Here is a 229993-nt window from a genome sequence, read left to right as displayed (position 1 = left end):
ACATCCGCTCTGAATGACAAGGCGAAAAAATCGCTGGATCAAGGTCGCCTCGAAAAGCCCGAGGATGAGGCGAGCAAGGACTGACGCGGTCGAAGAACCGTATCGAAAAAGAATCGAAAAACAGGGATTTGCGGACGAATCATGATGCAGATGTCCAACCGGAAAAGTGAAGACCGGAGGCCAGTCTGATGATCCGCAAGCACTCGGCGACGCTACACGGCCATCGCACCAGTATTTCTCTGGAAGACGCCTTTTGGGATGAACTCAAAGTCATCGCTGAAAAACGCAAGATCAGTTTCGCCGCTCTTCTTGCAGAGATCGACGACAATCGCCCTGCCGACAGCAATCTCTCCTCTTCCCTTCGCGTTTTCGTACTCAACTGGTTGAAGGGACGGTAGCGCTTTTGCGCCCGCCAAGGACTACGAAACAATTCTGCCAAAAACTCATAACGGCGTGAAAGCATTCATTAATCATTCGCGGTCTAATTTGCACTGCAAGGCATTTTTGTATTGCGTAGCCTTGTTTCAAGTTTTCTCAAGTCTCCCTCATTCTTCTCTTCCAGTGAGCCGCAACAATGGTTTCTGCCGTTTCCGGAGCAGGCGCTGCCGCATCCGTTCTTTCTTCATCCTCCACGTCTTCATCCAGCACCGACGACCTGAAAGCCCAGATTGCCGCCAAGCAATCGGAACTCAGCGAAGCTGCTGACGAGAAGGCAAAGGAAGAACTCAAGGCTGAAATTGCGACCCTGAAAGCGCAGCTCGAAGAGTTGGAAAACAGCTCGAAGTCGCAGTCATCCGGCAGCGCGGCCAAAGAAGGCAGCCTTTCTGGAGAAAGCGAACGGATCGGCACGACAAACTTCAGCGAAGAGACGCCGTTCGGCGAACGCGAAGCCTACGTATAATTTCCAGCCAGCCTGAAAATCCCCAAGCGGATTTTCACTGCCCTCAGGGCGTCGCGGCACCATCCGGGGGCGCCAGTTGCCGTATGGCATTTTCAGTCGGCGGAACGGTCAGAACGGGAGCAGATTGCTGCTCAGGCGCAGTCTGTTGCTGTTGCTGCTGTTGTTGTTGCTGCAACCGCTCTTGCTGTTCCTTCTCTTGACGCAAACGTTCTTCCGCCTGCGCCTTGAGACGCGCCTCTTCCTCGGCCTTTGCCTTGGCTTCTGCCTCGGCCCGCTCCTTGGCAGCCTGACGCTCTGCAGCTTCAAAACGATAAAGCGCAACTTCACGACGTAGGCGCTGCTTCTCGAGCACGCTCGCCTGCATCGCTTCCACCCGCCGCCGCTCACGCTCGAATGCACGCAGGGAAAGATAGCCCGTCAGACCTGCGACATCAGTGGTCAAAGCAGGTGCGGCAAGCGCGCCGGCGTAACTCAGGCGGATCGAAGGCTCAGCGCCTGCAAGCGCCTCAGTGCCAGGATTGAAAAGCATATCGAGATCGCTCTTCAATCCTTGAGCGGCAAGGTCGATCGTTGCTTCCCCGGAGAGCGTGACTTGAGGCTGTTCCACCCGAATATTTGAGAAACGAAGTGCGCCACCACTCAGGGAGAACGGCAAAGAAACATCACCAAGCGGAATTTCGCCCTGCCAGACCGTCTGGTCGACAAGCGGACGAACCTTGGCGGCGTCGATTGGCGGCTGCAGCGCGTCGGCCGCCTGCAGGATCGGCTGGAAGGCTGCGGGGTTAAGCCCCTTCACCACAAGACCAGTTGTGCGAATCTCACCCGATCCGCCGGCAGATTTGAGAATCTCGCCAACACTTTTTCCGGTGGATTCGGCAGTGAGGTCAACCGCTACACGCGCGGTCGCAACGGGACCATTCGCATTCGTCCAGAGAATCGATTGAGGATCGGCATCGGTGACAGCAATCTTGGTGCGGAAGATCCCCGCGCCTTCTCCAGTCGACATGGCAAGCCTGCCGGAAACCTTGCCACCAAGGAACGCGCCCGAGACATCATCCATCGAGAACGTACCGGACTTCTGCGACAGCGTTGCCGATAGGCCTGTAATGGCGCCAAATGGCCCGGCATCGAAGTTCTCCGCCTTGAACGCCACGGACGCATCGAGATCGGGAAATGCTGCCATGGCCAGTGGCTTGGCATTCAGCGCTCCGGTTTCGGGATCGATCACCGGTCCGTAAATCGCATCACCGAACCAGGCCAGATCGGCATTTTTTACAGAGAGATCCCCCGTGATAGAATGGGGCGCATTCCGCTGCAAGGTCAGATTGCCGGAAACGGGATTACCGCCCGCCTGACCATTGATCGAAGAAAGCACGACCTTTTCCGCATCAACTGCTACCTTCGCCCCAGCCTTCAGCGCCATTCCCCCACCAAGTTGCGGCAGACCGACGGCATTCATGATGAGATAAGGCTCGATATCGGCGCTCTCCAGGGCGAGATCGGCTTCGCCGTTCCCGAAATCGGCAGGGCCAAGCGCAAAGGAACCATTAGCGGAAAAATGGGTCCGCTCTGTCGAAAAACGAATGTCGGTCTGCGCGGCAGAACCGAGCGTGCCATTCAGCTTGACGGAAAGAAGGCCCTCCCCGTCAGCATCGAACGGCAGGGGATCAAGCCCAGCCTGCCCGAACAGGATCGCGGTCGACTGGTTTTTCAAAACGGCTTCGAGCGTCATTGCCGTATCATCGGTGATCGACAGGAAATCGGGCATCTTGGCGACCGCAGACAGTCGGCTGCCATTGACGGTGCCCGATACAGCGACGTTTGCCCCGCCATTTTCGCTGTTGACAGAGACGTCGACCGCCAGATCGGAATTGGCGTACCAGGAGGCACTGGCAGCAAGCCGGTTCAGCAACGGATGGTTGGGAAGCTTCTGCTGCAGCATTGCGAAGAATGGCTGCATATCGGCTGCATGCAGGTTGACGGTGCCCTTGCCCGCATATTTGAGCAACGAACCTTGCAACTGTCCACGCGCCCGCACCTCGGCGCCGGCGACATCACCAGCGGTCAGATTATCGAGCGAAAGAACACCTCCAGCCAGCGTGAATGCTGTCTGGACGTGATTGGCGGCCACGCCCGCCATGTTGAAGCGGTCTGCCTTGAATTTTGCTTCGATACGATGGTCGAGCACAGAACTGCCGACCTGATCGCCGAGCACAAGGCTGCCAAGCGCTTTCAACGCATCGACGTCGATTTCATTGCCGGAAAGATCGACCGAGAGATTGGATGTCTTGCCATCCGACCGGCGGTCAAGCTCACCTTTCAGGGAGGCATCGCCAATGGCAAGTTCCAGATTGGCAAAACGCTGGTGAAGCGTCGTCAGCGAAACATCCGACGAGAAGCCAGCCGCATTGAGCTGGCGGATTGCCGGATCGACCGACCCGGACAACCAGTTCGCCAGACCAGAAGGCTGGTTGGAAGCGACAAGCAGGTTGCCATTGAAAGCAGGCCCACCCGTCAGGGCAAGCGATCCCTTGGCCTCAAGTTGCGTTCGGCCCGGCAAGGTGGCGACCGCATTGACGATCTGCCAGCCGTCACCATCTGGACGAACGTCGAGGCGAATATCGCGGATGGTGGTGTCATCGGACACCAGCGCAGGAAGACTGATGCTTGCCTTGCCCGGAACCGGCGGCACCGGTATCCGCGCCACCATGGCCGCAAACGCTTCGATCCGCTGGCGAACCGACGTTGTTGGCATACGAGACGTTTTTCCGGTCTGCACGGACGGCGGGGCAAAACGTCCCACGTCAATCTGCTGGCCATCGGCTGTCAGAAGAAATTCCGGCTTTGCACCCGTGTCGAGGGTCGCTTGGCCCGTAACGATATAGGGGTTTTCGCTTCCACCAAGTTCCATCCGGTAACTGGGGATACGCACGCTTTCGTTGGTCAGCTCGAAATTGCCGCGGGTGCGCGGAGCAGAGAAGATCGACTGCGCAGCCTCCTGCTTCTGCTTCTCGTCCTGCCGGAACAGGAAGGAAAAGGAGCCGCTATAGACAGGTTTGCCAAGCGCTGCAGAAACAGCACCATCTAGGTCGATCTCGACCGGATGGTCATTCGGCATAATACGAAGACGCAGCCCCATACGGCCGGCCGCATGATCGGGCTCACTGCTGGACAGCGAAAACGAACCCGAATAGCCGTCAACCGTCGCGTGGCCTTCGGCCTTCCATGGACCGATGAGCGAATTTGCCGACATGTCGGCGTTGAGGCCTGTAACAATGCGATTGCGGCCGGACTGCTCATCGATAAACTCGATCTGCCCGCCTTCTATCTCGACGCTTTCGAGGACAACGGTGCGAGCCGGAATTTCGGCCCGGCTGCCGCGCATCCAGTCCAGGGTACCGTCTTTCAACAGACGCACGCGTGCCTTCGGCTCCTCGATGCGCATATCAAAGATGCGCGCTTCGCCGGACAGGAATGGCGCAAGCTCGGCATCCATCGAGAACCGCGCAATCTGAATGAGAGGCGATCCGTCCGCATCCGTCCCGGCGCGCACATCATGCAGCGTGACAGAAGGAAACGGCAGAAGCCGCGCTTCTACCGGACCATGGACGACGACCTTTTTGCCAACGATGCGGCTTGCCTGGTCTTCAAAATCACGCCGGAAATCCGTCCAGTCGATGAAATAGGGAATGAGCAGCGCTGAAAACAACGCCACCACAAGCAGTCCGCCCAGAAAAACCAGTATGCGTCCGAGCACTTGACCTGCATCTCCCTTCGCGAAGCTGAAAATCTATTGCCTTTTGCCTTAGCGGCAATCAGCCTTTTGTACCAATCAAATATGAGACTGTTCAGGAAAGCCGGAACAGTTTACCGGGATTGAAGATATTGTCGGGATCAAGCGACGTTTTGATGGCACGCATGACATCAAGTGCATTGCCCGCCTCTTCAGCCAGAAAACTCATCTTCCCCTGCCCGACACCATGCTCACCGGTGCAGGTGCCATCCATGGCAATGGCGCGGCGATTGAGCCGGGCAACGAAGGCTTCGGTCTTTGCAACGCTCTCCGCATCCTTACCGTCGAAAAGCACAAGCACGTGGAAGTTGCCGTCGCCAGCATGGCCGACGATCGGTGCCAGCATACCGTTTTCGAGAATGTCCCGCTGGGTCTCGACAACACAATCGGCAAGCCGTGAAATCGGCACGCAAACATCTGTCGAAAGGCCATCGAGATGAGGAGCGAGCGCTCGTGACGCCCAGTAGGCATCGTGCCGGGCTTTCCAGAGCTTGTTGCGCTCGGCGGCATCGCTCGTCCATTTGAAATCGGTGCTGCCGAACTCTCCGACAATCTCGGCAAACTGTTCGGACTGCAACGCAGCCGTTTCCTCCGTTCCGTGGAACTCTACGAACAGCGTCGGCTTTTCCTGATAGCTCAGCCCTGAATAGGCGTTGCAGGCCCGGACCTGAACCTCATCAAGAAGCTCGATACGAGCAACGGGAATGCCCATCTGGATCGTCATGATCACTGCATCGCACGCCGACTTGATCGTATCGAACGTGCAGACACCGCCCGCGATCTTTTCCGGAATGCCCTGCAACCGAAGTGTGACCGAGGTCAGCACACCAAGCGTGCCTTCGGCACCGACGAAAAGCCTTGTCAGATCGTAACCGGCGGACGATTTGCGGGCACGACGCGCGGTGCGGATTTCTTCACCATTCGCAACGACGGCGGTAACCGCGAGCACATTGTCTTTCATGGTGCCGTAACGCACGGCATTGGTCCCCGAGGCGCGGGTCGACGCCATGCCGCCAATGGAAGCATTTGCGCCCGGATCGATCGGAAAAAACAGACCCGTATCGCGAAGGTAGGTATTCAGGTCTTCCCGCGTGACACCCGGCTCGACGGTCACATCAAGATCCTCGGCATTCACCGCAAGGATGCGGTTCATCCTGCTGAAATCGATGGAAATACCACCGTTCGGCGCATTGACCTGACCTTCCAGAGAGGAGCCGGTTCCGAAGGGAATGACCGGCACCTTGTGTTCGGCACAAACCTTCACGACGGTTTTCACGTCGTCGGCGCTTTCGGCGAAAACGACACCGTCTGGCGCCTGCAATGTCAGATAGGTCGTGGTGTGGCCGTGCTGTTCACGAAAGGATTGTCCGGTCTGAAACTTGTCTCCGAACTGCTGCTTGAGGATACCGAGGACAGCGGCGATACCGTCTTCATTGCGTTTTCCCGCCACCACATCCTTCAAAGCCATCGCTCAATCTCCGCCATAACATCTGCGCGTAACGGACTCAGTCCGTTAACGAATTTCGACAGGTGGTATGGGATACGCTCAGGGCTTTGTCCAGCATTGCAACGCTGCCGGAAAGGAATTTCCGGCAATCGTTTTCTATTCGGCAGCCAGCAGCGGCTTGTCTTCCTCCAGCGCCTTTCGGCGTGCCGCCATCTCGAGTTCGCGATGCAGACGAATTTCCTCGTCGGCCTGCGGCTTGGCGAAACGGGCAATCAGAAGATACGAAACCGGTGTGATGTAGAGAGTGACCAGCGTCGCAAAGCCAAGTCCTCCGACAATGACCCAGCCAAGCGCGATACGGGCTTCTGCACCAGCGCCCTGCGCCAGAACCAGCGGCACGCCACCTAGAATGGTGGCAATCATCGTCATCATGACCGGGCGCAGGCGGATGCTGCAAGCCTTCTCGATCGCTTCACGCACCGTCGCTCCCTGATCGCGCAGGTGATTGGCGAACTCCACAATGAGAATACCATTCTTGGCCATCACCCCGACCAGAAGCACGAGACCGATCTGGCTATAGACATTGAGGCTCGAGCCGGTGACCAGCAATGCGATCACGGCACAAGCGAGCCCGAGCGGCACTGTCGACATGATGATGATCGAACTCAGGACGCTTTCGAACTGCGCTGCCAGCACCAGGAAAATAATGGCGATGGCGAAACCGAAGGTCAGCAGCATACCGCTGGAATTTTCCTCCAGCGTCGCCGCCTCGCCAAGCGGCAGCAGACGCGCACCGGCCGGCATAATGGACTGAGACAGTTCATTGACCTTGGCGACAGCCTCGCCCAGCGATACGCCATCCCTGAGGTTGGCAGTAAAGCCAACAGACGGAAGCTGCTGTTCGCGATTGAGCTGCGGCGCAACCGCGTTTTCCTTCAGGCTGGCGATGACGGACATCGGCACAATCTTGCCGTCACCCGTCTTGAGGAAGACGTTTTCGAGATCCGTTGGGTCGTTGATCGGCCGCGTCGAAGACAGCAGACGAACCGGGATCGCATCACCGTCGACGAAGACGTCAACAATGGAGCGCCCTTCAAGGAGTGACTGCATAGCGCGCGACAGACCGGTGATATCGATACCGAGGTCGGAAGCGCGTTCACGATCGATCGAAACGGAAAGCTGAGCCTGGTTAGGTTCGTTATCGAAACGCGGCGTATCGAACAGCCCGCTCTCTTCCATCGACAGCAACAGCTTCTGCGTCGCTTCTGTCAGAGCCTGATAGTTGCTGCCCACCATCGCCATCTGCAGGCCGTTGCCGGCACCACGAATGCGAAGGCTGTTCGGCTGCATGGCGTTGCCGCGCAGTGCTGGCACCTTGTTGGCAGCCGACGTGACATCCGCAGCGATCTGGTTCTGCGTCCGCTCGCGGTCAGCCCACGGCGCGAGCGTCAGAACCATGAAGCCCGTATTGGACGAACCGTTCATGCCGGTAATGGAATAGATGTTGCGGATTTCTCCACTGTCGCGAAGCGGCTGAAGATTCTCTTCGATCCGCTGCAACTGATCGCGCGTATATTCCAGGCTGACGCCCTGCGGAGCCGTAACGCGCATCATGATCGACGAGCGGTCTTCACGCGGTGTCAACTCATTCTGGATCATGCCGAAGGCAATCCACGACAGGCCCGAGAAACCGAGAGCAACCACAATCACGACAAGCGGATTGTTGAGGCACGATGAAAGGGTGGACTTGTAGGTGGAGGCAAAGACATTGCCGAACCAGGCAAGCGGCCCAGTCGGTTCTTTCAGGCCATGCTTCAGCATTCTGGACGCGAGCATCGGGCAAAGTGTCAGGGCCACGACCGAAGACAGGCCGACAGCGAAGGCGAGTACGAAACCGAATTCGCGGAACAGACCACCAAGCTGGCCCGGCAGGAACGATAGCGGAATGAAAACCGCGGCAAGCGTCGCGGTCGTCGCCAGAACCGCGAAAAACACTTCCTGAGTACCAAGGACCGCGGCTGCGCGTGGCCCCATACCCTCCGCACGGCGGCGCACGATATTTTCAAGAACCACGATGGCATCATCGACGACCAGACCCGTCGCCAGCACGATGGCAAGCAGCGTCAGGATGTTGATCGAGAAGCCGACCATATAGATGGCAACGAGTGTACCGATCAGCGCAACCGGCATGGTGATTGCCGGAATAAGCGTCGCTCGCCAGTCACGAAGGAAGAGGTAGAGGACCACGACAACGATCAGGGCAGAAAGCCCTAGCGCCAGTTCGACTTCGTGCAACGCTCCTTCGATGAAGACGGCGTCATCACTGGTGACGACGACACGCGTTCCCTCGGGAAGGTTTGGCGTCATGGCATCAACCGCAGCCTTTACGCCTGTCGAAATATTGAGGGTGTTGGACTGCGCCTGACGGATGACGCCGAGACCAACGCCCTGCACACCGTTGGACCGCAGCGAAGTGGATTCATCGTCCGCACCGAGCATGACAGTCGCCACGTCGCGGAGACGAATATTGTCCTTGATAAGCAGATTGGAAAAATCTTCCGGTTTGGTCAGGCTTGCCGTTGCACGCACGACGATGTCCTGCGTCGTGCTTTTCAGCGATCCGGCCGGGACGTCCAGCGCGGCACTGGCCAGCGCATTGGACACGTCCGTTACCGTCAGCCCACGGCTTGCCAGCGCCGCCTGATTGAGATCGACGCGGAAGACTTTCTCCTGATCGCCGTAAAGCTCGACATCAGCCACGCCGTCGACAGAGGCCAACCGGTCGATGATCTCGTCATCCACCAGCTTGGTCAGGTCTTCCATGCTGAGCGTAGAAGATGTGACAGCCAGGCGCATGATTGGCTGGCTATCGGAATCCGCCTTGATGATCTGCGGCTCGTCGGCATCGTCAGGCAACTGATTTGTCACGCGGCCAATGGCGTCACGCACGTCGTTCGCCGCAACGGCCAGATCGACATTGTCGCCAAATTCAAGCGTCACACGGCTGGTGCCGAACTGCGACTGGGACGAGATCGTCTTGACGCCGCTGACGCGCGCCACAGCACCTTCAATCGTCTGCGTGACTTCCTGGTCGATCGTTTCGGGAGCAGCGCCGTCATAGGTTGTACGAACACTGATGACAGGACGATCGACATCCGGCAATTCGCGGACTTCGACACCCACAAGCGCTGCAAGCCCGGCCACGACGAGAAGCGTATTGATCACCGCTGCCAGAATGGGGCGGCGAACGAAGAGCGCAGTGAAGGCGAGTTTTGAATCCTGACCGGACGACGGCGTCTGTGCTGTCATTGGCTGGCAACCTCCGCCGGTTTTTCATTGGCGACACGCACGGCACCGCCCTCTCTCACACGCTGCAGCCCTTCAGTGACGACGGGCTCACCCTGCGCCAATTCACCCCTCACCAGAACGGCATCGGGGTTGCGCTGCACGATCTGCACCCGCACCTTGGAGGATTTTCCCTCGGCAACGCGCCAGACGTAAGACCCCTCAGCATCCCACTGAACAGCCAGAGGATCGACCGAGGCATAGGCCTCGCCGCTGAAGTGCATGGTGACGCCAAATGACATGCCGGCGCGCAACTCGTCCTTCGCATTGTCAAAACGGGCACGAATCCGGATCGTGCGGCTCGCTTCATCGACCCGGTTATCAACCGCCTCGATTTCACCCTTGAAGGTTTCCCCAGGCCGCGAGATCGATGTGGCGTCCACCGGCATACCAACCGATATCGCTGTCGTGAAGCGTTCCGGGGCCCAGAAATTGACAAGAATTCTGGAGCGATCGTCGATGCTGACAACGCTCGACTGCGTCGTTACGTTATCTCCGATGTTCACCGCGACGATACCGGCAATGCCATCGATGGGAGCGACGATGTCACGGCGCTTGAGGTTGAGTTCCGCGGTGCTGAGTGCAAGCTTTGCAGCCTCCTCGCCAATCTGGGCATCGAAGACATCGAGACGCGACATCGACTTCAGATTCTTGTAGGAATTCGACTTCTCGATTGCGCTCTTCAAAGCCACCTGTGCCTTGTCGCGCTCGATCACCTGCTCGTCGTCATCCAGCCGCGCCAGCACCTGGCCCTTTTTGACCTTGGCACCCGAAGAAATGAGGATTTCTGAAATCGTGCCTGAGGTCTGCGGCATGACGACGACGGACTGAATGGCTTCGCCGTTACCGATGGCATTCAAACGGTCATTGACCGTGCCCTGTTTCACAGGCGCGGTAACGACCAATGTTGCATTACCGCCGCTACGGCCTGCGCCGCCATTCTGGCCTGGTTTTGCAGCCTGCCCGGGGGTGGCCTGCGCCACCTCGACTGGAGCAGCTTTCTCGGCGCCAATGCCGAAACTTGCGAGCACATTTCGGGCGTCGGGCGAAACAAACGCCCAAAAACAGAGCCCCGCCCCAACGACGGCAAGGCTGACACCCACCTGTTTCCAGACCCGCATATATCTCTCCGATTGATCCGCACAGCAGTATTGTTTCCGGTCGATGATAATCACCGGGATTGATTGCAGTATTCCCACTTGCCAGTTTCAAGGCAACGCACAAATACGTTCCTTACGTAATTGTAATTTGAATGGTTTTATCGCCGTACCGACAGGGCATCGCATTGCCATCGCAAATATCTGCTGTTGCGGTAATCTCCCGATCCATTGCCCTACGAAGCAATGACGACAGGAGGAAACAATGAGCACCGTAGAAAAACACCCAAATCCTGAAACAGATCCGCGCGTCAAAGCAGTCTTCGACGACATCCGCGCCACCCGGAAATCGGATTTCATCAACAATATGTGGCTCTATCTCGCCTTCGATGCCGACCTTCTGGAAAAGACCTGGGCCGAGGTTAAAGCGGTTATGGCGACGCCGTCAGCGCTCGATCCCCTCGTCAAGGAAATGCTTTACATCGCAGTTTCGGTGACCAATGGATGCTCTTATTGTGCTCACTCCCACACGGCGGCGGCAAAAGCCAAGGGCATGACTTCAGCCGAACATGCGGATTTGCTGCGGGTGATTGCGCTTGCCGCCAAGACAAACCAGCTTGCGACGGCGCTGCAGGTGCCCGTTGACCCTGTCTTCGACGCAGATAAACCCGCCTGATCGAAAAATGCCTTGGAATAGGCGTTTTGGCGGGCGATACCGGAATAAAAGCAGAACGTGGTTCTGGCCTTTACATCCCGAATCACTACATTGGGCCGCATGAGCAACAGTTTCGACGATATGCCGTTCTTCGATGAAGAACCCTCCGAGCCACGCCGTCAGTCACCAGCAGCCCCCTCTGCTGGCGGCCTGGGCATTGCTGCGCGCGCCATGGCAGCCCGCGATCAGGCTCGTCCCGCTCCCGATTATCTGTCCGGTCTCAACCCCGAACAGCGTGAAGCGGTGGAAACGCTGGATGGCCCGGTCCTCGTTCTGGCTGGCGCAGGCACCGGCAAGACCCGCGTTCTGACGACACGTATTGCCCATATTCTGGCAACCGGCAAAGCCTATCCAAGCCAGATCCTTGCGGTGACCTTCACCAACAAGGCCGCCCGCGAAATGAAGGAGCGTATTGGCGTTCTGGTCGGCGGTGCTGTCGAAGGCATGCCGTGGCTCGGCACCTTCCATTCCATCGGCGTGAAACTGTTGCGACGCCATGCCGAACTCGTAGGCTTGAAAACCGACTTCACCATTCTCGATACCGACGATGTCGTCAGACTTCTGAAGCAGCTTATTCAGGCCGAAGGTCTTGATGACAAGCGCTGGCCGGCAAAACAGTTCGCCGGTATGATCGACAACTGGAAGAACAAGGGGCTGACACCGCCGGATATCCCGGAAGGTGACAGCCGCGCGTTTGCGAATGGAAAAGGTCGTGAACTCTACGCTGCCTATCAGGCGCGATTGAAGACATTGAATGCCTGTGACTTCGGCGACCTTCTTCTGCATCCCATCAGCATCTTCCGTCGCCATGCGGATATCCTGAAGGACTATCACCAGAAGTTCCGATATATTCTCGTTGACGAGTATCAGGACACCAACACGGCCCAATATATGTGGCTGCGGCTGCTGGCGCAGCGCGCCAAGGGTGAGACGCAGAACGTTTGCTGCGTTGGCGACGACGACCAGTCGATCTATGGCTGGCGCGGTGCGGAAGTGGACAACATTCTGCGCTTCGACAAGGATTTTCCAGGCGCCAAGGTCATCAAGCTCGAACGCAACTATCGTTCGACCGAGTATATTCTGGGCGCAGCCGGGCATCTGATCGCCCACAATGAAGGCCGTCTCGGCAAGACGCTGTTCACCGAAAAAAGTAGCCCGGATGACGAAAAGGTCGTCGTGCACGCAGCCTGGGACTCGGAAGAGGAAGCCCGTGCGGTTGGCGAGGAAATCGAGCAGCTTCAGCGCAAGAACCACAAACTCAACGACATGGCGATCCTGGTCCGCGCCTCGTTCCAGATGCGCGAATTCGAAGACCGCTTTGTGACGCTTGGCTTGAACTATCGCGTCATCGGCGGCCCGCGCTTCTATGAGCGCATGGAGGTTCGCGATGCCATGGCCTACTTCCGGATGGTCTGCCAGCCGGCGGATGATCTTGCCTTCGAACGGATCGTCAACACGCCCAAACGTGGCCTTGGCGACACGACGATCCGCGCGCTTCACGATTATGCCCGCGCCCGCGACATTCCGATGCTGGCGGCGGCAGCCGATATCATTGAAACAGATGAGTTGAAGCCTAAGGCACGCAAAGCGCTGTTCGATGTCGTACAGGATTTCCGCCGCTGGCAGGGCCTGCTGGAAAACACCGAACACACGACGCTTGCCGAGCAGATCCTCGACGAAAGCGGCTACACGGCCATGTGGCAGGCGGATAAATCTGCGGAAGCGCCAGGCCGGCTCGAAAACCTCAAGGAACTGATCCGTTCCATGGAGGCCTTCGAAAGCATGCGTGGCTTCCTCGAACATGTCGCTCTCGTCATGGATGCCGAGCAGAACGAAGAGCTCGACGCCATCTCCATCATGACCTTGCACTCCGCCAAGGGGCTGGAATTCGACACTGTCTTCCTGCCCGGCTGGGAAGAAGGACTGTTTCCGCACCAGCGCGCCCTCGACGAAGGCGGTCGCTCCGGTCTGGAGGAAGAACGGCGCCTTGCTTATGTCGGCATCACCCGCGCCAAGAAACTCTGCCACATCTGGTTCGTCTCGAACCGGCGCATTCATGGCCTGTGGCAATCCACCCTGCCCTCGCGTTTTCTCGACGAATTGCCTCCGGCGCATGTCGATGTTGCCGCTTCCGACAGCAATTACGGAGGATATGGCGGGCGCGGTGGCTATGGCCAGTCACGCTTCGACAAGGCAGATCCCTTCGCGAACAATTATTCCACACCCGGCTGGAAACGTGCCCAGCAGAACCGGTCCGATGCCACCCGTGACAATTGGGGCACGCGATCCGGGCATGCGGTCGAGCGCATCGGCTACGGCGAAAGCGGTCCTCGCACCCGCACCATCGACGGTGAACTGGTGGCGAAATCTGTCGCAGACACGCCATCCAGATTTTTTGTTGGGGACCGTGTGTTCCATCTCAAATTCGGCAATGGCAATATTGTCGCGATAGAGGGAAACAAACTGACGATCGATTTTGACCGCGCCGGACAAAAGCGTGTCCTGGATGGGTTTGTGGAAAAAGCATGAAAACCGAAGAAAAGTTTTGATACAAAACTTTTCGCGTAGCCATGAGTTCAGCGCTGCAATAAGGAAAATGCCGACATAGATGCGCAAACTTGGTGAGGGCTGTTTTGCACATATTGCCGACAAGCAGGAAAAAGCTCGCGGTTTTCCTCATCAATATGGATGGTGCGAAAAAACGCCTTGAGGATATGACGTCCCGCCTCGAGGCTGCTGGACTGACTGCGGACCGTATTCCCGGCGTGAACGGCAGGGAACTGAACTATCCCATCCCGGAATTCAGCGAAATCTCCTATATGCTGATGCACGGTCGCCGCACCTCGCCACCGGAAATCGGTTGTTATCTCAGCCACATCGCCTGCGTCCGCAAGTTTCTCGAAACTGACGCTGATCTCGCCTTGATCCTGGAAGATGACGTCGCCTTCGAATCTGACTTCGTGGAATCGCTCGATCAGGCATCTCTCTTCGGCAATGACTGGGATTTGTTGCGCCTGACCACCGTCAGCAATGGGCGGAAATTTCCGTTCCGCACACTTCCCAATGGTCGCTCGCTGGCGATCGCACTGACGCGGGAAAAGGGATCGGGCGCCTATCTCGTCAATCGCAAAGCGGCAAGCTGGATATCAACGCTGGTGCCCATGCGGCTCGCCTACGATATTGCCTTCGATCTGGAATATCTTTCCGGCATCAAGGCCGCGTTCATCGCACCGCTTTGTGCGACGCAGGATGCGGACGGCGAAAGCCAGATTCAGAACAATCTGCGCATTTATCGCCTGCCGCGATGGCGATATTTCACCGTGCTTCCTTACCGCGCCTACCTGGAAACAAGCCGATTCATCGTCCGGAGCGTTCGCCTGGCGTTTGCAAAACTTAGTGTTGCGCTGGAACGCGGAAAACCGGTCAGGAAAGGGCTGGCCGGCTAGGCACCTCAGACCTCTCCCGGTGTGAAACCGATGAGATAGATTGCCGCGATAACAGCGGCGACGATGAAGATGGAAATGACGAAAATCGTCATTCGTTTAAGGGGCTTGCGTGTCGTCTTTTGCATGAGACGATAACGGCCCGCCGTCGGCATTTGTTCCACACACGATGACATGCCGGGAAAACCCGGAAATTTGTTTCCTCTTCAACAGCATATCGGTTAGAGCTGAATCATATCTCCAGCTAGTCTCCGGCTTCCCCATGACTGACACGACGCATCCCCGTCTCAATCCGCTCCACCTTGCTGCCGCTTTCGCCAGCGGTTGTCTTCTGACGCTGATGGTGCACTTCAATGGCCAGCTTGCCCATTATGGAAACGCGCTGTTTTCGTCCTGGACAGCCCATGGCACCGGCACGGTAGCAGCATTGATCTATCTGGCGATCCTGCGTGGAAGGACCGAAGTGGACGGAACAGCCAAGCCGAAGGCACCGCTTTGGGCCTATTGTGGTGGTGTCGTCGGCGCGGCAATCGTCATACTCACCTCCACTGCCGTCAACTCGCCGCTGGCGCTGTCGGGCACTATCGCACTTGGGCTCGGCGGACAGGTGATTTTCAGTCTTCTGGCGGATCTCCTCGGTCTTTTCGGCCTTCCGAAACGACGCCCGGATATGCGCGACATGGCTGCTGTCGCGCTGATCCTTGGCGGCAGCGCGCTTATCATTCTTGTCGGGAGAGCATCATGATCCTCTGGATAGCGATGGCTTTCACGGGCGGGCTTTTCGTGGCACTGAGCCGCCAGATCAACGGTCGGCTCAGCCTTTCCAACTCACCGCTGATTGCATCGTTCTGGAACCATATCGTCGGCTTTGTTGTGCTGACGATCATCGGGCTGATCTTTGGCGGTCTGATCCCGCCGGGTGCAGCCGATGCACCTTGGCTCGCCTTTATCGGGGGGCCGATCGGCGTGGTTTTCATTGCGTCGGGAAGCTGGCTCATCCCCCGTATCGGTGCAGTCAACACCGCCCTGCTGGTCATTAGCGGTCAGATGGTCTCAGGTGTTTTGCTGGATCTTTTCAGCGAGAACCCACCGAATATATGGCCAAGCGCACTCGGTATCCTGCTGATCCTGGGTGGAATGATGCTGACCCAGCGGCGCGGCAAGTAAGACGTTTTAACGCCGATCTCTACCGCAGCCACCTGAGCCTTGTCGCAACAAGGTCAGGAGTCCGACCCACGCGAGAACATGTCGAGCAGTGTCTTGCCGCTTTTCGCGCCGCCATTACCACCGGTGCTGGCCAGTGTGGGGCGGTTGCCGTTCAGCTTCGGCACCACGACCATGCGCTTCACCTCACCGCGCTTGAACGCAGCGAGGAAGCGTGAGTAATCGCGGAACACGACGCAACCATTCGATTCACCACGTTTCGCCAGCATGTAGGTGTGTGCCAGCAGACCGTTGCGGCCGTGTGGATTGACACCGTTTTCCGGCGTCAGGCGAATGGCTTCCACACCATGAAACAACGCTTCGCGCATTGTCAGCTTGTAGCTGGATGGCGGCGTGGAACCACGCATCTTCACGTGAACATACTCAGGATTGTCGCGCATCTTGCCGATACCAGAATGCGCTTCGAGCTTCTCACCATTCGGCATATGCACGACACCGGAAGAGATATCGTAGATAGCAGTTCCACCGCCGCGATCCGGCCACGGAACAGCATCCATCTTGCTGGGCTCACGCACCGGATTGTCGGGCTTTGCGAAGGCAAGCATCGCACCCGTACTCTGCTTCGGCTGCGCGGGGGCACGGGCCGGCACCGGCACCTCGGCAATTTGTGAGGACTGATCCTGGGTTTTCGGCAAAGCCGGACGTGGCGACGGTTCGACAGTTTCCGCAGCAGCCAGTTCCGGCCGGAAACTCGGCAACGGAACATCGTTGGGAAGCACAGTGCTGGCTTCTTCTTCGATCTGCGGCCGTGCCAGAGCAACCTCAAAAGCAGGGTGTTCGGCGACAGGACCGCGATAAGCGACTTCAGAGGTCCGACCCAGGGCAGAATCGACGATGGCTGCCGGTTTCAGCGCAGCAACTTCTCGGACATGCGCCTGCGCTTTCGCGTTGGCGGCAGCACCGAAACGGTCGGTAAATTCCTTCGAATTGATCTGAGGCGCCAGGCTCGCAAGACGCTGCGCCTTTTCATTGCCATGGCCCTGGTCATTCAGGCGGGAAAATTTGCGGACGTGAATGTTCCGTTCCGCGGTCTCGACAATTGCGGTTTCGGCCGATCCCAGCCGGGCAACAAGTGTCTTTTCGAAGTTGCCGACACCATGTGAGGCAGCCGCCATGGTATGCAGTGACGCAAAGGCCGTGATCGCACACAGGCCTGCAAATGCTCCGCCGGCCAGGAGGGCCGAAATACGACCAAGAGACGAGGAGTTGCCTCTCTTGGCAGAAGACACACCGGCAAGGCCGGAGCCACTATAGGCTGCAGCAGAAAACGCCATGATACTCGTTACTCGAACCGTTCACGCAGATCCGGCTGAAGCCGGAGGAAATTTGGGGTATCCGAATCGCGGACAATGATCTCGCCGGTTTCGGAACTGACTGGTTCGAAGCATGACGAATTATGGTAACCAAATCCTTTACGTGCCCCTGAAAAAACATGTCATCAAGATCAGCGCATTAAGGCGACAGGTCGTGCGGCATATCTTTTCCGCACCCTGAAGGGACAGAGCACCTTCTTCGCCGCGTGGTCAGGTAACGGGCGACTTGGCCGAAAATTTGCTGCAATTGCGGCAGGACCGGGACAAGTGTCATTGACACTCTGCGCCGAATGCCTCTTGCCAGAAGGCGGTTCATAAAGGACTTGATCGAAAAATCGTGGCTTGGCATCCTCCTGGTAACAATTCGGGAGGTCCATCATGAAGGCTCTGTTGCTCATCGATATTCAGAACGGTTTTTGCCCCGGCGGCAATCTTGCCGTTGCTGATGGTGATAAGGTGGTCCCGGTCGTCAACGCCTTGATCGACAATGGCGGATATGACCTCATCGTCGCCTCGCAAGACTGGCATCCGGAAAACCACGGCAGTTTCGCGTCTCAACATCCCGGCAAAAAGCCTTTCGACATGGGTGAACTGTCCGGAAAACCGCAAATGATGTGGCCAGATCATTGCGTGCAGGGAACGGCGGACGCCGAATTCCATCCCGACCTGAAGACGGAGGCTTTCGACTATATCCAGCAGAAGGGCGAGAACCCTGCTGTCGACAGCTATTCCGCCTTTCGCGACAACGACCAGTATGCGGCAACAGGTCTTGCCGACTATCTCAGCCGCCAGGGCGTTACCGTACTGGATATCTGTGGCCTGGCGACGGACTATTGCGTCAGCTTCTCCGTTCTTGACGCCATCGACATGCTCCCTGGTGTCAAGGTTCGATTTATCGAGGACGCAAGTCGCGGAATTGACCCCAAAGGCATAAAGACCGCGATCGCCTCCATGCAGGCGAAGGGCGCAACGACCATTAAAAGCCGGGACATATTGCGCGCCTGATCGCACCCAGACACAGGCCACGTACCGAACCAGTCTTTTTTGCTGATGACAGTCGTTCCAAGGCTGACCGTCATTGGGCAATGACAACAAATCCATTTCCGGACGACGCGGCGACAATCCCCTTTCATGTTCAAGGGAATCAATCGATCCATTCATCCAATTCGTTTGCCATCCAGCATGCGGGGTTATAGGAGCAGCGTCATCAGGAGTTATCACAGATGTTTGACGCAGATTTTCGCGAAGGCCTTCGAAACGGCCTTCCGATTGCCCTTTCCGCCGCGCCCTTCGGTGCTCTTTTTGGCGCCGTTGCCGTGGACAATGGTCTGAGCGTGGTTGAGGCAACCATTATGAGCGGCACCGTTTATGCGGGTGCCAGCCAGCTTGTCGGCATAGAACTGTTCGGCCAGAAGGTTGCGCCGTGGTTGATCGTGCTCTCGGTTTTTGCGGTCAACTTCCGTCATATCCTCTATTCCGCGGCCATCGCGAAGATGATTGCGCACTGGAGCTTTGCCCAAAAGACGGCAGGCTTTTTCCTTCTCGTCGACCCGCAATTTGCCGAAGCCGTCAGGCGGTATGAAAACGGTCAGACGCTTGGATTTTCCTGGTATGTTGGTTTTGCCACGCCAGTCTATGTATTCTGGCTTGCGATGACGATCATTGGTGCATCGCTCGGCAACCTGATCGGCGATCCCAAGGCCATTGGCCTGGATGTCCTCCTGCCGATCTACTTCATGGGCATGGTCCTGAGCTTCAGGACACGCGCCAATTTTTACCCCGTCATGTTGGCAAGCGCGGTCGGAGCCACGGCTGCCTATCATTTCGTTGGATCACCCTGGCATGTCAGCCTCGGAGCGCTCGTCGGCATCCTCGTTGCTGTTCTCTATCCGCCATCGCCGGACACGAGCGGCGTGAACGAAGGAGAAAACCGATGAGCGACATTTTTCATGCCGACACGCTCCTGCTGATTGCACTCGCGGCCATCGCCACCTATCTCACGCGAATTGGTGGTTACGTCTTGATGACACGCATGAAGTCCATTCCACCGCGAATGGAGGCTGGCCTGAATGCCGTTCCTGTCGCGGTTCTCACCACGCTCGTCGCACCCGCCTTTTTCGAAGGCGGATACGAGGTCAAGATCGGAATGGTTGCCGCGCTGATTGTCTGCCTGCGTTTTCAGGGACTGACCATGCTCGTGGCTGGCTGGGCGGTTGTCATCGCCCTGCGCCATTTCGTTATCGCATAAGGGGCTTTGTGGCCTCTGCCAACCATGCCTTTACGTTTGCATCGCTTATCAGCGGTGAAACCTTTTCGGACACGGTGGCGTGGTAAGCATTCAGCCACTCCAGTTCCTCGTCGGTCAAAAGTGACGTAACGATCAGTCGGCGATCGATCGGGCACCAGGTCAGCGTCTCGAATGACAGCATCGGCCGATCGCCACCCTCCACATCTTCCGCCTGACGGACATAAATCAGGTTCTCGATACGGATGCCGAAAGCGCCAGGTCGATAATAACCGGGCTCGTTCGACAGGATCATGCCAGGCAGCAGCTCCTGTGTCGCAAGCCGCGAGATACGCTGTGGCCCTTCGTGAACAGAAAGGTAAGAGCCGACACCGTGCCCGGTTCCGTGCGCGTAATCGGCACCGGCTTTCCACAAAGCGATACGCGCCAGAGGGTCGAGATCGCATCCGCGCGATCCCTTTGGAAACTTCGCCAGGCTGATGGCAATCATGCCTTTGAGTACCAGTGTGAAAAAGCGCTTCTGTTCGTCCGGCACGGAGCCGATCGCAACCGTGCGCGTGATATCTGTGGTTCCATTGACATATTGTGCACCGGAATCGACGAGGAACATCTCGCCATCCTTGAGAGCACGATCGCTCTCCGTCGTCACCCGGTAGTGAATGATCGCGGCATGTTCCCCTGCCCCGGAAATCGTATCGAACGAAACATCCTTGAGCGGGTTCTGCATGGCCTGCCCCACACGTGCGCGTGCTGCCTCAAGCGCTTTTACGGCCTCGATCTCGCTGATGCTGCCCGGTTTCTGGCTGTCCAGCCAGCAGAGATATTCGACCATCGCCGCACCATCCTGAACGTGCGCCGCAGCAGAGCCGGCAAGCTCCGCTTCGTTCTTGCAGGCGCGCGGCAACCGGACGGGATCGGCCGCCTCGACAAGATCGCCACCAGCCGCGGTGATTGCACGGGTCAGGGCAACGGGCGCCAGATCGATATCGACCATCACACGCCCACCAGCGCTGGCAATGGCATGCAGGCGTGGTTCGATCTGGGACGGTGGCAACTGCGTCGCAAGCTGTGCCAGATAAGCTTCAACCTCGATCCCGGTTTTCCGCTTGTCGAGGAAAATATCGGCCTTTCCATCCGCATAAATGATGGCACGTGCCAGCGGGTGCGGTGTGTGTGGAACGTCGTTGCCGCGAATATTGAAGATCCAGGCAATCGACGACGGGTCCGTCACCAGCGCGGCCTGAGCGCCTTTTGACTGTACCGTCTCGGCTACCGCGGCGATCTTGTCTTTCGCGAGCTTGCCGGTAAAGGCATCCGGCTGGATCGTCACCGGTTCCAGCGGCTCGGACGGACGACCTTCCCACAGTGCATCCAGCGGGTTCTTTTCCAACAGAACCACCTTGCCACCCTTGCCGACCAAGCTTTTTTCAAAACGCTTCAGCTCCGCATCGGTGTGGAGCCAGGGATCGATGCCAAGACGAAAGCCTTGCTGGGCATGTTCCGATAACCAGATCGATGGCGGAGCACCGACGAGATCACCGCCGCTGAATACAGATTGATCGACCTGCGACGTCAACTGCGTCGTGTAACGGCCATCAACGAAAACGACCGCCTGGTCACGCGTGACAAGCACAATCCCCGCAGAGCCTGTGAAGCCCGTCAACCAGGCCATCCGTTCCGATGCCTCAGGCACATATTCACCCTGATATTCATCGGCGCGCGGCACCAGAAAACCATCGATCCCCAGAGCATCGAAGCGGGCACGAAGGGCGTCAACGCGGGCCTTGCCGAATTGCGGCGCGGATTTGTTTTCGAAGGTCTGGAACATGAGTGTTTTCCGGATGCTGTCATCTTGATGTGGTGATTGGCATGACCGGCAAAGCGGTCACGGCAGCCGACAATGGCATGCCGGCAGACAACGTTTCAAGCAATGAAATTGGCACAAAAAATATGCATTACGCATTCCATTAGTCATACATTGGATCGAAAGACATGCGAAATACGCATACCTACCGTGAAATCAGACCCCTAACCAAGCAAAATGGCATCGCTTATATTCAGATCATCGAACGGGGAGACAAACTTCTCCGTACAACCAAGGATTTGAAAAATGGCAAAGTCTTTCCTCCGCACGGCTTTCGATCGCGTTATTGAAGCACGCGAGCGTCAGGTAAGCCGCCACGTCGACGCAGCCCTGCTCAACCTCGACGACAAGTCGCTCGAAGCGCTTGGCATGAACCGCGCAGAACTTCGCCGCAAGGCAAAGTCCAGCTACGTATTCTGATTGCCTTCAGGCGCGGATCTCCTCCTCCACCGCGTCTGAGACTGGAATACGTTTACCCGCTTGAGTTCCTCCTCCTCGACTCGCGGGTTAGATCAGCAAGACTGATCACAGGCGGCGCGAAAGCGCCGCCTTTTTTATGCGGTGAAGAAGAGTTCAGTCCTTGCGAAGATGCAGTGTGACCCAACCATTGCGCCAGATCGTGCGGACATGCGAGAGTCGCGCGCCGTTATAGGCGGCAAGCACCTTCCAGCGTTGCGACGCCAGAATTCCAGACAGAATGACCGTACCGCCTGGCGCCAGGTGCGAAACGAGCTGTGGTGCCATCTTGATCAACGGCCGCGCCAGAATATTCGCGATGATCAGGTCAAACGGGCCGTGTCTACGAAACGCATCGGAATGGAAACCTGGAGCGGTCTCCAAAGTCATACCGGAAGCGATACCGTTCAGACGAACGTTTTCCTTTGCGACCTTGACGGCAATCGGATCGATATCGGTGGCAAGAACCGGGATCGGCCGCATCTTGCGAACGGCAATTGCCAGCACGCCACTACCAGTGCCGAGATCAAGCGCGTTGCGAACCGTGCGGGCGCGAAGCACATCTTCGATCATTTCCAGGCAGCCGGCCGTCGTGCCGTGGTGACCGGTACCGAATGCCTGTCCGGCCTCGATTTCGATCGCAAGATCGTTGGCCCGAACCTTGTCGCGATCGTGCGAGCCATGAACGATGAAACGCCCTGCCCGAACGGGCTTCAGGCCTTCAAGCGACTTCGCGATCCAGTCGATATCCGGGACAGCTTCCTGTTCAATGACGAGGTCCGAGAAAGCAGGCTCGAGCAGCGCTGCGAAGCGCTCGCGATATTCCTCCTCCTCCTCAGCCATGAGATAGATCGACGCTTCCCAGATGTCGCGCTTCTCATCCACTTCGGTCGTGGCGATCGCAATATCCTCTTCGCCGAAATAATCCGACATGAGATCGAGAATTTCACCGGCCTTGATTTCGGTCGTGGTGACGTAAAGTCGAATTTCGCTCACGGCGGGCTGCTTTCCTTGGCTGCGGGTCTGCGTTTGCCTTTGCCACAAAAAACCCGCAAGTCCAATAACCCAGCGTGAAACTCGGCTCGGTTTTGTCCGCGACGCGATGTATTTGCGACTTAGCTTTTCAGAAGATTTTTCAGCTTCTCAACGGCAACATCAGGGTTTTCACCATAAGCGATGGTCGACACAAAGCGTGAATTCGCATCGAGCAGGATCACCGATGCCGTATGATCCATCGTGTAGTCACCGTCCGGGTCCTTATCATCGACCGGCACCTTCTTGGCATAGATGCGATAGCCTTTGAGCGTCTCTGCAATCCGCTCGGGCGAACCGGTGACACCGATAATCCGCTTTGAGACATTCGAGACGTATTGCTGCATGATTTCAGGTGTATCCCGCTCGGGATCGACGGAGATGAAATAGGCCTGCATCTTGTCACCGGCCGGGTCGACCTGCTCCATCCAGCCATTCAGCTCGAAAAGCGTCGTCGGGCAGACCTCAGGGCAATGGGTGAAACCGAAGAAAAGAGCGGTCGGCTTGCCGGAGAAGTTCTTTTCAGTAATCGTCTGACCATTCTGGGCCGTCAGTTCGAAGGGCACACCGTAAGGCGCCTCCACCATCTGCTCACGCGACTTGGTCATTTCCAGCGTCAGCCAGCCAATGACACCGCCAAGAACAACGACAACGGCCCACAATGCGATGCGAATATTTCTCATGTTTCGATCCTGCCCATCAGCGAATACCGCCGACCTTCGCCGTCTGGATAATCAACCGTGTCAGCGGCCGCAAATCAACTCGACGTATTTCAGCCGACCGCGCTGATTTGTCACAAACGTTCGACGCCGATTAATTCTCAGAAACACCAGGAAATTCCGCTCTGGACGGCGGAAAGGAAAATGTCCGTTCCATGCTTCACCCATCCGTCGAACGTTAGAAGCACGACGGCCAATCCGGCAGCGGTCGCGATGCCGGCAAGCGCAAATTTAAGCGGACTGGAAAGAAGTTCGTTCATGACAACGATTATAACCGGCTTTCTGCCACGCGAGAACTCCCAAAAATACGTGCCGTTTCGAGGCACATCGGCGCAAATGTTAGGGAATGTTTAAAAGCTTGCAGCGCATTATCGCCGCCAGCGGTTTTCAAGCACCGACATGATGTCCTCCGGGAAAACTCCCGTTACCGCATAGAGCCTCCATAACACACAGGCCTGCCAGAGAGCCATCAGGGGAAAGTTCCGGCCATGTCCAACGCCATCAAGCAATCCGGCGCGTATCTCGAAATCGTTTCCTTCCATCTCGGCGATCAGGAATTCTGCATCGACATCATGGCGATCCGCGAAATCCGCGGCTGGGCGCCGGTTACGCCGATGCCGCACACACCGCCCTACGTCTTGGGCCTCATCAACCTGCGTGGCGCCGTCATCCCTGTCATCGACATGGCAGGCCGCCTCGGCATGAAGATGACCGAACCGTCCGAACGTTCCGCCATCATCGTCACCGATATTGGCGGCAAGCTTGTCGGCCTGCTGGTAGAGCAGGTCTCCGACATGATGACCATCCGTTCGGAAGATCTGCAGCCGGCACCAGATATCATTCCTGAAGAACAGCGCAGTTTCTGCCGCGGCATCGTCGCCCTGGAAAAAAGCATGGTCTGCTTCCTCAACCTCGACACCGTCATTGCTGATGAGTTGGCGCGCGAAGCCGCCTGACGCGACCAAACAAAAAATCGAGATCGATTTGAACGGCAGGCCTCACGGCTTGCCGTTTTTCCATGTGACCGGCTGATTGTAGAGCGGCACCGTGGAGATCGCCATCTTGGCAGAACCGTCTGTCAGTTCCCTGGCGTGGACAAGATAGATCAGGGTGTCATTCGTCTTGTCGTAGACACGGCTGACAACAAGTTTTTTCCAGACCAGAGACATGCCCTGCCGAAAAACCTCTTCACCGCCCTTGGACAGATTGATGTCGCCAATCTCGACCGGGCCGGTCTGGCTGCAGGAAATGGCGTTGTTCGACGGATCTTCGAACCAGTTGCCATTTTTCAGCCGGTCGATGACACCACGTTCGAAATAGGTGACGTGGCACGTCACACCACTGATTTTGGGATCGGCGATAGCCTCGACGACAATGTCGTTGCCGATCCAGTCGACCCCCACCTCGCCAACGACTTCGGAATGCGCGACGGTCACCGGTAGCACCGCCAGAAATCCTGCAAAAAGCGACAGCAAACCCTTCGTCTTCATCGCATGTTCTCCATTGCACTCAGATGAAAGATAGGAAGTCCGACCGGTCAGGCAACCCGCGAAGCAACGCGTTTTTTCATGCTGCACGGCTCGTAGCCGGTGGCCGTCAATCGACCGGCTACCATGCCGATCCTGTCCGGCACCTCGCGAATATCTGCAACCTTGAGTGCCTTTGTCGCAGCGATCGCGGCTGCAGCGCAAACCACGGCATCTTCCGCCGCATTGTGATGCACAAAACGAAGCTGAAGATGATCGGCAATGACGTTGAGTTTGTGAGAGGGCAGCTGCGGCCACACGCGCTGGGAAATCTTGACGCTGCACAAATAGGACAAGCGCGGATAACGCTGCCGGTATTTGTCGAATGAAGCCCGCATGACGCTGAAATCGAAAGCGGCGTTGTGGGCAATCATTGTGGCGTCGTGAAAATCGTCAATGAACTCTTCCATGACGTCCGGGAACTCCGGCGCATCCTCGACATCAGCCGGACGAATGCCGTGAACGGCAATATTGAACGGCGAAAACCGCATGTCCTTCGGCCGGATGAGCCGTTCCTCGACCCGGACGATCTCACCCTGTTCTATCCATGCCAATCCAACGGAGCAGGCGCTTCCCCTCTCCTCATTGGCGGTTTCGAAGTCTATGGCGATGGTTTTCAAGAGTGATTCCCGTTCTTTCAGCATCCCGGCATAAACCGGTTTCGCCTCAAAGAGAACCGTCAGTGGCTGAGCCGGCCTCTGAAAGCATCCAGTCTCTCAACTTCACGAGATCGGGATTGTCCAGTGCCCGTTGCGGGAAAACGAGGAAATAGGCCAGCGTGCTGGTGATATCCTTCTCGAACGGCGCTAACAAAGTCCCCTCGGCGAGCTCCCGCGACACAAGCGAACGCCGGGTGAGTGCAACACCATGCCCTGCTTTGGCAGCATCAAGCGCACCGTTGCTGTCGATGAACACGGTTCCGCCGGATGCATCGACATCCATCGCCCCGGCCGTTTCCAGCCAAAGCCGCCATTCGTTCCGGTTTTCATCGTGCAGAAGCGGAACGGATTGCAGATCGCCGGGGGTCCGAAGAGGGCCACGTTTTTCGATAAGAATTGGCGAACAGACCGGCAAGGTGCTGTCATCAATGAACCTGATGCTCTCCAGCCCCTCATAGCGGCCATACCCGTGCCGAACGGCTAGGTCGACATCATCCTTCGAGAAATCCACCAGACGATTGGTCACGCTGATGCGCACATCGACATGCGGGTTCTGTTGCTGAAATGCCGGAAGTCTTGGCATCAGCCACTGCGCCGCGAAGGTTGGCGTGCAGCTCAAGGTAAGAACCGAGATCCCAGACCTGGCCGTCAGTTCCGCCGTCGCCTCGCGCATCATCCGAAACGCCGTGCGAAGCGCGCCGTAATATCGTTCCCCTTCACGCGTCAACTGAATGCTACGGGGCCGGCGGAAAAACAGCTGCACGCCGAGACGGGATTCGAGTTCACGGATTTGCAGGCTTACGGCACCGGGTGTCACGCTCAACTCGTTGGATGCGAGTGTTACACTGCGGTAGCGTGCTGCCGCCTCAAATGCCTGCAAGCCTTTCAAAGATGGAAGTTCGGCAGCCATAGTTTAGTTTACCTCAATCATCCAGCGAGAAACAATCGTTTGAAAACCAAAAGAAATCGGAGATAAATAAGCATAAATCAGCCAGAACAACCAGATCGACAAGAGAATTTGTCGAGGAAAACTCAACTCATATCGGGTGGTGTTTGGCCGATTAGTTTGGGACTATTCGACTTTCGGAGAGGGAGACGACCATGTCGACACCAAAACAAATGGACGCCAAGGAATGGGGGATGCTGGTCGCACTATCCCTGCTCTGGGGCGGATCGTTCTTCTTTATCGGCATCGCAGTGAAAGAACTGCCACCGGTGACGATTGTGACATTGCGAGTTTTCCTGGCCGCAATCGCACTGCTGATTGTTTGCCGCGTCATGGGCCTTCATTTACCCCGCCAGGGAGCCGTATGGCGCGCCTTTTTCGGCATGGGCTTGCTGAACAACATCATTCCCTTCTGCCTGATCGTCTGGGGCCAGACGCATATTGCCAGCGGCCTCGCCTCCGTTCTGAACGCCACGACCCCGCTATTTACGGTGATCGTCGCGCATTTCCTTACCACCGACGAAAAGATGACCGGCAACAAGCTGGCAGGCGTTCTGATCGGCTTTGCGGGTGTCGCAACGATGATCGGGTCAACGGCATTCGCCGGCGCGACATCGGGGTTCTGGGGACAGATCGCCATCTTGGGCGCGGCCATTTCCTACGCGTTTGCAAGCATCTTCGGCCGCCGCTTCAAGGCCATGGGTGTGCCACCGCTGATGACGGCAACAGGCCAGATATCCTCGTCTACGCTCATGCTCATCCCGCTTGCGCTTTTGATCGACAAACCGTGGACACTGACGATGCCTGGCCTGGAAACCTGGGGAGCGCTGGTCGGAATTGCGCTGCTGTCAACTGCGCTCGCTTACCTGATCTTCTTCCGTATTCTGGCAACGGCGGGAGCGACCAACCTTGCCCTCGTTACCTTCCTTATTCCCGTCAGCGCCATCCTGCTCGGCTCAATGTTCCTTGGCGAACGTCTGGAACCCAAACATTTCGCCGGCATGGCAATGATCGCCGCCGGGCTTGCCGCGATCGACGGAAGGCTGCTGAGACGGTTCAAACTCGCGTAAAACGACAACGGGCGTTGACAGCAGCACATGGCATCAGCATCCTCCCGAACATGATCGCACAGTCCAAAAATACGATGCTTAACATCATCACCTCCGGTAAACCGGCGGGCGATGGAGCATTGGCGCAGTAGACCAGCGATCTTTGTCCATCCAGCCCTGCCGCCAGAGCAGGGCAATTGGATACCTGCTCTCCGGCCCAATCAAGGAGAACAGCGATGCCACAGCCACAAGATGATACTCCACCCTCTTCAGACTTCAGGATCGACGACCTGATCGTTCGTGGGATCAGACCAGACGACGCAGAAGGTCTGACCGATGTCCTCAACCTGCCGGGCGTCCGCCTCGGCACGTTGCGCCAGCCCTTTCAGAGCGTGGCATGCACACGTCAATACATCGAGGGACTTTTGCGCTCGGATATCGTCGTCGCGGCGGAGTGGCGCGGCCGTATCCTGGGAAATGCAGGGCTGCATGCGAAATCCGGCAGGCAGAAGCATGTCGCGACACTGGGGATTGGCATCCATGACGATTTCGTCGGCAAAGGGATCGGCTCCAGACTTCTGGCCGCGCTGATCGAGGCGGCAGAAAACTGGCACGACATCCATCGGATTGACCTCACCGTTTTTACGGACAACACAGCCGCCGTGCACCTCTATGAAAAATTCGGGTTCGAGATCGAAGGCACATTGAGGAACTATGCGTTTCGCAACGGCACCTATGCCGACTCCTACCTCATGGCACGGCTGCGATAGCAACGCTCAAGAGTAACGCTGCACCAGGTGATCCTCAAACACGTGCCGGATGGTTCGCCGCGACCATTCGGCAAGCGCCCCATTCCTGTCGCGATGGGCTGCAAGCGTAATCAGCGCCTTCCACAGCGCCCATCCGCGTCCGCGCTGCCATACCGCTTCGCTGAGACCCAGCGCCGTACGGAATACTGCGCGGCTCTCATGATCGAGCACGTTCCACGCCAAAATGAGATCGGACGACGGATCGCCAACGCCGGAACTGCCAAAGTCGATCACAGCCGCCAGGCGATCGTTGCTGACCAGCAAATTGCCCTCGGCGATATCGCCATGGACCCAGACCGGCTTTTCCTGCCAATGACTGGAAAGCGCAAGCTCCCAAACCTCGCGCGCCAGCGTCGGATCAACCTCATCCTCGACCGCCAACATTGCCAGTCGCGCCTCATCATCGTAGACGCTGAGCGAACCGCCCCGATGAAAATTGTGATCCCCGGCAGGTGGTCCTTTGGAAGCGTCAATGGCATGCAAGGCGATCAGGAAGCTCGCGACGTCTTCGGCGAGCACCGACAGATCGATGCGGCCTAGACATTGGACAAGCGGCTCGCCTTCAAGCCACGCGTAGATCGACCAGGGATACGGATATCCCTCCCCAGGCTCACCGCGCACCAGTGGCACTGGAATGGGAACCGGCAAAGCGCTCGCCAGTTTCGGCAACCAGACATGCTCTTTTTCGATCTGAGGAACGTAACGCGCAGCACTCGGCATCCGCACCAGCATCGTTTCCCCAAGCCGGAAGCTGCGATTGTCCCAGCCGCCATGATCGACCGGACGAACAGGCATATCCGCCCATTGGGGAAACTGGTCTGCGACAAGGGCAACGACCTGCTCCGAGGAAACCCAAAGGCGGTCATCCATCGGTGTTTACCCCCCGATCAGAGCCAGCCACTCGTCTTCGTCCATCGTCTGAACGCCAAGCTCGACGGCTTTGGCGAGCTTGGAGCCTGCCCCCGGCCCTGCGACCAGAATATCGGTCTTCTTCGACACTGAACCGGCAACCTTGGCGCCCAGACTTTCCGCACGTGCCTTGGCTTCATCGCGTGTGAACTTCTCCAGCGACCCGGTAAACACCACCGTTTTACCGGCAACCGGGCTACCATCAGTGGAAGGCTTTTCGGCTTCCTTGGGCTGCAGTTCCCGAATCAGACGATCGATCACGTCGATATTGCGCGGCTCCTTGTAGAACTCCACAATAGCGCGCGCCACGACCTCACCGATACCGTCGATACTGTTGAGCTCCACCCAGGCATCACCGGAAAGATCGGCTGCTGCCTTCATGCTCTCCTCGAAGTGGGCATAGGTCGCATAAGAGCGTGCCAGAAGCTTGGCCGTCGTCTCACCGACATGACGGATACCAAGCGCAAAGATCAGCCTGTGCAGATCAATTTCACGGCGTGCGTCAATTGCATCGAAGAGCTTCTTGACGCTGACCTTGCCAAAGCCATCGATATTCTCAAGCTTGGTCAGATGTGACGCGTCCTGCCGCGACTTGAGCGTGAAGATATCCGGCGCTGTCTTGATTGACAGGGTGGGATCTTCGCTTTCGAAAAAGAAATCGATCTGCTTGGTGCCAAGCCCTTCAATATCGAAGGCATTGCGAGACACGAAATGTTTCAGGTGCTCCACCGCTTGCGCACGGCAGACAAAACCGCCGGTGCAGCGGGTCACCGAATCGAGCTTGCCGGTCTTTTCATTGCGTTCGCGCACGGCGTGGCTGCCGCAAACGGGGCATTTCTCCGGAAACGCATAAGGGGTCGAACCGGCTTCACGCTTCTCCAGCAGGACATCAAGAACCTGCGGGATCACGTCTCCTGCGCGCTGAACGATGACCGTGTCGCCAATGCGGATATCATGGTCCTCCGGTCGAATGCGCTCACCATTGTTGCCAATGCCATTGATGTAGTCGGCATTGTGCAAGGTCGCGTTCGTCACCACGACACCGCCAACCGTCACGGGCGTCAAACGCGCGACTGGTGTAAGCGCGCCAGTGCGGCCGACCTGGATTTCAATATTCTCGACCGTGGTGAAGGCCTGTTCGGCCGGGAATTTATGCGCCGTCGCCCAGCGTGGGCTGCGCGAACGGAAACCAAGCCGCTCCTGCAGATCAAGCCGATCCACCTTGTAAACAACGCCATCGATATCGTAATCGAGGTCAGGACGCGCGATGCCGATTTCCCGATAATGCTCAAGCAATTGCTCGGCAGACGTGAATCGTTTCATGAACGGGTTGACCGGGAAACCCCAGGCTTTGAACGTCTCCACGATGCCGAACTGCGTATCGGCCAGGCGCGTCGGCTGGCCGCCATTCGAAACCTCGCCAAGTGCATAGGCAAAAAACCGCAGCTTGCGTTTTGCCGTCACGTTGGCATCGAGTTGCCGTAACGAACCGGACGCCGTATTGCGCGGATTGACGTAGGTCTGCTTGCCCTCGGCCTCCATCTGGGCATTGAGCGCAAGAAAGTCGCTCTTTGCCATGTAGACTTCGCCACGCACTTCCACCACATCCGGCGCACCGGCAGGGAGAGTATTGGGAATTTCCTTGATGGTCAGGATATTGGCGGTAACATTCTCACCCGTGGTGCCGTCGCCGCGCGTCGCCGCAGTCTTCAGCTTGCCGTTCTCGTAGCGGATCGACATGGAAAGTCCGTCGATCTTGGGTTCGGCGGTAAAGGCGATGGAATTGTCGGGGAGCTGGCCGAGGAAGCGATAGACCGAGGCTACGAAGTCCTGCACGTCCTCGTCCGAAAACGTGTTGTCCAGCGACAGCATGGGGCGCGCATGCACGATCGGCGCAAAGGTTGGAAGTGGCGTGAAGCCAACTTTCTTTGACGGGCTGTCAGCGCGAACCAGATCAGGGAACGCCGTCTCGATCGCATCGTTCCGGCGTTTCAGCGCATCATAGTCCGCATCGGAAATCTCCGGCGCATCCTTACCGTGATAGAGCGCATCGTGCCGCGAAAGTTCGGCCGCCAGAAACGCGAGCTCGGAAGACGCTTCAAGCTCGGTCAGTTTTTCGACTGGAATGTGGTCGTTCGACATGGCGGCCTCGTTGTGAATTACCGAACGCTTTTAGCCGAAACAGAATACAAGCAAAACAGTTTTGCCTCGCCGCCCACAGCGGCGAATTAGTCCTTTGCAGCCAGAAGGCGTGCCGCCGCCGCCCTCGCCTCGTCTGTCACCGAGGCACCGGCCAACATGCGGGCAATTTCTTCCGTACGGTGCTCCGGCTGCATGGTGGCAACCCGGGTGGCAATGCGCTCGCTGCCGTCGCCGGACGGCCCCTTGGAGATCAAAAGGTGGGTGACGGCACGCGCAGCAACCTGCGGCGCATGGGTAACCGACAGCACCTGCACGGTTTTCGACAAGCGACGAAGCCGTTGGCCAATCGCATCAGCCACAGCACCACCCACGCCGGTATCGATTTCGTCGAAGACAAGCGTTGGCGCCGAGCCGCGATCGGCAAGCGCCACCTTCAACGCCAGGAGGAAGCGGGACAATTCACCACCGGAAGCCACCTTCATGATGGGCCCGGGACGCGTGCCAGGATTGGTCTGAACCTGGAATTCCACGGTATCGATGCCGTCAGCCGTCGCCTGCTGCGCATCGGAAGCAACCTCGACGGAGAAACGTGCCCGTTCGAGCTTCAGCGCAGGCAATTCCGCCATAACGGCATCAGACAGCGAACCGGCGGCCTTGTGTCGCTTCTCCGACAAAGCCGTGGCGGCATTATCGAACGCGGCCTTCACAACACCGAGATTGGCCTCCAGCTTGCCAAGCTGTTCTTCACCAGCATCAAGATCGGCAAGGTCAGCAACCATGCGTTCGGCGAGCGCCGGCAAGTCTGCTACCGCGACATTGTACTTGCGGCCTGCGGCACGCAGCGCAAACAGGCGTTCTTCGACACGCTCCAACTCGCGTGGGTCGAACTCTGTACGCCGGAGCGCTGCTTCCACTTCCATCTGTGCGTTGGAGAGGCTGTCGAGCGCCGCGTCCATCAATTGCACGGTTTCTTCAAGCAAACCTGGAGCCTCATGGCTCTTGCGCTCCAGCCGCCGCATCATCGAAGCGATCATCGGAACAGGCGAGGCATTGCCGTTCAGGAACTCGCTTGCCTCGGCAATATCTCCGGCAATGCGCTCCGATTTCTGCATCACGGCACGGCGTTCAGCCAGTTCGTCCTCTTCGCCATCACGCGGCGACAGGCCCTCGAGCTCTTCAACGGAGGCTCGCAGATAGTCCGCTTCGCGGGCTGCAGCCTCCACCTTTGCACGGTGGGTCTTCAGTGAGCGATCAGCGTCCTTCCAGGTTCGGTAGAGGCCCTGAACAGTCCGCACCTCATCTCCCAGCATCGCAAAGGCGTCCAGAAGGGCGCGATGAGCGTCGGTATCGACGAGCGCGCGATCATCATGCTGTCCATGAATCTCAACGAGTGTCTGGCCGAGCTGGCGCATCATCTGCACGCTCACGGCCTGATCATTGACGTAAGCCTTGGTACGTCCGTCAGAGGATTGCACCCGACGGAAAATCAGGTCGCCATCGTCATCCAGGCCATTTTCCCGCAGCAGCGCGCGGGCGGGATGGTTCTGTGGCACTTCGAAGCTCGCCGTGACCTGGCCCTTTTCTTCGCCATGGCGAACCAGTCCGCCATCACCACGACCCCCAAGGGCCAGAGACAGACTGTCGAGAAGAATCGACTTTCCGGCGCCGGTTTCCCCCGTCAACACGGAAAGGCCCGCCTCAAAACCGAGGTCGAGCCTTTCAATCAGAACGATATCGCGAATCGAGAGCTGGACCAGCATGGCCTATGCCCTATCTCAAGCGCCAATCAGTTTCTTGCCGGCACGCGAAATCCAGGAGCCCTTGTTTTCACGCGGCTCAACCCCGCCGTTTTTCAGCAGCTTGAAGGAATCAGCATACCACTGGCTGTCCGGATAATTGTTGCCGAGAACGGCTGCAGCCGTCTGTGCCTCGTCGACCAGACCCATCGCAAAATAGGCTTCCGTCAGACGCGCCAGAGCTTCTTCGATCTGGTTGGTGTTCTGGTACTGCTCCACAACAATGCGGAAGCGCGAAATCGCCGCCAGATATTCCTTGCGTTCCAGATAATAACGGCCGACCTGCATTTCGCGGCCTGCAAGCTGGTCGCGTGCGAAACGGATCTTTGCCTGGGCGTCAGCGACATATTCCGAATCGGGATAGTCGTTCACCACCTTGCTCATCGCCTCGACAGTGCGCTGGGCAGCGCGCTGGTCCTGCGTGACGTCGGAAATCTGCTTCGAATAGGCAAGACCGATCATGTACTGAACGTAAGCCGCATCCTTGGAACGCGGATACTGGCGCAGGAAACGGCTACCGGCAGCAATCGCCACGTCGTTCTTGCTCTGACGCGTGGCAATGAACGTCTGCATGACAAGCGCCTTCTGGCCCCATTCCGTGAACGGATATTGCTTGTCGATCGCCTCGAACTTGCGAGAGGCTTCGGTCATGTTACCGGCGTTCATGTTGGCAAGACCCTGCTTGTACAGAACATCCGGCGGATCGGTTTCCATGCCGAGTTTGGTGATGTCGATATCCGGATCGGACTGGCAGGCCGTAACCGCCACGCTGGCGCCGACCAACATCAACGACACCGCGATTCCGCGCATCGTACTCTTCATTGCACCAGACCCTACATGCTTCATTCGACAGTTCCCACTTCCCGCGCAAATACATAAGCATCGGCTTTGTATTGGCGTTCTAGCCATAAAAGCATCCGCAGGGCAACGCAATGATGACGCATTAACGCATTTTTATGGCATTGGAGCGCCCTGCAACCATTTGAACGCACAAAGGATGCCGTAAATCCCGCAATCGATACGACCTGTGTTGTGAAAATCGAATCCGACTTTTCGACGGCAAATACGAATATCGCCGTTACTGCAGCGAGTTACAGGTCCGGCAAAGAAAAAAGCCGCCCCAGTTTCTGGAGCGGCTTTTCCGTCAATTGATGCTGCAAACTGGTTTATGCAGACCAGGGTGCGAATTCCGGCATGTTGACAGCAACGAACTCGCGAGCGCGAACCATCTGGCTGCGCGCGGCAGGTGCCTCGACAATTTCATAGGCAGAGCGATCACTCAAAAGAGCCTTCAATGCGTTGGCATTGACCTTGTGGCCACCGCGGTAGGAGCGGTAGCAGCCGATGAACTGTGCGCCGGCGAGCGCCAGATCGCCAACGGCATCCAGCGTCTTGTGGCGGACGAACTCGTCCTTCGCGTAACGCAGGCCTTCCATGTTGATGACCGTGTTGTCGTCGGAGATGACGACCGAATTCTCAAGCGAGGAACCAAGCGCATAACCGGCAGCCCAGAGCCGCTCGACGTCACGCATGAAACCAAAGGTCCGTGCACGGGACAATTCATTCTTGAAGCTTTCAGCCGTCAGGTCACCCTTCCAGGACTGCTTGCCAATCAGCGGCGTATCGAAATCGATGTCCACCTCGAATCGCGTGCCGTCATACGGACGGAACTCAGCCCAGGATGCACCGGCATCGATACGGACAGGCTTCGTCACACGAATGTAACGGCGCTTCACACCGAGATTCTTGACGCCAACCGCTTCAATCGCTTCAATGAAGGGCGCAGAGCTGCCATCCATGATCGGAACTTCCGGACCATCAACCTCGACAACGAGATTGTCGATGCCCATGGCATAGATAGCCGCCATGACGTGCTCGATCGTCGCCACTGACTGGGATAGCGAACGACCAAGCACGGTGCACAGGTCGGTATTGCCGACATTGGAAGAAACCGCCTTCAACTCCGTTACACTGCCATTCTCATGGAGGCGGTGAAACACGATGCCCGTTCCGGCTTCTGCCGGCTGGAAGGTCATCGAAACCGGATTGCCGGAATGCACGCCAATGCCTTTAAGCTGAACAGCATTTGCGATGGTTGTCTGAAATCCGAGCAGTCCGATAGTCATGCGTATGTGCCTTGTTTTATGAACCGCGCCGATGGCAGCGCCGCTCCTGTTTTCGCCGGTCATTCACGACCGGAAGCATCAGTAAAATCCTTTACCCAGGTTCATACATACGCACATGTAGGTCTAAGAACAAATCACTGTTCGTTTCGGATTGTTACAAGACTAAATCATTGAAAAAATGAATTAATTTACCGTTAAAAGCGTCACCAAAACAAAAAGCCCGGACCTTGCGATCCGGGCTTTTCTGACTGCGATAGAATCGTTGGCTCAGTTCGACTGGCGGCGCAGGAACGCCGGGATTTCGAGCTGATCGTCTTCGTGGTGGCTGGACGAAGCAGGCGTTGCACGGCCGTGATCGTCAAGCTGGCCACGACGCGGTGCGTAGAGGCTTGCTTCCGGGGAAAGCTGGCGGCGCGGCTGCGGAGCCATGCTCGGAGCATCCATCATGTCGGACGGAACTTCTTCTTCTTCGCGGCGGCCAAGCGAGTTGGTGATGCGCTTCAGAAGACCCATCGGGCCACGCTCTTCCTGTGCAGCAGGAGCGGCGTGCGCACGGTGATCCATCTCTGCCTTTACGACCGGAGGAAAGTCCTCGACCTTCGGCATACGGACAGGCTCAGGCTGACGGGCAACCGGAGCAGGCTCCTGGTAGACCGGAGCTTGCGGCTGCTGCATGCGTGGTGCCGGTGCGGCGACCTGCTCAGGCGCATGATAGACAGGTGCCGGAGCGACAGGCGCCGGTGCGGCCTGCTGTACCGGAGCGGCCGGACGCAGGGCTGCCGGAGCTTCAGCCGGAGCGGATGCGAAAAGCTTGCTCTGCGGACGGAAGTCCTGAGCAGGCTGCTGCGTTGCAAAACCGAGTTCACGTTCCATTTCAGCTTCTGCCGAACGGATGGTCTGTGCGATCGGGTCTACGGCCTTCGGTGCCTGCGAGACTGCGGCAGGCTGAACTGCGGCCGGAGCCGGAGCAACGGCCGCCGAAGGACGGATAAGGGGCTTCGCAGCGGCTGCTGCACGCATGTCGGCTACGTTCTGCTCCATCTGGCCAGGAACGCGGTCGATACCGGTCGCAACGACGGACACGCGGATGAGGCCTTCCAGAGCTTCGTCGAAGGTCGCGCCGAGAATGATGTTGGCGTCCGGATCGACTTCCTCGCGGATGCGGGTCGCAGCTTCGTCGACTTCGAACAGGGTAAGGTCGCGACCACCGGTGATGGAGATCAACAGGCCCTGTGCGCCCTTCATCGAGGTTTCGTCGAGCAGCGGGTTTGCAATTGCCGCTTCTGCAGCCTGCATTGCACGGCCCGGACCGGAAGCTTCACCGGTACCCATCATTGCACGGCCCATTTCGCGCATGACCGAGCGAACGTCAGCGAAGTCGAGGTTGATGAGACCTTCCTTCACCATCAGATCGGTGATGCAGGCAACGCCGGAGTAGAGAACCTGGTCGGCCATGGCGAAGGCGTCAGCGAAAGTCGTCTTGTCATTGGCAATACGGAAGAGGTTCTGGTTTGGAATGACGATCAGCGTGTCGACGGACTTCTGCAGTTCCTCGATACCCTGCTCGGCAAGACGCATACGGCGACCGCCTTCAAAGTGGAAAGGCTTGGTCACGACGCCAACGGTCAGGATGCCCTTGTTGCGTGCGGCCTGCGCGACAACCGGAGCAGCACCCGTGCCGGTGCCACCACCCATACCGGCAGTGACGAAGCACATGTGCGTGCCGTTCAGGTGATCGATGATCTCATCGATGCACTCTTCCGCAGCGGCGCGACCAACTTCCGGCTGGGAACCGGCGCCGAGACCTTCCGTGACATTGACGCCGAGCTGAATGACCCGGTCTGCCTTGGTCATGGTCAGGGCCTGCGCGTCTGTATTGGCAACGACGAAATCGACGCCCTGAAGACCGGCCGTGATCATGTTGTTGACAGCGTTACCGCCACCACCACCGACACCGAAAACGGTGATGCGTGGCTTCAGCTCGGTGATATCCGGCTTTTGCAGCTGTATCGTCATTTTACCATTCCTTTTTTCTCTGGCCGCATCGCCCCGCTGGCCGATTCTTGAAAACTCAACTCGAAAACCTCCGGCATTGCCTCGAGGCTACTCAAAAACTCTCTTTCAACCATTGCCCAACCCGGGCTATCCGGCCGCTACCGCCGCCAAACGGCGAGAACATTCCGCCTTGTGCTGCATGAATTTCGATATCCGCGACCTGCGGATAAATCATCAATCCGCAAGCTGTAGAAAATGCTGGGCCCTTTGCCGCGACCGGAAGACCGGCAACGCCCATAGGGCGACCGATGCGAACGTTGCGGGCGAGGATACGCCGCGCCGTTTCCGGCAATCCCGTCAACTGGCTCGCACCGCCCGTCAGAACGACGCGCTTGCCAACGATGGGACTGAAACCGGACTTCTGGATACGATCACGGATCAATTCCAGCGTCTCTTCGATACGCGCCCGCACAATGCGGGTTACAAGTGCTCTTGAAACTTGCGATGGTTGATCGCGATCATCTTCGCCAATTGGCGGGATCGAAATCATGTCGCGCTCATCCGCGCCATTCAGCAATGCCGAACCATGCACCACCTTCAGTCTCTCCGCATCTTCGATTCGTGTCGAGAGGCCTCGTGCAAGATCTGTCGTAACGTGATGACCGCCGAGCCCGATGGCGTCGGTATGAATGAGGCGACCTTCGGCAAAAACCGAGATCGTCGTGGTGCCACCGCCCATGTCGATCGCCGCACAGCCGAGCTCGACTTCATCGTCAACCAGCGCGGCCAGGCCGCTGGCGTAAGGCGTCGCGACGATGCCTTCCACCGACAGATGCGCGCGGTTGACGCAGAGTTCGAGGTTCTTGAGTGCTGTGCGCTCGACAGTGACAACATGCATATCGACACCGAGCAGATCGCCGTACATCGACAAGGGGTCGCGAATGCCACGCTCGCCGTCCAGCGAATAACCCGTGGGCAGGGAGTGCAGGATCGCACGATCCTGACGCATGGACTGCTGGCTTGCGGCCACGAGCACCTTGCGCAAGTCGCTTGCTTCGACTTCCTGTCCGCCGAGATCGATGCTCGCGGTGTAGATATCGCTGGCCAGACGCCCTGCAGAAACGTTGACGATCAGGCTATCGACGGTCAGACCTGCCATGCGTTCCGCCGCATCGACAGCAAGACGAATAACACCTTCCAGCGCATCGAGATCGGCGATGACGCCGGATTTCACACCGCGCGAACGCTGATGACCGATACCGATAATCTCGACCTTGTGCGTACGACCGGGAAGGATTTCGCTTTCCTGGCGCGGCGTCAGCCGGCCGATCATGCACACGACCTTGGTAGAACCAATATCGAGCACCGAAACGATGTGGCTGCGCTTGGAGGAAAGTGGCTTCAGGCGAGGCAGGCCGAAATGGGAAGAACCGAAAAAGCTCATGTGTTCTTCTCCGCTTTCTTGAGAGCTTTCGTCCGCGCCTCTACCGCCGCCTGACGGCGTTCGGCAGCACCTTCGGTCAGTTGAACGGTCGTACGGTCCGGCAGGCGCAGGTCGACAGCGGCGACATCGCGAGACAGAACCTTTTCTTCCAGATCGAGCCGCGCCAGAAGTTGCAGCGCCTTTGGCACGTTTTCTTCCGGCAGCTTGATAACGATGCCGTTGTCGAGATGCAGATCCCAACGACGACCGGCAATCCGCACATAGGCGCGTACGCGGTTGCGAATTTCAGGCCAGTCGGCGAGCTTGTCGACGAAACCGGCAGCACCCGTTTCCGCATCGCGCCCGACGAACAGCGGCAGAGAGGCGAATTTGTTGTCACGCAGCGGCGCGATCACGCTGCCGCTTTTTTCGATCAGCGACAGTTCCGAGCCGTGCTGCCAGATGCCAAAGGCCTGGCGCTCCTTCAGGCGAACCTCGATGGTCTTCGGGTAAACCTTGCGGACGTCTACGTCCTCGACCCAGGGCAATTGCGCCAGCTTGCGGCGCGCAGCATCGATATCGAGCGCGATCAGCGACGTGCTGCCATCGAGACCAAGCAACTGGAAGATATCGATCTCGGAGGTCTGCAGGTTGCCGGAAACCTTCACGTCCTCAACCGCGAAACCTGCCGCCGAGGTGGTCGCCTGGGTCACGATATTCGTGTGCCCGCCAAGCGACATGCCGTAGAGACCCGTCGCGGCATAAAAGGCAATCGCGGAAACCGTGCCGGTATGGGCCGGAATATGAATACGTCCAGAAGCGAGGCTGACGCAGAAGCGCACGATGCGACGCAGCGGACGCGGCAGAACCATGCGATCGTCGGCATTCGCCGGCGCCATAACCTGCTCGCGCTTTCTTGCCGTCGACTTTTTACCGGTCACCGCAAACACGAAGCGTCCTCCACCATCCAACGGACAAGTTCACCAAAGGAACGGCCCGCGTGGGCCGCCATCTCAGGCACCAGGGAGGTCGGCGTCATGCCAGGCTGGGTATTCACCTCGAGCCAGATAACTTCGCCATCTTCCGAAAAGCGATCGTCGTAACGGAAGTCAGAACGGCTAACGCCACGGCACCCGATCGCCTGGTGTGCCATGACCGCCAATGTTTGAATTTTTTGGTAAATTTTCGGTGAAATTTCTGCCGGGATGACATGCTTTGAGCCACCGGCAGCGTATTTTGCATCGTAATCATAGAAATTGTGACCAAGCGGCACCACTTCGGTGACACCGAGCGCCTCACCATCCATGACACCACAGGTCAGTTCGCGACCGTGGACATAACGCTCGACCATCACCTGATCGCCATAACGCCATTCCGACGATGTCAGAACCTGTGGGGGGTGCGACTGGTCTTCCTTGACGATGACGACGCCGAAGCTGGAGCCCTCACGGACCGGCTTGACCACGTATGGCGGCGGCAAGGGATGCTCGCTGGTGAAATCGAAGCGGTTCATCACACGCTCCTGGGCAACCGGAATACCGGCTGCGGCAGCAACCTTCTTGGCCTGCGCCTTGTCCATGGCAAGGGCGGACGCCAGCACGCCTGAGTGCGTGTAGGGAATGGCGAGATATTCAAGAACGCCCTGAATGGTTCCGTCTTCACCGAAGGGTCCATGCAACGCGTTAAAAGCAACGTCCGGGCGCAGCGCGTCCAGCACCGCCGCGATGTCGCGACCGACATCAACGCGCGTGACCTTGTATCCCTCGCCTTCCAGTGCAAGCGCGCAAGCCTCCCCCGACGACAGGCTGACCGGCCGTTCGGAAGAAATACCACCCATAAGAACAGCTACGTGCTTGCCGCTCATGAAACCCTCTGACACCAACTCTCCGCTTTCGAACCGCCGCCCGGTGATTCCGGGACACGATCCTCATGATCAGTTAAACGCTATTAAGGTTAATGAACCGTTTACTTTCGTTAACCGCCCTGATCGGCAGACCGACTTTCGTTAAAGAATCAGCACCTACCCGGATTCCCTCCTTGGAATCAGAGAGTTGCGACGATTGCAACATGCAGATTTTCAATGATCGGAAATGGAAAGCCGGATCTCGGGGTAGCTGACACCGCCAAACGCAAGAGCCAAACGTTAAGATGCGCGCGCTTTCCCCAACAAAAATCCGCTTGGCTTTCAGCCCGTTAGAAACGCAGCCTGAATCAAATTTTTAACAAAAGCTTAATGAGCCGACGCGCGGTTTTCAGCGTTTTTCGCAATTGCGAAAAGAAAATGCGCTTTATTTCTTTTTTTGCATTTCAAAAGACCGAAAATTGCGTTAACGCATTTTGCGCCTGCGAAGGCCGCTAGTCTAAATCATCTACAATGGAACCAATACCATGACCGACGCGATATCACCGGTATCGCCGACCGCTGACAATTCGAACGCTGTAAAGACAAATTCGCCTGCACGAGTTCTCACTGCCAGCCTGGTCGGCACGACCATCGAGTTTTTCGATTTCTACGTTTACGCCACTGCTGCAGTGCTTGTGTTCCCGGTCTTGTTCTTCCCGAACAACGATCCGATGACAGCTCTGCTTGCATCCTTCGCCACCTTCTCAATCGCCTTCTTCGCCCGCCCGCTTGGCGCGGTCGTATTCGGCCATTATGGTGACCGCGTTGGACGCAAGGCAACGCTGGTGGCCGCTTTGCTGACCATGGGCGTCTCGACCGTGGTGATCGGCCTACTGCCTTCTTATGAGACGGCTGGCGTGCTTGCACCGCTGTTGCTGGCGCTTTGCCGTTTCGGCCAGGGCTTCGGCCTCGGCGGCGAATGGGGCGGCGCAGTTCTGCTCGCAACGGAAAACGCACCTCCCGGCAAGCGTAGCTGGTACGGCATGTTCCCGCAGCTCGGCGCTCCGGTCGGTCTGTTCCTGTCCTCCGGCGTGTTCTGGATTCTTCTGCACTTCATGTCGCAGGAAGCACTTCTGAGCTGGGGCTGGCGCATTCCCTTCGTCGCTTCGATCATCCTGATCGCCGTCGGCATGTGGGTTCGCCTTTCGATCACCGAAACGCCCGACTTCCAGAAGGCTATCGACAAGGAAGAGCGTGTTGCCGTTCCGGTTGCAGAACTGTTCCGCAACCATAAGCGCAGCCTCGTTCTCGGCACCTTCGTTGCTCTGGCAACCTTCGTGCTGTTCTACATCGGCACTGCCTATCTGCTGTCGTACAACGTCAAGGTTCTGAAGATCCCGTTCCTCGACGCGCTCGAAGTTCAGATCCTCGGCTCCATCGTCTTCGGTATTTTCATCCCGATCGCAGGCAAGCTCGCAGAGCGTTTCGGTCGCCGTGAGATCCTCATCTTGACGACGGTTCTGATCGGCCTGTTCTCCTTCCTGCTGCCTGGCCTGATGACCGGTGGCGAAGGTTCGATCTTCGTCTTCGCGGCGCTCGCGATGGTACTGATGGGCATGACCTACGGTCTGATCGGCACGGCACTTGCCGCTCCGTTCCCGACCCGTGTTCGTTACACCGGCTCGTCCATTACCTTCAACATGGCCGGCATTTTCGGCGCCTCCCTGGCTCCCTACATTGCCACATGGCTGCAGGTGAACTACGGCATGGGTTATGTCGGTTATTACCTCTGCGTATCGGCGATCATCACGCTCGCCTGCATCCTGCTTTCGGGCAAGGATGAAGTCTAAGCCGAGCGCTTGAATCGCAGAAACAAAGAAGCCCGCGAAACCTTTGGTCTCGCGGGCTTTTTATTGTCAGCTTGTCAGGCGTATCAGGCGCCGAGGAACGGTTCGACTTCACGTCCAGGCATGAAGAGACCAAGGCGCTTGATTTCCCACTCAAGGCGAATGCCGGAGTTTTCGAACACGCGCTTGCGAACCGCTTCACCCAGATATTCCAGATCGTAACCGGTCGCATGGCCCGTATTGATCATGAAGTTGCAGTGCAGCGAAGACATCTGCGCACCGCCGATCACCATGCCACGACCGCCGGCCTCGTCGATCAATTCCCAGGCAGAATGTCCTTCAGGATTCTTGAAGGTCGAACCGCCGGTCTGCTCGCGAATGGGCTGGACGGTTTCACGGTGATGACGAACGGCATCCATGTCGGCACGGATTTTCGCCCGGTCTTCCGGGTAGCCTTCAAACAACGCACCAGTGAAAATCAGGCCAGCATCAGCGCCAGAGTGGCGATAGCTGTAGCCCATGTCAGCGTTGGAAAGAACATGCTCGTTGCCCTGACGGTCAACAGCGTAAACTTCGACGACGCGTTCACGCGTTTCACCGCCATTCGCGCCGGCGTTCATACGCAACGCGCCACCGATCGAACCGGGAATGCCGTAATAGAAATGGAAGCCACCGATGCCATTGTCCATGGCCATCGCGGCGATGTGCTTGTCGGGGCAAATGGCGCCCGCCTTGAGGCGGTTTTCACCGGCCAGTTCGACCTGACCGAAACCTTTGGCGGAAAGACGAACGACAACGCCAGGAATACCACCGTCGCGAACCAAAAGGTTCGAGCCGACGCCGACGACCGTCAGCGGCACATCTTCCGGCAGCATTTTCAGGAAAGTGACCAGATCTTCGGTATCGTGCGGCTGGAACATGACTTCCGCCAGACCTCCCGCTCTGAACCATGTCACACGGTCCATAGGTGCATCCGGTGTCAGACGTCCCCTCAGTTCATTAACCCCGTCGCCGAGCCTCCCCAGCAATTTAACCCCATCGACCTGTCTCATGCAGACTTTCCTGATATGCTCTTCAATTCCGAAGGCAGCGCGGCCGCCCACTGGGTAATGTTCCCAGCCCCCAAGAGAACCACGAAATCACCCGGATTCGCAATGCCTGCGACCACCGAAGCAAGGTCTTCGCGGTTTTCGAGGAAACGGGCGTCACGATGGCCCGCCGCCTTGATCGCCGAAACCAGTGTTTCCGAGTTCGCGCCTTCGATTGGATCTTCGCCCGCCGCATAGACCGGAGCAAGGAGAATCGTGTCGGCATCGTTAAAACAATGGGCGAAATCGTCGAAAAGGCTCGCCAGACGGCTGTAACGGTGCGGCTGATGCACCGCGACGATACGGCCCTTGCAAGCCTCACGCGCAGCCTTCAGCACGGCCTTGATCTCAACCGGATGGTGACCGTAATCGTCGAAGACCTGAACGCCGTTTGCTTCGCCCGTCAGTGTAAAGCGCCGCTTGACGCCACCGAAAGAGGAAAGCCCCTTCTTGATATCCGCTTCAGAAATGCCGAGGCGATTGGCGACGGCAATCGCTGCCGTGGCATTCGAGACATTGTGACGGCCTGGCATCGGCAGGACGAGATCCTTGAAGGTAAAGACCTTGCCCGTGCGACGACGACGGATTTCCACGTCAAAGACAGAACGAATTCCATCAATGCGCACGTTGGAGAAACGCACGTCAGCCTGCGGATTTTCACCATAGGTGATGACCTTGCGGTCTTCGATCCTGCCGACCAGCGCCTGCACTTCGGGATGGTCGAGGCACATGACACCAAAACCGTAAAACGGCACATTTTCCACGAACTGGCGGAATGCGGCGCGCACGGCATCAAAATTGCCGTAGTGGTCCAGATGCTCCGGATCGATGTTGGTGACGACAGCAACGTCGGCGGGCAACTTCAGGAAGGTACCGTCAGACTCGTCGGCTTCGACAACCATCCATTCGCCCGCACCCATGCGGGCATTGGTGCCGTAAGCATTGATGATACCGCCATTGATGACGGTCGGATCGAGATTGCCGGCTTCGAGAAGTGTGGCGACCATAGACGTCGTGGTGGTCTTGCCGTGGGTGCCACCGATGGCGATGGCGTTACGGAAACGCATCAGCTCAGCCAGCATCTCGGCACGACGAACGATCGGCAGGTGCTTTTCACGTGCGGCGATGAGTTCGGGATTGTTCTTCTTGATCGCGGTGGACACGACAACGACTTCGGCATCCCCGAGGTTTTCGGCCCGATGACCAACGAAAACTTCGATACCCTTGTCACGCAAACGCTGCACATTGGCACTGTCGGCCTGATCCGAACCCTGAACGCGATGACCGAGATTGTGAAGCACTTCGGCAATGCCGCTCATGCCGATCCCGCCTATCCCGATAAAATGGACAAGGCCTATGGCTTTCGGCATCTTCATGCCCCAACTCCTTCAACTTTCGATTTGAATTCCTGTACGGACTGACCGTTGGCGACTGCCTCTACCAGATCGGCAAGCGCATCCGCCGCATTCGGTTTACCCGTAGCCCTGGCCGCCGCCGCCGTCTCGGCAAGTCGCTCGGGCTCTGCAAGCGCCGATACCAGAAGACCGGAAAGCTTCTGGGGCGACAATTCCGCCTGCTTGATGACCCTCGCACCACCCGCAGCCGAAAGCGCTGCGGCATTGGCAGCCTGATCGTGATCGAGCGCATGCGGATAAGGCACGAGAATGGACGGGCGCCCAATCACGGAGAGTTCCGAAACGGTCGACGCGCCGGACCGGCTGATAACAAGGTCGGCATCGCCAATGCGAGCCGCCATATCGCCAAAGAACGGCGATACATCAGCTTTGACGCCAAGTTTCTTGTAGGACGCGATAACGCTGTCCTTGTCTTCCGGACGAGCCTGCTGCGTGACGGTAAGGCGAGAGCGTTGTGCATCGCTCATCAGACATATTGCCGCTGGAACCGCGCCCGAGAAGAACTGCGCTCCCTGGCTGCCGCCAAACACGACAAGATTGAACGGCTCGCCCTGTTGCGAAGGCGTATAGGGAATTTCCGAAGCATGCAGGACGGCAGGGCGCACCGGGTTGCCGGTTGCAATGGTTTTTTCGGCGTATTGGCCACTCGCGGTCGGAAGGAACCCGCCCGCAATCGCCTTCACACGTCCCGCCAGCGCCTTGTTGGCGCGTCCCATAACGGCGTTCTGCTCGTGGATGATCGAGGGAACACCCAGGCCCGTCGACGCAAGCAGCGGTGGCACGGTTGGATAGCCGCCAAAACCGACAACAGCGACAGGCTTCAGTTTCGCAACCAGCTTTCTCGCCGAACGAAGACCGACCCAAAGCTTCCACAATGAACGCGCCACCGAAACCGGATTTTTCGATCCGAGCGTTGCAGATGGAACGACATGAATTTCATCGGCGGGAAATTTTCCTGCGTAACGCTCGGCGCGACTGTCCGTCACCAGATGCACAGAATAACCGCGAGCTTTGAGCGTGTGCGCCAAAGCCTCGGCTGGAAAAACATGGCCGCCGGTTCCCCCGGCGGCAAGTAGAACAATACCCTTGCTCATTCAGATTACTCCGCAGGAACGCCTGAACCGACGCGGAAGAAGCTGCGTTCTTGCGCTCTCTTCTCCGGTCTGTGGCGTGTCAGGGCCAAAAGGAAGCCTGCCGTCACGCAGATCGCCATCATCGACGAACCACCATAGGAAATCAGCGGCAGGGTCATACCCTTGGCTGGCATCAGTTCGAGATTGACGCCGATGTTAATCATGGACTGCATGCCGATCTGCAAAACCAGACCAGCCACCGCGAAACGGCAGAAATCGTCCTTTTCCTTGAACGCGTGGCTGAGACCACGCAGCACGATAAAGGCAAAGATCGCGACGAGGAACATGCAGAAGACAATGCCGAATTCTTCCGCAGCCACGGAGAAGATGAAGTCGGTGTGGCTGTCTGGAATGATGCGCTTGACGATGCCCTCGCCCGGTCCGCGGCCGAACCAGTCGCCACGAATGATTGCTTCACGTGCAGTGTCCACCTGGAACGTGTCGCCCTCACCTGTCCAGAAGCGGTCGATACGACCTGCAACGTGCGGCAGCATCAGATAGGCCGAAACGATACCAGCGACACCGAGACCGCCCAGCACGATGATCCAGAACCACGGAACACCGGCCATGAAGAACATGCCGCCCCAGACAACGGATGTCAGAATGGTCTGACCGAAGTCAGGCTGGGCAATGAGCAAGGCCGCGACAACGCTGAAGGTGATGATCGCAAAGAGGTTGCCAGGAATTTCAGGATGACGTGCACGCTCCGCAAACAGCCAGGCGCAAACGATCACGAAGGCCGGTTTCATGAATTCGGAAGGCTGAATCGAAAAGCTGCCGATCGAGATCCAGCGCCGCGCGCCCTTGACCTCGATACCGAAGAACAGCGCGAAAATCATCATCAGCAGCGATGCGATCAGCAGAATGATCGCGACACGGCGCACCTGACGCGGCGACAGGAAAGACAGGCCAACCATGATCGCCAGAGACGGCACCATGAACATCGCCTGTCGCTCGACGAAGAAGAAGCTGTTGAGGCCGATGCGCTCGGCAACCGCTGGCGATGCAGCGAATGACAGCATCAGGCCAATGCCCATCAATGCGATGAACGCCGCCAGAAAGAAACGGTCAATGGTCCAGAACCATTCGGCGACCGGACCACGATCAACACGGCTTACCATGACGTCAGCTCCCCTTTCCCGAATCAACCAGCATCGTTACGCCCGCAAGCGCCGAAACGTGCGAAACGAAAGAATCACCTCGCACTTCAAAATTCTTATATTGATCGAAGCTTGCGCAAGCCGGTGATAACATCACGACATTTCCAGCTTTCGCATCGTCGGCAGCATCGGACGCTGCATGTTCGACGGCTTTGTCGAGAGTTCCGGAGATTTCGTAAGGCACAGCCTCGCCAAGCGTGGCCGCAAATTCGGCAGCAGCCTCCCCGATCAGATAGGCTTTGGCAATGTGTGAAAACAGCGGCGAAAGGCTGGCGATACCCCCGGCCTTCGGCAGACCGCCTGCGATCCAGTAGATGCGATCATAGCTCGACAAGGCAGGCGCAGACGCATCGGCATTGGTCGCCTTGCTGTCGTTGACGAAGGTGACATTGCCTCGCCGGCCGACCGGCTGCATACGGTGTTTGAGACCCGGGAAGGATTTCAGCCCGGCACGGACCTCATCTTCCGAAACGCCGACAGCTAGGCATGCAGCAATGGCCGCCGCCGCATTCTGGGCATTATGGCTGCCGCGAAGCGTCTGGATTCCATCGAGATCAACAAGCAATGCCGATGTTCCGCCATGCGCGCGCAGAATACGGCTACCCTCCGCATAAAGCCCATCGGAAACGACATTGCGCTTGGAAATACGTTCGACCTTCACGCCTGCGCGTTCGATGCGATCGGCAATCAGCGTCGAATAGCTGTCGTCCACACCGACAACCGCCGTGCGACTACCGGCAACAAGCCGTTCCTTGACGTCGGCATAGTGCTGCATCGTGCCATGGCGGTCGAGATGATCGGGCGTCAGGTTGAGCAAGATACCGGCCGTCGGGTTGATCGTCGGCGCCAGGTCTATCTGGTAGGACGAGCATTCCACCACGTAGTAGCGCTCCGCCTTTGGCGGATCGAGGCTCAGCACCGCCGTGCCGATATTGCCGCCGAGCTGCGTATCGCGACCGGAGGACTGCAGAATATGAGCAATCAATGCCGTCGTCGTCGATTTGCCGTTTGTGCCGGTGATGGCAATGAAGGGGCTATCAGGCGCATGAGCGCGACGTTCGCGCACGAAAAGCTCGATATCGCCGATCACATCAACCGCAGCGGCACGTGCCAGATCAACCGACCAGTGCGGTTTCGGATGTGTTAGCGGTACGCCCGGTGCAAGCACGAAGGCCGCGAGCGCAGACCAGTCGATCGTTCGAAGATCAGCCGTAACGATGCCTTCAGCCGAAGCCTTGGCAACGCTGTCGGGATTGTCGTCGTAGGCGACGACATCCGCCCCGCCCGCAACCAGTGCCCTGGCGGTAACCAGACCGGAGCCACCAAGTCCGAACAGCGCGACCTTTTTTCCTTTGAACGATGTGACTGGGATCATCGGCTCACCTCAGCTTCAGCGTGGCGAGGCCGAGCAAAGCCAGACCGACCGAAATGATCCAGAACCGGATCACCACCTGGCTTTCCGTCCAGCCCTTTTTCTCGAAATGGTGATGGATAGGCGCCATCAGGAAGACGCGTCTGCCCGTCCGCTTGAACCAGAATACCTGGATGATGACCGACAAGGTTTCCATGACGAACAGACCGCCGACGATGACCATGACGATCTCGTGTTTCGTCGCAACGGCAATGGAGCCGATCAGGCCACCGAGCGCCAGCGAACCCGTGTCGCCCATGAAGATTGCAGCCGGCGGCGCATTGAACCAGAGGAACCCGAGACCCGCACCGATCACCGCGCCAACGATAACTGCAAGTTCGCCGGTACCGGGCACGAAATTGATCTGCAGGTAGTTGGAGAAAACGGCGTTACCTGTGAGGTAGGCAATCAGACCGAATGTAGCAGCGGCAATCATCACCGGCACGATGGCAAGACCGTCAAGACCATCTGTCAGGTTGACGGCGTTGCCCGCACCGACAATCACGAAGGCACCGAACAGCACGAAGAAGTAACCGAGGTTGATGACGAATTCTTTGAAGAACGGAAACGCGATGGAGCTGCCGAGGGTGCCGCCATGCGGTGCCGATGCAAGCGCCATCTGCATCATGAAGAACACGGCAATGGCCGCAATCACGAATTCGATGCCGAGACGCGCTTTGCCGGAAAAGCCCTTGTCGCTCTGCTTCGTGACCTTGAGATAGTCGTCGTAAAAACCGATTGCTCCGAAACCGAGCGTCACGAGGAGGACGGCAACGACATAAACGTTGGACAGATCGCCCCACAGCAGCGAACCACCGAGAATTCCCGCAAGGATCATCAGCCCGCCCATTGTCGGCGTACCGGCCTTCTTGAAATGCGTCTGCGGTCCATCCGCACGGATCGGCTGGCCCTTGCCTTGGCGAACGCGAAGAGAATTGATGATAGCAGGACCAAACAAAAACACGATCAGCGCAGAAGTGAACAGCGCGGCCCCTGCCCGGAAGGTGATGTACCGGAACAGATTGAAGATTTGAATTTTGTCCGACAGTTCTACGAGCCAGATCAGCATAAGTGCCCTTTCACAAGGCTAGTTCAGATTTGGCGTTCCGTCTCGGGGAATGCCGGAAACTTGTCAAGCAGGGCAGAGATAATCTTGCCAAAACCGAGGCCCAACGACGATTTTACCATCAGTGCGTCGCCCGGTTGCACCCATTGCAGCGAAAAATCGACAAGTTCCGCGGTTGTCGGGAACCAGATGACCGTCACACTGTCCGGCAATGCGTCACGAAGGGCAGCCATCGCTTCACCCGCCAGCCAGACATGTTCGATACCGGCGGCAAGCAACGGCCCCGCCAGTTCTTCATGCACTTCAGCCGAGAACTCGCCCATTTCCAGCATGTCTCCGAGCACGGCAACACGACGGCCGTGTCCTTGTGTTTCGGTCGCAGCCAACACTGCAATTGCTGCCCGCATGGAGGCCGGATTGGCATTGTAGCTTTCATCGATCAGCAGGAATGAGCCCCCGTTGATCGCAAGGCGATGGCGCTGTCCGCGTCCTTTGACGGCCTCAAGCGTTCCAAGCGCTTCGAACGCCTTGTCCAGGTTGGCGCCGGTCACGGCGACCGCACCGAGAGCCGCCATGGCATTGTCGGCAATGTGCCGGCCCGGAACGCTCAGGTGCAACTCGCTGGTTTCGCCATTGAGGATCGCCCAGATCGTCGATCCCGATGTCGTTGCCTCAAAATCCGCCAGGCGGAAGTCGGCTTTGGCATGTTGACCGAAGGTCAGAATGTGGGAGACACCCACTTCCTGCGCTGCGGTTTCCAGCTGTTCGAACTGGGCGTTGTCGCGATTGAGGATAACCGCGCCGCCCTCTTCGACACCCTCGAAGATTTCCGCCTTGGCGGCGGCGATTTCTTCAATGTTGCTGAAATTACCGAGGTGGGCTGCGGCAATAGTGGTGATGATTGCCACATGCGGGCGCACCATCTTGACCAGCGGGCGGATTTCGCCTGGATGGTTCATGCCGATTTCAAAAACACCGAATTCAGTGTCGGCGGGCATGCGCGCCAGTGTCAGCGGCACACCCCAATGGTTGTTGAAGGATGCCACTGCCGCATGCACCCGGCCGGATGGCTCCAGAACCTGACGCAACATTTCCTTGGTGGTCGTCTTGCCGACGGAGCCCGTCACCGCAATGATGCGTGCGGAGGTGCGTTGGCGGGCAGCAACAGCGAGCTTCCCAAGTGCCACAAGCACATCTTCCACAACGATCATCGGAACCGTCAAACGACCGAGAGCCGGCAACTTTCCTTCCGCCACGACGAGAAGACCGGCGCCGTTGGCGACCGCGAAACTCGTGAAATCATGACCGTCGACACGGTCACCCTTGATGGCAAAAAACGCCTCTCCGGGTTTGACCGTGCGGCTGTCGATGGAAATGCCAGTGATGCCCAGAGGCAGATTGCCGACCGGACGTCCTGCCGTAACGGCGACCATTTCCTCCACTGTCCATAGCCAGTTCAAATCTTCAATCCTTCCAGCGCGGTGCGCACCTGTTCATGGTCGGAAAATGGCAGCGTCACAGAACCGACGATCTGCCCTTCTTCATGCCCCTTGCCCGCAACGATCAGCGTGTCGCCGTTCGAAAGAAGCGAAACGGCGTGGCGTATTGCCTCGGCCCTGTCGCCAATTTCCAATGCGCCCGGCGCCGCAGCCATGATCTCGGAACGGATCGTCGCTGGTTCTTCCGAGCGCGGATTGTCATCCGTCACAATGACGATGTCGGAGAGGCGCGTCGCCACTTCGCCCATGATCGGACGCTTGCCCTTGTCGCGGTCGCCGCCGCAACCGAAAACGGTAATGATGCGTCCGGAGGTAAACGGCCGCACCGAGGTCAGAACATTCTCGAGTGCGTCCGGCTTGTGGGCATAGTCCACATAGGCAAGCGCACCGTTTTTCGTGTGCCCTACCAGTTCGAGACGACCTGCGGCACCGATCAGCTTTTCAAGAGCCTTCATCGCAACGGCAGCAGGCACGCCGGTAGACATCGCAAGGCCGGCGGAAACCAAAGCGTTGGCAACCTGAAAATCGCCCGCCAGTGGAATATCGACCTCGAAGATCGTGCCGTCGTGATGCACCTCGATCATCTGCTTGTGGCGGAAATGCTCGACCCTTTTCAGGGTCAGATAATCGCCCTTGCGGCCCACGGTGCGAACGTTCAGCCCCGCATCTTCCGCAGCTCGGATTGCCTGAGCCGACCAGGGGTCGTCCGCAAAGATCACGGCCGGTGAACCCTTCGCCATCAGCGTATCGAAGAGCCGCATTTTCGCGGCCATGTAGTCCTCGATCGTCGGATGGTAATCCATGTGGTCACGACCGAGATTGGTAAAACCGGCCGCGGCGAGTTTCACACCATCGAGACGGCGCTGATCGAGCCCGTGACTGGAGGCTTCCATAGCAGCATGTGTCACACCTTCGGAGGCGAGTTCGGCAAGAAGCCCATGCAACGTGACCGGGTCCGGTGTCGTCAGCGCGCCGTAGTCTTCACGACCGGGTGCAATGACACCTGTCGTGCCGATCTGCGCTGCGGGATGACCGGCGAAGGCCCAGATTTGTCTGGTAAAGGAAGCAACTGAGGTCTTCCCCGCGGTGCCGGTAACGGCAACCATGGTCTGCGGCTGTTTTCCGTAAAAACGGGAGGCGGCAAGCGCGAGGTAAAGGCGCGGGTCAGTGACGGTCAACACCGGAACGCTTGCTTCGAGCGCGTGGTTGGAGACGATAACGACAGCACCCTTGGAAATGGCGTCCTGCACGTAGACTGAACCATCAGCCTTGCTGCCTGCGACTGCCACGAAAAGGGTGGCCGGACCGGCCTTGCGGCTGTCTGCGGTAATTCCCCCGATTTCGATCGCCCCGATTTCAGAGCGCAGTAGTTCGTTCAATTCCGGAAACTCGGTTCCGGACAGATCTCGCAAATTCATCGACTGTTTCCGTCTTGTCCCCCCGGCACGAATCACCGGAATATCATAAGCTCTAACAATCAATAAGACACGAGCAAGGCCGAGCCGTCCTTCCCGAACTTGGGCTTTACCCCCAAAATACCTGCCGTGCGGGTGATGATGTCGTGGACCATCGGCGCTGCAGACGTACCCGCAAGTGCCGCGCCATTGCCCTTGTCCGTCTTCGGTTCGTCGATGAACGTCAGCACCACATATTGCGGATCGTCGATCGGAAACGCGGAGAGGAATGCGTTGAAGTTCTTGTCGTGAACGTAGCGGCCGTTGACCACCTTGTCGGCGGTGCCGGTCTTGCCGCCAACGTTGAAACCTTCGACGCGGGCGTTGCGACCCGAACCGTTCACGCCGTTCCATTCAAACAGGAAACGCATGTCCTTGCTGGTCGTCGGCTTCAAGACCTGGGTTGCAACCTGGTCGGCCTGTTCGCGGCTGCGCGGCAGGAAGGTCGGCTCGATGAGTTTGCCGCCGTTGACAAGTGCGGCACCTGCCACCGCCGTCTGAAGCGGGGTCGTCGAGACACCGTGACCGAACGAAATGGTAATGGAGTTGATCTTCTTCCACTGGCGCGGCTGCGTCGGCATCGCAACTTCCGGCAACTCGGTCTGCATGCGGCTCAGCAGACCAAGGCGTGTCAGAAATTCCTTGTGTCCTTCAGTGCCAACCGTATCGGCAATTTTCGCCGTACCGATGTTGGAGGAATACTGGAAGATTTCGGGAACGGACAGAACGCGCCCCTTGCCATGGAAGTCCTTGATGGTGAAGCCGCCGATGCGGATCGGATAACGCGCGTCGAACGTATCGCCCAACCGCACCCGACCATCATCAAGACCCATGGCGATGGTGAAGGATTTGAAGGTGGAGCCCATTTCGAACGTGCCGTTCGACATGCGGTTCAGCCAGCCTTCCTTTGCGCCTTCAGCCGGGTTGTTCGGATCGTAGTCCGGCAACGACGCCATGGCCAGAATCTCGCCGGTATGTACGTCCATCACCACGGCACCGGCACCAATCGCCTTGAACTTGTCGATTGCCGAGACGACAACCTCGCGCACGATGGCCTGGACACGAAGATCGATCGACAGCTTGACGGGCTCAAGTGGCTGATCACTGGTCATGCCAAGCGCCGTCAGGTCGGCAAGCCCCTGGCTGTCGACATAGCGTTCCATACCGGCAACACCGCGGTTGTCGATGTTGACGTGACCGACGATGTGCGCAGCCGTAGGCCCACCTGGATAGAAGCGGCGTTTTTCCGGTCGGAAGCCGATACCGGGAATTCCGAGCGCCAGGATCTGGCTCTGCTGCTTCGGCGTCAGTTGTCGACGCAGCCACTGGAACCGCGAATTGGAGGACAGTTTCTGATAGGTTCCACGCTGATCGAGATCGGGCAGAACGGTGCGCAGCTTCTCGATTGCCTCGTCGATATCAACGATGCGATGCGGCTCGGCAAACAACGAAACGGTACGGATGTCGGTCGCGAGCACTTCACCATTGCGATCGAGCAGATCCGGACGCGACGCCATCAGGCGGTCAGCGGGTGCGATGCTCGAAACGGTTTCCTGTTCGGCAAGACCGTACTGGACAAGACGGCCACCAACCACGCCATAAAATGCGACGAAGCCGAAAATGAGAAGGCCAACCCGGCTCTTTGCCTGGGCTGCGCGCTTCTTGCGCGCGCCTTCGAAGGCCGAATGGTCGGTGTAACCGGTGGTGCTGGCGGAAAAGTGAGCCTTGCTCTTCAAAACCATGACGCGGGAAAGAAAAGACATCAGTGGTTCACCGATCCTGTAATGGTTTCATCCATATCGCCAGTCTCGTCTCCGGCCTGCGCCGACATGGCAGGAGCAGCCGGGCGTGCGACAGGCGCGCGTGGCGTCGGAACCGGAATGCCGTTGACGGCAATCTGTCCGGCGGGCGGTGACTTCGGCTTGGAGGCTCCGCCAAGGGTGGCGCCGGGTTTCGACCCGTTCACGGCGGCAGCAATCACATCCTCGACGCTCATGCCTTCGGGCTCCGGCGGCTGCGGCAGTTGCGAACGCAGCATCGGGAGTTCGCGCGGCTGCGCCAGTTGCGTCGGCTGCGTCGGAGAAAGATTGAGTTCCGTCTGGTAGGCGTTGACCAGACGATGCAGGCGGTTGGGCTGCGTCAACAGAGCCCAGTCGGCACGGAGAAGATCGATCGTATCTTTTTCAAGCTTGATTTCCGCTTCAAGCTTGCGGACTTGTTCAAGCTTGAGATCTGCCTGATGCTTGATGGAATAGGTGACGACAGCCGCCGCGACCATAACTCCCATCAGAATGATGTCGAAAGTGCGCAGCATGTCAGCCCCCCAACTTTTCAAGGCTAGCGAGATCGGGAAGTTCGAAGATCGAGAAATCTGCCGGACGGGCCGGAGCGGACGTGCGCAAGCCGGCTCGCAATTTTGCTGAGCGGGCGCGCGGATTGATGTCGGCCTCTTCGTCGCTTGCGGCAATCATCGGCTTGCCGATGCTGTCGAACACCGCCGGCTTGTCTTCCACCATCGGCATATGACGCGAGCCAGCCGCGCGGCCGGAGCGGTCGGCGAAGAACTTCTTGACGATACGGTCTTCCAGCGAATGGAAGGTAACGACGACGAGCCTGCCGCCCGGCTTCAATGCCTGTTCGGCGGCAAAAAGCGCCTGTGCCAGTTCTCCCAGTTCGTCATTGACGAAGACGCGCAGCGCCTGAAACACCCGTGTTGCAGGGTGGATTTTGTCCTTGGCCTTGCGCGGTGTAACGATTTCGATGAGGCCCGCCAGGTCGCGTGTCGTACGGAATGGCTCTTCGGCACGTTTCTTTTCAATGGCGCGGGCGATACGGCCAGGCTGCTTTTCCTCGCCGAGAAAACCGAAAATACGGATCAGATCGCTGACCTTGGCGCGATTGACCACATCAGCCGCTGATACGCCGGAGGCCGACATGCGCATATCGAGCGGCCCGTTCTTCTGGAACGAGAAACCGCGCTCGGCCTCATCGATCTGCATCGATGACACACCGATATCGAGAACGACACCGTCCAGCCCACCGTCAGGCGCGTGCGCTGCAAGGTTGGAAAATTGCGACTGAATGAGAGAAAGCCTGCCGCCATTGGCAGCAACCATCGCCTGCCCGCCCGCGATAGCGGTTGGATCGCGGTCGAGCGCGATAACGTTGGCACCTTGATCGAGAATGGCCTGCGTATAACCACCGGCGCCGAAGGTTCCGTCGAGGATGACCTTGCCGGGAGCCGGTTCGAGCGCCGTGATGACCTCACGCAGCAGAACCGGGATGTGACGAACAGGTCCGCCACCGGCATCAGAAGATCGTCCGCCAGAATTCGCCGCCATCCCGTATCCCCGTTCTAGGCAGGGCGGATCGTCGTAAAACCGCGCCCTGCTCTTGCTTCCGCCTGCGCCGCCAAAAACGCCTGCGGTTGCCAAAGCTGAAAATGATCCGCCCGTCCAACGAAGGTGACCTCGGTCGTTATGCCGGTAAATTCCCGCACGAAATCCGTCACCATCAATCGACCTTCCTGGTCGAGCTTCATGAAAACACCGCCGCCGTGAACCAGCAGCGACATTGCATTCGCCTGCGGCGAAAACGCATCCATGGACGCGATCTGCCGCTCGTAACGCTCCAGCAAATCCGGACCACCCACGCTGATCGCCGGAAACGCGAAATCCTGAAGACAATAAAGCTCCTGAATGCCGCGTTGTGCCAGCACCGAACGAAACACCGAAGGAACCGAAACGCGCCCCTTGGCGTCGATCCTGTTCGTTACGTTCGATAAAAAGCGGTCCATAACTCAACTCGCTCAAACCGCACTCCGCCAAGCGATACATCCGCTCGACAGGCAACACCGGTACGCACGACATATCGCTGAGCGCCGGGACGAAGCGCCCCGTAGCAGCCCCTCGCAGGCTCCTTACTCGTTTCAGCGATTGCGGGTCAGAAACACGACCCTTTGTGGTGTGCATTTGGGATACCATGGGACACTATGGGCGTCAATGGGAGAAGATGGCACGATACCGGCTTCGCATCGGAAATTCATAAGCCGTTAAGTTTAACGAATGGTTTACTTCGCGCGTCAGAGCGCGCAGCGCCAACACCGGCGCGACCGAAAAGCGATTGTTTTTGCAAAGAAAATGGTCCTGAAACGTAAAAACGCCCGAGACATCAAAAGTTGAAGGGGAATTTTGCCAGTTGGCCTGTAAGCCGGGTTCTGTATGGCTCCGGTTTGATCCGGAACGTGGCAGCCATTCATCTGGGACGACATTTGCATGCCGCCTCACGCAACCCACCCGGATGACTGGCCCAGAAACAGGCTGTTGGCAGACTTTCGTCCGCCCCGCATCATCCCTATTCGGTCTTGCTCCCGGTGGGGTTTACCTTGCCACCGCTGTTACCAGCGGCGCGGTGGGCTCTTACCCCACCCTTTCACCCTTACCACGCAGGCGTGGCGGTTTGCTCTCTGTGGCACTTTCCCTAGGGTCGCCCCCGCCGGACGTTATCCGGCACCGTGTTTCCGTGGAGCCCGGACTTTCCTCACTTTACCGTCTTTCGACATTGGTAAGGCGCGGCTGCCCGGCCAACTGGCATGCGCTCCATAACCGTGTTCCAACACGAAAGCCACCGAAAAGCGCAGAAAATTCTCAAAGAAACGCAGGTGAAAAGTCTGTCGTGAAGGCATCGTCAGCGATTTGGCCATCAAGCAGCAACGTCGCACCCAGACGACCGATCTCATCCGAGCTTTTTGCCGCCGTGCCATTACCGCCGGTCAGGACGGCGATCCGTGATGATGTGGTAAAGCCGATGGACGGATAACCACTTTTCGTTTTGGAAACGACGCAAGCCGCCATGGAGATGCGGGACCTGTCAATAGACGGCACCAGACCTTCAACGATATCAGACAGATGTTTCCTGACACTCTCGCGGCCACCGGAGCGAAACCATGCACGGATCTCCATGTCGCTCTTCACCAGGATATCGTCCGGATCGCCCCCAATTTTCAGATAAACCTTGCCGTCGGGATAACGGACAGGTGGCAACAGATAGATATGCTTTCTCGTATCACGCGGCTCGTAGATCAACGACGGCATACCAGCGTAACGCTCAGCTTCGTTATCCGGTATTTCGAAGAACGCGACCGTGCGAGCGTAGACATCCAGCGAAATCGGTTGCGGCAACAGGTGTTCGCTGATCGAAAAACCACCCGCAGCAACCAGCACCTTGTCCGCCGTGTAAGTGGCGCCAGATGCAGTCACGACACAAACAACACCATTCTCGTCACGGGTCGACACGACAATATCGTCGATCAAGGTTACACCGGCATTCCTGGCGAGAACGCTCTGCGCCTCCACCAAAGCACGCGGGTTAACGTAACCGGCATTATCCCTCTCGAATACGCCTTCGCATTCCGCTTCGAAGGTGAAATACGGAAACCGGCTTTTCAGCGAAGCATCATCCAGCAGCTCGGTAGCAACATTGAGGCGCGTTGCCGCCGCACAGACATTGTCGATGTACGGATTGCCGCCTCCCCGTTTCGGACCGACGATAAGACAGCCAACCGGCCCGTAAAAATCAACACCGCTTCGTGTCGCGATATCGTCGTAACGGGCGATGGAACGGTTGGCGAGCAAGGCCCAGTCAGCATTTCCATCAATCGTGCGTGTAATGCGCGCCTCGTCGTAGTGACTGGCAAAAACGCCCTGATGCGACTTGATGTCTTTCGGTTCACCAGGGCCGATCAAGGCAACACCATCGGTTTTCTCTGCCAGATGGCGGGCCGCTGCGGCACCCATCATCCCACGACCGACGACGATATATTTGAAATGCCCTGACATGCCATTCTCCAGCACGATTTGCGTGTGTGATTGCGTGAGATGTTTCCAGCCGCTTCGCCGTATCAAGTCAGACGAAAACAGGTGACATATTCTGCGCGAAATCTGTCTCCGTCAGCTGGCCATCAACAAGCAGCACGGCGCCGAGGCGGCCGATTTCATCCGACGACTTGGCGGAAACGAAGTTGCCACCAGTCAAAACCGCGATGTTGGAGGATTGTGTATAGCCGATATAGGGATATCCGGTGCGGGTGATTGAAGCGACGCAAGAACCGGATGTTACCGGGCATCCCGCCAACGCCGGCATGAGCGAAACTGCCTTGCGTGTCAGGAAGTCCACCTCGGAAGGCGTTCCGTCCGAATGGAACCAGCCGATCGCCTGCTCAAGCGTCTCCAGCCGCCCCTTTTCGCTTTCGCCGCCGATCTTCAGGTAGACCTTGCCGTCTGGATAGCGCACGGGCGGCAGAATGTAGACGATGTCGTCTTCGCTTTCGGCAAGAACAATCGTCGAGGGCATATCGCGAAAATGTGCCTGCTTTTCATCATCAAGCTCGAAAAAGGCAATGGTTCGGCCCGTGGCAGCCATGTCGACGGGCGTGGGCAACAGCTCGGCCATATTGGTGAAGCCACCCGCTGCAACAATCACTTTTTCCGCAGTATAAATCGCGCCTTCGCGTGTCGATACTTCCACACCGCTCGAGGTGTCGCGAATACGTGCAGCGGTCTCGCGGATAAGCTCTGCACCCTGCTCTACGGCGACTGCGCACTGCGCCTTCACCAGCGATCGGGGATTGATGTGCCCTGCGTTTTTCGCTTCGAAGTAACCATCGTGATCGGCCGGGAGTGAAAACATCGGAAACCGATTGCCGACTGCATCATGTCCGACCGTCTCGATACCGAGGCCATCGGCGAATGACAGAGCACGCGAGACGTAGTTTCCCGCCAGGCCCTTGCCGTTTCCGGTAAACAGGCATCCGGCTTCGGTGAAGAAGCGGACGCCGCTTTGAGCTTCAAGTCCGGCGTAGCGCGCGATGGAGCGCTTGGCGAGCGCCGCCCAGACAGGATCACCATCGAAACCTCGGGTAATCCGCGCCTCATCGTAGTGGCTGGAAAAGACACCCTGGTGTGCCTTGCGGTCAGCAGGCTCGGCAGGCCCGATCAACGCGACCCCACCTGTTTGAGCCGAGAGATGACGCGCAGCTGCCGCGCCCATCATGCCTGCACCAACGACGATATATTTGAAGTCTGGCATTTCCGGTTTTCCTGTTTGCCATTGTTGAATAGCAAAGCAATCCAGCCGGAAAAAGCCCTAGTGTTTGAGAGTATTTCCACGACAGAGGAAACACTCTCTCCGTGATCAGCCTTGCAGCAGCGCCTGTACCTTGCCGCAATAACGCTTGGACACAGGGTTCATGCGCTTGGCACCATGACCCGCATTGTAACGCAGGATCGTGCCACAGACCTCACCCCCACCGAGCTGGTGCGCGGTTGCCAGATACTGCATGCCCCAGCGGATATTGGTTTCCGGGTCGTAAAGAGCCTTTGCGGTGCCGCGAAAGCCCATCATCCGCGCCGTCGCCGGCTTGATCTGCATCAGCCCGACTTCACCTGCGCTGCCGCGAGCCTTTGGATTGAACTTGCTTTCGACGGAAACAACGGCATGCGCCAGATTGACGGGAACGCCATAACGCTTGGCATATTTGACGATCAGATCGGAGTAGTCGTTCTTCAACGCGGCAGGCAAAACTTTGTCGGGGCTGGGATAACCGGGTTTACGGAAAAAGCTTTCCAGTGGCACGGTCTTGGTCTTCACGTCTTCATCTTTGGCAAAAACGGCCCCTGCCTGCGCAGCGAGCATAATAACGCCCGCGGCGACAGCAACTACAACTCTGTTCATATGCAGAAATAAACTCCAGAACGGATGACTGGCACGATGCAACGGCACAAAAGTCCAGCGTTCGGAAAGTCTATCCAGACCTTCCGTGGTTCAGTCTCCTTGATTGATATTGACGGTCAGTTCCCCTGAAGAACAACACCGCGTCCGGTGCCGTTCTTAAACTTCCTCAATGCGGATTAACTGTGGCACAAGAAAAATGTGACTTTTCGCGAGACAAAATTTCCGGGAAAATTACAGCAAATGAACTTCAAACGCCGGAGAATCTTGGCAGGCTGGCAATCAGCCTGTGCAGCGTGTCGATCGTTGAAAAATCAGCGATGCCATCGACCAGAGTCGGACGGAAATGCCGTTGGAAAGCAGCCACCGCGCCCTCGGTCTGCTCGCAATAAGCGCCTGTTATTTCAATACCGTATCCATAGATGGAAAGCATGGATTGCAGTGCTTCGACCGGCTGGCCTTGATCGCCGCGCTGAAAAAACCGTCCTCCGGCGATGGGCGCAGGTGCGACCCAATGGCCGATACCGTTCTGCGACAGGATGTCCCACGGGAATTTTTCACCCGGATCGACCTTGCGGATGGGCGCAACATCCGAGTGTCCGAGCACCCGTTCCGGGGCAATACACCACCGCTCACCACAATCCCGACACAATTCGACGACTGCTGCGATCTGTTTTTCAGGAAATTCAGGCAATCCGCCTGGATGGCCCTGGTTGGCGATTTCGATGCCGATTGAGCGGGAGTTGATATCGCTTTCGCCGCCCCACGTGCTCTTGCCCGCATGCCAGGCGCGTCGATCTTCCGGCACAAGCTGGATCACCCGTCCATCTTCGAAGACGAAATAATGGCTGGAAACCTGGCTCTCGGGATTGCGCAGCCAGGACAGGGCGCCGTCCGCAGTCGTCATGCCGGTATAGTGGAGAAGGATGATATCCGGCCCACTCACTCCCAGCCGCTCCCCATGGTTCGGCGAAGGCGCAACTGTGGCGCCTTTGAAATCCGGCATAAAATCGGTCATGCGACGCGGCGTTCTTTCTCGATCGCCGCATAAGCGGCATTGAGAGCCGCCATACGCTCATTTGCGGCGGCATGCAATTCCATCGGAACGCCACGGGCAATCAGCTTGTCCGGATGGTGTTCTGCGACCAGAGAACGGTAACGCTTGCGGATATCGGAAAAATCGTCGGAGGGCGAAACACCGAGCACACGGTACGGATCACGCCCGTCCATATGAACATGTCGCGCCATGATCGTTTCGAAATGATCTTCGCTGATATGGAAGATTTCCGCGATACGACCAAGGAACGCCAGTTCCCGCTCGTGAATCAGTCCATCAGCCTTGGCGATATGGAAAAGCCCGTCGATGACGCTTTCCAGCATCTGGCAATTGTCGTTGCCGGAACCGCAAAGGCCAGCCAGCCTTTCGGCATAGGCTTCGAAACCGGCTACGTCCTGACGGGCCAGATTGTAAAGACGCGCAACGTTCTTGGCTTCCTCGTCGGGAAAGTCGAAGATTTGCCGGAATGCGCGGACTTCCGCATCATTCACGACGCCGTCAGCCTTCGCCATTTTGGCAGAAAGCGCAATGATGGCGACGGAAAAGGATACTCTGCGACGGGTTTCTGGATCGCCTTCGAACAAGGTGCGGATCGCTTCGACAACGCGCCCGAGCGCACCACCTGCGGCGTCGCCGATTGCGCCGAGCAGCCGTTCCCACAGGGATGAAATTTGCAAACAGGCGAAATCGATGATCATGGCCATAAGCATGACGGCATATCATCGTGAATGCAATATCTCGCGCGACCTCAAGGCATTAACTTTTATTCATCTTTGCAACAGCTTCGCTTCATCATTTCAGTTGCCGATGAAAAGTTTTCCACAGGCAGCCAAACCCGTTCCGCGCACGAGCCAACGAAGTGCCGATTGAAACGATTATATTCGAAATCGCGCTGCAAGCTCCTGAAAAACCGCAAGAAATCGCCATTTTTCTCCATAAATTCGCTTTACACCTACACGCGCCTGTCGCATCCATTTGCCAGACATAATCGTGGACGCGTGCAAACAAGGAGAGTCATGATGGCCAAACAGAAAGTCGCAATGTTGACCGCGGGCGGTCTCGCTCCCTGCCTTTCATCCGCGGTCGGCGGATTGATTGAACGCTACAGCGACATCGCACCCGAAATCGACCTTGTGGCTTATCGCTCCGGTTATCAGGGCGTGCTTCTCGGCGACCGGATCGAGATCACCAAGGATATGCGCGAAAAGGCATACCTGCTGCATCGCTACGGTGGTTCACCCATCGGCAACAGCCGCGTGAAGCTGACGAATGCCGCCGACTGTGCGAAGCGCGGTCTCGTCAAGGAAGGCGAAAATCCGCTGCGCGTCGCAGCCGAGCGTCTGGCCGCAGACGGCGTAACCATTCTGCACACGATCGGCGGCGACGATACCAACACGACGGCAGCCGATCTCGCCGCCTACCTTGGTGCAAACGGTTATAATCTGACCGTTGTCGGCCTGCCCAAAACCGTCGACAACGACGTCGTGCCGATCAAGCAGTCGCTTGGAGCATGGACGGCAGCCGAAGTCGGCGCCTCCTTCTTCGACAATGTCAGCAACGAGCAGAGCGCCGCACCGAAAACATTCGTCATTCACGAAGTCATGGGGCGCCATTGCGGCTGGCTGACAGCGGCCACTGCCCGCGCCTACATCCAGAAGACCAGCGGCAATGAATATGTCGAAGGCCTGATGATGAATTCGCATATGAAGAACATCGACGGCATCTATCTGCCGGAAATGGCCTTTGATATAGAAGCAGAGGCGGAGCGCCTGAAGAAAATCATGGAAAAGAACGGTTATGTGACGCTGTTCGTCTCCGAAGGTGCCGGCCTCGACGCCATCGTCGCCGAACGTGAAGCCGCAGGCGAGGCCGTCAAGCGCGATGCCTTCGGCCACGTCAAGATCGACACGATCAATGTCGGCGGCTGGTTCCAGAAGCAATTCGCAAGCCTGATCGGCGCCGAACGCTCGATGGTGCAGAAATCCGGCTATTATGCCCGCTCCGCGCCTGCCAACGGCAACGACCTTCGCCTGATCCAGAGCATGGTCGATCTGGCCGTCGAAAGTGCACTTAACAAGGTCTCCGGCGTCACTGGCCATGATGAGGAACAGAGCGGCAAACTGCGGACCATCGAGTTTCCACGCATCAAGGGCGGGAAGCACTTCGACATCTCCGCGAAATGGTTCGCAGAAGTCATGGATCATGTCGGCCAGCCGTTCACAGCAGCATGATTTTACGCTACGCTAAAAGAATGCGATGACAGGAAGGGGAGACATGAGAGTGAAAATCCCCTCGGTTTTCGCAGGACAAAAAGCGTGGATTCAATGAATTAGAGCGCCAGTTTTGTGTCTTCATCGACACATGGCGCTCTAGGAGGAAAGAGAATGTCTGGAGAGGCGTGGCTGATTTTCTGTACAGCGTGTGCCGTCATGTTCGCACTCCCCTCTCCCCTTGCATTCTCTGCCGCCTCTTACTCGGCCATTCGCGGCAAGCGCACGGTGCTGGCCACCGCTACCGGTGGTGCCCTCGGCATCACGACGGCCATGACATTGGCCGCCATTCCGACAGTTGCGTTTGCCTACCTGCCCAAGTCGTTTCTTGAAATCATCGAGTGGGCAGGCCTCGGCTGGTTAATGCTGTTCGTCCTGTGGATCATGGCAACGCCTGTCGCCAGAGCCGCGAATGCCGACAATGACAACCTGAGAGGCAAAACACTCGGTGCCATCTTCAGGGATTGTTTTGCAGTGGCGGCATTTCGCCCACGCTATTTCAGCTTCTTCCTTGCGCTGCTTCCGCAGTTCGTTTCCCAGCCTGCCGACGCGGTTGAAGTGCTTGCGATTGCGCAGAGCGCGGTTTTGATCGCCGCGCTGGTGATACTCGTCGGACAAGCGCTTTTCGCACCCTCGATGCTTGCCCTCATTCGCCGCATGTCAGGCGGCAAAAAGGTCAAGCCGAAGTACCGGACATATTTCATTTCGGGCCGCGCCGTCAGCGCCGGCTACCGGCGAATTGCCGCCTGAAATCGGCGCCGATATCTCACAGCTTGCCGCTATCCTTACAATAGGTTAATGAACGTTCGACGGGACACAGCCTGCTTCGTTCGACGCGGGGTATCGAAAGACAGGCACAACGAAGGCGGCAGCATGCAAATTTCGGGCAAATTCCGCGGGAAAACGGCGCTTTTCCTGTCTTCCACCGTGGGACTCGCACTGACACTGGCTGGATGCACAAGTGTCGAATACACCGCGAAAGAAGGCCCTGACGGCCCGAAGATCGCGACCGTAGCGCCGAGCGCCGCGACTGGAAATGCCCCTGCAACAGCAACGCCTGAAACGGCTCAAGCGGCTGCACCAGCGGGAACGGCCACAGCCCCTGCCGCGACCACAGCAACGGCAGACGCAAGCCTGGCGCAACAGCAGCCTGCTCTTCCCAACGTTGCCGCTGTAAAAGGTGGGCGTGTTGCCCTTCCCCCGGCAGCAGAAATCGCGGCAGCCGCAGCCATCGCAAACCAGATGCAGCCAACCGCGGAGACGCAGGTTGCGCAGACATCGACGATGCCAGCAGCGCAGACCACAACTGTGGCTCTTGCTCCGACCACAGCAACACCAGCTATCGCCGCCGTCAATGCGGCTGCGCAATCAACGCACCCGACCGCCGGCGAACTGCCGCAGGTCGTCGCTGTCAAAGGCAGCTTCCCACCTGCGCCGCCTCCTCCGGGTTCGCCATCCATCGGCACGGAGTTGACGGCGGAACGCAAGGTTATCCCTCTTCCGAAGCCGGACAGCACCGTACTCGCTTACGCAGCCGGCCCGACCAATGCTGCTCTGGCAGCCGTCAACGTCAGCGGCACCATGACCGCGCCCCTCAACCCGTCGCCAGCCGGCCGGGACAAGTTGAGCGGACTGATCTCGAAATATGCTGCAATGTATCAGGTCCCGGAAGATCTGGTTCACCGCGTCGTACAGCGTGAAAGCCGCTACAATCCCGCCGCCTATAATGGCGGACATTTCGGCCTCATGCAGATCAAGCATGCAACGGCACGTTCGATGGGCTTCGATGGCCCGGCTTCCGGTCTCTTCGATGCCGAAACCAATTTGCGATACGCGGTAAAGTATCTGCGCGGCGCCTGGCTGGTGGCAGACAACGATCGTGACAATGCGGTCAGGCTCTATGCCCGCGGTTATTATTACGATGCCAAGCGCAAGGGCATGCTGCACGTTCTGCGCAAGTAACGCATAGGACCACAAACGAATTGAAAGGCACTGCATATCTCATGCGGTGCCTTTTTGTTTTGGCGTAAATGCGGCCCTTGGCCAACTGCCCCGTCATCAAACTGTAGTCTCACGGCTGTAGACGCCTCTCAATCGAGCGAGAGGTGGAATCATATGACGAGTGCCGCACCGAAAACCGGCTTCAGCAGAAACGTCAAACTCAAATCCGCATTGCTTCAGCACAAGGCTCTTTCAAAAAGTGGCCTCTCCGAACGTCTGTTTGGCTTGCTGTTCTCTGGCCTGGTTTATCCGCAGATCTGGGAAGACCCTGAAGTCGATATGGAAGCGATGGAGCTTCGTGACGGCCACAGCATCGTCACCATCGGTTCGGGCGGCTGCAACATGCTGGCATACCTCTCTCGCAATCCGGAGAGCATCGATGTCGTCGATCTCAATCCGCATCACATTGCGCTCAACAAGTTGAAGCTTGCCGCCTTCCGTCATCTTCCAGCCCACCAGGACGTGGTGAGACACTTCGGCCGCGCCAACACACACGTCAACAGCCAGGGCTTCGACCGCTTCATTGCCCCGCATCTCGACGACACCACCAAGGCCTACTGGTCCAAACGCACGATCTCCGGGCGGCGGCGCATTGCGGTCTTCGACCGGAACATCTATCGCACCGGCCTTCTTGGCCGCTTTATCGGCGCGGGCCATCTGATGGCCCGCCTGCATGGCGTCAAGCTGACGGAAATGGCAAACAGCCGCACGATGGAAGAGCAGCGCCAGTTCTTTGACAGCAAGGTCGCGCCGCTGTTCGACAAACCTGTCGTGCGCTGGCTGACGAAACGGAAAAGCTCGCTTTTTGGCCTCGGCATTCCCCCACGCCAGTATGACGAACTTGCCAGCCTTTCTTCCAACGGCACCATCGCCGCCGTTTTGCGCGAACGGCTGGAGAAGCTCGCCTGCGATTTTCCTCTGAGCGACAACTACTTTGCCTGGCAGGCCTTTGCCCGCCGATACCCGGAACCGCACGAGGGCGCGCTGCCTGCCTATCTGAAGCCGGAATATTACGAAGCGATCCGCAACAACGCCGCACGCGTTTCGGTTCATCACGAAACCTACACCGAGCTTCTGGGGCGAAAGCACGCCGGCAGCGTCGATCGCTATATCCTGCTCGACGCACAGGACTGGATGACCGACACACAATTGAATGAGTTGTGGTCGCAGATCAGCCGCACGGCGGCACCAGACGCACGCGTCATATTCCGCACCGCTGCCGAGAAAAGCGTGATCGAAGGGCGTCTGTCCCCCGACATCCGCAAACAGTGGGCCTATCTGGAAGACCGCTCGAAAGAACTCAATGCCAGAGATCGCTCCGCCATCTATGGCGGTTTCCACATCTATCAGAGGGCTTCGGCATGAAAACCATCGGCGAAAATGTCAGCCTTGCAGACACGGCCCATGCGGGCCTGATGGATCGCATGTACCGCCACCAGAGGCACATCTACGATCTTACCCGAAAATATTATCTGTTGGGACGCGACAGGACCATCGCCGCCCTCGATATCCCCGAAGGCGGCTCGCTGCTTGAGGTGGGCTGTGGCACCGGGCGCAATCTGCTGCTTGCAAACCGCACTTTTCCGAAAGCGCGTTTGTTCGGTCTCGATATTTCCGCCGAGATGCTGGCAACGGCGTCGGACAATTTTGCCGGAAAAAAGCAGCGCCCTCATTTGCGCGTCGCCGATGCGACGGCGTTCAGAGCAAGCGAATTTGGTGAAGCCGATGGCTTTGATCGGGTGATGATTTCCTATTCGCTGTCGATGATACCGGATTGGGAAAAGGCGGTTGACCGGGCATTGTCAGCGCTCGCCCCGGGCGGCTCGCTACACATCGTTGACTTCGGCCAACAGGAGCAGCTTCCGCGCTGGTTTCGGTCCCTGCTGAAGGCATGGCTCACGCGTTTCCACGTCACACCGCGCGCCAACCTGCGCTACGTGCTTGCCAACATGGCTGGAAGCCATGGCGCAATGCTGCAGTTCGAGGAAATCGCACGCGGTTACGCATGGCGCGCCGTCATCACTCTTCCGGTTGCCGAACCACAGAAAAAAGCCAGCCGTATTCTCGAAGACGCATGATCTGAGGCCGAAAACGGGCCTGCTCCTCTTGCCATAACCGCTTGTTTACCATGTTATGGTTAAACAGGGAGAGGTGGCGCGCATGGCGTGGCTGCTTGACGGGAAACGACATTTTTCAGGGTTTCAATGCGGTTACGTTTATCGGCGATACTCTCGGCCTTGCTGCTGGTGAGCGGCTGCACCTCCACGAGCTACGATCTGCTTGAGACGGCATCGGTCGCCAAACCGAAATTTGTCGACACGGACCCGCAGGATTTCGGTGTCAATAACCCGCATCGTCATGAAGTTCACGGCATCGACGTGTCGAAGTGGAATGGCAGCGTGGACTGGCAGACAGTTCGCAAATCCGGCGTATCCTTCGTTTTCGTAAAAGCAACGGAGGGCTCCGACCGCATCGATCCGAAATTCGATGATCACTGGCGCAATGCCGCGGCTGCGGGCATCGCCCATGCCCCCTATCATTTCTACTATTTCTGCTCCACGGCCGATGCACAGGCGGACTGGTTCATCCGAAACGTTCCAAAGGGTGCGGTCACATTGCCACCCGTTCTCGATGTCGAGTGGAACCCCGCCTCGCCCACCTGCAAGACGCGCCCGGCGCCCGCAGTCGTCCGCTCGGAAATGCAACGCTTCCTCGATCGTATCGAAGCCCACTACGGCAAGCGCCCGATCATCTATACATCAGTGGACTTCCATCGCGACAATCTGGTCGGCCAGTTCAAGAACTATCATTTCTGGGTCCGCTCCGTCGCGGCCCACCCGGCCAAGATCTATGAAAACCGGCAATGGGCGTTCTGGCAATACACCGCTACGGGCGTGGTACCTGGCGTCACAGGACCAACAGACATCAACGTCTTCTCCGGAACGGAGAAAAACTGGCGTAAATGGGTCGCTGAAGCAAATAACAACGGCTAAGAAGCAACACTTTGTAAAAAACCGCGTTCTGACGTGTGTATTGAAGCAACTGCCCGTTTTTTTGTCACAAACATAGAGGTAAAGCGGGCAAACAATCCATTGAGGACGTTCCTATGCCCACTTTCCGGTCGCGCGGTATCCTTTTTGCCGCGGCTCTGTCTCTTCTGTCTGCCGGTTCGGCTTTTGCCGTTACGCCTATGGCGTCGCCTGACGATCCGAAGCAGGTCGCTTGTGGCGGTGATCTTGCCGCATTCCTGCAAGGCGTAAAAGCCGAAGCCATGGCAAAGGGCGTCCCGGCCGAAGCCGTGGACAAAGCGCTTGCAGGCGCGCAGATCGACCAGAAAGTTCTTTCCCGTGACCGTGCCCAGGGCGTGTTCCGTCAGACCTTCCTTGAGTTTTCCCAGCGCACCGTCAGCCAGGCCCGCCTCGATATTGGCCGCAAGAAGCTTCAGGAACTCTCTTCCACCTTTGCACGCGCCGAAAACGAATTCGGTGTACCTGCAGGCGTGATTGCAGCGTTCTGGGCGATGGAAACGGACTTTGGCGCCGTGCAGGGCGATTTCAACACCCGCAACGCTCTCGTCACCCTGTCGCATGACTGCCGCCGCCCGGAACTGTTCCGTCCGCAGCTCATTGCCCTGACAGAGATGGTTCAGCACGGCGATCTCGACCCGGCGACGAACACCGGCGCCTGGGCTGGCGAGATCGGCCAGGTTCAGATGCTGCCCAAAGATATCATCGCATTCGGCGTTGATGGCGATGGTGACGGCCACGTCAACGTCAAGAGCAGCGCTCCTGATGCGATTTTGACGGCCGCGAAATTCATTCAGCATCTCGGCTTCAAGAAAGGCGAGCCATGGATTCAGGAAGTTTCCCTGCCTGAGAACCTGCCATGGGAAAAATCGGGCCTCGGCGGCCCTCTGACCGCCGGTGACTGGTTCGCACTCGGTGTCACGCCAAGGGACGGCAACAAGAATTTTGCCAATCTGCCAGCCTCCCTGATCATGCCACAGGGCCGCAAGGGGCCGACCTTCATCACCTACCCGAACTTCAATATTTACCTCGAATGGAACCAGTCGTTCATCTACACGACCTCCGCCGCGTACTTCGCCACGCGTCTGATGGGTCTTCCTGTCTACGACAAGGGCAACCCAGATCCGGGCTTTGACGATGCCACCATGAAGCAGCTTCAGAGCAAGCTCGAAGCCAATGGACACAACGTTGGCAAGGTGGATGGCATTCTCGGTTCAGGCACCCGCGTTGCAATCCAGAAGGAGCAGCAGCGCCTCGGATTGCCGGCCGACGGCTGGCCCACGGCAGCGCTTCTGGAAGCCCTTTAATCTGTCTTAACGGCGGGTTCTGGCCATTAATGCATGAGCCGGAAACAAGGCGAAAACTGTTAATCTCTACCGGATGACTGGGGATAAGACCCCGGTCATTTACTTTTTTTAAAGATATGAAGCATTGCGTGAATTGAAAATAAATTCACATTTTCAATTACTTACGGAACTCGGAATTTTTTCGACCTAAATTCCGTGCTGCACCGCATCACAGAAACCGCTTTTCAACTGCCACGAAACCGTCATAATGTCTTCTTGTCAGCAACAGGAGGCACCCATGGGACTTACAAAATCTCTTAATGCCTTGGCAGTCGGTTTAGCGTTTCTGTTCGTGACGATGATGCTTTTCATCTAACGAGGAGAGCGGACGGAACGCAAGTGAAGCCGCATTCGATGACACAGTTTAAAAAAAGCGCAGGTTCAGCAGAACCTGCGCTTTTTTCTTGTCTTGTTATGTCGAAAACTCAAGCCGCGCTGCGACGCAATCTCTGCATGCCGAGGTTTTCGAGAACAGCATTGACGAGCGGCGCACGGTTCATCGTGTAAAGATGGAATTCATGGATACCGCGCTTTTGCAGATCGGCAATCTGCTCGGCTGCCACCTCTCCTGCCACCCTGGCACGGCCTTCCGGGTCCTGGTCGTATCCGGCAAAGCGGTCGTCCAGGAATGACGGGACGCTCGTCCCACAACGTCCTGCAAACCGCTTGAGCTGCGTCAGGTTCTGGATCGGCATGATACCTGGCACCACCGGAATGGTGATCCCGGCAGCGGTCACACGCTCCATGTAACGCTCGAATACGTCGTTATCGAAGAAGAACTGGGTCAGGGCGCGGGTCGCACCGTTATCGGCTTTGCGCTTCAGCATATCGATGTCGACCGCCTCGCTGGCGCTCTCCGGATGCTTCTCGGGATAAGCCGACACCGAGATTTCGAAGTCACCGATCTCACGAAGCCCTTTCACCAACGCTGCCGCGTTCTCGTAGCCTTCCGGATGGGGTGTGTATGCCGTGCCGATACCGGTAGAAGGGTCGCCGCGCAGCGCCACGAAATGCTTTACGCCCGCATTCGTGAACTCTTCAATGACCTGGTGTACCTCATCGCGGCTTGCATCGACGCAGGTCAGATGCGCAGCCGTGGCCAGGCGGTTGTCGCCAATCATCCGCCGCACCGCATCCAGCGTCGGCGCCTTGGTTGATCCGCCGGCACCATAGGTGACCGAAACAAAGTCTGGGTCCCAGGTCTGAAGTTCTGCCACAGTTTCCCAAAGCTGGGCTTCCATGTCCGGGTTCTTGGGCGGAAAAAATTCGAAAGACAACCGGATATCGCCGTCGCGGCCTGCGGTGTTTGTTCTGGTCATGTCATGCCCTCCCGGCGGCAAGTAAAACGGTCTCTTGCGCCGCATCGTCTGCAATCAGAAGACGCTGGTCGCGGGCAACCCAGATGGTCACGTCCAGCGCATCGCCGGACGCTTTTTCAGATTTGAGATCGACAGTGCGATCCAGTTCAAGTCCGGCCTTCTTCAACCATTCGTCCATGAGCTGGTGTGAGAAACCGAGCCTGACATGCGCATGTTCGCTACGCAGATAGTCGAAAGAATGAGGTGCCAGATCGATGATGATCAGACGTCCGCCGGGGCGCAGCATGCGCGACGCTTCGGAAAGGGCAATTTCCGGCTGGTCAAGGAAATGCAGCACCTGGTGAATGACGATCAGGTCGAAATCCTGCCCTTCCAGCGGCAGGTTGAGAATGTCGCCATGACGAACGGATGCGTTGACGACGCCCGCCTTGTCGAGATTGGCGCGCGCTACGGACAGCATGTCGCGGCTCGCATCCACTCCGATTGCCCGACGGTAAACACCGCTCAGAAGCTGAAGGATGCGTCCAGTTCCGGTACCAAGATCAAGCAAAGAATCGATTGGCGTCGTGCCGACAAGCTTTACGAGCGCACCTTCGACAGCCTCATCGCTGACATGCAGGCGACGCAGCTCGTCCCACGCGGACGCATTGCGGCTGAAATAGTCCTGTGCCCGTTCGGCCCGAACCCGCTTCACAGCCGCCAGTCGTTCGCTGTCGCGCTGCAGGACGGCGTCAGATGGCGATGCAGCGGCAAGAAGCTGGCGGACCAGCCCGGCAGATTGACCGTCCTGCATCAAACGAAAATAGGCCCAGGCACCTTCCTGATAACGCTCGATCAGCCCCTCTTCCGCAAGCAGCTTGAGATGTCTGGAAATTCGAGGCTGCGATTGACCGAGAATTTCGGTAAGATCGGTGACAGTCAGGTCGCCAGCCGAAAGCAGCGCAAGCAAACGAAAGCGCGTTGGCTCTCCCGCCGCCTTCAAGATATCCACCAGATTATCCAGCCCGAAATCCAAAACTCTCACCATACCCAATCAAGACATAAAGATATCTTTATGTGATTTATGCAGGGGGCGCAACAGGAATTGCGGAGCAACCTCCAATATCATCAGGAAAATCGGCACAGACACATAAAAGGGGCAGCCATTCGGCTGCCCCTTTCAATTCCATGTCTGTAAGTCGGATAAGCGCATTGCACGAGCACAATGCGCTTCCCGCTCAATCTTATCGCGTCAGACGCTTGTAAGCCTGGCTGCCAGGGTTCAGGGCATCCGGACCAAGGCGACGGACCTTGTCTTCCTCGTAATCTTCGAAGTTGCCTTCGAACCATTCAACATGGCCGTCACCTTCGAATGCCAGAATATGCGTGGCCAGACGGTCGAGGAACATGCGATCGTGGCTGATGATGATGGCGCAACCGGCGAAGGCTTCGAGCGCGCTTTCAAGAGCACCCAGCGTTTCCGTATCAAGGTCGTTGGTCGGTTCGTCGAGGAGCAGAACGTTGCCACCGGCCTTCAGCATCTTGGCAAGGTGAACGCGGTTACGCTGACCACCCGAGAGATTGCCAACCTTCTGCTGCTGGTCGCCGCCCTTGAAGTTGAAGGCGCCGCAATAGGCTCTGGAGTTCATGTCGAACTTGCCGAGCTTGATGACTTCGGCGCCACCGGAAATCTCTTCCCAGACGGTCTTGTTGGCATCCAGCGCGTCACGGCTCTGGTCAACGTAACCGAGGTGCACGGTGTCACCGATACGGATCGAACCGGCATCCGGCTTTTCCTGACCGGTGATCATCTTGAACAGCGTCGACTTACCGGCACCGTTCGGGCCGATGATACCGACGATGCCACCTGGCGGCAGCTTGATCGACAGGTCGTTGATCAGTGTGCGGCCTTCAAAGCCCTTGTTGATGCCTTCCAGCTCGACCACCACGTTGCCGAGACGCTCGGACACGGGGATGATGATCTGTGCGTCGCCGGGGCGGATGTTTTCAGCCGCATCAACCAGCTGTTCGTAGGCCTTGATACGGGCCTTCGACTTGGCCTGACGAGCCTTCGGGCTCGATGCAATCCATTCCTGCTCGCGCGACAGCGCCTTCTGGCGACCGGCTTCTTCGCGGGCTTCCTGCTGCATACGCTTGGCCTTGGCCGTCAGGTAAGCAGAGTAGTTGCCTTCGTACGGAATGCCGCGACCACGGTCGAGCTCGAGAATCCAGCCCGTGACGTTGTCGAGGAAGTAGCGGTCGTGGGTAATCATCATCACGGCGCCGGGGTAATCGCGCAGGTGCTTTTCGAGCCAGGCGATGGTTTCCGCGTCAAGGTGGTTGGTCGGTTCGTCGAGCAGCAGCAGGTCCGGCTGCGACAAAAGCAGACGGCAGAGCGCGATACGACGACGCTCACCACCGGAAAGTACCGTAACGTCCGAATCCTTCGGCGGGCAGCGCAGGGCTTCCATCGCCATCTCGACCTGCTGTTCAAGATCCCAGAGGTTCTGGCTGTCGATGATGTCCTGAAGCTTTGCGCCCTCGTCCGCCGTCTCGTCGGAATAGTTCATCATCAGTTCGTTGTAACGATCGATGACGGCCTGCTTGTCGGCGACGCCTTCCATGACGTTTTCGAACGCGGTCTTGGTCGGGTCCAGGTGCGGTTCCTGCTCAAGGTACCCAACAGTGGCGCCTTCGGCGAGCCAGGCTTCACCGGTGAACTCCTTGTCCTGGCCGGCGATGATGCGCAAAACGGTCGACTTACCGGCACCGTTCGGGCCGAGGATACCGATCTTGGCATCCGGGTAGAAAGACAGATTGACGTTTTCGAGAATCTTCTTCGCGCCATAGGACTTGTTCAGTCCCGACATGTGATAGATGAACTGACGTGCCATTGTAGCGAATGCTCCAGGTCGGATTTTAAGTTCGGATTGGGAAATTTGCCGCTATGTAGGGTAAATGGGGTTCCGGGGCAACCTCTGGCACGACTATGACCCCATGATTATGACAATGTGTCAGCACGAAACGGGGCCAAACATGGACGAGATGGAATTCAGCCACATCCAGAGGCTCGATGCTCCCTCCGGTGCGTCCATCGCCTATCGGCACCAGCCAACCACCTTGCCTCAAGCCTGCGGCGTGCTGATGATCTGCCACGGCCTTGTCGAACATGCGGGCCGGTACAGACATTTCGCAGACGTCATGTCGAAACAGGGGTTCGAGGTCTACGCACATGACCATCGTGGTCACGGCCGTACCAGGGCATCAGATGCCCCCCTGGGCCGCTTCGCCTGGAAGGATGGCGCCAGCAAGGTCATCGCCGATGTGATGACCATGCGCCGAATGATTGGAGAAAGACATCCCGGCCTGCCGGTGATCCTGTTCGGACACTCGATGGGGGGCCTGATCGCGCTGAACACGGCCGTCAGCCACCCGGATGCTTTCGATGGGCTTTCGATATGGAATTCAAACCTCAATCCCGGTGTCATGGGACGGATTGCGCAGGTCATTCTGCGGCTTGAAAAAATGCTCAAAGGTTCGGATGTGCCCAGCGCGATCCTGCCGAAGGCCACGTTCCGGACTTGGAATGCAAAAATGCCTGAAAAACGTACCCACGCCGATTGGCTGAGCCACGACAAGGCCGCTGTCGACGCCTATGTCGAAGATCCGCTCTGCCAGTTCGAGGCAAGCGTTTCTCTCTGGCAGGATGTTTTCGAGCTGTCCTACCGTGGCCCGAAACTGATGGAACGCCTGCCAAAAAACCTGCCGGTGCTGCTCGTCAGCGGCGATCAGGATGCTGCGACCAACAATGGCCGGGAAATCGAATGGCTGGCGGAGCGTTTCAGGCAAGCCGGCTTCAATCGCATCGACATGACGATCTACAGGGGCATGCGCCACGAGACGTTGAACGAGATCGGTTGGGAAGCAGTGGCGGCGGACTTCGCAGCCTGGTGCAGAAAGACCATTTCCGTCTGACGGCACATGTGCCTAAACGGAATAAGATTATGAATTAATATCAAATGCAATGTCGTCAGCGGCTGGTTATAGATGGACCTGCGGTTGCACAACTACGCGAACGAAAGTGCCGTCTGCATGACATCAGGTTCCGCCTCCAATAAAACGATGACGACGCCGAAATCAGGCGGAACGAGTGTCCCCACAGGCATGTTGCTGATGTTTCTGGCGGTGATGATTTCGCCGATCATCGACATTTTTGCCAAGCTCGCCATCACGACCATTCATACCGTCGAGATCAGTGCCGCACGCTTCATCGTTCAGACCTTGGCCATGTTGCCAATCCTCTTCATGCGCCCCGGCCTCCTGTCATTTTCGTGGAGTGGCACCGGTTTTCATATTGTGCGCGGCGGCATCCTCGCTTTGTCCATGGTCAGCTTTGTCGCAACGCTGGAATTCATGGAGGTCGCGGACGCCATCGCGATCTTCTTCGTAGAGCCGATCATCCTGACGATCATGAGCAGCATTCTGCTCAAGGAGACAATTGGCTGGCGCCGGTATACGGCCTGTGCCGTCGGTTTCTTCGGCGCAATCCTCGTGATCCAGCCGAGTTTTACCGAAGTCGGCTATGTAGCGCTCTTTCCCGTTGTCTCGGCTTTCTGCATTGCCATTTTTGCGATCCTGACGCGGGTTCGTTCGCGAACCGAAGATCCGTGGAGCATGCAATTCCAGACGGGCATGTGGGGTTTTGCGTTTTGCGCCCTGCCCATCCTGTTCAGCGATGCACTGGGCATGCCCGGCCTATCCTTTGTCGCACCCGATCTGACAACGGCACTCTACCTGCTGGGTGTGGGCATTTCGGCAAGTCTTTCCGGCATTCTCAGCGTCTATGCCTATCGCGCCGCGCCCGCATCGACACTCGCGCCGCTGCAATATCTGGAAATCGTCTCGGCAACGGTCTTTGGCTGGCTGGTGTTCAACCACTTCCCCGACCCGCTGAAATGGCTGGGCATCGCGATCATCGTCGCCTCCGGCCTCTACATCATCTGGAGAGAGCGTCGGTTCGCCTCCAAACCGGTTTCCGATGTTGAGAACCAACCGCTTGCACCATGAGCTAATGGCTGAGGATATGACCCGTCAGATCACCGAGAAACAACCGCCCCTTTCCGGCATCCGCGTTATCGAACTGGCCCGCGTTCTGGCCGGCCCATGGGCGGGGCAGATGCTGGCGGACATGGGTGCCGATGTCATCAAGGTCGAAAATCCCGAGGGCGGCGATGATACCCGCGCCTGGGGTCCGCCCTTTGTGGAGAGTGTCGATGGGGATAATCTGTCCGCCGCTTATTATCACGCCACCAACCGTGGCAAGCGTTCCATCGTCGCCGATCTCAAGACGGAGGAAGGTTGCGAACTGGTGCGCCGCCTCGTCAAAACCGCCGATGTTGTCATCGAGAACTTCAAACGCGGCGGGCTGGAGAAATACGGCCTCGACTACGACAGTCTGAAGGCAATCAATCCCAAACTGATCTATTGCTCCATCACCGGCTTTGGGCAGACCGGCCCTTACGCGGATTTTGCCGGTTACGACTACATCGTCCAGGGCATGTCCGGTTTCATGTCAATCACCGGCGAACCCGACGGCCAGCCGATGAAGGCAGGCGTAGCGGTCGCCGACATCTTCACCGGCATTTATTCCGTCACCGCCATTCAGGCTGCACTCATCCATGCCATGCGCACCGGCGAGGGTCAGCACGTCGACATGGCGCTTCTGGACGTGCAGTCAGCGGTCCTGGCCAACCAGAACATGAATTATCTGATTTCCGGCAAGGCACCGGTTCGGCTTGGCAATGCACATCCCAACATCTCGCCTTACGAGGTCGTCCCCACCGCCGATGGCTTTCTCATTCTCGCCGTTGGCAACGATGGGCAATTCCGCCGCCTGTGCAAAATTCTCGGCATAGACACGATCGCAGACGACGAGCGTTACGCGACCAATAAGGCCCGTGTGGCCCACAAGCTCGATGTCCGACAGATCGTGTCGACAGAAACACTCAAATGGATGAAACGTGACCTTCTGACGGCCTGCGAAACAAATGCCGTTCCGGCTGGTCCAATCAATTCCATCGAGGAAATGTTTGCCGATCCGCAGGTACAGGCCAGAGGTCTGCGCGTCGATCTGCAAGCAGCAGATGGCACCACCATTCCGGGGGTACGTACACCGATCGTTTTGTCGGAAACGCCCCTGCGTTACGAACGGCCAAGCCCGCGTCTGGGAGAACATCAGCAGGACGTATTGGTCGAGTTGGAGGAGATCGAAGGGAGGATGTCGGCACAATGAAGAAAACGGGTGGAGAATTGATTGTCGATGCGTTGAAGGCCAACGGGGTCTCGCGCGTCTCGTGCGTTCCGGGCGAAAGTTATCTGGCGGTTCTGGATGCGCTTTACGATAGCGGCATTGAGACCATCGTTTGCCGTCAGGAAGGCGGAGCTGCGATGATGGCCGATACCTGGGGCCGTCTGACCGGACAGCCCGGCATCTGCATGGTGACACGCGGTCCCGGCGCGACCAACGCTTCGGCGGGCCTCCACATCGCCCGTCAGGATTCCATCCCGATGATCCTGTTCATCGGCCAGGTCCAGCGCGACGCACGCGAACGCGAAGCCTTTCAGGAAGTGGAATATCGCCGCGCCTTCACCGAATTCGCCAAATGGGTCGGTGAGATCGATGATGCCCGTCGCATTCCCGAATTTGTCACCCGCGCTTTTGCCGTTGCCACGTCCGGACGGCCAGGGCCGGTGGTGTTGACGCTTCCCGAAGACATGCTGGTGGAAGAAGTCGAGGCCCCGGCAGCCAAAGCCTACACGCCGGTCGAAAATCATCCCGGCCCGAAACAGATTGCAAAATTTGCCGAATTGCTTGGTAACGCCAAGCGTCCGATGGTGATCGTTGGCGGCACACGCTGGACGGAAGAAAGCGTTTCGAAATTCAAGGCGTTTGCGGGGCGCTTCAAACTCCCGGTCGGCTGCTCGTTCCGTCGCCAGATGCTGTTCGACCATCTCAGCCCGTCCTATGCGGGCGACGTCGGCATCGGCATAAATCCCGCGTTGTCGAAGGAAATCAAGGAGGCCGACCTTATCGTGCTTCTCGGCAGCCGGCTGTCGGAAATGCCCTCCTCCGGTTACACCATGCTGGATATCCCCTATCCTTCGCAGGCCCTTGTGCATGTCTTCCCGGAAGCGGAAGAGCTCGGCCGCATCTATCGCCCCGATCTCGCTATCTGCGCGTCAACGACTGATTTTGTCGATGCGCTCGATACACTGGAAGCGCCGTCCAACCCTGTCTGGGCAGATCGTACCGCCGCAATGCACGACGCCTATCTGAAATGGTCCAGCCCGCCCAAAACCGGTCCCGGCCCGGTGCAGATGGGTCCGATCATGGACTGGATCGAAGCCAACGTTGCCGAAGATGCAATCTTCACGAATGGCGCTGGCAACTATGCCACCTGGCTGCATCGCTTCCACCGTTTCCGCCGCTTCAACACGCAATCAGCGCCAACCTCCGGGTCGATGGGCTACGGTCTGCCGGCAGCGGTCGCCGCCAAACACCTGTTTCCTGAACGCGAAGTGGTCTGCTTTGCCGGTGACGGCTGCTTCATGATGCACGGACAGGAGTTTATAACCGCTGTCAGATATGGGTTGCAGATCATCACCGTGCTGGTGAACAACGGCACCTACGGCACCATCCGTATGCATCAGGAGCGGGAATATCCCGGTCGTGTCAGCGCAACCGATCTCGTCAACCCGGATTTCGTCGCTTTCGCCAAGGCCTACGGTGGCCATGGAGAACTGGTGGCAAAGACAGACGATTTCGGCCCCGCTTACGAGCGGGCCCGTGCCAGCGGCAAACCGGCGATCATCGAAGTCAAACTCGACGCCGAAGCCATTACCCCTGCCCGGACGCTGACACAGATTCGCAACCGGACTTGATAAGAGCCATGGACAAGCCTCCGGCATGATGTAAATCCTGACTTGATTTAAAAACTCAGGAAACAGCATGCCGGATCAAGTCTCGCCTGTTATTACGCCCCGCGGCGCAAAAATCGAAGCCTCGGCTGGCGCACCGTTCGAGGCCGTGCGCGTCGCCCGCAATGTCCTGCACACATCCCGTATTGCAGCGCTTGCGACGCTGGACCCGGTCAGCGGATACCCCTACACAACGGCAACCAACGTTGCGATCGACCCGGATGGGACGCCGTTCTTTTTCGCAGCGCGACTGGCATTGCACGCCCGCAATATAGAAGCCGATCCACGTATTTCCCTGACATTGGCCCCCTTCAACAAGGGCGATGCGCTGACCTTGCCGAGACTGACTCTGGTGGGCAAAGCCGAACTGATTGGCGAAGACGATGTCCCGGACGCAAAGGCGCGTTACATCGCACGTTATCCGAAGGCGAAACTCTATTTGTCGTTACCGGACACCCAGCTCTACCGGTTGCGAACCGAGGGTGTGCAGATCAATGGTGGCCCGGCCCGTAACGCGAGCAACATCACGCCCGATGACCTGAAGACGGAGCTCTCCGGTGCTGAAGAGCTGATGGCGGCAGCAGAGACGGAAGCCACGCGCCTGAACGCCATCAAGGGTGAAGCCTCTCGCCTAGCGGTTCTGGCAGGCGCCAAAACCGGGCGCTGGTCGATTACGACGATCGATCCCGACGGCATCAATCTTGCCTCTGCCAGCGACCTCGCCCGGCTCTGGTTCGACACGCGTGTGGAGACCCTGAACCAATTTACGAAGGCTTTGAGCCAGCCTTCGAATTGACGGCACCAGGCGATTCAAAACAAACAAAAAGGCCGGTCGGTATTTCCCCGACCGGCCTTCTTTTTCAGATCATCTGGCGACTTAGAGAGCAGCCGTAACGATGAACTCAACCTTGTAGTCAGGCGTTGCGAGAGCTGCTTCGCTCGTCGCACGTGCCGGCGGGTTTGCCGGGTCGATCCAGCCTTCCCAGACAGCGTTCATTTCACCGAAAGTCGACATGTCGGAGAGGTAGATGATCGTCTGGAGAACCTTCGACTTGTCGGAACCAGCCAGAGCCAGCAGGCGATCGACTTCAGCAAGAGCAGACTTGCTCTGCTCGGTGACGGATACACCTTCACCAACCTGACCGGCCAGGTAAACGGTGTTGCCGTGAACAACGGCGCCGCTCATACGCTTGCCCGGCTCGATGCGCTTGATGGTCATGATATAAACTCCTGTTGACTAGCTTTTAAAATAACAATGCGTGCCGGCAGTCAGCCGCGCAGATGATGGGTCTTTTCGTAGATCGCCGTCGAGCGCGCACCGGAACGGCAGTAACCGAGCATGGGGCGCTGCAACTCATCAAGCGCGTCCACCATGCCTGCAACCGCATCGGCATCGACACCGAAACGACCGACCGGCACATGCACGATAGTGATGCCGAGCTGTTCGGCGCGCTCAGCAATATCAGCAAAAAGCGGCTGGCCCTCTTCTTCGCCATCAGGGCGGTGGCAAACGATAGACTTGAAGCCCTGCGCCTTGATCTCGTCGAGGTCCGCAACGCTGATCTGGCCGCTTACGGAATATTCGTCGTCGATACGTCTGATATCCATCTTCATATCCTCCGATAACGCGGCAATCTCGCATCTGGGTGCCGCGCAGTCCTGAAATCCGCATCCGATGTAAGGGGTTAAAACGGGTGCGTCAATGACGCGCCGTTCCAATTCAAAGGCAGTTCAGAGAATAGAAAAGCGCAAACCATAGGTGCGGTTTTCACCCGGCTTAAGCATGTTGAACTCTTGCGCGGCGCGCAGGTCATCGCGCCCAACCCAGCGATGCGACACCGGCTCGATGCCAAGCACATTCGCCGGGCTTTTCTGGTTTCTCCACATCTGCAGATAAGGCAACGTATCGGTGCGAAACGCCACCTTGAGCGACCGTCCACCAATCGCGGCGATTGGTCCAAGCGTCAACTCGGCCCAGTCCGAGCCGCTTTGGCTCGCAGATACGCAAAATACGCTGCCCGGTTCCTCGCCAAAACGCCAGCTGTGCCCGCCATTTTCAAGCATGGCTCCTTCCAGCCTGACGCCATCATCGAACAGGCGCGCGCCGACGTTCATGTGATACATGTGAAAGACCGGCCGTATTTCGTCACTGGTATTGGTGACGCGGTCAGAGAGGCTGACTTCGCCGCTTTGTCCATCTATCCGCCACTCACGCTCCAGCAGGGCCGTCCCACCATCGGCAAGTGTCACGGGAACCTCAGCCCGCGCCAAAGCATTTCCTTCCGTAACCTCGAATGCCACGATCTTCGCAGGATGAGAGGAGAAGGAACCATGCAACGGATATTTCCGGCCTTCGGAACTGTCTTCGATCGGTTCGGGATGGCGAATATGGTCAGGACCGCAGGTAAACAGAAAACCTTCAAGCGAGTGATCGATACGGGGATCACCGTCATCGGGAATGGCGCGCCCCGGCGCAATGTCGGTATCGCCAACGAACAGCGAACCGATATCGAGAACGGATGTTTCATCAAGGAAAATACGTGGCGAACGTCCGGCCTGAAACTCGCGCAAAACAACCTCCTCCGTGGCAATAAAATCGCAGCGATCACGCAAACGCTATCAATCGTCAGCAAAATTAAGATTGCATTAACCCCGAATTCACCTTTTTCACAATAGGGTCAAGATTGCGGTGTGTTTGTCGGTGACCGAAACAAGGATTGCAGAATCGTGAAACAGTTTCTTAACGCAGCTATGGGCCTGACGATTGCAGCGGCAGCCGCGCTTGCACCGCTACAGGCTGGTGCGCAGCAGCGTTATGGCTATCAGGAACAACCGGTTCTCGTCACTCCGGATGGCCGCGTCCTCGACTTCGTGCCAGACCGCAACGATATCGTCATCAGCCGCGACGCCATGGGCCGTACCGTTCTTTACGACCGCTATGGTAACCTTCTCGCAACGGAAATGCCTCCGGGATACGGACAGCGGCGTCAGCAGGCGCAGCGCGACACCACCTACTATCCGCCGGCACCCGGCGGTCAGTACCGTGAACCGCAGCGCGACTACGGATATCAGGACAATGGCAGCGTGCGCGACTACCGTGAATATCGCGGTGACGGCAATGACAATGATCTTTACACCGGCTCGGTCCCGGGACCTGGCGCTGTCGAAAGCGCGCCGTTGGGCCAGCCTATGCCGGGAGAATCCACAACTGAAGCTGTTCCGCAGCCAGATCGACTGATCGAACGGCACACACCCGTTACGACGCCGGTCAACCGCTCACGTCAGGAGATCGTTGCGCTCCAGACCTTCCTCGACCGCGAGGGTGTTTCGCCCGGCGTGATAGACGGCAAGATGGGTGACAACGTCAACAAGGCCATCTCCGCCTGGCAGGACATGACCGGCGAAAAACTCGATCCGAACAATTCCGACGATATTCTGGAACGCCTGCGCTCTTCGGGCGGCATGCCGATCGTTGACTACACGATCACGGCAGCCGATGCGGCCGGTCCTTATGTCGCGTCCATTCCGGATGACTATGCTGAGAAATCGCAGCTTCCTGCCCTGTCTTTCACGTCTACCTCGGAAGCCTTGGCCGAGCGTTTCCATATGGACGAGAACTATCTGAAGGAATTGAACCCCGGCGTCGACTTCACTGTCCCCGGTACGATCATTAAGGTCGTGAACCCTGGCGACACGAAAAAGGGACAGGTCGCCCGCATTGTTGCCCACAAGGGCATCAAGCAGGTCTTTGCCTATGGTCAGGACGGCAATCTGATCGCAGCCTATCCGGCAACCATCGGCTCCACCGATACCCCGTCGCCAAGTGGCACGCATACGGTTGAGCGTATCGCTCTTAATCCCGGCTACACCTACAATCCGAAGATCAACTTCAAGCAGGGCCAGAACGACAAGATTCTGCAGATCCCGCCGGGTCCGAACGGACCTGTTGGCACCGTCTGGATCGCTCTGTCGAAGCCGACCTACGGCATCCACGGCACACCCGAGCCATCCAAGATCGGCAAGACCAACAGCCATGGCTGTATTCGTCTGACCAACTGGGACGCTACGGAACTGGCAAAAATGGTGCGCCCCGGCGTCGTCGTTGAATTCGCGGAGTAAGGTTTCTGACCGACCCCAAAAAAGAAAGCCCCGGAGCAGATGCTGCCGGGGCTTTTTCATAAGAAGCAGTTATCCACGTTTCTCGGTCAGGAAGTAGACAAGCGCCGCAACAGGCATCGCAAAGCCGACCCAGGAAGCGATCGACCATTCTCCGACCGAATAAGCCCAACCGCCCACCGCCGACCCGATGGCGCCGCCCATGAAAAAGGTTGCCATGTAGATACCATTCAGGCGGCCGCGGAATTCGGCGCCGAGGGTGAAGATAGCACGCTGCCCAAGCACGAGGTTGGTGGTGACACCGAAGTCCAGAACGATGGCGGCGACGACTAGGATGGCCAGTGCAAGATGCGATCCTTCGGGTGCGAGATGCGTGACGACAAAGGACAATGCGACCATGACCATCGCCGCAAAGGTTGCGGAATAGGTCCAGCCGCGGTCTGCCACGCGTCCCGCAATCGGCGCTGCCACGGCACCCGCCGCACCTGCAAGAGCAAATAGCGCGATTTCTCCCTGGTTCAGGTTGAAGTGCGGACCGCTGAGATAAAGCGGTGTGGTTGTCCAGAACAGACTGAACGCTGCAAACATGAAGGCATGATAGATGGCTCGGCGTTGCAGCAGCGGCGTGTTGACGGCAAGCTTACCCATTGACGCCATCAGCGCACCGTAGCCCAGACGTGACTCGGGCTGTCGAACCGGCAGCAGTCGAAAGAGGACGACAGCAAGAATTGCCATTACCAGGGCCGAAACCAGATAGACGCCCCGCCACGAGACGACTTCCGACAGCAGACTGGACACCGGCCGTGCCAGCATGATGCCGACCATCAGACCACTCATGACGTTTCCGACGACGCGACCACGTATGGCGTGCGGCGCCATATGGGCGGCATAGGGAACAATGACCTGAACGGCAACGGAACTGACCCCGATCAGAAACGCCGCAAACAGGAAGGGGCTGGCATGCGGCGCGAAGGCGGCAGCAACAAGTGACAGCACTGCCATGGACACAGCACTGACGACAAGCTTGCGGTTCTCGACGAGATCTCCAAGCGGCACGACGAACAGCAGGCCGACGCCATAACCGATCTGTGTCAAAGTGACGATCAGGCCGGTGGCAGCCGAAGAAAGGCCGAGTTCTGCACCGATAATGCCTGCAAGTGGCTGACCGTAATAGAGATTGGCAGCAATCAACCCACAGGCGCTGGCCAGTAAGAATGTCAAAGCGGGGGATATGGATGCCTCATGCAACCCTTGCCCCTCAATCGTCCGTGTCGTCATCATAGTCTCCAAATTCGGAAATATTCATTTCCTAAATAGTCGTAAAATCAAATGGCAATTCAAAGGGCGAGCCGCATCGCGACATCGACCACGCCGATCATCTGCTCGAGCGTCCGCCCGGTTTTTCCGACCACGCGCATTCCATACATCAAACACAACATCGACCGGGCCAAATCATCGGCATCAACATCCGGATTGATGGAACCATCCTGCTGTCCCTCACGCACGATGCGCGAAATGATCTTTTCCCTCGCCTTCACAGCCCTGTCGACAACGGCAGCCATGTCATCATCAAGTGCTGCGAGATCCGCGACAGCACCGACCACAAGACATCCTTCCGACCCTGAGGCGCCATGAGAACGAGACGCATAGAACATCATCCCAGCCCGCAGACGCTCGCGACCTGTACCAAGCCCGGCGATCGCCTGTTCGAACCGCTCTGTCTGAACTGTTCTATAGCGATCCATCGCCGCGATGAAGACAGCCTTCTTGTCTTTGAACGCTTTGTAGATACTGCCCTGAGCCAGTTCCATCGCGATGGCGAGATCACCGATCGACGTGGCATGATAACCACGCTCGGAAAAAACCCGGATGGCACCGTCAAGCGCTGGTTCGATATCGAACTCACGCGGCCTGCCGCGTTGACGCTGATCCTGACTGGCAATTTCTGTTTTCGTGCTCATGATCGCTATATAGAAAACGATCATTTCCAAATCAAGAAAAAATTTGGGCTGCCTTTGGACAAGACAGCCCGTCCTGATGTGTCAGGCGGCCTTACGCATGAAAATGGCACGCGGTTGCGCGCCTGAACGCAACATCCGACGCGGAAGAAGACTGAGCACCTCGGTCGCAAACGCGCGGGCATTGTCCTGCGCCTTGTCGACATTGCTGACCTTGCCCTTATCAAGACAGTGCAGCGTGCCGCCATAATCGAAAATATCGCGATAGGCTGCCCGTTCGGCGATTGGCGTGTTCAGGACCGATACATTTCGCTCCGCCAGCAGCATTTTGACCAGCAACAAAGATCGCGTGGCAACCATCGCATTCACGCGGGTCAGCACGACGGAATGTGAGATGGCTTTGTCCATTTTGCGATTCAGGAAATCGATATGTTCCAGCACTTCCGCCGCACCGCGCGCATCCATGGCACAGCCCTGAACGGGGATGAGGACGTGATCGGATATACCGAGCGCCATGGTCAGCAACGGATTTTTCGTTCCCGGCAAGTCTATGATGAAACAGTCCGTATTGATCCTGTTCTCACGAATATGGCCCTCCAGCGAGGCCATGGTGACGTGCGAGATAACGGAAAGGTTCTGGATTTCACCAGAGAGTTCGTACCATCGAGAAATCCACAATTGCGGATCAGCGTCGAGAACCGTAACGCGGTGCCCCACCCGGGCCAATTCTGTTGCAAGCAGCAGAACTGCAGTTGTTTTCCCTGCCCCGCCTTTGGTGTTGGCAAATGTAATGACAGACATGTCGTCTCCGATAAATCGGAGCCGGATCATGCTCCCATGCGCACCGGACAAATCATGGTGCTTTCCATAAGCTTAACGATCATGGTTAACAAATGGATAAGATCGTTTCGCGGCGCAGTAAAAACCCGCGAGGATCAGCGATCGTCGCGGGTTTCTTACTCGACTATCGGAGCTTGCGGCACGAACCGACATCGACCGGTCGTGGTCGCCCGGCCTTAAGATCCTCATATCGCGGCAGGCTTTTATCAGGACCACCCATTCTCTTTTCGAATGCGGCGCGATCAAGCGTCATCACACGCCCCGCACTGGTGAACGAAACCATGCCGTTCTTCCCTGAATAAGCCAACGATGCTCGCAACTCACAAAAGTAACGAACAGGTCCTTTCGATAGGGTCCAACCCTTCACGCCAGCCTTGTTGTTACTCAGCGCAGCAACCTTGTAGCCTTGCCCGGAAAGCCCCTGAAAATTTTCAGCATGAGCGACAACGGGAAGGCTGAAAATCGCCAACGCAATGAGAGGCCCGAAAAAGGGCAGTTCCAGCTTCATCACAAATGCCTTTTAAAAGCAGTCTTCGAACAGTTTTTTTGTGTTCTCCAGGGTCATTTCAACCGGATTGCCGCCGCAACTCGGATCTTTGATCGCTTCAGCCACAAGTTCATCGATACGATCCGGCTTGATGCCCATGGCCGTCAGGTTTTCCGGCACGCCAAGCTCCTTGCGAAGCTCCAGAACGTAATCATAGAAGCCATCGAAACCGCCGGAAATACCGAGATACGCTGCCGCGCGGCCGATTTTGTCCTCGATGGCCGGACGGTTGAAGCGCAGGACCGCCGGCATGACAACGGCGTTGGTCATGCCATGATGGGTATTGTAGACAGCACCAATCGGGTGCGACAGCGAATGGATCGCACCAAGCCCCTTCTGGAACGCCACGGCACCCATTGCCGCCGCTGCCATCATATTCGTGCGCGCCTCGATATCCGTTCCCTCGCGATAGGCACGCGGCAGGAATTCCTTGACCAGCCGAAGACCTTCCAGCGCAACGCCGGCGCTCATCGGATGGTAGAACGGTGAGGAATATGCCTCGAGGCAATGTGCAAACGCGTCCATGCCTGTCCCAGCCGTGATGACCTTCGGCATACCGACCGTCAGTTCAGGGTCGCAGATCACCACGCCTGGAAGCATCTTCGGATGGAAGATGATCTTTTTCACATGAGTCTGCGAGTTGGTGATGACGCTGGCACGCCCGACTTCCGAACCGGTCCCCGCCGTGGTTGGAACGGCGACGATTGGCGCGATCTTCGACGCATCGGCCCGTGTCCACCAGTCACCAATATCTTCGAAGTCCCAGACAGGACGTGTCTGTCCGGCCATGAAAGCAATGGTCTTGCCAAGATCGAGACCGGACCCGCCACCGAAGGCAACAACACCGTCGTGGCCGCCATCGCGATACACTTTAAGACCCGCGTCGAGATTGATCTCGTTCGGATTCTGGTCGACGTCGGCAAAAAGTGCACGACCGAGACCCGCCTCTTCCAGGACGTCGAGCGCGTGGCCGGTGATCGCCATATTCGCCAGACCACGATCCGTCACCAGCAGCGGTTTCTTTATGCCAAGTGTCTTGCAGGCATCGGCCAGTTCCTTGATACGACCACGTCCGAGCTTGACGGCAGTGGGATAACTCCAGTTGGCGACGATATTCATTTCGTGACTTTCTTCAGATGGTAGGATTTCGGGCGGGTCAGGTTCTGGAAGCCGAGTACGGAAAGCGATCCGCCACGACCGGTTTCCTTCACGCCGGTCCAGCAGAGCGCCGGGTCGAGATAGTCCGCCCGGTTCATGAACACGGTTCCGGTTTCAATCTCGCGGCCGATCCGCCCCGCACGTGCAGCGTCCTGCGTCCACAGCGAAGCGGTCAGACCGTATTTGCTGTCGTTCATCAGGGAGATGGCTTCATCGTCGTTCTTGACCTTCATGATGCCGACGGCCGGACCAAATGTCTCTTCCGTCATGAACTCCATCGAGTGGTCGACATTGACGAGAACCTGCGGAGCGACATAAGCACTCTCGCCGTCATCGGCCGGGAAAAGTTTTGCGTCGACCAAGGCTTTTGCGCCCTTGGAAACGGCATCGGCGATCTGGGCGCGAACGACCTTGGCGAAGCGCTTGTTGGCCATTGGTCCGAGCGTCGTCTCCTGCTCCAGCGGGTTTCCGAGCTTGTAGTTCGAAACCCAGGCGACGGACTTCTCGACGAAGGCATCGTAGAGATTTTCATTGACGTAGACACGCTCGATACCGCAGCAGCACTGCCCGGAGTTATAGGTGGCTCCGTCCATCAGCGTATCGACGGCGGCGTCGAGATCGGCGTCTTCCATCACATAGCCGGGGTCCTTGCCGCCAAGTTCCAGGCCAAGCCCGGTGAAGGTTCCAGCCGCAGCCCGTTCGATGGCGCGACCACCTTCCACCGATCCGGTGAAATTGACGAAGTTGAACAGCCCCTCGGAAATCAGCGCCGATGTTGTCGCATGATCGAGGAAAACATTGATGAAGACGTCCTCCGGCACACCCGCCTCGACAAAGGCGCGCACCATACGCTCTCCGACCAGCAGGGTTTGCGCGGCATGCTTGATGACAACCGTGTTGCCAGCCATCAAAGCTGGAGCAACCGTATTGATCGCCGTCATGTAGGGGTAGTTCCAAGGCGCGATCACGAAGACAACGCCATGGGCCTCACGCTCGATACGACGTTCGAAATTGCCACTTTCCTCGATGACCAAAGGGGCCAAAGCATCCGCCGCAATCGATGCGACATAATTCGAGCGCTCGTTGAACCCCTTGAATTCCCCGCCATAGCGAACCGGACGGCCCATCATGTGGGCCAGTTCCGGCACAACTTCTCCAACCATCTCGTTCAGCCGTGCAACGCCTTTCAAGACAAGCTGCACGCGGTCTTCAAGCGGGCGTCGAGCCCAGTCCTTCTGAGCCTTGCGCGCCTTTGCGACGGCGGCGCGCGCCGCCTCCAGCGGCATCGCCTCACGCTCGGCATAAACCGAGCCATCAATCGGCGAAATATTCTGGATCATTGTCATGATAAATTCCCGTAATGATTAGGCTCTCTCGAAACCGCGGGCGACTTCCCAGTCCGTCACGCGGCGGTCGTATTCTTCCTGCTCCCATTTTGCAGCGCGCACATAGTGGTCGATCACGTCGTCACCAAAGGCGTCGCGCAGCATTTTCGACCCATGCAGAAAGGTCGTTGCATCACGCAGCGTCTTTGGTATCTCGCGCACCTCTCCACCATAGGCATCGCCGACAAAGGCGGGCTCAAGTTCCAGCTTATTTTCGATGCCGTCAATGCCCGCCGCAAGCAATGCCGCCATGGCAAGATAGGGATTGAGGTCAGAGCCGCCGACACGGCATTCTACCCGGATCGCCTTCGTGTCTTCTCCGCAAAGACGGTAGCCAGCGGTGCGGTTGTCCAGGCTCCAGATTGCCTTTGTCGGCGCGAAGGTTCCGGCCATGAAACGCTTGTAGGAGTTGATATAAGGCGCCAGGAAATAGGTGATTTCGCTGGCATGCGCCAAAAGCCCGGCAACATAGTGCCGCATCAGCTCGGACATGCCGTGCTCTGCATCCTTGTCGAAGAAAGCGGAGGTCTTGCCATCGGCGCTCCACAACGACTGATGAATATGAGAGGAGCTTCCTGCCGCGCTGTAGTTCCATTTGGCGAGGAACGTGACAGCTTTGCCCTTTGACCAGGCAATTTCCTTTGTCGCGTTCTTGATGATGGCATGCCGGTCGGCCATGGTCAGAGCGTCTGCATAACGGACGTTGATTTCCTCCTGGCCGGCTGAAGCCTCACCCTTGGAGTTTTCGACCGGAATGCCGGCCCCCTGCAGCCCTTTGCGCAGGGCGCGCATGACATCTTCTTCCTTGGTCGTCTGAAAGATGTGATAGTCTTCGTTGTAACCGCTGGCGAGATTGAGATTGCGGTATCCGTTGGCACGCGCTGCGTCAAAAGTCTGGTCGAACAGGAAGAACTCCAGTTCGCTGGCCATATAGGCTTTCAGCCCCATCGCCTCCAGACGTGCGACCTGCTTCTTCAACAGCGCACGCGGTGAATGCGGCACTTCGGCGTGCGTGTGATGATCCAGCACGTCGCACAGCACCAGCGCTGTGCCTTCCAGCCAAGGTACTTTGCGCAACGTCGAAAGATCCGGCTTCATCGTATAGTCGCCGTAACCCCGTTCCCAGCTCGATGCCTTGTAACCCGGAACCGTCTCCATCTCCATGTCAGTGGCAAGCAGATAGTTGCAGCTATGGGTTTCCTGAAAGGCGCTCTCGACGAAAAACTCCGCCTGAAAACGCTTCCCCATCAAACGGCCCTGCATATCCACCAGACATGCGAGAACGGTGTCGATGCGCCCGTCGGCGACATCCAGTTTGAGGGCATCGAATGAGTAGGTCGCCATGTCTTGTGTCCGTTCCCTTTTATATTTTATGGGGGCGGCCGTTTACCGGCCGCCCGTTACAATCAATGTCAGGCCTTTGCAGCCGAGGTGGCATTTGCCGCTGCCTGTTTGTGCTCCATCGCAAATTCTTCCTCCGGCGAGAGGATCAGGCGATGACGGCCGACGAAGGCGAAGTAGGCAATAGCGACGGCGAACCAGACGGCCACCCACAGCACACCCTTGCTGAAATTGGGGTCCTGGATCTGGTAAAGCAGCGTGACGATGGCAATGACGATTGTGAGGACAGCACCGGGAATGCCGAAAGGCGAGCGGAACGGCCGTTCAATATGCGGCAGGTTCTTCCTGAGCAGGATGAATGAAATTGCCTGCATGATGTAGGAGAACATCGCACCGAAGACTGCCATGTTCAAAAGTACGCTGCCGATGATACTGCCGCCCTGCTCCGCACCAAGCGCGAACCAGATGGCGAGCATCACGGCCAGACCGACCACGGCACCGGCAATGTTGGCAACGAATGGCGTCTTGTATCTGGAGTGGGTGATCGAAAGCGCCGTCGGGAAATAACCCGCACGCGACAGCGAGTAAATCTGGCGGCCTTGTGCGTAAAGGATCGTGTGGAAGCTGGCGATAAGACCGGTCAGTGCCACAAGACCGAGCAGAACCACGCCACCGTCACCATAGATCGCCTTGAAACCATCCAGCAGCGGCTCAAGCGATGAACCAAGGTGGAAAGCGCCAACACCCGGAAGCGATGGGTTGAGCAGCACGATCATGAAAGCCGACACCATCAGCGTAACCATGCCGAGAATGATGCCCTTTGGCATGTCGCGCTTCGGATCAACGGATTCTTCTGCCGCCAGCGGAAGCTGCTCGATGGCAAGAAACAGCCAGACCGCAAAAGGCAAGGTTGCCAGAACACCGGAGAAACCGAAGGGGAAGAACGAGCCGTTGCCTTCCGGCAGTTCGACCGCAGCGCCATCCGGACCGACGCCGATATTCAGCGCCCAGCGCGAGAAGTCGATGTTGGGGATGGCGCTCATCCAGAAGAACACCAGAACGCCAAGCGAAATCAGCGTGATGACCAGCGTCACCTTGAAGGACAGTTCCAGTCCGAAAATGTTAAGCCCAAGGAAAATAAGGTAGAACACGATCCACACGAAGGGTGAATAGGCCGGATCAAGGCCCAGGATCGAGTTCACGTAGGCGGTGATGAATGTCACCACGACGGCGGGCGTCAGAACATACTCGACGTTCTCGCAAAGACCGGTGATGAAGCCGCCCCACGGGCCCATGGCGGTGCGTGCGAAAGAATAGGCCGCGCCAGTGTGCGGCAGAGCCGGGCTCATTTCCGCGATCGAAAACGTCAGTCCCAGATACATGATGGCGATGATGATGCCGGCAACCAGCATGCCACCCCAGCCGCCCGTGGCAAAACCGAAGTTCCAACCGGAAAAATGGCCTGAAATCACTGCGCCAACGCCCAGCGACCATAAAGACCACACGCCTGCATAACGGGAAAGACCCCGCTTTTCGAAATAGGATGCGTCCGCTTTTTTATAGCTGACGCCTGCTGATGAACTGTCCATGCCCTTCTCTCCTGATCTAAGAAAAAAACAAGCCAGTCAGCCGCTATTGGCCGATTGTGCCCCAGTCTCCGGCGCAGTCGGCACGCATGCACGACAACACCTCACGCACTCGCTGTTCCCTATCCGCATTGTGCCGTTCCGGCTTCTGTGCGGCTTTGTCATAAAAAGGCTGGCCCCGGTGTTTTCACCGTTGGCCAGCCTGTTGCTCCCTCACTCATCGAACGATGAGAGCGCCTTCCCCATAAGCTCGTATAGAAAATCGGCCATCGCAGACTGGTCGTCGGCAGTGGCAATCAGATCGTTTCGAATTTCGATCATCACATTCAAAAAACCGTCCGGCAGCGCGTGCAGCCTCAGCGTATGCGTTACGCCGTCATCCGGTCCGTAGGGTTCATTGCGCCTGACATCGAGGCCTGCCGCAGCCGACCGAAGCATCGCATCAGCCAAACGACTGTCGGTATCGTGCAGAATGCCGACCTCAACTTCGCGAAACCGGCCGTGATACACAGGCGTAAAGCTGTGAACGGTCACCACGACCGTCTTCTGCCCGTTTGCCTGCCGCTCTGCGATGATCGCATCGACGCGATCATGAAACGGCACATAAAGAGCTGAGGTGCGAGCGAATTTCTCCGCGTCATCGAGGTCGAAATTTCCGGGAATGTCGTGGATTTCACTCTTCACCGGCATCGCCGAAGACGACTCGGGAGGGCGATTGCAATCATAGATCAGTCGGGAGAAGCGTTGATAAACGAGCGTCGCATCAAGCTTTTGTGACAGCAATCGCGACACAGCCAATGCACCGGGGTCCCAGGCAACATGGCTCGATAACACATCTGCCGTCAGCCCCAATGTCCCGTATTTTTCTGGAACGGTCGCGGATGCATGCTCGCAGACGAGAAGCACATCGCCCTTTGCTGCTGCGTTTTCCACGGCGACGGCTTCCCCTTCCGCCTCAGTGAAAAACCGTGAACGTACCGTCATGCACGCACCCCGTCCGAAAAGCCCGCTGCCCCGCCAGCACGAAAAGAATTCTTCACATTATGGCGAGTGTCAAATGGAATTTTGAAATTATCTCTTCATTTTTCCATTGACTCGATGGCAGGCCCAGATGTTTTATTTTTTCAAACAGACCGGCGAAAAGACCGGAAGGGGAAAAGTTTGCGAAGCTCCACAGCAACGGTAGCAGACGTCATTCATGCGCATTATGAGACGCTGACCCGTTCTGAAAAGCGGTTGGCGGAAAGCCTTCTTGGCAACTACCCCGTTTCAGGTCTTGGAAGCATCACGACGATTGCGGAAAACGCCGGTGTTTCCACGCCAACCGTGGCGCGCATGGTGCAGAAACTGGGCTACAAGGGCTATCCCGAATTTCAGGCGCGTTTGCATCAGGAACTCGAGGCCACCATCTCCGGCCCCGTCGCCAAGCATGACAGATGGGCGACCAATGCACCGGGACTGCATATCCTCAATCGCTTTGCCGAAGCAATCACCAGCAATCTGCGCGAGACACTGAGTGATCTGGATACGGCGGATTTCGATAGTGCCGCGACGTTGCTCTCGGATAGAAAGCGCAGCATCTACTTCGTCGGCGGCCGCATCACCGGCGCGATTGCCGAGTATTTTTTCACGCATATGCAGGTCATCCGGCCCAAGACGGCGTTGATGTCGTCGAACTCCAGTTCATGGCCGCAATATATGCTGAACATGAACGCGGGTGACGTGCTGGTGATCTTCGATATCCGCCGCTACGAGCGGGACATGGTGACGCTGGCGCAGGTGGCCCATGACAATAATGTGAGCATATTGCTGTTCACCGATCAGTGGACATCGCCCGTTTCCCGCTTTGCCAAACACACCTTCCGCGTCAGAATAGAGGCACCCTCCGCGTGGGACAGCTCGGTGGTGACGCTGTTTGTGGTGGAAGCGCTGATCGAAGCGGTCCAGAGCAATGGCTGGGAGGAAACCCGTCAGCGCATGAATTCGCTGGAGGGGCTGTTTGAACAGACCCGGCTCTTCAGAAAACCGGGGAAAGGGGAAACTTAAAAACGGGCGTCTTATTTGCGCATTATCGTCGCCAAGGACGCAACACAGACTTATTATGTCGTTTCTCAAATATCACGGCGACAACAAGGCGCAATGATGGCAAGAAAACGGCCGGGACCATGAGAAGGGCGGGAAACTGCCCGACACAGTTGTCACATAACCTTCATGCAACCCACGTATCAGCGTCCGCCGACGCATGAGACACCAAGAGGAGAACCAAAGTGATCTCACACAGCCGCCGACTGCTATCGCTCACCACTGCTATGGTCATCGCATCCACCGCGATCGCTGCGGCCGAACCGAGCGCCGAACTGATCGCAGCCGCCAAGAAAGAAGGCATGCTGACGACCATCGCTCTGCCACACGACTGGTGCGGTTACGGCGACGTGATTGCTTCCTTCAAGGCAAAATATCCGGAAATCACCGTCAACGAACTGAACCCTGACGCCGGTTCTGCCGACGAAGTTGAAGCCGTAAAGGCCAACAAGGACAACAAGGGCCCGCAGGCACCTGACGTCATCGACGTCGGTCTCGCATTCGGCCCGCAGATGAAGGCTGAAGGCCTGCTGCAGCCTTACAAGGTTTCCACCTGGGACGAAATTCCGGACAACGTGAAGGATGCCGAAGGTTACTGGTACGGTGACTACTACGGCGTGATGTCCTTCATGGTGAACAAGGATCTCGTCAAGGAATCGCCGAAGGACTGGGCTGATCTCCTGAAGCCTGAATTCTCCGGTCAGGTCGCTCTCGCAGGTGACCCGCGCGCGTCCAACCAGGCAATCCTCAGCGTTCTCGCTGCTGGTCTTGCTGCCGATGCGAAGTCCGGCAAGGAAGCTGGCGAAGCTGGCCTGAAATACTTCGCCGACCTCAACAAGGCTGGCAACTTCCTGCCCGTTATCGGCAAGGCCGGTACGCTGGCGCAGGGCGCGACGCCGATCGTCGTTGCCTGGGACTACAACGCGCTTTCCTGGCAGAAAACGCTGAACGACAACCCGCCGACCGAAGTCGTCGTACCTGCCAAGGGCGTGCTTGCCGGTGTTTACGTTCAGGGCATCTCCGCTTACGCACCGCATCCGAACGCAGCCAAGCTGTGGATGGAACACCTCTATTCGGATGACGGTCAGCTCGGCTGGCTGAAGGGCTACTGCCACCCGATCCGCTTCAACGCCATGGTCAAGGCTGGCAAGGTTCCGCAGGAACTGATCGACAGCCTGCCACCGGCAGCAGCCTATGAGAAGGCCTACTTCCCAACCCTCGAGGAAGTGGATGCCAACAAGGCTGCTGTAACCGGCGGCTGGGACAGCGTTGTCGGCGCGAACGTGAAGTAAACTGTTGAAAACATTCACCCCGGCTTTTCAAAAGGCCGGGGTGCTTATTTGATAAAGCGTCTTGCGTTCCGCAGTCAGACTGAGCCCGTGCGCAACGACGCATGAAATTATTGAATCTGTTCATTGCCCCATCGGAAATTGTTTCCGGTTTACAGGCGATGCGCGAAACAGACCGTTTTAATGCGGCGTTTGGGGACACGGCATGGCATCAACAAACACCGGCGGACCATCCACCGTGGGCAAGAAATTGCCGCTTCACTGGATAGGTGTGGTGCCATTTGCCATTTTTGTCCTGCTCTTTCTGATTTTGCCGACGATGAAAATCGTCGTCGGCGCTTTTCAGAATGCGGAAGGCGGCTTCACGTTCGATAACATCATCGGACTGTTTACACCGTCCATTCTTGCAGCCTACTGGATTTCCATCAAAATCAGCATTGCATCGGCCTTCTTCGGCTGTCTGATCGGTTTTTCCGTGGCATCCGCAGTCGTGCTGGGTGGCTTGCCACAGAAAATTCGTGGGCCACTGCTGACCTTTTCCGGTGTTGCCTCGCAGTTTGCTGGCGTACCGCTTGCCTTCGCCTTCATCGCGACGCTTGGTCCCGTCGGTCTGATCACCCTGTTCTTGAAAACGCAGATCGGTATCGACCTGCGCATGCTGGGCTTCAACATCCTCTCCTTCTGGGGACTGACGATCACCTATCTGTTTTTCCAGATACCGTTGATGATCCTCATCATTACCCCGGCCCTTGATGGCCTGAAGCGCGAATGGCGTGAAGCAGCCGAAATCCTCGGCGCAAGCGGCACGCAATACTGGCGCATGGTGGCATTCCCCATTCTGCTGCCTTCGCTTCTCGGTACCTTCTCGCTGCTGTTCGCAAATGCTTTCGGCGCGGTTGCAACCGCCATCGCGTTGACCGGCTCATCGCTCAGCATCGTTCCGATCCTGCTGTTTGCGCAGATCCGCGGTGACGTCCTGGGCAATCCCAATCTTGGTTATGCGCTGGCCTTCGGCATGATTATCGTCACCTGCATCGCCAACACACTCTATATCTGGATGCGCACGCGCAGCGAGAGGTGGCTGAAATGAAGCGGCTTTTTGCCTGGGGCGCCCTGCTCTTCGGAATTCTCTATTTCGCCCTGCCGCTGATCGGCATGACAAACTTCTCGCTGAAAATGCGACGCGGCGAATATTCCTTCGACGCCTATGCCAAGGTCCTGAGCGACCCGCGCTTTCAGGAGACCTTCAGTTACTCCGTGATGATGGCATTGTTTACGATTGTCTTCGGTGTCGTGCTGGTGGTTCCAACAGCTTACTGGGTGCGGCTGAAGCTGCCTGGTCTGCGGCCGATCATTGAATTCATCACGCTTCTGCCGCTGGTCATCCCGGCCATCGTCATCGTCTTCGGTTATATCCGGCTCTATAACACTTCGAGCTGGCTTCCTCTCACGGGCACGATTACCGGCACCAATCTATTGCTGATGTTCGGTTATACGACCCTCGCGCTACCCTACATGTACCGCGCCGTCGATACCGGACTTCGAACCATCGATGTGGCGACGCTGACCGAAGCGGCGCAAAGCCTTGGTGCCGGTTGGACGACGATCCTTGCGCGTATCATTTTGCCGAATGTGCTGGTCGCCGTCTTGTCGGGAGCCTTCCTGACATTTGCCATTGTCATCGGTGAGTTCACCATGGCCGCACTTCTAAACCGACCGGCCTTTGGTCCCTATATGCAGTTGCTCGGCGCCAACCGCGCCTACGAACCGGCAGCGCTTGCCGTGATTTCCTTCGGCATCACCTGGGGTTGCCTTGGTTTGATTCAACTCGTTTCCCGCTATCAGAAGGGCACCCCTCCCAAGGGCTGAGGACAAGATTTTCATGAGCTTTTTGACACTCCAGAACATCAAGAAATCCTTCGGTCAGGTTCAGGTCGTGCACGACTTCAACATGGCCATCGAGAAGGGGGAATTCGTCTCCTTCCTCGGGCCATCGGGTTGCGGCAAGACCACCGTGCTTCGCATGATCGCCGGTTTCGAAACGCCGACGGACGGCTCCATCGTCATCAACGGCAAGAACCAGACGACGTTGAAACCGAACCAGCGCAACATCGGCATGGTGTTTCAGGCCTACGCCCTGTTCCCCAACATGAACGTCTACGACAACGTCGCTTTCGGCCTGAAGGTGGCAGGCAAGCCAAAGGCCGAGATCGACACGCGTGTGAAGGAAATGCTGGCGCTCATCCACCTGGAACATCTGGCGGACAGATACCCCTATCAGATGTCCGGTGGCCAGCAGCAGCGCGTGGCGCTGGCACGCGCCCTCGCCCCCAAACCGCAGGTCCTTCTTCTGGATGAGCCGCTTTCAGCACTGGATGCCAAAATCCGCGTCTCGCTGCGCGAAGAAATCCGCCAGATCCAGCAACAACTCGGGATCACCACGATCTTCGTGACGCATGATCAGGAAGAAGCCCTGTCGATTTCCGACCGCATCGTCGTCATGAATGCCGGCCGCGCCGACCAGATTGGCTCGCCGTTCGAGATCTACAATCAGCCCGCAACCCGTTTCGTCGCCTCGTTCGTCGGCACGCTGAACCTGATCGACGCGACGGTTGTCGACGCATCGACCAGCACTCTTCGCATCGGTGACCAGCAGGTGTCGCTGAAGAAACCGCTGTCGAAGAAGAACGGCGAAACGATTACCGTGGCGCTTCGCCCGGAAGCGGGCTCGCTGGCAGAAGGTGCCAAGGAAGACGTGGCAATTTCCGGCACGGTCACATCCAGCCACTTCCTGGGGTCGGTCATCCGCACGCGCATGGATGTCGGTGGCGCTATCCTGTCGTTTGACAGCTTCAACGATCCGGGCACGGCCCCGCCGTCCATCGGCGAGCGCGTCACACTGAAATTCGCATCAGAAGATTTGATGATTGTAGCAGAGTAACTGCCTTTTTCCTCCTGAGCAAAAAGGCTAGTCCAGTCTGAACTCAGGAGTGAAATCATGCGCGCACTGTTTTACGAACGCTTTGGCGAAGCCCCGAAAATCGCAACCCTGCCAGACCCCGAACCGACACCGGGCGGCGTGGTGGTCGAGGTCAAGGCAACCGGGCTTTGCCGCAGCGACTGGCACGGCTGGATGGGGCATGACAGCGACATCCACCTGCCGCATGTGCCCGGCCACGAATTCGCCGGGGTAATTTCCGCCGTTGGCAAAAATGTCATGCGTTTCAAGGTTGGAGACCGTGTGACCGTGCCATTCGTCTCCGGCTGCGGCCATTGCCAGGAATGCCGCTCGGGCAATCAGCAGGTGTGTGAAACGCAGTTCCAGCCAGGCTTCACCCACTGGGGCTCCTTCGCAGAATATGTCGCCATCGACTACGCTGACCAGAACCTCGTGCATCTCCCTGAAAGTATGGGCTTCGATACCGCAGCAAGCCTCGGCTGCCGTTTCGCAACCTCGTTCCGCGCTGTGGTGGATCAGGGCCGCCTGAAGGGCGGTGAGTGGCTGGCAGTGCACGGATGCGGCGGTGTTGGCCTCTCAGCAATCATGATCGGTGCTGGCCTTGGCGCGCAGATCGTTGCCATCGATATTGCCGAAGACAAGCTGGCGTTTGCCAAACAGCTCGGCGCAACCGTGACCATCAATAGCCGCAACGTTGCGGATGTGACGGAGGCAGTACGGGAAGTGACCGGTGGCGGCGCCCATGTGTCGGTGGATGCGCTGGGGCACCCGCAGACCTGCTGCAATTCCATCAGCAACCTGCGCCGTCGCGGACGCCATGTGCAGGTGGGTCTGATGCTGGCGGATCACTCCATGCCACAGATCCCGATGGCGCGTGTCATTGCCCATGAGCTGGAAATCTACGGCAGCCACGGCATGCAGGCGTGGCGCTATGACGACATGCTGGCGATGATCAAGACCGGTAAACTCTCACCGGAAAAACTCATCGGCCGTCACATCACACTTTCCGATGCCGTGACCGCCCTGCCCGCAATGGATAACTTCAAGGACAGCGGTATCAGCATCATTGACCGTTTTGAATGAGGCCAACCGCGTCGCGAGACGGAAACAGGCGACAAAAGACTTGAAATCCCGGTCTTATTGCCGCATGCGAACCTGCATAAAGTAATATGAGAAGAACCGCGTCATGTCTCCCACAACGACACCCGCCTCAGCGCGCCCGCTGAACGCACAGGATTACAGAACCCTTGGCCTGTCCGCCCTTGGCGGCGCTCTGGAATTCTACGACTTCATCATCTTCGTGTTTTTCGCCACCGTCATCGGCCATCTGTTTTTCCCACCGGAAATGCCCGACTGGCTGGTGATGATCCAGACCTTCGGTATTTTCGCCGCAGGCTATCTGGTGCGCCCTCTCGGTGGCATCGTGCTGGCGCATTATGGCGATCGTTATGGCCGCAAGCGTGTCTTTGCCTTTTCGATCCTGCTGATGGCTCTGTCGACACTCGGCATGGCTTTGATGCCGACTTACGCGACAATCGGTGTGGCTGCACCGATCCTGCTCATCGTGCTGCGCATGCTGCAGGGCGCGGCCATTGGCGGTGAAGTTCCCGGCGCATGGACCTTCGTGTCCGAGCATGTTCCCTTCCGCCGTGTTGGTCTTGCCTGCGGTTTCCTTACCTCCGGCCTCTCCTTCGGCATCATGCTCGGTTCGCTGATCGCCTTCGCCATCAACTCCATCTTCCCGCCGGAAGATGTTGCCGGTTACGCATGGCGCATCCCCTTCCTGCTGGGTGGCGTTTTCGGCCTGATTGCCGTTTACCTGCGCCGCTGGCTCGAGGAAACGCCGATCTTCACCGAGATGAAAAAGTCGAAGTCGTTGACGGACAAGCTGCCGCTTGGCCTCGTCCTGAAGCACCATATGCGCGGCGTGATCATCTCTGCTCTGCTGACCTGGGTGCTCTCAGCTGCCATCGTCGTCACAACGCTGATGACAGCGACATTCCTGCAGAAGCTTTACGGCTATACACCGACCCAGGCGCTTGCCGGCACCAGCTTCGGCACGCTGTTCCTGATCTTCGGCGTCATCATCGCCGGTGCGCTGATCGATCGTATCGGCAGCGGCATCTTCTTCATGTGTGCAAGTGTCTTCTTCGGCGTCGCCACCTTTGCCTTCTACAGCTACGCAGGCACTTCGCTGACAACCATGTTCGCGCTCTATGGCGTCATGGGTCTCTCGGTCGGCATGGCGGGTGCAGTGCCATACGTCATGGTCCGTGCCTTCCCGGCATCTGTCCGGTTCTCCGGCCTTTCCTTCGCCTACAACGTCTCCTACGCCGTCTTCGGTGGCCTGACACCGATTGCCGTGACAACAGCACTGGCCGTCAACCCCATGGCGCACGCCTGGTATCTGGTGTTCATCGCGGTTCTGGCCTTCTTCATTGGTGTGTACCTCTATCTGCGCGGCAGCGAGGTGGAGAGCCATGTCGGGATCGAGGAACTGGCAGCGCTTCGTTCGTAAGCAGACCGGAAACAACAAAAAAGCGCGGGTTTTTCCCGCGCTTTTTTCGTTTCTGGTGTGTCCCGGTCGAAGGCGATGCTGGACCGCCAACGACTTTAAATCTCAAGCCGCGCTATCGATTTCTTCCGCAGCATTCGTAGGCACATAGTTCAACACCGGCCCAAGCCAGCGCTCGACCTCTTCCACCGGCATATCCTTGCGGCGGGCATAGTCCAGCACCTGATCGCGCTCCACTTTCGCGACGCCGAAATAATAGCTTTCGGGATGGCCGATATAGAGGCCGGAAACGGATGAGCCAGGCCACATGGCATAGCTTTCCGTCAACTCCACGCCGGTCGCCTCGGTCGCGTCGAGAAGAGAAAACAGCATCTTCTTTTCCGTATGATCCGGTTGCGCCGGATACCCCGGTGCAGGGCGGATGCCGGCATAGGCCTCTGAAATCAGTTCCTCACCGTTGAAGTTCTCCTGCGGTGCATAACCCCAGAACTCGGTACGGACACGCTCATGCATACGCTCGGCAAAGGCTTCGGCGAACCGGTCGGCCAGCGCCTTGACGAGGATCGACGAGTAATCGTCGTTCGCGCGTTCGAAACGCTCGGCAATCGCCACTTCCTCGATACCAGCCGTCACCACGAAGCCCCCGACATAGTCAGCCACGCCGCTATCAACAGGAGCCACGAAGTCAGACATAGCCACATTCGGACGCCCGTCCCGTTTGGAAAGCTGTTGGCGCAGTGTAAAGAAGGTTGCAAGTTCTTCACCACGGCTTTCATCCGTAAAGACACGAATGTCGTCGCCAACGGCATTGGCCGGCCAGAAGCCGATGACCGCACGCGGACGGAACCACGTCTCGTCGATGATCTTCTTCAACATGGCCTGTGCATCGGCATAAAGCTGCCGTGCGGCCTCACCCTGCTTCTCGTCGTCAAGAATGGCGGGGAAGCGGCCCTTCAGCTCCCACGTCTGGAAGAACGGCGTCCAGTCGATGTAGCGCGAAAGCTCTTCCAGATCGTAGGTTTCAAAGACCTTCGTGCCAAAGAACTGCGGTTTGACTGGCTGGTAGCCAGACCAATCAACCTTCTGGGCGTTCTCGCGGGCGCGGGCAAGCGGCAAACGCTGCTTCTCACGCTCGTTGCGCACATGGGCTTCGGCAACCTTCGCATATTCGCTTCGGATACCTTCGATATAGGCTGGTTTCTGTTCTGCGGACAGGAGCGCGGAAACGACGCCGACGGCACGAGACGCGTCGGTAACATAAATTGCCTGCCCCTTTTCATAGCGCGGATGGATTTTGACAGCCGTGTGGACACGGCTCGTCGTCGCACCACCGATCAGCAGGGGAATATCGAAGCCCTGCCGCTCCATCTCTGCGGCCACATGCACCATTTCATCCAGCGACGGCGTAATGAGACCGGAAAGACCGATCACATCCACCTGTTCGGCAATCGCGGTTTCGAGGATCTTTGTGGTGGGTACCATCACACCGAGATCGATGATCTCGTAATTGTTGCAGGCAAGAACCACGCCGACGATGTTCTTGCCGATATCGTGAACGTCACCCTTGACGGTCGCCATCAGCACCTTGCCGGCAGCACTTCGCTCGCTGCCGCCATTGGCGCGCTTTTCCTCTTCCATGTAAGGCAGGAGAACGGCAACGGCCTGCTTCATCACGCGGGCAGATTTTACCACCTGCGGCAGGAACATCTTGCCGGAACCGAAGAGGTCGCCAACCACGTTCATACCGGCCATCAACGGGCCTTCGATGACGTGCAGCGGACGCTCCGCCTTCTGGCGTGCCTCTTCCGTATCAGCTTCGATGAATTCGGTAATGCCGTTGACCAGCGCATGCTCGAGGCGCTTTTCAACCGGCAGTTCGCGCCAGGACAGGTCCTGCGCCTTGGCTTCCTTTGCACCGGCGCCGCGGAAGCGTTCAGCAATTTCCAGCAGCCGCTCGGTCGCATCGTCGCGGCGGTTCAACACCACGTCTTCGCAGGCGTCGCGCAGTTCCGGGTCGATATTATCATAGACGGCAAGCTGGCCGGCGTTGACGATACCCATATCCATGCCAACCTGGATGGCATGGTAGAGGAACACGGCGTGCATGGCTTCGCGCACAGGCTCATTGCCGCGGAACGAGAAGGACAGGTTCGACACGCCACCGGAAATGTGTGTGAGCGGCATCGTCTCACGAATGGTCTTCGTCGCTTCGATGAAGTCCACACCGTAATTGTTATGCTCTTCAATGCCGGTCGCCACCGCAAACACATTCGGATCGAAGATGATATCTTCGGGCAGAAGTCCTGCCTTCTCCGTCAGAAGTTTATAGGCACGTGCGCAGATTTCTATCTTGCGCTGATAGGTGTCCGCCTGCCCGACTTCGTCAAAGGCCATGACGACAACAGCAGCGCCGTAGTTACGGACAAGCTTCGCCTGCTGGAGAAATTTCTCCTCGCCTTCCTTCAGCGAGATCGAGTTGACGATCGGCTTGCCCTGAACGCATTTCAGACCAGCCTCGATAATCTCGAACTTCGACGAGTCGATCATGACAGGAACGCGGGCGATATCCGGCTCGGCTGCGATCAGGTTGAGGAACTCGACCATAGCCTTTTCGGAATCGATCAGACCTTCGTCCATGTTGATGTCGATGATCTGCGCACCGTTTTCCACCTGATCGCGCGCAACAGCCAGCGCTGCCGTGTAATCGCCAGCGGTGATGAGCTTGCGGAAACGGGCCGAACCGGTGACGTTGGTACGTTCGCCGACGTTGACGAAGGGAATGTCCTTGGTCAGCACGAAGGGCTCGAGGCCCGAAAGTGACATGAATGGCTTGTGCTCGGGGATCGGGCGCGGCTTGTGGCCCTTCACCGCCTCGGCAATGGCGCGGATGTGATCCGGCGTCGAACCGCAGCAGCCGCCAACGATGTTGACGAGACCATCGCGGGCAAAGCCCTCGACCTGACGCGCCATCATTTCCGGCGTTTCGTCATACTGGCCGAATTCGTTCGGCAGACCCGCATTCGGATAGGCACAAATGAAGGTATCGGCCACATCCGACAATTCCTGAAGATGCGGACGCATTGCATCTGCACCGAGCGCACAGTTCAGGCCAATCGTGAACGGGCTCGCATGGCGCACGGAATTCCAGAATGCCGATGGTGTCTGGCCGGACAGAGTACGGCCCGAAAGATCCGTGATCGTACCGGAAATCATCACCGGAAGATGAATGCCCTTGGCCTCGAAGCGCTCTTCGCAGGCGAAGATCGCCGCCTTGGCGTTCAACGTATCGAAAATCGTTTCGATGAGGATGATATCCGCACCACCGTCGATCAGACCATCGATCTGCTCGCCATAGGCGATGCGCAGATCATCGAAAGAGACAGCGCGGTAACCGGGATTGTTGACGTCAGGCGAAATCGACGCCGTGCGGTTGGTCGGCCCGATGGCGCCTGCGACGAAACGGCGACGGCCATCTTCCCGCTCGGCACGGATCGCGGCACGACGGGCAACCTCCGCACCTTCGCGGTTGAGATCGTAAACCGCGCTCTCCATTTCGTAATCGGCCTGGGCTATGCGGGTCGAGGAAAACGTGTTGGTTTCCAGAATATCGGCGCCCGCCATGGCGTAACGATAGTGAATTTCTTCGATGGCATCCGGTTGGCTGAGGATCAGAAGGTCGTTGTTGCCCTTCTGGTGGCAAGCGCAGCCGATGAACCGATCACCGCGAAAATGATCTTCATCGAACCCAAGCCCCTGGATCTGCGTTCCCATTGCACCATCGAGAATGAGGATACGCTCATTGGCAGCTTCACGCAGCGCCTTCATGATTTCCGCGCCGTCGCGCTTTGCCCCTTCCGGGCCGAACAGGTCGTCAAACACGGGCACACTCCTCATTTCGATTTGCAGGTCGCAACGCGTCAAGTCACATAAAGATATGTTTATGTCAATATATCTTCAATGCATAGGTATGGCTTTGCGTCGTTGCGGGAGACTACGAAATTTCCCGAACAGATGACAGGCTCATATGGCATGGATATAACCCGAAGCAGCAATCAGTATGGAGGACCGAATGCCTGAAGATGACCGCACGAACAACAACTGGAACACGTTGCCATGGCATCGCCAATGGCTGGTCAAGCAGGCAGAAGGGCTTTTCGATTTCTTCCAGTACCGCGCCATCAATCCGGCCGGAGGCTTTTTCGACCTCGACAGCAAAGGCGCACCGCTGCAACCGCAAAACCCGGTGCGCGGCATCCACGCTTCCGCACGAATGATACATTGCTTCTCCATCGGCCATCTTCTCGGACGGCCCGGCTGCGGAGATATCATTGACCATGGAATGACCTATCTGTGGAACAATCACCGCGACAGCGAGCACGGTGGATACTTCTGGCAGACGGATGACAATGGTCCGGTCGATTCGACGAAGCAGGGTTACGGCCATGCGTTCGTGCTGTTGGCAGCCTCATCAGCCAAGACCGTTGGGCATCCACTGGCCGACCGCATGCTCCAGGACATTACCGAAATTCTCGAAACGAAGTTTTGGGAAGAAAAGCATGGGGCAATCGCCGAGGAGTTCAATCGCGACTGGTCGCCGATCGAGAATTATCGTGGGCAGAACTCCAACATGCATCTGACGGAAGCGCTGATGGCGGCCTACGAGGTCACCGGGGAGCGTTCTTACATCGAAAAAGCGGAAAAGATCGCAGATCTCATTATCCGTCGTCGCGCCGGTGAGCTGGATTTCCGTGTTCCAGAACACTTCGACGAGGACTGGACACTCGACAAGAATTATCGCGGCAACGAGATGTTCCGCCCATCGGGATCGACGCCCGGGCATTGGCTCGAGTGGGCTCGTCTCCTGCTGCAACTGTGGGTGCTGGGTGAGCGCAAGCATGACTGGATGCCTGTCGCGGCAAAGTCTTTGTTTGTGCAGTCCATGGCGCTCGGCTGGGACCGGGAAAAAGGCGGCTTCTTTTACACGCTCGACTGGAACGACAATCCCGACAAGACGTCGAAGCTGTGGTGGCCGATGTGCGAGGCAGCGGGTGCAGCCCACTTCCTCAACGAAAACCTCCCGGCTGACGATTTTTACGAAGACAGCTATCGCCGCATCTGGAGCACGATTGCCAACAACTTCGTGGATCACGCCCATGGCGGCTGGCACGAGGAACTGACCGAAAATCTTGTTCCGGCGAAGACATTGTTCCCCGGCAAGGGCGATATCTATCACGCCCTGCAGGCCTGCCTTATTCCGCTTTTCCCGGCAACGGGAAGTCTGACCAAGGTGATTGGGGAGAACGGCGGCTCATATTGAGCCGCCAGCCTCGGCAAACGAGGCTCAAAAGCCGAGCGTTTCCTCGAAATCATCCCATGACTGGTACATTTCGTAACGACCAATGCCGCGAATGGGCACATGGCCGTAATAGGGCGAGAGCTGAAACTCTGCGGCAGCCTCGCTCTTTCCTGCGACGGCACCCACATAGATTGCCGACGCGAGGCCGGTGCGGTTTGCCCCATGCTCACAATGGATCAGGATCGGCTTGTCGGCATTGCGCATGACTGCGGCCAGCATTTCGGCATCATCCACCGACAGTTTCTCACTCGAACTCAGTGGATAATCGATTAGACGAATACCGTTCTGTTTTGCCGCCGTGCTTTCCGCATCGTACCAGGCTTCACGCTTCTCATTGCGAAGATTGAGAATGGTCTTGATTCCATGCTTTTTGGCGTAGTCGGCAATATCTTCACCACTTGGCTGCGCCGACCGGTAAAGCTCGCCCGGAATGACCTCATGGAAGTTTCCCGTCAGCTGGCCAATCCCCATATGCGCCCCGGCCAGAACCGGTACTGCAACCAGGACGACGGCCGAAACTTTCAAGAGCACCAGAAGAGAACGCACGACAACAACCCATCACTTTCATCAGATGCATGGCGGGATGCCATCACAAGCTGGCGAAAACAAGTCGAAATGAAAACGCCTCAGTCGAACTCCGCTGAATTGATTGTGACCCGCCAATTCAGCGTGCTCGCATCTACCCGCTCATTGTTGCGCAACCGGTAGGCCCGGCAGGTCGCAAAGCTTTCTCCAGGTTCTATCCGTTTGTCACTTGTCTGGTATGGATTGAAGGCGACGGAAACGCCGACGTCCTGTTCGAAACCTTCAAGCGTATAGGTCAGACGTTTGACCGCAACTCTGTTGTCGTTGCGAAAACTGACCTGAACAGGCAGGGCAGGATCAGTGCAGGTCGCATCAAAGGCGGCAGTCGCAACGATGTTCTCAAGCCGGTTGCCGCCGCGAAACCCGTCAAAAACCACGATCGCTGCAGTGACACCCCAAACCAGCCCCAGGCACAAAACGGCCGGCTTCAGGTATCTTGGAAAAGCGATCAGCGTAACCAGAAGAAGCGCGCTAAGAACGGCCGCAACAATCACGCCATCTCCCCCTGCCCCGAACAAATCTTCACGCGATCATACCTCCCATAAAACGCCGTATTCAACGCCGGCGAAAATCTTTGCCGCAAACTTATGATCGGTACTTGCGCTGTCAATACAACCAAGCGTGACAAGCACGGAACGTCTCCATACCCCACAGGCTTATCTGAAAACGGAACCAAATCGCATCCAAAAACGTTCGCGGCTCGATAAGAACGTAATGCGTGGGACAAAGCATCCGTTTTGCATGCCTTGGCGAGCGTATCTCGCACCCCATATTAAATACGCCTAATACATGATATAGAGGTTCGTCAGCTCAGGGAGACAAACAATGAAAACGCTGATCGCATCATCAATGTTCGCCTTGGCGGCAAGCACGGCAATGGCTGCCGACGCCGTTTACGAGACCCCCGCACCGCCTGTCGCGCAGGAAACTCTGCCGACATTCACCTGGTCTGGCCCCTACCTTGGTATTCAGGGCGGAGCAGGCTGGCTGAATGGTGATTTTTCGGCGGGTGGGCCCGTTGCCTCCGACAACTTCGATGGCGGCATCTTCGGCGCTTTCGCGGGCTATAACTACCAGTTCGACAACAATTTCGTCGTCGGCATCGAGGGTGATCTCGATTACAACTGGAACGACAATGACTACGGCGGCACGAAGGTTGGCACCGATTGGCAGGGCTCCGTACGCGGCCGCGTCGGTTACGCCTTCGATCACGCTCTGCTTTACGCGACCGCAGGCTGGACCGCGACGCGCGGCTTTGTTGAAACCCCAGTCGGCGACGACAATACCACGTTCAATGGTTACACCGTCGGAGCAGGTCTCGATTACGCCTTCACCGACAATATCTTCGCCAGGATCGAATATCGCTTCAACGACTACAGCGACAAGGATGTCTTCGGCATCAATACCGATCTTGACCAGCACACCGTCAAGGTGGGCCTTGGTGTGAAGTTCTGATCCACCTCATAGCGCTCAAAAAAGCCCGGTTTTTTACCGGGCTTTTTTCATGCGCGAATTGGCCATGGCGACCAGAACTGCAAGGCGTTCGGACCTCATGAAAAATGAAAACCAAACAACGAACCATTCACAAGCTGTTCAGAAGGTTCGTGCCATCATCCGGGCATAATGAGCCTCTATCTCCTGCAGCAGGCTTATGGAGTAGCCCTGATGAAAAAAGTAATTCTTTCGACCCTTGCTGCGCTTGTCGCCACCGGAAGCGTCCTCGTATCTTACGGACCGGTTGCTGCGCAGGAATATCGTCCACGTTATGATCGTGGCGGCCCTCCACCCCCGCCCTACCGCGAGCATCGTCGTCATAACGACGGCGCAGCTATCGCCGGTGGCCTGGCAGCCGGTGTGATCGGCGGCCTGATCGGTGGTGCAATCGTCAACAACAGCGGTCCTCGTTATTATGAGCCGCCACCACCACCGCGTCCACGCTGCTGGTACGAAGATCGCCGCGTCCCGAATTCCTATGACGGCGGCTGGCATACGGAAACAATGCGCGTCTGCAACTGACCCGCAACATATCGACCGGTCAGCCCTCGGCTGGCCGGCTCTCCCTCTTCCCCAAATTTCCTGAACCGAGCACACGGCCGCAATAAAATTGCGGAGCGTTACCGCATTGTTGCGCCTGCAAAAATCGAAACCAAACGCGCGTCTTCCCCAAAAAATGAGAGCCACTACGGCCTTATATCTGGTTGAGAAGACGAAAATGGTGGGCCCGGAGGGACTCGAACCCCCAACCAAGCGGTTATGAGCCGCCGGCTCTAACCATTGAGCTACAGGCCCTTTCGGATTTAAGATCCAAAATACCGGGCTTCGCAATGGTTCGAAACCGGCGGTCACGCTCTAACGCATATTTCTTGAGCCGACAAGCCATTGATGATGGCGCAACAGCAGGTTGCCGTAATAGCTTCACAATCTCTGGCAATAGCTTGCACAGGGACACAATCAACGAGGAAACACCATGACGACAAGAACGGCCCGCCTTTTCGCCCTGACCGCTTTGACTGCAGCATCGGTTATGCCGCTTGCCAGCCATGCGTTTGCACAGGAGACGACAAAGAGCGAAGCAACGATCAGCGTTTCGGGTGAAGGCCAGTCCGCAGTCGCACCAGATATGGCGATCCTGAATTTCAGCGTTGTCAAACAGGCGGAGACCGCTGCCGTGGCTCTGACGGAAAACTCCAAGGCACTGTCGGAAGTGCTGAAAGCGCTGAAGGCCGCGTCGATCGAAGACCGTGATCTTCAGACCAGCAATTTTTCCGTCCAGCCGCTCTACAAGCACTTCGAGCCGAAGGACGGCGTCTACGTCGCTCCCGAAATCACCGGATATCAGGTCAGCAACGGATTGAAGGTGCGCGTCCGCGATCTCAAGAAACTCGGCGAAATCCTCGACACCTCCGTCAAGCTCGGCATCAATCAGGGTGGCGATATCACCTTCACCAACGACAAGCCTGAAGCAACGGTGACGGAAGCCCGTAAACTGGCGGTGGCCGATGCGCTGGCGAAAGCCAAAACCTTGACGGAAGCAGCAGGCGTGAAACTCGGCCGGGTCATCCAGATCACCGAAAACATGCAGCGCCCGATGCCTGTACCGCAGGGCGCAATGCGTGCATCGATGATGAAGGAGGCAGATAGCGTGCCGATCGCATCCGGCGAGAACAACTACAGTGTTGTCGTCAACGTCACCTTCGCCCTCGACCAATAAATCGAGACGACCGTAAAAAACTGAGCGAGGGATGAAGCCTGAAACGGCCTCATCCCTCGCTTCTTTTTAGGATCTCGCTCATCCTCCCGGCCTTGACGCCGCAAAAAGGAAACGCCCCGCCGGCATTCAGCCAGACGGGGCGATCCATTTGATCCGCATCAGGGGGGGACCGGGGATTTTCCGCGGATCAATTCTTAAAAACGTCAGATTACCGGCGGATAACCGGGCAACCACGCTCATTGGCGAAGACAACGCGGTCACGACCATGACGGTCGAAGCCGGCAACCACGACGCGGCGCGGCGACATGTCAACCACACGTGCGCGACGAAGACCCATGCGGCTTGCCTTTTCTTCCGCAAGCCACGGCGAGCAGCCACGACGCGGGCCACCCCAACCATGACGGCCGCCATCGCGGTGACCGTCGCGAACCTGGATACCGAACTGCACGTCCGGACCTGCCGAAGCCACTGAGGCCGTTGCAGAAATTCCGCCCAAGGCGATAAGGGCTGCCATACCGGCTTTAGCAAAAGTGCTGAACATGATTCACTCCGTTTCGCTTGTCCGCCGGCAGATCATCTGGCCAGCGATTGAGGACACATTAGGGTCCGTCGCCTGAATGATTTCAGAACCGCACATTCAGCCAGGGTTCATGCTTGAGGCGAGATGGCAGGCTCCGCAAATCAGGCTTACGGAGAAAGATGAAGGACGATTTCCCGACGGTGCGGGTGGTCGCGATGCTCAAACAGGTAAAGCCCCTGCCAGGTTCCAAGGACCGGTTTTCCGTCGCTGACAGGAACGCCGATCGAGACGGCGGTCAGCGCTGCCTTGATATGCGCGGGCATGTCATCCGGCCCCTCAAGCGTATGGCTGACCCAGCCCATAGACGCATCGCTGGAGGGAGGAACAAGACGGTGGAAGAACACCTTGAGATCGCGCCTCACATCCGGATCGGCATTCTCCTGTATCAGCAAAGAACAGGAGGTGTGCCGGACAAAGACCGTCAGCAACCCTTCACTCATGCCGCTCTCGCGAACGAAGCGACGGGCCTCATCGGTAAACTCGTACAAACCCTGGCCATTTGTGGCGATGATCGTTTTCTTTTGGGGCACAATATTTCCTCTGGATGCCAGGAACAAAACACACGTTAAGGACGTTACTTCGTGTTAGTCAGGGGTAAATGCCTGCGAGCACGTCTGCAACAGCGGCAAAAACGATCCGGCAGACCTCACGGTTGCATCGAAGGGGAAGGAATACAGACGCATATGGACGACATGACGCCCTCCCCTTTTGAATCGATCGGATTTTTGTATCCGGTAATGAGAACGGATGCGAAAGACTGACCTATGGCATCCACCGATTATCAGGTCGATCTCACAAACTGTGACAAAGAACCAATTCATATTCCCGGCTATATCCAGCCCCACGGCTGTCTGATCGCATTCGACAGCGCCATGCGTATCGCGTTGCGCCACTCCGAAAATTGCGGCGAAATGCTTGGCCCGGAAGGAGAGATCAACGGCAGGTCGGCAGACGACGTGCTCGGTGCAAAGCTGACGCACGATCTTCGCAACGCGTTGACCGTGACGGGCAGATCCATTCGCCCATCCCTGCTCCCCGGCATAAAAACGGCCAACGGTCAGACGTTCGATATCGCGCTCCACAGGCACAAATCCGTGACCATCGTGGAGTTTGAACCATCGCGCTCGGAAGCCCAGCCCCTCGGCACTGCGCGAAAGATGGTGGATCGAATTCGCGAAGCCGACAGTGTCGACAGCCTCATTTCGAGAACGGCCAGATTGATAAAGGCGACACTCGGCTACGACCGCGTGATGATCTACCGCTTCGAAGATGACGGTTCCGGAAAGGTCGTATCAGAGGCCAAACAGCCGGAACTGGAAAGCTTTCTAGGCCAATATTTCCCTGCCAGCGACATACCGCAGCAGGCCCGCACGCTGTACCTCAAGAACACGCTGCGCATTATCTCCGACGCACGCGGCATGCGCGTACCTGTCCTGCCCACACTCGATGCCTCCGGTGAACCGCTGGATCTTTCCTTTGCTCATCTTCGCAGCGTCTCGCCCATTCATTGCGAGTACCTGCGCAATATGGGTGTGGCAGCGTCCATGTCCATTTCGGTGATCGTCGATGGGGCGCTCTGGGGGCTTATCGCTTGCCATCATTATTCACCGCGCGTCCTTTCGATGCCGGTCAGGATTGCTGCGGAAATGTTTGGAGAGTTTTTCTCCATGCACCTCCAGATCCTCAAGCAGAAGCGACGGCTGACGACGATCAGCCAGGCGCACAGTGCGCTCGACCGGTTCCTGCGCCTTGCCGCGCATCATTCCAATATCGAGGAATTGCTGGTCGACAGTTTTCAGGATTTTGCCGATCTGATGCCATGTGATGGCGTTGGCCTCTGGGTCAACGACAACTGGCATGGTCACGGCTCCGTTCCCCCGCATGATGCCATCCCTCGGCTTGCCCGGTTTATTGCCTCTACCGCTGAAAACAAGGTTTGGGCAACACACGCGCTGTCGCAGGTTATTCCCGAGGCAGAGACCTACGCGCCGATTGCCGCAGGCGTGCTGGCCATTCCACTTTCCCAAGTCAAAAACGATTATCTGCTGTTTTTCCGCAAGGAGATTGTCCAGACCCTGAACTGGGCGGGCAACCCGGAAAAATCCTATGAGACAGGCCCGATGGGCGACCGTCTCACCCCGCGCAAGAGTTTTGCGATCTGGAAGGAAACCGTCAGCCTGCAGGCGCAGCCCTGGTCGGAATCGGACCGGGAAATTGCCGAGGCAGCGCGTATCGCGCTGGTCGAAGTCGCGTTCCAGCACAGCGAACTGATGGCGGGTGAACGCGACCGGGCAGAAGTCCGTCAGCGAATGCTGAACGAAGAACTCAACCACCGCGTCAAGAACATCCTGGCCATCATCAAATCGCTTGTCGGCAATCCCTCTCAGGAAGGCAAGACGCTGCAGGAATACGTCACGGCACTGAAGGGCCGCATTCAGGCGCTTTCCTTCGCCCATGATCAGATCATTCGCGGTGAAGGCGGCGGGTCGCTTCGTGATCTCCTGGAGGCGGAGCTGTCGCCTCACCGGTCGCCGTTGACAGATGTGATGCTCACCGGTCCCGAAGTGACGCTCGATTCACGCGCTTTCTCCGTCATGGCGCTTGTCCTGCACGAACTGGCAACAAATGCCGCCAAATATGGCGCGCTTTCTCCGCAAAACAGCAACCGGCTGGAGGTCAGTTGGGAGCTCGACGCGAGCCATGATTGCCGTCTTGTGTGGCGGGAAACCCTTGCCGGCCCCTTGGCGACACCATCACGTGCCGGTTTTGGCACCGCCCTGATCAGCCGTAGCATACCCTACGATCTTGGCGGCCGCAGTACGCTGCACTATCGCCCCGACGGGCTTGAGGCAGAAATGGTTTTGCCGGCCCGCCATGTGTCCTTGAAATTCTCTTCACTGCCCCAATCGACAAAGGGCGATATGTCCGGTGCAAGAAAGACTTATGACCGGGAAGAACCGTTGAAAATCTTGCTCGTAGAAGACCAGATGCTGATCGCCATGGATGTTGAGAGCATGCTGGAGAACAATGGCATCGAACGCATTGAAACCGCCACGTCCTCGGCCATGGCGATTGAGAAGCTCAAAGCCTATCTGCCCGATATCGCGATCCTCGATATCAACCTTGGCTCGGACACCTCAATTCCGGTTGCGAGGGAACTGCACAAACGTGGAATTCCCTTCATGTTCGCAACGGGTTATGCCGATGGCGTGATGGTGCCTGAAGAGTTTTCTCATGCCCCGATCATCCGAAAGCCCTATGATGAAGACGCTCTGATGTCCGGTATCGGCCTTCTGGTTGAGTGTGTGGAGCGGGCTTAAGCGCAATCAGCGCAGGGTCGCAAAACCGCGCTTTTTGGCGTCCGGCTCCGAAAGCTCATTGCCGATCTTGAAGCGGAAGGCCGTGACCGCGTAATTGTCCATGTCCACCTCGCACTGGAACGAGATATCGTGCCATTTGCTGCCGACGTTGAAAGCGCCGCCCGTGGCATCGAGCTTGTTTCCTGAAATCAGGCCACCCGTATCGGAATAGGCAACAATCCCCTCGATCGGAAATCCCGCATTCTGAACCTGCGCTATCGCCTCGCTGCGACATAGCTGGACTATTCGGCGTCGCGGTGGCAATTCACCGAAGATCTGCCGGCGCTGATCTCGCGTCAGCATCGCGGACGACAACAGGCTTTCTGCGGCAGGAAGCGCGTCAGAATTTCCTTTTGCCGCCTCGGCAGCAGGTTTTTCTTCGGCTGGTTTCGGTTGCGGTACTGGTGGCTTGTCTGGTGGAGCAGCCTCGTTCGGCGTCAGTGACGCCACGATCTCCCCATCGTCCGCCTGTGCGGCAAGATTGCTCTCTTCAGCTTCCTGTGCTGCCGTGTCCTGCTGTTTGGCTGTCGGCTCAGGCTGGCTGTCCGGTTCGCCCCCTGCAGTATTTGGCTCCTCAGCAGTCGATGTCTTTTCCTTCTCTTCCGTCTTACCAGGCTTGTCGACGGGATCGAGCTGCGTCATCTCGGGCCTGACGGCGATAGAAGGCTGCATCGCTGGCGCAGGCGGCGTGGGTGCAGGCGGTGACGGAGGAGGATTTTCCTTGGCCTGCTCTTCTGCAGGCGGCTTCGGCTCTTCGGGCTTTTTTTCTTCCTCGGCCTTCGGTTCTTCAGGAGGCGGCACGAGATCGACGCTGATGCTTTCCGGCTCCTGCGGTTCGGCCATCCGTTCAGGTAGTTGAAAAAAGAACGCACCAACGACAAGCAGATGCAGCAGCACGGAGGCCGGTATTGTCCACCCTCCTACGCGCCTTTTGCTTGCGGGCACAGTTTCTTGCATCGCTCACGTCCAAATCCAGTACGGCTCTACACATAAGCCTTGTCACGAAGTTCGCCAACGCGCGAAACAAAAAACCCGGCCAGACAATCTGACCGGGTTCAATTTTACGAGAAGCGTAACGCTTAGCTGTCCAGGAAGCTGCGCAGCTTTCTGGAGCGGCTCGGATGCTTCAGCTTGCGCAGCGCCTTCGCCTCGATCTGACGGATACGTTCGCGCGTCACCGAGAACTGCTGGCCGACTTCTTCGAGCGTGTGGTCGGTGTTCATACCGATACCGAAGCGCATGCGCAGAACGCGTTCTTCACGCGGCGTCAGCGACGCCAGAACGCGGGTCGTCGTTTCACGCAGGTTGGCCTGGATAGCCGCATCGATCGGCAGAAGCGCGTTCTTGTCCTCGATGAAATCCCCGAGATGCGAATCTTCTTCGTCACCCACAGGCGTTTCGAGCGAGATCGGCTCCTTGGCGATCTTCAGAACCTTGCGCACCTTCTCAAGCGGCATGGCCAGCTTTTCAGCCAGTTCTTCCGGCGTCGGCTCGCGACCGATCTCGTGCAGCATCTGGCGCGATGTACGAACGATCTTGTTGATCGTTTCGATCATGTGCACAGGAATACGGATCGTGCGCGCCTGGTCGGCAATCGAACGGGTGATCGCCTGACGAATCCACCATGTCGCATAGGTCGAGAACTTGTAACCGCGACGGTATTCGAACTTGTCCACCGCCTTCATCAGGCCGATGTTGCCTTCCTGGATGAGATCGAGGAACTGCAGACCACGGTTGGTGTACTTCTTGGCGATCGAGATCACGAGGCGGAGGTTGGCCTCTACCATTTCCTTCTTGGCGATACGGGCTTCGCGTTCGCCCTTCTGCACCATGGAAACGATACGACGAAACTCGGCGATGGAAATGCCGGTTTCAGTCGACAGGTTCTGGATCTCCTGACGGATCTCGCGGATCGTGTTGCTTTCTTCGCGGGCGAATTCTTTCCAGCCGCGAGCAGCGAGGTTGGTAATCGACTTCATCCAGTTCGGATCAAGCTCGGCACCGTGATACTGTTCGAGGAAGCTGTCACGCTTCACGCCGTAGGACTCGGCCAGGCGCAACAGGCGGCCTTCGTTCTGCATCAGACGCTTGGAAATGTCGTAGAGCTGCTCAACGAGCGAATCGATACGGTTCTGGTTCAGCGACAACGACTTAACCGCCGTGATGAGCTGATCCTTCAGTTCCTTGTAGCGGCGCTCCTGACCGGAAGACAGCGTGCCCGTGCAAGCCAGACGTGCTTCAACCTGCTGATCCTGAAGCTTGCGCAGCTTCTTGTAGGTATCGGCAATGGTATCCAGCGTTTCCATGACCTGCGGGCGCAGTTCCGCTTCCATCGCGGCCAGCGACAGGTTCGACTCGTCGTCGTCTTCTTCTTCCTCTTCAGGCGGAAGACCGTCGCCACCGACGTCAGTCACATCCTCATCACCGGAAGGCGCACGCAACTTGCGCGTCTTTTCCTTCTCTTCAGCCGCCTTGCGGTCGGCTTCGATCTTTTCCGGGCTCTGGAACTGCGGTGCTGCCTTGGCTTCCGGACCGGAATAGGTCGTTTCGAGATCGATGATCTCACGCAGCAGCGTCGTGCCTTCGTTCAACTCGTCACGCCAGATAATCAGCGCCTGGAACGTCAGCGGGCTTTCGCAAAGGCCCGAAATCATCGTCTCGCGGCCGGCCTCAATGCGCTTTGCGATGGCGATTTCGCCTTCGCGCGACAGAAGCTCCACAGAACCCATTTCGCGCAGGTACATGCGCACCGGATCGTCGGTACGGTCGGTCGGTTCTTTTTTCTTGGCCGTTGCAAGTGCGGTGCCACCGGAAGGCGCGAGTTCGCCGCCCTCGGAGTCATCGCTGTCGGAATCGTCGTCGCTGTCGTTGCCGCCAGCTTCTTCCGCTTCTTCATCCTCGATAACGTTGATGCCCATATCGGACAGCATTGCCATCGTGTCTTCGATCTGTTCGGACGTCACCTCTTCCGAGGGCAGGACGGAGTTCAACTCGTCCATGGTCACATAGCCGCGCTTCTTGGCGGCCTTGATCATCTTCTTGACCGCGTCATCCGAAAGATCGAGAAGCGGACCATCCGTCGCACCGTCGCGTTCGTTTTCTGCTTCTTCGTTTTCTTTGACTTTGGTTGCCATCTATCTCGTCGCTTTCCCTGACGCTAACACCTGCTTCGCCGCTGCGCCGTCTGCCCGTGAGGCATTCGACTGTTTGCCGCGAATCACTGTCAAACACCTAACGGAGTGATCTTTAATTGCCGATTAACCACGGCAGCCGCTGGCAGAATGCAAAGACAGTGCATCTGGAAATGCTTGCTCATGCAATTTCGATCCACCAAGGCCCAATCCATCTTATTTTCCTGAAACGGTGATTCCCGCTATTTTTCGCCCCGTCAAGCCTCTGAGGGCAAGACAGGCACGGAAATTCCGAAAAAGGCCGCATTTTGCGGGTTATCACCAGACTATCCCCTATTTAGGATGCCTGCCGCAAAAGGCAACCCCACTCGCGCCTCCAATTCGATTTCCCGGTTCGACGCCCTCACTCAACCATGCCCGAAAGCCGGCCCCTTGACGCGGCCAGACATGACACCGAACCCGTCGATAATCGCCTCCTGATTTTCCATACGACCAATTTCAAGCTGAACTTCGGCAAGTGCACGCACAAGAAGTGTGCCGCGCTCGTCATCCGTTGCTTCGGCAATCTCGCGCTCCAGTTCCCGCTTCTGCCAGAGAAGAGACTTGGTCCGCTTATGCAGGGACAGCGCCTGAACATACCCCTCGCGAGCGTCCTCAAGCGCCGCCTGCTCGGTCGCCGTCCACAGACGCGCATTGCGAACCTGTTGATCCATTGTCTTCAACAGCGGTTCGAAATCCTGCTGCCCCAGACGCTCCACCAGACCCGCGCGCGAGATATCCGCAGCGCTTTCGGCCGCATAGGTCAGAACCGCCGACCAAAGCCTTTGAAGATCGCGGTTTTCGAAATCGATGGCGGCAATCTCGTCATATTCTTCCAGCAGGAGTTCCGGATGGTTGACGATGGTAATGGCCAGCACGCTTTCACGCAGCGACGGCTTCGTCTGGTATCCCTTGACCAGGCCGGATTGCACCAGCCTGTCGGAAATCGAACTTGTAGGCGCAGTCATGGCGCCACCCCTACCGCCAGCGCCGCGCTGGAAACCTCGACCCGAACCACCCGCACCGCCGTTGCGGCGGAATGTGTTGCCGGCGTTTCCACCCTGCTGAAAACGCGGCTGGAAGAACGCGCTCAACCGATCGCGCATATCCTGCTGGTAAAAGCGACGCACCGCCTCGTCGGCAATGACGGTCACGATCTGTCGCAAACGGTTTTCAAGCTGGGCACGTTTTTCGGGCGTATCAAAGGTCACCGACGACGTTTCACGGCTCCAGATCATCGCCGCCAGCGGCTTTGCTTCGGAAAGCACGCGATCAAACGGCGCCCGGCCCTCCAGCTTCACAAGATCATCCGGGTCCTTGCCGTCAGGCAAAAGGGCAAAGCTCACGGAACGGTCTGGTTTGATATGTGGCAGAGCCAGATCGGCTGCGCGGTTGGCCGCGCGGATACCGGCGCCATCACCATCGAAGCACAGGATCGGCTGTGGCGACATTTTCCAGAGCAATTCGAGCTGGTTCTCGGTCAGCGCAGTGCCAAGCGGAGCAACGGCGTTTTCAACGCCCGCCTGATAGAGCGCAATGACGTCCATATAACCTTCAACGGCGATCACCGTGCCACCGGCGGCCTGAGAGGCGCGGCGCGCACGGGCGAAATTGTAAAGGACGTTGCCCTTGTGGAAGAGTTCCGTCTCGTTGGAGTTGAGATACTTCGCCAGCGCATCTGCGGCCATCGCGCGGCCACCGAACGCGATAACCTTTTCCCGTGAGGAAAGGATCGGGAACATGATGCGGTCGCGGAAACGGTCATAGGAAACCGGTACATTCTCGTGCACGACAAGGCCGCAGGCCTCCATCTGCTCTTTCGACACACCCTTGCTGGCAAGATGCTCCTTCAAGGCATTCCGGCTTTCCGGCGCATACCCCAGACGGAAGGTTTCAATCGTGCGTCCCGTCAAGCCACGATCGCGCAGATAGGCCCTTGCCCGCGCACCCGCCGACGTCTGGAGCTGATCCTGAAAGAACAGCGTCGCCATTTCCATGACATCCTGCAGGGAGGTGCGCTCGCGTTCGCGTCGCTCCGCCTGCAAATCCGGTTGCGGCATCGCAATGCCCGCCATGTCGGCAATCTGCTGCACCGCCTCGGGAAAGCTCAGGCCCTCAAGGTCGGTGAGGAACCGAAAATGATCGCCGGAAACGCCGCATCCGAAACAATGGTAACGGCCCTTGCGGTCCTCACAGTGAAAACTCGGGCTCTTTTCCCCATGAAACGGGCAGCACGCCCAATAGTCACCGCGCGAGGTATTGGTCTTCTTCTTGTCCCAGGACACACGACGCCCAATCACATCGGAGATGTGCACGCGGTCGCGAATCTCATCGAGAAAAGAATTGGAAAAGCGCATGGGTTACCTGTTCGAGGCCAGTCTTTCATATAAGCGCACAACGGCACCGATACCAAACTTTAAGATAAAGAATTCCCGCTATTCACAGGCCACAAAACCACGGCCGCTTCGCCTTTGCTCTGGCATCCGGCGAATTTGTGGCGGCGCAACATCGGCAAAAATTATGTTTTTGTAATTTGAGCGTGCGGGAACCCGGCGGTAAAACCTCACATACAGGCAGCGTTACTTAGCTGCTGGCGAAGCAGGTACGTCCCCCGAAAAATTACCTGCGACAGACAGTGCTCTTTATCCGCCGGAGCGCAGAGCGCCAGCAGAAAAAAGGCAGGGCAGCCCACATCTGCCCTGCCTTTATTTTTTTGAGCTTGAAGTAACGTTACTTCAAAAGGTCCTTCACGACGCCGGAAGCCTTCGCAAAGTCGATCTGCCCAGGGTAACGCTCCTTGAGAGCATTCATGCATTTGCCCATGTCGCGCAGACCAGCAGCACCCGTCTCGGCAATAACAGCCTGGCAGAGTTCACGGACCTTCTCCGCCGGAATTTCCTCCGGCATGAATTCCTTGATGATGACGATCTCTTCGCGCTCCTGCGCGGCCAGTTCGGCGCGACCGGCACCGTCATAGATATTGGCCGATTCTTCGCGCTGCTTGACCATCTTGGTCAGGATTTGCATGATTTCGTCATCGCTGACAGGGTCCTTGCCCACGCCGCGGTTGGCGATATCACGATCCTTGATGGCCGCCTGGATCAGTCGCACGGTGGACGTACGTCTGGAATCACGCGCCTTCAGAGCGTCCTTCAAAGCATTTGCGAACACGTCGCGCATCATTTCTTCTTCTCCTTGGGAAAGCATATTTTGCGCCGTGTGGCGCACGAACTTTCCGCCTTATTTTTTGGAACGACATAAACGAGCAAACAAGGCCCGGCAAATCAATTGCGTAAGACCTTGAAAACACGAGGGTTTAAATCCGCGTGAATCGTGAGCCTACGGTTGACCGCGTGGGCTCCTTTCGTTATTTTCCGGCACCTGCACGAGATTTTAACGAAGGGTTGAAACGCGAGGTTTTCGCGCGCCCTTGCCTGCGACCAAAAATGGCCACTTACCCCCTGCCTTTCAAGAGGCGGGGTGCGAAGCGGCAGAAACGGAACGAGATGACCGAGACAGCTCCCTGGACTACCCGCAAACCAACCGCAATGCTTGTTCTTGCCGATGGCACAGTGATCGAGGGAACCGGTATCGGCGCAACCGGCAAGGTGCAGGCTGAAGTCTGCTTCAACACGGCTCTGACAGGCTACGAAGAAATCCTTACCGATCCTTCTTACCTCGGCCAGATCGTTACCTTCACCTTCCCGCATATCGGCAATGTCGGCACCAACGAAGAAGACATTGAAGACCTGACGCCAGCCGCTCGTCGCGGCGCAGTTGGCGTGATCTTCAAGGCTGACATCACCGATCCTTCCAACTTCCGCGCCGTCAAGCATCTCGATGCATGGCTGAAGGCACGCGGCGTCATCGGCCTTTGCGGCATCGATACGCGCGCCCTGACAGCCTGGATTCGTGAGCACGGCGCACCGAACGCCGTCATCGCCCATGACCCGAACGGCGTTTTCGATATCGAAGCCTTGAAGGCTGAAGCGAAGGCCTGGAGCGGCCTTGTTGGCCTCGACCTCGCGATCGAAGCAACCTCCGGCCAGTCATCCACTTGGACGGAAACCCCATGGGTCTGGAACCAGGGTTACGGCACGCTGGGTGAAGCCGATGCCAAGTATCACGTCGTCTGCGTCGATTTCGGTGTGAAACGCAACATCCTGCGCCTCTTCGCCGGTCTTGATTGCAAGGTCACGGTTGTTCCGGCACAGACCTCGGCAGAAGACATTCTGGCTCTGAAGCCGGATGGCGTATTCCTTTCCAACGGCCCTGGCGATCCGGCTGCAACCGGCGAATACGCCGTTCCGGTCATCCAGAACCTCATCAAGAGCGAATTGCCGATCTTCGGTATCTGCCTCGGCCACCAGATGCTCGGCCTCGCCGTTGGCGCCAAGACCGAGAAGATGCATCAGGGCCACCACGGCGCGAACCACCCGGTCAAGGACTTCACCACCGGCAAGGTGGAGATCGTTTCCATGAACCACGGCTTTGCAGTCGACACGAAGTCTCTGCCTGACGGTATTGAAGAGACTCACATCTCCCTGTTCGACGGCACCAACTGCGGCCTGCGCATCGTTGGCAAGCCGGTCTTCTCGGTTCAGCATCACCCGGAAGCTTCGCCCGGCCCGCAGGACAGCCACTACCTGTTCCGTCGCTTCGTCAACCTGCTGCGTGAGAAGAAGGGCGAACCGGCACTCGCAGAGCGTTGATCCGGATCGATCAGATCATGAAATCAGAAACGGCCCGCTTTTAGCGGGCCGTTTTCATTTCATGCTTTACCAGAATGACAAAACGGATCGTCAGCAGAATGGCGGCGGTCGATAGGCCGATCAGAAAGCCGAACCAGATGCCGCGCCCGCCGAGCCCGAATGGAAAGGCCATGGTCCAGGCCAGCGCCAGCCCGATCGGCCAATAGGAAACCAGTGCCAGCATTGCCGGAATACGGGCATCCTTCAGTCCCCTAAGGAGACCGGCGGCAACCGCCTGAATACCGTCGACAAGCTGAAACACACCGGCAATCACCACAAGCCCGCTGGCATAGGCAAGCACCTCTGGCGCTTCTGGCAATTTCGCGTCGAGGAACCACTGCGCGAGGAACTGCGGAGCCATTGCAAACAGGATACCGCCGCACAATGCAATCGCACAGGCAATGACATAAACAGTCACCGCCGCCCGCACCAGAGCGGTATAATCCCGCTGGCCACGTGCAATCCCGACCCTGACCGTCGCCGCCTGAGACAGACCAAGCGGGATCATGAAGGCGATGGACGCCAGTTGAAGCGCGATGCCGTGGGCAGCCAGTTCGACAGTGCCGATTTGCCCCATGAGGATCGAAGCCGCAGCAAACAGCGTCACCTCGGCAAGGATGGTGATGCTGATGGGCAGCCCGAGACGCAGCACTTCCCACAAAGCGTGCCAGTCCGGCCTCCAGAAGCGGACAAACAGTTCGTATTGCCGCGTTTCGTCACGCGTCTGCACGTAACCGACGATAAAGATAAAACTGAAAGCGTTGACGATGACGGCAACGACGGCAGCCCCGTTCATGCCAAGTGCCGGAAGACCGAAATGGCCAAGAACCAGCGCGTAGGCAACGACGCCGTTTATCACCAGCATGATGATGGTGACATAGAGAATGATACCCGCCCGGCCGATCGCGCTGACGAGCCCGCGCAGAACATAAAAAAGCAGGGCCGGCAGAAGCGCAAATTGCGCGATGGCGAGATAATGTCCCGTCAGGGCCGCCACAGCAGGATTCTGGCCGAGGGCGATCAAAATCCGCTCGGCATTGAAAAAGATCGGCAAGGACAAAAACCAGTAGGCAATGGCCACCCACATCCCCATGCGCAGCGACCGGCGTGCAGCCGTCGCATCGCCCTGCCCGTAGGCCTGGGCCACCATCGGCACGACAGCCACGGAGAAGCCGGAACCGAAAATGAAGACAACGAAATAGAACTGCCCGGCAAGCACCATGGCCGCCAGCTTTTCCGCACCGAGCTGACCAACGATCACCATGTCGGTCGTATGGATGCCAAGCTGTGCGAGCTGCGCACCGATGAGCGGAATGCCCAGCGCTAGCGTAGCCCGAAAATGCGAGAACCACGAACCCGTTCCAGAACGAACGGACTCTGTCATAACCGACGAAGACATTTAAATTCACCCGACTGGTAGCCGTCGCCATATTTTCGGAGACGATCAAAGCTTGATGAATAAAATATTCGCTTCCAGCGCGCAAGCGCACCAATCCACGATTAAAATTTATGCAAAACAGCAAAAAACTTGATCTATTCGGACGTAAACTTGGAAAAAATCAAATTTAACTGAATTTTACTAATTTACATTATCAGTTCGATTACCGCTTGAACGCGTATCAAGCTCGGCTGCATGACGCAGAGCGCCCCTGCCTTCCAGGCATGTTTCCCCAACGTTTCCAGAGGCGCCCTTACGTGCGCATTCGCCCCCAAGGACGTGTAGCTTGTCGAAAAAATCCAATCTGATGACGCGCATTCTGCTTGCCGCGTCCCTTCTTGTCGTCGCCGCTTTTGTGGGTTTTTCGGCCTACATCGATAGCTTGCAGCGCAAGGTCACGACCAATTCCGTAGCCGAGAACATTGAATCCTCCGGAAAGCAGGCCTCACAAAGCATTGCCAACTGGCTGAATGGTCGCATCATGCTGACCAACACGGTCGCCAAGACACTTGGCAAGCTGACCGACGATGGCGCCAAGGTACAGTTCCTGCAAAACGATGTACTGACCGGCCAGTTCATGTCCACCTACTTCGGTGACGCATCGAGCGGCAAGTTCACCACATGGCCCGCACAGCCACTGCCGGCTGACTACGACCCGCGCAAGCGCCCCTGGTATTCGGATGCGGTCAAGGCTGGCAAGCCGGTACTGACCGAACCATACGCCGACGCCTCGACCGGCGGTCTCATCATTACGGCGGCGGTGCCCGTGAACATCAACGGTACGCTTGCAGGCGTGACCGGCAGCGACTTCTCGCTCGACACGCTCGTTACGATGATCAAGTCAGTCGACGCCGGCACGGATGGTTATGCCTTCCTCGTCAGCAAGGATGGAAAAATCCTGATCCACCCGGATGCGAAATTCGTCGGCAAGCCGATGACCGATCTCTTCAAGGTCAATACGCCTGCAATTTCTTCGGCAATCTCGGAAACCGATATTGACGGCAAGGGCAAGATCACCAGCTTCATTCCTGTCGCCGGTCTGCCGTCTGTCGAATGGTATCTTGGCTTCGTTGTCGACTCCGATCTTGCCTACAGCGCGATTGGACAGTTCCGCATTGCTGCCACTGTCGCAACGATCCTGGCCGTCGTCGTCATGATCGGCCTGCTGGCCACCCTGCTCAGCAGGATCGTCATCCGTCCGGTCACGCAGATGACCGCAGCGATGGAAGGTCTGGCAGCCGGCAACCTCGACGCCGCCATTCCCGGTCAGGAACGCACCGATCAGATCGGCTCCATGGCAGCCGCAGTTGCGGTGTTCCGCTCCAATGCCCTTGAGCGCCTGCGCCTTGAGGACAATGCCGAGCACACCCGCAATCTCTCCGAACAGGAACGCAACGAGCGCGAAAGACTGGCGGCCAAGGACGCACAGGACATTCAGTTCGCAGTCGATGCCCTGGCAACAGGCCTTGCACATCTGTCAGAAGGCGACCTGAATTACCGCATCCAGACGCCATTCGTAACGCGTATCGACCGTTTGCGCAGCGACTTCAACAACTCCGTCGCCAAGCTGAACGCGGCGCTGATCACTGTCGGCCAGAATGCCCGCGCCATTGATGCCGGTGCCACTGAGATCCGCCAGTCGGCCGACGATCTGGCGCGGCGCACCGAACAGCAGGCTGCCTCTGTCGAAGAAACCGCTGCGGCACTGGAAGAAATCACCACCACAGTCAAGGATTCCGCACACCGTGCAGAGGAAGTTGGCCGCCTGGTCGAGCGCACCCGCAACAATGCCGAACAATCCGGCGTGATTGTTGGCGATGCTGTTCGGGCCATGGAGGGCATCGAAAGCTCATCGTCGGAAATCTCCAAGATCATTGGCGTGATCGACGATATCGCCTTCCAGACCAACCTTCTGGCTCTGAATGCCGGCGTTGAAGCCGCACGCGCTGGCGAGGCCGGCAAAGGCTTCGCTGTCGTGGCTCAGGAAGTCCGCGAACTTGCGCAGCGTTCCGCCAATGCGGCGAAGGAAATCAAGACGCTGATCAACACATCGACATCGCAGGTCCAGTCTGGTGTCGACCTGGTCGGCAACGCTGGAAAGGCCTTGGAAACGATCGTCCGCGAAGTGCAGGAAATCAACAGGCACATCAACGCGATCGTCACCGCCTCGCGCGAACAGTCGACAGGTCTTCAGGAAATCAATACCGCCATCAACACCATCGACCAGGGCACGCAGCAGAATGCCGCCATGGTCGAAGAGCAGACGGCGGCAAGCCACGGCCTGGCCACAGAAGCGGCCGCCCTCAATGAGCTGCTGGCACAGTTCAAGCTGGAAGCCGAACGTTACGGCTCCGCTTCCAGCTATGGGCGCGCAGCGTAAAAAAGACGCATGAGACAAAGGAATGGCCGGAGTGATCCGGCCATTTTTATTTCAACTGTGTCGGGAAAACTCTCTTCTGCCCCAAGACTCTCCTGTAGACAGGAGAGGTAGACGTTGATGGAGGAAACGCATGTTTGAAGTGTTGTGGCGCGGCGTGTTGATGGGGATTGGCGGAACCGTCTTCATGGACATCTGGGCGATTGTCCTGCACCGATTTTTCGGCCAGCCTGCACCAAACTGGGCACCCGTCGGCCGCTGGTTCTGGCATGTGCCGAAAGGCAGGGTCTTCCATGACAGCATCGCCAATGCCGCGCCTTATGAACACGAACTGACGCTCGGCTGGATTTCACACTACGCCGTAGGCATCCTCTACGGCATCATTCTGGCGCTCGTGGTTCCGGCGTCGTGGTTCGCGAACCCGACCTTCCTCCTGCCCTGGATCGTTGGCATCATAACCGTCGGCGCTGGCTGGTTCCTGCTGCAGCCCGGCCTTGGCATCGGCTGGGCAGCCTCGAAAACACCCAATCCTAACAAGGTCCGTTTCCTGAACCTGGTTGCCCACACCATCTTCGCACTCGGTATGTACGCCGTGGCGCTGTTGATCCGGTAAAGAAAAGGGGCCGAATGGCCCCTTTCTGTATCTTGGTCAGATATCGGCCGAGAATGTATCACAATCCTCGACACGACCGTTCTGGAAACCACGCTTGAACCATTCCGCGCGTTGGGCCGATGTACCGTGGTTGAAGCTGTCCGGCACCACATAACCCTGCGTCTGCTTCTGCAACGTGTCGTCACCGATCTGGTGAGCGGCATTGAGCGCCTCTTCCAGATCGCCGGTCTCCAGAATGCCCTTCTGCTCGGTGAACTTGCCCCAGATACCAGCGTAGCAGTCCGCCTGAAGTTCAACGCGGACCGACATGCGGTTGGCATCGACCTGGCTCATCGACTGACGGCGACGATTGAATTCCGGCAACACGCCGGTCAGGTTCTGCACATGGTGACCAACCTCATGGGCAATCACATACGCCTGCGCAAAGTCGCCGGACGCTCCGAAACGCTGATCGAGTTCCTTGAAGAAACTGGTGTCGAGATAGACCTTGCGGTCCGTAGGGCAATAGAATGGCCCGCTTGCTGCCGATGCATAACCGCAAGCCGACGACACCTGCCCAGAAAAGAGCACCAGTGTCGGCTTCTCGTAGGTTTCACCGGCAGACTGGAAAATACCGCTCCAGGTGTCCTCGGTTTCGGCAAGAACCGTCCGAACGAACGCGGTCGTGTCATCGGACGACTGGCCCTGCGGCCGCGTACCGGTCTGTTGCGTCGTACTGCCACCATCAAGAGAAATATCGCCACCCGACAGCAGCGTCAGCGGGTTGATGCCAAGCACCCAGCTGATCAGCAGAATAAGCAGAATACCGCCGATCCCGATACCGCCACCGCGCCGGCCAACCGGCACGCGCAATCCACCTCGCCCAAACGGGTCGCCACCCGATGAACCCGACCCAGCCGACATTCCGCGCCTGTCTTCAATATTGTCTGACTGGCGGCGCCCTCTCCATTCCATGCTTTTCTCCCGGCGAAGACCGCCTCAATAACCGCTGAACAACGATACTATAACGCATCTTGTTCCCGAAGACAGCAGGAGAGGTGTCTTGCGTCATATCGCGTGGGGACGCTGGTACCAGACGGCAAAACAGAAAAACGCGAAGATGATGACGACAGGAAGCAAGGACATGAAATCCATCGGACCTGAACCCAAAACGGCAGCGTGCATGATACGCCCCGGGACGAATGTGAAAGCTCCCGCCACCACGATGCCACCGAGATATACACTCTGCATGATGCGCATGTGTCGTCTGATGTCGCCTCTGCGCACAAAATAAATTGCCTGCACGCAGCCATAAATGGTGAAGACCGACAGCAGATGAATGGGACTGAAACCATAAACGACGTTCAGCTCATGAATGAAGAAGGTCGAAACCGACGTACTGACCATCAGTACAACCCAAATCTTTCCCATAGCCCGGTGCACCGTGGTTCCCTTCGGCCGCAAAAGAATGAAGGCCCCGAGCAGGGCTGCCGGTATAACCGTCGCGACATGAAACTGTACTGCTGGGGATGCATCGAGCAAGGGTTGAAGTGACATCGGCAAAGCGTCTTCTGTCCAGTTGAAATCAGAAGCACTTTCAGCAAAACATGGCGCGACCGGAAACCGGACTGACGTCAACCGCAGGAAAACTTCGTGGATCACCCGTCCTTGCAATCCGCGCTTCGTGAAATGCAGGCTGTTGCGCAGTCCCGGAGGCTATGGCTGACGTTTCTTGCCATCCTTGCCATTTTCATTCTGACCGGGCCATTCGGTACGAGCGAGTCCATGCGGTTCGCGGATCGGCTGCTCTATTGGACGATTATTCAGGCCAGCGCCTGGACCATTGCCATCGCTTTCGCGGTTCTGGCCAATCATCTTCTGGCTGGCCGGATTGAGCCGATATTGCTGCGCATGATGGTTGGGGCACTCATTGCCGCCCTGCCGATCGGCCTCATGCTCAGCGTCGTGGATTACAGTTTTCATGACAAATCCATCAGCATCGCATCCATAGCCAAAAGCAGCCTCACGAGCCTGCCGCTCTGCGCAATTTTCTGCCTGCTCAGCTATCTGACGGCGCGCGAAAAGCTGGTGACGACCGCAGCGGTCAACGATACGGAAGAAAGGCGCATACCGCTTCTCGACCGGTTACTTCCGCAAAATAGAGCCGAATTGCTACGGTTGTCAGTCCAGGATCACTATACGGATGTTGTAACCACGCGCGGGCATCAACTCGTTCTTCTGCGTTTTACAGATGCGCTGCGCGAAGTGGGCAATGCGAAGGGATTGCAGGTTCACCGATCTCACTGGATTTCAGATGCGGATGTGATGTCGCTGAAAAAACAGGCCGGACGCCTTTTCATCGTGACCCGGGACGGTTCGGAAATACCCGTCAGTCGGCCCTACAGCGCCCAAGCGCTGGCGCGCTACGCAGACCGTGTACCGATATATTAAGAGTTTCTGTCGATTCCGGAATTTATGGGGTTCCGTTCTCAAAAACATTTGCCTATAAGCCGCTTCTAGCCTGAAAACATTTGAAGTTGCGCGCCCGGCCGGTGAAATCTCACCATGGCCGATTTTTGCGCAACAAAAAAACGGAACGAGAGCCCATGCCGAAGCGCCAAGATATCAAGTCCATTCTTATCATCGGCGCTGGACCGATTGTTATCGGTCAGGCATGCGAATTCGACTATTCCGGCACGCAGGCCTGTAAGGCTCTGAAGGAGGAAGGCTACCGCGTCATCCTCGTCAACTCCAACCCGGCAACGATCATGACGGACCCGGGTCTTGCTGACGCAACCTATGTCGAGCCGATCACACCGGAAGTCGTGGCGAAGATCATTGCCAAGGAGCGCCCGGACGCGCTTCTGCCAACGATGGGCGGCCAGACGGCTCTCAACACTGCCCTCTCCCTGAAGCGCATGGGCGTTCTCGACCGCTACAACGTCGAAATGATCGGCGCCAAGCCGGAAGCCATCGATATGGCTGAAGACCGCGCTCTGTTCCGCGAAGCCATGGCGAGAATTGGCCTTGAAACCCCGCGCTCGATGCTGGCCAATGCCACCGAGATCAAGGACGCCGACCGCAAAAAGCATGAAGCAGCCCGTTCGGAACTGAAAGCCAAGCTTTCCGGCACGGACCTGGACAAGGCGCTGGACGATCTTGAAAACCAGTGGAACCTCGGCGAAACCGATCGCAAGCAGCGTTACATGGCCCACGCCATGGCAATTGCAGCACAGGCGATCGACCACGTCGGTCTGCCGGCCATTATCCGCCCGTCCTTCACGCTTGGCGGCACCGGCGGCGGCATTGCCTACAACCGCTCGGAATTCTTTGACATCGTCTCCGGCGGTCTCGACGCATCCCCCACCACTGAAGTTCTGGTCGAAGAATCGGTTCTCGGCTGGAAGGAATATGAAATGGAAGTGGTCCGCGACAAGGCGGACAACTGCATCATCATCTGCTCGATCGAAAACATCGACCCGATGGGTGTCCACACCGGCGACTCCATCACGGTAGCTCCTGCCCTCACTTTGACGGACAAGGAATACCAGATCATGCGCAACGCCTCGATTGCGGTGCTGCGCGAGATCGGCGTTGAAACCGGCGGCTCCAACGTCCAGTTCGCCGTCAACCCGAAAGACGGCCGTCTGGTCGTCATCGAAATGAACCCGCGCGTGTCGCGCTCCTCGGCTCTGGCCTCCAAGGCAACCGGCTTCCCGATTGCCAAGATCGCTGCGAAGCTGGCCATTGGCTACACGCTGGACGAACTCGAAAACGACATCACCGGTGGTGCAACCCCCGCTTCGTTCGAACCGTCCATCGACTACGTGGTCACCAAGATCCCGCGTTTCGCCTTCGAGAAGTTCCCTGGCGCCTCTCCGATCCTGACCACCGCCATGAAGTCGGTCGGTGAAGTCATGGCCATCGGCCGTACCTTCGCAGAATCGCTGCAGAAGGCACTGCGCGGTATGGAAACCGGTCTGACCGGTCTCGATGAGATCGAAATCCCCGGCTACGAAGAAGGCGAAGGCTCCAAGAACGCCATTCGCGCGGCCATCGGCACACCGACCCCGGATCGCCTGCGCATGGTCGCTCAGGCACTGCGCATGGGCATGACCGAAGAGGAAGTGCACGAGAACTCCAAGATCGATCCGTGGTTCATCGCCCAGTTCAAGGCGATCGTCGACACGGAAGCGCGTATTCGCGAACATGGCCTGCCGACCGACGCAGAAAACCTGCGTATGCTGAAGGCCATGGGCTTCTCCGATGCCCGCCTGGCAAGCCTGACCAGCAAGCGCCCGAAGGAAGTTGCCGAGCTGCGCAACAGCCTGAACGTCCGCCCGGTCTTCAAGCGCATCGACACCTGCGCTGCCGAGTTTGCCTCGCCGACCGCCTACATGTATTCGACCTACGAAACGCCGTTCGTCGGCGCGTTGCGCTCGGAAGCTCAGGTTTCGGATCGCAAGAAGGTCGTGATCCTCGGTGGTGGTCCGAACCGTATCGGTCAGGGCATTGAGTTCGACTATTGCTGCTGCCATGCTGCCTTCGCCCTGAAGGACGCAGGCTTCGAAGCCATCATGATCAACTGCAACCCGGAAACGGTCTCGACCGACTACGACACCTCCGACCGCCTGTATTTCGAGCCGCTGACTGCGGAAGACGTCATCGAAATCATGCGCGCCGAGCAGGAAAAGGGTGAACTCGTTGGCGTGATCGTTCAGTTCGGTGGCCAGACGCCACTGAAACTGGCCGAGGCACTCGAGAAGAACGGTATCCCGATCCTCGGCACCGCGCCCGACATGATCGACCTCGCCGAAGACCGCGACCGCTTCCAGAAGCTGCTGATGAAGCTGGACCTCGCCCAGCCGAACAATGGTATTGCCTACTCGGTTGAGCAGGCTCGCCTCGTTGCTTCCGAAATCGGCTTCCCGCTGGTGGTTCGCCCATCCTACGTTCTGGGTGGCCGCGCCATGCAGATCATTCATTCGGAAGGCCAGCTCCAGACTTATCTGCTGGATACGGTTCCGGGCCTCGTTCCGGAAGATATCAAGCAGCGCTACCCGAACGACAAGACCGGCCAGATCAACACCCTGCTTGGCAAGAACCCGCTGCTGTTCGATAGCTATCTGACGAACGCTGTCGAAGTTGACGTCGACGCACTGTGCGATGGCGAAAGCGTCTTCGTATCGGGCATCATGGAACACATCGAAGAAGCCGGCATCCACTCCGGTGACTCAGCCTGCTCGCTTCCGGTTCGCTCTCTGTCGAAGGAGATTGTCGACGAACTGGAGCGCCAGACGACGGCTCTTGCCAAGGCATTGAATGTCGGCGGCCTGATGAACGTTCAGTACGCCATCAAGGACGGCACGATCTACGTTCTGGAAGTCAACCCGCGCGCCTCGCGTACGGTGCCTTTCGTCGCCAAGACCATCGGCGCACCGATCGCCAAGATCGCCGCCCGCGTCATGGCTGGTGAAAAGCTCGATCCGGCGATTGCTGCTTATGGCGAAAAGCCAGATCCGCGCAACCTGAAGCATATAGCCGTCAAGGAGGCCGTATTCCCGTTCGCGCGCTTCCCCGGCGTCGATATCCTGCTTGGACCGGAAATGCGCTCCACGGGCGAAGTTATCGGTCTCGACACCGACTTCGCACTGGCATTCGCGAAGAGCCAGCTCGGTGCAGGCGTCGACCTGCCACGTTCTGGTGCAGTGTTCGTATCGGTGCGTGACGAGGACAAGGAACGCGTTCTGCCGGCGATCCGCATTCTGGTTGAAATCGGCTTCAAGGTTCTGGCGACCGGCGGCACGCAACGCTTCCTCGCCGAGCAGGGCATCAATGCCGAGAAGATCAACAAGGTGCAGGAAGGCCGTCCGCATATCGAGGACGCCATCCGTAACCGTCAGGTTCAGCTCGTCATCAACACCACCGACAGCAACAAGGCGATTTCCGACTCCAAGTCACTGCGTCGCGCCACGCTGATGCAGAAGGTGCCCTACTACACCACGATGGCTGGCGCCGAAGCCGCCGCACTGGCGATCAAGGCTCTCAAGGCCGGCAATCTGGAAGTGAAGCCGCTGCAAAGCTACTTCTGAGCGACTGTGATATAAGAAACCGGCCAGCAGCGATGTTGGCCGGTTTTGTTTTGTCCAGAGTTTGCCGATCGGCTCAGCAAAACAAAGGAAGCCCTGATGGATGGAGGCATATATGACGGACAAAATGGAAGTTCTGAACGAGCGGCTGTTTGACGTCGATCGCGAAACGCTGTTCCGGGCTTTCTCGGAGCCCGAACTGTTGGCGCAATGGTGGGGCCCGCATGGCTTCACCAACACAATTGGCGCCTTCGATTTCAGGCCTGGAGGTACATGGCAGATCACCATGACAGCGTCCAATGGTACCGATTTTCATAACACCTCCACGTTTCAGGAGATCACGGCACCGGCACGCATCGTTTTCCTGCATCACGAGCCGATGCACGTTTACACGATGGAAATCGACTTTACGGAACAGGAAGACGGCACATTGCTGAACTGGCGAATGCTGTTTGACGCGACAGATGAAAATCTGGAAATCAGGAAGTTTATCGCTGCTGCCAATGAGCAGAACTTCGACCGATTGGAAGAGGTTGTCCTGCAGCGATAACAACATAAAACGCACCAAATCACCGGTGCCTCGACCAATGCCATTGTCGATCACGCATCTATTTTGACGTTTGCTCGTTTTCGCAGTTTCAATGAACTCTTCGTGCGCACAGGAAGGCCAGAGGATGGAAGCGACACTGGAAGAAGAGCTGGCAGGCAGACGCGAATGGATCGGTCTCTTTGTGCTGTCTATCGCCTGCCTGATTTATTCGATGGATCTATCGGTGCTGTTTCTTGCGATCCCGGCAATCGTCGCTGATCTCGACCCATCCGCTTCGGAGCTTCTGTGGATCAACGACATCTACGGCTTCATGGTCGCCGGGTTTCTCGTGACCATGGGCACGCTGGGTGATCGTATCGGGCGCCGTCGCGTCCTGTTGATCGGCGCCTTTGCCTTTGGCATCGCATCTGCACTCGCCGCGTTTTCTTCGACATCTCAGCAGCTCATCATTTCGCGGGCACTTCTCGGTATCGCCGGCGCGACGATTGCACCTTCCACGCTCTCGCTCATCGTCAACATGTTCAGGAGTGAGGCCGAACGCAACCGTGCCATCGGTATCTGGGGCACCGCCTTCGCGCTTGGCGGCGTGATCGGCCCGCTGATTGGCGGCTTCCTGCTGCAATATTTTCACTGGGGCGCTGTGTTCCTTATCAATATTCCGATCATGCTGGCGCTTCTCGCCGTCGCCCCGTTCCTGTTGCCGGAATACAAGAACAGCGAGAGTGCATCGATCGACCTCCTAAGCGTCGTTCTCTCACTCGCAACGGTTCTACCGGTCATTTACGGCTTCAAACATATGGCAGCTTACGGGTTTCAAGCAGATCAGTTGCTCGCCATCGTGATTGGCCTCTGCTTCGGCGCCGTCTTCCTGCGGCGGCAAAAACGGCTTGAGCATCCGCTGATAGACCTGCAGCTCTTTCGCATTCCAGCTTTCAACGCCTCTCTGGTCGTTAATCTCGCTGGCGTTTTTTTCGTCTTCGGCGTCTTTCTCTACCAGAACCTCTATTTGCAGCTTGTCCTCGATCTGACACCGCTTTCCGCAGCCATCTGGTCACTGCCCTCTGCGCTGGTTTTCACCATCATGTCGCTGCAAGCCTACCGGTTCACCAATAGGCTTGGTGCAGTCAAGACTGTGCTGATCGGCCTTGTCATCAACGCCTTGGGCACGGCGGTCATGGCCATTGCCGCATATAGCCAGTCGATTTACGGCATTCTTGGCGCCAGTACGCTGATCGGCCTTGGTTTCGTCCCAGTCATTCTCACCACAACAGGGCTTATCATCGGAACCGCCCCACCTGAACGGGCGGGTTCCGCATCAGCAATCTCCGAAACCAGTGCGGAATTCGGCGGTGCCTTGGGGGTGGCGCTGCTCGGCAGCCTCGGCACCGTTATTTATCGTATGTCCCTGAGCAGCACCGACCTGTCGAGCCTGAGCGAAGATCAGGCCATTGCGGTCTCATCCACGCTCGCGGGTGCGGTGGAGACAGCAAAGGCAATGGGAGTGACAGGTCAGCCAGCCTGGTTGGATATTGCCCGAAACGGCTTTTCCCTTGGTTTCGCGGCCTGCTGCCTATTGGCATCGGTGACATTGTTGCTTCTTGCCGCGATTGCCAGAAAGATCTATGCCAAGGCACACATCGAAGAGTGACGAATTGAAACAGCACAGAACAATCAGGCGACAATGCCGGCATCAACCAGCCGCCTGATGTTTGTCATATCATCTTGAAATCTTTGGAGTTCTTCGTTGCGCTTCGCGCTGTCTGGAATGCGAAGCAGATAGGATGGATGCACGGTGATGAACAGCATTCTGCCACCATCCATCGGCATCGGCTTGCCGCGCAAATCTGATAGTTTTTCTTTCATTCCAGTCAGAGCGAAAACCGCAGTGGCGCCCATTGCGACAATCAGCTTCGGCTGAACGAGGTCGATTTCCCGCGTCAGCCACCACCTGCATCGCTGCACTTCTCCCGCATCCGGACGCTGGTGAATACGCTTCTTGCCACGGCTTTCATATTTGAAGTGCTTGACGGCATTGGTGACATAAAGTTTCGAACGGTCCATTCCGACAACCGCGAGCGTCTGGTCAAATACCTTTCCTGCCGGGCCGACAAAAGGCCTGCCAGCCAGATCTTCGTGATCACCCGGCTGCTCACCGACGATCATTACGTCGGCATCAGCCGGTCCCTCGCCAAAGACAGTTTGCGTGGCTTTGCAATGGATCGGACAAAGCGTGCAGCCCTGCGCCTTATCCCTCAATCCCCCGAGGCTGTTGGCATCGGACAATTCTGGTGCGGGCATGTTTGCTCGTGCCGTCTGGAGCCGGTGATGGAATGGTTGGGGTTCGCTCGCGCCTTTCGCCGCCATCTCCAGAACACGTGCCTCCGCACCGAGTATCAGATCCGGAATAAGCGCTGCCTCAGGCAGGTTTTTCCAATATTTCTTTGGCATCTCCGCCGTCATAGCCTTGATCTTCAATCGGGCCGGATTGAAAATATTGGCGTAATAGGTCCGCCAGAGTTCATCCGCTTCATCGGATAGATCGGGTTTTTCTGCCGCCTCCCGCGACGTCTTCAACGTGTCTCCATCCCATTGGGCAGATCCCTTCGGGGTTGCAATCAGCCAATCCATGTCTGTAAATCGCCGTTGGAAAAAATCGGCCTTGCGCTCCACAATGAAGTGATCCGGCTCAAACCATGCGATAAACCGCCTTCGCACGACCTCCTCTTCAGCCAGGGGCACTTCCTTGAAACGGACAAAGGCCGTCATCTTGTGACTGTCGCGACGGACGGATTTTTCCATGTGCCGGGCGTCAACGACATCCGGGTCGGACTTGAATTGCAGAAGTGCCCGATCGTCACGCAACCGCCACAACAAACGATAGAGCAGAGCAAACCGGGCACGATCACTGTGACAGATGACGGCCTCGGCAAGCGGCAGGAATGCAGAGGGAACACTGAAAGACGCGGAACCTGTTGCTGCGGGGAAAACGGAGCCCTCGTCAAAACCAAACAAATCCGCGCTATCGTCACGACATCGCCAGTCTATCTGGTCTGGTGAAATACCGGACAGAAGACAGGCGCGCGCGGCATTGCGCCACTCGGCAAAATCTCCCCGTCCCTCCAGCACGATCCTATACATTACAGCAACGACAATTGTTCCGGCTGCGGTGCGAACATGGCACGCAGATCGGGGCGTTCCGTCAGCTTTCCCGGCACCCAGCCATCTGCCACCACAAACGCCTTCACCTTTTTCAAGGAAGCGCCAAAGCGTCCGATATCCTCGAGCCGCAACCGGCGAAATCGCCGGGATGACAGGATTGAATTGACGGTTTTGACGCCAAACCCCGGAACACGCAGCAAAAGCTCTCGATCCGCTTTGTTCACATCCACCGGAAACGACTGCCGATTGCCGAGCGCCCAGGCGAGCTTCGGATCGATATCGAGGTCCAGCATCCCGTTCTTTTGTGTGGAGGTAATTTCGCCGATATCGAAGCCGTAAAACCGGTAAAGCCAATCGGCCTGGTACAGCCTGTGCTCCCGCATCAGTGGCGGCTTGATCAACGGCAGGTTTTTCGACGAATCAGGGATCGGGCTGAAGGCTGAATAATAGACGCGTCGCAAACCATAGCTGCCATAGAGCCGCGCACTTGTTGAAAGAATGGTGCCGTCATCCGCACCATCGGCGCCGACAATCATCTGCGTGCTTTGCCCTGCGGGAGCAAACTTTTTGACACGCTTGCTTTTCAGCGTCGGCTCACCCGCCTCTTCGATCTTGAGGCGAATATCGGCCATCGACCGTCGGATATTGTTGGGATGTTTCTCCGGCGCGAATTTGCCGATACCGCTATCGGTTGGAAGCTCGATATTGATCGACAGGCGGTCGGCATAAAGTCCGGCCTCTTCCACAAGATGCGCAGACGCTTCCGGAATGGATTTCAGATGGATGTAACCGCGAAATCCATGCGTTACTCTCAATTCGCGAGCGACACGCACCAATTCTTCCATCGTGTGGTCAGACGAGCGAATGATGCCGGAGGATAGAAAAAGGCCTTCGATGTAGTTTCGCCGATAGAACTCCAACGTCAACCAGACGACCTCCTCGACGGTAAAGCGTGCCCGCTCGACATTGCTTGAGGAGCGATTGATGCAATAGGCGCAATCGTAGATACAGAAATTGGTCAGCAGGATTTTCAACAGGGAGATGCATCGACCATCTGGCGCATAAGCGTGGCAGATGCCCGAACCTTCTGTAGAGCCAAGACCGCCGCTTGCGGAAGAGTTTCGTTTCGTGGTGCCACTGGACGCACAAGACGCATCGTACTTCGCTGCGTCCGAAAGAATGGCAAGCCGCTCTTTGATTGACTTTCTCATACTATGTTCTCTATATGTTCCGATGACGAAAGTCAATTAAACTGCATAAGATACTGAATTTCATAGCGATTATCGGGAAGTTTAATTTTCTGGCATTTCGCTGTCGTCTTCTGATATAGTCGGTTTAATTCTGATTTTGACACGGTTCCGGAGCTCTGCTTCGGAACCTGTTTCTTTTTGTGTCTGCGAATACCGCGGCTCGAATGCGAAGGAATAAGAAATGGTAGAAAAAGTACCGATGACTCAGGGTGGATTCGTCAAGTTGCAGGAAGAGCTGCGTTGGCGCCAGCAGGAGGAGCGTCCGCGCATCATCGAGGCAATTTCGGAAGCGCGCGCCCACGGCGACCTTTCGGAAAACGCCGAATACCACGCCGCCAAGGAAGCCCAGAGCCACAATGAAGGCCGCATCACCGAACTGGAAGATCTGACCGCCCGTGCGGAAGTCATCGATCTCTCCAAGATGTCCGGCTCCAAGATCAAGTTTGGCGCCACTGTGAAGCTTGTCGATGAGGATAGCGACGAAGAAAAGACCTACCAGATCGTTGGCGACCAGGAAGCCGACGTGAAGGCTGGCCGCATCTCCATTTCTTCGCCCATCGCCCGCGCCCTGATTGGCAAGGAAGTCGGCGACAGCATCGAAGTCAATGCACCGGGCGGCGCAAGAGGATACGAGATCCTCGCCGTACAGTGGGGCTGATAGCCGCCAGGTGTCACGTGTGCCATCGGACGCGTAGACACGCCGCATCTGCTTGAAATCTTGCATCTCTGTTCCGCTCGGGTGACGTCATTCGAGCGGAATGTGTTTTAGCGGAACAGACGGAACGTTAAATTTGTCTCGGGTCGATCTCAAAGATGTGCAGGTGCTTGCGCCGAATTTTAAAAAAAGACTTTCGGGCGTAACGTCCACCATCGTTCAGCTTATTCCGGCCCAGAACCGGATGGGACAAAAGGTGGCAGCTATCGGCCCGGGCCTGCCTGCACATTTGCCGTGTGTACGCTTCCGCGATCTTTGGCGGCTTTGGCTGACCGGTCCGCTCGGCGGACCTCGCATATGGCATGCACGACGCAACATCGAAATGTTGCCGGGCATCATCATGCGCGACGTGCTCCGTATGAAGGTCAAGCTTCTCTTCACCTCCGCCGCACAAAGACGACACTCCGGCTACACCCGCTGGCTGATTTCGAAAATGGATGCGGTCGTGGCGACCAGCGGTCGCTCCGGATCGTTTCTGGAAATTCCGCATCAGGTCATCATGCATGGCGTTGATACGACGCTGTTTCATCCCGGCAAAACGGACGAGGACACGATAGCGGCAACTGGCCTTCCGGGTCGACATCTGGTCGGTTGTTTTGGGCGTGTCCGTCACCAGAAGGGCACTGATCTTTTCGTTCGCGCCATGATCGAGCTGCTGCCCGACTATCCCGAATGGACCGCGGTGGTCTCCGGCCGGGTCACGCCCGAACATAAGGCTTTCGGTGACGCGCTGAAGTCCGATACAGAAGCCGCTGGCCTCACACAACGCATCATCTTTCAGGGTGAAGTGGATGACATCAAACCCTGGTACAGACGTCTGTCGCTCTACGTTGCCCCTTCCCGCAACGAAGGTTTCGGCCTCACGCCATTGGAGGCCATGGCATCCGATGTCGCCGTCGTCGCCAGCGATGCGGGCGCTTACGCGGAAATGATCGTCGAGGGAGAGACCGGCATGGTCGTCAAGGCTGGCGACTACGATTCGCTGCGTGATGCGATCAGAAGCTATCTCGCCGATCCGAAGAAAACGCGGCAACACGCACATGCCGGACTCCATCATGTCCGCACCGCCTTCCCGCTGGAAAACGAATCGGAACGGCTAGGCGCGCTCTACGACAAGCTACGGCAGAGCTGAAAAAGCGCGCAGTCGCCTGCGCGCTAAAGAGATTAGACTTCGACAAGTCCAACGCGTTTGACCTGACGGATCGTCAGCATGGTGCGCACCGTATCTACATTCTCGTCGGCAGTCAGAACCTCAATGACGAAATCCTGGAACTCCGTCAGGTTTTTTGCCACGCAGTGCAGCAGAAAATCGCTTTCGCCTGAGACCATCCACGCCTGCCGCACCAGCGACCATCCGCCCGTTGCAGCAGCGAAGGCTTTGAGATTGCTGTCCGATTGGCGCTTGAGACCGACCATGCAGAAGGCAACGAGATCGAAGCCGAGTTTCGGCGCGTTCAACATGGCGTGATAGCCTTCGATGACACCGGCCTCTTCCAGCTTACGCACGCGCCTGAGACACGGCGGCGCTGAAATGCCGACCCGTTCAGCAAGCTCCACATTCGTCATGCGGCCGTCACGCTGCAATTCGCGCAATATTTTCAGATCGATGGCATCGAGTTCGACGCTGGTCACGGAGAGTTCCTCTTTGAGCAGAAGAACTTCCTTGTACTATTCGGGGCAGGATTCGCAAGAATATGCCGCTCTCGGGACACAAAATTACACAGGCATCCACAACTGCCTTGTTGGTAACGCAAGGCTGCCCTTGAATAAAGGCACTAGACAACCTTAAATACCGGCAATTGAAGGGTTGCGGCATTGCCTCTACCCCTGCTGAAAGGAACACCCCATGTCTGCCCGCCACACCAAGGTATTAATCATCGGTTCCGGCCCCGCCGGCTACACGGCCGCGATCTACGCTGCGCGCGCGATGCTGAAACCTGTGCTGATTGCCGGCATGGAACAGGGTGGCCAATTGATGATCACCACGGATGTTGAAAACTATCCAGGCTTTGCCGATCCTATTCAGGGTCCTTGGCTGATGGATCAGATGCTAAAGCAGGCAACCCACGTCGGTGCAGAAATCGTCAATGACCTCGTAACCGAAGTTGAAACCACAGTACGCCCCTTCGTTGTCCGCACCGATTCCGGACAGGTCTGGACCGCAGACACACTGATTATTGCGACCGGCGCGAAAGCCAAGTGGCTTGGCATCGAAAGCGAACAGCACTTTCAGGGCTTTGGCGTTTCGGCCTGCGCGACCTGCGATGGCTTCTTCTATCGCAACAAGGATGTGATCGTCGTGGGTGGCGGAAATTCCGCAGTCGAGGAAGCACTCTATCTCGCCCATATCGCCAAGACCGTCACCGTCGTACATCGGCGCGACAGCTTCCGCTCGGAAAAGATCCTTCAGGAGCGCCTGTTCGCCAAGGAAAACGTCAAGATCCTCTGGAACACGGAAGTGGCTGAGATCACCGGCGCACCTGCCAAGCACCCAATGCCACCATCGGTGTCCGGTGCGAAGTTGCGCGACACGAAGACCGGCGAAATCAGCGAAATGCCGATCGACGGCGTCTTCGTCGCAATTGGTCACGCGCCGGCCGTCGAACTGTTCAAGGGCAAAGTGAAACTCAAGGACAATGGCTACATGTGGACGGCTGCCGATTCCACGGCAACGAGTGTTGAAGGCATTTTTGCTGCCGGCGACGTGACTGACGACATCTATCGACAGGCTATCACGGCCGCTGGCATGGGTTGCATGGCAGCACTCGAGGCCGAACGTTATCTGACCGCACATCAACCGCTTGCGGTAGCAGCCGAATAATCGAAAGGCAGGATCGGCATGGCGATGCCATTGGATTGGGACAAACTGCGCATTTTCCATGCCGCCGCGGAAGCGGGTTCATTTACCCATGCGGCAGACAAGCTGCACCTGTCCCAGTCGGCGATCAGCCGTCAGGTCAGCGCATTGGAACAGGACGTCGGCGTCAAACTGTTTCACCGGCACGCCCGTGGCCTGATCCTCACGGAACAGGGTGAGTTGCTGTATCGCACAGCCCATGACGTGCTTTTGAAGCTTGAAACCGTCAAGATGCAGTTGACCGAAACGACGGAGAAGCCCAGCGGCAAGCTGCGCGTCACCACCACGGTCGGCCTCGGTCAGGGTTGGCTGACGGACAAGGTGCAGGAGTTCCTGCAGCTTTATCCGGAAATGTCGATCCAGCTCATCCTCGATAACGAGGAACTCGACGTGAACATGCGGCACGCCGACTGCGCGATCCGCTTGCGTCAGCCGCAGCAGTCGGACCTCATCCAGCGCAAGCTGTTCACGGTGCACATGCACGTCTATGCCGCACCGTCCTACATCAATCGATATGGCGAACCGCAATCGATCGAGGATCTGGACAACCACCGTATCATCTCATTCGGTGAACCGGCTCCCAACTATCTGCTGGACGTGAACTGGCTGGAAAACGCCGGTCGTTCATCCGACAACACCCGCACGCCGCACTTGCAGATTAACAGCCAGACCTCGATCAAACGGGCCTGCCTGCTGGGAATTGGCATCGCTTGCCTGCCGGATTACATCGTTGGACGTGACCCTGGTTTGATTCAGTTGTCGCTCGCCGCGGATATCCCCTCGTTCGATACCTACTTCTGCTATCCCGACGAGATGAAAAACGCTGCAAAACTGAAGGCGTTCAGAGACTTTATCGTTGCCAAGGCGCGCAACTGGAACTTCTGACGCAAAAACAGTCGACTTCATGGAATTGGCAATAAAATCCAATCGGTTAACTGCCGATCAAAAGGAGAATTTCCGCAACTTCCGCGTAGAGCCCTGCACAAAAAATATACCGGAAAGATGAAGGTCTGCGTAAATCGCATGCCTGACCTGCACAAAAAAGAGTTGTTGTCTGCACAAAAAAGCACCATATCGCACTCAGCTGATGCACACCGGTGGCTTTCCTCCCAGTTCCACCGCATCAGCTGTTCCCCTCTGGAGGTTTTTAACCTTCACACTTAAAAGGGCCCTGGATCTTTCCGGTGGCCCTCTTTTTTTTACCCGCAATAATTTTCTCCAAATATGCGTAATACTGCATAATACAACCTTGTTTTGTAGGCACCGCGCACCCATATCTAATTCAGCTGTCGCGGCTGACTTTTGTGCGCTGGACAGCTGTTCCCCTCTGGAGGTTTTTGACCTTCAAACTATCAGGCCGCGGAGAAATCCAGCGGCCTTCTTTTTTTGCTAAGCATGCAGCGTGGAAACGGGGCGCGTCTGCGCGAGAGCGCAATAGCCAGCGCATCCTTGCATGGCTTTCACAGAGACGTGAATTGTATATCGATTTTTACCGATATATAGATCGTCAACATCAGATTTAAGAGAAAAACGCTTATGAACCCGGAGGACATCCTCAAGGCGATCTCGCATCCGGCAAGACTGCAGTTTCTGGCATGGTTGAAACACCCGGAACGGCATTTCTGTCAGGATCACCCGTTCAGTATGGGCGTGTGCGCCAACCAGTTCCAGGTTGGTGGTCTGTCGCAATCAACCGTCTCCTCGCACCTTGCGATCCTGCAATCCGCAGGCCTCATAAAATCGAAGAAGGTTGGCCAATGGGTGTTTTTTGAACGGAACGAAGAAACAATCGACGCATTTCTCGACTATCTGAAAACCAATCTCTGAGCCTCCCAAGCTTCGAGCTCTCTTGCGCAAATCCCTGCGCAAACAAGCCAACCGACCAGAAAGTGAAGTCGTATGACCAGCCTTTTCGAACCGGCACAGGCCGGCGACATTGTCCTCGCCAACCGAATTGTCATGGCGCCCCTCACCCGCAACCGGTCTCCCGGGGCAATTCCCAACAATTTGAACGCCACATATTACGAACAGCGCGCCTCGGCCGGTCTGATTGTAACGGAAGGCACGCCGATCTCTCAGCAGGGCCAGGGCTACGCCGACGTTCCCGGTCTCTATAAGAAAGAAGCTGTTGACGGCTGGAAGACGGTCACAGACGGCGTTCACGCTGCCGGCGGCAAGATCGTCGCCCAGATCTGGCATGTCGGGCGTATCTCGCACACCTCGCTGCAACCGCATGGTGGGCAGCCTGTCGCGCCATCCGCGATCACGGCAAAATCCAAGACCTATATCATCAACGACGACGGCACCGGCGCTTTTGCCGAAACCTCTGAGCCTCGCGCGCTCACGCATGATGATATCGGCCTTATCCTTGAGGACTATCGCTCCGGCGCACGTGCAGCGATCGAGGCAGGTTTCGACGGCGTCGAAATTCATGCCGCCAATGGCTACCTCATCGAGCAGTTCCTGAAATCCAGCACCAATGAGCGCACCGACCAATATGGTGGCTCGATCGAAAACCGTGCCCGTTTCCTTCTGGAAGTCGTTGATAGCGTGACAAAAGAAATTGGCGCTGGCCGCACCGGTATCCGCTTGTCTCCGGTCACACCGGCCAACGACATTTTCGAAGCTGATCCGCAGCCGCTCTACAACTATGTTGCCGAGCAGCTTGGCAGCCGCGGCCTGGCATTCGTCCACGTCGTCGAGGGCGCAACCGGCGGCCCGCGTGACTTCAAGCAAGGAGACAAGCCGTTCGACTACGATGCCTTCAAGGCTGCCTATCGCAATGCTGGCGGCAAGGGGCTCTGGATCGGCAACAACGGCTATGATCGTGACAGCGCGATAGCAGCGGTCGAAAACGGCAAGGTCGACGCTGTCGCCTTCGGTAAGGCGTTTATTGCAAACCCGGATCTGGTCCGCCGCCTCAAAGACGACGCGCCGCTGAATGAGCCCAACCAGCCGACCTTCTATGGCGGCGGCGCCCAAGGTTACACGGATTATCCGGCTCTCGCCTGATGACAAACGATAAGCCGCGCCCCTCAACAAGGCGCGGCTTTTTGTTCAAGCATGCCTCCTGGCCTGCCGAGCGGCAAAGTCCGAGAAAGCTCCCATGATAAACGCGTTGGGCACATGCAGCGCCTGAAGAAACCCGCTCCCTGTTTCCCGACCGATGCTCATCAGCGCGACTTGCAGGCCATATAGCCCGAGCAGAATTATCGCGCGTGAGAGATTGGGGCGAAGATCACTCTGGCGCAGGGCCATAACCACCAACGCGCCAATTGGAAGCACGAGAAACATCCCAAGCGCCTTATGCAATTCAATCAGCGAGCTGTCATAATACAGCGATAGTCCCGCCAGCAAGACCTGCGCGAAAATCAGTACCGGCACACTCGCCGATATCAAGGCAAACAATTGGCGCGAGCGCGATCCGGAATGGACAGGAATGGCCATCACACCCTCCTCGTCACGTTGATGAAGCCGCCGGTCTCCTCAGAACCCTCGCGGACGGGGTCGAGACAACCAAGCCCCGCCAGAGTTGCCGATATTGCCAGATCGATCGGGGTGCGCGGCTCGTCCCCGAGAAACTCCACGAGTTTGCGATTGCTCATCCGGATCGGCATCCGCCAGAGATATTGCAGTTCGAGGACTTCACGAAACAACGGAACAACAGGCGCGGCCAGCCGCACCGCACTCCACGACAGACGCTTCATCTTGACGGGATGGCCGGATACACGCTCGATTGCCTTGACGATCTGCAGACCGTCGAAGTCCCAAAAGCCATCCAAATGGAAGACAGAGAACGGGGCCAGCGCATCCGATCGATCAAGCAGGCGGCCGATTGTTTCGGCCACATCCGGCAGATAGGCCCACTGATGCCCGGCATGAGGATAGCCGGGGTTCGATACTCGACGGACAGGTTTTCCTGGTCGCACCAGCATCTGCGAGAACCAGTTGTTCTTCGCAGTGGGCCCGAAGAAATCTCCCGCCCTCACGATCAGCACCGGCACGCCGCGAAGCGAGGCCGCCTTAAGCCGCTGCTCCATTTCCTTTCGCAACATGCCTTTACGGGTAAAAGGATTTTGCGGACTTACTTCCGTCAGGACAGGAAAGGCATCAGCACCGAAATTATAGACCGAGCCGGGAAACACGATACGTGCCCTGACAGCTTCGGCGGCGGCAATTGTGTTGTCCAGCATCGGCAACACTTGCTTTTCCCAGTTCTGGTATCCGGGCGGATTAACCGCGTGAACGATCATATCCGCACCTTCGGCGGCTGCCAGGACATCGGTGCGGCTCAAGGCGTCGCCAGTGACATATTCCATGTCCACCCTCGCCCCTGACAGCGCCGCCCTGCGGCTGATCGCCCTGACGCGCCAGCCGCGCTTCAAAAGCATTCTTGAAATCTCGCCACCGATACCGCCATTTGATCCCAGCACGAGGGCCAGACGCCCAGCGGTTTGAATGGAAGCTTTGCTGTCTTCATTGATCATTGCCGTCACTCCTTCATCTTGACTGGAGTATTGGCTCGTTATGGATTATACGAAATTGTCGAAATACGTGGATCGGCCATACAAAATCTTATGATGAAGAACCGTAACGTGAGTTGGGATTTTTACCGAACCTTTCTCGGTGTTCTCCGGGATGGTTCCCTCTCTGCGGCAGCCCGTGAGCTAGGCATCACGCAGCCCACCGCTGGCCGCCACATCGGGGCGCTGGAGGAAGCCATAGGCTTCCCGCTGTTCATTCGCTCTCCGCACGGACTGATGCCGACAGAAGCGGCACTTGCCCTGCGTCCCTACGCAGAAAATCTTGCTGCGACGGCATCGGCGCTGATGCGGGCGGCATCTGGCGAAGTCGGCAAGATCGAGGGCGCGGTTCGCATCAGCGCCTCCGATATCATCGGCGTGGAAATCTTGCCGTCGATTATCGCCAAGTTGCAGGATATTCATCCGCGGCTCGAGATCGAACTTTCACTGTCTGACACACTGGAAGATCTTTTGCGGCGAGAAGCCGATATCGCCATTCGCATGACAGAACCGCAGCAGGATGCGATTGTCATGCGCTATATCGGCAATTTCCGGCTGGGCTTTCACGCCACGCGCGAATACCTGGAAAAAGCCGGTACTCCGATGGAAATGATGGATCTGGAAGACCATCGCATGATTGGTTTCGATCGCAAGACGCCTTTCATTCGGGCTGCAATCCACCATATGCGATCCCTCAAGCCCGAGATCCCTGATACGGAAGAAATTTCATTCGCCGTACGCGCAGACAGCAATCTTGCCCAACTCTCGATGATCCGCGCCAGCGCGGGGATCGGTGTCTGCCAGATAGGTATGGGGCAAAAAGATCCTCGGCTTGTCCGTGTTTTGAACCACATCGACATTCCGCTGCACACCTGGGTCGCAATGCACGAAAATCTCAAGACGTCACCACGTTGCCGCGCCGTTTTCAGCGCGCTGGTGGAAGGCTTGAAAGCCCATCTGAAAGAGACGGACCCGGAAGCGCCGCCGCAAAGGCGTTAAAACTCAATAAGGCCGCGCCTGGGACTGGCGGGTGGTCTTGTCCACAATCTCGGCCTCCGGCCGGTCGCCGCCCTGACTGTATTCTTCGTGCCAGTGGCCTGTTTCGTCCTGATAGCTTATCTCTTCATCTTCCCCGCCGATCTGCTGTTCAGCGGCAACGATCCGCGCCGCCTGAACGGCATCGGAATAGGATGGGAACGTTTCGGAATAGGCGCCATTCAGTCGATAGGCAAAACCTCCATCATGTTCCACAATTTCATACACCACTTTGGTCATACATGCTTCCTCCTGCTTCAGGCGACATGACCATAACCGCTATTCAGATGTGGCATTCAGCGGACACCAAAGCGCGGGCGGCACGTCCTTGACGCCACCACTATCCTCCCAAAAACGCCTGAGTGCAAATTCTGCTTAAACGATGAGACGAGGCGTCGCAGGCCGATCGCGAGTGAGCGAAACGTTTCGCTCGATAGATCAACGTGAGCTAACACAAATAAAAAAGCCCGGCATCGCTGCCGGGCCTTATCATAATGTCAGTGCTATTAGCGGCAATCAGCGCAGAAGCGCTGGATACGCTTGCAGGCCTCTTCAAGCAGCGTCTCCGAGGTGGCGTAGGAGATGCGGAAGTTCGGGCCAAGACCGAAAGCCGAACCGTGCACAACGGCAACGCCTTCAGCTTCGAGCAATTCGGAAACGAAATCCTCGTCCGTTTCGATGACCTTGCCGGACGGTGCGGTCTTGCCGATCATGCCAGCGCAGGACGGGTAGACGTAGAACGCACCTTCAGGTGTCGGGCAATTGATACCCTTGGCCTGGTTAAGCATGGAAACAACCAGATCACGGCGACCTTCGAAGATCTTCTTGTTCTCGGGAATGAAATCCTGAGTACCGGCCAGCGCCTCGACGGCGGCCCATTGCGAGATGGACGACGCACCCGACGTCTGCTGACCCTGGATCATGTCCATTGCCTTGATGAGCGGCAGCGGACCCGCAGCGTAACCAATACGCCAGCCGGTCATGGCATAGGCCTTGGAAACGCCATTCATGGTCAGCGTGCGGTCATAGAGCGACGGCTCCACTTCAACAGGCGTCACGAATTTGAAATCGCCATAGGTCAGGTGCTCGTACATGTCGTCCGTCAGCACCCAGACATGCGGATGCTTGACCAGCACGTCCGTCAGAGCCTTCAGCTCGTCATGCGAATAGGCCGCACCCGACGGATTGGAAGGCGAGTTGAAGATGAACCACTTGGTCTTCGGCGTGATCGCCTTGTCCAGTGCTTCAGGCTTGAGCTTGAAATTGTCTTCCAGCGTGGTGTCAACGAAAACCGGCGTACCACCGCAAATCGCAACCATTTCCGGGTAGCTTACCCAGTAAGGTGCCGGAATGACGACTTCGTCGCCCGGGTTGAGCGTTGCCATGAAGGCGTTGAAAAGAATCTGCTTTCCACCCGTGCCGACAATGGTCTGCTCAGGCTTGTAGTCGAGACCGTTTTCACGCTTGAACTTTTCAGCAATCGCCTTGCGCAGTTCAGGGATACCGGAAACAGGCGTGTATTTCGTTTCGCCACGCTTGATGGCATCGATGGCCGCTTCCTTGATGTTTTCAGGCGTATCGAAATCCGGCTCGCCTGCGCCAAGGCTAATCACATCGCGACCCTTCGCTTTGAGATCGCGAGCTTTCTGGGTGACGGCGATGGTGGCGGACGGCTTTACGCGGGAAAGAATGTCGGCAAGGAAGGCCATTTTTAATCGGTCCTGTTGAAGTTGACATCGGCAGAAGCCCGAAAACGTCGACGACTGCGGCATTTTCTATGTCTAAAGAGCAGCAGTCTTTCAAGGCCAAAAGCCGACATATGTGGAATAACGGAAGATTTAAATCTTCCTTTACCGGGAAGTAACGCTTCCTCGTTAAAATCTGGGGGTCAAATCGTGTGTTTTGCTGCTGGTGAAATATGGCGCAGAAAAGCATCTTTTCCAGCCTCGTCCGCCAAGCCGACGGGACCTGGACCACAACCTATCGCACGTTCAGCTTGAAATCGGCTTTACAGCCGATCTTTCGAAGAACGGAGGCCGGCCCTCTCGACATCGATTCCTTCGAGGGTCTCGTCCGCCCCTATCGTGGTGAAGAGCCTGTCACGCCGGGTGAGTTTTTCGCACTCGTTGCGCCTGAAGATATCGAGAACATCGACAGCATTCTGCGCACCATCCATATCCTCAACCTGGGCAGGCTGGATCGCGCGCGCGCCCGCATCTTTGTCAATTTTCATCCTGGCCTCTTCCAGACACCTACCAAAATGCGGCAGGAGGTGGAACGCATGCGACTTGCCGCCCACGAAGCGGGCATCACAGCAGATCGCATCGTCTGCGAAATCTCGGAAAAGAAAACATCCGACACACGCATGGTGGCGGATTTTGCCTATCATATGCACGATATCGGCTTTCGCGTCGCCTTGGACGACTATGGCGCCGGCGATTCCGACATCGAGCGCATCAAGCTTATAAAGCCGGACTATGTGAAATTCGAATCCGGATGGGTAAATGAGTTCATGCGCAATTCGGCCGGCGCTGCATTGCTGCGCGTCATCGTCGGCCAGTTCCGCAAAGATGGCATAGAACCCGTCTTTGAAGGACTGGAGTCAGACTGGCAGGTCGACCTTTGCGAAGAACTCGGCGTTTTCCTGATGCAGGGATACGTGCTGGCCAAACCCGAGCTGGCCCCGACGAGCTTCGATGAGCGTTTTCCCGAACTGGGAAGCGACCGATACAACGCCACGGTGCGGGCAGAACGAGCCACATCAGGCCTGCCGCTCTTCAAGGAAGATCGTCCTTCGGACATTCGTCCGGCACGCCCAACACGAACATTTGGAAAACGCGGCATCTGATAAGACCGCACGCATTAACCGTGCCTTGATATTGCCATAATAAATACCGCGGACCGCCTGAATTCGGTCTCCAAGCAGTCCATTTCGAAGCCTCTTCTATCCTTCGCGAGCAGGGATAAAAGGGAACTGAACAGTGTTTACAAACGATCGGACTTCCGTCGAAAGATTACGGGCCAAAAGAACATTGTTTTCTCTCTGGATGGCGGTAGCTGCTCTCCTCGTGATCCTGACCATGGCGGCAGGACTTGCGACCTCGGCAAATGCTGCGCAGGCCGTGGACACCATGCAGACCGCCTCCATCCCTCAGGTTGCCGCAGCCGCACCGGAAGGCGACAACACATTGCTCATAGCTCTCTCTGGCTTCGTCTTTCTCGGCCTCGGTGTCGGTGGTGTGGTCCTCACAAGGCGCAGCCTGAAAGACGAAGCGCGTCGTTTCAAATAGCGACCACGAAATGGTTCCTGCCGCCTTTTGCCCGCCCTGCCGTGGATCTGACCTCCCCGTGGCTGCTGACTTGCAGCGTCCGCACCTTGCTGATAAAGCACGTGGCTAACGTCGTATCGACAATTCAAAAAATTCCCGAACGTCCAAGGCCGTGACACTAGGTTGTCAGGCCCTTGTCTTGCTGCTGGTGCCATTATGACACGTGTTCAAGCCAATCTGGTGCTTCTCCTCGCTGCGGCGATCTGGGGTGGCGGTTTCGTTGCCCAGTCTTCGGCGATGGCATCGATCGGGCCGTTCTGGTTTGTCGGGCTACGCTTTGCGATCGCAACCATTGCCGTTCTGCCATTTGCCCTGCTCGAAAACCGCAGCCTCAAAGCCGCCCCGACGACGGGCAACATGCGGTCGTTTGCGATTGTCGGGCTTGCTCTTTTTGGTGGCGCTACTACGCAGCAGGTCGGCCTGCTCACCACCACAGTGACGAATTCCAGCTTTCTGACTGGCCTCTATGTGATTTTCGTACCGGTCATTGCGGTCGTTCTTTATCGTCGCCATCCGCACTGGATCGTGTGGCCTTGTGCTCTGATGATGCTTGGCGGAATTTTCTTGCTGTCGGGCGGCGCGTTCGCTGCTCTCACCCAGGGCGACATCCTCAGCATTATCTGCGCCTTCTTCTGGGCCATCCAGATCACGCTGGCTGGCCGCTTCGTTTCCGAAACTGGGAGACCTCTGGCGCTGTCCTGCACACAGTTCGCTGTTTGCTCCCTCCTGAGTTGCATCATCGCTCTCGTCTACGAGCCGATCAGCATGGCAGCGATTACAGGTTCGCTGGCCGAGATTTTCTATGTAGGACTGGTCTCATCAGGCCTTGCTTTCGTGCTGCAGGTCATCGGCCAGCGTTACACGACAGCCCCTCAGGCAGCGATATTTCTCTCATCAGAAGCCCTTTTCGGTGCTTTGCTAGCATCGATTTTCCTCAACGAGACGATTTCGGGGGCCGGTTACGTAGGCTGCCTGATTATCTTCGTTGCCATCCTGATGGTCGAACTCATACCCGAACTCACCAAAAAGCGACCCAAAAGCATGGCGGGCGCGGCCTGATACAAAAAGAACCATTTTTCCCAATTCGGGAAAAAGCGCGGCGCCACTGCTAGAAATTTGCTGAAAATGCCGAACCATACGGTGATTATTTCAGCAATTTAGCAGGCTGCAGAAAAATTATGCGATCGCCGTCATTTGCTCTACCGCAGGTTTTTTATCTGATAAAAAGCCCTTGAAAACTTTTGCTTGCCAATTTCAAATAAACGCATCACTCTACCGCGGTTCGGGCAATTTGCGAGCATGGGAAGGCCTATAAATTTGCGCACCGGGGACGCTATAAACCTCGGGCGGCGGGACGAAAAACGTTGGATGAGAACGCCATTACTTCCCGTTGCGAAGGTCCATTTTCTCAATAGTCAAAAGCTGCCTGCCAACGCCCACGCGGGGCAAAACTGTAATGCTGCCTGTAGCTGAACGCGGGCAGAGCGAAAAGGACCTGATGCATGGCCGAGACTGGCACCGTAAAATTCTTCAATACCGACAAAGGCTTCGGCTTCATCAAGCCAGACAATGGTGGCGCTGATATCTTTGTTCACATCTCTGCCGTACAGGCTTCTGGCCTGTCCGGTCTCTCAGAAAATCAGAAAGTAAGCTTCGACACGGAACCGGATCGTCGCGGTAAGGGCCCGAAGGCAGTCAATCTGCAAATTGCTGGCTGACCCGACACGGCTTTCTCTTCTAGTTGAAGCCCGGCAGGAATGCCGGGTTTTTTTATTTGCGTCGCCAAAACAACTTCAGGTTCAAATGCCTTGAAGATAGGGGTTCGTACGGCGTTCTTCATCCAGGCGCCCACCCGGGCCGTGACCGCAAATGAACCCGACCTCATCGCCAAGCGGCAGAAGCTTGTCGCGAATGGATGCAATCAGTTGGTCATGGTTGCCACCCGGCAGATCGGTGCGACCGACGGAACCGGAGAACAATACGTCTCCGACATGCGCGAAATTCTGGTCACGATTGTAATAGATGACATGGCCTGGCGCATGGCCAGGGCAATGATAGACCTCAAACACATGATCGCCGAAGGATACCCGGTCGCCGTCATTCAGCCATCGGTCCGGCAGTACGTTTTGCAGACCGCTGATCCCGTATTTCTCCGCCTGCGCCTCAATTCGCTCAAGAAGCGGACGGTCGTCTTCGTGCGGGCCAACAATATCAAGAGCGAGCTTCTCTTTGAGTTCCTTGGCTCCTCCGGCATGATCGAGGTGACCATGCGTCAGCCAGATCTCTTTCAACGTGATGCCGTTTTCCGCAACAACCTGGAGAATAACGTCCACATCCCCGCCGGGATCAACAATGACGCCCTCCTTGGTGTCCTGATCGAAAAGAACAGTGCAGTTCTGTTCAAAAGGCGTAACAGGAATAATGCCTGCCTGTAGTTTTCCCATGTTATCGTCTCCGGCACCCAAAAAATCCAGTTTTCTATAACGCGCTGTCCTGCCCGGCACAATGCAACGACCGCATTCGTTGGATCGCTGTTTAGCGTTGGAAATCAGTGAGAACGGTCCGAACAGAATGTTTTCAGATACCGGCTGCACAAAAAATCTTGGAACGGACAGACCGTTCTGACGTTTAGCTCCCGTCTTAAAAGGAGTGAGACACATGGACAAAAAGCTGAAACTACTCATAGCCGGCGGCGCTTTTGCGCTCATGGCCGGTTACGCCAATGCCGCCATGGTCGCCACAACCGCATCCGACATTTCCGTGCGTTCTGGCCCTGGCGAAGACTATCCAGAACTGGGTCTTGCTACCCGTGGCAGCAATGCCGTGCTTGATGGCTGCATCGAGAGCAGCGCCTGGTGTCGTATTGAGGTGAACGGTATGAGAGGTTGGGCACATGCCGACTATCTCAACGTAATGTATGAAGGCTCGCCTGTCGTTCTGGAAGAGCGCCGTAGCGACCTTAACGTGCCCGTTGTCACCTATGAAAAGACCTCGAGCATTCAGGCCGAACCGAACCCCGGCGACCCCAATCTTGGTCGCGTGGCCGATGTCGATGCCATCACGCCACCTGAAACGGTGATCACCTACATGGATAGCCATCCGGCTGATGTGGTCCGCGTCGACGGTGACGTCGTTGTCGGCTCGACTTTGCCGCCAAATACGCAGCTCATGACGATCCCGGACTACGAATATAGCTACGTGCGGGTGAATGATGTTCCGGTTCTGGTCGAACCTGGCACTCGTCGTATTGTCTACGTGTACGAGTAACGGCAAGGCAAGGCGTGACAAAAATCGCCAGACCTATCGAGAAGAGCGCGGATTTCCGCGCTCTTTTCTTTTGCCATCGCTTCCCAGCAGGATTCCGGTTGCACCCCGACCCGCACCATATTATCCAGCGCAACAGAAAATGATCGGCGACATCCTCCCGAGCGGGCACGTTTTCGGCTATGTTTACAAAATATTGGCGCATGGACGTGAGTCAGCCGCAGACAACGAAGGAACAGCAGTGCCACCGCAATCGCTCAAGAACGCAGCCACGAAGCAGACACCTGCACTTCCGAAGGTTGATGACGGGAAGATCGATTTCGACACGATTGAAGCACTGTTCTTCGCTTACCGCGACTTCGTCTCCGATCCGGATGTCATTCTTTCCAAGCTTGAATACGGGCGCGCGCACCATCGTGTTGTGTATTTCGTCAGCAGACAACCGGGCATGACAGTTGCAGATTTGCTGGATACCTTGCAGATTACCAAGCAAAGCCTTGCTCGCGTTCTCAAGCAGCTCATTGACGATGGCTATATTCGCCAGATGGCAGGCCCGGAAGATCGTCGTCAGCGCCGGCTCTACCCCACCCTCACCGGACGGGAGCTTGCACTGGCACTCAGCGAACCACAATCACGCCGTATCGATCGCGCACTGGAAGGCCTTGGCCCCGATGCGCGCGACTGCGTGCGGAAATTTTTGGCGCAGATGCGAAGCCCGACACCCCTTGAAGGGGTTCCATTGGAAAGTGAATAACCATGGCGACAGCTCCGACCAAACGCCCTCCCGCGGAAGACGATGCAGCTCACCTGCTGATCGTCGATGACGATGCCCGCATCCGCGATCTCTTGCAGCGTTTTCTCGGAGACAAAGGTTACCGCATTTCTGTTGCAGCCGATGCGGCCGAAGCACGCCGCAAAATGCTTGGCATTCGTTTCGACTTGCTCATTCTCGACGTGATGATGCCCGGTGAAAACGGTCTGTCGCTTACTCGGTCCCTGAACGAGGACAAGTCCGTTCCCGTCATTCTCTTGACGGCACGCTCAGAAGCGGACGCCCGCATCGCCGGTCTGGAAGCTGGCGCTGACGACTACCTCGCCAAACCTTTCGATCCCCGCGAACTGGTTTTGCGCATCAACAATATCCTGCGGCGAAACACATCACCGGATACACCGAAGATCGAACAGATCATGTTCGGCCCCTTCAATTTCTCTATTCCCAAAAAGGAATTGCGACGTGGAGCGGAATCGATCCGTCTGACGGATCGCGAGCAGGAGATCATGCTGCTCTTTGCCCTGCGCGCCGGAGAAACGATACCGCGGCATGAATTGGTCGAGGCAGAATCTGATGTTGGCGAACGAACGATCGACGTGCAGATCAATCGCCTGCGCCGCAAGATCGAGGATGATCCCGCCAACCCTGTCTATTTGCAAACCGTACGCGGTATCGGTTATCGCTTGAGCGTAGATTGAACCTCGCAACAGCGAAAACGGGCGCATAAACATGGCAAGCCTCGATTTTCTCACCACCGTCAAGAACAGCGGCATCGCGAGAAGCTGGCGTTCCTTCGGCAGATTGGTTCGCCACTGGCTACCAACAGGGCTTTATACCCGTTCGCTCATCATCATCATCCTGCCGATGATCCTGCTTCAGGGGGTCGTGGCCGCTGTTTTCATGGAGCGTCACTGGCAGCTCGTCACGGAACGCCTTTCTGCCGCCGTTACCCGCGACATCTCGGCCATCATCGAATTGCTGCAGACGGACCCTGAAGAGGACGACTATCAGCGCGTCATCCGGATTGCCCGCGATAAGCTCGACCTCAGCGTCTATATCGAGCCGAAGTCCGATCTGCCAGCACCAAGACCCGAACCGCTGTTTTCCATTCTCGACAGGATTTTGGCAGACCAACTGACCCAGCAAATCGGCAAGCCGTTCTGGATCGACACTTACGGCAATGGCTCGCTCGTTGAGATTCGCATCCAGCTTGAAGACAAGACACTGAGGGTCTTCACCCGGCGCAGCCAGGCCTACGCATCCAACACCCATATTTTCCTTGTCTGGATGGTCGGTGCATCGCTGGTGCTGATCGCCATTTCCATCCTGTTCCTGCGTGGACAGATCAAACCGATAGAGTCGCTGGCGCTTGCAGCCGAAAGCTTCGGCAAGGGCCAGAAAATCAGCGCTTACTCACCGCGCGGCGCAGATGAAGTCCGGCGAGCGGGTCTCGCTTTCATCCTCATGCGCGAGCGCATCGAGCGCCAGATGGAACAGCGAACGGCTATGCTGAATGGCGTGAGCCACGACCTGCGCACCATCCTGACACGCTTCAAGTTGCAATTGGCCCTGGCTGGCGACAATCCCGACCTTGAAGGATTGGACAACGACGTCGAGGATATGCAGTCGATGCTGGAAGCTTATCTGACATTTGCGCAGACCGACGTGGAGGAGAATGTCGGCACGCTGGCGCTTGTTCCGCTTCTGGAAAAGACCAAGCACGACTTTGCGCTCCACGGCAAAACCCTGAGCTACGAACTTTACAACGTCGAGAATGTCGTCGCGCGACCAAATGCACTGTCCCGCCTTGTTGCCAACCTGGCCGCCAACGCGCAGCGCTATGCCAACCGCCTTCATATCGATATTCGCAAGGCGCCACGCTCGATCATCATGACGTTCGATGACGATGGTCCCGGCATTCCAGAACAATCACGCGAAGATGTCTTCAAACCGTTTTTCCGGTTGGACGAAGCACGTAATCTCAATGCTTCAGGAACGGGGCTTGGCCTTTCCATTGTCAGGGATATTGCCCGTAGCCATGGCGGAGAAGTCACACTGGGTGACAGCGCGATGGGCGGCTTGCGCGTCATCGTGAAAATTCCGGCCTGATCCGCTTATCCTAGAACCGAGGCCGGAAAAGTTCTGATCAGCACATTTTCTCGCCGTTTGGCACGTCGCGCTCAACGCCTGCCAGAACGATGGCACCGTCCTTGTCGGCAAAACCGAGGGTCAGAACTTCCGAGCGAAAGGGACCAATCTGCCGCGGCGGAAAATTTACCACGCCCAGCACCCGCCGACCGACCAGGCTTTCCGGCGTATAGTGCACGGTGATCTGTGCCGATGATTTCTTGATGCCGATTTCCGGTCCGAAGTCGATCTTCACCTTGAAGGCCGGTTTGCGCGCTTCCGGAAAAGGTTCGGCTTCGATGATCGTACCGACACGGATATCGACCTTCTCGAAATCGGCATAGGAAATTTCACCGCTCATGTCTGTACCTTATCAGCCGGCCAATTCTTCGGCGCGTTTTTTCGCGGCCGCAACCGCCTTGTCGAACAGGGGCTGCATACCGTCTTCCGCCATCAGGACGGACAGTGCCGCAGCAGTCGTACCACCCGGAGAAGTCACGTTCTGGCGGAGGCGCGACGCCTCTTCCGTGGCCTGGTGCAGCAATTCCCCTGCCCCGGCAACGGTCTCACGCGCAAGACGCATTGCCACATCGGCAGGCAGGCCTGCTTTGCGACCAGCTTCGGCCATGCACTCGACGAGATAGAAGACATAAGCTGGACCGCTACCCGAAACTGCCGTCACCGCGTCGATATCGCTCTCGGCGTCGACCCACTCAACGGGTCCGCTCACTTTCAGCAACCCATCGACCACGGATTTCAGAGCTGGCGTAACCGCAGCATTGGCATAAGCGCCCGTAACGCCACGGCTAACCATCGCTGGAGTGTTCGGCATGGCTCTGACAGCAGCCACGTCACCGAAATAAGAAGTGAAGGTGCTGATGGTCGTTCCGGCCGCGATTGAAACGACAACCGTGGATGGACCGACGAGTGACTTCAACGCTGGCAGCACGCTGTCCATCAGTTGCGGCTTCACGGCAACGAACAGAATACCCGCTGTCACGCCTTCCGGTGCGCTTTCGCTATGCAGCGCGCCAGCCTCGGCGATCGTCGTTCTCATGGCGTCGGAGGGGCGTGGGTCGACAACGATGACTTGCGATCCGGGCACACCTTTTTTGAGCCAGCCGGTCAGCATTGCGCCGCCCATATTGCCCGCTCCGACCAGAACGAGCGGCCCCGAAGCCTTGTACACCATATTACGCTTCTCCAACGGTCTCGAACATAACGGCTTCAATTGCCGTTTTGGCGTCCAGTCCCGACCAGACGACGAACTGGAATGCCTGATAATATTGCTCGCAGGACTCAAGCGCGCTGGAAAGCAGCACCTCAACCTGCTGGTTGTTGGGCTCCGCGCCGCCAGCGAGCAGAAGCGACTGACGGAAGATCACCACATCTTCCTGCCGCCACAGGTCGAAATGCCCCATGAGCACCTGACCGTTGATTTGCGAAAGCAGGCGAATAACCTCATTGACGCGTGGCTCGGGCACCTTGATGTCGAATGCACAGGCAAGATGAAGCGCCTCGAACTCCTCCATCCAGGAAAAGGAGATATGGTAGTCCGCCCAGTGACCCGCTACCGTCATGGCAATTTCATCCTCGCCAGAGCGTTCGAACGACCAGTCGTTCGTCGCGGCAACGATCTCGATCATGTCCACTGGATTGGACTGACGCTCAATTTCAAATTCCATCAGGCTCATGCGGCACCTTCTCAGCCGGAATCGATGTTACGTTTTGAACGCCGGGCACAAAACTCACATACAAACCGGATTCAACATTTGAGACGATTGCCCGACACCACCAGAATTACGCAGTCACCCTGTCTGGAGCTTACCAGGTTCGTTTCGAATCATCATTTAAAATCAGTCTATAATGCGCGAGTCCTACTGCCACCCCTCAAAGGCCATTTTTGCTTTTTGAGCAGTGGATATCTTCTCCCGCATTGCCTCAGGCGAGAGTCATAACCGACTCTGACAATTGTGTTTTTTGCATGTGTCCACAGGCCGGAAATTTCCCGTCCCGGTTTCGAAAATGACACCTGATGCAGACCGTCACGGAACAAGCGCGCAACAAAAAACCGGACCCGCTGCGCGAATCCGGTTTCCATCAGAATCTGAGAGCCTTAACCGTGTCAGTCGGTCGAGGTCGAGAGTTTTGCTTCGAGTGCCTCGATGCGGGCGCGCAGGGCGTCATTTTCGTCGCGCGCCTGGATAGCCATTTCGCGCACAGCTTCGAATTCTTCGCGCTTTACGACGTCGAGGCTATTGAGCCAGCGATCCGCCTGCGCGTGAAATGCGGATTCGACTTCCTTACGCATGCCTTGCGCAGCGCCGGCTGCGTCTGTCATCAGCTTGGCAAATTCATCCAGAAAACGGTTGGTGCCCGTCGTGCTCATGGCGCAGTTCCTTCGTCGGTTAAAAGAGCTTTCCGCTCCATCCGGTTGATATGTTTCAGGTAGGCACTCGACCGCCACCTTGCAAGCAAAATCGCACAATCCGGCACCTTTCCTCGCCACGAATGGCGCCCGGACAGGCTGCAAAAATCACCTTGACCACCGCCACTTCAATCGCCATTTTCCTCGCTCCGGGTAACGGCCGTCATGGCCGGAAACCTTGAGGCAATGGAACCAATCTGTTGTCAGTAACAGCAACGATGACGGAATATACGATTGTCAGCCGCAGCAGCCCTACTCGCCATTATGCCGTTCCCAGATATTGATCCGGTGGCCGTTTCCATCGGACCCGTCGCGATCCACTGGTACGGGCTTGCTTACGTCGTCGGCATCATGCTCGGCTGGTCCTACGCCCGCCGACTGAGCCGCACCAATCATCTCTGGCAAAAAGACAACTCACCAGTAACCGTGCAGCATCTCGATGATTTCATCCTGTGGGCTGCCGCTGGCATCGTATTGGGCGGGCGCATCGGCTACATCCTGTTTTACGATCTTTCCTCCGTCGCAGCCAATCCGATCAGAGCAATCGAGATCTGGAACGGCGGCATGTCTTTTCATGGCGGGCTAATCGGCACCACCATCGCGATGATATTGTTTGCGCGCAAGAACGGCATTCCGGTCTGGAGCATGTTCGACATCGTCGCCGCCGTCGCCCCCATCGGCCTGTTTTTCGGCCGCATCGCCAATTTCATCAACGGCGAGTTGTGGGGCCGTATTTCCGACGCTCCATGGGCCGTTGTCTTTCCAACAGGCGGCCCTTTCGCCCGCCATCCGAGCCAACTGTACGAGGCGGGTCTCGAAGGCTTGCTTCTGACCGCTGTACTGGCTCTGGCAATCTACGCGTTCAAGGCATTGAAAGCTCCCGGCACCGTGACCGGCATCTTCGTCGCAGGTTATGCTCTTTCGCGTATTTTCGTCGAATTCTTCCGCGAACCGGATGCCCAGATCGGTTATCTGGCAGGCAATTGGCTGACCATGGGCATGGTACTTTCGACACCCATGGTGCTGCTGGGACTGTGGGCAGTCGTTCGCGCCCGCAGTGCCGCAGGCCGCGCGTAACCGGGATGCCTTGCTATGAGCACACCACTTGCGCGTCGCATCAAATCCATGATCCGCCTCAACGGGCCTTTGAGCGTCACAGATTTCTTTTCGCTCTGCCTCGCTGATCCCGAACACGGTTATTACAAAAGCCGAGAGCCTTTTGGCCGCTCAGGCGATTTCATAACCGCACCGGAGGTCAGTCAGCTTTTTGGTGAAATGATCGGCGTTTTCGTGGTGCATGCCTGGCAACGCCACGGCGCGCCTGCCGAGGCAAGGCTGGTCGAAATCGGCCCCGGACGCGGAACGATGATGTCCGATATCTTGCGCGTCATTCGCCGTATCGCCCCGCCTTTCTACGAGACGATGCAGATCCATCTCGTGGAAACCAGTCCAAGGTTGACGGCCATCCAGAAGGAAACGCTTACCGGTCACTCCGGCAAGCTGACATGGCACGAGAGCTTCGATGCCGTTCCGAACGGTTTTCTGCTGCTCGTTGCCAATGAACTGTTCGACGCCATTCCAATCCGGCAATTTGTCAGGACGCCACAGGGTTTTCGCGAGCGCGTCGTGAGCCTGGATGCCGACGACAATCTGGTATTCTCGGTAGGTGTTGCAGGTATCGACCCTGCCCTCTTGCCGCCCCTTCCCGAACGACAACCGATTGGAACCATCGTCGAGATATCCCCTGCACGCGAAGCGGTGATGACGGCAATCTGCCAGCGATTGACCACGCACGGCGGCACGGCACTCGCGATCGACTACGGCCATCTGGTTTCAGCTTATGGCGACACGATGCAGGCCATGCGCCATCACGCCTTCGACCCCGTGCTTGCCCACCCCGGCGAAGCCGATCTCACGAGCCATGTGGATTTTGAAAGCCTCGTCAAAACAGCAGAGGCAAACGGCGTCCATGTCAACGGCAGTCTGCGTCAGGGAGACTTCCTGTACGGGCTTGGCCTGAAGGAGCGTGCTTCGGCACTGGCAGCCAAGGCGGACCCCGACCAGACGCTTGCGATCGCTGAAGCAGTCAATCGTCTGGCCGGCGAAGGAGCAGGCAAAATGGGGGAACTTTTCAAGGTGATCGCCGTTTCAAGCCCTGCACTTCATCTCATGCCGTTTCGCGCGGTGGATTGACACGACGAACGGGTCTGGGCCACCATTGCCTGTAAAACGAAGCAGGCGAATGGCATCAAATCCATCGTAGCCCTGCCGACAGGAAACATCTCTCTTACCACATTCCCACTGCAAAACAGCGACATTCTCCAAGGAATTCCAAGACCATGCAGAACGAAACGCTGCCGCTCCCAATCCAGAGCCCCTTGCTTTCGTCCCTCTCCGGTAACAAGGTTCGCCACGGCTTTTTTACACGCTATGGCGGGGTTTCGGCAGGCATTTACGAAGGTCTGAATGTCGGCCTCGGCTCGAACGACGAGCCGGAACGGGTCAAGGAAAACAGACGCCGCGTTGCGCAATGGTTTGGCCTGCCGACAGAGAAACTTGCGACCGTCCACCAGGTCCATTCTCCCGATGTGGTCGTCGTGGATGACAGCTACGCAGGCGATCGCCCGGAGGCAGACGCCATGGTCACGGCGACACCAGGCGTGGTTCTCGGCGTGTTGAGCGCCGATTGCGGCCCCATTCTTTTTGCCGACGCCGAGGCGGGTGTGGTTGGCGCAGCCCACGCCGGATGGAAAGGTGCGCTGTTTGGCGTTCTGGAGAACACCATCAGCGCCATGGAACGGCTTGGAGCAAACCGCGAACGCATCATCACATCGCTCGGTCCGTCCATCAGCCAGGCCAATTATGAGGTAGGGCCGGAATATGTGACGCGCTTTACCGACATCGATCCCGATTACCAATGTTATTTCTCCGCTGCAGAAAAAGCCGGCCATGCCTTTTTCGACCTGAAACAGTTCACCATCGACCGCTTGATCAAGGCAGGTGTCAGGGCGGAAAATCTCGGTCTTTGCACCTACCCCGACGAAGAGCGGTTCTATTCCTATCGCCGCACCACCCATCGCGCCGAACCGGATTACGGACGGCAGATTTCTGCTATCGCTGTTGTGGAGGATTAATATGGCCCTGCATTTCGAGCTCTCGGAATTCGAGGCGCGTCGCGAACGGCTGACCGCGAAGATGGCGGAAGAAAAGCTGGATGCCATGCTACTGTTTGCGCAGGAAAGCATGTACTGGCTGACCGGTTACGACACCTTCGGCTACTGTTTTTTCCAGACGCTTGTCGTGAAGTCAGATGGCTCCATGACGCTCCTCACACGGGCAGCAGATCTCAGGCAGGCGCGCAATACCTCCACCATCGAAAACATTCTGATCTGGGTCGACAGGCCCAACGCTGACCCGACGCTGGACCTTAAAAATCTGCTGAGCGATCTCGATCTGCTCGGCGCCCGGATCGGTATCGAATACGACACTCACGGTATGACCGGGCGTGTCGCGCGCCTCATCGACAATCAGCTCGCCAGCTTCGGCCAGCTTGTCGATGCCTCCTATCTTGTCAGCACACTTCGTCTCGTCAAAAGCCCGGCGGAAATCGTCTATGCAAAACGGGCTGGCGATATGGCCGACGACGCACTTGATGCCGCGATGAAGATCATCGCGCCCGGCGCTGACGAAGCAGACATTCTCGCGGCGATGCAAGGCGCGATCCTGGCTCGCGGCGGCGACTACCCCGCCAACGAATTTGTCATTGGCTCTGCCGCGGACGCTCTGCTCTGCCGCTACAAGTCTGGCCGCCGCAAGCTTGATACGACGGATCAGTTGACCCTGGAGTGGGCAGGTGTCAGCGCTCACTATCACACGGCCATGCTGCGAACGGTACTGATAGGCGAACAGGATTTCCGGCAGAAGGAACTCTACAGCGCCTGCCTGCAAAATCTGACGGCGATCGAAGAAATCCTGCGTCCCGGCAGCACATTCGGCGATGTTTTCGACATGCATGCCCGTGTCATGGATGAACGCGGCCTCACCCGACACCGCCTCAATACCTGCGGTTATTCGCTTGGCACCCGTTTTTCGCCGTCCTGGATGGAACATCAGATGTTCCAGGCAGGCAACCCACAGGAAATTCAGAAAGACATGACACTGTTTGTGCACATGATCGTGATGGATTCCGACTCGGGCTACGCGATGACGCTAGGCCAGACATATCTGACGACGGACGGCGCCCCGGAGCCCCTGTCACGCCACAGCCTCGATCTTCTGACAGCGTGAGCTTACTCCACAACCGGCCATTTGACCTGGTAAACCGGCGTGTTTGACAGGAGGGGAGAACCCGCCATACATTGCCGCACCCTGGAAGAATATGGAGCGGAACATGAGAGGCAACATCGCATGAGCCGGACAAGGCTCATTCTCGTCATCCCGGCGCTCACCCTCATGCTGTCGGCCTGCAACACGACGGAAGCCCTGACACCGCAGGTCGATATTGGCCAAAGCGGGTCCACACCCGTGACCCAAGGCGATCTTGATCAGATGGCCGCCGCCGCAGACAGGGCACCAGCAGGTTCACCAGCGACATCGAGCTCAGTTCGCTCCTATGCGCCACAAAATACGCTGCAGGCTCAGGCACAGGCGCTCTCCAACGGCAATCAATATGGCCAACCAGTCGACCAGAGCCCTCCCCAGCAGCAACCGCAACAGACGGCCTCGCTCGCTCCTTCCGGTTCCTCCGGCGATTCCATTCGCTTTCTGCCCATTATCGGCGCTCCCGTACAGGCGGTGACCCCGCTGTCGCGCCAGCTCGGCGCGGAAGCACGTGCCAAGGGTCTGGCGATCCGCGCCTCGAACGACAATTCCGCCGACAATATTCTGAAAGGATACTTCTCCGCCTTCGCTGAAGGCAACAAGGTGAATGTCATTTACGTCTGGGATGTTCTGGATGCGAATGGTGCGCGCCTGCACAGGCTTCAGGGCCAGGAAACAGTACCTGGCAAAGGCACTGATCCATGGTCGGCCGTCAGTGATCGTGTAATGCAGGATATCGCGGCAAAAACGCTGAATGAATATGTCACATGGAAGCAAGCACAGCGAGGATGAGGCAGTAAAACCGGACAAGTCGCAAAGATTTCACGAAAATCATTGGGAAAGCATGGAGTCCTCTTGCAATCGGAGGCAACAGCGCTATTAAGGCGCGCATGGCAATAGGGCGTGTCCGGCAAAGGTCTTTCGGCCGGGTATTCCTCCCCTTGAACGACGCTTGGTCACGGAAAACCTATCCCGGACCATAGGCGATGGCATGGAAACAGGCGGCCGCAATGAAGGTTTTCGCAGGCAATTCGAACCGGCACCTCGCCGAAGCGATCTGCAAGTATCTCAACGTTCCTCTAGGAAATGCCACTGTAAAGCGGTTTGCTGACCAGGAAATATTCGTAGAAATCGGGGAAAACGTACGTGGTGAGGACGTTTTTGTCGTCCAGTCCACCTCATTCCCGGCAAACGATCATCTGATGGAATTGCTCATCATGATCGATGCCATGCGCCGCTCCTCGGCTAAGCGCATCACGGCGGTTCTTCCCTATTTCGGTTACGCCCGCCAGGACCGTAAGGCCGGCCCCCGCACACCGATTTCCGCCAAGCTTGTCGCCAACCTGATTACTGAAGCGGGTGCTGACCGCGTTCTGACGCTCGATCTTCACGCTGGGCAGATCCAGGGTTTCTTCGACATTCCGACCGATAACCTCTTCGCCGCACCGATCCTGGCCCGCGACGTGAAGGAACACTACGACACCAACAACGTCATGGTTGTTTCGCCTGACGTTGGCGGTGTGGTTCGCGCCCGTGCACTGGCAAAGCGCCTCGACTGTCTGTTGGCTATCGTCGACAAGCGCCGCGACCGTCCGGGCGAATCCGAGGTCATGAACGTCATCGGTGATGTCTCTGGAAAGGACTGCCTCCTGATCGACGACATCGTCGATTCCGGCGGCACGCTTTGCAACGCGGCCGAAGCGCTGCTGAAGAAAGGCGCGACCAGCGTCACCGCTTACATCACGCATGGCGTTCTGTCCGGCGGAGCTGTTGCCCGTGTCGCTTCATCGAAGCTTCGCGAACTCGTCATCACTGACAGCATTCAGCCGACCACAGCCGTTCAATCGGCCCACAATATCCGCGTTGTCACAACGGCAAACCTTTTGGGCGAAGCCATCAACCGTACGGCTCAGGAAGAGTCTGTGTCGGGTCTGTTCGACTGAGACATCGAAGATCAGGTGACAATTTGAAAGGCGGCCATCATTTCGATGCCGCCTTTTTGCTTTTCCGGGGCTGCGACCGGGCAGCGCGTCGATCGGGGAGCTGAAAACGGCTTGGCCAACCCGTTCTCAACATCCAACTGGCGAGACATTTCCGTCAGTCACCACCGATCCTCCACGACAAATGCCGTCGGCGGAGCTTCGCGCCGTTTCCTTACCGTTTTATGCAGCCTTAACACGACGGGAACACGGGAAATTTTCGCGTAAAAAGAGAAATATAGTCGTACAATTGCCTCGAAATTTAACGCGTCCGTAAACAATTGTTGCGACGTTTCCGGCACGTATTTAAGGGGGGAGAAAACACGATGCCCGGCACGATTCCGTCCAATGGCAAGATCAAGTCATTGTCGATAAAAGCAAAGTTTGCAGCACTGGTAACAGGCGCAACCTTGATTTCCTGTTTGTCCGTAGGACTGATCTCCTATCAGATCGGCAGGGCAGGTCTGATCGACGCCAGCACAATCAGGCTCGAAACGGTTGCAGGAAATCAATCGAAACAGCTTGACGCTTATACATTGCGCGTCGAACAAAGCATTGCCGAACTGTCGCAGAACTCTGCAATTGCACAGGCAACGGAAACGATGACCAACATCATTCCGAGCGAACTGGACGCCGTCGTGCAGGCTTTCCGCCGTGATGGCATTTCTGAAGAAGAGCGCGCCTCTTTTGACGGCACCGGATTGAAGTTGCTCTACGCCATCCAGCACGCAACCATCAATGGGACCATTGCCAGCGTTTGGCGCAATACCAAGGTCAGCGATATCTACGTAATCGACAAGAACGGTCTGATTGTCTACTCGGTAACCAAGGGCAAGAACTTCCTCACCAATATTTCCGAGCCGCAGAACAGAGCCATCAAGGATCTTTATGATCGCGTCTCGGCGGGCAAAGACGGCGTTATCACGACTGCGTCGTTCAGCGGCCAGGGCGCGGAGGAATCTGCTTTCGTCGGTATGCCGCTTGCGGTTTCGAACTGGGGACAGATACAGCGCAAAGGCGTCGTGATCATGCGCGTATCGGCCGACCGGGTTGGCACGATCGTCACGCCGGAAGAAACCGGCAAGAGCATTGATGATGCGCTTCTTCTGAGTGCAGATGGCAAACGCCGCGCGGGCGTCCTGTCCGGCGGTGCGGACGCTCGTGTTCCCGAAAGCCTAGCGGGCCTGTCCGGCTCGGCAAACGCCGGCACGGTCGTCGCAAGCACGCCTGCTGGCAACATGTTCTACGCGTATCGCCCGGTCACCGTTTTCGGCGAAAAGCATTTGCTCGCGATCGGCCAGCAGGAGAGCAAGGTCCTCGCCGCTGCCAACAATCTCGCCTTCTGGGCGACGCTGGCAACACTCGCAGTCCTGGCCGCCATGACCCTCATCGGCATCATCGTTTCCGCAGGCCTGACAAAGCCGCTGACCGGCCTGGCAAACCTTATGGAACGCCTGAACGGCGGCGAAAACAACATCGAGATCAAGGCTGTCGCACGCGGCGACGAAATTGGCACAATGGCACGCGCACTGGAATCCTTCCGCCAGGGCATCCTTGAAAAGCTGCGCATGGAAGACGAAGCCGCCCGCAAGGGAGAGGAACTCGACGAAGAACGCGCTCAGCGCGAAATGGAAAAGGCGAGAAGCGCCAAGGAACTGGAAGAAGCCGTCAGTGCTCTTGCAAAGGGTCTCGCCAACCTCGCCGCAGGCAGGCTCGATCTGCGGATCGAGAAAGCCTTTGTTCCGTCCCTTGACCACCTGCGCATCGATTTCAACAATTCGATGGCGGGTCTGGAAACGACAATCGCCAATATCGATCACAGCGCCAGCGCCATTCGTGCCGGCTCGAGCGAACTCAAGAGTGCTTCGGAAGATCTGTCTCGTCGCACGGAACGGCAGGCCGCTGCCCTTGAAGAGGCTGCGGCAGCACTGGGCGACATGACGAAGGCCGTCAACAATTCTCTCGAGCGTTGCAACGTGGCGGTCGAAGCGACAGCCGACACCATGCAGGACGCACACAAGTCTACAGCCGTGGTGAAGGAAGCCATCATTGCGATGGAGCGGATCGAAACCTCATCGTCCAAGATCCGCCAAATCATCGATGTCATCGATCAGATCGCGTTCCAGACCAACCTTCTGGCTCTGAACGCCGGCGTCGAAGCTGCGCGTGCCGGCGAAGCAGGCAAAGGCTTTGCTGTCGTTGCACAGGAAGTCCGCGAGCTTGCGCAGAAATCCGCCGCCGCGGCCCGCGATATCACCCAGCTGATCGCAACCTCGGCAGGTGATGTAGAAAGTGGCGTTGCACTTGTTCTGCGCACCGGCGAGAGCCTGGAGCAGATTCAGGGCCGCATTCAGTCCGTCAACGATCAGATCGTGGCGATCGCCGCCGCGTCGCGCGAACAATCGGGACGCCTTGGTGAAATCAACGCTTCGGTCAACGAACTCGATCAGGTCACACAGCAGAATGCCGCCATGGTCGAGGAAACCACTGCCTCTGCCTTCTCGTTGGCAAGCGAGGCCGACGGCCTGACCGAACAGGTTGGACAGTTCTCGGTGGGCTCCGGTCGCCAGGATGAGCGCCGCTACGCCGCTTGACGGCGACCACGCATAGAAATCTGTAAAAGAGGCCGGACACTTTCGTGTCCGGCCTCCTTCTTTCGGGCAGGGATTTCAAATTGTCTGAGCCGGGCTCCCAGGAGCCTTGAGCCCCTGGGAGCTTGCCGGCGACCACCGCCGCCGGCCCCGGGGAGGAGATCAGAAGAACCCGACCTTGTTCGGGCTATAGGAAACAAGAAGGTTCTTGGTCTGCTGATAATGATCGAGCATCATCTTGTGGGTCTCGCGACCAATGCCCGACTGCTTGTAACCACCGAAGGCGGCACCCGCCGGATAGACGTGGTAGCAATTTGTCCAAACACGGCCGGCCTCGATGCCACGACCGGCACGATAGGCAACGTTGGTATCACGGCTCCACACGCCAGCGCCTAGGCCGTAGACGGTGTCGTTGGCGATTTCGAGCGCCTCTTCCACTGTCTTGAAGGTCGTCACAGAAACAACGGGGCCGAAGATTTCCTCCTGGAAGACCCGCATCTTGTTGTTGCCTTCAAAGACCGTTGGCTGGATATAGAAACCATCCTTCAGATTGCCGGAAAGCGATTTCTTGTCGCCGCCAGCAAGCACCTTCGCGCCTTCTTTCTTGCCGATTTCCAGATAGCTCATGATCTTGTCGAACTGCTCTTGCGAAGCCTGCGCACCGATCATGGTGGAGTTGCTGAGGGGATCGTCCTGCGTGATTGCAGCAACGCGCTTCAGTGCCTTTTCCATGAAGCGATCATAGATGGACTCGTGCACCAGAGCACGAGACGGGCACGTGCAGACCTCACCCTGGTTAAGCGCGAAAAAGGCGAAACCTTCGAGCGCCTTGTCGAGGAAGGCATCATCTTCATCCATGACATCGGCAAAGAAGATGTTCGGCGATTTGCCGCCCAGTTCCAGCGTGATGTTGGTCACATTGTCAGCCGCATAACGCATGATTTCCTTGCCGACCGACGTGGAGCCGGTGAAGGCGATCTTGGCAATGCGGTTGCTTTGCGCCAGTGGCTTGCCGGCTTCCGTGCCGAGACCGTTGACGATGTTGATGACACCAGGCGGCAGAAGGTCCTCGATCAGTTCCATCACCACCAGAATGGATGCTGGCGTCTGTTCAGCAGGCTTGAGCACGACGCAGTTGCCGGCAGCGAGAGCTGGTGCAAGCTTCCACGCCGCCATCAGGATCGGAAAGTTCCACGGAATGATCTGACCGACGACGCCCAGCGGCTCATGGAAATGATAGGCAACGGTATCATTGTCGATCTGGCCGATCGTGCCCTCCTGCGCGCGAATGCAGCCTGCGAAATAACGGAAGTGATCGATCGTCAGCGGAATATCCGCGTTGGTGGTTTCACGCAGCGGCTTGCCATTATCCCAGGTCTCCGCCCGGGCAATGAGATCGAGATTGTCCTCGATGCGTTGCGCGATCTTGAGAAGAATGTTGGAGCGTTCGGTCACGCTCGTCTTGCCCCACTTCTCCCGCGCCTGGTGCGCGGCGTCGAGGGCAAATTCGATATCGGACGCATCCGAGCGTGGGACTTCACAAATCTTCTGTCCGGTCACGGGCGACAGATTATCCATGTAGCGGCCGGATTTCGGTTCGACCCACTTGCCGCCAACATAGTTGCCATACTTCAGCTTGAACGGCGCCTCGCCAGCCTTTTGCTGAACCTGAATATTCATGATTTCATCCTCCCTGATGAAAAACGATCCGTTGCAGACCGCATGGGAAGAAGGTGGTCCCCTATCGTGACATTTGGTAGAGGGGCGGCGAGGTTCCGCACCGCACAGTGTTTCACATCTGCGACAAAGCGGCCTTGCGGAGAACGCAAGACCGCTTTTGCGGGTCCAGAGTTAAGAAATGTCAGTGAACGGCGAGCTTTTTCATCTTGCGATGAAGGGTCGCACGGCTGATCCCTAGCAAGCAAGCAGCCTGCGTAACATTGCCGTTTGTGCGCGAAAGAACCCGGCGCAGCGCGGCTCTTTCCGCTTCGGCGAGATCCGAACCGCCATCATGTCGCTGCTCGTGGAGTATGTCGGCAGCGGGCACGCCCTGGGCAATTTTCCCATCATCCAGCTTGAGCGCAATTCTCGCAGCACGCGTTGCACCGAGAACAAGATCGTCCTGATCAACCGCAAGCAGCGAGAGCGACGCACCCGAACCAGTTGGCACGATCACGATGCGAGCACCCGGGAAAGCCCGACGGAAAAGATTGCCCTCTATCCGTTGCGCCGCATCCTTGACCGCCTGGGTCACGAAAGAGAACGTCATTTCATCAATGTCGTTACGGCAGGTCGAAATATCGAGGGCGCCCGTCACCCTCCCCGTATGATCGCGGATGGGAGCAGTGGTGCAGCTCAATCGGGTGTTGGACGTAAAGAAATGCTGGTCGCGATAAACGACAACCGATCGCTCGTCGACAAGCGCTGTTCCGATACCATTTGTCCCGACGCTTTGTTCGCTCCACACCGCTCCTGACCATAAACCGAGGGCACGGAAATCGCGGTCATCTCCCGCCGCGCCGCGCCGTTCCAGCGCAACCCCCTCGGCATCCGTCAGCAGCAAACAACATCCCGACCTGCCTACACTCTGGAATATACGGTCGAGTTCCTCAGTGCTTTCGGCAATAAGGCCGGCAGCACTTTCCCGCGCACGGCGGAACTCGCTGTCGGTCAGGAAAAGAGGCTTGCGATTTTCTTCCGGGGCAAGGTGATGTTTCACCATGCAGCGACGCCATGAGGCAATAATTGGAGAGCTCGCGGCGGCGGAACGGTGTCGCGCGATTTCATACACGCGGTCTGCATGGGCAAGGTCAGATGACATGCGCTCCTCCCAAAGCTTTTGGGCAATGTGCGCTGTAAGCCTTCACGTTTCAATAAAAAACTTTGCGAGCGCAGGCTCGCCAGGTTTTCTCGTTCAGCTTGCGGCGCGATAGCGCAGGTCGTCAAGGCCCGCCTGATCGTCCGAAGACTGCAGGTCATCACCCACGAGATTGGCGATCGAGGTCACAGGGCCAGGTTTACCGAAGAAAAAGCCCTGCACCTGCAGGCAACCTTCTCGGCGCAGAAACTCGATATGAGCCTGGGTCTCAACCCCTTCGGCCAGAACCGGAATGTTCAAGCTGTGCGCCAGGATAAGCGTCGAACGGACGATGGCCTCGGACTGCACATTCGTCGAGAGACCGTCGATAAACGCACGGTCGATCTTGATCTTGTCGAAGGGGAAACTCTGCAAGGTCGAAAGCGAGGAATAACCGGTACCGTAGTCGTCCATGGCAATTTTCACACCCAACGCTTTCAGTCGGCGAATGGTCGTCAGGGCATGGCGATGGTCGGCAATGATGCTGCCCTCGGTAATTTCGAGTTCCAGCCGCGCTGGCTGAAGCCCCGTCTTGCGTAAAATCCTGTCCACCTTGTCAGGAAAGTCGTTGTCGGCCAGCTGCTGTGGCGCCACGTTGACGGCGACCGAAAGCGCCTTTTTCCAACGCGCGGCCTGTGTACAAGCTTCTGCAAGCACCCATTCACCCAACTCGACAATGAAACCATTCTGCTCGGCAATCGGAATGAAATCGGCAGGAGAAATCATGCCACGTGTCGGATGCTTCCAGCGCAAAAGCGTCTCGAAACCGACAATGCTGCCAGTATTGGTGTCATTCTGCTGCTGATAATAAAGCTCGAACTCGTTGTTCTCCAGACCGGCACGCATGGCGATTGCAAGCGCATTGCGCTCGCGGGCCGCATCGTCCATCGACTTGTCGTAGAAGCAGATCGTTTCTGCGATGCCATTTTTGGCGCGGTACATGGCGACATCAGCCTGGGCAATCAGGGTATCGGCATCGACCGAACTGCTGTTGCGAACAGAAATGCCGACACTCGCCCCGACGGTGAAAGAATGACCATTCCACTCGACCGGCATGTTGATCTGCTCGATCAGCCGTTTGGCAAACTCCGTGCCGTCTGCACGGGTATAATAAGCTTTGGTTAGCGCCACGAACTCGTCACCGCCCATACGCGCCAGGAACTCGCCCGACCTCAACACGGAACTCGCCCGGTCTGCAATCGTGCGCAGCACCGCGTCTCCCGCCGCATGGCCGTGCACATCATTGATTTCCTTGAAGCGGTCAAGGTCGATCGACAACAGTGCAATATGGGCGCCGGTGGACACGTCACGTGTAAAGCGGGTGAGATGTTCGATAAATGCCGCGCGGTTTGGAATGCCGGTCAGTGGATCGTGAAGCGACAGATGCCGATAACGGGCCACCGCCTGCTGCGTCGATTGAGCATCGATCACGTAGGTCGACAAGCCCAGTGCAAAAAGCAGCACAGTCACTCCGATCGCTCCTCCTCCCATAAGTGCGGGCGAAAGGAGACTCTCTTCGATGACAATCCGGGGATCGAACTCGAACGTCATCGATGCCATGCCGGTATAGTGCATCGACGCGATTGCCAGAATGAGAAAGGCGACGGCGGAATGTTTACAGAACCAGTTGATGGGGCGGGCAATGCGATTAACAGCCAAGGCGCCGAAGACAGCGCCGAGGATCAGCGATGCGATGACGTAGCTTTTGTTCCACTGGATGAAACCCTGGACGTTATAGGCTGCCATGCCGGTATAATGCATCGCCGCGATACCAAGGCCGACAATTGCACCGCCGGCTTCGACGAAGGCACTTCTTCCACCATAAGCGGAAATGCCAAGCCCCGTCGTCATGGTCACGATGGCGATAACCAGCGAAAACCCGGTCAATGTCGGATCATAACCGACAGTGCCGGCCGCGATATATCCGAGCATTGCAACGAAGTGGGTTGTCCAGATGGTTGCACCACCATTGACGCCGGCCAGAAACAACCAGCTCACCTTCTGCACGCCAGACGCGACTCTGACGCGTGAGAACAACCTCATCGTAACGAAGCTGCCCAGAATACAAACGATCACGGCGGCGGCCGTGTAGCGGATGTCATGATCGATGATCAGGCAGTATAGAACCAGAAGCATTATTGTCTTGCACCAACGGAATGTCGGCGACACTTATCATTGATCAAGTTTGCGCTTGGTTTATGCACATGGATAAGCATTGATTAAAAAATCGGCCAAGAACACTATAGATGCAGGATCGGTATTGGCGGAGTTCGAGTCTGGCGATGCAGCCTTGTCATTGCGGCTGTTTTGTACTATAGCGCCCGCACCCGTGCAGACACCCTTGGAGGCAACGCGGGCGGGATGACCTGATGGCCATCTCCAGTTCAAGCCCAAAACAGGCATGAACTCTCCATATAACCTCGAAAGGAAATGCCATGAGCAAAGAATCGTATGAGCTCAAGGCCGAGGCGCGCGAACGAGTTGGTAAGGGGTCCTCTCGTGAACTTCGCCGCAACGGTTTGATTCCCGCTGTCATCTACGGTGACAAGCAGGCCCCAATTTCTATCGCCCTGTCGACCAAGGAAGTAACGCAGCGCATTCACGCTGGCGGCTTCATGACGACGATCGCGACCATCGACTTCGACGGCCAGAAGATCAAGGTTCTCCCGAAGGATTACCAGCTTGATCCGGTTCGCGACTTCACGATGCACGTCGACTTCCTGCGCGTTTCCGGCAATGCTGCCGTTAACGTTGAAGTTCCGGTTCACTTTGTCAACGAAGACAAGTCGGACATCAAGATCGGCGGCGTTCTGAACATCGTCCGTCACACGGTCGAACTGCACTGCCCGGCAACCGATATCCCGGAATTCATCACGGTTGATCTCGCTGGCCTGAAGATCGGCGACAACGTTCACATCTCGAACGTTAAGCTGCCGAAGAACGTTACGCCGGTTATCGACCGCGACTTCACGATCGCAACGATCGTTGCTCCGGCCGCCGGCGTTGCTGAAGAAGCAACCGAAGAAGCTTCCGGCGAGTAATTGACGGGACCGAAAGGTCCTGATCGCCTTGCTTATGAAGACCCGTTCCGTTCGCGGAGCGGGTTTTTTTGTGTTTTGTGAACCTTAAATCGAAACCCCTTTTCTATCCCGCGCGAACGCTGCAGCGTTTCAGCATCGATTAATAATTCCATGAAACGATGCGATTGCTATCACCCAGCACCGGACGCCAAGAAAAACAATGACCTGTCTGTTTTCTCATTCAGGTTTTCAAGGACGGCCGGAAAGGTGAGACGCGTAATTCAGGGGCAAAGGGTAACGACAATCAAACATGGCTCATTCCGTCGAAAGTCGCTTCATCGCGATTGTCTCCGGAGCACTTCTCACGGTCGTTGCTCCCCTCTTCACGCTCCTGCTGACGCTCTCCTATCACGAAGCCATCCGTAGCCAGCGTGATCACCTTGAAATACTGCTGACCACAAACACGCAGGCCCTTGCACGCCCCCTGTGGGATCTGGATGATGACACCATCAACCAGATAACCGGAACGCTTGTCTCAGACCCCATGGTAAAGATGGTGGAGGTCAAGGACACGTCTGGACAGCTCGACATCGTCCAGACCGCGGGCGACGACGCGGTCGAAGATACGGTTTCGACATCCCGCACGGTTATCTACAAGACGTCGGGGGGCGCCATCACGGTCGGTCAGCTGATCGTTCACTATCAGAGCCTCAGCCTGTTCACGTCCCTCAGCCAGATGGAAATGGCGTTCATTACCATTTTCATTCTGGCGATTCTGACCATCGTGCTCGCAGCCATCGTCGGCAACCGCTTCATGGTCATTCGGCCGCTGATGCGATTGGCAGCGGCCATCGAAGCGACACGGCGTCTTGGCTCCCGCCACCACGTCGACTGGCGCTCGAAGGATGAAATCGGCCGGCTGGCCAAAAGCTTCAACGAAATGCAGACCCAGCTCGAAAAAGAAGAGCTGGAGATCAAGAATGCCCATGAACGCAAGATCGAGATCTACAACCGCACGCCCGCCATGCTTTTCTCCCTCGATCGGCAGGATCGGATCGCGGCTGTCAGTGACTATTGGGTCCAGGTAAGCGGTTACAGCCGCGCAAAAGCACTGGGTCTGGATTTTGCCGATCTCATTCATCCGGAAGATCGACCACTCTTCAAGACGCGCAAGACTGCGTTCGAGGCTGTGGATGCCACGGGACAGATGGGCATTACGCTGCGCTTCCGTTGCGGCGACGGCCGCACCATGGATATCCTTATTCTCGAAAAAGAACTCCACTCGAGTGCAGTGACGCAATCGGACACACGGCTTTGCGTCATGACTGACGTGACCGAACTGCGCCAGTCGGAAAAGCGCAATCGGCAGCAGGCCATTTCCGATCACCTGACAGGCCTTTTCAATCGCCAGGGCTTCGAGGCTATCCTGGACACCCAAATCCGCGAGGCGGACAAGAATGGAACGGAACTCGCGTGCCTTTTCATCGACCTCGACCGGTTCAAGGCAATCAATGACAGTCTCGGCCACGCCATAGGCGATGCCGTCCTGAAGGAGTTCACGTTGAAGCTTGAACCTTTGCTCACCGCTGACGATAGCGCGTCGCGTCTGGGCGGTGACGAGTTTGCCATTCTGCTCGCCGGCGAAAATGCTGCCGAACGCGCCTCCAAATTCAGCGACCGTATCTGCTCGATTCTGGACACGCCTTTCGACATTGACGACAACAGCATCCGTATGAGCGCCAGTATTGGCATGGCGATTTACCCGGTTCACGCGTCGAGCGCCGCTGAACTTCTGCAGAATGCCGATATGGCGATGTATACACGCAAAAGGGCCGGCAAGAACGGATCGCAAATGTTCGACCCGTCCATTACCGACCGGGCACGCGAACACGCGGAGATGGAACGCGATATCGAACAGGGTTTGGCAGAAGGCTGGTTCGAACCGTATTTCCAGCCGATCCTGGATCTTGCAACGGGCCAGACGGCAGGCTTTGAAGCCTTGATGCGCCTCAATCATCCGGAAAAAGGGCTGCTGCCCCCCGCCGCCATCGTCAGCCTTGCGGAGGAAAACGGTACGATCAATCGCATCGGCAACACGATCCTCGATCTTTCGATTGCCAATCTGGCCGAGATATCGCGCATCCCCGGAATGGAGAATTCCTATGTGGCGGTAAATTTCTCGCCGCTGCAATTTGAACCGGGACTTCCCACACGTATTGCCGGCGTTCTTCATCGCTACGGCATCCGCCCACGTCGCCTCGTCATCGAGATAACCGAAGCGGTCATCATGAAGGATGATCCGCAAATCCGCGCGATCCTCGACGCCATCCATCAATTGGGCTGCCGGATCGCTCTCGACGATTTTGGCACGGGTTATTCGTCCTTGAGTTACCTCAGCCGTTTCCCGGTCGATATCGTCAAGATCGACCAGTCGTTTACGCGTTCGATCTGCGAGGAAACCGTCGAGGTAAAACAAAGAAGTCGCATGCTGATCGAGGGCATCGCTGCCATATCGCACAAGATGAACTGTATCGTCGTGGCAGAGGGCATCGAAACCGAGGAGCAGAAGGCACTTCTTCTGTCGATTGGTGCGGACTGTGGTCAAGGTTATCTGTTTGCAAGGCCACAACCGGTTCCCGCCGTCATCGACGACCTGAACCGTGATCGACGTGTCGACAGCGTATCGGTCCGGCAGGCATGAGATCGAAAGGAGCGGGGTTGATGCGATTGATCTTGTTGCCCCTGATCTGCCTCGCGCTTGCCCATCCTGTCAGTGCGGCAACCCTGTTTCTCACCACGGAAATTTATCCTCCCTATAATGTCCGGTCCGCCGATGGCGGCGTGGAAGGTGTCTTCATCGATCAGCTCAAAATCCTGCTCGATGAGACAGATACGGAGTATCAGGTCAGTGTGATGCCGTGGGCGAGAGCCATTGCGCTTGCCAGAACACAGAGCATGCATTGCGCCTTCGCCGCCGCGCGGACACCGGAGCGGGAAAATCAGTTCAAGTGGGTTTCTCCGATCCTGACCGACAAGAATATCCTCATCGCCAAAAGCACGACGCCGATCGACTCCACCAGTCTTGACAAGATGAGGAAATACCGGGTCGGCACCCAGCGCGGCGACTATACGGAAAAACTGCTGCAATCGCTCGGGTTTGCAAACATCGATCTCGGTGCGGACTTTTCCATCACATTGAACAAGTTGAAAGCCGGACGCATCGATCTGATGCCCATGTCCGAATTTACCCTCGGGAGCTTGCCAGCGGGCGAGTTCAAGGAGGTCATGACCTTTTCAAAACAGCAGTTTGGCTTGGCATGCCACAAAAGCGTGCCTGATACCTTGATAAAAAAACTGCAGACTCGCCTTAACGCACTGATCACCGATGGCAGACAGCAGAAACTCTTCGACCGCTATAAGCTAAACTCTCGCTGATTGCGCGACAGGACACAAAGAGGTTGACAGCGGCGACATTTCGGGGTGGTGACAGGCGAGAAAACCAGCCAGAACGTGGACAGTTCCCATGAAGATCATTGCAGGATTAGGTAACCCCGGCGCGCAATATGCGGGTAACCGACACAATATCGGCTTCATGGCCGTCGATGCCCTGCAACGTCTGCCGTCTTTTGCCCCCTGGTCGAGAAAATTCAAGGCAGAGATTTCCGAAGGAGAGATCGACGGCGAGAAAGTGCTGTTGATGAAGCCCCTTACCTACATGAACCTCTCCGGTGAGGCTGTGGGGGAAGCGATGCGCTTCTTCAAGCTCAAGCCCGCCGACATTATCGCTATCCACGACGAGCTGGACCTGCCGGCCGGCCGCAGCCGGATCAAGATCGGTGGCGGACATGGCGGGCACAACGGCCTCAAGTCGCTCGATGCCCATTGCGGCAAGGAATATCGCCGCCTGCGCCTCGGCATCGGTCATCCGGGAGACAAGGAGCGTGTACACGGGCATGTTCTGGGTGACTTCGCCAAAGCCGATGCAGTTTGGCTCGACCCGCTGCTCGACGCCATTGCCGACAACGCTGCCATGCTGATCAAGGGCGAAGATTCGCAGCTCATGAACAAGCTGGCTCTCGCCACTGGCAGCAAGCCGGAAAACGAGAAGCCCGCCAAGACAGCGAAACCTGCCGCGCAATCGCATATTCACCAGGCCAGAAACAGCGCTCAGCCCAAAAAGCTGCCGGAGACTGGCCCCATGGCAGAAATGCTGAAGAAGATGTTCGGCAAGAAAGACTGAGGAAGCGACACGCTTGGGGTCATTCCTCCGGCTCGGTGGTGAACATCAGCGGAAATCCCGCCTGCTTGCCAAGATCATTCGCCTCCTTTGCTTTTGTCTCGGCGATATCACGCTCACAGACAACCACAACCGAACTGCCGAAACGATGTGCCGTCATCATGACGCGATGGCCGGTTTCCTCGCTCATGCGAAACACCGCTTTGAGGACGATGGTCACAAAGTCGCGCGGCGTGTAATCGTCATTCAACAAAATGACCTTATAAAGCTTCGGCCGCTTAAGCTTTGGTTTCGTCTTCGGTTTTGGTTTGAGATCGACAGCGTTGTCACTCATGGGAAGTCCCCGTTGATGACGAAAAGACCGGACGCTTGGCCGACGCATATTGCGCCGCGGCCGCCATATCGGCAAGTCTGCCGAGAGCGGAAGCCCAAAATTCAGCACCATTCCGCCGCTTTGCCCGGACAAATCAGGCGCCGGGCTTGACCTTGCCCCGCCCTTTCCGCAAAAGGCTCCCAACGAATTCTTTCAAACGGACAGGTTTCAAGCCATGGGCTTCAAATGCGGTATCGTCGGGCTGCCGAATGTCGGCAAGTCCACCCTCTTCAACGCGCTGACGAAAACGGCTGCCGCACAGGCAGCCAATTATCCTTTCTGCACGATCGAGCCCAACACTGGTGAAGTGGCTGTTCCAGATCCCCGCATGAAGGTGCTGGCGGATATTGCCAGCTCCAAGGAAATCATCCCGACCCGCATTTCATTCGTCGATATCGCCGGCCTAGTGCGCGGTGCATCGAAGGGCGAAGGTCTCGGCAACAAGTTCCTTGCCAACATCCGCGAAGTCGATGCGGTGGTACATGTTCTGCGCTGCTTCGAAGATGACGACATCACCCACGTCGAAGGCCGCATCAATCCGGTTGGCGATGCCGAGACGATTGAAACAGAACTGATGCTCGCTGACCTCGAGAGCCTCGAACGCCGCGTCGAACAGACCCGCAAGCGCGCCACCTCCAAGGACAAGGAATCGCTTGCGCAGCTTCCTGTCATGGAAGCGGTCATCAAGCTGCTGAATGAAGGTAAGCCTGCCCGCTTGCTGTTGAAGACGTTGGCCGCAGACGAGATCGAAGTGCTGAAGGGTCTGAACCTTCTCACCTCGCACCCGGTTCTCTACGTCTGCAACGTCGCTGAATCCGACGCTGTCGATGGCAACGAGCACACCAAGGCCGTCGCCGAAATGGCCAAGGCGCAGGGCGCGGAATGTGTGATCATTTCTGCGGCTATCGAGGCCGAAGTCGCGCAGCTTCCTGAAGAAGAAGCCAAAGAATTCCTGTCTGCTCTCGGTCTGGAAGAAGCAGGTCTCGACCGCCTCATTCGTGCCGGTTACCACCTGCTCGACCTCATCACCTACTTCACCGTTGGTCCGAAAGAATGCCGCGCCTGGACGATCGTTCGCGGCACCAAGGCGCCGCAGGCAGCGGGTGTCATTCACACGGATTTCGAACGCGGCTTCATTCGCGCCTTCACCATCGGCTATGACGATTACGTTGCCTTCAAGGGCGAAGTCGGCGCCAAGGAAGCTGGCAAGGGTCGTGACGAAGGCAAGGAATACGTGGTTCAGGACGGCGACGTCATCCATTTCCGCTTCAACACCTGACACATCAGGCATTTCCGGACATTCCGTCCAACAGGAAGTCATAAAGCTTGCGCCGCCCTCCGGGCGGCGTTCTTGTTTGTGATGTTGCATTCTCCCGCCCGAATGATTTGACCTTTACGTAAAAGGCAAAATCATCTTAGATGCCGCCGTATTGACTGTGCACAGGAGGAGAACATGGCACCGGTCGCGACATATGCCTACGAGGATTTTTCTGCAGGGCGGGAATTTCCCCTAGGGCCGCAGCCGATTTCAGCAGCAGATATCATTGAGTTTGCCAGCGAATTCGACCCCCAACCCATGCATCTTTCGGAGGAGGCTGGTCGCGCCAGCATTCTTGGCGGGTTGGCGGCCTCAGGCTGGCACACATGCAGCCTGTTGATGCGCATGATGGCGGACAGCTACATCATCAATTCGACGTCGCAGGGCAGCCCCGGCATCGATTATGTCGAGTGGAAAAAACCGGTACTGGCCGGCGATACACTCACTGGCAAATCCATTGTCCTGGAACAGCGCACGTCCAGCTCACGCCCCGGCATCGGGCTCGTGAAATTCAGGCACGAACTCTACAACCAGCGCGGCGACTTGGCAGCCCACGGAGAAAACACAGTCATGTTCAAAATGCGCTTAAACGGAGGTGTTGCAGCATGAGACTGGCGGAACTCTCTCCCGTTGGTGAGCGTGTCAGACTCGATACGCTGCACTTTTCCGCTGACGACATCATTCGTTTTGCCGAAAAATTTGACCCGCAGCCATTTCACCTGGATGCGACGGCGGCGAAGAACAGTGTTTTCGGCGCCCTGTGCGCGTCCGGTTGGCACACCAGCGCCGGTTGGATGAAGACCTTTCTTAGCCATTGGGCAAAAGAGGTAAAACGCCTGAAACAGGAGGGCATCGAGCCGCCCAAACTTGGCCCCTCACCCGGATTTCGCAAGCTGCAATGGAAGAAGCCGGTCTATGCCGGAGACGACATCACCTATTTCGTTACCCTGGTCGACACGCGACCCCTGGCATCAAAACCCGGTCTGCTGCTCAACACCACTTTTAACGAAGGCGTCAATCAGGCCGGAGAAACGGTGATTTCGTTTGAAAGCGGCGTTCTGGAATTTGAATAAATTCTTGCCCTGCGCGCCGATGGGCGCGCAGGGTGGATTTCGTATCAGTGACCTGAAAATTCGACCAGCGTCCGCACTTCAACGCCAAGGTCTTCCAGTTTCTTGCGTCCGCCAAGATCAGGCAGGTCAATTACGAAGCATGCGGATACGATGTCCGCTCCCATCTGCCGCAAAAGCTTCACTGCCCCTTCCGCCGTTCCACCGGTTGCGATGAGGTCATCCACCAGAATAACCTTTTCACCGGGCTGTACGGCATCCACATGCATTTCCATCTCGTCGACGCCATATTCGAGGCTGTAGGCAACGCGAACGGTGGTGTGAGGCAGCTTGCCTTTTTTGCGGATCGGCACGAAACCGGCCGAAAGCTGATGAGCGACAGCGCCGCCGAGGATGAAGCCGCGTGCTTCCATCCCGGCAATCTTGTCGATTTTCGTCCCCGCATAAGGCTGCACCAGTTCGTCTACGGCCCGCCGGAACGCGCGTGGATTGCCAAGCAGCGTGGTGATGTCACGGAAAATGATGCCCGGCTTCGGATAGTCGGGAATGGAACGAATGGCAGCGGAAAGCTCCGAAGCGATGACGGTCATGGTATGTCCAATTAATATGGGAAATGGATCAGAAGGTTCGCGCTACCCTATCAATTCGGCGGCGACGTACCAACTAAAAAGGACAAAGGCTTACGCGACCTGCTCCATGCCAGCCATCCGCCCCCATGACGGACAAACATCTTCGAAGGAATGAGACTGTGGTCTCAGCCCCTCGTCAGCCTTGTCGTCGAAACAACCGAAGACGAGGGCAACGGTCGGCGCGTCATCGATGGCGCCCAGCGTGCTGCCGCAGGCAGTGCAGAATGCGCGGCTGGAATAGTCGGAAGAACGATAGGTGGCTGGCATGCCTCCAGCGCCGGTCCACCGCACAGCATCCTTGGCATACTCCACCCACACAAGGCTCGCAGCACCCGAATGACGCTGGCATATATCGCAGGAACAACTGTGCGGGTTGGCCGCCTCGCCACTCGCCTCAAACCGGATGGCACCGCAAAGGCAGCCGCCACAACGTGTTATACTCATTGAACGTTCTCCTGCTACACCGCGCATGAAAAAGCCCCCATGCGGCCATGGGGGCCAAATCCTCTTCAATGATTCCGTCTGTTCGGATCAATGTTCCTTGTTCGCGTAGACCGATCTCTTGGTGAGGTAGACCAGAGCGGTAAAGATGAACAGGAACACCATGACCATGAAGCCGGTGCGCTTGCGATCTTCCAGATGCGGCTCAGCGGCCCACATCAGGAATGCGGAAACATCCTTGGAATACTGGTCGACCGTCTGTGGCGTGCCATCGTCATATGTCACCTGATCGGCGCTGATCGGCGGTGCCATTTTCAGCGCGGTCGCACCAACGAAATACGGGTTGAAATGCGTGCCTTCCGACAGCGTGTAATCCGAACCGTCCGGGTTTTTTACTCCTGCCGGTGCATCCTGATAACCGGTCAGCAGCGCATGGATGTAATCGGGGCCGCCTTCCTGATAACCACCGACGATCGGGATCATGTCGATGAGGAACTGCGGAAAACCACGTTCGACGCCGCGTGCCTTGGCCAGCAGCGACATATCAGGCGGAGCGGCTCCACCATTGGCTGCAGCCGCCGCCTCATGGTTCGGGAACGGCGATGGGAAATGATCCGAAGGCACGGCCTTGCGGTTAAACATCTCGCCGTCGGCATTCGGGCCGTCCTGAACCTCGTATTCACCAGCGAAAGCCTTCACCTGATCTTCCGAGTAGCCCAGATCCTCCAGCGTACGGAAGGAAACGAGGCTCATCGAATGACAGGCGGAACAGACTTCCTTGTAGACCTTCAGGCCACGCTGAAGCTGGCCCTTGTCATATTTTCCGAATGGCCCGGCAAAGGACCAGCTCTGCTCTTCAGGCTTTATAACCGGGAAATGATTTCCGGCGATCGCATGCGTGGTCTGGGCGGCGAGATCGTGGCTTTCTTCCGCCGCAGAGGCGACAGAGACTGAACCGGTAAGGGCGGCGATTAGCGCGATGCTCGTGAGAAGCTTTTTCATTGTCGTCATCCTTCCTTCGCGATCACGCTTCGGCAGCCGCAGAAGCGGCCGACTTCTTGCCGCTCTTTTCGAGAACGGCTTCGGTAATCGAGTTCGGAATACGCCGGGGCGTTTCGACAAGGCCGAGGATCGGCATGATGACGAGGAAGAAACCGAAGTAATAAAGCGTGCCGAGCTGCGAATAGCCGACATAGTTGCCCTTCAGGTCGCCACCGAAAATCAAACCGATCAGACCGCTGCCTTCAGCAGGGCGCGAGCCCAGCCAGCCAAGTAAGATCGCGTTGACCACGAACAGCCAGAAGAACATCTTGTACCACGGCCGATAGACGGCAGAACGAACACGCGACGTATCGAGCCAAGGCAGGAAGAACAGCACGACGATCGCACCGAACATCACGAGAACGCCACCCAATTTGGAATCGATGATCCAGATGTTGAAGGTGATAGCGCGCAGCATGGCGTAGAACGGCAGGAAGTACCATTCAGGCACGATATGTGCCGGTGTCTTCAACGGATCTGCCATGATGTAGTTGTCAGGGTGACCGAGGAAGTTTGGCATGTAGAACACGAACCAAGCATAACCGATCAGGAACACAGAGACGCCAAGCGCGTCCTTCAACGTCGCATAAGGCGTGAACGGAACCGTATCGGTCTTGCTTTTCACTTCAACACCGGTCGGGTTTGTCTGACCGGTCACGTGCAAAGCCCAGATGTGCAGGATCACGACGCCCGCGATCATGAAGGGCAGCAGGTAGTGCAGCGCAAAGAAGCGGTTCAGCGTCGGCTGATCCACGGCAAAACCACCAAGCAGGAACTGCTGAATCCACTCGCCCACGGCCGGGAAAGCCGTGAAGAAGCCGGTGATAACGGTGGCGCCCCAGAAGGACATCTGACCCCATGGCAGAACATAGCCCATAAAGCCCGTTGCCATCATCAGCAAAAAGATGACACAGCCGAGAATCCAGAGAATCTCGCGCGGCGCCTTGTAGGAGCCGTAGTAGAGACCACGGGCGATGTGAAGATAAACGGCGATGAAGAAGAAGGATGCGCCGTTTGCATGCATGTAACGCAACAGCCAACCGTGGTTGACGTCGCGCATGATCTTTTCAACGGAATTGAAGGCAACCGTCGTTTCCGCAGCATAGTGCATGGCAAGCACGACACCCGTCAGGATCTGCACCAGCAGCATGACGGACAGCATAGCACCGAACGTGTAGGCGTAGTTCAGGTTACGCGGGACCGGATAGGCAACGAAGCTGTCATAGATCATGCGCGGCAAAGGAAGCCGCGAATCGATCCACCTCTCGATGCCGGTGGACGGCTGATAACTGGAATGACCACTCATGAATATCTGTCCCCTTATCCGATCTTGAGTACGGTATCGGATGTGAATGCAAATGTCGGAATCGCAAGGTTCTGCGGCGCCGGGCCTTTGCGTATTCGGCCCGCCGTATCGTAGTGCGAGCCATGGCAGGGACAGAACCATCCGCCGAAATCGCCGGCCTGGCCGAGCGGAATGCACCCAAGATGCGTGCAGGAGCCGATCATAACGATCCAGTTTTCCTTGCCCTCTCCGGCGGAACGGTCGATGTCGGTTGCCTGCGCGTCAGCGGCGATATTGGCATTACGGGCCACAGGGTCCTTGAGATCGGCAAGAGCCACGGCCTTGGCTTCTTCGATTTCCTTTTCCGTGCGGTTGCGGATGAAGACGGGCTTACCACGCCACTTCACCGTCAAAGACATGCCCGGCTCGACGGCTGCCACATCCACCTCGATAGAGGCGAGCGCCAGCGTCGATGCGTCAGGACGCATCTGGTCGATAAATGGCCATGCGACGGCAGCGGCACCAACAGCCCCCGCCATTCCGGTTACAAGATATAGAAAATCGCGACGGGTCGGTTCACCCGATGCGTCATGATTGGTTACGTGCTCGCTCACCGCTACACCATCCTCTGCGCTGTTTTTGCCGTAGATCGCATGAGTCCTCCCGCTATGATTTGATCCAAGACAAACTCCATCCCTCGTCTCGGGTCATGTGCGCGGCAGATAGAATCCGCGTCATTGTGTTTGATCGCAAAATATTGACGGACTTGGCAAGAGCAAAGCACACAAAGCTGCCGTAATTCTGTCCCTAGGGCCTCATTTGCTTCGCGATTTCCGCTGCGTTCGACAGCCATGCAACATTGTGCGCGGTTCTACGGCATGTTAGGAGACGGGGCGGGAGAGCTTGGAAAGCAGGAATTCGTATGAAGGCGAAGCTCGCTTGCATGGCTTCCTCGGCGATATTGGGCGCGCTTTTTATAATAAGCCTGCGTTATATCACCGATTTTTGGCTACTCGCCTTCGTCAACAGCTTCCAGCTTCACATCGCTGTTGTCTGCATCCTGCTGTCTTTGCTGGTTTTTTGGGCGGCGCGTAACGCCATATCCGTCATTCTCGTGGTCTGGTCGCTGGTGCTTGGCGGCCACGCACTTGCCATGATGCTGGAATTCTCCACGCCCGCCTCCCCTCCGGCAAACTCAAAGCCCTTTCGCTTGCTGTCATTCAACGTGTTGATGGAAAACGCCGCCAATGCAGATGCCATCGCCGACACCATTCTCGCGTCAAACGCGGATGCGGTCTACCTCTTCGAGGCTGGCGCGTTGGAATCTGCCCTGCCGAGACTGTCCCTGACCTACCCCTACAGGCTGGGATGTTACCAGGGCACGCCGACCTGCGACCTGTTGATCCTGTCGAAGCGGCCACTGAATGAAGGGCACTTCCACAGCCTGAGCGATCTGCGCCGCGACCGTTTTGCGATCGCCCAGATCGATTTCGAAGGGACCGAACTGACGCTTGCCGCAGGCCATATCACCAAACCCTATTTCGACGACTATCACCGTGACGAACTGGATGAAGTGAGCGAACTAATCTTCAAGGTCACAGGACCGCTCATTCTGGCGGGTGACTTCAATTCGTCAAGCATTGCACCGGATATGCGCGCTTTTCTGGCCTCAAACGATCTGAAAAAAGCGTTTTGGGAACCGGCAACATGGCCGATCGAGGCCGGTCGCTTCGGCATTGCCATCGATCACATTTTCGCCCGCGAACCGGCAACGCTGATGAAAACCACCCGACTGGCAGACAATCTCGGCTCCAACCACTACGGTCTTGTTGCCGATTTCATGATCGGACAATAACAACAGCAGTTTATTGCGCGGCCTCATCTGCGGCCAGGAAACCGCCGGACTGCCGTGCCCAAAGCTCGGAATAAAGTCCACCGGACGCGACGAGTTCGGAATGTGTTCCCTGCTCAACGATGCGACCGCGATCCATCACGATCAACCGGTCAAGGGCAGCAATAGTGGACAGACGATGCGCAATTGCCAGCACCGTTTTCCCCTGCATCAGTTCGTCCAGATTGCTCTGGATCGCAGCTTCCACCTCGGAATCAAGTGCGGAGGTGGCTTCGTCGAGCACAAGAATGGGAGCGTCTTTCAGCATGACCCGTGCGATGGCGATGCGCTGGCGCTGGCCGCCAGACAATTTCACACCGCGCTCGCCGACATGGGCATCCAGACCCTTGCGACCGCGTTGATCTTCCAGCCTTGCAATAAAATCATCCGCCTTGGCTCGCCGCACGGCTTCCAGCAACTGTGCCTCCGTCGCATCCTGCCGACCGAACATGATGTTGTCGCGGATCGAACGGTGCAGCAGCGAGGTGTCTTGCGTCACCATGCCAATATGGGCGCGCAGCGATTCCTGCGTGACCTTTGAAATGTCCTGGCCGTCAATCATAATACGGCCGCTCTCCACGTCGTAGAAACGCAAGAGCAAATTGACCAGCGTGGATTTTCCGGCGCCTGAACGGCCAACGATACCGACCTTCTCGCCCGCAGCAATGTCGAGATTGAGATTGTCGATGACGCCGCCGCTGCGGCCGTAATGAAAACTGACATTATCAAAACGGATCGCAGGCTTGCGAACGGCAAGAACAGTGGCGTCAGGCACATCGACAAGATCGATCGGCTGCGAGATCAGCTCTGCAGCGTTCTGCACCGTACCGAAATTGCGCATGATGCCGTTGAACTGGGTCATCAATCGCCCGAGCAGGAAGTTCAGTCTCAACACCAGTGCCAGCGTGAAGGCGACGGCACCGGAACTGATCTTGCCGGTCAGCCAGAGATGCATGCAGAGCGCGGCCATGGACGTGATCATCACTCCTGACAGCAGCGCCATCGAAGCCCGCACGCCAGTGATGAAACGCGTGAAGGTCATGGTGGTGGTCTGGAAGATATCGAAACCCTGCCGCATGTAACGGTCATTGGCATCATCACGTCCGAACAGCCTGAGCGTCTGAATATTGCTGTAAGCATCGACCATGCGGCCAGACAGCATGGACGCGGCTTCCGCGGTCTCCTTTGAGTGGTAGCGGATACGCGGCACGAAATAGCGTGCCAGCATCGAAAAGATCACCACCCAGACGAGCACGACCACCGCCAGCCGCCAGTCCAGTCCGCCAATCAGAAAGAGCATCGAGACGGAGTAGATGCCGACAAACCAGACGCTTTCCATCAGCGACGTGACGAGGTCACCTGCCGCCTGGCCTCCAGACCAGACCTTTGTGACGATCCGTCCGGAAAAGTCGTTCTGGAAGAAGCTCAGCGATTGTCGCGCGACATGCATATAGGATTGCCAACGCACCAGGTTGTAGAAACCCGGCGTAATGATCTGCTGATCAACCAGAGCCGTGATCATCGTCACGATAAAACGTACGACAGCAATCAGGACAAGCATGCCGAACAACTCTGTTCCATGCGTGGCCAGCAATCCTGACCATCCCTCGCCCGGTTTCACCGTCGCCAGAATATCGACAAGCCGTCCAACGAACCAGAACAGCGCCGCTTCAATGGCCGCAGTCATGCCGCCAAGAACCAGCATGGCAAAGAAGGGCGCCTTCGCCTGCGAGACATAGAACCAGATGAAGGAGAATGTGCTTTCCGGCGGCCTCAGATCGTCCTTACGGGCGAAAGGCTTTATCCAGTTCTCGAAGAACTCGAAGATGCGCGTCATGACCATGTTTCGGATATAGGCGGATTCTGCTTGAGGGAACAGCCGCACAGGCGACCCCGGCGGATTATATTTCGGTAATATTTGCAGATATGAAAAAGGGCGGGAAATGCTTCCCGCCCTTTGATTTTTCTTATTCAGCCGCCACATCGGCCTCGTGATCGGCAATGAAGCCACCGGACTGGCGCCGCCATAGATCGGCATAGATACCGCCCATTGCCACCAGCTCGGCATGACTTCCAGCCTCGACGATCCGGCCTTTATCTAGGATGATGAGCCGGTCCATTTCAGTCAATGTCGACAGCCGGTGGGCAATCGCAATCACCGTCTTGCCTTCCATCAGGGCAAATAGGTTTTCCTGAATTGCCGCTTCGACTTCACTGTCCAATGCCGAGGTCGCCTCATCGAGAACAAGGATTGGTGCGTTCTTCAAGAACACCCGGGCAATCGCAATACGCTGGCGCTGTCCGCCCGAAAGCTTCACGCCACGCTCACCCACCTGCGCGTCGAGGCCATGGCGACCCTGCATGTCCACCAGACTCTCGATGAAGTCCCAGGCATTGGCACGTTTCGCCGCTGCAATGATCTCCTCATCCGTCGCCTCTGGATGACCATAGGCGATGTTGTCTCGGATGGAGCGATGCAGCAGCGACGTATCCTGCGTGACCACACCGATCAGTGAACGCAGGCTGTCCTGCGACACTGTGGAGATATCCTGCCCGTCGATGGTGATCCTGCCCGCCTCCAGATCGTAGAAACGCAACAACAGGTTCATCAGTGTCGTCTTGCCGGCACCGGAGCGACCGACCAGACCAACCTTCTCGCCAGGCCTGATATCGAGCGTCAACCCATCGATCACGCCCTTGTTCTTGCCGTAGTGGAAGCGAACGTTGTCATAATGGATGGCGCCCTTCGGCGCTGCCAGTTGCGGAGCCTGCGGCGCATCGACGATATCGTGCGGCTTCGTCATCATCGACATACCGTCGTAAACGGTGCCGATGTTTTCGAACAGTGACGTCACTTCCCACATGATCCACTGCGACATGCCGTTGACACGCATGGCAAGGCTGACCGCAATGGCGACAGAACCCGCCGTTACCGAACCCTGCATCCAGAAATACAGACCCAGTGTCGCCGTGGAAAACAGCACGACCGCATTGTTCAGGTCGATCAGGATGTTGAAGCCGGAAATCTTGCGCATCTGGCGATGGACGGTTCCAAGGAACACGTTCATCCCTTCACGCGCATATCTTTCCTCACGACCCGCGTGCGAGAACAGCTTGATCGTCGAAATGTTCGTGTAGCTGTCGACGATACGGCCGGTCATCATTGAGCGAGCGTCCGCCTGTTCCTGCGCCAGGCGCCCAAGCTTCGGCACAAAATAGGCAAGAATGCACATATAGATGCCAAGCCAGGCCAGAAGCGGAATGACAAGCCGCCAGTCCGCCGCCGCAACCATGAACAGCATCGAAACAACGAAGCTGATCGCGTAGACGAACACGTCGATTACTTTCAACGCGACTTCACGGATCGCCAGCGCCGTCTGCATCACCTTGGTCGAAACACGACCCGCGAACTCGTTGGCGAAAAACGTCATCGAGTGGCGAAGCAGGAAACGATGCATCTTCCAGCGTGCGATCATGCCGAAGTTACCGGCAAGCGTCTGGTGCATCGTCATGGTGTGGATAGCTCCCATGAGCGGCAGCAGGAACAGTACCAGACCGGCCATGGCAATCAGATGCCATCCTTCATCGGCAAAGAACGTCTCGCGATTGGCCGTAGAAAGCCAGTCGACGATGTTGCCGAGGAACTTGTAGAGCATCGCTTCCGCAACCGCGATGCCCATCGACATCAGGCCGAGCAGAAGAAGCCACGGCCAGGCGGGCTTCACGTAATGCCAAAGGAACGGCAACAGCGTCTTCGGCGGCACGGTGGGCGTCGAAGCGGGAAAAGGATCAAGGCGTTTTTCAAACCAGCCAAACATAGGCCAAGCTCCGGCAAACAATCGCCTCATCGTTGAAGTCGGTGAAACGCAATTATAGCGCCAACGACGAAGCGGGACAGTCTTGGAACGTGGCCGTGACAGCCACATGACGAATCAGGAAAAGGAAATTGCGGGTGGACCGCGAAGAAACACCTAAGCCAGCAGTGGCACGGCCATGGCTGGGAGGCGGTAGCGAATATTCATATGCATGGAAACCTCCCTTGGCTGGTGTTGAAGATGGCAGCTTTCTACCGCAAAAAACAGGGAAACGCCAGCCTATTGCCCGAAAAAAGTGCAAACGCATGATACTGCAGCCGTCCCTATGCCTTCCGTTACACCCAGGCCGTGTGTTAGTGCCTTGGGAAATAATGGAAAGACCAGAGAATGTCAGAGATCCGTATCGCTCTTTATCAGCCTGACATAGCGGGCAATACCGGAACCATCCTGCGCCTTGCCGCGTGCCTCGGCATCGGCGTCGACATCATCGAACCGGCAGGTTTCGACATTTCCGACCGCAATCTCAAGCGTGCAGGACTGGACTATATTGCTACGGCAGCCCTCACCCGCCATGTCACCTGGGAACGTTTCGAAGAATGGCGGGCTGAAAGCGGTCGACGGCTTGTCCTCGCGTCCACAAAGGCCGCTTTGCCCTACGCGAAAATCGCCTATCGACCCGATGATATTCTGCTCTTCGGACGAGAAAGTGCCGGCGTTCCCGACCATGTCCATGAAAAAGCCGACGAGCGTGCTATCATCCCGATGGTAGAAGGTCAGCGCTCGATCAACGTCGCCATGTCTGCGGCAATGATCACTGGCGAGGCCATGCGTCAGACCGCCTGGGCCTGACAAACAGATTCCGGCATGACCGTTTTTCCTGAAAAACTGTCGCAACCCGACCTGTTTTTCAGACATTTACGGCGCTATACTCCTTAGCCGGACAATAAAATTCGCCTTCGCCAACAGAACAATGGCGGATGCGAGGAGACGTTGAATGCAGTCCACAATTGTCATCATCAACCTTCTCGGCGCAGTTGCGCTGCTGCTTTTCGGCCTGGCTCAGGTCAAGGATGGCGTTACGCGCGCCTTTGGCATGAAGCTGAGAAGCGTGCTGTCGACTGGTACCCAGAACGGACCACGCTCGTTTTTTTCGGGATTTCTGGCGACCGTCGCATTGCAAAGCTCTACGGCAACCGCATTGACCGTCGCGTCCTTCGCCGAGCGCGACCTTATTCGCCCGCGCATGGCGCAGATTGTGCTCCTGGGCGCCAATGTTGGAACAGCCGTGACGGCGTGGATTGTCTCCGCAGGCGTCGAATGGCTTTCGCCTTTGCTGATTCTGACCGGCATCATCCTCAAAAAAGGCAGTTCAAACGCTCGTCAGGGCGGAGGCACGGCAGTCATTGGCATCGGCCTGATGCTTCTGTCACTTCATCTGTTAAGTGGCGCGACTGAGCCGATGCGCGCCTCACCAGCACTCGCCGTCTTTATCAGCCTTCTCGATGGCGCATGGCCTGTGGCACTGATCTTTTCTGCAGTCCTGGCGTTCGCGTCCTCCTCCAGCCTTGCGGTTGTCGTCCTGATTCTTTCGCTTGCAGCGACGGGAACCCTATCGACCGGCCTCATTATCGTCCTCATCCTCGGCGCAAATCTCGGCGGCGCCATACCTCCGGTCATTGCCACCCTCTCCGCCCCGGCCTCGGCAAGGCGCATCACCATCGGCAATCTTGTCGTGCGCACCATCGGCTGCATTGTCGCCCTGCCCTTGGCGTCCTATGGCGCAACGTTGTTGCAGACGTTGCCGCTGTCGCCAGCGAAACTGCCTGTTGATGCTCACCTGATTTTCAACGTCATGCTGGCTGCATTGGCATGGCCCTTTTCCAGCGTCATTTCCGACCTGATGGCCAAAATGGTGCCGGATGACGCGAGAAACGATGACGGTCCAAGCTTCCTTGACGAACAGGCACTGGAAACGCCGGTCGTGGCGCTCGCGAATGCAACACGTGAAGTTCTCGGCGTTGGAGATACCATCGAACGCATGCTCATCCGTGCGGAAAATGCGTTCAAACACAATGATCTGGACCCGCTCAAGGAAATTTCAGCTCTGGAAAAACGGGTCGACACCCTACAGCAAGCGGTGAAAGTCTATCTTTCCAAGCTTGGGCGAAAGGGATTGGACGCCGATGATGCACGTCGATCGATCGCCATCATCGACTATGCGATCAATCTCGAACATATCGGCGACATCATCGAAAAAGGCCTGTGCGAGCAGATCCGCAAGAAAGTTCTGAACGGCTTTAAATTCTCTGAAGACGGCTATGGAGAATTGAAAACCCTGTTCGACATGACAATCGAGAACCTTCGTTCAGCGCAGAGCATTCTGGTCACAGGTGACTTTGATCTTGCGCGCCGCCTGATGGAAAGCAAGGTGGATATCCGTCATCTCGAAAAGCGGTCCTCTGCCCGCCATCTTGAGCGGCTGCGCGACGGTCTGGCGGAGAGCATGCAGACCAGTTCACTCCATCTCGATATGCTGCGCGACCTGAAGCGGATCAACGCCCATATCGTTTCGGTTGCCCATCCCATTCTGGATGAAAGTGGTGTTCTGATCGAAAGCCGCCTGCGTCACGCCGAGCCGCACGCCTGATGTCAATCGGCGGAAGGCAGTCGTCTCATGGTGAACTCGATGCGATCACCTTCCAGCTGCCGCCAGCTTTCGACTTCTGTCCAGTAAGCCGCTTTCGGGAACGCTTCAAACCATTCTCGCGCCTTGGCACGGGCCTCTTCGCGTCCGAGACAGAAGGTCTGACGAACGAACATCCCGTTCTTCGCCGTATCGAGACTTTCGCTTGCCTTCTCCTTGCGGTGGTTGGCAATCCTGCGCTTCAGCCCATCGAGGGGCGGTCCGGTAAATTTCGTCATGACATTCACCTGTGGCACCTTCACTCATCAAGATAGTGCAAGCAAAGTGACTTTACGAGTCGAGGTTTGCTTAGCCGGTCCGGCAAGAGCATTGAGTGCCCTCTTCGGTGTGCAAAGGAAGCACCGACATAATCTGCGTATCCGCGTTGCAGAAATCGATTCCGATTTCCGCACCTATGCTGTAGACGCAGCTTGTTTGAATAACCGACCACCATGACAGGAGAGTGGACATGGAACGGCCATCTTTGCCGAAGGGCTTGCCCGAAGACATCGAGGAAAAGAAGGCCGCTGCCCAGGCATGGTTCCAACACCTGCGCGACACCATCATCACATCTTTTGAGACGCTGGAAGACGATCTGTCCGGCCCGCTATCCGATCAGGAACCGGGACGTTTCGTCCAGAAGCAGTGGTTGCGCGACAATGGCGCCGGCGGTGGCGGCATCATGTCGATGATGAACGGCCGCGTCTTCGAGAAAGTCGGCGTTCACACCTCAACCGTCTACGGGGAATTTTCTCCCGAGTTCCGCAAGCAGATACCGGGCGCAGAGGAAGATCCACGCTTCTGGGCCTCCGGCATTTCCTTGATCGCTCATCCCGTCAATCCAAACGTTCCAGCCGTTCACATGAACACCCGGATGGTCGTGACCTCCAGCCATTGGTTTGGCGGCGGCGCCGACCTGACCCCTGTTCTGAACCGTAGACGCACCCAGGACGACGCGGACAGCCAACTTTTCCACCGCGCCTTCGAGATCACCTGCAACCGTCACGCGGTCGCCGATTATCCGCGCTACAAGACCTGGTGCGACGAGTACTTCTTCTTGCCTCATCGCAATGAAGCGCGCGGCATTGGCGGCATATTTTTCGACTGGCTGCACCCGGATGAAGACAAAGGCGACTGGAACGCCAATTTCGCTTTCGTGCAGGACGTCGGCCGCGCCTTCAATCTGGTTTATCCGAAAATCGTTCGCGCCAACTTCAACCAACCGTGGACGGAAACGGACCGTGATGAGCAGTTGATTCGCCGTGGGCGCTACGTCGAATTCAACCTTCTCTACGACCGCGGCACGATTTTCGGCCTCAAGACCGGTGGCAATGTGGAATCGATTCTTTCGTCTCTCCCGCCTGTCGTGCGCTGGCCGTAAAAAGCTCACGAAATTTTGACGCTTGTCAGCCCTGCGACGAAAAAAACCGTAAATTAGGACTTATGGAAATATAAAGGCAGTGTTAGTCTCCTCCTCGCAGACGTACTGGAGGAGCTATCGTCATGATTACTTCGAACAGCATGCCTATGTCCTCTTCCCGCAAGGAAGAGCAAAATTCCATTGAAACTCCGGAACTGATCGAACGCCTAGCCGCAGAAATGCGCGCCAGCGGCGACCGTGAGCTGCCGATTTCGTTCTATGTTGATCAGGTGAAACGCACCCTCGCCAGAGAGCGCGTGACAAACCAGGTCGCCAACGACGAGCCGGCTCTCGCGAAGGTTCCGGCCGCCAGCACATCATCCGTGTTCCAGTGCTGGGCAATGCCTGAATAAAGCCGGCTCTCGGCGGGAACCCGGAACCGAACCGGGAAAAGTTCGTTTCAGTCATACCATGCCGCACAGAAAACAGAGGTTTTACTGACGGGATGGTTACGCAGGCAAGTGGAGCGTTTCCAACGAGATGCTCCACAGGGACAACGAAGCTCCTGGCAGTGCACGCGTTGTCCCTGGTCATTACAGGGAGGTACGACCATGCGGTTGTTTGAATGCGGAACGCTTGTTCCCGGCTGTGGCTGGCACACGCGCGCAGAAGACGATGCGGAAGTGGTTCGTCGCACGGTAGAGCACATGAAAACGGCTCATGGCGAAACAGTGATCCGCGAAAACATGATCGAAAACATCAAGGCGCGCATTCGCAACGAAGCAAACGCGGCTTGATTTTGGCGCAGTCGTAAACGACCTCAGCCAAAACACGTCAACACTGTCCAGTCGTGCCGCCATCCGAAGATCGCGGCACGATTTGTTTTTAACGTCAATTCTCGACCATATCTTTCAGCCGAGCGGTAAGCGCCGACCGGTCGAGAGAAAAATTGACCTCGATCCATTTGTCCTCGAGGCTTTTCAGCACTTCTCCGACTTTGGGACCCGCAGCAATGCCCGCTGCCATCACGTCCGCACCGCTCAATGGAAAATTCGGCTTCTGGAATTTTTCTGCACGCGCAAGCAGCGTCGAGAGACGCGCGACCTTCTGCATAGCGCTCTCACCTGCGGACAGATCGGCACGAGCTGACGCGAGCGCCAGCTTGAGCCGAGCTTTCACGCCATCGACACCTTGACGGTAAAGCAGACGGTCAAGGGCCGTCTCCTTCATATCGGGATCGGCTGCAGGCGCACTGGCCCAATGATTGAGGAATGCGGCTTCGGCTTTTGAGAGCCGCAAACGACTGGCGAGCGCAGCCAGCCTTTCAACATCCGGCGGTACAATGGCGGCAAGCCGCAGCAATGGAATAGGCGTCCAGTTGAGCGCTTGTTCCGTAGCCACAAGGCCATGAATGGCATCGATGCCCCATTTTTCCGTTTCCGGCAGCACTTCCGCCAACACACCGGACTGGCGCATCCACAAAAGCGCCCGAGACGGATCGGTCGCCGACAGCAGCTTCTTGATTTCACTCCAGACCCGCTCTGCGGAGAGCGTCTGCAGCTTGTCCTTGGCGCGCGCGCTGGCTCTGAGCCCATCGGCATCGGGACGGCCCGACCCGTAATGCGCAAAGAAGCGGAAAAAGCGCAGGATGCGCAGATAGTCCTCAGCGATCCGCGTCGCCGCATCGCCAATAAACCGAACTGTTCCCGTCTCGATATCAGCAAGACCGCCGATCAGATCGATCACCGCTCCGCTGTGGTCGGCATAAAGGGCGTTGATCGTCAGATCACGTCGTTCTGCATCAGCCTGCCAATCGGTGCCAAACGCAACCTGCGCATGGCGGCCATTGGTTTCGACATCGCGGCGCAATGTGGTGATTTCGAAGCCTTCACCGTCGATCACAAGCGTGACTGTACCATGCTCGATACCGGTCGGAACCGCCTTGATACCCGCAGCCTTGGCACGAGCAACCACCACATCCGGCGTCAATGTCGTCGCCATATCGACGTCGCCAACCGGTAATCCCATCAAGGCGTTGCGCACAGCACCGCCGACAACACGCACCTCGCCTCCGTCCGCATTCAAAAGCGCAAAGATGCGCTCCAATGCCGGTCTCTGAAACCAGTCTCGCCCGGCGACGCTGCTCATGCATAAAACCTTTCGTAGATTGTTCGTACGATGCCCGCGGTAATGCCCCAAATATAACGTTCGCCATAGGGCATTTCATAGAAAAACCGCTCCTTCCCCTGAAACATCCGGCTTCCGCGCGCATGATTTTCCGGGTCCATCAAAAAGGACATCGGCACTTCAAAGACATCGTCCACCTCGTCCGGATTAAGCGTCAGGTGAAAACCCGGCTGTATGACGGCGAGCACCGGTTTGATGCGAAATCCCGTCCCGGTAATATAGTCTGGCAGACGTCCAACGGTTTCCACGTAAGATCGCGCCAGACCGATCTCCTCTTCGGCCTCACGCAACGCAGCATCTTCCGGCGTGCGGTCTTCGGCGTCGATACCGCCACCCGGAAATGAAATCTGGCCGGAGTGCTTGCGCAAGGTTGCCGTCCGCTGGGTAAAGATCACCCGCGCATCATCACCTTCATCGACCACGGGCACGAGAACGGCAGCATCCTTCAGCCGGATGCCGTTTCCCGAGAGAACGACACCCGGATTAAGCACATGGTCGCCAAGTTCCTGTTCGGCAACACCCTCACCGTCCCGCAGCACGCGCCGACGGAAATCGTTTGCCGAAAAGTCCAACATCTTCAAAGTCATTGCGAAAGTGCTTCCAGTTCATCTGCCGGCATCACGGCAAAAACGCTTTTGCCCGAACGGACCGCAAACATGGCGCGACCATCCATATCCACAATCTCGCCGCATGCGACCAGATCATACATTACCGCACGCGACACCAGTGCTTCGAGCCTTCCGCGCACCAGAATATACGGCTTCAGCTCGTTGTTTTCGCCAGCGATTTCAAATCGCAGCGGATGGTCCTCGCCGATCTCCACCACGTCGCCTACATTTGTGCGAAAAGTCAGGCGTGGCTCGCCCTCCTTTTCAGTCACAATCATCTCGACCGCTATGAAAGGTGCGTCGGCCACCTTGATGGCGACTTTTTCCACAGGTGTTACGAGATAGGTCTGACCGTCCTCATCCTTGCGCAAAACGGTCGAAAATAACCGCACCAACGGCGCTCGTCCGATCGGCGTTCCCATGTAAAACCATGTCCCGTCGGCACGGATTTCCATGTCGATATTCCCGCAAAACGGCGGGTTCCAGCGCTCGACCGGCGCCGGCCCACGCTTGGCGTCACCTGTCTGCTCCGCAGCGCGGGAAATCATGGCCGCCAGCCCCGCTGCATCGCCCGCCGAATGAATTGTTTCCAGTGCCATATTCGAGTCTCGCTTTGCCGATAAGGAAACATTAGGCTGTGTAAGTCACGAGATAGTCATTCTGATGGTGCTTGTCAGCGGGCAAGAGAGCAATAAGCTATATGCAGTGCGAAATCCGTGCCGGAGCGAAGGTTTTGAGGAGAACGACATGGGCGTGATGAATACCGGCGAAACCCTCGACGAAAAAGCCATCGTCGCTGCCGCCGAAAAGGCGTTGTCCGATATAGCTGCGATCCGAGCGGAGGTGTCCAAAGTCATCTTCGGTCAGGAAAAAGTGGTCCAGAATACGCTTCTTGCCATTCTTTCAGGCGGACACGCCCTGCTCGTCGGCGTTCCCGGCCTCGCCAAGACAAAACTCGTCACCACGCTCGGCACCGTTCTTGGCCTTGATGCGAACCGCATCCAGTTCACGCCTGACCTTATGCCATCCGATATTCTCGGCTCTGAAGTGATGGATCAGGACGAAAACGGCCGCCGCTCTTTCCGCTTCATCAAGGGGCCGGTCTTTGCCCAGCTTCTGATGGCCGACGAAATCAACCGTGCCAGCCCGCGCACGCAATCGGCGCTGCTGCAGTCCATGCAGGAATACCACATCACGGTTGCCGGCCAGCATTACGACCTGCCCAAGCCCTTCCACGTTCTTGCCACCCAGAACCCTCTGGAGCAGGAAGGTACCTATCCGCTGCCGGAAGCCCAGCTTGACCGCTTTCTGCTGCAGGTCGATGTCGACTATCCAGATCTTGCCGCAGAGCGCCAGATTCTTCTCGACACCACCGGTATGGCTTCCGGAGAAGCCCGCCGCATGATCGATGCGGAACGGCTGATGGATATTCAGACACTCATCCGTCAGATGCCTGTCAGTGACAAGGTTGTGGATGCCATTTTGTCGTTGGTTCGGTCCGCGCGGCCGGGGCATGGCAACAAATTGACCGACAAGAACGTTGCATGGGGACCGGGTCCGCGTGCCGGACAGTCTCTCATGCTGACGGCCCGTGCCCGGGCACTCTACGAAGGCAGGCTGGCGCCGTCGCTCGATGATATCTACGCGCTGGCTGAACCTGTGCTGGAGCATCGTATGGCACTGACATTCGCGGCCCGCGCAGAGGGCATGTCGGTCCGTGATGTGATCGCTGCACTGGTAGAGCAGGCAAGGGGCTAAAACGCCGGATTGTTAAAAAGGAGCGCATGTGGCGTCCATCGGCCAGATCGTAAAGCAGACACCCGGAGCCGAGGTATTGGCGCGCGCGCAGCAACGCGCAGCCCTTGTTCCCGATTGCATGGTGGAAGCGCGGCGTATCGCGAATACCGTCATCGCCGGCTGGCACGGACGCCGCAAACGCGGTGTCGGTGAGAACTTCTGGCAGTTCCGCCCCTACGCGGAAGGTGAAAGCCTGTCGCGGATCGACTGGCGGCGTTCGGCCCGCGACGATCATACCTATGTGCGCGAGCGGGAGTGGGAAGCGGCGCATACCATCTGGCTCTGGGCCGATATGTCACCGTCGATGATGTATAAATCGACGCTCGGCACTGTCTCCAAGGAAAGCCGCGCGCTGGTTCTGATGCTGGCGCTGGCGGAAATTCTCGCCAGATCGGGAGAGCGCATCGGGTGTCCTGGCATCATGGAGCCGGTTTCGGCCAGAAACGCAGCGGAGCGCCTCGCCACCGCCATCATGCACGCGCCGGTGACGAATGGTCTGCCGGAAACAGGCATGATCCGTGGCGCCAGCGATATCGTTCTGATCGGTGATTTTCTCGATGATGCGGCAAGCGTCATGGAACGCATCTCGCCGTTGGCACGCCGCAGCCTTCGTGGCCATGTCGTCGAAATCGCCGATCCTGCAGAGGAGATGTTCCCCTATTCCGGCCGTACAGAATTTACGGACCCGGAAACGGGAGAGAAACTCGTATCCGGCCGGGCCGAAACGATCCGTGAGGACTACACCCGAGCGTACCTAGCCCGCCGCGAAGCCTTGTCGTCATCGCTGCGTCGCCTGGGCTGGAACTTCGTCTTCCACCGCACCGACCATCTCGCCTCCGAAGCACTTGTCGCCGTCCATATGTATCTGTCCGGATCTCCGGCGGAAGGCGGTGGTCGTCGATGAGCTTTCTGCCGTTCGTTTTTTCCAGTCCCTACATCCTCTTCGGTCTTCTGGCGCTGCCAGCCATATGGTGGTTGTTGCGGCTCACTCCGCCACGTCCGAAGGCGGAAATCTTTCCGCCGCTGAAAATCCTCGCCACCGTGCTGAAGCGAGAAGAAACGCCCTCGAAAAGTCCGTGGTGGCTGACGCTGCTGCGCATGGCTTTGGCCGCAGCTGTTATTCTCGCACTGGCCGATCCCGTGATGAACCCGCGTAACAATACGCTGGCGGGCACTGGACCTCTGGTGATGGTCGTCGATAACAGTTGGGCGGCGGCGCCGGATTGGGATCGTCGTGTCGAAACCGCAAAAGCCTTGATTGGCGATGCGGAACGGGCCGAACGGCCGGTGTCGATCAGCTTCACCGCGGACGCAGACCATGATGCCGTCCCCTCAACGACGGCTGTTGCGCTGGAAAAACTTGCGGCAGCAAGGCCGAAACCTTTGGTACCGGATCGCACGCGGACAGCCGAGGCCGTGACCGAGGCGCTGAATGGCACGACGCCAGGCACACTTGTCTATATCGCCGACGGTGTGGCAACACCGCAGGACGAAACGGCACTTGCAACATTTGCTAGCCTGTCACCCGCCGAGTTTCGTTTCGTCGAAGGTGACGGCAATAACGTTACGGCCATTACTGCAGCAACCAACAATGCCGATGCAATGAGCGTGATCGTCTCGCGGCTCAAGGCCTCATCGCCGGAGCGTCTGGTTGTCAATGCACAGGACAGCCAGGGCCGTATTCTCGCAAACGGCATTGCAGATTTTGCCGCAGGAAATGCTGAGACAACGGCAACCGTAGAAGCGCCCTTCGAACTGCGCAACGACTTTGCGCGCCTGTCCCTTGAGGGCGTCTCGACCGCCGGTTCGGCTCATCTCCTGGATGACGGCTTCCGTCGCCGCCGTGTTGCGCTGCTTGCTGGAGAAACCGGCAACGACTTCCAACCGCTCCTGCAGCCACTCTATTATATCAGCCGCGCCCTCCAGCCCTATGCGGATTTGATCCCGCAAAGGCAAGCTGATCTCTCGCAGGCAATTCCGGAAATTCTGCAGTCAAATCCGTCCGTGATCGTTATGGCGGACATCGGTCGTTTACCGCAGGAAACCTACGAGCCGGTGCAGCGCTGGCTTGCAGGCGGCGGCACGCTGATCCGGTTCGCGGGACCGCGTCTTGCCGCTGCCCCGGCAGACGATCCTTTGGTTCCCGTTACGCTTCGTCAGGGTGAACGCGCGCTCGGCGGTGCACTTTCCTGGGCCGAGCCGCAGCCGCTGGCCGATTTCCCCAATTTCGGCGCCTTTGCAGGCATGCCGAAAGCCGACGGCATCCTTGTCAAACGGCAGGTTCTTGCAGAGCCGACGCCTGACCTTGCCGAACGCACATGGGCAAGCCTCGCCGACGGCACACCGCTCGTGACAACGCGCAATATCGAAGCCGGGCGCATTGTTCTGTTCCATGTCAGCGCTGAAGCAAGCTGGTCGGACCTGCCGATCTCCGGTCATTTCGTCGAGATGCTTCGCCGTATCGTCCAGCTATCACAGGCAGGCGGCGCATCGGCCTCCGCCAATGCGCCTGCAGCAGCTTTGCCGCCCTATCGCCTGCTGACGGCAGAGGGCGCATTGTCGGCGGAAATCGGCTCTGCCCGCCCGCTTGAAATCCGCGCTGGACAGCAACCGCGTACAGGTTTCGACAACCCACCTGGCCTTTATGGTACGGAGGACGGCTTCGTGGCGCTCAATCTTCTTCCCGCCGGAGCAACGCTTCGTCCAATGAACACGACCCCTGCGGGAGCATCGACGACTGAGGCACTGGTTGGAGAAACGGCAAAATCGCTACGCCCCGCCTTGTTCATCGCCGCCTTTCTCATGCTGGTGGCAGACAGCCTGATCGTGCTTTTCATGAACGGCGCTTTCGCGCGTTTCCCCAAGACACGTGGCTCAGCCGCCGCCGTCGTGCTTCTTGCCTTATCAGGCTTCGCTACCCTTTCGCCGCAACAGGCGCGTGCTGACGATCCCAAATCCGGTGACGAACAGATCTTCGAACGCCTGGACACGACACACCTTGCCTATGTCCGCACTGGCGAGGATGATGTGGATCGCATCTCGGAGCAGGGATTGCAGGGTCTGAGCGAGTTCCTGACCTGGCGCACGACGCTGGAACCCGGCCAACCGGTCGGCCTCGATATCTCAAAGGACGAATTGTCCTTCTATCCGATTATCTATTGGCCTGTGTCCGCGACCGCCCCCATGCCCTCCAGCGCCGCCATTTCACGGATCGACGCTTATATGCGGGCGGGCGGAACCGTCTTGTTTGATACGCGCGACCAGTTCTCGTCGCTCGACAATGGCAATTCGACGCCCAATGGTGAACGCCTGCAGGCCATTCTCGCCAATATCGATATTCCACCGCTGGAGCCGGTGCCGGAAGACCATGTTCTGACGCGCTCTTTCTACCTGCTCACCAATTTCCCGGGGCGCTACAATGGCTCACCGCTCTGGGTCGAATCCCGCCAGGGTGCTGCGAAGACAACCTCTGGCTTGTCTTCATCGGGCGATGGCGTGACGCCGATCATGATCACCGGCAATGATTTTGCCGGCGCATGGGCGATCGATCAGCAAGGTGCTCCCGTTCTGCCGACTGTACCACCGGACGAACTGCAGCGTGAACATGCCTTCCGTTCCGGCGTCAACATCATGATGTATATGCTGACCGGCAACTACAAGGCTGACCAGGTTCACGTTCCGGCCCTACTCGAACGACTGGGGCAATGAGATGAACCTGACCTTCGCCCCCTTCCTGCCTTGGATCGTAATTGCCGTTCTTGCTGTTGCCGCGCTGGCGCTCGCCGTTATCGGCCTGTGGCGTGGTGTTCGCGGTGCATGGCTGCGCGGGCTGGCGCTCGCCGCTCTTTTGCTTGCCATAGCCAATCCGCTTCTGACCAACGAAGAACGTGAGCCGCTCTCGACCATCGTTCCCGTCATCGTCGATCGTTCGCAAAGCCAGGACGTGCAGGACAGGCCACAGATGACGGATCAGGCTCTTGCGAGCCTGCGTGATCGCCTGTCGCGTTTTCCACGCATCGAACCCCGCATCGTCGAAGTGCGTGACGATGCCGAAAGTGATGCCCCGGCGACGCAGCTCTTCTCGGCGCTTTCTTCTGCCGTCTCGGACGTATCGCCGTCTCGCATCGGCGGCGCAATTTTCCTCAGCGACGGACAGATCCACGATATTCCGAATGCCTCGCCGAATGCGGAGCAGGCACTCGGCTTCCGCGCTCCGATACATGGTCTGATTACCGGTAAGGCCGATGAATTCGATCGCCGTATCGAAATCGTCCGCGCCCCCCGCTTCGGCATCGTCAACGAAGAACAGCAACTGACCTTCCGCGTCTTCGACGACGGCCGTTCGCAAGGCGGCGCCGCAGAGGTGACGGTGAAGATGAACGGTGAGGAAATCGCCACGCTGCAGGCCACGCCCGGTCAGCCGACGCCGTTCAGCTTCCGGGTACCGCGCGGCGGCAACAATGTCATGGAGTTCTCGGTCGCAGGCCTTCCCGGCGAGGTGACAACTGCCAACAACCGCGCCGTTCATCTGATCGAAGGCATTCGTCAGAACCTGCGTGTGCTGCTCGTTTCAGGAGAACCTCATGCAGGCGAACGGGCCTGGCGCAATCTTCTCAAATCCGACGCCTCCGTCGATCTCGTGCATTTCACCATTCTCCGCCCACCGGAGAAACAGGATGGTACGCCGATCAACGAACTGTCGCTGATCGCCTTCCCCACCCGCGAACTGTTCGTGGAAAAGATCGAGGACTTCGATCTCATCATCTTCGATCGCTACCAGCATCGTGGCGTGCTGCCGATCCTCTATTATGACTACATCGCCCAATACGTCGAAAAGGGTGGTGCCCTGCTGATCGCGGCGGGTCCGGAACATGCCGGGCAGGATTCGATCGCCATGACGCCGCTTGCTTCCGTACTGCCAGCCCAGCCGACTGGACAAGTGCATCAGTCTGCCTTCTATCCGCGCCTTTCAGAAGCCGGCAAGAAACACCCCGTCACCCGTGGTCTGGATGGTTCCGGTGAAGAGCCACCGCATTGGGGCCGCTGGTTCCGCACCATCAGCGTCGACCCGCCGCAGGGCCAGACCGTGATGCTCGGCGACGGACAAGATCCGCTTCTCGTCCTCAATCGTCAGGGTGAAGGCCGCGTCGCGATGCTGTTGTCAGACCAGGGTTGGCTCTGGGCGCGCGGTTTCGAAGGCGGTGGCCCGCACGTTGCACTGTACCGGCGCATCGCGCACTGGCTGATGAAGGAGCCGGAACTCGAGGAAGAGGCGCTGACAGCGCGCGCCAATGGCCGCACGCTGGAAATCACCCGTCAGACGATCGGTGACGATCCAGGTCAGGCCTCGGTCACCTTCCCGTCCGGCAAGACGGAAAACATGGCCTTCACCAGCACCGAACCCGGTCTTTACAAGATCGAGCGGCGGATGGACGAAACCGGCCTGTTCGAAATCAAGAACGGTGATTTTACCACCCTCGTCCATGTCGGTGCAGTCGACGCACCGGAGTTCAAGGCGATGATCTCCACCACCGAAACCCTGCGGCCGCTGGTGGATGCCACCAAGGGCAGCATTCATCGTGTCGCCGATAATTCAGGCCGCGTTGCACTGCCCGATATCCTGCCGGTGCGCGGGGATATCAGGGTCGCTGATGACGATCGCATGCTGATCCGCATGACCGATGAGACGGTCCTGAAGGGCGTGAATACGTTGCCACTCTTTGCAGGGTTTGCGGGCCTTGCCGCCCTTCTCCTTGCCTTCTCGGCACTCTGGTGGCGCGAAGGCCGGTAAAACCGGCTTTCGCAAACAACACATAGCTCCCAATTCGCAATTGCGCGAGACGCAAGGATGGTTCATTTCCTCTTCCGGGAAGACAATTCCACGGAAGGCCGAAAATGGATTTTATCTTGAGCGACGTCGCGGATGCGGAAGCCGAAAAGGCGATTCGTGACCCGCTGGTGGCATATAATGTCGCCCGTTTTGGCGAGAGTGATCGGCGTGAGCTCCTCATCACCATCCGCAACGATGACGGCACCGTAACTGGCGGCCTCGTTGGGTACACCGGTCGCGGCTGGCTTTATGTGCAGTTGCTGTTCGTGCCCGAAGATATGCGCGGACAGGGAACAGGTCCCAAACTTCTCGCCATGGCCGAGGAAGAGGCAAAAAAACGTGGTTGTATAGGTGCTTACATCGACACAATGAATCCCGACGCTCTCAGGCTCTACGAGCGCTCGGGTTTCACCAGGATCGGTGCGCTCTCACCGCTTTCCAGTGGCCAGTCGATTACCTGGCTTGAAAAGCGGTTCTAGGCGATCGCGCGTAGCGCAGCTTATGCGAGCGCTGTGCGTCGCGTTTCGGCATTGATCCTTGTTGCCGCGAGTGCTGCCAAGACCAGAAGCCCCGCAAAAATCGCCACAGCAAAACCGAAGCCCTGTGCAATGGCATAGCCAAGGATCGAAGGCGCCATAAGCCCGCCGAGACGCGCCATGGCTCCAGCCGCCCCCATGCCGGTGGCGCGGGATTCGGTCGGATAAAGCTCCGGCGTATAAGCGTAGAGTGCTCCCCACGTGCCAAGCAGGGCAAAACTCATGATGAGCAGTGAAGCACCGACCATCAGGCTGCTGGGTGCTACCGTAAACAACAGGCAGCCGAGTGCCGAAAGCAGGCAGAAGCCGATGAGAGTCGGCTTGCGTCCCCATTTTTCGACACCATAAGCGGCAAGCGCGTAACCGGGGATCTGCGCCAGAGCCACAAGCACGAGGAACCCATACCCGCGCACGAAACCGAAGCCATCGCCAGCAAGGCGTGCCGGCATCCATGTAAAGATGCCGTAATATGAGACGGAGACAAGAAACCAGATCGCCAGGATCATGATGCTGCGTTGCCTCAGCGCGGGCGAAAAGACACCTTGGCCCTTTACCGCCTCCGGTTGGACAAGACGCGTTCCAAAGTCCAGAAGCGGCTTGCCGTTTGCCTCGAGCATCCGGTTCACTACCTCTTTCGCCTCATCCAGGCGGCCGCTTCGCAACAGGTAAAGCGGTGATTCGGGAACCAGAAATCGCAAACCAAAACCCAGAATGGCCGGAACGGCCGTCACCACGAAAATGTAACGCCAGGCATCAAGGACGCCAGCCAGGCTCGCAGCCCACGCAGCCAGGGCAACGATTAGCGTGCCGATGGCCCAGAACCCTTCGAGCAGAACAAGCCAGCGGCCGCGATTTTTCGCTGGCAGGAACTCGGCCATCATCGCGTAATCCACCGGCAAGGTGCCGCCAACGGCAGCGCCGGTCAAAAAGCGTAGCACCAGCAGAATGGTGAAATCCGGCGAGAAGGCAGACAATAGACCGAACACGGCGTCACATGCCACCGTGACGATCAGAACCCGGCGACGACCGTAACGATCGGCCAGGCGCCCGAAAACGGCCGCGCCAATCAGCATGCCAAGAAAAAACGCTGTACCGGTCTGCAGCGCCTGCGGAACAGTCAAACCAAAAGTTGCTGCAATGGAGGCCGCAGTAAACCCGACCGCCAGAACCTGCATGGCATCCGCCGTCCAGACGAGGCCAAAGATGCCCATCAACCGCCGCTGATACGAACCTGCTCCTGCCCGCTCCAGCGCCTCATTCATTGTGATCGCCGTCATCCTGCTCCCCTCGCCGAAATCGACATCAGATTGCTAGGTTGCGGTTGGTGAACGGTCAAGTACAGGGACTGAGATTTACGTTCAGGCGTAAGCCCGCAGCGGCTCTTCGAAGGCTTCGCTGTCCGTCTCGGACTCTGCCATGACGGCATCACATTTGCGCCAGCCAATCTTGCCCTTCAGCCGCTGATGCACATCCGTGCCAAGCGGCACGACCAGCACCCTGTTGGGATCGACAGGTCCGGGGAAATCCAAGGCGGCGTAAGCGACCTTTTCGAAACCGAGCGGCATGTAATACGGCGGGTCACCAATCAGGATAACCGCTTCAGAACCCTTGCGTTTCGCCGCAGCAATGGCAATCCGCACCAGCTCCCGTCCAATACCCATGTTCTTGTGCGACGGCCGTACAGCAAGAGGCCCAAGCATGTGGCCTTTCACTTCGCCGGCAAGAACAGGTGTCATCCGCACCGAAGCGATCGTTTCACCATCATCGGCGCAGATGAAAGACAGCAGCCGGTCATGTGGACCCTGCTCACGAATACGCGCAGCAGCCCGCGTGTGGCGACCCGGGCCAAAAGCTTCTTCGTTGATGATTTCGATGATGGCGTCGTGCGACGCGTCCTCGGTGAGGTAGACCAGTTCGTGCTTGGACATGAAGAGACCGAAACTTCCAGAATGCTGATACGACAATAGATGACGGCTGCGCCGGTTAAGGCGTTCAGGAGCGTCAGCGTCGTCGGAGCATCCGTGTTTCGATCATGGTCGATAATTTCCTCAGAATTATGAAAATCGCAATTATCAGGAAAATTTCCGATCGTCCAGAACAAATATGACAAGTGATCCATTCTCCGACAATGATGCGGAAACGCATTGTTCACCGTGGCACGGATGCACATTCTGGTTGAAACGGCTAAGATTGGCGTGAGGAAACGTACAAGGAGACAATCATGGGCATGTTGGTGGAAGGCGTATGGCAGGACGTCTGGTACGACACCAAGGAAACCAAGGGGCACTTCAAGCGCAGCGCTTCGCAGTTCCGTAACTGGATCACGGCGGACGGTGCTCCAGGTCCCTCCGGCCACGGCGGCTTCAAGGCTGAGGCCGGCCGCTATCACCTCTACGTTTCTTTCGCATGCCCGTGGGCACACCGTACCCTTATCTTCCGCAAATTGAAGTCGCTTGAAGATCTTATTTCTGTTTCAGTCGTCGACCCGCTGATGCTGGAAAAAGGTTGGGAATTCAAAACCGAGAGCACTCGCACACCCGGCGCCACGCAAGACCATCTCTTTGGGTTTTCAGCGCTCTCGCAACTCTACACCAAGGCCGATCCCAAATATTCCGGTCGCGTCACCGTTCCCGTGCTGTGGGATAAACAGACCGAAACGATCGTTTCCAATGAATCCGCGGAGATCATCCGCATGTTCAACAGTGCCTTCGACGAGCTGACGGGCAATACTGCGGATTTTTACCCCAAGGCACAGCACGAAGACATCGATGCGCTGAACGCCCTGATCTACGACACCGTTAATAACGGCGTCTACAAGGCCGGCTTCGCCACTACGCAGGAGGCTTATCAGGAAAGCGTTGTGAAGGTGTTCGAGACACTCGATCAGCTGGAGCAACGCCTGAGAGACCGTCGCTTCCTGTTCGGCTCAAGCCAGACCGAGGCGGACTGGCGGCTGTTCACTACACTCGTCCGTTTCGATCCTGTCTATGTCGGCCACTTCAAGTGCAACATACACCGCATCCACGACTATCCGAACCTGACGGGCTATCTGCGTGACCTCTACCGCACGCCGGGCGTGCCAGAGACGGTTGAGATGCGCCACATCAAGGAGCATTATTACCGCAGCCACCGCACCATCAATCCGACAGGGATCGTTCCCGTCGGACCCGAACTGGATCTGAGCACGCCGCGTGAGCGGCACAGTCTTGGCTGATTACCAGTAGTCGCTGAACGCCGCCTCGCCTGCGAGCTCCGCAAGGCGACGGCGAGTGGCGGGCGTTACACCGTCAGGCAATTCCGACAGTGCAAAAAAACCGCTTTCGACGATCTCGTGATCCGGTTTCTTCGGCGCGGTCTGCTCGACCTGCAAACGATAGAGAACCACATGATCGCGGTTACTCCCTTCCGTGTTGAGGTAGAGATGCACCAGCTCGGGGCTTGAGACAGCCTTGAGATTTCCCTCTTCACGGATTTCCTTGTGAAGCGCCATCGCCACTGTCTCACCGCGTTCAACGCCGCCGCCCGGCAGGTACCAACCAGCCAGATAAGTGTGCCTGACGAGAAAAATCCGCCCCTCTTCATCGTAGCATGCGGCCCTGACACCAACGGTTGCACCGCGGGTGAACAGAAAAATGAAATGAAGCAGGCGTATCAACACCCGTGAATGGAACGGCCGCGTATCACGGGGCATTGTTTCTTGGTTCACTCGCGCTCTTCTCCGGCGTCAGGCTTTCATTGGACGCGCTGCATATCATAGGGTATCTCTGCCGCCATGTTCAAACTCGCGCATATTTCAGACATACATCTCGGCCCGTTGCCGAAGCTTACTTTCCGGGAACTGGCATCAAAACGCATCACCGGTTTTGTTAACTGGCATCGCAATCGCCGCAAGCATCTTTTCACCGATACGTTGGAAAAACTGCTTGATGATCTCGAGACGAAAGCGCCTGATCATCTGGCGATTACCGGTGACCTCGTCAATCTTGCAACCGGCATCGAAATCCGCGCTGCCGCCGACTGGCTCGAAGAGGTTGGCACGCCAGAAACGACTTCGGTCGTTCCCGGCAACCACGACGCCTATGTCTCAGGTGCACACGACAAGGCCATGCATGCCTGGTACCCCTATGTGCGCGGTGATGGCGATCCCGATGAATGGGACGAGGATCGCAAGATTTTCCCCTACATGCGTGTCCGCGGACCTGTCGCACTCATCGGCTGCTCTACCTCGATTGCAACACCGCCATTTTCCGCGACGGGATATTTCGGCAACAGGCAGGCCCGTGCCACGGCGGACCTTCTGAAAAAGGCCGGCGAGATGGGCTTGTTTCGCGTCGTGATGATCCATCACCCACCGATCCGCGGAGCTGCGGCAACCCATAAGCGCATGATCGGCATTCGCCGGTTTGCAGGCGCGCTCGGTGTCGGCGGCGCAGAACTCGTGCTTCACGGTCATACCCATCTCAACACGGTATACTGGCTGAACACCCACCATGGCCGCGACCATATTCCCGTTGTCGGGATCGCGTCTGCAAGCCAGGGCCCAGGTGGCGAAAAACCGCGTGCAGCCTACAATCTCTTTAACATTACGGGTGAAGCCGGGGCGTGGAACGTAACCTGTGAGCGCCACAGTCTCAACGAAGCCGCAACCGGAGTTGAGCTGGAAGATGTTCGCGTTTTTTACGAAAACGGTCGTCCGCTAGGCTTTACCCGGCTGGATCGCGACTGACATCAGCCAGGGCCGCCACGCGGCTCTGACAGTGCCACATTTGTCATCCTCGCCTCAGCGGCGAGGATGATGTCGAAGCCCCGTAAAGGACTGGATCGGCTGTTACTTCGCCCGCTCTTCCAGAACGCGGTTGGCAGCGGATACGATGGCCTCCAGCGAAGCGCCAACGATGTTGGTGTTAACACCAGCACCGAACAGTTTTCCGCCAGGGTGCTCCATTTCGACATAGGCGATTGCCGACGCGTTGGAACCGTGCTGCAGGGAATGTTCGGAGTAGTCATTTACCGACAGGTCGATGCCGAGGTAGACCGACAGCGCGTTGATGAAGCCATCAATCGGACCAGTACCCTTGCCCTCGATACGCTTGACCTCGCCATTGTCGGTAATTTCTGCTGCGACGACGCGCACACCCTTGAAATCACCTGCCGGATAAGTGTGGTGATCCACGAATTTCAGACGTGCATTGGGCTGCGTGACGTAACGTTCCATGAAACGCTCATGGATACGCTTGGCGGGCAGTTCCACACCTTCTTCGTCGGTAATGCGCTGGATGTCTTCGCGGAACTCGACCTGCAGGTTGCGCGGCAGGTTCAAGCCGTAGTCCTGCTGGAGAATATAGGCGATGCCACCCTTGCCGGACTGCGAGTTGATGCGGATGATCGCCTCATAGGAACGACCGACATCCTTGGGGTCGATCGGCAGGTAGGGCACTTCCCATACCGGATGATTGGCAACCTTGATGGCCTTCATGCCCTTGTTGATCGCGTCCTGGTGCGAACCGGAAAACGCCGTATAGACCAACTCGCCGACGTAAGGGTGACGTTCCGGGATCGTCATTTCGTTGGAATATTCATAGACGGACTTGATACGCTCGATATCACGGCAATCCAGGCCTGGATCGATGCCCTGCGTATACATGTTCAATGCCAGTGTCACCACATCCACATTGCCGGTACGCTCGCCGTTGCCGAACAGCGTGCCTTCCACACGGTCAGCACCCGCCATCAGAGCCAATTCTGTTGCAGCGATGCCCGTGCCGCGGTCGTTGTGCGGATGCAGGGAGATGATGACATTTTCGCGGTTGTCGATGTTGCGGCACATCCACTCAATCTGGTCGGCATAGATGTTCGGTGTCGCCATCTCCACGGTGGACGGCAGGTTCAGGATGAGTTTGTTGTCGGCCGTCGGCTTTATCTCGGCGATCACGGCGTTGCAGATCTCCAGAGCAACGTCCAGCTCCGTGCCGGTGAAGCTTTCCGGCGAATATTCGAAGCGATAACCACCGCCGGCCTTGGCCGCCATATCGGTAATCATCTTGGCGGCATCGACGGCGATCTGCTTGATACCGGCAACATCCTTGCCGAACACGACACGGCGCTGCAATTCACTGGTGGAGTTGTAGAAGTGGATGATCGGATTTTTCGCACCTTCCAGCGCCTCGAAGGTGCGGGTGATCAGTTCAGGACGGCACTGCACCAGAACCTGCAGGGACACGTCATCCGGAACATTGCCTTCTTCCACGCACCAGCGGGCAAAATCGAAGTCAGTCTGCGAGGCGGACGGAAATCCGATCTCGATTTCCTTGAAGCCCATATCCAGCAGCAGCTTGAACATGCGCGCCTTGCGATCATGTCCCATCGGATTGACGAGCGACTGGTTGCCGTCGCGCAAGTCCACCGAACACCATACGGGCGCCTTGGTGATGGTGTTGGAAGGCCATGTACGGTCGGGAATGTTGATGGTCGGATAAGGGCGATACTTTACGTTCGCGTCCGGCATACCCTTGGAAACGGTGTTGGTCTTGGCGTCCATTGTCTTTGCTCCTTCCGCGTCCACGATGCTCGTCGGCTATCGGCGGATGCGTACCCCTTACGGGCCTAAATCATATCAAATGAGATTTCGAGTTGAGGAGCGTTCGCACCAGCGGGCTTTCGGCCGCCGGGCGCTCCTCACTGGACCCGGCAACCGCGTGTAAGGTCGAGGCTAAGAAGCGAGAGTGCACCGCATGGCGAAGCGTTCGCAGAAATCTGCGCCTTCATGCCGAAAAAGGTTGCGATGCAATTGGTCATGCCTGAGCTTATAAGCGGCGAAATATTCTGTTGCAAGAGCAAGTTTAATTTTTCATTCGTTTCACAAAGCCGGTCAGAGCCATCATCAGCCCTCCCCCGAGCAGGCCCCAGAAAGCACCGGAGATCCCCGCGAAAGACAGGCCGGAAGCGGTAATCAGGAAAGTGATGGCAGCCGCCTCACGCGTCTCGGCATCCTTGAAGGCAGCAACCGCCGAACCGGAAAAAGCACCAACCAGCGCAAGGCCGGCAACGGCTTGAATGAGAATGGGCGGAGCAAGCGCCACGAATGCCGTCACCACACCAGCCAAGAGGCCAAGGATGATGTAACCGATGCCCGCGATAATCGCCGCCCAGTACCGTCGCTTCGGATCGGCATGGGCATCCTCGCCCGCGCACATGGCAGCGGTAATGGCCGCAAGATTGACAGCGTGGCCACCGAAAGGCGCCGATAGCAGGGAAAACAGGCCGGTGGTCGCAAACAACGGTCCAGGTTGCGGATCGTAGTGATTGACTTTCAGGACGGCGATACCGGGAATGTTCTGCGATGCCATCGTGACGATGAACAACGGCAGCGCAATCGAAATGACCGCCTGCAGATTGAAGGTCGGCGTCACCCACTCTATCGGCGGCGCCAGCGACTGTGCCAGGCTGTCGAGTGCGCCAGCCGGGATTTCCACACCGAAAACCATCACCAGAACGAAGGCGGCGAGTGCAGCCGGGACGGCATAAAGCCGCTTGAAAGCCCCAACTACGATCCAGGCAAGGATGATCGGCAAACCGAGCGCCGGGTTGAAACCGATGGCTTTGACAGGAGCAAAACACAGGCCAATGATCACACCAGAAAGCATGGCGTTGGCAAGCGGCGCCGGGATCGAGGCCACTGCCCGACCAAGCGGCTTGAAAAGTCCAGCGATGATGATGAGGACCGCGCAAATGATGAAAGCGCCCACGGCGGCGGGAAAGCCGCCATCGATCACACCGGTGGTGGCCAGAAGTGCGGCCCCCGGTGTCGACCACGCTATGCTGATTGGCAGTCTCGTCGAGACTGACAGAACGATGGCACAAAGACCCATGGCCACAGAAAGCGCCATCAGTGCGGATGCTGCCTCATAGTCCGTTGCACCGACACCTTTCAGCCCCTGCAGCACCACGGCGAAGGAACTGGCGAAACCGACAAAAGCGGTCAGGCAACCCATGAACAGGCTCTGGACGGAGAGATCTTTCAGCATGGCGGGACTCGGATTTTTCGTCTGACCTGCAGATCAAAAAAAGCGGGCACTGGCAAGCCGCACTGAAAATGAAAGGGTACTCATCCTACCAGCGCAGCAAGCGACGGCCGGCAAAAGCTCCGATCAAGCCCGTCAGGAAAATACCGAGAGAATACCAGATCAACACAAAAGGCATGCCATTTTCCGTGCAGAACCATGAATAGACCCAGGCACCCGATGCGCCGGCGGCAATGCCGCCGACAAAACCAGCGAGGCGGGGACTGGCCGGGGCGGCAACCCGCCTGAGAGCCGAGAGGTTCGCGAGGAAAACAGGCAAAGCAAAAGCCACGATCAAGATCGGGCAATGGAGTGCAGACGATCCGATAATCAGCGTCCGATAGGCATCCGGGACGGCAAACCCCAATTGCACGAGCGCGATGGCGGCCATTGCGGCAAGAACCAGCGATACCCAGACAAAAAAGTAGCCCCGGTCTCCGTCCGGGCGGGACAGGCGTATGAACGCAACAAAAGCGATGGCGGCCAGCAGGGCGTTGTAAGCGGACTTGATCCAGAACGCCAACTCGGTCCGGGCTTCGATCATGTCGCTTCGAAGACCGAGAAAAACGAGCAACAGCAGCAACGAGACACATAGGGCGGGAAAGACGGCAAACACCAGCCGCCGCTCCAGGGCATGCGCAGGCACTGGCTGAAGATCGCGCGTCAGGCTCTCGATGATGTCATCCGTCTTTTTCACGTTTCTCCTCGCAGTTTCTGCGCCAACGCCTTCAGTGTTCTGTGAATACCCACGCGCGCCGCCAACTCTGTCTGACCTGATTTGATGGCAGCATCGGCAATCGATTGCCCCTCAAGTTTTACATTGCGGATCAACTCTCGTTGTTGCGGCGGCAGGCTTTCCAGCAACCTTTCCACATCCATGCGGGCCGTCACCGCATCCACAGACGAATCCGCCGCCAGCGTCTCATCGAGTTCAACTTCGGCCAACATCCGCCCGCCCCTGCCCCGATAATGATCGATAAGCTTGTAGCGGGCGATCGAGAAAAACCAGGCGGTAAATGGCCGCGTCCGATCATAGGTCTCACGACGGTCATGCAGCGACAACAGCGTTTCCTGCACGAGATCTTCAAGATCGGCCTTGATGCCGGGGATCATGCGTCGCCCATAATAGGCCACCAGCAACGTCCGAAGGGCATGGAGCAAATGCCTGTAAGCGCCCTCGTCCCCATCAAGGGAACGCAGCATCAGCATCTTCAAAGTCTCTTCCGTAACGGTGCTTGTCATCTTTTCTGCAGGTTCATTCGAAAGCAGAACGACATTGTTACACGCAAATACAAAAATTTTTCGACCGAAAAACGATGACACCACCGTGAGGCGTTACGTCGAGACCAAAACCACGCACATGAATGATGGAAATCTTCGTGTACAGAAGCCATAGCGGCACGATGAAGTCGGTCTGAGCCGTCAGCAAAAAGAAAAGCCCGCACTGCAGTGCAGTGCGGGCTTGTATTCAACCGAAAAGCGGGTGCTTTCAGAGTTCTGACTGGTTCTCGACGATCTTGCCGACGAGGCCGTAATCCTTGGCTTCCTCAGCGGACAGCCAGTAGTCACGGTCGGTATCCTTGGCAATTTTCTCGACCGGCTGGCCGGTTGCCTTGGAGAAAATCTTGTTCAGGCGCTCGTTCATCTTGATGATTTCGCGGGCCTGAATTTCGATGTCGGACGCCATGCCGCGCGTGCCACCAGAGGGTTGGTGCAACAGGAAGCGGGTGTTCGGCAGGCAAAGGCGGCGCTCTTTCGGAACAGAGACGTAAATCAGCGCGCCGGCGGAAGCGACCCAACCGGTCCCGATGATGTATACCTTCGGCTTGATGAACTTGATCATGTCGTGGATGGAGTCACCCGATTCGACATGGCCACCCGGCGAATTCACGTAAACGCGAATGTCTTCGTCGCTGGCTGCAGCCAAAGCCACGAGCTGCGTGCAGACTTTCTGCGCCAGTTCCTGAGTGATACCGCCATAGATGAAGATCGAACGCGATTTGAAAAGATTCGCTTCCGTTTCCTTCCCGATCGGCAGTTCCTTGCTCTTGTCGTCTTCGTCTTCGTTCATCAACGGCTCTCCAGCGTAATTCTATGCATGCCCTTCGGACATAGTGCGACTTGTTACGTAAGGCAATGAGCGAAAAAGGCAAGGTTTCGGACCACAGAATAAACAACGGCACCGGCAGATGACGCATGGACAATTTCTTCACAGTTACGATATCGTTGCCAATGTTGCATTGCCTGCCGGTTCGAAGATGCCCCAAGCTCCTTGGCCGGCGATAAAGATCAAAGAGGGAACCATGCTCAAAAAACTGAGCTTTACCGCAGCCGCACTTGGCTTGACCACCCTGCCCGCTTTCGCGCACCTCAACCCGGAAGAGCATGGCTCTTTCATGGCCGGTGTGTCGCATCCGTTCTTCGGCGCTGACCATATTCTGGCAATGGTCGCGGTCGGCATCTGGGCGTCACAGATAGCGTTTGCCCAAAACGACCGCAAAGCACTCTGGATTGTTCCCTCCGCTTTCGTCGGCACAATGGCAATCGGCTTCCTGTTGGCCGTATCCGGCCTCGATCTGCCATTCGTAGAACCTGCCATTCTGGCATCCGTCATCGGCCTTGGTCTGCTCGTTGCCATGGCAGCCAAGCTTCCTACCGCTGCAGCGGCGGCGGTCGTTGGCATTTTTGCCCTCTTTCACGGCCATGCACATGGCGGAGAACTTGGCAGCGCGGGCGCGTTGCAGTTTGGTATCGGCTTCATGATCGCAACCGCAATCCTGCATGCCGCCGGTATCGCCCTTGGTCTTGGCATTGGCCGTTTCGGTAACATCGCTGCCCGTGCCGCCGGCGCCCTGACAGCACTTGCCGGCCTTTCGCTCGTCTTCGGCGGCTAAGGTCATTCCAGAAAAGACGTCGTATTAACGATCAAAACCTGATCCTGGGATGCTCCAGACCATTACCGAAATTTAAAGTTCCGGATGCTTTGAAAAGCCGGAATTGCAGCATACCTCCTTATCGTGGATTTTCGCTTCACGGTAAGGAGGCACAAGATGTCACCGGAAGAAACCCAACTTCTCAAGGCCCTTTTCGACAGGACCAAAGCCGCCTCGGCAACACCGCGCGACCGCGAGGCGGAAACGTGGATCGCCGATCAAGTGCGTGATCAACCAGACGCGCCCTATTACCTCGCCCAGGCCGTCATCGTGCAGGAAAAAGGGCTAGAAGCGGCAGCGGCCCATATCCGCCAACTTGAAGAACGCATTCGCGACCTAGAAACGGGAAGCGCCGACCAGCATCGGGGAACGCAAGGCGGTTTCCTGAGTTCGATCTTCGGCACCAGTCAACAGCAAACGCCGCCGCCGGCTCCACAACCGGCAGCAGTCTATCGCAACGATACGGCTGGTCAGACGGCGGGGCCGTGGGGCCGTGCCAATGAACAGCCGCAAGCGGGTGGACCATGGAGCGGACAGACGTCTGGTTTCGGACGGTCTTCCGGCGGCAGCTTCCTGCAAGGGGCGCTTGGTACCGCAGCGGGTGTTGCGGGTGGCATGTTACTCGCAAATTCGCTCAGCGGACTTTTCAGCAACCACATGTCGTCGCTTGGCCTGGGATCACCTTTCGGAGGCAATCCAGCAGGCAATGCGCCTGTCGAAGAAACCGTCATCAACAACTACTACGGTAGCGACGCTGACCAGCAGAACGACAATGACGATCTGCAACAAGCCGACTACGACGACAATAACGACACGGATTTTGATTCAGGCGACGACAGTTCCGTCGCCTGATCATGCACCGCTGCCTCAGCACGAGAGGCAGCGACCGTCGAATTTTCAACGGCCGTACGGCGTCGGATCAGCCACGACCGCGATACGTCGCCACGCCCTGATCCGGCAACCAGACGCCTTCCGGGGCCGCACCAGTCTGCCAGAATACGTCGATCGGAATTCCGCCGCGCGGATACCAGTAAGCACCGATGCGAAGCCATTTCGGCTGCAGCAGGTCAACAAGACGCTTGGCGATGTAGACTGAGCAATCCTCGTGGAACGCACCATGGTTGCGGAACGATTGCAGGAAGAGTTTCAGGGACTTCGATTCCACCAGAAAATCGCCCGGAATATAGTCGATGACAATGTGGGCGAAATCCGGCTGACCCGTCATCGGGCAAAGCGAGGTGAATTCCGGCGCGGTAAAACGCACGACGTAATCGGTACCGGCATTGCCGTTCGGTACTTTTTCGAGAACGGCCTTTTCCGGGCTTTCTGGAGTGTCAACTTTCGCGCCCAGCTGCGAAAGACTGGAAACATCCGTCACGGACATAAAAAACTCCTGTGGTTCATAAGACGACTTTCACGCCGTGGGCCTTTTCGCCTTCCGGCTCAACGTGAATGGCAAGGCTGGCGCCCGATATGACGTCCCTTATGGCATCTTCAAGGCGGTCGCAAATATCATGCGCTTCCCGCACCGTCATGGTTGCCGGCACGACAACATGAAAATCGATAAAGGCGGCCGCGCCCGCACGACGGGTTCTAAGGTCGTGCACCCCAATGATACCATCGCAATTGTCGGCAATCGCCTTCTTGATGGCTTCGTCTTCTTCCGGCTCGACCGCCCGGTCCATCAGACCGCCCAGCGAATGCAGGATAACTTTCGATCCTTGAAACAGAATGTTGATTGCGACAACGACAGCAAGCAACGGATCAAGGATAGCATAACCGGTCAGCAAGGCCAGAACGAGACCAATCAGAACGCCGGCCGATGTGACGACGTCCGACATGATGTGATGCCCATCCGCCTTCAATGCGGGAGACGCGTATTTTTTGCCGACGCGGATCAGAATAGTCGCCCAGACGGCGTTGATCCCCCCGGCAAAAGCATTGATGGCAAGACCAAGGACAGGTGCTTCGGGCAAGCGCGGATTGAAAAGCGCACCCCACGCCTCCTGCACGATCAAAAGGGCGGCAACAACGATGAGTACCCCCTCCAGAACGGCAGACATGTACTCCGCCTTGTGATGGCCGAACTGATGATCGTCATCGGCAGGTTTTTGCGCATAGCGGATGACGAAGTAGGCTACAAATGCCGCAACCACGTTCACCGTCGATTCCAGACCATCCGAAAGCAGCGCCACCGACCCCGTGACCCACCACGCCAAAAGCTTCAGGCCCAATACACCGATTGAAAGCGGAATACCCCAGAATGCGAGCTTCCTGACGAGTGCGTTACCTTCGCTGTTCATAGTGTCCCCGTGCGGATGCGAATGAATTGCAGGACTGGCTGCCAAAACGAAACGAACCGCGCACACGGGTTGGCCCCGTGTGCGCGGTTCGATATCGGCTTTCTATCGTTCAAACCGCTTCAAAGGTCAAGACCTGGCGGAAATCAGCCATTTTCAGTCGCGTTGCTCACAAAAACGAATGCGATTGCTGAAAGGGTCGGTAACCTGCATCACGTCACCCCAGGGTTCGCTCTCTACACCCGGCTTCATGAAGGTGTATTGCTTCGCTGCCAGTTCCTTTTGAAAGGCGCGCACACCCTTCATCGTGACAAACACATTTGAGCCTGGCGTTGCATCGCCGTGATGGCCGCTCAGATGCAGGCTCAGGCCCGCACGCGAAACCTGCATGTAGAGGGGGAAGTTCTCACCAAAGCGATGTTCCCAGTCGATCGTGAAGCCTAGGAACCCGACATAGAACTCCCTTGCCTTGTCTTCATCAAAAATGCGGATGATCGGCGAGACGCGGTCGAAACCGATCCCCGCTCCTCGTTCCGTCTCTTCGATTTTTGCTGCAAGCACATTCCAGTTGTCGCAGTCGAATTGCCGAGCGACGATTTCCAATGCCTGCGAATGGGAAATGGTTGTGCCGCCCTGTTCCAGCGACGACTTCAGTGCACGCGCCATCAACTTGGCGTCGAGATAGTTGCGCATCTCTGCCTTGTCCTTTCGTATCGAGCGAAAGCCTTGTCAGTGCTCGCCTTGCCGACACGTTCGCTCATCAACGATGGACGTCAAGAAAGCGCAACTGAATACATTCACCATACCAAAGGGCGCGAGCGGCAGGTTATATTCGACCTGCCGCTTTTCTAACCCATTTCAGCGATCGGGGAAAGCCGCATCAAGCACGGCTGAGTAACAGCCGGATGCCTGCAAATCCGAAAAACATCGCCAGAGCGCCTTCTATATACCGTCGGCTGCGCTGATAGACGCGGATGGCCGGAGCGGTTGAAAACAACAGGGCATAGCCACAAAAAATGGTAATGCCGAGAAGACCGCAGCCGACAAGGATAGCGGCCAGGGTCGATGCATCCGCTCCAGGCTGAAGGCCGATCGACATGATGGCAATCCAGCCGAGCACGGCTTTTGGATTGGCGATGTGCAACAGCAATCCGCGACGGTAAAGGGCCCGATAGTCCGGCACCGTAACCTCCGTTACCACCATCGCCTTGGCTGGCTGATGAGCCATGGCCGATCGGGCGGACTTGAATGCCAGATAAAGGAGATAAAGACCACCGGCGATCTTGATGACGAATAGTGCATGCGCGTAAGTCGCAAGCACGGCGGAAAGACCTGTCGCCGCGAGCGCTGCCCAGGACAGCGAGCCGGTAATCACGCCAAGTGCGAGCATCAAGCCCGGTTTACGCCCCTGGCTCATGGCAACGCCCATAATCGCCATATTGCTCGGACCAGGACTGGCAACGGCAATGATGTAGGCTGCATAAACAAGAAGAAGGTGGTCGAGATGCTGCATGGCTGCGCGCTCTTTCGTGCGACTGGAGCTTTACCGAAATACATGCATTATGATTGATCGGCGACATCTGTGCGAGGCCGCCGATCTGAGACGATCAAGCCGCCTTCGTTTTAGCTTTGCGCGCCAGATGCGCCACAACATTTTCGATCATCCGCATTCCCGCGTCCTGACCAAGCGTCATGATCGATTCCGGATGGAACTGGACCGCTGCGACAGGCTCCTTGGCATGTTCGATACCCATGATCGTGCCGTCTTCGCTTTCCGCCGTGATGATGAAATCACGGTGCAAGGTCGCAGGGTCAGCGAAGATCGAGTGATAGCGGCCGACAGTGACCTCTTTGCCAAGACCGGAGAACACCAGACCCGGCTCCAGAACGCGAATACGGGACGGCTTACCGTGCATTGGCACAGCAAGCTGACGAAGTTCACCACCATAGGCTTCTGCCAGGGCCTGCAGGCCAAGGCAAACACCGAAGATCGGCAGATCGCGGGCACGCGCGGCCTTGATCGTCGCTTTACAATCGAAGTCGGTCGGGTTGCCTGGTCCGGGCGAGAGCACCACGAGATCGGGCTGGAAGCGGTCGAACACCTCGGCTGGAACCGGCGTGCGCACGGTCGAAACCGTCGCCCCGGTCTGGCGGAAATAGTTGGCGAGCGTGTGGACGAAACTGTCTTCGTGGTCGACGAGAAGGATCTTCACACCGTGACCAACCTTGGCGGCATCGCGTTTGCTGGACGCCGAATTCGTTGCTTTCGCGTCGCGAATAGCGGCGATCATGGCCGATGCCTTCAGCTCCGTTTCGGCTTCCTCCTCCTGCGGATTGGAATCGTTGAGAAGCGTCGCACCGGCGCGAACCTCGGCAATACCGTCCTTGATACGAATGGTGCGCAACGTCAGGCCGGTGTTCATATCGCCGTTGAAGCCAACCATGCCGATCGCCCCGCCATACCAGGCACGCGGGCTCTTTTCGTGGCTTTCGATAAAGCGCATCGCCCAGAGCTTCGGTGCGCCTGTCACTGTGACCGCCCAGGCGTGGCTGAGGAAGCCGTCGAAAGCATCCATGTCGTCGCGAAGGCGACCTTCGATGTGGTCGACGGTATGGATCAGACGCGAATACATCTCGATCTGGCGGCGGCCGATAACCTTGACCGACCCCGGCTCGCAAACGCGGCTCTTGTCGTTGCGGTCGACGTCCGAGCACATCGTCAGCTCAGACTCATCCTTCTTGGAATTCAAGAGCTTGAGAATCTGCTCGCTATCGGCAATCGGATCGTCACCACGCTTGATGGTGCCCGAGATCGGGCAGGTCTCAATGCGGCGGCCAGAGACACGGACGAACATCTCCGGCGACGCGCCGACCAAATATTCCTGATGTCCAAGGTTAATGAAGAAGGAATAAGGCGACGGATTGATGGCCTTGAGGCGGCGAGAAATATCGGATGGCTTGCTCTCGCAACGCTCCATGAACTTCTGACCAGGCACGACCTCGAACAGATCGCCGCGACGAAAGCTCTCCTTGGCCTTGACCACGAGTTCTGCATATTCGCCGGGACGATGGTCTCCCTTCGGAGGAATGGTATCCGTGGTCTTGAACGGTTCCGGCGCAATGTCTGAAGACTTGCCGTCCGTCGTTACCCCGCCCTTTTCGAAATCGTAGCGATCAATCCAGGCTTTGGCGGAATAGTGATCGACAACGAGAATTTCGTCCGGGAGAAACAGCACCATATCGCGCTGGTCTTCCGGGCGCGCAAGCGACAGCTTGATCGCGTCGAACTGGAACGCCAGATCGTAACCGAAGGCCCCGAACAGGCCGATGGCCGAGTCGGCACTGGAATAGAACAGATCGACAATGGCCCGCAACGCGGTGAAGACGGTGGGGATTTTCGAACGTTCTTCTTCCGTAAAGACACGGTCCGGTTCGTTGATCGTCAGATCAAGCCGGCGTGTCGTGGAGGCACCAAGCGTCAGATCAGGGGTCGCCTTCAGCTTCTCGGTGATGAAGGACAGCAGAACCTCGCCGCGGCCGTTATAGGCCTCGATCCACATCTTGCGACCAAAGCAGGAAATACCGAGCGGCGGATCGATGATCGCCGTGTCCCAACGGGTGTACCGACCCGGATATTCGTAGTTGGACGAGAAAACCGCACCACGCTGGGTATCAAGCTTTTCGACATAGTTGTCGATCGCATTGGCGTAGTCGGCTGCACGGCGCTGACGGCTGACCTTGATGCCGCCTTTCGTCTCGTAAACTTCGCCACCGTCATCCTGAATGATCGTTACCATTTTCTCTCGTACTTCCCGTTGTTCAGACCCGATGACAGGCGGCAGAATAACAAAAAAGCCGCCTGAAATTTCGGGCGGCTTGGACTTGTCTTGTGAACATGACTGGTCAAGGCCGCGTAAAGCTGCTCCACCACCAGTTAGCAATGTTCTTGGACACGATGTTCATGGCGAAAATTGTTAGCGCGACGAAAGGCCGTTGGCAAGCAAAGATTCCCTTGAGTTTGCACGGCATGCATGACCGCGAACGAGAAGCCGCTGAACCATACCCGCCGCCGATGCGTTCATCCCGGACCTGACCGTAAGGAGGCTACGGCTAAATGCTGCATCGCGTATTTTTTCTTCTGGCAAGTTTTCTGATGATTTCCGCCGCAGAACCGCCGCCCGATGTGCCCGTTCCGCAGCCCAAGCCGGACCAGCAAACCGTACCCGGCGAGACGCAAGAACCGTCGGAAACCCAAAAGCCAACACCCAAACCTGCGCCTCCCCAAAGCGAGAAATCTTCAGAGCCCGTTCACGGCGAGGACGAAAAGAAGTCCAGTGAGCCGTCAAAGCCAGTAGAGGAAACGGCGAAGCCTGAAGAGGAGCAGCCAGAACCGGTCAAAGAAGAAGATCCCGCGGCCCTTCAGGCCTGCCTGGGCGCATTGAAGGAGATAGGCGCCGGGTTCAAGACACACGCACCCATCCGCGATGAGGACGCAGGCTGCGGCATCGCATCACCCATCGAACTGTCGGAAATATTGCCTGGGATCAAGCTTGAGCCAGCGGGAACGATGCGTTGCGAGGCTGCGCTGGCACTTTCTCGCTGGACAAAGGACATGATGCTGCCAGCCGCGAACCTCGCCTTTCCCGACCGCAAGGTGACAGCAATCGCCAACGCGTCCACATATGTTTGCCGCAATCGCAACAGCGCCGAAAATGGCAAGATTTCCGAACATGCCAAAGGTAACGCCGTCGATATTTCCACCATCGCCTTCGACAAGGGCGAACCGCTGGTAATGAAGCCGCGCACGGAGGACGGAACACCCGAAGGCGCCTTCCAGAGAACGATTACCGCCGCAGCCTGCCTGTTTTTCCGAACGGTCCTCTCCCCAGGCAGCGACGCCACCCATCAGGATCATTTGCACCTGGACGTTCTGGAACGAAAAGGCGATTTTCTCTATTGCCGATAATAAAAAAGGGGCGACCAAAGGCCGCCCCCGACTGGAGATGAAGTTTAGCTGCCTTAGAACCGCTGTGTCAGAGAGATTTTGAACGAACGGCCAGGTTCGGAATAGAACTCGTTGGCCTGAGAACCCGCAGTGCGAGCCGTGGCATAATCGTAATATGTCTTGTCGAAGACGTTATAGATGCCGGCATTGATCCGTAGACCCTTAACCTGCTCAGGCTCGTACCAAGCAGTCAAGTCAACGATACCATAACCCGGCGTCGAGAAATAACTTCTCTGACCGTTGGTGATGATGTCTTTGCCCCGTCCACCGTTTGCAGCAATCCAGTCGATCCCGACACCCCATGTCTCAGTATCATAAGCAGCACTTATAACGCCCTTGAGAGGTGAAACCGACTGAAGGAAGCTGCCATTATCGAGATTTTTGCCGTTCGCGTAGGCCAGACCAGCACGTAGGCTGAAACCATTGTCGAAGCGGGTATGAGCAGAGAGTTCCGCACCATAAATACGCGCCCGGTCAAGATTCACACCTCGCGTAATACCACCCTGTCGATAGTTATTGAGGTCATATCCGAGAGCTGCCGCCTCGCTGGCTGTCAGACTCGCCGTTTCAATGAAGTTTTTGTAGCGATTGTAGAAGAGATTGATACGTCCACCGAGATCGTCGTCGCCAAAGTTGGCCCCAATTTCAAATCCGTTGCTCGTCTCGGACTCAAGATTAGGGTTGCCAAGACGTAGATAGGTTCCTGGGCCACCGAATACGCTATACAGTTCACCCGCATTCGGAGCGCGGAAACCCATGGCCCACTGCGCGTACAGCTCCACTTTCTCAGAAACGTCGTACGCAGCGCGCACCTTAGGTGAAATTCCCACATCGTCAAACTCGCCGGGCAGTGCGGGGCGATTGGTATTGCGGGCGTACTCTGGCGTCATCTTCGGTGTATGTTCGACCCAGTCGAAACGGATGCCTGGGGTCAAAGAAAAGCCACTGGAACCAAATCCGATTTTGTCATCAAGGAAGAAACCAATCCGGTTGCTATCGACCTTGGGCGTATCAGCCTGATTGGTGTGCAGGTTTGCGCAAGCAGCGAACGCACCAGTATAAGGCAAGCGGCAATTATCAACACCGGATGAGTATTGTTCAGAGGTGCTTCTCGAAAGATCAAAACCAAATGTGACGTCGTGATTGAGTTGTCCGGTTGAGAAATCTTTCTGCAACGCGCCAATCAGGCCGAAGCTGTTTTCATCGTAGTCATTGAGACGGCTGATATTACCAACCACGCTTGTGGAACGATATCCAGTATATCCGGTTTCGCGAGACTGTCTTTGCCAATATAGCGACGCCCAGGCGTTGTCGATCGGGCCGTCCTCACCAATTGCCTCATAGTTATAGTCAAGAGAAATGCGATCGCGAGCGGATGCGTTATTCGTAGAATAATTTCCGGGAAGGTAGTTGTCGCGCGGACCCAGCACAGCCACCTGATTGATCTTGGAGTCCGTATCACGATCGATGCGGAAACTTTCTGCCGTCAATCCTATGCGATGCCCCCCTTCCAAGTCTTGTCGTAACTTAAAGAGTAAGTTGTGCTGATCGTAATCAGAAGGATTGGCCTTAGTGCGGGTTGTGCCGTAGCTGTCGACACCTCCGTTGGTCTTACGCTCCTTGCCTTTCTTGTATCCGCCCTGAAACATGATCGAGGTATTTTCGATCTTCTTTGCCACTGCAATTGAAGGATCGTAACTCGTATCAGCGCTGTCAAAGGTGAACTTTGCGACGCCACCCCAATCGCGGCCATCTTGAATGAGGTCTTCAGGTTCAAGTGTGCGCAGACCAAGGACGCCCCCAAGAGCCCCTGATCCGGCACGGCTCGAATCTGCACCACGAACGACATCAACGGCAGAGAGAGAGGAGAAATTGAAAGTATCTAGACCACCAGTAGCACCTCGAGTGGCGTCTGAAAGATACCTTACTGGAATTCCGTCGATTGTGGTCAGCACGCGGTCGCCTTCAAGGCCTCGAATGTTGACGGAACCATTGCTCCGGTTGAATGACACTCCAGGCTGAGCGACACGTCCCAAATCCTCAATGCTCGTAATCTGCTTATTCTGGATTGTTGCTGCAGTCGTTTCGGTCGCAAGAGGCGTATCGGCAACTGTGCTACCAGCCTTAACGCGCTTGCCCTTCACCACAATCTGGTCAAGCGATGTTGTGCCGTTGGTCTGTGAGGTGTTTTCCTGAGATTGCGCTGCCGCTGCAATCGGAAGGAAGACCATGGCTGTGCAAAGAAGCAGCGCGGAATGTGAGCGCAGAATGGACATGAATTATACTACCCCCGGTACGCCGCGCGCACGAAAACACCGGCGCGCGAAAAAGCGCCCCGAGCTGTGAACACGGCGGAAACTGTTATGATTTGTTACGGCTTTGCCGTTATTTGAGGACTAAAAAACATGACATTAACTGTCAACATATTAAACATGACTCGAAGCATCATATTTTAAAGTAGTTTGCTGCGTTGCAAAAATGTAACAAAATGTTGCTGCGGGTGAAAAAACGGAAATATCTGTAAAAATGCAGCGGCAAATTCAAAGTCCGCATATTCGTACTTGATACAATATTGCCTGCCAGATTAGATGGCAGCTTCGTTTTGCCAATAACAAACATAACAGATAATCAAACGGATACGGACAATGAAGTCTCTTGAACTGCTCGTTGAGCGGATCATTCTCTCCAGCCGCTGGCTACTCGTCGCTTTTTATCTCGGCCTTGTTGCCGCACTTGCTGTCTATGCGTTTTCGTTCGCGCTCAAATTTTTCAAGGTCGCGAAGAACGTTTTCAACTACGACGAAGCCGATATGATCCTTGCGATGCTGGGTCTGATCGATGCCGCGCTGGTTGCCAGCCTCATTGTGATGGTGATGATTTCGGGTTACGAAAACTTTGTCAGCCGTTTTGATGAAGCCGACGGTGAGGTTTCCTTCCTCGGAAAGCTCGATGCTGGCAGCCTGAAGATCAAGGTCGCATCGTCGATCGTGGCAATCTCGTCCATCCATCTCCTGCAGATCTTCCTGAACGCCAACCAATACACAGACAGCAAGCTGATGTGGTTCACCATCATGCATCTGGCGTTCGTCGTGTCGGCAGTCATGCTTGGCTACCTCGAAAAACTGATGGCGAAGTCGAAGGACAAACCCGAGAACCCGGCCATATAAATCAGAATCCAATTGTTACGAGGTCTGGGTACCGTGTTCGCTTTTCCCGCATATTCTTCGTTGCCGAAAGCGGCACCCTACCGGACAGCGTTGCTTGAATGCTGACGCTTGGCCGCCAATCGAACCTCAGCCAACAATTCTCAGCTTCCGCCAATACGGAAGACTGGCTGGCGGCCTTGACGAATCTGGCCTACGAATTTGGCTACGCGCATGTCACGCTACTGAAAATCCCTTCGACGGCAGGCTCCGGCGTGTCCGCCGTCATTCTGGAAACCACACTGCCGCAATGGATCATCCGTGAAGTGGGCCATCACGGCCCTCCGAACGACTGTGCAGCCATCCGTTGCGGCATGTCATCGCTTGTCCCTCAATATTGGTCCATGGATGAAGACGATGCCTTGCCGGGCGCGATCGCGCTGACAACGGATTCCTTCCGTGGCATCGGCATCACATGCGGGCTGACCATTCCACTGAATGGTCTGAACGGAGGTAAACATCTCCTGACCTTTGGCGGTGATCGCACACATCTGCCGCAGGCTGCGCTCAACGAACTGGGCATGATCTGTCTTCACGCTTTCGAGATTTACGATCGCCTCTGCCGGACAGGGATCAAGAGTCCGTCGCCACTGACAAAACGAGAATTGGACGTTGTGCGCTGGACAGCGCAAGGCAAGACATCGGTTGAAATTGCCGAGATCCTGTCAATCTCGGAGCATACGGTCAACGCCTATATGAACAACGCCATGCGCAAGCTGGATTGCGTCAATCGCACCCAGCTCGTCGCAAAGACCATTCGCCTGAAACTCATCAACTAAACGCGGCGGCCTAGCGATCCAGTACGGAGCGCAGCTCCACCAGGTTCGAACGCACCCGCAGGACATAAAAACCCATGGTTGCGAGGTGCGATGGCATGATCCAGCCGCTTTCCTCGCCGTTCGAAATGATGGCTGGCTGAATGCGCAGTGCAGCGCGCGTCTGCGCCAAAGTGTCGTTCCAGAGATTGGTCAGGTTACGCTCACGAATGACCTGCGCGAAGTCCGAACCTGCTGCAGAGAGCACCCCGTAATATCCGTAGAGCTGACCGTAAGCGAACCAGAAGCGATCATCAGCGCGTGTATCGAACCAGCCACCGTTATAATTCTCGGAACGCTCGCGCAGGATCGCCGAGGTCGCCCCGATATCGCCGGCGATACGGTCGATAAACTGGATCAGGTTGTCGGCGCGGGTGTCGAACACCGCCTTGCAGGCAACGAGTTCGCCGTTGAATGCCTGGAAGCTCCGGATGGCGGCGCGGTAATAGCTTGGCGTCGGCGTTTTCGGACCGAACGGGTCGAGGCCGAAATACCAGGAATACTCGCTGAACTGCATGTTGCCACGCGCTTCCTGAAGATTGTTATTGATGCCGGAGGTTCCACGGACGCGACCAAGCGTATCCACCAGTTCGATCGACGTACGACGTACCGCCTGATTGATACCACGCTGAAACGACGCCTTGTTGTCGAGGAAAGGGGTGCTGTCCCAATCGATCCCGAACAGCCCCAACCTGTAAAGCAGCATGGAGGAAATCCAGGCGTTCTGGTTAACGTTGAAATCGGTCAGATCGGCAGCCACGTCGACAATAGCGGATCTCTGGCAGACGGGCGCTGCAGTGCTGGCAGCGCTGGACGTTGTCTGTGTGGAAGCACCGGCCGCAGCATCAGGCAATTCCTGGCCCGCCGGAACGGCGCGCTCGGACAGTTTGTAACGACTTACATAGTCAGGGTCGAAATTCGTCCAGACTTGTGTCTGCCAGACGAAATAGCCGTAAAATCCCACAAGTCCGATGAGAACGAGAGCAACCGGCCCCTTCACCGTCCAGTGCCGACCCCGGTACCAACCGTGTGCGGCGAGAAACGGCCAAAGCAGCCACGCCACGAAAACACTGACAGCCTTGCCAATGGCACTGAATACAGCCTGAATCAAAGCGTTAATCCGGTCGATCATGTCGTCATGTTCTCCTCAGTCCGGCGGGACGAAAGGACGAGAGGCGTCACATCAAGGACGCCGCCCATCCCTGGGCCGACATTGTGGCCGGTTTCGCTCTTCCAGATATGTTCCGGTCGATGTGGATGCAACACGATTGCGAAACTTTTCTCAACCCGTGGTCCGTACAATCGAAGCGAAATGACGGAGGCCGTCAGAGACCGAGCTTTGCAATCTCCGCTTCCAGACGCTCTTTGGCCTTCTTGGGCAACTTGCCGTTTTTCACCGCATCCAGATTGGCGGGCGCCGCATCACCAACGACCACCAAAGCGACCATGCCCATGCCCACATGCGGCGTGCATTTGACGACATAGGCCCCTTCCTTGTCGACCGTGACCTTCAGCGTCTCGTTCATCTTGCCTTTGAAATCCGCAACGCCTTCGGGGAGCATGTCTTTCACCGCTGCAGCATCATGCCCCTTGTCAACCGGAACGAAAACGATCACGTCGCCCACGGCCGCTTTGACAGCAGCCGGTTCGAATACCATCGCCTGACCGTCGCTGCCCTTGTTCAGCATCTTGATTTCGATCTCGGCCGACGCCGCGGGAAATGCGAACAGCCCTGTCATGGCTGCAAGCGTGATGAATTGGGCGATCTTATTCTGCATGTCTTCTGCTCCTGAGGGACACCACATTGGCGCGAATGCGCAGGCGCGGTGTTAGCACTCAGGCAGAATCGACCTCTTTGAGAAAAATCAAATGCGGCAAGGCGACGCGGAGCATCAGCCTTCCTTGACGGTCTCCACCCAGTGGCGACGGCAGAACGACACATATTTCTCGTTACCACCGACATCGATCTGAGCACCGTCCTTGACGACTTTTCCTTGCTGATCGAAACGCGCCACCATCGTCGCCTTGCGGCCGCAGTGGCAGATGGTGCGGATTTCGCGCAGCTCATCGGCAATGGCGAGCAACTCCCTCGACGCAGGAAACAGTTTGCCCTGGAAATCCGTCCGCAGGCCATAGGCCATCACCGGGATATTCAGCTTGTCGGCAATATGCGCCAATTGCCAGACATGATGTTCGGAAAGGAAATGAGCCTCATCGATGAAGAGACAGGCGATTGCCGCCTGCTCGTGCAACACCTGTACTTCGGCGAAGATGTCAGTGCTTTCGTCAAAAGTCAGGGCATCCGAGGAGAGGCCGATGCGCGAGGCAACCTTGCCAACACCCGCCCTGTCATCAAAGGCAGCCGTAAAAATCAGGGTGCGCATGCCGCGCTCCTGATAGTTGTAGGATGCTTGCAACAGCATGGTCGACTTGCCGGCGTTCATCGCAGCATAATTGAAATAGAGCTTGGCCATCATCCACTCCTTGTGCGGCGTCTTTTGCCGGGGATGGGCCGCGATGAAAAGTGGCACAGCATAAAAACCACAGATTTCCACGAAGGAAGAAGCCTTGATTCGACGCAGGACAAGGCCGTTTTCATCCTCAGTGTCGCAAACGGTGCGCCAAAACACGCAAATGCGCATGAGTTGATTGTGCGGTGCAGATATTGATAATGGCAAGGGAACTGAAAAGGGAGCAAGCAATGTTTGCAAATAGAAATCGCTGTCTGGCGCTGGCCGCAGCAATCTCCACGCTGGCCCTCGGTGCAGCCAGCGCGCAGGCCGCAGAGCCCGCAAGTTGTGGTACGGTGCGCTTCTCCGACGTCGGCTGGACCGACATCACCGCCACAACCGCCACGGCAACCGTGATTTTGAAAAGCCTTGGCTACGAAACCGACGTCAAGCTTCTCTCGGTCCCCGTCACC

205 protein-coding genes, 1 tRNA gene and 1 other RNA gene (2 of these 207 only partly in view) are annotated in these 229993 nt (G+C 57.2%); 96 read left to right on the top strand and 111 right to left on the bottom strand.

Going from position 1 to position 229993, the window contains the following annotated elements:
• The 3 genes from ACIQT8_RS11670 to ACIQT8_RS11660 all read left to right on the top strand — a co-directional run.
• Positions 1 to 84: the 3' end of a DUF4169 family protein gene (locus ACIQT8_RS11670; RefSeq protein WP_138790951.1), read on the top strand. Its footprint begins 120 nt before the window's first position; 84 of the gene's 204 nt are visible here — the last part of the coding sequence; its start codon lies beyond the left edge, outside the window; the stop codon is at positions 82 to 84.
• A gap of 104 nt (positions 85 to 188) precedes the next feature.
• Positions 189 to 398 (top strand): ribbon-helix-helix domain-containing protein, encoded by a 210-nt coding sequence (locus tag ACIQT8_RS11665; RefSeq protein ID WP_138790952.1) that lies wholly within the window; start codon positions 189 to 191, stop codon positions 396 to 398.
• Positions 399 to 574: 176 nt separating this feature from the next.
• Positions 575 to 901: a hypothetical protein gene (locus ACIQT8_RS11660; RefSeq protein ID WP_400965255.1), complete on the top strand. Its 327-nt coding sequence runs from the start codon at positions 575 to 577 to the stop codon at positions 899 to 901.
• A 43-nt stretch (positions 902 to 944) separates the two neighbouring features.
• Here the strand turns inward: ACIQT8_RS11660 and ACIQT8_RS11655 are convergent, their stop codons facing one another.
• From ACIQT8_RS11655 to ACIQT8_RS11640, 4 genes are all read right to left on the bottom strand, one after another.
• On the bottom strand, positions 945 to 4658 hold the full coding sequence (locus tag ACIQT8_RS11655) for an AsmA-like C-terminal region-containing protein (protein WP_400965252.1): 3714 nt from the start codon (positions 4656 to 4658) through the stop codon (positions 945 to 947).
• A 91-nt stretch (positions 4659 to 4749) separates the two neighbouring features.
• Positions 4750 to 6162 (bottom strand): FAD-binding oxidoreductase, encoded by a 1413-nt coding sequence (locus ACIQT8_RS11650; protein ID WP_138790955.1) that lies wholly within the window; start codon positions 6160 to 6162, stop codon positions 4750 to 4752.
• A 135-nt stretch (positions 6163 to 6297) separates the two neighbouring features.
• Positions 6298 to 9450 carry an efflux RND transporter permease subunit gene (locus tag ACIQT8_RS11645; RefSeq protein ID WP_400965249.1) on the bottom strand — a complete coding sequence of 1051 codons (3153 nt, stop codon included), beginning with the start codon at positions 9448 to 9450 and terminating at the stop codon, positions 6298 to 6300.
• Positions 9447 to 10607, bottom strand: coding sequence for an efflux RND transporter periplasmic adaptor subunit (locus ACIQT8_RS11640; RefSeq protein WP_400965246.1), 1161 nt, complete (start codon positions 10605 to 10607; stop codon positions 9447 to 9449). Before ACIQT8_RS11640 ends, ACIQT8_RS11645 begins: the two co-directional genes overlap by 4 nt.
• A 241-nt stretch (positions 10608 to 10848) precedes the next feature.
• Between ACIQT8_RS11640 and ACIQT8_RS11635 the strand changes: the two genes are divergently transcribed.
• The 5 genes from ACIQT8_RS11635 to ACIQT8_RS11615 all read left to right on the top strand — a co-directional run bounded on the left by ACIQT8_RS11635 (position 10849) and on the right by ACIQT8_RS11615 (position 15908).
• Positions 10849 to 11259 carry a carboxymuconolactone decarboxylase family protein gene (locus ACIQT8_RS11635; RefSeq protein WP_400965243.1) on the top strand — a complete coding sequence of 137 codons (411 nt, stop codon included), beginning with the start codon at positions 10849 to 10851 and terminating at the stop codon, positions 11257 to 11259.
• A gap of 99 nt (positions 11260 to 11358) precedes the next feature.
• Positions 11359 to 13827, top strand: a complete 2469-nt coding sequence (locus tag ACIQT8_RS11630) for an ATP-dependent helicase (protein WP_400965240.1) — start codon at positions 11359 to 11361, stop codon at positions 13825 to 13827.
• A gap of 104 nt (positions 13828 to 13931) precedes the next feature.
• Positions 13932 to 14744: a glycosyltransferase family 25 protein gene (locus ACIQT8_RS11625; RefSeq protein ID WP_400965237.1), complete on the top strand. Its 813-nt coding sequence runs from the start codon at positions 13932 to 13934 to the stop codon at positions 14742 to 14744.
• A gap of 259 nt (positions 14745 to 15003) precedes the next feature.
• Complete coding sequence (locus ACIQT8_RS11620) at positions 15004 to 15486, top strand: DMT family transporter (protein ID WP_138790961.1); 483 nt, start codon at positions 15004 to 15006, stop codon at positions 15484 to 15486.
• Entirely contained in the window at positions 15483 to 15908 is a 426-nt protein-coding gene (locus tag ACIQT8_RS11615) for a DMT family transporter (RefSeq protein WP_262523012.1), read from the top strand. Before ACIQT8_RS11620 ends, ACIQT8_RS11615 begins: the two co-directional genes overlap by 4 nt.
• 53 nt (positions 15909 to 15961) lie before the next feature.
• Here ACIQT8_RS11615 and ACIQT8_RS11610 read toward each other — a convergent pair whose 3' ends face one another.
• Positions 15962 to 17239 (bottom strand): DUF2778 domain-containing protein, encoded by a 1278-nt coding sequence (locus tag ACIQT8_RS11610; protein ID WP_400965233.1) that lies wholly within the window; start codon positions 17237 to 17239, stop codon positions 15962 to 15964.
• A 417-nt stretch (positions 17240 to 17656) separates the two neighbouring features.
• On the opposite strand from ACIQT8_RS11610, the gene pncA reads away from it, so the two are divergent.
• From pncA to ACIQT8_RS11595, 3 genes are all read left to right on the top strand, one after another.
• A complete protein-coding gene (gene pncA, locus ACIQT8_RS11605) occupies positions 17657 to 18283 on the top strand; it encodes a bifunctional nicotinamidase/pyrazinamidase (RefSeq protein WP_400965230.1) in 627 nt (208 codons plus the stop codon).
• A 218-nt stretch (positions 18284 to 18501) separates the two neighbouring features.
• The gene (locus ACIQT8_RS11600) at positions 18502 to 19215 is read left to right on the top strand and encodes an AzlC family ABC transporter permease (RefSeq protein WP_400965227.1); all 714 of its coding nucleotides are present in this window, start codon (positions 18502 to 18504) and stop codon (positions 19213 to 19215) included.
• Positions 19212 to 19526 (top strand): AzlD family protein, encoded by a 315-nt coding sequence (locus ACIQT8_RS11595; RefSeq protein ID WP_138790966.1) that lies wholly within the window; start codon positions 19212 to 19214, stop codon positions 19524 to 19526. The genes ACIQT8_RS11600 and ACIQT8_RS11595 overlap by 4 nt, the downstream gene beginning before the upstream one ends.
• Here ACIQT8_RS11595 and ACIQT8_RS11590 read toward each other — a convergent pair.
• Positions 19516 to 21351: an aminopeptidase P family protein gene (locus ACIQT8_RS11590; protein WP_400965223.1), complete on the bottom strand. Its 1836-nt coding sequence runs from the start codon at positions 21349 to 21351 to the stop codon at positions 19516 to 19518. The two genes, ACIQT8_RS11595 and ACIQT8_RS11590, sit on opposite strands and share 11 nt — an antisense overlap.
• A 282-nt stretch (positions 21352 to 21633) precedes the next feature.
• Here ACIQT8_RS11590 and ACIQT8_RS11585 point away from each other — a divergent pair, with 282 nt between their 5' ends.
• Positions 21634 to 21807, top strand: coding sequence for a hypothetical protein (locus ACIQT8_RS11585; protein WP_178340845.1), 174 nt, complete (start codon positions 21634 to 21636; stop codon positions 21805 to 21807).
• A gap of 153 nt (positions 21808 to 21960) precedes the next feature.
• Here ACIQT8_RS11585 and ACIQT8_RS11580 read toward each other — a convergent pair whose 3' ends face one another.
• The 3 genes from ACIQT8_RS11580 to ACIQT8_RS11570 all read right to left on the bottom strand — a co-directional run bounded on the left by ACIQT8_RS11580 (position 21961) and on the right by ACIQT8_RS11570 (position 23854).
• Positions 21961 to 22839 (bottom strand): 50S ribosomal protein L11 methyltransferase, encoded by an 879-nt coding sequence (locus ACIQT8_RS11580; RefSeq protein ID WP_400965219.1) that lies wholly within the window; start codon positions 22837 to 22839, stop codon positions 21961 to 21963.
• A gap of 119 nt (positions 22840 to 22958) precedes the next feature.
• Complete coding sequence (locus ACIQT8_RS11575) at positions 22959 to 23558, bottom strand: SCO family protein (protein WP_400965216.1); 600 nt, start codon at positions 23556 to 23558, stop codon at positions 22959 to 22961.
• Positions 23559 to 23695: 137 nt separating this feature from the next.
• On the bottom strand, positions 23696 to 23854 hold the full coding sequence (locus ACIQT8_RS11570; RefSeq protein ID WP_178340846.1) for a hypothetical protein: 159 nt from the start codon (positions 23852 to 23854) through the stop codon (positions 23696 to 23698).
• 228 nt (positions 23855 to 24082) lie between these two features.
• Here ACIQT8_RS11570 and ACIQT8_RS11565 point away from each other — a divergent pair, with 228 nt between their 5' ends.
• Positions 24083 to 24550 (top strand): chemotaxis protein CheW, encoded by a 468-nt coding sequence (locus ACIQT8_RS11565; RefSeq protein ID WP_003522339.1) that lies wholly within the window; start codon positions 24083 to 24085, stop codon positions 24548 to 24550.
• Positions 24551 to 24592: 42 nt separating this feature from the next.
• Here ACIQT8_RS11565 and ACIQT8_RS11560 read toward each other — a convergent pair whose 3' ends face one another.
• The 3 genes from ACIQT8_RS11560 to gcvA are packed head-to-tail and all read right to left on the bottom strand — an operon-like array spanning position 24593 to position 26689.
• Positions 24593 to 25084 (bottom strand): CreA family protein, encoded by a 492-nt coding sequence (locus ACIQT8_RS11560; protein WP_400965212.1) that lies wholly within the window; start codon positions 25082 to 25084, stop codon positions 24593 to 24595.
• Between the two features lie 47 nt (positions 25085 to 25131).
• A complete protein-coding gene (locus ACIQT8_RS11555) occupies positions 25132 to 25740 on the bottom strand; it encodes a 3'-5' exonuclease (RefSeq protein WP_400965208.1) in 609 nt (202 codons plus the stop codon).
• Between the two features lie 46 nt (positions 25741 to 25786).
• A complete protein-coding gene (gcvA, locus tag ACIQT8_RS11550; RefSeq protein WP_138790972.1) occupies positions 25787 to 26689 on the bottom strand; it encodes a transcriptional regulator GcvA in 903 nt (300 codons plus the stop codon).
• Positions 26690 to 26880: 191 nt separating this feature from the next.
• On the opposite strand from gcvA, the gene ACIQT8_RS11545 reads away from it, so the two are divergent.
• Both ACIQT8_RS11545 and ACIQT8_RS11540 read left to right on the top strand, forming a co-directional pair.
• Positions 26881 to 27795 carry a DMT family transporter gene (locus tag ACIQT8_RS11545; protein ID WP_400965204.1) on the top strand — a complete coding sequence of 305 codons (915 nt, stop codon included), beginning with the start codon at positions 26881 to 26883 and terminating at the stop codon, positions 27793 to 27795.
• Positions 27796 to 28010: 215 nt separating this feature from the next.
• Positions 28011 to 28544, top strand: coding sequence for a GNAT family N-acetyltransferase (locus ACIQT8_RS11540; RefSeq protein ID WP_400965201.1), 534 nt, complete (start codon positions 28011 to 28013; stop codon positions 28542 to 28544).
• A 6-nt stretch (positions 28545 to 28550) separates the two neighbouring features.
• Here the strand turns inward: ACIQT8_RS11540 and ACIQT8_RS11535 are convergent, their stop codons facing one another.
• The 9 genes from ACIQT8_RS11535 to ACIQT8_RS11495 all read right to left on the bottom strand — a co-directional run bounded on the left by ACIQT8_RS11535 (position 28551) and on the right by ACIQT8_RS11495 (position 40838).
• Positions 28551 to 29453 (bottom strand): aminoglycoside phosphotransferase family protein, encoded by a 903-nt coding sequence (locus ACIQT8_RS11535; RefSeq protein ID WP_400965198.1) that lies wholly within the window; start codon positions 29451 to 29453, stop codon positions 28551 to 28553.
• A 6-nt stretch (positions 29454 to 29459) separates the two neighbouring features.
• Positions 29460 to 31634, bottom strand: coding sequence for an NAD-dependent DNA ligase LigA (gene ligA / locus ACIQT8_RS11530; protein ID WP_400965195.1), 2175 nt, complete (start codon positions 31632 to 31634; stop codon positions 29460 to 29462).
• Positions 31635 to 31720: 86 nt separating this feature from the next.
• Positions 31721 to 33394 (bottom strand): DNA repair protein RecN, encoded by a 1674-nt coding sequence (recN, locus tag ACIQT8_RS11525; protein WP_262523026.1) that lies wholly within the window; start codon positions 33392 to 33394, stop codon positions 31721 to 31723.
• Between the two features lie 15 nt (positions 33395 to 33409).
• Positions 33410 to 34276 carry an outer membrane protein assembly factor BamD gene (locus ACIQT8_RS11520; protein WP_138790977.1) on the bottom strand — a complete coding sequence of 289 codons (867 nt, stop codon included), beginning with the start codon at positions 34274 to 34276 and terminating at the stop codon, positions 33410 to 33412.
• A gap of 320 nt (positions 34277 to 34596) precedes the next feature.
• Positions 34597 to 35556, bottom strand: coding sequence for a UDP-3-O-acyl-N-acetylglucosamine deacetylase (gene lpxC / locus ACIQT8_RS11515; RefSeq protein WP_138790978.1), 960 nt, complete (start codon positions 35554 to 35556; stop codon positions 34597 to 34599).
• Between the two features lie 267 nt (positions 35557 to 35823).
• Positions 35824 to 37572 carry a cell division protein FtsZ gene (ftsZ, locus tag ACIQT8_RS11510; RefSeq protein ID WP_400965190.1) on the bottom strand — a complete coding sequence of 583 codons (1749 nt, stop codon included), beginning with the start codon at positions 37570 to 37572 and terminating at the stop codon, positions 35824 to 35826.
• A gap of 91 nt (positions 37573 to 37663) precedes the next feature.
• Positions 37664 to 38995, bottom strand: a complete 1332-nt coding sequence (gene ftsA / locus ACIQT8_RS11505; RefSeq protein ID WP_138790980.1) for a cell division protein FtsA — start codon at positions 38993 to 38995, stop codon at positions 37664 to 37666.
• Positions 38992 to 39924, bottom strand: a complete 933-nt coding sequence (locus tag ACIQT8_RS11500; RefSeq protein ID WP_178340848.1) for a cell division protein FtsQ/DivIB — start codon at positions 39922 to 39924, stop codon at positions 38992 to 38994. Before ACIQT8_RS11500 ends, ftsA begins: the two co-directional genes overlap by 4 nt.
• Positions 39912 to 40838 carry a D-alanine--D-alanine ligase gene (locus tag ACIQT8_RS11495; protein WP_138790982.1) on the bottom strand — a complete coding sequence of 309 codons (927 nt, stop codon included), beginning with the start codon at positions 40836 to 40838 and terminating at the stop codon, positions 39912 to 39914. The genes ACIQT8_RS11500 and ACIQT8_RS11495 overlap by 13 nt, the downstream gene beginning before the upstream one ends.
• 524 nt (positions 40839 to 41362) lie before the next feature.
• Between ACIQT8_RS11495 and ACIQT8_RS11490 the strand changes: the two genes are divergently transcribed.
• Positions 41363 to 42667: an MFS transporter gene (locus tag ACIQT8_RS11490; protein WP_138790983.1), complete on the top strand. Its 1305-nt coding sequence runs from the start codon at positions 41363 to 41365 to the stop codon at positions 42665 to 42667.
• Positions 42668 to 42750: 83 nt separating this feature from the next.
• Here ACIQT8_RS11490 and murB read toward each other — a convergent pair whose 3' ends face one another.
• The 18 genes from murB to ACIQT8_RS11400 form a co-directional block, all read right to left on the bottom strand.
• Positions 42751 to 43716, bottom strand: a complete 966-nt coding sequence (gene murB, locus ACIQT8_RS11485) for a UDP-N-acetylmuramate dehydrogenase (RefSeq protein WP_138790984.1) — start codon at positions 43714 to 43716, stop codon at positions 42751 to 42753.
• On the bottom strand, positions 43713 to 45128 hold the full coding sequence (murC, locus tag ACIQT8_RS11480) for a UDP-N-acetylmuramate--L-alanine ligase (RefSeq protein WP_138790985.1): 1416 nt from the start codon (positions 45126 to 45128) through the stop codon (positions 43713 to 43715). Before murC ends, murB begins: the two co-directional genes overlap by 4 nt.
• Complete coding sequence (murG, locus tag ACIQT8_RS11475; protein ID WP_138790986.1) at positions 45125 to 46261, bottom strand: undecaprenyldiphospho-muramoylpentapeptide beta-N-acetylglucosaminyltransferase; 1137 nt, start codon at positions 46259 to 46261, stop codon at positions 45125 to 45127. The genes murC and murG overlap by 4 nt, the downstream gene beginning before the upstream one ends.
• Before the next feature lie 5 nt (positions 46262 to 46266).
• Complete coding sequence (gene ftsW / locus ACIQT8_RS11470) at positions 46267 to 47421, bottom strand: putative lipid II flippase FtsW (RefSeq protein ID WP_138790987.1); 1155 nt, start codon at positions 47419 to 47421, stop codon at positions 46267 to 46269.
• A 4-nt stretch (positions 47422 to 47425) separates the two neighbouring features.
• The gene (murD, locus tag ACIQT8_RS11465) at positions 47426 to 48835 is read right to left on the bottom strand and encodes a UDP-N-acetylmuramoyl-L-alanine--D-glutamate ligase (RefSeq protein WP_138790988.1); all 1410 of its coding nucleotides are present in this window, start codon (positions 48833 to 48835) and stop codon (positions 47426 to 47428) included.
• A 4-nt stretch (positions 48836 to 48839) separates the two neighbouring features.
• On the bottom strand, positions 48840 to 49940 hold the full coding sequence (gene mraY, locus ACIQT8_RS11460; protein ID WP_138790989.1) for a phospho-N-acetylmuramoyl-pentapeptide-transferase: 1101 nt from the start codon (positions 49938 to 49940) through the stop codon (positions 48840 to 48842).
• Between the two features lie 23 nt (positions 49941 to 49963).
• On the bottom strand, positions 49964 to 51397 hold the full coding sequence (locus ACIQT8_RS11455; RefSeq protein ID WP_138790990.1) for a UDP-N-acetylmuramoylalanyl-D-glutamyl-2,6-diaminopimelate--D-alanyl-D-alanine ligase: 1434 nt from the start codon (positions 51395 to 51397) through the stop codon (positions 49964 to 49966).
• Positions 51394 to 52854, bottom strand: a complete 1461-nt coding sequence (locus tag ACIQT8_RS11450; protein ID WP_400965182.1) for a UDP-N-acetylmuramoyl-L-alanyl-D-glutamate--2,6-diaminopimelate ligase — start codon at positions 52852 to 52854, stop codon at positions 51394 to 51396. The genes ACIQT8_RS11455 and ACIQT8_RS11450 overlap by 4 nt, the downstream gene beginning before the upstream one ends.
• Positions 52855 to 52913: 59 nt before the next feature.
• A complete protein-coding gene (locus ACIQT8_RS11445; protein WP_138790992.1) occupies positions 52914 to 54653 on the bottom strand; it encodes a penicillin-binding protein 2 in 1740 nt (579 codons plus the stop codon).
• Positions 54653 to 55204, bottom strand: coding sequence for a hypothetical protein (locus tag ACIQT8_RS11440; RefSeq protein ID WP_138790993.1), 552 nt, complete (start codon positions 55202 to 55204; stop codon positions 54653 to 54655). The genes ACIQT8_RS11445 and ACIQT8_RS11440 overlap by 1 nt, the downstream gene beginning before the upstream one ends.
• Before the next feature lies 1 nt (position 55205).
• Positions 55206 to 56231: a 16S rRNA (cytosine(1402)-N(4))-methyltransferase RsmH gene (gene rsmH / locus ACIQT8_RS11435; protein WP_138790994.1), complete on the bottom strand. Its 1026-nt coding sequence runs from the start codon at positions 56229 to 56231 to the stop codon at positions 55206 to 55208.
• Positions 56232 to 56245: 14 nt separating this feature from the next.
• The gene (mraZ, locus tag ACIQT8_RS11430; protein ID WP_262523032.1) at positions 56246 to 56686 is read right to left on the bottom strand and encodes a division/cell wall cluster transcriptional repressor MraZ; all 441 of its coding nucleotides are present in this window, start codon (positions 56684 to 56686) and stop codon (positions 56246 to 56248) included.
• 393 nt (positions 56687 to 57079) lie between these two features.
• Positions 57080 to 57480, bottom strand: an RNA gene (gene rnpB / locus ACIQT8_RS11425) — RNase P RNA component class A.
• 56 nt (positions 57481 to 57536) lie between these two features.
• Positions 57537 to 58727: an NAD(P)/FAD-dependent oxidoreductase gene (locus tag ACIQT8_RS11420; protein WP_400965179.1), complete on the bottom strand. Its 1191-nt coding sequence runs from the start codon at positions 58725 to 58727 to the stop codon at positions 57537 to 57539.
• A gap of 67 nt (positions 58728 to 58794) precedes the next feature.
• Positions 58795 to 59976 carry an FAD-dependent oxidoreductase gene (locus ACIQT8_RS11415; protein ID WP_400965177.1) on the bottom strand — a complete coding sequence of 394 codons (1182 nt, stop codon included), beginning with the start codon at positions 59974 to 59976 and terminating at the stop codon, positions 58795 to 58797.
• A 105-nt stretch (positions 59977 to 60081) separates the two neighbouring features.
• Positions 60082 to 60621: a lytic transglycosylase domain-containing protein gene (locus ACIQT8_RS11410; protein ID WP_138790998.1), complete on the bottom strand. Its 540-nt coding sequence runs from the start codon at positions 60619 to 60621 to the stop codon at positions 60082 to 60084.
• A 247-nt stretch (positions 60622 to 60868) separates the two neighbouring features.
• Positions 60869 to 61636, bottom strand: coding sequence for an N-acetylmuramoyl-L-alanine amidase (locus tag ACIQT8_RS11405; RefSeq protein WP_400965174.1), 768 nt, complete (start codon positions 61634 to 61636; stop codon positions 60869 to 60871).
• Positions 61633 to 62373 (bottom strand): DnaJ family molecular chaperone, encoded by a 741-nt coding sequence (locus ACIQT8_RS11400; protein WP_178340886.1) that lies wholly within the window; start codon positions 62371 to 62373, stop codon positions 61633 to 61635. Before ACIQT8_RS11400 ends, ACIQT8_RS11405 begins: the two co-directional genes overlap by 4 nt.
• A 321-nt stretch (positions 62374 to 62694) precedes the next feature.
• On the opposite strand from ACIQT8_RS11400, the gene ACIQT8_RS11395 reads away from it, so the two are divergent.
• From ACIQT8_RS11395 to ACIQT8_RS11365, 7 genes are all read left to right on the top strand, one after another.
• The gene (locus ACIQT8_RS11395; protein WP_138791000.1) at positions 62695 to 63906 is read left to right on the top strand and encodes a pyrophosphate--fructose-6-phosphate 1-phosphotransferase; all 1212 of its coding nucleotides are present in this window, start codon (positions 62695 to 62697) and stop codon (positions 63904 to 63906) included.
• Positions 63907 to 64059: 153 nt separating this feature from the next.
• Positions 64060 to 64695 carry a LysE family translocator gene (locus ACIQT8_RS11390; protein WP_400965172.1) on the top strand — a complete coding sequence of 212 codons (636 nt, stop codon included), beginning with the start codon at positions 64060 to 64062 and terminating at the stop codon, positions 64693 to 64695.
• A gap of 123 nt (positions 64696 to 64818) precedes the next feature.
• Positions 64819 to 65907, top strand: a complete 1089-nt coding sequence (locus tag ACIQT8_RS11385) for a transglycosylase SLT domain-containing protein (RefSeq protein ID WP_400965170.1) — start codon at positions 64819 to 64821, stop codon at positions 65905 to 65907.
• 153 nt (positions 65908 to 66060) lie between these two features.
• Positions 66061 to 67311, top strand: a complete 1251-nt coding sequence (locus ACIQT8_RS11380) for a DUF3419 family protein (RefSeq protein ID WP_400965168.1) — start codon at positions 66061 to 66063, stop codon at positions 67309 to 67311.
• Entirely contained in the window at positions 67308 to 68024 is a 717-nt protein-coding gene (locus ACIQT8_RS11375; RefSeq protein WP_400965166.1) for a class I SAM-dependent methyltransferase, read from the top strand. Before ACIQT8_RS11380 ends, ACIQT8_RS11375 begins: the two co-directional genes overlap by 4 nt.
• 126 nt (positions 68025 to 68150) lie before the next feature.
• Complete coding sequence (locus tag ACIQT8_RS11370) at positions 68151 to 68939, top strand: GH25 family lysozyme (RefSeq protein WP_400965164.1); 789 nt, start codon at positions 68151 to 68153, stop codon at positions 68937 to 68939.
• Between the two features lie 113 nt (positions 68940 to 69052).
• Positions 69053 to 70279 carry a lytic murein transglycosylase gene (locus tag ACIQT8_RS11365; protein WP_400965162.1) on the top strand — a complete coding sequence of 409 codons (1227 nt, stop codon included), beginning with the start codon at positions 69053 to 69055 and terminating at the stop codon, positions 70277 to 70279.
• Positions 70280 to 70743: 464 nt separating this feature from the next.
• Here the strand turns inward: ACIQT8_RS11365 and metF are convergent, their stop codons facing one another.
• The 3 genes from metF to ettA form a co-directional block, all read right to left on the bottom strand.
• Positions 70744 to 71637, bottom strand: a complete 894-nt coding sequence (gene metF, locus ACIQT8_RS11360) for a methylenetetrahydrofolate reductase [NAD(P)H] (RefSeq protein ID WP_400965160.1) — start codon at positions 71635 to 71637, stop codon at positions 70744 to 70746.
• A gap of 1 nt (position 71638) precedes the next feature.
• Positions 71639 to 72652, bottom strand: a complete 1014-nt coding sequence (locus tag ACIQT8_RS11355; protein WP_262526179.1) for a metalloregulator ArsR/SmtB family transcription factor — start codon at positions 72650 to 72652, stop codon at positions 71639 to 71641.
• 208 nt (positions 72653 to 72860) lie between these two features.
• On the bottom strand, positions 72861 to 74510 hold the full coding sequence (gene ettA / locus ACIQT8_RS11350; RefSeq protein WP_138791008.1) for an energy-dependent translational throttle protein EttA: 1650 nt from the start codon (positions 74508 to 74510) through the stop codon (positions 72861 to 72863).
• A gap of 142 nt (positions 74511 to 74652) precedes the next feature.
• On the opposite strand from ettA, the gene ACIQT8_RS11345 reads away from it, so the two are divergent.
• From ACIQT8_RS11345 to ACIQT8_RS11325, 5 genes are all read left to right on the top strand, one after another.
• A complete protein-coding gene (locus tag ACIQT8_RS11345) occupies positions 74653 to 75591 on the top strand; it encodes an alpha/beta fold hydrolase (protein WP_400965157.1) in 939 nt (312 codons plus the stop codon).
• Between the two features lie 117 nt (positions 75592 to 75708).
• A complete protein-coding gene (locus ACIQT8_RS11340; protein ID WP_400965155.1) occupies positions 75709 to 76683 on the top strand; it encodes a DMT family transporter in 975 nt (324 codons plus the stop codon).
• A 16-nt stretch (positions 76684 to 76699) separates the two neighbouring features.
• Positions 76700 to 77908: a CaiB/BaiF CoA-transferase family protein gene (locus ACIQT8_RS11335; RefSeq protein WP_138791010.1), complete on the top strand. Its 1209-nt coding sequence runs from the start codon at positions 76700 to 76702 to the stop codon at positions 77906 to 77908.
• Positions 77905 to 79557, top strand: coding sequence for a thiamine pyrophosphate-binding protein (locus tag ACIQT8_RS11330; RefSeq protein WP_400965152.1), 1653 nt, complete (start codon positions 77905 to 77907; stop codon positions 79555 to 79557). The genes ACIQT8_RS11335 and ACIQT8_RS11330 overlap by 4 nt, the downstream gene beginning before the upstream one ends.
• 67 nt (positions 79558 to 79624) lie before the next feature.
• Positions 79625 to 80389: a HugZ family protein gene (locus ACIQT8_RS11325; protein WP_400965150.1), complete on the top strand. Its 765-nt coding sequence runs from the start codon at positions 79625 to 79627 to the stop codon at positions 80387 to 80389.
• 81 nt (positions 80390 to 80470) lie between these two features.
• Here the strand turns inward: ACIQT8_RS11325 and ACIQT8_RS11320 are convergent, their stop codons facing one another.
• The 3 genes from ACIQT8_RS11320 to ACIQT8_RS11310 all read right to left on the bottom strand — a co-directional run bounded on the left by ACIQT8_RS11320 (position 80471) and on the right by ACIQT8_RS11310 (position 82164).
• Positions 80471 to 80812, bottom strand: a complete 342-nt coding sequence (locus ACIQT8_RS11320) for a RidA family protein (protein WP_138791013.1) — start codon at positions 80810 to 80812, stop codon at positions 80471 to 80473.
• A 50-nt stretch (positions 80813 to 80862) separates the two neighbouring features.
• Positions 80863 to 81201: a TIGR01244 family sulfur transferase gene (locus ACIQT8_RS11315; RefSeq protein WP_262523046.1), complete on the bottom strand. Its 339-nt coding sequence runs from the start codon at positions 81199 to 81201 to the stop codon at positions 80863 to 80865.
• 123 nt (positions 81202 to 81324) lie between these two features.
• The gene (locus ACIQT8_RS11310; RefSeq protein WP_400965148.1) at positions 81325 to 82164 is read right to left on the bottom strand and encodes a DUF4432 family protein; all 840 of its coding nucleotides are present in this window, start codon (positions 82162 to 82164) and stop codon (positions 81325 to 81327) included.
• A gap of 156 nt (positions 82165 to 82320) precedes the next feature.
• Between ACIQT8_RS11310 and ACIQT8_RS11305 the strand changes: the two genes are divergently transcribed.
• A complete protein-coding gene (locus ACIQT8_RS11305; protein ID WP_262523048.1) occupies positions 82321 to 83712 on the top strand; it encodes a L,D-transpeptidase in 1392 nt (463 codons plus the stop codon).
• 69 nt (positions 83713 to 83781) lie between these two features.
• Here ACIQT8_RS11305 and ACIQT8_RS11300 read toward each other — a convergent pair whose 3' ends face one another.
• The 9 genes from ACIQT8_RS11300 to ACIQT8_RS11260 all read right to left on the bottom strand — a co-directional run bounded on the left by ACIQT8_RS11300 (position 83782) and on the right by ACIQT8_RS11260 (position 93508).
• On the bottom strand, positions 83782 to 84987 hold the full coding sequence (locus ACIQT8_RS11300; RefSeq protein ID WP_400965145.1) for an MFS transporter: 1206 nt from the start codon (positions 84985 to 84987) through the stop codon (positions 83782 to 83784).
• Between the two features lie 59 nt (positions 84988 to 85046).
• Positions 85047 to 85670: a TetR/AcrR family transcriptional regulator gene (locus ACIQT8_RS11295; protein WP_400965143.1), complete on the bottom strand. Its 624-nt coding sequence runs from the start codon at positions 85668 to 85670 to the stop codon at positions 85047 to 85049.
• An 81-nt stretch (positions 85671 to 85751) separates the two neighbouring features.
• Entirely contained in the window at positions 85752 to 86468 is a 717-nt protein-coding gene (locus tag ACIQT8_RS11290; RefSeq protein WP_138791019.1) for a ParA family protein, read from the bottom strand.
• 163 nt (positions 86469 to 86631) lie between these two features.
• On the bottom strand, positions 86632 to 87015 hold the full coding sequence (locus tag ACIQT8_RS11285; protein ID WP_400965141.1) for a hypothetical protein: 384 nt from the start codon (positions 87013 to 87015) through the stop codon (positions 86632 to 86634).
• A gap of 12 nt (positions 87016 to 87027) precedes the next feature.
• Positions 87028 to 88173 (bottom strand): iron-containing alcohol dehydrogenase, encoded by a 1146-nt coding sequence (locus ACIQT8_RS11280; RefSeq protein WP_400965139.1) that lies wholly within the window; start codon positions 88171 to 88173, stop codon positions 87028 to 87030.
• Positions 88170 to 89558, bottom strand: coding sequence for an aldehyde dehydrogenase family protein (locus ACIQT8_RS11275; RefSeq protein ID WP_400965137.1), 1389 nt, complete (start codon positions 89556 to 89558; stop codon positions 88170 to 88172). Before ACIQT8_RS11275 ends, ACIQT8_RS11280 begins: the two co-directional genes overlap by 4 nt.
• 18 nt (positions 89559 to 89576) lie before the next feature.
• Complete coding sequence (locus ACIQT8_RS11270) at positions 89577 to 90941, bottom strand: glutamine synthetase family protein (protein ID WP_400965135.1); 1365 nt, start codon at positions 90939 to 90941, stop codon at positions 89577 to 89579.
• A gap of 68 nt (positions 90942 to 91009) precedes the next feature.
• Positions 91010 to 92527 (bottom strand): amino acid permease, encoded by a 1518-nt coding sequence (locus ACIQT8_RS11265; protein ID WP_400965133.1) that lies wholly within the window; start codon positions 92525 to 92527, stop codon positions 91010 to 91012.
• Between the two features lie 210 nt (positions 92528 to 92737).
• A complete protein-coding gene (locus ACIQT8_RS11260; RefSeq protein ID WP_138791024.1) occupies positions 92738 to 93508 on the bottom strand; it encodes an N-formylglutamate amidohydrolase in 771 nt (256 codons plus the stop codon).
• Between the two features lie 177 nt (positions 93509 to 93685).
• On the opposite strand from ACIQT8_RS11260, the gene ACIQT8_RS11255 reads away from it, so the two are divergent.
• The 7 genes from ACIQT8_RS11255 (at position 93686) to ACIQT8_RS11225 (ending at position 101372) form a co-directional block, all read left to right on the top strand.
• A complete protein-coding gene (locus ACIQT8_RS11255; RefSeq protein WP_138791025.1) occupies positions 93686 to 94570 on the top strand; it encodes a MurR/RpiR family transcriptional regulator in 885 nt (294 codons plus the stop codon).
• A gap of 221 nt (positions 94571 to 94791) precedes the next feature.
• Positions 94792 to 95898 carry an ABC transporter substrate-binding protein gene (locus ACIQT8_RS11250; protein ID WP_138791026.1) on the top strand — a complete coding sequence of 369 codons (1107 nt, stop codon included), beginning with the start codon at positions 94792 to 94794 and terminating at the stop codon, positions 95896 to 95898.
• 202 nt (positions 95899 to 96100) lie between these two features.
• Positions 96101 to 96985: an ABC transporter permease gene (locus ACIQT8_RS11245; protein WP_400965130.1), complete on the top strand. Its 885-nt coding sequence runs from the start codon at positions 96101 to 96103 to the stop codon at positions 96983 to 96985.
• Positions 96982 to 97764, top strand: coding sequence for an iron ABC transporter permease (locus tag ACIQT8_RS11240; RefSeq protein ID WP_138791028.1), 783 nt, complete (start codon positions 96982 to 96984; stop codon positions 97762 to 97764). Before ACIQT8_RS11245 ends, ACIQT8_RS11240 begins: the two co-directional genes overlap by 4 nt.
• Positions 97765 to 97777: 13 nt before the next feature.
• Entirely contained in the window at positions 97778 to 98836 is a 1059-nt protein-coding gene (locus ACIQT8_RS11235) for an ABC transporter ATP-binding protein (RefSeq protein WP_138791029.1), read from the top strand.
• A 57-nt stretch (positions 98837 to 98893) separates the two neighbouring features.
• Positions 98894 to 99937, top strand: a complete 1044-nt coding sequence (locus ACIQT8_RS11230) for a zinc-dependent alcohol dehydrogenase family protein (protein ID WP_400965127.1) — start codon at positions 98894 to 98896, stop codon at positions 99935 to 99937.
• A gap of 103 nt (positions 99938 to 100040) precedes the next feature.
• Positions 100041 to 101372, top strand: coding sequence for an MFS transporter (locus tag ACIQT8_RS11225; RefSeq protein WP_262523058.1), 1332 nt, complete (start codon positions 100041 to 100043; stop codon positions 101370 to 101372).
• Positions 101373 to 101474: 102 nt separating this feature from the next.
• On the opposite strand, the gene metH is transcribed toward ACIQT8_RS11225, so the two are convergent.
• A complete protein-coding gene (gene metH, locus ACIQT8_RS11220; RefSeq protein ID WP_400965124.1) occupies positions 101475 to 105248 on the bottom strand; it encodes a methionine synthase in 3774 nt (1257 codons plus the stop codon).
• Positions 105249 to 105426: 178 nt separating this feature from the next.
• Between metH and ACIQT8_RS11215 the strand changes: the two genes are divergently transcribed.
• Complete coding sequence (locus ACIQT8_RS11215) at positions 105427 to 106686, top strand: AGE family epimerase/isomerase (RefSeq protein WP_400965122.1); 1260 nt, start codon at positions 105427 to 105429, stop codon at positions 106684 to 106686.
• A gap of 24 nt (positions 106687 to 106710) precedes the next feature.
• Here the strand turns inward: ACIQT8_RS11215 and ACIQT8_RS11210 are convergent, their stop codons facing one another.
• Both ACIQT8_RS11210 and ACIQT8_RS11205 read right to left on the bottom strand, forming a co-directional pair.
• Positions 106711 to 107271, bottom strand: coding sequence for a dual specificity protein phosphatase family protein (locus tag ACIQT8_RS11210; RefSeq protein WP_138791034.1), 561 nt, complete (start codon positions 107269 to 107271; stop codon positions 106711 to 106713).
• Between the two features lie 80 nt (positions 107272 to 107351).
• The gene (locus tag ACIQT8_RS11205; protein WP_138791035.1) at positions 107352 to 107804 is read right to left on the bottom strand and encodes a hypothetical protein; all 453 of its coding nucleotides are present in this window, start codon (positions 107802 to 107804) and stop codon (positions 107352 to 107354) included.
• Between the two features lie 331 nt (positions 107805 to 108135).
• On the opposite strand from ACIQT8_RS11205, the gene ACIQT8_RS11200 reads away from it, so the two are divergent.
• Together ACIQT8_RS11200 and ACIQT8_RS11195 are read left to right on the top strand one after the other, a co-directional pair.
• The gene (locus ACIQT8_RS11200; protein ID WP_138791036.1) at positions 108136 to 108765 is read left to right on the top strand and encodes an outer membrane protein; all 630 of its coding nucleotides are present in this window, start codon (positions 108136 to 108138) and stop codon (positions 108763 to 108765) included.
• A gap of 210 nt (positions 108766 to 108975) precedes the next feature.
• Positions 108976 to 109326, top strand: a complete 351-nt coding sequence (locus tag ACIQT8_RS11195) for a hypothetical protein (RefSeq protein ID WP_138791037.1) — start codon at positions 108976 to 108978, stop codon at positions 109324 to 109326.
• Positions 109327 to 109523: 197 nt separating this feature from the next.
• Here ACIQT8_RS11195 and ACIQT8_RS11190 read toward each other — a convergent pair.
• Positions 109524 to 109599 (bottom strand) — tRNA-Ile (locus ACIQT8_RS11190).
• 178 nt (positions 109600 to 109777) lie between these two features.
• Between ACIQT8_RS11190 and ACIQT8_RS11185 the strand changes: the two genes are divergently transcribed.
• Positions 109778 to 110521, top strand: coding sequence for an SIMPL domain-containing protein (locus tag ACIQT8_RS11185; protein WP_400965119.1), 744 nt, complete (start codon positions 109778 to 109780; stop codon positions 110519 to 110521).
• 208 nt (positions 110522 to 110729) lie between these two features.
• Here ACIQT8_RS11185 and ACIQT8_RS11180 read toward each other — a convergent pair whose 3' ends face one another.
• Positions 110730 to 111062, bottom strand: coding sequence for a hypothetical protein (locus ACIQT8_RS11180; RefSeq protein ID WP_138791039.1), 333 nt, complete (start codon positions 111060 to 111062; stop codon positions 110730 to 110732).
• A gap of 146 nt (positions 111063 to 111208) precedes the next feature.
• Positions 111209 to 111631 carry a secondary thiamine-phosphate synthase enzyme YjbQ gene (locus ACIQT8_RS11175; protein ID WP_400965116.1) on the bottom strand — a complete coding sequence of 141 codons (423 nt, stop codon included), beginning with the start codon at positions 111629 to 111631 and terminating at the stop codon, positions 111209 to 111211.
• A gap of 234 nt (positions 111632 to 111865) precedes the next feature.
• Here ACIQT8_RS11175 and ACIQT8_RS11170 point away from each other — a divergent pair, with 234 nt between their 5' ends.
• Positions 111866 to 114421: an HWE histidine kinase domain-containing protein gene (locus tag ACIQT8_RS11170; protein WP_400965114.1), complete on the top strand. Its 2556-nt coding sequence runs from the start codon at positions 111866 to 111868 to the stop codon at positions 114419 to 114421.
• Between the two features lie 6 nt (positions 114422 to 114427).
• On the opposite strand, the gene ACIQT8_RS11165 is transcribed toward ACIQT8_RS11170, so the two are convergent.
• From ACIQT8_RS11165 to ACIQT8_RS11150, 4 genes are all read right to left on the bottom strand, one after another.
• A complete protein-coding gene (locus tag ACIQT8_RS11165) occupies positions 114428 to 115369 on the bottom strand; it encodes a DUF930 domain-containing protein (protein WP_400965428.1) in 942 nt (313 codons plus the stop codon).
• A gap of 170 nt (positions 115370 to 115539) precedes the next feature.
• On the bottom strand, positions 115540 to 117594 hold the full coding sequence (gene rpoD, locus ACIQT8_RS11160; protein ID WP_138791041.1) for an RNA polymerase sigma factor RpoD: 2055 nt from the start codon (positions 117592 to 117594) through the stop codon (positions 115540 to 115542).
• 404 nt (positions 117595 to 117998) lie between these two features.
• Positions 117999 to 119987: a DNA primase gene (gene dnaG / locus ACIQT8_RS11155; RefSeq protein ID WP_400965112.1), complete on the bottom strand. Its 1989-nt coding sequence runs from the start codon at positions 119985 to 119987 to the stop codon at positions 117999 to 118001.
• Between the two features lie 373 nt (positions 119988 to 120360).
• The gene (locus tag ACIQT8_RS11150; protein WP_178340888.1) at positions 120361 to 120810 is read right to left on the bottom strand and encodes a GatB/YqeY domain-containing protein; all 450 of its coding nucleotides are present in this window, start codon (positions 120808 to 120810) and stop codon (positions 120361 to 120363) included.
• A gap of 326 nt (positions 120811 to 121136) precedes the next feature.
• Here ACIQT8_RS11150 and carA point away from each other — a divergent pair, with 326 nt between their 5' ends.
• Entirely contained in the window at positions 121137 to 122342 is a 1206-nt protein-coding gene (carA, locus tag ACIQT8_RS11145) for a glutamine-hydrolyzing carbamoyl-phosphate synthase small subunit (protein WP_138791045.1), read from the top strand.
• Positions 122343 to 122382: 40 nt separating this feature from the next.
• Here carA and ACIQT8_RS11140 read toward each other — a convergent pair whose 3' ends face one another.
• Complete coding sequence (locus ACIQT8_RS11140; protein ID WP_400965109.1) at positions 122383 to 123780, bottom strand: MATE family efflux transporter; 1398 nt, start codon at positions 123778 to 123780, stop codon at positions 122383 to 122385.
• A gap of 325 nt (positions 123781 to 124105) precedes the next feature.
• Here ACIQT8_RS11140 and ACIQT8_RS11135 point away from each other — a divergent pair, with 325 nt between their 5' ends.
• Both ACIQT8_RS11135 and ACIQT8_RS11130 read left to right on the top strand, forming a co-directional pair.
• A complete protein-coding gene (locus ACIQT8_RS11135; protein WP_400965107.1) occupies positions 124106 to 126199 on the top strand; it encodes a methyl-accepting chemotaxis protein in 2094 nt (697 codons plus the stop codon).
• Between the two features lie 130 nt (positions 126200 to 126329).
• A complete protein-coding gene (locus tag ACIQT8_RS11130) occupies positions 126330 to 126809 on the top strand; it encodes a DUF2938 domain-containing protein (RefSeq protein ID WP_400965105.1) in 480 nt (159 codons plus the stop codon).
• A 36-nt stretch (positions 126810 to 126845) separates the two neighbouring features.
• Here ACIQT8_RS11130 and ACIQT8_RS11125 read toward each other — a convergent pair whose 3' ends face one another.
• Both ACIQT8_RS11125 and ACIQT8_RS11120 read right to left on the bottom strand, forming a co-directional pair.
• Positions 126846 to 127763: a neutral zinc metallopeptidase gene (locus tag ACIQT8_RS11125; protein ID WP_400965103.1), complete on the bottom strand. Its 918-nt coding sequence runs from the start codon at positions 127761 to 127763 to the stop codon at positions 126846 to 126848.
• A gap of 93 nt (positions 127764 to 127856) precedes the next feature.
• Complete coding sequence (locus tag ACIQT8_RS11120) at positions 127857 to 128345, bottom strand: DUF2306 domain-containing protein (protein ID WP_400965101.1); 489 nt, start codon at positions 128343 to 128345, stop codon at positions 127857 to 127859.
• A gap of 96 nt (positions 128346 to 128441) precedes the next feature.
• On the opposite strand from ACIQT8_RS11120, the gene ACIQT8_RS11115 reads away from it, so the two are divergent.
• From ACIQT8_RS11115 to ACIQT8_RS11100, 4 genes are all read left to right on the top strand, one after another.
• A complete protein-coding gene (locus ACIQT8_RS11115; protein WP_400965099.1) occupies positions 128442 to 129239 on the top strand; it encodes a LytTR family DNA-binding domain-containing protein in 798 nt (265 codons plus the stop codon).
• Between the two features lie 155 nt (positions 129240 to 129394).
• Complete coding sequence (carB, locus tag ACIQT8_RS11110) at positions 129395 to 132880, top strand: carbamoyl-phosphate synthase large subunit (RefSeq protein WP_138791051.1); 3486 nt, start codon at positions 129395 to 129397, stop codon at positions 132878 to 132880.
• Positions 132881 to 132992: 112 nt separating this feature from the next.
• Positions 132993 to 133427: an SRPBCC domain-containing protein gene (locus tag ACIQT8_RS11105; protein ID WP_400965096.1), complete on the top strand. Its 435-nt coding sequence runs from the start codon at positions 132993 to 132995 to the stop codon at positions 133425 to 133427.
• A gap of 124 nt (positions 133428 to 133551) precedes the next feature.
• Positions 133552 to 135075: an MFS transporter gene (locus tag ACIQT8_RS11100; protein WP_400965094.1), complete on the top strand. Its 1524-nt coding sequence runs from the start codon at positions 133552 to 133554 to the stop codon at positions 135073 to 135075.
• Positions 135076 to 135098: 23 nt separating this feature from the next.
• On the opposite strand, the gene ACIQT8_RS11095 is transcribed toward ACIQT8_RS11100, so the two are convergent.
• Together ACIQT8_RS11095 and ACIQT8_RS11090 are read right to left on the bottom strand one after the other, a co-directional pair.
• Positions 135099 to 136565: a UdgX family uracil-DNA binding protein gene (locus tag ACIQT8_RS11095; RefSeq protein ID WP_400965092.1), complete on the bottom strand. Its 1467-nt coding sequence runs from the start codon at positions 136563 to 136565 to the stop codon at positions 135099 to 135101.
• Positions 136565 to 137797 carry a putative DNA modification/repair radical SAM protein gene (locus ACIQT8_RS11090; protein ID WP_400965090.1) on the bottom strand — a complete coding sequence of 411 codons (1233 nt, stop codon included), beginning with the start codon at positions 137795 to 137797 and terminating at the stop codon, positions 136565 to 136567. The genes ACIQT8_RS11095 and ACIQT8_RS11090 overlap by 1 nt, the downstream gene beginning before the upstream one ends.
• A 220-nt stretch (positions 137798 to 138017) precedes the next feature.
• Here ACIQT8_RS11090 and greA point away from each other — a divergent pair, with 220 nt between their 5' ends.
• Together greA and ACIQT8_RS11080 are read left to right on the top strand one after the other, a co-directional pair.
• Positions 138018 to 138494, top strand: coding sequence for a transcription elongation factor GreA (gene greA, locus ACIQT8_RS11085; RefSeq protein ID WP_138791056.1), 477 nt, complete (start codon positions 138018 to 138020; stop codon positions 138492 to 138494).
• Positions 138495 to 138627: 133 nt separating this feature from the next.
• A complete protein-coding gene (locus ACIQT8_RS11080; RefSeq protein WP_400965088.1) occupies positions 138628 to 139683 on the top strand; it encodes a glycosyltransferase family 4 protein in 1056 nt (351 codons plus the stop codon).
• 32 nt (positions 139684 to 139715) lie between these two features.
• Here the strand turns inward: ACIQT8_RS11080 and ACIQT8_RS11075 are convergent, their stop codons facing one another.
• Positions 139716 to 140183, bottom strand: coding sequence for an Lrp/AsnC family transcriptional regulator (locus tag ACIQT8_RS11075; protein ID WP_138791058.1), 468 nt, complete (start codon positions 140181 to 140183; stop codon positions 139716 to 139718).
• A gap of 214 nt (positions 140184 to 140397) precedes the next feature.
• Between ACIQT8_RS11075 and trxB the strand changes: the two genes are divergently transcribed.
• The 4 genes from trxB to ACIQT8_RS11055 all read left to right on the top strand — a co-directional run bounded on the left by trxB (position 140398) and on the right by ACIQT8_RS11055 (position 144420).
• Positions 140398 to 141372: a thioredoxin-disulfide reductase gene (gene trxB, locus ACIQT8_RS11070; protein ID WP_262523072.1), complete on the top strand. Its 975-nt coding sequence runs from the start codon at positions 140398 to 140400 to the stop codon at positions 141370 to 141372.
• 24 nt (positions 141373 to 141396) lie between these two features.
• Positions 141397 to 142293: a LysR family transcriptional regulator VtlR gene (locus tag ACIQT8_RS11065; protein WP_063950800.1), complete on the top strand. Its 897-nt coding sequence runs from the start codon at positions 141397 to 141399 to the stop codon at positions 142291 to 142293.
• Positions 142294 to 142944: 651 nt separating this feature from the next.
• A complete protein-coding gene (locus tag ACIQT8_RS11060) occupies positions 142945 to 143235 on the top strand; it encodes an ArsR/SmtB family transcription factor (protein ID WP_400965085.1) in 291 nt (96 codons plus the stop codon).
• A gap of 72 nt (positions 143236 to 143307) precedes the next feature.
• Positions 143308 to 144420: an alkene reductase gene (locus ACIQT8_RS11055; RefSeq protein ID WP_400965083.1), complete on the top strand. Its 1113-nt coding sequence runs from the start codon at positions 143308 to 143310 to the stop codon at positions 144418 to 144420.
• Between the two features lie 45 nt (positions 144421 to 144465).
• On the opposite strand, the gene ACIQT8_RS11050 is transcribed toward ACIQT8_RS11055, so the two are convergent.
• Together ACIQT8_RS11050 and ACIQT8_RS11045 are read right to left on the bottom strand one after the other, a co-directional pair.
• Positions 144466 to 144855, bottom strand: a complete 390-nt coding sequence (locus ACIQT8_RS11050; protein ID WP_400965081.1) for a DUF6220 domain-containing protein — start codon at positions 144853 to 144855, stop codon at positions 144466 to 144468.
• Positions 144855 to 145895, bottom strand: coding sequence for an NAD-dependent epimerase/dehydratase family protein (locus tag ACIQT8_RS11045; protein WP_400965079.1), 1041 nt, complete (start codon positions 145893 to 145895; stop codon positions 144855 to 144857). Before ACIQT8_RS11045 ends, ACIQT8_RS11050 begins: the two co-directional genes overlap by 1 nt.
• A gap of 90 nt (positions 145896 to 145985) precedes the next feature.
• Here ACIQT8_RS11045 and ACIQT8_RS11040 point away from each other — a divergent pair, with 90 nt between their 5' ends.
• Positions 145986 to 146930 (top strand): LysR family transcriptional regulator, encoded by a 945-nt coding sequence (locus ACIQT8_RS11040; RefSeq protein ID WP_138791064.1) that lies wholly within the window; start codon positions 145986 to 145988, stop codon positions 146928 to 146930.
• A 3-nt stretch (positions 146931 to 146933) separates the two neighbouring features.
• Here the strand turns inward: ACIQT8_RS11040 and ACIQT8_RS11035 are convergent, their stop codons facing one another.
• A complete protein-coding gene (locus ACIQT8_RS11035; RefSeq protein ID WP_138791065.1) occupies positions 146934 to 147206 on the bottom strand; it encodes a DUF2188 domain-containing protein in 273 nt (90 codons plus the stop codon).
• Between the two features lie 266 nt (positions 147207 to 147472).
• Positions 147473 to 148675, bottom strand: a complete 1203-nt coding sequence (locus tag ACIQT8_RS11030; RefSeq protein ID WP_400965076.1) for a pyridoxal phosphate-dependent aminotransferase — start codon at positions 148673 to 148675, stop codon at positions 147473 to 147475.
• A gap of 209 nt (positions 148676 to 148884) precedes the next feature.
• Between ACIQT8_RS11030 and ACIQT8_RS11025 the strand changes: the two genes are divergently transcribed.
• The 4 genes from ACIQT8_RS11025 to ACIQT8_RS11010 all read left to right on the top strand — a co-directional run bounded on the left by ACIQT8_RS11025 (position 148885) and on the right by ACIQT8_RS11010 (position 152013).
• Positions 148885 to 149814, top strand: a complete 930-nt coding sequence (locus tag ACIQT8_RS11025; protein ID WP_400965074.1) for an EAL domain-containing protein — start codon at positions 148885 to 148887, stop codon at positions 149812 to 149814.
• A 184-nt stretch (positions 149815 to 149998) separates the two neighbouring features.
• Positions 149999 to 150256: a hypothetical protein gene (locus ACIQT8_RS11020; protein ID WP_400965072.1), complete on the top strand. Its 258-nt coding sequence runs from the start codon at positions 149999 to 150001 to the stop codon at positions 150254 to 150256.
• A 195-nt stretch (positions 150257 to 150451) separates the two neighbouring features.
• Positions 150452 to 151354: a DMT family transporter gene (locus tag ACIQT8_RS11015; RefSeq protein ID WP_400965070.1), complete on the top strand. Its 903-nt coding sequence runs from the start codon at positions 150452 to 150454 to the stop codon at positions 151352 to 151354.
• A gap of 443 nt (positions 151355 to 151797) precedes the next feature.
• Complete coding sequence (locus ACIQT8_RS11010) at positions 151798 to 152013, top strand: cold-shock protein (protein ID WP_003494703.1); 216 nt, start codon at positions 151798 to 151800, stop codon at positions 152011 to 152013.
• A gap of 81 nt (positions 152014 to 152094) precedes the next feature.
• On the opposite strand, the gene ACIQT8_RS11005 is transcribed toward ACIQT8_RS11010, so the two are convergent.
• Positions 152095 to 152739 (bottom strand): MBL fold metallo-hydrolase, encoded by a 645-nt coding sequence (locus ACIQT8_RS11005; RefSeq protein WP_400965068.1) that lies wholly within the window; start codon positions 152737 to 152739, stop codon positions 152095 to 152097.
• A gap of 214 nt (positions 152740 to 152953) precedes the next feature.
• Here ACIQT8_RS11005 and ACIQT8_RS11000 point away from each other — a divergent pair, with 214 nt between their 5' ends.
• From ACIQT8_RS11000 to ACIQT8_RS10985, 4 genes are all read left to right on the top strand, one after another.
• Positions 152954 to 153562, top strand: a complete 609-nt coding sequence (locus tag ACIQT8_RS11000; protein WP_400965066.1) for a DUF1236 domain-containing protein — start codon at positions 152954 to 152956, stop codon at positions 153560 to 153562.
• Positions 153563 to 153800: 238 nt separating this feature from the next.
• Entirely contained in the window at positions 153801 to 154313 is a 513-nt protein-coding gene (locus ACIQT8_RS10995; RefSeq protein WP_138791072.1) for a MarR family winged helix-turn-helix transcriptional regulator, read from the top strand.
• 2 nt (positions 154314 to 154315) lie between these two features.
• A complete protein-coding gene (locus ACIQT8_RS10990; protein ID WP_138791073.1) occupies positions 154316 to 155029 on the top strand; it encodes a response regulator in 714 nt (237 codons plus the stop codon).
• A 31-nt stretch (positions 155030 to 155060) separates the two neighbouring features.
• Positions 155061 to 156440, top strand: coding sequence for an ATP-binding protein (locus tag ACIQT8_RS10985; protein ID WP_138791074.1), 1380 nt, complete (start codon positions 155061 to 155063; stop codon positions 156438 to 156440).
• Between the two features lie 37 nt (positions 156441 to 156477).
• Here ACIQT8_RS10985 and ACIQT8_RS10980 read toward each other — a convergent pair whose 3' ends face one another.
• The 4 genes from ACIQT8_RS10980 to ACIQT8_RS10965 form a co-directional block, all read right to left on the bottom strand.
• A complete protein-coding gene (locus tag ACIQT8_RS10980) occupies positions 156478 to 156819 on the bottom strand; it encodes a tRNA-binding protein (protein WP_400965062.1) in 342 nt (113 codons plus the stop codon).
• Positions 156820 to 156831: 12 nt separating this feature from the next.
• Entirely contained in the window at positions 156832 to 157650 is an 819-nt protein-coding gene (proC, locus tag ACIQT8_RS10975) for a pyrroline-5-carboxylate reductase (protein WP_400965060.1), read from the bottom strand.
• 1 nt (position 157651) lies between these two features.
• Positions 157652 to 158152 (bottom strand): YbjN domain-containing protein, encoded by a 501-nt coding sequence (locus ACIQT8_RS10970; RefSeq protein WP_138791077.1) that lies wholly within the window; start codon positions 158150 to 158152, stop codon positions 157652 to 157654.
• 431 nt (positions 158153 to 158583) lie between these two features.
• Positions 158584 to 158847, bottom strand: coding sequence for an accessory factor UbiK family protein (locus ACIQT8_RS10965; protein WP_138791078.1), 264 nt, complete (start codon positions 158845 to 158847; stop codon positions 158584 to 158586).
• 273 nt (positions 158848 to 159120) lie between these two features.
• Between ACIQT8_RS10965 and lgt the strand changes: the two genes are divergently transcribed.
• From lgt to ACIQT8_RS10930, 7 genes are all read left to right on the top strand, one after another.
• Positions 159121 to 159963 (top strand): prolipoprotein diacylglyceryl transferase, encoded by an 843-nt coding sequence (lgt, locus tag ACIQT8_RS10960; protein WP_178340852.1) that lies wholly within the window; start codon positions 159121 to 159123, stop codon positions 159961 to 159963.
• 15 nt (positions 159964 to 159978) lie between these two features.
• Positions 159979 to 161079, top strand: a complete 1101-nt coding sequence (locus ACIQT8_RS10955; protein WP_400965057.1) for a class I SAM-dependent methyltransferase — start codon at positions 159979 to 159981, stop codon at positions 161077 to 161079.
• A 146-nt stretch (positions 161080 to 161225) separates the two neighbouring features.
• Positions 161226 to 162020 carry a peptidoglycan editing factor PgeF gene (gene pgeF, locus ACIQT8_RS10950; protein WP_400965055.1) on the top strand — a complete coding sequence of 265 codons (795 nt, stop codon included), beginning with the start codon at positions 161226 to 161228 and terminating at the stop codon, positions 162018 to 162020.
• 1 nt (position 162021) lies between these two features.
• Positions 162022 to 163173 (top strand): M24 family metallopeptidase, encoded by a 1152-nt coding sequence (locus tag ACIQT8_RS10945; protein ID WP_400965053.1) that lies wholly within the window; start codon positions 162022 to 162024, stop codon positions 163171 to 163173.
• A gap of 120 nt (positions 163174 to 163293) precedes the next feature.
• The gene (locus tag ACIQT8_RS10940) at positions 163294 to 163998 is read left to right on the top strand and encodes a hypothetical protein (protein ID WP_400965051.1); all 705 of its coding nucleotides are present in this window, start codon (positions 163294 to 163296) and stop codon (positions 163996 to 163998) included.
• Between the two features lie 218 nt (positions 163999 to 164216).
• The gene (locus ACIQT8_RS10935; protein WP_138791083.1) at positions 164217 to 165149 is read left to right on the top strand and encodes a ribose-phosphate pyrophosphokinase; all 933 of its coding nucleotides are present in this window, start codon (positions 164217 to 164219) and stop codon (positions 165147 to 165149) included.
• A gap of 362 nt (positions 165150 to 165511) precedes the next feature.
• Entirely contained in the window at positions 165512 to 167779 is a 2268-nt protein-coding gene (locus ACIQT8_RS10930; protein ID WP_400965049.1) for a methyl-accepting chemotaxis protein, read from the top strand.
• 159 nt (positions 167780 to 167938) lie between these two features.
• Here ACIQT8_RS10930 and ACIQT8_RS10925 read toward each other — a convergent pair whose 3' ends face one another.
• The 3 genes from ACIQT8_RS10925 to ACIQT8_RS10915 form a co-directional block, all read right to left on the bottom strand.
• The gene (locus tag ACIQT8_RS10925; protein ID WP_138791085.1) at positions 167939 to 169456 is read right to left on the bottom strand and encodes an aldehyde dehydrogenase family protein; all 1518 of its coding nucleotides are present in this window, start codon (positions 169454 to 169456) and stop codon (positions 167939 to 167941) included.
• 181 nt (positions 169457 to 169637) lie between these two features.
• On the bottom strand, positions 169638 to 170597 hold the full coding sequence (locus ACIQT8_RS10920; RefSeq protein ID WP_400965047.1) for a helix-turn-helix domain-containing protein: 960 nt from the start codon (positions 170595 to 170597) through the stop codon (positions 169638 to 169640).
• A 93-nt stretch (positions 170598 to 170690) separates the two neighbouring features.
• Positions 170691 to 172769, bottom strand: a complete 2079-nt coding sequence (locus tag ACIQT8_RS10915; RefSeq protein WP_400965045.1) for a putative bifunctional diguanylate cyclase/phosphodiesterase — start codon at positions 172767 to 172769, stop codon at positions 170691 to 170693.
• 299 nt (positions 172770 to 173068) lie between these two features.
• Between ACIQT8_RS10915 and ACIQT8_RS10910 the strand changes: the two genes are divergently transcribed.
• The 4 genes from ACIQT8_RS10910 to pth all read left to right on the top strand — a co-directional run bounded on the left by ACIQT8_RS10910 (position 173069) and on the right by pth (position 177893).
• Entirely contained in the window at positions 173069 to 173674 is a 606-nt protein-coding gene (locus ACIQT8_RS10910) for a 50S ribosomal protein L25/general stress protein Ctc (protein ID WP_138791088.1), read from the top strand.
• A gap of 289 nt (positions 173675 to 173963) precedes the next feature.
• On the top strand, positions 173964 to 176354 hold the full coding sequence (locus ACIQT8_RS10905; protein ID WP_400965042.1) for an EAL domain-containing protein: 2391 nt from the start codon (positions 173964 to 173966) through the stop codon (positions 176352 to 176354).
• A 20-nt stretch (positions 176355 to 176374) separates the two neighbouring features.
• Positions 176375 to 177088 (top strand): substrate-binding periplasmic protein, encoded by a 714-nt coding sequence (locus ACIQT8_RS10900; RefSeq protein WP_400965040.1) that lies wholly within the window; start codon positions 176375 to 176377, stop codon positions 177086 to 177088.
• Between the two features lie 88 nt (positions 177089 to 177176).
• The gene (pth, locus tag ACIQT8_RS10895; RefSeq protein WP_138791091.1) at positions 177177 to 177893 is read left to right on the top strand and encodes an aminoacyl-tRNA hydrolase; all 717 of its coding nucleotides are present in this window, start codon (positions 177177 to 177179) and stop codon (positions 177891 to 177893) included.
• A gap of 19 nt (positions 177894 to 177912) precedes the next feature.
• On the opposite strand, the gene clpS is transcribed toward pth, so the two are convergent.
• Positions 177913 to 178224 carry an ATP-dependent Clp protease adapter ClpS gene (gene clpS / locus ACIQT8_RS10890; RefSeq protein WP_400965037.1) on the bottom strand — a complete coding sequence of 104 codons (312 nt, stop codon included), beginning with the start codon at positions 178222 to 178224 and terminating at the stop codon, positions 177913 to 177915.
• Between the two features lie 214 nt (positions 178225 to 178438).
• Here clpS and ychF point away from each other — a divergent pair, with 214 nt between their 5' ends.
• The 3 genes from ychF to ACIQT8_RS10875 all read left to right on the top strand — a co-directional run bounded on the left by ychF (position 178439) and on the right by ACIQT8_RS10875 (position 180654).
• Positions 178439 to 179542 (top strand): redox-regulated ATPase YchF, encoded by a 1104-nt coding sequence (ychF, locus tag ACIQT8_RS10885; protein WP_400965036.1) that lies wholly within the window; start codon positions 178439 to 178441, stop codon positions 179540 to 179542.
• A 174-nt stretch (positions 179543 to 179716) separates the two neighbouring features.
• Positions 179717 to 180190 carry a MaoC family dehydratase gene (locus tag ACIQT8_RS10880; protein ID WP_138791094.1) on the top strand — a complete coding sequence of 158 codons (474 nt, stop codon included), beginning with the start codon at positions 179717 to 179719 and terminating at the stop codon, positions 180188 to 180190.
• On the top strand, positions 180187 to 180654 hold the full coding sequence (locus ACIQT8_RS10875; protein ID WP_262523098.1) for a MaoC family dehydratase: 468 nt from the start codon (positions 180187 to 180189) through the stop codon (positions 180652 to 180654). The genes ACIQT8_RS10880 and ACIQT8_RS10875 overlap by 4 nt, the downstream gene beginning before the upstream one ends.
• Positions 180655 to 180698: 44 nt before the next feature.
• Here the strand turns inward: ACIQT8_RS10875 and ACIQT8_RS10870 are convergent, their stop codons facing one another.
• The 5 genes from ACIQT8_RS10870 to petA all read right to left on the bottom strand — a co-directional run bounded on the left by ACIQT8_RS10870 (position 180699) and on the right by petA (position 184661).
• Entirely contained in the window at positions 180699 to 181241 is a 543-nt protein-coding gene (locus ACIQT8_RS10870; protein ID WP_045019026.1) for an adenine phosphoribosyltransferase, read from the bottom strand.
• A gap of 90 nt (positions 181242 to 181331) precedes the next feature.
• A complete protein-coding gene (locus tag ACIQT8_RS10865; RefSeq protein WP_400965035.1) occupies positions 181332 to 181724 on the bottom strand; it encodes a GFA family protein in 393 nt (130 codons plus the stop codon).
• Between the two features lie 87 nt (positions 181725 to 181811).
• Complete coding sequence (locus tag ACIQT8_RS10860; protein ID WP_400965034.1) at positions 181812 to 182723, bottom strand: cytochrome c1; 912 nt, start codon at positions 182721 to 182723, stop codon at positions 181812 to 181814.
• A 22-nt stretch (positions 182724 to 182745) separates the two neighbouring features.
• Positions 182746 to 184068: a cytochrome b N-terminal domain-containing protein gene (locus tag ACIQT8_RS10855; RefSeq protein ID WP_138791098.1), complete on the bottom strand. Its 1323-nt coding sequence runs from the start codon at positions 184066 to 184068 to the stop codon at positions 182746 to 182748.
• A 14-nt stretch (positions 184069 to 184082) separates the two neighbouring features.
• The gene (gene petA / locus ACIQT8_RS10850; RefSeq protein ID WP_138791099.1) at positions 184083 to 184661 is read right to left on the bottom strand and encodes a ubiquinol-cytochrome c reductase iron-sulfur subunit; all 579 of its coding nucleotides are present in this window, start codon (positions 184659 to 184661) and stop codon (positions 184083 to 184085) included.
• Positions 184662 to 184969: 308 nt separating this feature from the next.
• On the opposite strand from petA, the gene ACIQT8_RS10845 reads away from it, so the two are divergent.
• Positions 184970 to 185902, top strand: coding sequence for an endonuclease/exonuclease/phosphatase family protein (locus tag ACIQT8_RS10845; RefSeq protein WP_400965033.1), 933 nt, complete (start codon positions 184970 to 184972; stop codon positions 185900 to 185902).
• 10 nt (positions 185903 to 185912) lie between these two features.
• Here ACIQT8_RS10845 and ACIQT8_RS10840 read toward each other — a convergent pair whose 3' ends face one another.
• Both ACIQT8_RS10840 and ACIQT8_RS10835 read right to left on the bottom strand, forming a co-directional pair.
• The gene (locus ACIQT8_RS10840) at positions 185913 to 187781 is read right to left on the bottom strand and encodes an ABC transporter ATP-binding protein (protein WP_400965422.1); all 1869 of its coding nucleotides are present in this window, start codon (positions 187779 to 187781) and stop codon (positions 185913 to 185915) included.
• Positions 187782 to 187905: 124 nt separating this feature from the next.
• Positions 187906 to 189756, bottom strand: coding sequence for an ABC transporter ATP-binding protein (locus ACIQT8_RS10835; protein ID WP_400965032.1), 1851 nt, complete (start codon positions 189754 to 189756; stop codon positions 187906 to 187908).
• Positions 189757 to 190140: 384 nt separating this feature from the next.
• On the opposite strand from ACIQT8_RS10835, the gene ACIQT8_RS10830 reads away from it, so the two are divergent.
• Both ACIQT8_RS10830 and ACIQT8_RS10825 read left to right on the top strand, forming a co-directional pair.
• Positions 190141 to 190602 carry a tRNA (cytidine(34)-2'-O)-methyltransferase gene (locus ACIQT8_RS10830; RefSeq protein WP_400965031.1) on the top strand — a complete coding sequence of 154 codons (462 nt, stop codon included), beginning with the start codon at positions 190141 to 190143 and terminating at the stop codon, positions 190600 to 190602.
• Positions 190603 to 190747: 145 nt separating this feature from the next.
• Positions 190748 to 192400: a Na/Pi cotransporter family protein gene (locus ACIQT8_RS10825; protein WP_138791103.1), complete on the top strand. Its 1653-nt coding sequence runs from the start codon at positions 190748 to 190750 to the stop codon at positions 192398 to 192400.
• A gap of 2 nt (positions 192401 to 192402) precedes the next feature.
• On the opposite strand, the gene ACIQT8_RS10820 is transcribed toward ACIQT8_RS10825, so the two are convergent.
• Positions 192403 to 192675 carry a hypothetical protein gene (locus tag ACIQT8_RS10820; protein ID WP_138791104.1) on the bottom strand — a complete coding sequence of 91 codons (273 nt, stop codon included), beginning with the start codon at positions 192673 to 192675 and terminating at the stop codon, positions 192403 to 192405.
• A 230-nt stretch (positions 192676 to 192905) separates the two neighbouring features.
• Between ACIQT8_RS10820 and hemF the strand changes: the two genes are divergently transcribed.
• The 3 genes from hemF to ACIQT8_RS10805 all read left to right on the top strand — a co-directional run bounded on the left by hemF (position 192906) and on the right by ACIQT8_RS10805 (position 194593).
• Complete coding sequence (hemF, locus tag ACIQT8_RS10815; RefSeq protein WP_138791105.1) at positions 192906 to 193817, top strand: oxygen-dependent coproporphyrinogen oxidase; 912 nt, start codon at positions 192906 to 192908, stop codon at positions 193815 to 193817.
• A 122-nt stretch (positions 193818 to 193939) separates the two neighbouring features.
• Complete coding sequence (locus ACIQT8_RS10810; RefSeq protein ID WP_138791106.1) at positions 193940 to 194209, top strand: hypothetical protein; 270 nt, start codon at positions 193940 to 193942, stop codon at positions 194207 to 194209.
• A gap of 198 nt (positions 194210 to 194407) precedes the next feature.
• Positions 194408 to 194593, top strand: a complete 186-nt coding sequence (locus ACIQT8_RS10805) for a DUF1059 domain-containing protein (RefSeq protein WP_138791107.1) — start codon at positions 194408 to 194410, stop codon at positions 194591 to 194593.
• A gap of 94 nt (positions 194594 to 194687) precedes the next feature.
• Here ACIQT8_RS10805 and ACIQT8_RS10800 read toward each other — a convergent pair whose 3' ends face one another.
• From ACIQT8_RS10800 to ACIQT8_RS10790, 3 genes are read right to left on the bottom strand one after another with little or no spacing between them, the layout of a single operon-like run.
• Positions 194688 to 195944: a CCA tRNA nucleotidyltransferase gene (locus tag ACIQT8_RS10800; RefSeq protein ID WP_400965030.1), complete on the bottom strand. Its 1257-nt coding sequence runs from the start codon at positions 195942 to 195944 to the stop codon at positions 194688 to 194690.
• A complete protein-coding gene (locus ACIQT8_RS10795) occupies positions 195941 to 196570 on the bottom strand; it encodes a CoA pyrophosphatase (RefSeq protein ID WP_262523109.1) in 630 nt (209 codons plus the stop codon). Before ACIQT8_RS10795 ends, ACIQT8_RS10800 begins: the two co-directional genes overlap by 4 nt.
• Positions 196567 to 197190 carry a DUF1285 domain-containing protein gene (locus ACIQT8_RS10790; protein ID WP_400965029.1) on the bottom strand — a complete coding sequence of 208 codons (624 nt, stop codon included), beginning with the start codon at positions 197188 to 197190 and terminating at the stop codon, positions 196567 to 196569. Before ACIQT8_RS10790 ends, ACIQT8_RS10795 begins: the two co-directional genes overlap by 4 nt.
• 148 nt (positions 197191 to 197338) lie before the next feature.
• Between ACIQT8_RS10790 and ACIQT8_RS10785 the strand changes: the two genes are divergently transcribed.
• From ACIQT8_RS10785 to ACIQT8_RS10765, 5 genes are all read left to right on the top strand, one after another.
• A complete protein-coding gene (locus tag ACIQT8_RS10785) occupies positions 197339 to 198349 on the top strand; it encodes an AAA family ATPase (protein ID WP_400965028.1) in 1011 nt (336 codons plus the stop codon).
• A gap of 28 nt (positions 198350 to 198377) precedes the next feature.
• Complete coding sequence (locus tag ACIQT8_RS10780) at positions 198378 to 199292, top strand: DUF58 domain-containing protein (protein ID WP_262523112.1); 915 nt, start codon at positions 198378 to 198380, stop codon at positions 199290 to 199292.
• Positions 199289 to 202096, top strand: a complete 2808-nt coding sequence (locus ACIQT8_RS10775; protein ID WP_400965027.1) for a DUF4159 domain-containing protein — start codon at positions 199289 to 199291, stop codon at positions 202094 to 202096. Before ACIQT8_RS10780 ends, ACIQT8_RS10775 begins: the two co-directional genes overlap by 4 nt.
• A gap of 1 nt (position 202097) precedes the next feature.
• Positions 202098 to 204179 carry a hypothetical protein gene (locus ACIQT8_RS10770; RefSeq protein WP_400965026.1) on the top strand — a complete coding sequence of 694 codons (2082 nt, stop codon included), beginning with the start codon at positions 202098 to 202100 and terminating at the stop codon, positions 204177 to 204179.
• Positions 204180 to 204283: 104 nt separating this feature from the next.
• Positions 204284 to 204697 carry a GNAT family N-acetyltransferase gene (locus tag ACIQT8_RS10765; protein WP_400965025.1) on the top strand — a complete coding sequence of 138 codons (414 nt, stop codon included), beginning with the start codon at positions 204284 to 204286 and terminating at the stop codon, positions 204695 to 204697.
• A gap of 20 nt (positions 204698 to 204717) precedes the next feature.
• Here the strand turns inward: ACIQT8_RS10765 and ACIQT8_RS10760 are convergent, their stop codons facing one another.
• Both ACIQT8_RS10760 and ACIQT8_RS10755 read right to left on the bottom strand, forming a co-directional pair.
• Entirely contained in the window at positions 204718 to 206031 is a 1314-nt protein-coding gene (locus tag ACIQT8_RS10760; protein ID WP_400965024.1) for an MFS transporter, read from the bottom strand.
• Between the two features lie 81 nt (positions 206032 to 206112).
• Positions 206113 to 206682 carry a GNAT family N-acetyltransferase gene (locus ACIQT8_RS10755; RefSeq protein ID WP_400965023.1) on the bottom strand — a complete coding sequence of 190 codons (570 nt, stop codon included), beginning with the start codon at positions 206680 to 206682 and terminating at the stop codon, positions 206113 to 206115.
• A gap of 293 nt (positions 206683 to 206975) precedes the next feature.
• Here ACIQT8_RS10755 and ACIQT8_RS10750 point away from each other — a divergent pair, with 293 nt between their 5' ends.
• Entirely contained in the window at positions 206976 to 207968 is a 993-nt protein-coding gene (locus tag ACIQT8_RS10750; protein ID WP_400965022.1) for a glutathione S-transferase family protein, read from the top strand.
• Here ACIQT8_RS10750 and ACIQT8_RS10745 read toward each other — a convergent pair whose 3' ends face one another.
• The gene (locus ACIQT8_RS10745; RefSeq protein ID WP_400965419.1) at positions 207969 to 208445 is read right to left on the bottom strand and encodes an NUDIX domain-containing protein; all 477 of its coding nucleotides are present in this window, start codon (positions 208443 to 208445) and stop codon (positions 207969 to 207971) included. It abuts the gene before it with no gap.
• An 81-nt stretch (positions 208446 to 208526) separates the two neighbouring features.
• Here ACIQT8_RS10745 and ACIQT8_RS10740 point away from each other — a divergent pair, with 81 nt between their 5' ends.
• Complete coding sequence (locus tag ACIQT8_RS10740) at positions 208527 to 209480, top strand: metallophosphoesterase (protein ID WP_138791120.1); 954 nt, start codon at positions 208527 to 208529, stop codon at positions 209478 to 209480.
• A gap of 102 nt (positions 209481 to 209582) precedes the next feature.
• Here ACIQT8_RS10740 and leuA read toward each other — a convergent pair whose 3' ends face one another.
• The 5 genes from leuA to ACIQT8_RS10715 all read right to left on the bottom strand — a co-directional run bounded on the left by leuA (position 209583) and on the right by ACIQT8_RS10715 (position 214888).
• Positions 209583 to 211292, bottom strand: a complete 1710-nt coding sequence (gene leuA, locus ACIQT8_RS10735; protein ID WP_138791121.1) for a 2-isopropylmalate synthase — start codon at positions 211290 to 211292, stop codon at positions 209583 to 209585.
• 301 nt (positions 211293 to 211593) lie between these two features.
• The gene (locus ACIQT8_RS10730) at positions 211594 to 212778 is read right to left on the bottom strand and encodes a benzoate/H(+) symporter BenE family transporter (protein ID WP_138791122.1); all 1185 of its coding nucleotides are present in this window, start codon (positions 212776 to 212778) and stop codon (positions 211594 to 211596) included.
• Between the two features lie 85 nt (positions 212779 to 212863).
• A complete protein-coding gene (locus tag ACIQT8_RS10725; protein WP_400965021.1) occupies positions 212864 to 213511 on the bottom strand; it encodes an NrsF family protein in 648 nt (215 codons plus the stop codon).
• A complete protein-coding gene (locus ACIQT8_RS10720; RefSeq protein ID WP_400965416.1) occupies positions 213508 to 214023 on the bottom strand; it encodes a sigma-70 family RNA polymerase sigma factor in 516 nt (171 codons plus the stop codon). The genes ACIQT8_RS10725 and ACIQT8_RS10720 overlap by 4 nt, the downstream gene beginning before the upstream one ends.
• A 280-nt stretch (positions 214024 to 214303) precedes the next feature.
• Positions 214304 to 214888, bottom strand: coding sequence for an ATP-dependent Clp protease proteolytic subunit (locus ACIQT8_RS10715; RefSeq protein ID WP_178340853.1), 585 nt, complete (start codon positions 214886 to 214888; stop codon positions 214304 to 214306).
• 229 nt (positions 214889 to 215117) lie between these two features.
• Here ACIQT8_RS10715 and ACIQT8_RS10710 point away from each other — a divergent pair, with 229 nt between their 5' ends.
• On the top strand, positions 215118 to 215708 hold the full coding sequence (locus tag ACIQT8_RS10710) for a HupE/UreJ family protein (protein ID WP_138791125.1): 591 nt from the start codon (positions 215118 to 215120) through the stop codon (positions 215706 to 215708).
• A 156-nt stretch (positions 215709 to 215864) separates the two neighbouring features.
• Positions 215865 to 216599 (top strand): DUF2076 domain-containing protein, encoded by a 735-nt coding sequence (locus ACIQT8_RS10705; RefSeq protein WP_400965020.1) that lies wholly within the window; start codon positions 215865 to 215867, stop codon positions 216597 to 216599.
• Between the two features lie 67 nt (positions 216600 to 216666).
• Here ACIQT8_RS10705 and queF read toward each other — a convergent pair whose 3' ends face one another.
• The 5 genes from queF to ACIQT8_RS10680 all read right to left on the bottom strand — a co-directional run bounded on the left by queF (position 216667) and on the right by ACIQT8_RS10680 (position 221844).
• Positions 216667 to 217131 (bottom strand): preQ(1) synthase, encoded by a 465-nt coding sequence (queF, locus tag ACIQT8_RS10700; protein WP_138791127.1) that lies wholly within the window; start codon positions 217129 to 217131, stop codon positions 216667 to 216669.
• Positions 217132 to 217147: 16 nt separating this feature from the next.
• Positions 217148 to 218050, bottom strand: a complete 903-nt coding sequence (locus ACIQT8_RS10695) for a cation diffusion facilitator family transporter (protein ID WP_262523122.1) — start codon at positions 218048 to 218050, stop codon at positions 217148 to 217150.
• A 153-nt stretch (positions 218051 to 218203) separates the two neighbouring features.
• Positions 218204 to 218740, bottom strand: coding sequence for a glyoxalase superfamily protein (locus ACIQT8_RS10690; protein WP_400965019.1), 537 nt, complete (start codon positions 218738 to 218740; stop codon positions 218204 to 218206).
• A gap of 187 nt (positions 218741 to 218927) precedes the next feature.
• Positions 218928 to 219560: a LysE family translocator gene (locus ACIQT8_RS10685; protein WP_400965018.1), complete on the bottom strand. Its 633-nt coding sequence runs from the start codon at positions 219558 to 219560 to the stop codon at positions 218928 to 218930.
• Between the two features lie 94 nt (positions 219561 to 219654).
• Complete coding sequence (locus ACIQT8_RS10680) at positions 219655 to 221844, bottom strand: anthranilate synthase (RefSeq protein ID WP_262523126.1); 2190 nt, start codon at positions 221842 to 221844, stop codon at positions 219655 to 219657.
• A 317-nt stretch (positions 221845 to 222161) separates the two neighbouring features.
• Here ACIQT8_RS10680 and ACIQT8_RS10675 point away from each other — a divergent pair, with 317 nt between their 5' ends.
• A complete protein-coding gene (locus ACIQT8_RS10675; RefSeq protein ID WP_400965017.1) occupies positions 222162 to 223013 on the top strand; it encodes an extensin family protein in 852 nt (283 codons plus the stop codon).
• Positions 223014 to 223066: 53 nt separating this feature from the next.
• On the opposite strand, the gene ACIQT8_RS10670 is transcribed toward ACIQT8_RS10675, so the two are convergent.
• A complete protein-coding gene (locus tag ACIQT8_RS10670) occupies positions 223067 to 225328 on the bottom strand; it encodes a TonB-dependent hemoglobin/transferrin/lactoferrin family receptor (RefSeq protein ID WP_262523128.1) in 2262 nt (753 codons plus the stop codon).
• 369 nt (positions 225329 to 225697) lie between these two features.
• Here ACIQT8_RS10670 and ACIQT8_RS10665 point away from each other — a divergent pair, with 369 nt between their 5' ends.
• Both ACIQT8_RS10665 and ACIQT8_RS10660 read left to right on the top strand, forming a co-directional pair.
• Positions 225698 to 226219 carry a TIGR00645 family protein gene (locus tag ACIQT8_RS10665; RefSeq protein WP_138791133.1) on the top strand — a complete coding sequence of 174 codons (522 nt, stop codon included), beginning with the start codon at positions 225698 to 225700 and terminating at the stop codon, positions 226217 to 226219.
• Positions 226220 to 226317: 98 nt separating this feature from the next.
• Positions 226318 to 227034 carry a helix-turn-helix transcriptional regulator gene (locus ACIQT8_RS10660; RefSeq protein WP_400965016.1) on the top strand — a complete coding sequence of 239 codons (717 nt, stop codon included), beginning with the start codon at positions 226318 to 226320 and terminating at the stop codon, positions 227032 to 227034.
• A gap of 10 nt (positions 227035 to 227044) precedes the next feature.
• Here the strand turns inward: ACIQT8_RS10660 and ACIQT8_RS10655 are convergent, their stop codons facing one another.
• The 3 genes from ACIQT8_RS10655 to ACIQT8_RS10645 all read right to left on the bottom strand — a co-directional run bounded on the left by ACIQT8_RS10655 (position 227045) and on the right by ACIQT8_RS10645 (position 229544).
• Positions 227045 to 228202 carry a DUF2333 family protein gene (locus tag ACIQT8_RS10655; RefSeq protein WP_400965015.1) on the bottom strand — a complete coding sequence of 386 codons (1158 nt, stop codon included), beginning with the start codon at positions 228200 to 228202 and terminating at the stop codon, positions 227045 to 227047.
• Positions 228203 to 228395: 193 nt separating this feature from the next.
• On the bottom strand, positions 228396 to 228848 hold the full coding sequence (locus ACIQT8_RS10650; protein ID WP_138791136.1) for a pseudoazurin: 453 nt from the start codon (positions 228846 to 228848) through the stop codon (positions 228396 to 228398).
• Positions 228849 to 228962: 114 nt separating this feature from the next.
• The gene (locus tag ACIQT8_RS10645) at positions 228963 to 229544 is read right to left on the bottom strand and encodes a thymidine kinase (protein ID WP_138791137.1); all 582 of its coding nucleotides are present in this window, start codon (positions 229542 to 229544) and stop codon (positions 228963 to 228965) included.
• 227 nt (positions 229545 to 229771) lie between these two features.
• Here ACIQT8_RS10645 and ACIQT8_RS10640 point away from each other — a divergent pair, with 227 nt between their 5' ends.
• Positions 229772 to 229993, top strand: partial view of a choline ABC transporter substrate-binding protein gene (locus ACIQT8_RS10640; RefSeq protein ID WP_138791138.1) — the 5' end (the start) only. 738 nt of this gene lie beyond the right edge of the window; 222 of the gene's 960 nt are visible here — the first part of the coding sequence; the start codon lies at positions 229772 to 229774; its stop codon lies beyond the right edge, outside the window.

Source organism: Agrobacterium sp. NPDC090273, from assembly GCF_044772305.1.
Lineage (GTDB): Bacteria > Pseudomonadota > Alphaproteobacteria > Rhizobiales > Rhizobiaceae > Agrobacterium.
Note: the sequence above shows the minus strand (reverse complement) of the source record. Positions and strands in the feature narration are given on the sequence as shown.

Excerpts from the sequence above, each read along its gene's own strand:
- ACIQT8_RS10765 (WP_400965025.1), top strand. The coding sequence starts at position 204,284 with ATGGATTTTATCTTGAGCGACGTCGCGGATGCGGAAGCCGAAAAGGCG.
- ACIQT8_RS10825 (WP_138791103.1), top strand. The coding sequence starts at position 190,748 with ATGCAGTCCACAATTGTCATCATCAACCTTCTCGGCGCAGTTGCGCTG.
- ACIQT8_RS11055 (WP_400965083.1), top strand. The coding sequence starts at position 143,308 with ATGACCAGCCTTTTCGAACCGGCACAGGCCGGCGACATTGTCCTCGCC.
- ACIQT8_RS11180 (WP_138791039.1), bottom strand. The coding sequence starts at position 111,062 with ATGTTCAGCACTTTTGCTAAAGCCGGTATGGCAGCCCTTATCGCCTTG.
- ACIQT8_RS10870 (WP_045019026.1), bottom strand. The coding sequence starts at position 181,241 with ATGACCGTCATCGCTTCGGAGCTTTCCGCTGCCATTCGTTCCATTCCC.
- ACIQT8_RS11660 (WP_400965255.1), top strand. The coding sequence starts at position 575 with ATGGTTTCTGCCGTTTCCGGAGCAGGCGCTGCCGCATCCGTTCTTTCT.
- ACIQT8_RS11450 (WP_400965182.1), bottom strand. The coding sequence starts at position 52,854 with ATGAATTTGCGAGATCTGTCCGGAACCGAGTTTCCGGAATTGAACGAA.
- queF (WP_138791127.1), bottom strand. The coding sequence starts at position 217,131 with ATGTCCGTGACGGATGTTTCCAGTCTTTCGCAGCTGGGCGCGAAAGTT.
- ACIQT8_RS11125 (WP_400965103.1), bottom strand. The coding sequence starts at position 127,763 with ATGGAATGGAGAGGGCGCCGCCAGTCAGACAATATTGAAGACAGGCGC.
- metF (WP_400965160.1), bottom strand. The coding sequence starts at position 71,637 with ATGACCAGAACAAACACCGCAGGCCGCGACGGCGATATCCGGTTGTCT.
- ACIQT8_RS11575 (WP_400965216.1), bottom strand. The coding sequence starts at position 23,558 with ATGAGAAATATTCGCATCGCATTGTGGGCCGTTGTCGTTGTTCTTGGC.
- ACIQT8_RS10730 (WP_138791122.1), bottom strand. The coding sequence starts at position 212,778 with ATGCTGAAAGATCTCTCCGTCCAGAGCCTGTTCATGGGTTGCCTGACC.
- ACIQT8_RS11375 (WP_400965166.1), top strand. The coding sequence starts at position 67,308 with ATGAAAACCATCGGCGAAAATGTCAGCCTTGCAGACACGGCCCATGCG.
- ACIQT8_RS11640 (WP_400965246.1), bottom strand. The coding sequence starts at position 10,607 with ATGCGGGTCTGGAAACAGGTGGGTGTCAGCCTTGCCGTCGTTGGGGCG.
- recN (WP_262523026.1), bottom strand. The coding sequence starts at position 33,394 with ATGCTGGTCCAGCTCTCGATTCGCGATATCGTTCTGATTGAAAGGCTC.
- proC (WP_400965060.1), bottom strand. The coding sequence starts at position 157,650 with ATGGTGTACAAGGCTTCGGGGCCGCTCGTTCTGGTCGGAGCGGGCAAT.
- ACIQT8_RS10880 (WP_138791094.1), top strand. The coding sequence starts at position 179,717 with ATGGCACCGGTCGCGACATATGCCTACGAGGATTTTTCTGCAGGGCGG.
- ACIQT8_RS10915 (WP_400965045.1), bottom strand. The coding sequence starts at position 172,769 with ATGCTTCTGGTTCTATACTGCCTGATCATCGATCATGACATCCGCTAC.
- ACIQT8_RS11300 (WP_400965145.1), bottom strand. The coding sequence starts at position 84,987 with ATGACGACACGGACGATTGAGGGGCAAGGGTTGCATGAGGCATCCATA.
- ACIQT8_RS11540 (WP_400965201.1), top strand. The coding sequence starts at position 28,011 with ATGCCACAGCCACAAGATGATACTCCACCCTCTTCAGACTTCAGGATC.
- ACIQT8_RS10965 (WP_138791078.1), bottom strand. The coding sequence starts at position 158,847 with ATGAGCACGACGGGCACCAACCGTTTTCTGGATGAATTTGCCAAGCTG.
- ACIQT8_RS10680 (WP_262523126.1), bottom strand. The coding sequence starts at position 221,844 with ATGGTAACGATCATTCAGGATGACGGTGGCGAAGTTTACGAGACGAAA.
- ACIQT8_RS11240 (WP_138791028.1), top strand. The coding sequence starts at position 96,982 with ATGAAGCGGCTTTTTGCCTGGGGCGCCCTGCTCTTCGGAATTCTCTAT.
- ettA (WP_138791008.1), bottom strand. The coding sequence starts at position 74,510 with ATGGCACGTCAGTTCATCTATCACATGTCGGGACTGAACAAGTCCTAT.
- ACIQT8_RS11365 (WP_400965162.1), top strand. The coding sequence starts at position 69,053 with ATGCCCACTTTCCGGTCGCGCGGTATCCTTTTTGCCGCGGCTCTGTCT.
- ACIQT8_RS11225 (WP_262523058.1), top strand. The coding sequence starts at position 100,041 with ATGTCTCCCACAACGACACCCGCCTCAGCGCGCCCGCTGAACGCACAG.
- rsmH (WP_138790994.1), bottom strand. The coding sequence starts at position 56,231 with ATGGCGGCGAATTCTGGCGGACGATCTTCTGATGCCGGTGGCGGACCT.
- ACIQT8_RS11150 (WP_178340888.1), bottom strand. The coding sequence starts at position 120,810 with ATGCGCGACGTGTTCGCAAATGCTTTGAAGGACGCTCTGAAGGCGCGT.
- ACIQT8_RS11600 (WP_400965227.1), top strand. The coding sequence starts at position 18,502 with ATGTTTGACGCAGATTTTCGCGAAGGCCTTCGAAACGGCCTTCCGATT.
- ACIQT8_RS11385 (WP_400965170.1), top strand. The coding sequence starts at position 64,819 with ATGCAAATTTCGGGCAAATTCCGCGGGAAAACGGCGCTTTTCCTGTCT.
- ACIQT8_RS11315 (WP_262523046.1), bottom strand. The coding sequence starts at position 81,201 with ATGGATATCAGACGTATCGACGACGAATATTCCGTAAGCGGCCAGATC.
- ACIQT8_RS11665 (WP_138790952.1), top strand. The coding sequence starts at position 189 with ATGATCCGCAAGCACTCGGCGACGCTACACGGCCATCGCACCAGTATT.
- ACIQT8_RS10745 (WP_400965419.1), bottom strand. The coding sequence starts at position 208,445 with ATGCCCCGTGATACGCGGCCGTTCCATTCACGGGTGTTGATACGCCTG.
- ACIQT8_RS11395 (WP_138791000.1), top strand. The coding sequence starts at position 62,695 with ATGGCCAAACAGAAAGTCGCAATGTTGACCGCGGGCGGTCTCGCTCCC.
- ACIQT8_RS11235 (WP_138791029.1), top strand. The coding sequence starts at position 97,778 with ATGAGCTTTTTGACACTCCAGAACATCAAGAAATCCTTCGGTCAGGTT.
- ACIQT8_RS10755 (WP_400965023.1), bottom strand. The coding sequence starts at position 206,682 with ATGTCCAAGCACGAACTGGTCTACCTCACCGAGGACGCGTCGCACGAC.
- ACIQT8_RS11645 (WP_400965249.1), bottom strand. The coding sequence starts at position 9,450 with ATGACAGCACAGACGCCGTCGTCCGGTCAGGATTCAAAACTCGCCTTC.
- ACIQT8_RS11520 (WP_138790977.1), bottom strand. The coding sequence starts at position 34,276 with ATGAAGCATGTAGGGTCTGGTGCAATGAAGAGTACGATGCGCGGAATC.
- ACIQT8_RS11215 (WP_400965122.1), top strand. The coding sequence starts at position 105,427 with ATGGAGGACCGAATGCCTGAAGATGACCGCACGAACAACAACTGGAAC.
- ACIQT8_RS10810 (WP_138791106.1), top strand. The coding sequence starts at position 193,940 with ATGATTACTTCGAACAGCATGCCTATGTCCTCTTCCCGCAAGGAAGAG.
- ACIQT8_RS11440 (WP_138790993.1), bottom strand. The coding sequence starts at position 55,204 with ATGCTGCGCACTTTCGACATCATTCTGATGGGAGTTATGGTCGCGGCG.
- ACIQT8_RS11285 (WP_400965141.1), bottom strand. The coding sequence starts at position 87,015 with ATGAAGCTGGAACTGCCCTTTTTCGGGCCTCTCATTGCGTTGGCGATT.
- ACIQT8_RS10970 (WP_138791077.1), bottom strand. The coding sequence starts at position 158,152 with ATGAGCCTGATGGAATTTGAAATTGAGCGTCAGTCCAATCCAGTGGAC.
- ACIQT8_RS11420 (WP_400965179.1), bottom strand. The coding sequence starts at position 58,727 with ATGTCAGGGCATTTCAAATATATCGTCGTCGGTCGTGGGATGATGGGT.
- ACIQT8_RS10945 (WP_400965053.1), top strand. The coding sequence starts at position 162,022 with ATGGCCCTGCATTTCGAGCTCTCGGAATTCGAGGCGCGTCGCGAACGG.
- ACIQT8_RS11025 (WP_400965074.1), top strand. The coding sequence starts at position 148,885 with ATGGCGCAGAAAAGCATCTTTTCCAGCCTCGTCCGCCAAGCCGACGGG.
- ACIQT8_RS11610 (WP_400965233.1), bottom strand. The coding sequence starts at position 17,239 with ATGGCGTTTTCTGCTGCAGCCTATAGTGGCTCCGGCCTTGCCGGTGTG.
- ACIQT8_RS10930 (WP_400965049.1), top strand. The coding sequence starts at position 165,512 with ATGCCCGGCACGATTCCGTCCAATGGCAAGATCAAGTCATTGTCGATA.
- ACIQT8_RS11270 (WP_400965135.1), bottom strand. The coding sequence starts at position 90,941 with ATGGCGACCTACTCATTCGATGCCCTCAAACTGGATGTCGCCGACGGG.
- leuA (WP_138791121.1), bottom strand. The coding sequence starts at position 211,292 with ATGGACGCCAAGACCAACACCGTTTCCAAGGGTATGCCGGACGCGAAC.
- ACIQT8_RS11570 (WP_178340846.1), bottom strand. The coding sequence starts at position 23,854 with ATGAACGAACTTCTTTCCAGTCCGCTTAAATTTGCGCTTGCCGGCATC.
- ACIQT8_RS10920 (WP_400965047.1), bottom strand. The coding sequence starts at position 170,597 with ATGTCATCTGACCTTGCCCATGCAGACCGCGTGTATGAAATCGCGCGA.
- mraZ (WP_262523032.1), bottom strand. The coding sequence starts at position 56,686 with ATGGACCGCTTTTTATCGAACGTAACGAACAGGATCGACGCCAAGGGG.
- ACIQT8_RS11130 (WP_400965105.1), top strand. The coding sequence starts at position 126,330 with ATGTTTGAAGTGTTGTGGCGCGGCGTGTTGATGGGGATTGGCGGAACC.
- ACIQT8_RS10675 (WP_400965017.1), top strand. The coding sequence starts at position 222,162 with ATGCTGCATCGCGTATTTTTTCTTCTGGCAAGTTTTCTGATGATTTCC.
- ACIQT8_RS10790 (WP_400965029.1), bottom strand. The coding sequence starts at position 197,190 with ATGGCACTGGAAACAATTCATTCGGCGGGCGATGCAGCGGGGCTGGCG.
- ACIQT8_RS11415 (WP_400965177.1), bottom strand. The coding sequence starts at position 59,976 with ATGCCAGACTTCAAATATATCGTCGTTGGTGCAGGCATGATGGGCGCG.
- ACIQT8_RS10750 (WP_400965022.1), top strand. The coding sequence starts at position 206,976 with ATGGGCATGTTGGTGGAAGGCGTATGGCAGGACGTCTGGTACGACACC.
- ACIQT8_RS10650 (WP_138791136.1), bottom strand. The coding sequence starts at position 228,848 with ATGCAGAATAAGATCGCCCAATTCATCACGCTTGCAGCCATGACAGGG.
- ACIQT8_RS11490 (WP_138790983.1), top strand. The coding sequence starts at position 41,363 with ATGACCGACGCGATATCACCGGTATCGCCGACCGCTGACAATTCGAAC.
- ACIQT8_RS11120 (WP_400965101.1), bottom strand. The coding sequence starts at position 128,345 with ATGTCACTTCAACCCTTGCTCGATGCATCCCCAGCAGTACAGTTTCAT.
- ACIQT8_RS11630 (WP_400965240.1), top strand. The coding sequence starts at position 11,359 with ATGAGCAACAGTTTCGACGATATGCCGTTCTTCGATGAAGAACCCTCC.
- ACIQT8_RS10795 (WP_262523109.1), bottom strand. The coding sequence starts at position 196,570 with ATGACTTTGAAGATGTTGGACTTTTCGGCAAACGATTTCCGTCGGCGC.
- ACIQT8_RS11265 (WP_400965133.1), bottom strand. The coding sequence starts at position 92,527 with ATGGACAGTTCATCAGCAGGCGTCAGCTATAAAAAAGCGGACGCATCC.
- ACIQT8_RS10785 (WP_400965028.1), top strand. The coding sequence starts at position 197,339 with ATGGGCGTGATGAATACCGGCGAAACCCTCGACGAAAAAGCCATCGTC.
- ACIQT8_RS10645 (WP_138791137.1), bottom strand. The coding sequence starts at position 229,544 with ATGGCCAAGCTCTATTTCAATTATGCTGCGATGAACGCCGGCAAGTCG.
- ACIQT8_RS11495 (WP_138790982.1), bottom strand. The coding sequence starts at position 40,838 with ATGAGCGGCAAGCACGTAGCTGTTCTTATGGGTGGTATTTCTTCCGAA.
- ACIQT8_RS10770 (WP_400965026.1), top strand. The coding sequence starts at position 202,098 with ATGAACCTGACCTTCGCCCCCTTCCTGCCTTGGATCGTAATTGCCGTT.
- ACIQT8_RS11635 (WP_400965243.1), top strand. The coding sequence starts at position 10,849 with ATGAGCACCGTAGAAAAACACCCAAATCCTGAAACAGATCCGCGCGTC.
- ACIQT8_RS11260 (WP_138791024.1), bottom strand. The coding sequence starts at position 93,508 with ATGACGGTACGTTCACGGTTTTTCACTGAGGCGGAAGGGGAAGCCGTC.
- ACIQT8_RS11015 (WP_400965070.1), top strand. The coding sequence starts at position 150,452 with ATGACACGTGTTCAAGCCAATCTGGTGCTTCTCCTCGCTGCGGCGATC.
- ACIQT8_RS10875 (WP_262523098.1), top strand. The coding sequence starts at position 180,187 with ATGAGACTGGCGGAACTCTCTCCCGTTGGTGAGCGTGTCAGACTCGAT.
- ACIQT8_RS11065 (WP_063950800.1), top strand. The coding sequence starts at position 141,397 with ATGCCATTGGATTGGGACAAACTGCGCATTTTCCATGCCGCCGCGGAA.
- ACIQT8_RS10695 (WP_262523122.1), bottom strand. The coding sequence starts at position 218,050 with ATGAACAGCGAAGGTAACGCACTCGTCAGGAAGCTCGCATTCTGGGGT.
- ACIQT8_RS11280 (WP_400965139.1), bottom strand. The coding sequence starts at position 88,173 with ATGAATATCGTCGCCAACTGGAGTTATCCCACTGCCGTCAAGCTCGGA.
- ACIQT8_RS10935 (WP_138791083.1), top strand. The coding sequence starts at position 164,217 with ATGAAGGTTTTCGCAGGCAATTCGAACCGGCACCTCGCCGAAGCGATC.
- clpS (WP_400965037.1), bottom strand. The coding sequence starts at position 178,224 with ATGAGTGACAACGCTGTCGATCTCAAACCAAAACCGAAGACGAAACCA.
- ACIQT8_RS11410 (WP_138790998.1), bottom strand. The coding sequence starts at position 60,621 with ATGAACAGAGTTGTAGTTGCTGTCGCCGCGGGCGTTATTATGCTCGCT.
- ACIQT8_RS10805 (WP_138791107.1), top strand. The coding sequence starts at position 194,408 with ATGCGGTTGTTTGAATGCGGAACGCTTGTTCCCGGCTGTGGCTGGCAC.
- ACIQT8_RS11060 (WP_400965085.1), top strand. The coding sequence starts at position 142,945 with ATGAACCCGGAGGACATCCTCAAGGCGATCTCGCATCCGGCAAGACTG.
- ACIQT8_RS11105 (WP_400965096.1), top strand. The coding sequence starts at position 132,993 with ATGACGGACAAAATGGAAGTTCTGAACGAGCGGCTGTTTGACGTCGAT.
- ACIQT8_RS10900 (WP_400965040.1), top strand. The coding sequence starts at position 176,375 with ATGCGATTGATCTTGTTGCCCCTGATCTGCCTCGCGCTTGCCCATCCT.
- ACIQT8_RS10865 (WP_400965035.1), bottom strand. The coding sequence starts at position 181,724 with ATGAGTATAACACGTTGTGGCGGCTGCCTTTGCGGTGCCATCCGGTTT.
- mraY (WP_138790989.1), bottom strand. The coding sequence starts at position 49,940 with ATGCTGATCTGGCTCGTAGAACTGTCGGACAAAATTCAAATCTTCAAT.
- ACIQT8_RS10720 (WP_400965416.1), bottom strand. The coding sequence starts at position 214,023 with ATGCTGATGCTGCGTTCCCTTGATGGGGACGAGGGCGCTTACAGGCAT.
- ftsA (WP_138790980.1), bottom strand. The coding sequence starts at position 38,995 with ATGAGCTTTTTCGGTTCTTCCCATTTCGGCCTGCCTCGCCTGAAGCCA.
- ACIQT8_RS11370 (WP_400965164.1), top strand. The coding sequence starts at position 68,151 with ATGCGGTTACGTTTATCGGCGATACTCTCGGCCTTGCTGCTGGTGAGC.
- ACIQT8_RS10990 (WP_138791073.1), top strand. The coding sequence starts at position 154,316 with ATGGCGACAGCTCCGACCAAACGCCCTCCCGCGGAAGACGATGCAGCT.
- ftsZ (WP_400965190.1), bottom strand. The coding sequence starts at position 37,572 with ATGACGATACAGCTGCAAAAGCCGGATATCACCGAGCTGAAGCCACGC.
- pth (WP_138791091.1), top strand. The coding sequence starts at position 177,177 with ATGAAGATCATTGCAGGATTAGGTAACCCCGGCGCGCAATATGCGGGT.
- ACIQT8_RS11245 (WP_400965130.1), top strand. The coding sequence starts at position 96,101 with ATGGCATCAACAAACACCGGCGGACCATCCACCGTGGGCAAGAAATTG.
- ACIQT8_RS11405 (WP_400965174.1), bottom strand. The coding sequence starts at position 61,636 with ATGACCGATTTTATGCCGGATTTCAAAGGCGCCACAGTTGCGCCTTCG.
- carA (WP_138791045.1), top strand. The coding sequence starts at position 121,137 with ATGACCGAGACAGCTCCCTGGACTACCCGCAAACCAACCGCAATGCTT.
- ychF (WP_400965036.1), top strand. The coding sequence starts at position 178,439 with ATGGGCTTCAAATGCGGTATCGTCGGGCTGCCGAATGTCGGCAAGTCC.
- ACIQT8_RS11615 (WP_262523012.1), top strand. The coding sequence starts at position 15,483 with ATGATCCTCTGGATAGCGATGGCTTTCACGGGCGGGCTTTTCGTGGCA.
- ACIQT8_RS10830 (WP_400965031.1), top strand. The coding sequence starts at position 190,141 with ATGTCAGAGATCCGTATCGCTCTTTATCAGCCTGACATAGCGGGCAAT.
- ACIQT8_RS11010 (WP_003494703.1), top strand. The coding sequence starts at position 151,798 with ATGGCCGAGACTGGCACCGTAAAATTCTTCAATACCGACAAAGGCTTC.
- murG (WP_138790986.1), bottom strand. The coding sequence starts at position 46,261 with ATGAGCAAGGGTATTGTTCTACTTGCCGCCGGGGGAACCGGCGGCCAT.
- ACIQT8_RS11650 (WP_138790955.1), bottom strand. The coding sequence starts at position 6,162 with ATGGCTTTGAAGGATGTGGTGGCGGGAAAACGCAATGAAGACGGTATC.
- ACIQT8_RS11050 (WP_400965081.1), bottom strand. The coding sequence starts at position 144,855 with ATGGCCATTCCTGTCCATTCCGGATCGCGCTCGCGCCAATTGTTTGCC.
- ACIQT8_RS10940 (WP_400965051.1), top strand. The coding sequence starts at position 163,294 with ATGAGCCGGACAAGGCTCATTCTCGTCATCCCGGCGCTCACCCTCATG.
- ACIQT8_RS11390 (WP_400965172.1), top strand. The coding sequence starts at position 64,060 with ATGTCTGGAGAGGCGTGGCTGATTTTCTGTACAGCGTGTGCCGTCATG.
- ACIQT8_RS11100 (WP_400965094.1), top strand. The coding sequence starts at position 133,552 with ATGGAAGCGACACTGGAAGAAGAGCTGGCAGGCAGACGCGAATGGATC.
- ACIQT8_RS10925 (WP_138791085.1), bottom strand. The coding sequence starts at position 169,456 with ATGAATATTCAGGTTCAGCAAAAGGCTGGCGAGGCGCCGTTCAAGCTG.
- gcvA (WP_138790972.1), bottom strand. The coding sequence starts at position 26,689 with ATGGCTGCCGAACTTCCATCTTTGAAAGGCTTGCAGGCATTTGAGGCG.
- ACIQT8_RS11620 (WP_138790961.1), top strand. The coding sequence starts at position 15,004 with ATGACTGACACGACGCATCCCCGTCTCAATCCGCTCCACCTTGCTGCC.
- ACIQT8_RS11545 (WP_400965204.1), top strand. The coding sequence starts at position 26,881 with ATGTCGACACCAAAACAAATGGACGCCAAGGAATGGGGGATGCTGGTC.
- ACIQT8_RS10820 (WP_138791104.1), bottom strand. The coding sequence starts at position 192,675 with ATGACGAAATTTACCGGACCGCCCCTCGATGGGCTGAAGCGCAGGATT.
- ACIQT8_RS10710 (WP_138791125.1), top strand. The coding sequence starts at position 215,118 with ATGCTCAAAAAACTGAGCTTTACCGCAGCCGCACTTGGCTTGACCACC.
- ACIQT8_RS10985 (WP_138791074.1), top strand. The coding sequence starts at position 155,061 with ATGGCAAGCCTCGATTTTCTCACCACCGTCAAGAACAGCGGCATCGCG.
- ACIQT8_RS11185 (WP_400965119.1), top strand. The coding sequence starts at position 109,778 with ATGACGACAAGAACGGCCCGCCTTTTCGCCCTGACCGCTTTGACTGCA.
- ACIQT8_RS11330 (WP_400965152.1), top strand. The coding sequence starts at position 77,905 with ATGAAGAAAACGGGTGGAGAATTGATTGTCGATGCGTTGAAGGCCAAC.
- ACIQT8_RS10860 (WP_400965034.1), bottom strand. The coding sequence starts at position 182,723 with ATGAAAAAGCTTCTCACGAGCATCGCGCTAATCGCCGCCCTTACCGGT.
- ACIQT8_RS11560 (WP_400965212.1), bottom strand. The coding sequence starts at position 25,084 with ATGAAGACGAAGGGTTTGCTGTCGCTTTTTGCAGGATTTCTGGCGGTG.
- ACIQT8_RS11590 (WP_400965223.1), bottom strand. The coding sequence starts at position 21,351 with ATGTTCCAGACCTTCGAAAACAAATCCGCGCCGCAATTCGGCAAGGCC.
- ACIQT8_RS10800 (WP_400965030.1), bottom strand. The coding sequence starts at position 195,944 with ATGAGCAGCGTCGCCGGGCGAGACTGGTTTCAGAGACCGGCATTGGAG.
- ACIQT8_RS11090 (WP_400965090.1), bottom strand. The coding sequence starts at position 137,797 with ATGAGAAAGTCAATCAAAGAGCGGCTTGCCATTCTTTCGGACGCAGCG.
- ACIQT8_RS10910 (WP_138791088.1), top strand. The coding sequence starts at position 173,069 with ATGAGCAAAGAATCGTATGAGCTCAAGGCCGAGGCGCGCGAACGAGTT.
- ACIQT8_RS11275 (WP_400965137.1), bottom strand. The coding sequence starts at position 89,558 with ATGACAATGATCCAGAATATTTCGCCGATTGATGGCTCGGTTTATGCC.
- ACIQT8_RS11140 (WP_400965109.1), bottom strand. The coding sequence starts at position 123,780 with ATGTCTTCGTCGGTTATGACAGAGTCCGTTCGTTCTGGAACGGGTTCG.
- ACIQT8_RS11445 (WP_138790992.1), bottom strand. The coding sequence starts at position 54,653 with ATGTCTTTTCTTTCCCGCGTCATGGTTTTGAAGAGCAAGGCTCACTTT.
- greA (WP_138791056.1), top strand. The coding sequence starts at position 138,018 with ATGGTAGAAAAAGTACCGATGACTCAGGGTGGATTCGTCAAGTTGCAG.
- ACIQT8_RS10705 (WP_400965020.1), top strand. The coding sequence starts at position 215,865 with ATGTCACCGGAAGAAACCCAACTTCTCAAGGCCCTTTTCGACAGGACC.
- trxB (WP_262523072.1), top strand. The coding sequence starts at position 140,398 with ATGTCTGCCCGCCACACCAAGGTATTAATCATCGGTTCCGGCCCCGCC.
- ACIQT8_RS11000 (WP_400965066.1), top strand. The coding sequence starts at position 152,954 with ATGGACAAAAAGCTGAAACTACTCATAGCCGGCGGCGCTTTTGCGCTC.
- murB (WP_138790984.1), bottom strand. The coding sequence starts at position 43,716 with ATGAGACAGGTCGATGGGGTTAAATTGCTGGGGAGGCTCGGCGACGGG.
- ACIQT8_RS10655 (WP_400965015.1), bottom strand. The coding sequence starts at position 228,202 with ATGATCGACCGGATTAACGCTTTGATTCAGGCTGTATTCAGTGCCATT.
- ACIQT8_RS10840 (WP_400965422.1), bottom strand. The coding sequence starts at position 187,781 with ATGGTCATGACGCGCATCTTCGAGTTCTTCGAGAACTGGATAAAGCCT.
- ligA (WP_400965195.1), bottom strand. The coding sequence starts at position 31,634 with ATGTCGAACGACCACATTCCAGTCGAAAAACTGACCGAGCTTGAAGCG.
- carB (WP_138791051.1), top strand. The coding sequence starts at position 129,395 with ATGCCGAAGCGCCAAGATATCAAGTCCATTCTTATCATCGGCGCTGGA.
- ACIQT8_RS10775 (WP_400965027.1), top strand. The coding sequence starts at position 199,289 with ATGAGCTTTCTGCCGTTCGTTTTTTCCAGTCCCTACATCCTCTTCGGT.
- ACIQT8_RS10760 (WP_400965024.1), bottom strand. The coding sequence starts at position 206,031 with ATGACGGCGATCACAATGAATGAGGCGCTGGAGCGGGCAGGAGCAGGT.
- ACIQT8_RS11535 (WP_400965198.1), bottom strand. The coding sequence starts at position 29,453 with ATGGATGACCGCCTTTGGGTTTCCTCGGAGCAGGTCGTTGCCCTTGTC.
- ACIQT8_RS10855 (WP_138791098.1), bottom strand. The coding sequence starts at position 184,068 with ATGAGTGGTCATTCCAGTTATCAGCCGTCCACCGGCATCGAGAGGTGG.
- ACIQT8_RS10955 (WP_400965057.1), top strand. The coding sequence starts at position 159,979 with ATGAGCACACCACTTGCGCGTCGCATCAAATCCATGATCCGCCTCAAC.
- ACIQT8_RS10690 (WP_400965019.1), bottom strand. The coding sequence starts at position 218,740 with ATGCGCAACTATCTCGACGCCAAGTTGATGGCGCGTGCACTGAAGTCG.
- ACIQT8_RS11005 (WP_400965068.1), bottom strand. The coding sequence starts at position 152,739 with ATGGGAAAACTACAGGCAGGCATTATTCCTGTTACGCCTTTTGAACAG.
- ACIQT8_RS10980 (WP_400965062.1), bottom strand. The coding sequence starts at position 156,819 with ATGAGCGGTGAAATTTCCTATGCCGATTTCGAGAAGGTCGATATCCGT.
- ACIQT8_RS11040 (WP_138791064.1), top strand. The coding sequence starts at position 145,986 with ATGATGAAGAACCGTAACGTGAGTTGGGATTTTTACCGAACCTTTCTC.
- murD (WP_138790988.1), bottom strand. The coding sequence starts at position 48,835 with ATGATCCCAGTCACATCGTTCAAAGGAAAAAAGGTCGCGCTGTTCGGA.
- ACIQT8_RS11030 (WP_400965076.1), bottom strand. The coding sequence starts at position 148,675 with ATGGCCTTCCTTGCCGACATTCTTTCCCGCGTAAAGCCGTCCGCCACC.
- ACIQT8_RS11325 (WP_400965150.1), top strand. The coding sequence starts at position 79,625 with ATGCCGGATCAAGTCTCGCCTGTTATTACGCCCCGCGGCGCAAAAATC.
- ACIQT8_RS11195 (WP_138791037.1), top strand. The coding sequence starts at position 108,976 with ATGAAAAAAGTAATTCTTTCGACCCTTGCTGCGCTTGTCGCCACCGGA.
- ACIQT8_RS10665 (WP_138791133.1), top strand. The coding sequence starts at position 225,698 with ATGAAGTCTCTTGAACTGCTCGTTGAGCGGATCATTCTCTCCAGCCGC.
- ACIQT8_RS10670 (WP_262523128.1), bottom strand. The coding sequence starts at position 225,328 with ATGTCCATTCTGCGCTCACATTCCGCGCTGCTTCTTTGCACAGCCATG.
- ACIQT8_RS11400 (WP_178340886.1), bottom strand. The coding sequence starts at position 62,373 with ATGATCATCGATTTCGCCTGTTTGCAAATTTCATCCCTGTGGGAACGG.
- ACIQT8_RS10660 (WP_400965016.1), top strand. The coding sequence starts at position 226,318 with ATGCTGACGCTTGGCCGCCAATCGAACCTCAGCCAACAATTCTCAGCT.
- ACIQT8_RS10845 (WP_400965033.1), top strand. The coding sequence starts at position 184,970 with ATGAAGGCGAAGCTCGCTTGCATGGCTTCCTCGGCGATATTGGGCGCG.
- ACIQT8_RS10685 (WP_400965018.1), bottom strand. The coding sequence starts at position 219,560 with ATGCAGCATCTCGACCACCTTCTTCTTGTTTATGCAGCCTACATCATT.
- ACIQT8_RS11045 (WP_400965079.1), bottom strand. The coding sequence starts at position 145,895 with ATGATCAATGAAGACAGCAAAGCTTCCATTCAAACCGCTGGGCGTCTG.
- pncA (WP_400965230.1), top strand. The coding sequence starts at position 17,657 with ATGAAGGCTCTGTTGCTCATCGATATTCAGAACGGTTTTTGCCCCGGC.
- ACIQT8_RS10740 (WP_138791120.1), top strand. The coding sequence starts at position 208,527 with ATGTTCAAACTCGCGCATATTTCAGACATACATCTCGGCCCGTTGCCG.
- murC (WP_138790985.1), bottom strand. The coding sequence starts at position 45,128 with ATGAAGATGCCGAAAGCCATAGGCCTTGTCCATTTTATCGGGATAGGC.
- rpoD (WP_138791041.1), bottom strand. The coding sequence starts at position 117,594 with ATGGCAACCAAAGTCAAAGAAAACGAAGAAGCAGAAAACGAACGCGAC.
- ACIQT8_RS11200 (WP_138791036.1), top strand. The coding sequence starts at position 108,136 with ATGAAAACGCTGATCGCATCATCAATGTTCGCCTTGGCGGCAAGCACG.
- ACIQT8_RS11335 (WP_138791010.1), top strand. The coding sequence starts at position 76,700 with ATGACCCGTCAGATCACCGAGAAACAACCGCCCCTTTCCGGCATCCGC.
- ftsW (WP_138790987.1), bottom strand. The coding sequence starts at position 47,421 with ATGGTAAGCCGTGTTGATCGTGGTCCGGTCGCCGAATGGTTCTGGACC.
- pgeF (WP_400965055.1), top strand. The coding sequence starts at position 161,226 with ATGCAGAACGAAACGCTGCCGCTCCCAATCCAGAGCCCCTTGCTTTCG.
- ACIQT8_RS11170 (WP_400965114.1), top strand. The coding sequence starts at position 111,866 with ATGGCATCCACCGATTATCAGGTCGATCTCACAAACTGTGACAAAGAA.
- ACIQT8_RS11380 (WP_400965168.1), top strand. The coding sequence starts at position 66,061 with ATGACGAGTGCCGCACCGAAAACCGGCTTCAGCAGAAACGTCAAACTC.
- ACIQT8_RS11290 (WP_138791019.1), bottom strand. The coding sequence starts at position 86,468 with ATGTCTGTCATTACATTTGCCAACACCAAAGGCGGGGCAGGGAAAACA.
- lpxC (WP_138790978.1), bottom strand. The coding sequence starts at position 35,556 with ATGACTATCGGACTGCTCGGATTTCAGACAACCATCGCAAATGCTGTT.
- ACIQT8_RS11565 (WP_003522339.1), top strand. The coding sequence starts at position 24,083 with ATGTCCAACGCCATCAAGCAATCCGGCGCGTATCTCGAAATCGTTTCC.
- ACIQT8_RS10905 (WP_400965042.1), top strand. The coding sequence starts at position 173,964 with ATGGCTCATTCCGTCGAAAGTCGCTTCATCGCGATTGTCTCCGGAGCA.
- ACIQT8_RS11320 (WP_138791013.1), bottom strand. The coding sequence starts at position 80,812 with ATGACCATCAAGCGCATCGAGCCGGGCAAGCGTATGAGCGGCGCCGTT.
- ACIQT8_RS11035 (WP_138791065.1), bottom strand. The coding sequence starts at position 147,206 with ATGACCAAAGTGGTGTATGAAATTGTGGAACATGATGGAGGTTTTGCC.
- hemF (WP_138791105.1), top strand. The coding sequence starts at position 192,906 with ATGGAACGGCCATCTTTGCCGAAGGGCTTGCCCGAAGACATCGAGGAA.
- ACIQT8_RS11345 (WP_400965157.1), top strand. The coding sequence starts at position 74,653 with ATGGACGAGATGGAATTCAGCCACATCCAGAGGCTCGATGCTCCCTCC.
- ACIQT8_RS10835 (WP_400965032.1), bottom strand. The coding sequence starts at position 189,756 with ATGTTTGGCTGGTTTGAAAAACGCCTTGATCCTTTTCCCGCTTCGACG.
- ACIQT8_RS11340 (WP_400965155.1), top strand. The coding sequence starts at position 75,709 with ATGACATCAGGTTCCGCCTCCAATAAAACGATGACGACGCCGAAATCA.
- ACIQT8_RS11095 (WP_400965092.1), bottom strand. The coding sequence starts at position 136,565 with ATGTATAGGATCGTGCTGGAGGGACGGGGAGATTTTGCCGAGTGGCGC.
- ACIQT8_RS11595 (WP_138790966.1), top strand. The coding sequence starts at position 19,212 with ATGAGCGACATTTTTCATGCCGACACGCTCCTGCTGATTGCACTCGCG.
- ACIQT8_RS11230 (WP_400965127.1), top strand. The coding sequence starts at position 98,894 with ATGCGCGCACTGTTTTACGAACGCTTTGGCGAAGCCCCGAAAATCGCA.
- dnaG (WP_400965112.1), bottom strand. The coding sequence starts at position 119,987 with ATGCGCTTTTCCAATTCTTTTCTCGATGAGATTCGCGACCGCGTGCAC.
- ACIQT8_RS11585 (WP_178340845.1), top strand. The coding sequence starts at position 21,634 with ATGGCAAAGTCTTTCCTCCGCACGGCTTTCGATCGCGTTATTGAAGCA.
- ACIQT8_RS11295 (WP_400965143.1), bottom strand. The coding sequence starts at position 85,670 with ATGAGCACGAAAACAGAAATTGCCAGTCAGGATCAGCGTCAACGCGGC.